Annotated in this window: 180 protein-coding genes and 15 pseudogenes (2 of these 195 cut by a window edge); 111 read left to right on the plus strand and 84 right to left on the minus strand. The window is 68.1% G+C overall.

Annotated elements, in window-relative coordinates:
• The 3 genes in view from tssC to tssH are tightly spaced (at most 33 nt apart) and all read right to left on the minus strand, a layout consistent with a single transcriptional unit that may run on beyond the window.
• Window positions 1–587: the 5' portion of a type VI secretion system contractile sheath large subunit gene (gene tssC / locus WS92_RS03825; protein ID WP_015603710.1), read on the minus strand. 913 nt of this gene lie to the left of the window's left edge; 587 of the gene's 1,500 nt are visible here — the first part of the coding sequence; its start codon is at window positions 585–587; its stop codon lies beyond the left edge, outside the window.
• A 33-nt stretch (window positions 588–620) separates the two neighbouring features.
• A complete protein-coding gene (tssB, locus tag WS92_RS03830; RefSeq protein ID WP_059933510.1) occupies window positions 621–1,211 on the minus strand; it encodes a type VI secretion system contractile sheath small subunit in 591 nt (196 codons plus the stop codon).
• 33 nt (window positions 1,212–1,244) lie between these two features.
• Window positions 1,245–3,956 (minus strand): type VI secretion system ATPase TssH, encoded by a 2,712-nt coding sequence (gene tssH, locus WS92_RS03835; protein ID WP_059933507.1) that lies wholly within the window; start codon window positions 3,954–3,956, stop codon window positions 1,245–1,247.
• Between the two features lie 531 nt (window positions 3,957–4,487).
• Here tssH and WS92_RS03840 point away from each other — a divergent pair.
• The 14 genes and pseudogenes from WS92_RS03840 to WS92_RS03905 all read left to right on the plus strand — a co-directional run bounded on the left by WS92_RS03840 (window position 4,488) and on the right by WS92_RS03905 (window position 21,057).
• Complete coding sequence (locus WS92_RS03840) at window positions 4,488–5,222, plus strand: TagK domain-containing protein (protein WP_059933505.1); 735 nt, start codon at window positions 4,488–4,490, stop codon at window positions 5,220–5,222.
• A gap of 53 nt (window positions 5,223–5,275) precedes the next feature.
• Window positions 5,276–5,452: pseudogene (locus WS92_RS36320) on the plus strand (type VI secretion system accessory protein TagJ); the annotation flags it as partial.
• Window positions 5,453–5,555: 103 nt separating this feature from the next.
• The gene (tssE, locus tag WS92_RS03850) at window positions 5,556–6,137 is read left to right on the plus strand and encodes a type VI secretion system baseplate subunit TssE (RefSeq protein ID WP_015603216.1); all 582 of its coding nucleotides are present in this window, start codon (window positions 5,556–5,558) and stop codon (window positions 6,135–6,137) included.
• Between the two features lie 29 nt (window positions 6,138–6,166).
• Complete coding sequence (tssF, locus tag WS92_RS03855; protein WP_059933501.1) at window positions 6,167–8,056, plus strand: type VI secretion system baseplate subunit TssF; 1,890 nt, start codon at window positions 6,167–6,169, stop codon at window positions 8,054–8,056.
• Window positions 8,056–9,147: a type VI secretion system baseplate subunit TssG gene (tssG, locus tag WS92_RS03860; RefSeq protein WP_009914155.1), complete on the plus strand. Its 1,092-nt coding sequence runs from the start codon at window positions 8,056–8,058 to the stop codon at window positions 9,145–9,147. The genes tssF and tssG overlap by 1 nt, the downstream gene beginning before the upstream one ends.
• The gene (gene tssA, locus WS92_RS03865; protein WP_015603630.1) at window positions 9,144–10,244 is read left to right on the plus strand and encodes a type VI secretion system protein TssA; all 1,101 of its coding nucleotides are present in this window, start codon (window positions 9,144–9,146) and stop codon (window positions 10,242–10,244) included. The genes tssG and tssA overlap by 4 nt, the downstream gene beginning before the upstream one ends.
• Window positions 10,245–10,314: 70 nt before the next feature.
• Window positions 10,315–12,615, plus strand: a complete 2,301-nt coding sequence (gene tssI / locus WS92_RS03870) for a type VI secretion system Vgr family protein (protein ID WP_059933498.1) — start codon at window positions 10,315–10,317, stop codon at window positions 12,613–12,615.
• A gap of 31 nt (window positions 12,616–12,646) precedes the next feature.
• Complete coding sequence (locus WS92_RS03875; RefSeq protein ID WP_059933497.1) at window positions 12,647–15,124, plus strand: DUF2169 family type VI secretion system accessory protein; 2,478 nt, start codon at window positions 12,647–12,649, stop codon at window positions 15,122–15,124.
• Complete coding sequence (locus WS92_RS03880) at window positions 15,121–16,203, plus strand: pentapeptide repeat-containing protein (protein ID WP_059933494.1); 1,083 nt, start codon at window positions 15,121–15,123, stop codon at window positions 16,201–16,203. Before WS92_RS03875 ends, WS92_RS03880 begins: the two co-directional genes overlap by 4 nt.
• 71 nt (window positions 16,204–16,274) lie before the next feature.
• Window positions 16,275–16,934, plus strand: coding sequence for a DUF3540 domain-containing protein (locus WS92_RS03885; protein ID WP_015602893.1), 660 nt, complete (start codon window positions 16,275–16,277; stop codon window positions 16,932–16,934).
• Between the two features lie 13 nt (window positions 16,935–16,947).
• Complete coding sequence (locus WS92_RS03890) at window positions 16,948–17,328, plus strand: PAAR-like domain-containing protein (RefSeq protein WP_043283388.1); 381 nt, start codon at window positions 16,948–16,950, stop codon at window positions 17,326–17,328.
• A 544-nt stretch (window positions 17,329–17,872) separates the two neighbouring features.
• Entirely contained in the window at window positions 17,873–18,961 is a 1,089-nt protein-coding gene (pdhA, locus tag WS92_RS03895; RefSeq protein WP_015602638.1) for a pyruvate dehydrogenase (acetyl-transferring) E1 component subunit alpha, read from the plus strand.
• Window positions 18,954–19,934: an alpha-ketoacid dehydrogenase subunit beta gene (locus WS92_RS03900; RefSeq protein ID WP_015604141.1), complete on the plus strand. Its 981-nt coding sequence runs from the start codon at window positions 18,954–18,956 to the stop codon at window positions 19,932–19,934. Before pdhA ends, WS92_RS03900 begins: the two co-directional genes overlap by 8 nt.
• Window positions 19,935–19,938: 4 nt before the next feature.
• The gene (locus tag WS92_RS03905; RefSeq protein WP_006029713.1) at window positions 19,939–21,057 is read left to right on the plus strand and encodes a dihydrolipoamide acetyltransferase family protein; all 1,119 of its coding nucleotides are present in this window, start codon (window positions 19,939–19,941) and stop codon (window positions 21,055–21,057) included.
• 35 nt (window positions 21,058–21,092) lie between these two features.
• On the opposite strand, the gene WS92_RS03910 is transcribed toward WS92_RS03905, so the two are convergent.
• The gene (locus WS92_RS03910; protein ID WP_015603287.1) at window positions 21,093–21,986 is read right to left on the minus strand and encodes a LysR family transcriptional regulator; all 894 of its coding nucleotides are present in this window, start codon (window positions 21,984–21,986) and stop codon (window positions 21,093–21,095) included.
• 91 nt (window positions 21,987–22,077) lie between these two features.
• Between WS92_RS03910 and WS92_RS03915 the strand changes: the two genes are divergently transcribed.
• Window positions 22,078–22,854 carry an NAD(P)H-dependent oxidoreductase gene (locus WS92_RS03915; protein WP_006029711.1) on the plus strand — a complete coding sequence of 259 codons (777 nt, stop codon included), beginning with the start codon at window positions 22,078–22,080 and terminating at the stop codon, window positions 22,852–22,854.
• A 97-nt stretch (window positions 22,855–22,951) separates the two neighbouring features.
• Here the strand turns inward: WS92_RS03915 and WS92_RS03920 are convergent, their stop codons facing one another.
• The 4 genes from WS92_RS03920 to WS92_RS35515 all read right to left on the minus strand — a co-directional run bounded on the left by WS92_RS03920 (window position 22,952) and on the right by WS92_RS35515 (window position 27,322).
• Window positions 22,952–24,097, minus strand: a complete 1,146-nt coding sequence (locus WS92_RS03920) for an alpha-hydroxy acid oxidase (protein WP_059933491.1) — start codon at window positions 24,095–24,097, stop codon at window positions 22,952–22,954.
• 63 nt (window positions 24,098–24,160) lie between these two features.
• On the minus strand, window positions 24,161–25,084 hold the full coding sequence (locus WS92_RS03925; RefSeq protein ID WP_006029709.1) for a LysR substrate-binding domain-containing protein: 924 nt from the start codon (window positions 25,082–25,084) through the stop codon (window positions 24,161–24,163).
• Window positions 25,085–25,330: 246 nt separating this feature from the next.
• Window positions 25,331–26,656: an MFS transporter gene (locus tag WS92_RS03930; RefSeq protein ID WP_059933488.1), complete on the minus strand. Its 1,326-nt coding sequence runs from the start codon at window positions 26,654–26,656 to the stop codon at window positions 25,331–25,333.
• Window positions 26,657–26,785: 129 nt separating this feature from the next.
• Complete coding sequence (locus tag WS92_RS35515; RefSeq protein ID WP_171845182.1) at window positions 26,786–27,322, minus strand: hypothetical protein; 537 nt, start codon at window positions 27,320–27,322, stop codon at window positions 26,786–26,788.
• Between WS92_RS35515 and WS92_RS36325 the strand changes: the two genes are divergently transcribed.
• Entirely contained in the window at window positions 27,312–27,563 is a 252-nt protein-coding gene (locus tag WS92_RS36325) for a hypothetical protein (RefSeq protein ID WP_231755972.1), read from the plus strand. The genes WS92_RS35515 and WS92_RS36325 overlap by 11 nt on opposite strands.
• Here the strand turns inward: WS92_RS36325 and WS92_RS03940 are convergent.
• The 3 genes and pseudogenes from WS92_RS03940 to WS92_RS03950 all read right to left on the minus strand — a co-directional run bounded on the left by WS92_RS03940 (window position 27,533) and on the right by WS92_RS03950 (window position 30,123).
• A pseudogene (locus tag WS92_RS03940) lies at window positions 27,533–28,289 on the minus strand (transposase). The gene WS92_RS36325 and the pseudogene WS92_RS03940 overlap by 31 nt on opposite strands.
• A gap of 343 nt (window positions 28,290–28,632) precedes the next feature.
• Window positions 28,633–29,652 carry an AraC family transcriptional regulator gene (locus tag WS92_RS03945; protein ID WP_061083806.1) on the minus strand — a complete coding sequence of 340 codons (1,020 nt, stop codon included), beginning with the start codon at window positions 29,650–29,652 and terminating at the stop codon, window positions 28,633–28,635.
• 18 nt (window positions 29,653–29,670) lie between these two features.
• Window positions 29,671–30,123, minus strand: a complete 453-nt coding sequence (locus tag WS92_RS03950; RefSeq protein ID WP_015603413.1) for a GNAT family N-acetyltransferase — start codon at window positions 30,121–30,123, stop codon at window positions 29,671–29,673.
• 515 nt (window positions 30,124–30,638) lie between these two features.
• On the opposite strand from WS92_RS03950, the gene WS92_RS03955 reads away from it, so the two are divergent.
• The 10 genes from WS92_RS03955 (at window position 30,639) to WS92_RS35525 (ending at window position 41,745) form a co-directional block, all read left to right on the plus strand.
• On the plus strand, window positions 30,639–31,538 hold the full coding sequence (locus tag WS92_RS03955) for an ABC transporter permease (protein ID WP_059933478.1): 900 nt from the start codon (window positions 30,639–30,641) through the stop codon (window positions 31,536–31,538).
• Entirely contained in the window at window positions 31,525–32,376 is an 852-nt protein-coding gene (locus WS92_RS03960; RefSeq protein ID WP_043283386.1) for an ABC transporter permease, read from the plus strand. The genes WS92_RS03955 and WS92_RS03960 overlap by 14 nt, the downstream gene beginning before the upstream one ends.
• On the plus strand, window positions 32,373–33,404 hold the full coding sequence (locus WS92_RS03965; protein ID WP_041861984.1) for an extracellular solute-binding protein: 1,032 nt from the start codon (window positions 32,373–32,375) through the stop codon (window positions 33,402–33,404). Before WS92_RS03960 ends, WS92_RS03965 begins: the two co-directional genes overlap by 4 nt.
• Window positions 33,405–34,069: 665 nt before the next feature.
• Entirely contained in the window at window positions 34,070–34,375 is a 306-nt protein-coding gene (locus WS92_RS03970; protein ID WP_041861983.1) for an H-NS histone family protein, read from the plus strand.
• A gap of 581 nt (window positions 34,376–34,956) precedes the next feature.
• A complete protein-coding gene (locus WS92_RS03975; protein WP_230479346.1) occupies window positions 34,957–36,945 on the plus strand; it encodes a sensor domain-containing diguanylate cyclase in 1,989 nt (662 codons plus the stop codon).
• Entirely contained in the window at window positions 36,935–37,954 is a 1,020-nt protein-coding gene (locus WS92_RS03980) for a helix-turn-helix transcriptional regulator (RefSeq protein WP_009917443.1), read from the plus strand. Before WS92_RS03975 ends, WS92_RS03980 begins: the two co-directional genes overlap by 11 nt.
• 109 nt (window positions 37,955–38,063) lie before the next feature.
• A complete protein-coding gene (gene dctP, locus WS92_RS30935) occupies window positions 38,064–39,122 on the plus strand; it encodes a TRAP transporter substrate-binding protein DctP (protein WP_015602805.1) in 1,059 nt (352 codons plus the stop codon).
• On the plus strand, window positions 39,119–39,355 hold the full coding sequence (locus tag WS92_RS34205) for a hypothetical protein (protein ID WP_138110331.1): 237 nt from the start codon (window positions 39,119–39,121) through the stop codon (window positions 39,353–39,355). The genes dctP and WS92_RS34205 overlap by 4 nt, the downstream gene beginning before the upstream one ends.
• Window positions 39,342–40,115, plus strand: coding sequence for a 5-oxoprolinase subunit PxpA (pxpA, locus tag WS92_RS03985; protein ID WP_015603363.1), 774 nt, complete (start codon window positions 39,342–39,344; stop codon window positions 40,113–40,115). Before WS92_RS34205 ends, pxpA begins: the two co-directional genes overlap by 14 nt.
• A gap of 1,324 nt (window positions 40,116–41,439) precedes the next feature.
• Complete coding sequence (locus WS92_RS35525; RefSeq protein ID WP_009917439.1) at window positions 41,440–41,745, plus strand: H-NS histone family protein; 306 nt, start codon at window positions 41,440–41,442, stop codon at window positions 41,743–41,745.
• Window positions 41,746–41,847: 102 nt separating this feature from the next.
• Here the strand turns inward: WS92_RS35525 and WS92_RS35530 are convergent.
• Window positions 41,848–42,441, minus strand: a pseudogene (locus WS92_RS35530) (LysR family transcriptional regulator); the annotation flags it as partial.
• 160 nt (window positions 42,442–42,601) lie between these two features.
• On the opposite strand from WS92_RS35530, the gene WS92_RS04000 reads away from it, so the two are divergent.
• The 4 genes and pseudogenes from WS92_RS04000 to WS92_RS04010 all read left to right on the plus strand — a co-directional run bounded on the left by WS92_RS04000 (window position 42,602) and on the right by WS92_RS04010 (window position 46,998).
• Window positions 42,602–44,119 (plus strand): M81 family metallopeptidase, encoded by a 1,518-nt coding sequence (locus WS92_RS04000; RefSeq protein WP_009917437.1) that lies wholly within the window; start codon window positions 42,602–42,604, stop codon window positions 44,117–44,119.
• 198 nt (window positions 44,120–44,317) lie between these two features.
• A pseudogene (locus WS92_RS36950) lies at window positions 44,318–44,461 on the plus strand (alpha/beta hydrolase); the annotation flags it as partial.
• 240 nt (window positions 44,462–44,701) lie between these two features.
• Complete coding sequence (locus WS92_RS04005) at window positions 44,702–46,780, plus strand: carbon starvation CstA family protein (RefSeq protein ID WP_015603803.1); 2,079 nt, start codon at window positions 44,702–44,704, stop codon at window positions 46,778–46,780.
• A gap of 11 nt (window positions 46,781–46,791) precedes the next feature.
• Complete coding sequence (locus tag WS92_RS04010) at window positions 46,792–46,998, plus strand: YbdD/YjiX family protein (protein WP_006029694.1); 207 nt, start codon at window positions 46,792–46,794, stop codon at window positions 46,996–46,998.
• A 96-nt stretch (window positions 46,999–47,094) separates the two neighbouring features.
• Here WS92_RS04010 and WS92_RS04015 read toward each other — a convergent pair whose 3' ends face one another.
• The 6 genes from WS92_RS04015 to ispH all read right to left on the minus strand — a co-directional run bounded on the left by WS92_RS04015 (window position 47,095) and on the right by ispH (window position 53,076).
• Window positions 47,095–47,520, minus strand: a complete 426-nt coding sequence (locus WS92_RS04015) for a transcriptional regulator (protein WP_006029693.1) — start codon at window positions 47,518–47,520, stop codon at window positions 47,095–47,097.
• A 176-nt stretch (window positions 47,521–47,696) separates the two neighbouring features.
• Window positions 47,697–49,094 carry an aspartate aminotransferase family protein gene (locus WS92_RS04020; RefSeq protein ID WP_059933475.1) on the minus strand — a complete coding sequence of 466 codons (1,398 nt, stop codon included), beginning with the start codon at window positions 49,092–49,094 and terminating at the stop codon, window positions 47,697–47,699.
• Window positions 49,095–49,234: 140 nt separating this feature from the next.
• Entirely contained in the window at window positions 49,235–50,158 is a 924-nt protein-coding gene (locus WS92_RS04025; RefSeq protein ID WP_059933472.1) for a LysR family transcriptional regulator, read from the minus strand.
• Between the two features lie 178 nt (window positions 50,159–50,336).
• Entirely contained in the window at window positions 50,337–50,690 is a 354-nt protein-coding gene (locus tag WS92_RS04030; protein ID WP_015603702.1) for a DOPA 4,5-dioxygenase family protein, read from the minus strand.
• A 271-nt stretch (window positions 50,691–50,961) separates the two neighbouring features.
• Entirely contained in the window at window positions 50,962–52,122 is a 1,161-nt protein-coding gene (gene hpnH / locus WS92_RS04035) for an adenosyl-hopene transferase HpnH (protein ID WP_009917432.1), read from the minus strand.
• A 12-nt stretch (window positions 52,123–52,134) separates the two neighbouring features.
• A complete protein-coding gene (ispH, locus tag WS92_RS04040) occupies window positions 52,135–53,076 on the minus strand; it encodes a 4-hydroxy-3-methylbut-2-enyl diphosphate reductase (protein WP_009917431.1) in 942 nt (313 codons plus the stop codon).
• Between the two features lie 384 nt (window positions 53,077–53,460).
• On the opposite strand from ispH, the gene WS92_RS04045 reads away from it, so the two are divergent.
• On the plus strand, window positions 53,461–54,651 hold the full coding sequence (locus WS92_RS04045) for a glycosyltransferase (RefSeq protein ID WP_006029686.1): 1,191 nt from the start codon (window positions 53,461–53,463) through the stop codon (window positions 54,649–54,651).
• Between the two features lie 177 nt (window positions 54,652–54,828).
• Here WS92_RS04045 and WS92_RS04050 read toward each other — a convergent pair whose 3' ends face one another.
• Both WS92_RS04050 and hpnA read right to left on the minus strand, forming a co-directional pair.
• On the minus strand, window positions 54,829–55,926 hold the full coding sequence (locus tag WS92_RS04050) for a hypothetical protein (protein ID WP_059933467.1): 1,098 nt from the start codon (window positions 55,924–55,926) through the stop codon (window positions 54,829–54,831).
• A gap of 169 nt (window positions 55,927–56,095) precedes the next feature.
• A complete protein-coding gene (gene hpnA / locus WS92_RS04055; protein WP_059933464.1) occupies window positions 56,096–57,103 on the minus strand; it encodes a hopanoid-associated sugar epimerase in 1,008 nt (335 codons plus the stop codon).
• A 160-nt stretch (window positions 57,104–57,263) separates the two neighbouring features.
• On the opposite strand from hpnA, the gene WS92_RS04060 reads away from it, so the two are divergent.
• The 3 genes from WS92_RS04060 to WS92_RS04070 all read left to right on the plus strand — a co-directional run bounded on the left by WS92_RS04060 (window position 57,264) and on the right by WS92_RS04070 (window position 59,951).
• On the plus strand, window positions 57,264–57,560 hold the full coding sequence (locus WS92_RS04060) for an acylphosphatase (protein WP_006029683.1): 297 nt from the start codon (window positions 57,264–57,266) through the stop codon (window positions 57,558–57,560).
• Window positions 57,557–58,450 carry an EamA family transporter RarD gene (gene rarD / locus WS92_RS04065; protein ID WP_059933461.1) on the plus strand — a complete coding sequence of 298 codons (894 nt, stop codon included), beginning with the start codon at window positions 57,557–57,559 and terminating at the stop codon, window positions 58,448–58,450. The genes WS92_RS04060 and rarD overlap by 4 nt, the downstream gene beginning before the upstream one ends.
• 385 nt (window positions 58,451–58,835) lie before the next feature.
• Complete coding sequence (locus WS92_RS04070; RefSeq protein WP_009915998.1) at window positions 58,836–59,951, plus strand: OpgC domain-containing protein; 1,116 nt, start codon at window positions 58,836–58,838, stop codon at window positions 59,949–59,951.
• 67 nt (window positions 59,952–60,018) lie between these two features.
• On the opposite strand, the gene WS92_RS04075 is transcribed toward WS92_RS04070, so the two are convergent.
• The 3 genes from WS92_RS04075 to WS92_RS04085 form a co-directional block, all read right to left on the minus strand.
• Window positions 60,019–61,479: an MmgE/PrpD family protein gene (locus tag WS92_RS04075; protein WP_059933458.1), complete on the minus strand. Its 1,461-nt coding sequence runs from the start codon at window positions 61,477–61,479 to the stop codon at window positions 60,019–60,021.
• A 41-nt stretch (window positions 61,480–61,520) separates the two neighbouring features.
• The gene (locus WS92_RS04080) at window positions 61,521–62,600 is read right to left on the minus strand and encodes a porin (protein WP_015604145.1); all 1,080 of its coding nucleotides are present in this window, start codon (window positions 62,598–62,600) and stop codon (window positions 61,521–61,523) included.
• 279 nt (window positions 62,601–62,879) lie between these two features.
• Window positions 62,880–63,785 (minus strand): HpcH/HpaI aldolase/citrate lyase family protein, encoded by a 906-nt coding sequence (locus WS92_RS04085; protein ID WP_015604109.1) that lies wholly within the window; start codon window positions 63,783–63,785, stop codon window positions 62,880–62,882.
• Window positions 63,786–64,006: 221 nt separating this feature from the next.
• On the opposite strand from WS92_RS04085, the gene WS92_RS04090 reads away from it, so the two are divergent.
• The 4 genes from WS92_RS04090 to WS92_RS04105 all read left to right on the plus strand — a co-directional run bounded on the left by WS92_RS04090 (window position 64,007) and on the right by WS92_RS04105 (window position 68,718).
• The gene (locus WS92_RS04090) at window positions 64,007–64,756 is read left to right on the plus strand and encodes an IclR family transcriptional regulator (RefSeq protein WP_015604095.1); all 750 of its coding nucleotides are present in this window, start codon (window positions 64,007–64,009) and stop codon (window positions 64,754–64,756) included.
• Between the two features lie 73 nt (window positions 64,757–64,829).
• Complete coding sequence (locus tag WS92_RS04095) at window positions 64,830–66,107, plus strand: CaiB/BaiF CoA transferase family protein (protein ID WP_059933455.1); 1,278 nt, start codon at window positions 64,830–64,832, stop codon at window positions 66,105–66,107.
• A gap of 64 nt (window positions 66,108–66,171) precedes the next feature.
• Window positions 66,172–67,179 (plus strand): cyclase family protein, encoded by a 1,008-nt coding sequence (locus WS92_RS04100; RefSeq protein WP_059933451.1) that lies wholly within the window; start codon window positions 66,172–66,174, stop codon window positions 67,177–67,179.
• A gap of 90 nt (window positions 67,180–67,269) precedes the next feature.
• Window positions 67,270–68,718: an MFS transporter gene (locus tag WS92_RS04105; RefSeq protein WP_006029852.1), complete on the plus strand. Its 1,449-nt coding sequence runs from the start codon at window positions 67,270–67,272 to the stop codon at window positions 68,716–68,718.
• 168 nt (window positions 68,719–68,886) lie between these two features.
• On the opposite strand, the gene WS92_RS34220 is transcribed toward WS92_RS04105, so the two are convergent.
• A complete protein-coding gene (locus tag WS92_RS34220; protein ID WP_162486725.1) occupies window positions 68,887–69,219 on the minus strand; it encodes a hypothetical protein in 333 nt (110 codons plus the stop codon).
• 44 nt (window positions 69,220–69,263) lie between these two features.
• Between WS92_RS34220 and WS92_RS04110 the strand changes: the two genes are divergently transcribed.
• From WS92_RS04110 to WS92_RS04150, 9 genes and pseudogenes are all read left to right on the plus strand, one after another.
• A complete protein-coding gene (locus WS92_RS04110) occupies window positions 69,264–70,712 on the plus strand; it encodes an MFS transporter (RefSeq protein WP_059933448.1) in 1,449 nt (482 codons plus the stop codon).
• A gap of 11 nt (window positions 70,713–70,723) precedes the next feature.
• The gene (locus WS92_RS04115) at window positions 70,724–71,311 is read left to right on the plus strand and encodes an isochorismatase family protein (RefSeq protein ID WP_009915991.1); all 588 of its coding nucleotides are present in this window, start codon (window positions 70,724–70,726) and stop codon (window positions 71,309–71,311) included.
• Window positions 71,312–71,369: 58 nt separating this feature from the next.
• The gene (locus tag WS92_RS04120) at window positions 71,370–72,533 is read left to right on the plus strand and encodes a zinc-binding dehydrogenase (protein ID WP_015603286.1); all 1,164 of its coding nucleotides are present in this window, start codon (window positions 71,370–71,372) and stop codon (window positions 72,531–72,533) included.
• A gap of 96 nt (window positions 72,534–72,629) precedes the next feature.
• On the plus strand, window positions 72,630–73,880 hold the full coding sequence (locus tag WS92_RS04125; protein WP_041861981.1) for a CaiB/BaiF CoA transferase family protein: 1,251 nt from the start codon (window positions 72,630–72,632) through the stop codon (window positions 73,878–73,880).
• Entirely contained in the window at window positions 73,877–74,749 is an 873-nt protein-coding gene (locus tag WS92_RS04130) for an HpcH/HpaI aldolase/citrate lyase family protein (protein WP_059933445.1), read from the plus strand. The genes WS92_RS04125 and WS92_RS04130 overlap by 4 nt, the downstream gene beginning before the upstream one ends.
• Window positions 74,746–76,257, plus strand: a complete 1,512-nt coding sequence (locus WS92_RS04135; protein WP_059933443.1) for an MmgE/PrpD family protein — start codon at window positions 74,746–74,748, stop codon at window positions 76,255–76,257. The genes WS92_RS04130 and WS92_RS04135 overlap by 4 nt, the downstream gene beginning before the upstream one ends.
• A pseudogene (locus tag WS92_RS04140) lies at window positions 76,250–77,261 on the plus strand (cyclase family protein). Before WS92_RS04135 ends, WS92_RS04140 begins: the two are co-directional and overlap by 8 nt.
• Window positions 77,262–77,531: 270 nt before the next feature.
• Complete coding sequence (locus tag WS92_RS04145; protein ID WP_059933438.1) at window positions 77,532–78,473, plus strand: LysR family transcriptional regulator; 942 nt, start codon at window positions 77,532–77,534, stop codon at window positions 78,471–78,473.
• A 2-nt stretch (window positions 78,474–78,475) separates the two neighbouring features.
• Window positions 78,476–79,403: pseudogene (locus tag WS92_RS04150) on the plus strand (phosphodiester glycosidase family protein); the annotation flags it as partial.
• A gap of 45 nt (window positions 79,404–79,448) precedes the next feature.
• Here WS92_RS04150 and WS92_RS04155 read toward each other — a convergent pair.
• The 3 genes and pseudogenes from WS92_RS04155 to WS92_RS37080 all read right to left on the minus strand — a co-directional run bounded on the left by WS92_RS04155 (window position 79,449) and on the right by WS92_RS37080 (window position 81,707).
• Window positions 79,449–79,652: a hypothetical protein gene (locus tag WS92_RS04155; RefSeq protein ID WP_015602633.1), complete on the minus strand. Its 204-nt coding sequence runs from the start codon at window positions 79,650–79,652 to the stop codon at window positions 79,449–79,451.
• Window positions 79,653–79,764: 112 nt separating this feature from the next.
• Window positions 79,765–81,267: a peptide MFS transporter gene (locus tag WS92_RS04160; RefSeq protein WP_059933435.1), complete on the minus strand. Its 1,503-nt coding sequence runs from the start codon at window positions 81,265–81,267 to the stop codon at window positions 79,765–79,767.
• 187 nt (window positions 81,268–81,454) lie between these two features.
• Window positions 81,455–81,707 (minus strand): annotated as a pseudogene (locus tag WS92_RS37080) (hypothetical protein).
• On the opposite strand from WS92_RS37080, the pseudogene WS92_RS37085 reads away from it, so the two are divergent.
• From WS92_RS37085 to WS92_RS04195, 8 genes and pseudogenes are all read left to right on the plus strand, one after another.
• Window positions 81,675–81,920: pseudogene (locus WS92_RS37085) on the plus strand (hypothetical protein). The pseudogenes WS92_RS37080 and WS92_RS37085 overlap by 33 nt on opposite strands.
• Complete coding sequence (locus tag WS92_RS04165; protein ID WP_015602757.1) at window positions 81,904–82,485, plus strand: cupin domain-containing protein; 582 nt, start codon at window positions 81,904–81,906, stop codon at window positions 82,483–82,485. Before WS92_RS37085 ends, WS92_RS04165 begins: the two are co-directional and overlap by 17 nt.
• A gap of 183 nt (window positions 82,486–82,668) precedes the next feature.
• Window positions 82,669–84,288 (plus strand): peptide ABC transporter substrate-binding protein, encoded by a 1,620-nt coding sequence (locus WS92_RS04170; RefSeq protein ID WP_059933432.1) that lies wholly within the window; start codon window positions 82,669–82,671, stop codon window positions 84,286–84,288.
• Between the two features lie 17 nt (window positions 84,289–84,305).
• Complete coding sequence (locus WS92_RS04175) at window positions 84,306–85,244, plus strand: ABC transporter permease subunit (RefSeq protein ID WP_015603158.1); 939 nt, start codon at window positions 84,306–84,308, stop codon at window positions 85,242–85,244.
• A gap of 12 nt (window positions 85,245–85,256) precedes the next feature.
• Window positions 85,257–86,159, plus strand: a complete 903-nt coding sequence (locus WS92_RS04180) for an ABC transporter permease (RefSeq protein ID WP_006029129.1) — start codon at window positions 85,257–85,259, stop codon at window positions 86,157–86,159.
• 1 nt (window position 86,160) lies between these two features.
• Complete coding sequence (locus tag WS92_RS04185; RefSeq protein ID WP_015603193.1) at window positions 86,161–87,150, plus strand: ABC transporter ATP-binding protein; 990 nt, start codon at window positions 86,161–86,163, stop codon at window positions 87,148–87,150.
• The gene (locus WS92_RS04190; RefSeq protein ID WP_059933429.1) at window positions 87,147–88,265 is read left to right on the plus strand and encodes an ABC transporter ATP-binding protein; all 1,119 of its coding nucleotides are present in this window, start codon (window positions 87,147–87,149) and stop codon (window positions 88,263–88,265) included. The genes WS92_RS04185 and WS92_RS04190 overlap by 4 nt, the downstream gene beginning before the upstream one ends.
• Before the next feature lie 157 nt (window positions 88,266–88,422).
• The gene (locus WS92_RS04195; protein WP_059933426.1) at window positions 88,423–89,883 is read left to right on the plus strand and encodes an OprD family porin; all 1,461 of its coding nucleotides are present in this window, start codon (window positions 88,423–88,425) and stop codon (window positions 89,881–89,883) included.
• 117 nt (window positions 89,884–90,000) lie between these two features.
• Here the strand turns inward: WS92_RS04195 and WS92_RS04200 are convergent, their stop codons facing one another.
• From WS92_RS04200 to WS92_RS04210, 4 genes and pseudogenes are all read right to left on the minus strand, one after another.
• Window positions 90,001–90,993: a DedA family protein/thiosulfate sulfurtransferase GlpE gene (locus WS92_RS04200; protein WP_059933423.1), complete on the minus strand. Its 993-nt coding sequence runs from the start codon at window positions 90,991–90,993 to the stop codon at window positions 90,001–90,003.
• A gap of 154 nt (window positions 90,994–91,147) precedes the next feature.
• Window positions 91,148–91,420 (minus strand): hypothetical protein, encoded by a 273-nt coding sequence (locus WS92_RS04205; protein WP_009915974.1) that lies wholly within the window; start codon window positions 91,418–91,420, stop codon window positions 91,148–91,150.
• Window positions 91,390–91,621 (minus strand): annotated as a pseudogene (locus WS92_RS37090) (hypothetical protein). The gene WS92_RS04205 and the pseudogene WS92_RS37090 overlap by 31 nt, the downstream one beginning before the upstream one ends.
• 67 nt (window positions 91,622–91,688) lie before the next feature.
• Window positions 91,689–93,092 (minus strand): GntP family permease, encoded by a 1,404-nt coding sequence (locus WS92_RS04210; protein WP_009915973.1) that lies wholly within the window; start codon window positions 93,090–93,092, stop codon window positions 91,689–91,691.
• Between the two features lie 287 nt (window positions 93,093–93,379).
• Here WS92_RS04210 and WS92_RS04215 point away from each other — a divergent pair, with 287 nt between their 5' ends.
• From WS92_RS04215 to WS92_RS04230, 4 genes are all read left to right on the plus strand, one after another.
• Entirely contained in the window at window positions 93,380–94,939 is a 1,560-nt protein-coding gene (locus WS92_RS04215; protein WP_059933419.1) for a sigma-54 interaction domain-containing protein, read from the plus strand.
• Between the two features lie 78 nt (window positions 94,940–95,017).
• Window positions 95,018–95,602, plus strand: a complete 585-nt coding sequence (locus WS92_RS04220) for a hypothetical protein (protein WP_082743841.1) — start codon at window positions 95,018–95,020, stop codon at window positions 95,600–95,602.
• A 55-nt stretch (window positions 95,603–95,657) separates the two neighbouring features.
• Window positions 95,658–95,957, plus strand: a complete 300-nt coding sequence (locus tag WS92_RS36335) for a hypothetical protein (RefSeq protein ID WP_231749088.1) — start codon at window positions 95,658–95,660, stop codon at window positions 95,955–95,957.
• 102 nt (window positions 95,958–96,059) lie between these two features.
• Window positions 96,060–96,350, plus strand: coding sequence for an H-NS histone family protein (locus tag WS92_RS04230; RefSeq protein ID WP_006029119.1), 291 nt, complete (start codon window positions 96,060–96,062; stop codon window positions 96,348–96,350).
• Between the two features lie 347 nt (window positions 96,351–96,697).
• On the opposite strand, the gene WS92_RS35540 is transcribed toward WS92_RS04230, so the two are convergent.
• A complete protein-coding gene (locus tag WS92_RS35540) occupies window positions 96,698–97,369 on the minus strand; it encodes a hypothetical protein (protein ID WP_156443010.1) in 672 nt (223 codons plus the stop codon).
• Window positions 97,370–97,622: 253 nt separating this feature from the next.
• On the opposite strand from WS92_RS35540, the gene WS92_RS04235 reads away from it, so the two are divergent.
• The gene (locus WS92_RS04235; RefSeq protein ID WP_059933410.1) at window positions 97,623–99,986 is read left to right on the plus strand and encodes a bifunctional acetate--CoA ligase family protein/GNAT family N-acetyltransferase; all 2,364 of its coding nucleotides are present in this window, start codon (window positions 97,623–97,625) and stop codon (window positions 99,984–99,986) included.
• Window positions 99,987–100,428: 442 nt separating this feature from the next.
• Here the strand turns inward: WS92_RS04235 and WS92_RS04240 are convergent, their stop codons facing one another.
• The 3 genes from WS92_RS04240 to WS92_RS04250 all read right to left on the minus strand — a co-directional run bounded on the left by WS92_RS04240 (window position 100,429) and on the right by WS92_RS04250 (window position 103,409).
• Window positions 100,429–100,980, minus strand: a complete 552-nt coding sequence (locus tag WS92_RS04240) for a hypothetical protein (protein WP_041861977.1) — start codon at window positions 100,978–100,980, stop codon at window positions 100,429–100,431.
• A gap of 131 nt (window positions 100,981–101,111) precedes the next feature.
• A complete protein-coding gene (gene iaaH / locus WS92_RS04245) occupies window positions 101,112–102,515 on the minus strand; it encodes an indoleacetamide hydrolase (protein WP_059933407.1) in 1,404 nt (467 codons plus the stop codon).
• 69 nt (window positions 102,516–102,584) lie between these two features.
• Window positions 102,585–103,409, minus strand: a complete 825-nt coding sequence (locus WS92_RS04250) for an IclR family transcriptional regulator (RefSeq protein WP_059933404.1) — start codon at window positions 103,407–103,409, stop codon at window positions 102,585–102,587.
• 557 nt (window positions 103,410–103,966) lie between these two features.
• Between WS92_RS04250 and WS92_RS04255 the strand changes: the two genes are divergently transcribed.
• Window positions 103,967–104,815: an ureidoglycolate lyase gene (locus WS92_RS04255; protein WP_059933400.1), complete on the plus strand. Its 849-nt coding sequence runs from the start codon at window positions 103,967–103,969 to the stop codon at window positions 104,813–104,815.
• A gap of 178 nt (window positions 104,816–104,993) precedes the next feature.
• On the opposite strand, the gene WS92_RS04260 is transcribed toward WS92_RS04255, so the two are convergent.
• The 9 genes from WS92_RS04260 to WS92_RS04300 all read right to left on the minus strand — a co-directional run bounded on the left by WS92_RS04260 (window position 104,994) and on the right by WS92_RS04300 (window position 129,848).
• Window positions 104,994–106,289, minus strand: coding sequence for an O-acetylhomoserine aminocarboxypropyltransferase/cysteine synthase family protein (locus WS92_RS04260; protein WP_059933397.1), 1,296 nt, complete (start codon window positions 106,287–106,289; stop codon window positions 104,994–104,996).
• Window positions 106,290–106,437: 148 nt separating this feature from the next.
• Window positions 106,438–106,830: a VOC family protein gene (locus tag WS92_RS04265; protein ID WP_015602763.1), complete on the minus strand. Its 393-nt coding sequence runs from the start codon at window positions 106,828–106,830 to the stop codon at window positions 106,438–106,440.
• Between the two features lie 145 nt (window positions 106,831–106,975).
• Window positions 106,976–109,939: a salicylate synthase gene (locus WS92_RS04270; RefSeq protein WP_059933394.1), complete on the minus strand. Its 2,964-nt coding sequence runs from the start codon at window positions 109,937–109,939 to the stop codon at window positions 106,976–106,978.
• A gap of 15 nt (window positions 109,940–109,954) precedes the next feature.
• Window positions 109,955–110,722 carry a thioesterase II family protein gene (locus tag WS92_RS04275; RefSeq protein WP_015603917.1) on the minus strand — a complete coding sequence of 256 codons (768 nt, stop codon included), beginning with the start codon at window positions 110,720–110,722 and terminating at the stop codon, window positions 109,955–109,957.
• Entirely contained in the window at window positions 110,719–111,837 is a 1,119-nt protein-coding gene (locus WS92_RS04280) for a Gfo/Idh/MocA family oxidoreductase (protein WP_059933391.1), read from the minus strand. Before WS92_RS04280 ends, WS92_RS04275 begins: the two co-directional genes overlap by 4 nt.
• Window positions 111,834–121,583, minus strand: coding sequence for a type I polyketide synthase (locus WS92_RS04285; protein ID WP_059933388.1), 9,750 nt, complete (start codon window positions 121,581–121,583; stop codon window positions 111,834–111,836). Before WS92_RS04285 ends, WS92_RS04280 begins: the two co-directional genes overlap by 4 nt.
• On the minus strand, window positions 121,576–122,808 hold the full coding sequence (locus tag WS92_RS04290) for an MFS transporter (protein ID WP_059933385.1): 1,233 nt from the start codon (window positions 122,806–122,808) through the stop codon (window positions 121,576–121,578). Before WS92_RS04290 ends, WS92_RS04285 begins: the two co-directional genes overlap by 8 nt.
• On the minus strand, window positions 122,805–129,167 hold the full coding sequence (locus tag WS92_RS04295; RefSeq protein WP_059933381.1) for a non-ribosomal peptide synthetase: 6,363 nt from the start codon (window positions 129,165–129,167) through the stop codon (window positions 122,805–122,807). Before WS92_RS04295 ends, WS92_RS04290 begins: the two co-directional genes overlap by 4 nt.
• 237 nt (window positions 129,168–129,404) lie before the next feature.
• Window positions 129,405–129,848 carry a hypothetical protein gene (locus tag WS92_RS04300; protein ID WP_006029105.1) on the minus strand — a complete coding sequence of 148 codons (444 nt, stop codon included), beginning with the start codon at window positions 129,846–129,848 and terminating at the stop codon, window positions 129,405–129,407.
• A gap of 194 nt (window positions 129,849–130,042) precedes the next feature.
• Here WS92_RS04300 and WS92_RS34230 point away from each other — a divergent pair, with 194 nt between their 5' ends.
• The gene (locus tag WS92_RS34230; RefSeq protein ID WP_141667964.1) at window positions 130,043–130,315 is read left to right on the plus strand and encodes a hypothetical protein; all 273 of its coding nucleotides are present in this window, start codon (window positions 130,043–130,045) and stop codon (window positions 130,313–130,315) included.
• On the opposite strand, the gene WS92_RS04305 is transcribed toward WS92_RS34230, so the two are convergent.
• Window positions 130,299–131,258 (minus strand): helix-turn-helix transcriptional regulator, encoded by a 960-nt coding sequence (locus WS92_RS04305; protein WP_015603499.1) that lies wholly within the window; start codon window positions 131,256–131,258, stop codon window positions 130,299–130,301. The genes WS92_RS34230 and WS92_RS04305 overlap by 17 nt on opposite strands.
• 342 nt (window positions 131,259–131,600) lie before the next feature.
• Between WS92_RS04305 and WS92_RS04310 the strand changes: the two genes are divergently transcribed.
• The 3 genes from WS92_RS04310 to WS92_RS04320 all read left to right on the plus strand — a co-directional run bounded on the left by WS92_RS04310 (window position 131,601) and on the right by WS92_RS04320 (window position 137,681).
• Window positions 131,601–133,727: a TonB-dependent receptor gene (locus WS92_RS04310; RefSeq protein WP_082743839.1), complete on the plus strand. Its 2,127-nt coding sequence runs from the start codon at window positions 131,601–131,603 to the stop codon at window positions 133,725–133,727.
• A 274-nt stretch (window positions 133,728–134,001) separates the two neighbouring features.
• Window positions 134,002–135,834, plus strand: coding sequence for an ABC transporter ATP-binding protein (locus WS92_RS04315; protein ID WP_059933375.1), 1,833 nt, complete (start codon window positions 134,002–134,004; stop codon window positions 135,832–135,834).
• On the plus strand, window positions 135,831–137,681 hold the full coding sequence (locus tag WS92_RS04320; protein ID WP_059933372.1) for an ABC transporter ATP-binding protein: 1,851 nt from the start codon (window positions 135,831–135,833) through the stop codon (window positions 137,679–137,681). The genes WS92_RS04315 and WS92_RS04320 overlap by 4 nt, the downstream gene beginning before the upstream one ends.
• Before the next feature lie 139 nt (window positions 137,682–137,820).
• Here WS92_RS04320 and WS92_RS37095 read toward each other — a convergent pair.
• Window positions 137,821–138,237, minus strand: a pseudogene (locus WS92_RS37095) (hypothetical protein); the annotation flags it as partial.
• A 95-nt stretch (window positions 138,238–138,332) separates the two neighbouring features.
• Between WS92_RS37095 and pip the strand changes: the two are divergent.
• Window positions 138,333–139,271: a prolyl aminopeptidase gene (pip, locus tag WS92_RS04325; RefSeq protein ID WP_015602563.1), complete on the plus strand. Its 939-nt coding sequence runs from the start codon at window positions 138,333–138,335 to the stop codon at window positions 139,269–139,271.
• Between the two features lie 191 nt (window positions 139,272–139,462).
• Window positions 139,463–140,287 carry a class I SAM-dependent methyltransferase gene (locus tag WS92_RS04330; protein WP_059933369.1) on the plus strand — a complete coding sequence of 275 codons (825 nt, stop codon included), beginning with the start codon at window positions 139,463–139,465 and terminating at the stop codon, window positions 140,285–140,287.
• 21 nt (window positions 140,288–140,308) lie between these two features.
• Here the strand turns inward: WS92_RS04330 and WS92_RS04335 are convergent, their stop codons facing one another.
• On the minus strand, window positions 140,309–141,856 hold the full coding sequence (locus tag WS92_RS04335) for a methyl-accepting chemotaxis protein (RefSeq protein ID WP_059933366.1): 1,548 nt from the start codon (window positions 141,854–141,856) through the stop codon (window positions 140,309–140,311).
• Between the two features lie 286 nt (window positions 141,857–142,142).
• Entirely contained in the window at window positions 142,143–144,221 is a 2,079-nt protein-coding gene (prpR, locus tag WS92_RS04340; protein WP_059933364.1) for a propionate catabolism operon regulatory protein PrpR, read from the minus strand.
• Between the two features lie 220 nt (window positions 144,222–144,441).
• Here prpR and prpB point away from each other — a divergent pair, with 220 nt between their 5' ends.
• The 4 genes from prpB (at window position 144,442) to prpF (ending at window position 150,542) form a co-directional block, all read left to right on the plus strand.
• Entirely contained in the window at window positions 144,442–145,335 is an 894-nt protein-coding gene (gene prpB, locus WS92_RS04345; RefSeq protein ID WP_059933360.1) for a methylisocitrate lyase, read from the plus strand.
• Window positions 145,336–145,390: 55 nt separating this feature from the next.
• A complete protein-coding gene (prpC, locus tag WS92_RS04350; protein ID WP_006029093.1) occupies window positions 145,391–146,563 on the plus strand; it encodes a bifunctional 2-methylcitrate synthase/citrate synthase in 1,173 nt (390 codons plus the stop codon).
• Window positions 146,564–146,636: 73 nt separating this feature from the next.
• The gene (acnD, locus tag WS92_RS04355; protein WP_059933357.1) at window positions 146,637–149,231 is read left to right on the plus strand and encodes a Fe/S-dependent 2-methylisocitrate dehydratase AcnD; all 2,595 of its coding nucleotides are present in this window, start codon (window positions 146,637–146,639) and stop codon (window positions 149,229–149,231) included.
• Between the two features lie 120 nt (window positions 149,232–149,351).
• Window positions 149,352–150,542, plus strand: coding sequence for a 2-methylaconitate cis-trans isomerase PrpF (gene prpF, locus WS92_RS04360; protein WP_006029091.1), 1,191 nt, complete (start codon window positions 149,352–149,354; stop codon window positions 150,540–150,542).
• Window positions 150,543–150,635: 93 nt separating this feature from the next.
• On the opposite strand, the gene WS92_RS04365 is transcribed toward prpF, so the two are convergent.
• Window positions 150,636–151,079 (minus strand): PaaI family thioesterase, encoded by a 444-nt coding sequence (locus tag WS92_RS04365; protein ID WP_006029090.1) that lies wholly within the window; start codon window positions 151,077–151,079, stop codon window positions 150,636–150,638.
• A 529-nt stretch (window positions 151,080–151,608) separates the two neighbouring features.
• Here WS92_RS04365 and WS92_RS04370 point away from each other — a divergent pair.
• From WS92_RS04370 to WS92_RS04390, 5 genes are all read left to right on the plus strand, one after another.
• Window positions 151,609–151,800, plus strand: a complete 192-nt coding sequence (locus tag WS92_RS04370) for a DUF1843 domain-containing protein (protein WP_006029089.1) — start codon at window positions 151,609–151,611, stop codon at window positions 151,798–151,800.
• Between the two features lie 90 nt (window positions 151,801–151,890).
• Entirely contained in the window at window positions 151,891–152,529 is a 639-nt protein-coding gene (locus WS92_RS04375; RefSeq protein ID WP_059933354.1) for a DUF1842 domain-containing protein, read from the plus strand.
• Window positions 152,530–152,581: 52 nt separating this feature from the next.
• Window positions 152,582–153,172, plus strand: a complete 591-nt coding sequence (locus tag WS92_RS04380) for a DUF1842 domain-containing protein (protein WP_006029087.1) — start codon at window positions 152,582–152,584, stop codon at window positions 153,170–153,172.
• Window positions 153,173–153,249: 77 nt separating this feature from the next.
• Entirely contained in the window at window positions 153,250–154,725 is a 1,476-nt protein-coding gene (locus tag WS92_RS04385; protein ID WP_006029086.1) for a GDL motif peptide-associated radical SAM/SPASM maturase, read from the plus strand.
• Between the two features lie 124 nt (window positions 154,726–154,849).
• Entirely contained in the window at window positions 154,850–156,463 is a 1,614-nt protein-coding gene (locus WS92_RS04390) for a methyl-accepting chemotaxis protein (protein WP_059933351.1), read from the plus strand.
• Between the two features lie 83 nt (window positions 156,464–156,546).
• Here the strand turns inward: WS92_RS04390 and WS92_RS04395 are convergent, their stop codons facing one another.
• Window positions 156,547–158,265, minus strand: a complete 1,719-nt coding sequence (locus WS92_RS04395) for an MFS transporter (RefSeq protein ID WP_059933348.1) — start codon at window positions 158,263–158,265, stop codon at window positions 156,547–156,549.
• Window positions 158,266–158,315: 50 nt separating this feature from the next.
• On the opposite strand from WS92_RS04395, the gene WS92_RS04400 reads away from it, so the two are divergent.
• Window positions 158,316–159,197 (plus strand): LysR family transcriptional regulator, encoded by an 882-nt coding sequence (locus WS92_RS04400; RefSeq protein ID WP_006029083.1) that lies wholly within the window; start codon window positions 158,316–158,318, stop codon window positions 159,195–159,197.
• A gap of 77 nt (window positions 159,198–159,274) precedes the next feature.
• On the opposite strand, the gene WS92_RS04405 is transcribed toward WS92_RS04400, so the two are convergent.
• Window positions 159,275–160,378 (minus strand): AGE family epimerase/isomerase, encoded by a 1,104-nt coding sequence (locus tag WS92_RS04405; protein ID WP_015603935.1) that lies wholly within the window; start codon window positions 160,376–160,378, stop codon window positions 159,275–159,277.
• 108 nt (window positions 160,379–160,486) lie between these two features.
• Between WS92_RS04405 and WS92_RS04410 the strand changes: the two genes are divergently transcribed.
• The 4 genes from WS92_RS04410 to WS92_RS04420 all read left to right on the plus strand — a co-directional run bounded on the left by WS92_RS04410 (window position 160,487) and on the right by WS92_RS04420 (window position 163,655).
• Window positions 160,487–161,182 carry an MgtC/SapB family protein gene (locus WS92_RS04410; protein ID WP_006029081.1) on the plus strand — a complete coding sequence of 232 codons (696 nt, stop codon included), beginning with the start codon at window positions 160,487–160,489 and terminating at the stop codon, window positions 161,180–161,182.
• 72 nt (window positions 161,183–161,254) lie between these two features.
• Window positions 161,255–162,664, plus strand: coding sequence for a hypothetical protein (locus WS92_RS04415; protein ID WP_059933345.1), 1,410 nt, complete (start codon window positions 161,255–161,257; stop codon window positions 162,662–162,664).
• Between the two features lie 196 nt (window positions 162,665–162,860).
• Window positions 162,861–163,016 (plus strand): hypothetical protein, encoded by a 156-nt coding sequence (locus WS92_RS35550; RefSeq protein WP_009914188.1) that lies wholly within the window; start codon window positions 162,861–162,863, stop codon window positions 163,014–163,016.
• A 159-nt stretch (window positions 163,017–163,175) separates the two neighbouring features.
• On the plus strand, window positions 163,176–163,655 hold the full coding sequence (locus tag WS92_RS04420) for a GNAT family N-acetyltransferase (protein ID WP_059933342.1): 480 nt from the start codon (window positions 163,176–163,178) through the stop codon (window positions 163,653–163,655).
• Window positions 163,656–163,674: 19 nt separating this feature from the next.
• Here WS92_RS04420 and WS92_RS04425 read toward each other — a convergent pair whose 3' ends face one another.
• Together WS92_RS04425 and WS92_RS04430 are read right to left on the minus strand one after the other, a co-directional pair.
• Window positions 163,675–164,103: a DUF4087 domain-containing protein gene (locus WS92_RS04425; protein ID WP_059933339.1), complete on the minus strand. Its 429-nt coding sequence runs from the start codon at window positions 164,101–164,103 to the stop codon at window positions 163,675–163,677.
• Window positions 164,104–164,276: 173 nt separating this feature from the next.
• Window positions 164,277–167,189, minus strand: a complete 2,913-nt coding sequence (locus tag WS92_RS04430) for a heavy metal translocating P-type ATPase (protein WP_082743835.1) — start codon at window positions 167,187–167,189, stop codon at window positions 164,277–164,279.
• Between the two features lie 321 nt (window positions 167,190–167,510).
• Between WS92_RS04430 and WS92_RS04435 the strand changes: the two genes are divergently transcribed.
• The 3 genes from WS92_RS04435 (at window position 167,511) to WS92_RS04445 (ending at window position 174,037) form a co-directional block, all read left to right on the plus strand.
• Entirely contained in the window at window positions 167,511–168,341 is an 831-nt protein-coding gene (locus tag WS92_RS04435) for a lysozyme inhibitor LprI family protein (RefSeq protein WP_059933335.1), read from the plus strand.
• A 385-nt stretch (window positions 168,342–168,726) separates the two neighbouring features.
• Window positions 168,727–170,151, plus strand: a complete 1,425-nt coding sequence (locus tag WS92_RS04440; RefSeq protein WP_015603008.1) for a DUF1254 domain-containing protein — start codon at window positions 168,727–168,729, stop codon at window positions 170,149–170,151.
• Between the two features lie 157 nt (window positions 170,152–170,308).
• Entirely contained in the window at window positions 170,309–174,037 is a 3,729-nt protein-coding gene (locus tag WS92_RS04445; protein ID WP_059933332.1) for a DUF748 domain-containing protein, read from the plus strand.
• A 12-nt stretch (window positions 174,038–174,049) separates the two neighbouring features.
• Here WS92_RS04445 and WS92_RS04450 read toward each other — a convergent pair whose 3' ends face one another.
• The 4 genes from WS92_RS04450 to WS92_RS04465 all read right to left on the minus strand — a co-directional run bounded on the left by WS92_RS04450 (window position 174,050) and on the right by WS92_RS04465 (window position 177,209).
• Complete coding sequence (locus WS92_RS04450) at window positions 174,050–174,271, minus strand: hypothetical protein (RefSeq protein ID WP_006029072.1); 222 nt, start codon at window positions 174,269–174,271, stop codon at window positions 174,050–174,052.
• Between the two features lie 254 nt (window positions 174,272–174,525).
• Window positions 174,526–176,187 carry an alkaline phosphatase family protein gene (locus WS92_RS04455; protein ID WP_059933329.1) on the minus strand — a complete coding sequence of 554 codons (1,662 nt, stop codon included), beginning with the start codon at window positions 176,185–176,187 and terminating at the stop codon, window positions 174,526–174,528.
• Window positions 176,188–176,387: 200 nt separating this feature from the next.
• The gene (locus WS92_RS04460) at window positions 176,388–176,777 is read right to left on the minus strand and encodes a VOC family protein (protein WP_015603896.1); all 390 of its coding nucleotides are present in this window, start codon (window positions 176,775–176,777) and stop codon (window positions 176,388–176,390) included.
• 147 nt (window positions 176,778–176,924) lie between these two features.
• Entirely contained in the window at window positions 176,925–177,209 is a 285-nt protein-coding gene (locus WS92_RS04465; protein ID WP_009914203.1) for a hypothetical protein, read from the minus strand.
• A gap of 89 nt (window positions 177,210–177,298) precedes the next feature.
• Between WS92_RS04465 and WS92_RS04470 the strand changes: the two genes are divergently transcribed.
• Window positions 177,299–178,369, plus strand: a complete 1,071-nt coding sequence (locus WS92_RS04470; protein ID WP_082743834.1) for a phytoene/squalene synthase family protein — start codon at window positions 177,299–177,301, stop codon at window positions 178,367–178,369.
• A gap of 10 nt (window positions 178,370–178,379) precedes the next feature.
• Here WS92_RS04470 and WS92_RS36345 read toward each other — a convergent pair.
• Both WS92_RS36345 and WS92_RS04475 read right to left on the minus strand, forming a co-directional pair.
• Window positions 178,380–178,604: pseudogene (locus WS92_RS36345) on the minus strand (LysR family transcriptional regulator); the annotation flags it as partial.
• 77 nt (window positions 178,605–178,681) lie between these two features.
• Complete coding sequence (locus tag WS92_RS04475; RefSeq protein ID WP_059933655.1) at window positions 178,682–179,575, minus strand: LysR substrate-binding domain-containing protein; 894 nt, start codon at window positions 179,573–179,575, stop codon at window positions 178,682–178,684.
• Between the two features lie 166 nt (window positions 179,576–179,741).
• Between WS92_RS04475 and WS92_RS04480 the strand changes: the two genes are divergently transcribed.
• From WS92_RS04480 to WS92_RS04495, 4 genes are all read left to right on the plus strand, one after another.
• Window positions 179,742–180,308 carry a hypothetical protein gene (locus WS92_RS04480; protein ID WP_059933324.1) on the plus strand — a complete coding sequence of 189 codons (567 nt, stop codon included), beginning with the start codon at window positions 179,742–179,744 and terminating at the stop codon, window positions 180,306–180,308.
• A complete protein-coding gene (locus WS92_RS04485; protein WP_059933321.1) occupies window positions 180,296–180,622 on the plus strand; it encodes a hypothetical protein in 327 nt (108 codons plus the stop codon). The genes WS92_RS04480 and WS92_RS04485 overlap by 13 nt, the downstream gene beginning before the upstream one ends.
• An 18-nt stretch (window positions 180,623–180,640) precedes the next feature.
• Window positions 180,641–181,486 carry an MBL fold metallo-hydrolase gene (locus WS92_RS04490; protein ID WP_059933318.1) on the plus strand — a complete coding sequence of 282 codons (846 nt, stop codon included), beginning with the start codon at window positions 180,641–180,643 and terminating at the stop codon, window positions 181,484–181,486.
• 136 nt (window positions 181,487–181,622) lie between these two features.
• Window positions 181,623–181,817: a YqaE/Pmp3 family membrane protein gene (locus tag WS92_RS04495; protein WP_009914210.1), complete on the plus strand. Its 195-nt coding sequence runs from the start codon at window positions 181,623–181,625 to the stop codon at window positions 181,815–181,817.
• A gap of 58 nt (window positions 181,818–181,875) precedes the next feature.
• Here the strand turns inward: WS92_RS04495 and WS92_RS31030 are convergent, their stop codons facing one another.
• Genes WS92_RS31030 through WS92_RS04505 form a run of 3 tightly spaced genes read right to left on the minus strand, consistent with a single transcriptional unit; the run spans window position 181,876 to window position 184,473 of the window.
• Window positions 181,876–182,046, minus strand: a complete 171-nt coding sequence (locus WS92_RS31030) for a hypothetical protein (protein ID WP_015604075.1) — start codon at window positions 182,044–182,046, stop codon at window positions 181,876–181,878.
• Window positions 182,018–183,025, minus strand: a complete 1,008-nt coding sequence (gene cydB / locus WS92_RS04500) for a cytochrome d ubiquinol oxidase subunit II (RefSeq protein ID WP_059933315.1) — start codon at window positions 183,023–183,025, stop codon at window positions 182,018–182,020. Before cydB ends, WS92_RS31030 begins: the two co-directional genes overlap by 29 nt.
• A gap of 35 nt (window positions 183,026–183,060) precedes the next feature.
• Complete coding sequence (locus tag WS92_RS04505; protein ID WP_009914212.1) at window positions 183,061–184,473, minus strand: cytochrome ubiquinol oxidase subunit I; 1,413 nt, start codon at window positions 184,471–184,473, stop codon at window positions 183,061–183,063.
• Between the two features lie 401 nt (window positions 184,474–184,874).
• Here WS92_RS04505 and ltaE point away from each other — a divergent pair, with 401 nt between their 5' ends.
• On the plus strand, window positions 184,875–185,888 hold the full coding sequence (gene ltaE / locus WS92_RS04510; protein WP_059933312.1) for a low-specificity L-threonine aldolase: 1,014 nt from the start codon (window positions 184,875–184,877) through the stop codon (window positions 185,886–185,888).
• Here ltaE and WS92_RS04515 read toward each other — a convergent pair.
• Both WS92_RS04515 and WS92_RS37100 read right to left on the minus strand, forming a co-directional pair.
• Window positions 185,857–186,828 carry an HTH-type transcriptional regulator ArgP gene (locus WS92_RS04515; protein WP_059933652.1) on the minus strand — a complete coding sequence of 324 codons (972 nt, stop codon included), beginning with the start codon at window positions 186,826–186,828 and terminating at the stop codon, window positions 185,857–185,859. The genes ltaE and WS92_RS04515 overlap by 32 nt on opposite strands.
• A pseudogene (locus WS92_RS37100) lies at window positions 186,825–187,016 on the minus strand (hypothetical protein). Before WS92_RS37100 ends, WS92_RS04515 begins: the two are co-directional and overlap by 4 nt.
• On the opposite strand from WS92_RS37100, the gene WS92_RS04520 reads away from it, so the two are divergent.
• A complete protein-coding gene (locus WS92_RS04520; protein ID WP_059933649.1) occupies window positions 187,005–189,158 on the plus strand; it encodes a penicillin-binding protein 1A in 2,154 nt (717 codons plus the stop codon). The pseudogene WS92_RS37100 and the gene WS92_RS04520 sit on opposite strands and share 12 nt — an antisense overlap.
• Window positions 189,159–189,170: 12 nt before the next feature.
• Window positions 189,171–189,779 (plus strand): trimeric intracellular cation channel family protein, encoded by a 609-nt coding sequence (locus WS92_RS04525; RefSeq protein WP_059933309.1) that lies wholly within the window; start codon window positions 189,171–189,173, stop codon window positions 189,777–189,779.
• Between the two features lie 60 nt (window positions 189,780–189,839).
• Here WS92_RS04525 and WS92_RS04530 read toward each other — a convergent pair whose 3' ends face one another.
• From WS92_RS04530 to WS92_RS04560, 8 genes are all read right to left on the minus strand, one after another.
• Window positions 189,840–190,658 (minus strand): heme ABC transporter ATP-binding protein, encoded by an 819-nt coding sequence (locus WS92_RS04530; protein ID WP_059933306.1) that lies wholly within the window; start codon window positions 190,656–190,658, stop codon window positions 189,840–189,842.
• A 143-nt stretch (window positions 190,659–190,801) separates the two neighbouring features.
• Window positions 190,802–191,923: a FecCD family ABC transporter permease gene (locus WS92_RS04535; protein WP_059933303.1), complete on the minus strand. Its 1,122-nt coding sequence runs from the start codon at window positions 191,921–191,923 to the stop codon at window positions 190,802–190,804.
• Window positions 191,920–192,168: a hypothetical protein gene (locus WS92_RS31040; RefSeq protein WP_082743833.1), complete on the minus strand. Its 249-nt coding sequence runs from the start codon at window positions 192,166–192,168 to the stop codon at window positions 191,920–191,922. Before WS92_RS31040 ends, WS92_RS04535 begins: the two co-directional genes overlap by 4 nt.
• The gene (locus WS92_RS04540; RefSeq protein ID WP_015602662.1) at window positions 192,165–193,091 is read right to left on the minus strand and encodes a heme/hemin ABC transporter substrate-binding protein; all 927 of its coding nucleotides are present in this window, start codon (window positions 193,089–193,091) and stop codon (window positions 192,165–192,167) included. Before WS92_RS04540 ends, WS92_RS31040 begins: the two co-directional genes overlap by 4 nt.
• On the minus strand, window positions 193,088–194,248 hold the full coding sequence (locus WS92_RS04545) for a hemin-degrading factor (RefSeq protein WP_059933301.1): 1,161 nt from the start codon (window positions 194,246–194,248) through the stop codon (window positions 193,088–193,090). Before WS92_RS04545 ends, WS92_RS04540 begins: the two co-directional genes overlap by 4 nt.
• Window positions 194,249–194,304: 56 nt before the next feature.
• Window positions 194,305–196,590 carry a TonB-dependent hemoglobin/transferrin/lactoferrin family receptor gene (locus WS92_RS04550; RefSeq protein ID WP_041861974.1) on the minus strand — a complete coding sequence of 762 codons (2,286 nt, stop codon included), beginning with the start codon at window positions 196,588–196,590 and terminating at the stop codon, window positions 194,305–194,307.
• Between the two features lie 487 nt (window positions 196,591–197,077).
• On the minus strand, window positions 197,078–197,305 hold the full coding sequence (locus WS92_RS04555; protein ID WP_006029054.1) for a hypothetical protein: 228 nt from the start codon (window positions 197,303–197,305) through the stop codon (window positions 197,078–197,080).
• 179 nt (window positions 197,306–197,484) lie between these two features.
• Window positions 197,485–198,381 (minus strand): LysR substrate-binding domain-containing protein, encoded by an 897-nt coding sequence (locus WS92_RS04560; RefSeq protein WP_059933298.1) that lies wholly within the window; start codon window positions 198,379–198,381, stop codon window positions 197,485–197,487.
• A 166-nt stretch (window positions 198,382–198,547) separates the two neighbouring features.
• Between WS92_RS04560 and WS92_RS04565 the strand changes: the two genes are divergently transcribed.
• From WS92_RS04565 to WS92_RS04590, 6 genes are all read left to right on the plus strand, one after another.
• The gene (locus WS92_RS04565; RefSeq protein ID WP_006029052.1) at window positions 198,548–199,396 is read left to right on the plus strand and encodes an ABC transporter permease; all 849 of its coding nucleotides are present in this window, start codon (window positions 198,548–198,550) and stop codon (window positions 199,394–199,396) included.
• 4 nt (window positions 199,397–199,400) lie between these two features.
• Window positions 199,401–200,429, plus strand: coding sequence for an ABC transporter ATP-binding protein (locus WS92_RS04570; RefSeq protein ID WP_006029051.1), 1,029 nt, complete (start codon window positions 199,401–199,403; stop codon window positions 200,427–200,429).
• A gap of 40 nt (window positions 200,430–200,469) precedes the next feature.
• On the plus strand, window positions 200,470–201,558 hold the full coding sequence (locus tag WS92_RS04575; RefSeq protein ID WP_015602743.1) for an extracellular solute-binding protein: 1,089 nt from the start codon (window positions 200,470–200,472) through the stop codon (window positions 201,556–201,558).
• A gap of 10 nt (window positions 201,559–201,568) precedes the next feature.
• Window positions 201,569–202,396, plus strand: a complete 828-nt coding sequence (locus WS92_RS04580) for an ABC transporter permease (protein WP_059933646.1) — start codon at window positions 201,569–201,571, stop codon at window positions 202,394–202,396.
• Window positions 202,377–202,922: an SLOG cluster 4 domain-containing protein gene (locus tag WS92_RS04585; protein ID WP_059933295.1), complete on the plus strand. Its 546-nt coding sequence runs from the start codon at window positions 202,377–202,379 to the stop codon at window positions 202,920–202,922. Before WS92_RS04580 ends, WS92_RS04585 begins: the two co-directional genes overlap by 20 nt.
• A 67-nt stretch (window positions 202,923–202,989) precedes the next feature.
• Window positions 202,990–204,189, plus strand: coding sequence for a porin (locus WS92_RS04590; protein WP_009914233.1), 1,200 nt, complete (start codon window positions 202,990–202,992; stop codon window positions 204,187–204,189).
• Window positions 204,190–204,248: 59 nt separating this feature from the next.
• Here the strand turns inward: WS92_RS04590 and WS92_RS04595 are convergent, their stop codons facing one another.
• Window positions 204,249–205,211: a sugar-binding transcriptional regulator gene (locus WS92_RS04595; RefSeq protein WP_059933292.1), complete on the minus strand. Its 963-nt coding sequence runs from the start codon at window positions 205,209–205,211 to the stop codon at window positions 204,249–204,251.
• Between the two features lie 34 nt (window positions 205,212–205,245).
• A complete protein-coding gene (gene rpiB, locus WS92_RS04600; RefSeq protein ID WP_059933289.1) occupies window positions 205,246–205,740 on the minus strand; it encodes a ribose 5-phosphate isomerase B in 495 nt (164 codons plus the stop codon).
• Window positions 205,741–205,978: 238 nt separating this feature from the next.
• Here rpiB and WS92_RS04605 point away from each other — a divergent pair, with 238 nt between their 5' ends.
• The 7 genes from WS92_RS04605 to dhaL all read left to right on the plus strand — a co-directional run bounded on the left by WS92_RS04605 (window position 205,979) and on the right by dhaL (window position 213,204).
• Entirely contained in the window at window positions 205,979–207,496 is a 1,518-nt protein-coding gene (locus WS92_RS04605) for a sugar ABC transporter ATP-binding protein (protein WP_059933287.1), read from the plus strand.
• Window positions 207,493–208,482, plus strand: a complete 990-nt coding sequence (locus WS92_RS04610) for an ABC transporter permease (protein WP_006029043.1) — start codon at window positions 207,493–207,495, stop codon at window positions 208,480–208,482. The genes WS92_RS04605 and WS92_RS04610 overlap by 4 nt, the downstream gene beginning before the upstream one ends.
• A 31-nt stretch (window positions 208,483–208,513) precedes the next feature.
• Window positions 208,514–209,542, plus strand: a complete 1,029-nt coding sequence (locus WS92_RS04615) for a substrate-binding domain-containing protein (RefSeq protein ID WP_059933283.1) — start codon at window positions 208,514–208,516, stop codon at window positions 209,540–209,542.
• A gap of 11 nt (window positions 209,543–209,553) precedes the next feature.
• Window positions 209,554–210,324 (plus strand): SDR family oxidoreductase, encoded by a 771-nt coding sequence (locus WS92_RS04620; protein WP_006029041.1) that lies wholly within the window; start codon window positions 209,554–209,556, stop codon window positions 210,322–210,324.
• Between the two features lie 78 nt (window positions 210,325–210,402).
• Window positions 210,403–211,539 (plus strand): MDR/zinc-dependent alcohol dehydrogenase-like family protein, encoded by a 1,137-nt coding sequence (locus WS92_RS04625; RefSeq protein ID WP_059933279.1) that lies wholly within the window; start codon window positions 210,403–210,405, stop codon window positions 211,537–211,539.
• Window positions 211,540–211,543: 4 nt separating this feature from the next.
• Complete coding sequence (locus WS92_RS04630) at window positions 211,544–212,548, plus strand: dihydroxyacetone kinase subunit DhaK (protein WP_059933275.1); 1,005 nt, start codon at window positions 211,544–211,546, stop codon at window positions 212,546–212,548.
• Window positions 212,545–213,204 carry a dihydroxyacetone kinase subunit DhaL gene (dhaL, locus tag WS92_RS04635; RefSeq protein WP_015603110.1) on the plus strand — a complete coding sequence of 220 codons (660 nt, stop codon included), beginning with the start codon at window positions 212,545–212,547 and terminating at the stop codon, window positions 213,202–213,204. The genes WS92_RS04630 and dhaL overlap by 4 nt, the downstream gene beginning before the upstream one ends.
• A 19-nt stretch (window positions 213,205–213,223) precedes the next feature.
• Here the strand turns inward: dhaL and WS92_RS36350 are convergent.
• The 4 genes and pseudogenes from WS92_RS36350 to WS92_RS04650 all read right to left on the minus strand — a co-directional run.
• Window positions 213,224–213,319, minus strand: a pseudogene (locus WS92_RS36350) (N-acetyltransferase); the annotation flags it as partial.
• A 63-nt stretch (window positions 213,320–213,382) separates the two neighbouring features.
• A complete protein-coding gene (locus tag WS92_RS04640; RefSeq protein ID WP_059933272.1) occupies window positions 213,383–213,766 on the minus strand; it encodes a DUF6232 family protein in 384 nt (127 codons plus the stop codon).
• Between the two features lie 258 nt (window positions 213,767–214,024).
• A complete protein-coding gene (locus tag WS92_RS04645; RefSeq protein WP_006029036.1) occupies window positions 214,025–214,285 on the minus strand; it encodes a DUF2866 domain-containing protein in 261 nt (86 codons plus the stop codon).
• 207 nt (window positions 214,286–214,492) lie between these two features.
• The gene (locus WS92_RS04650; protein ID WP_006029035.1) at window positions 214,493–215,641 is read right to left on the minus strand and encodes a porin; all 1,149 of its coding nucleotides are present in this window, start codon (window positions 215,639–215,641) and stop codon (window positions 214,493–214,495) included.
• 303 nt (window positions 215,642–215,944) lie between these two features.
• Here WS92_RS04650 and WS92_RS04655 point away from each other — a divergent pair, with 303 nt between their 5' ends.
• On the plus strand, window positions 215,945–216,754 hold the full coding sequence (locus tag WS92_RS04655) for a MetQ/NlpA family ABC transporter substrate-binding protein (protein WP_006029034.1): 810 nt from the start codon (window positions 215,945–215,947) through the stop codon (window positions 216,752–216,754).
• Window positions 216,755–216,948: 194 nt separating this feature from the next.
• Here WS92_RS04655 and WS92_RS04660 read toward each other — a convergent pair whose 3' ends face one another.
• Window positions 216,949–218,064 (minus strand): succinylglutamate desuccinylase/aspartoacylase family protein, encoded by a 1,116-nt coding sequence (locus WS92_RS04660; protein WP_009914239.1) that lies wholly within the window; start codon window positions 218,062–218,064, stop codon window positions 216,949–216,951.
• 269 nt (window positions 218,065–218,333) lie between these two features.
• Here WS92_RS04660 and WS92_RS04665 point away from each other — a divergent pair, with 269 nt between their 5' ends.
• Window positions 218,334–220,457 carry an acyltransferase family protein gene (locus WS92_RS04665; RefSeq protein WP_061083807.1) on the plus strand — a complete coding sequence of 708 codons (2,124 nt, stop codon included), beginning with the start codon at window positions 218,334–218,336 and terminating at the stop codon, window positions 220,455–220,457.
• Window positions 220,458–220,573: 116 nt separating this feature from the next.
• Here the strand turns inward: WS92_RS04665 and WS92_RS04670 are convergent, their stop codons facing one another.
• Both WS92_RS04670 and WS92_RS04675 read right to left on the minus strand, forming a co-directional pair.
• Complete coding sequence (locus WS92_RS04670) at window positions 220,574–221,356, minus strand: ABC transporter substrate-binding protein (RefSeq protein ID WP_015603626.1); 783 nt, start codon at window positions 221,354–221,356, stop codon at window positions 220,574–220,576.
• Window positions 221,357–221,588: 232 nt separating this feature from the next.
• Window positions 221,589–222,358: pseudogene (locus tag WS92_RS04675) on the minus strand (LysR substrate-binding domain-containing protein).
• Between the two features lie 136 nt (window positions 222,359–222,494).
• On the opposite strand from WS92_RS04675, the gene WS92_RS04680 reads away from it, so the two are divergent.
• Window positions 222,495–223,706 (plus strand): M20 aminoacylase family protein, encoded by a 1,212-nt coding sequence (locus tag WS92_RS04680; protein ID WP_059933266.1) that lies wholly within the window; start codon window positions 222,495–222,497, stop codon window positions 223,704–223,706.
• 138 nt (window positions 223,707–223,844) lie between these two features.
• Window positions 223,845–224,540 (plus strand): annotated as a pseudogene (locus WS92_RS04685) (MFS transporter); the annotation flags it as partial.
• Between the two features lie 297 nt (window positions 224,541–224,837).
• On the opposite strand, the gene WS92_RS04690 reads toward WS92_RS04685, so the two are convergent.
• The gene (locus tag WS92_RS04690; RefSeq protein ID WP_059933263.1) at window positions 224,838–225,554 is read right to left on the minus strand and encodes a TetR/AcrR family transcriptional regulator; all 717 of its coding nucleotides are present in this window, start codon (window positions 225,552–225,554) and stop codon (window positions 224,838–224,840) included.
• 303 nt (window positions 225,555–225,857) lie between these two features.
• A complete protein-coding gene (locus WS92_RS04695) occupies window positions 225,858–226,643 on the minus strand; it encodes an IclR family transcriptional regulator (RefSeq protein ID WP_006029026.1) in 786 nt (261 codons plus the stop codon).
• 235 nt (window positions 226,644–226,878) lie between these two features.
• Here WS92_RS04695 and pcaF point away from each other — a divergent pair, with 235 nt between their 5' ends.
• Together pcaF and WS92_RS04705 are read left to right on the plus strand one after the other, a co-directional pair.
• Window positions 226,879–228,081, plus strand: a complete 1,203-nt coding sequence (gene pcaF / locus WS92_RS04700) for a 3-oxoadipyl-CoA thiolase (protein ID WP_015603480.1) — start codon at window positions 226,879–226,881, stop codon at window positions 228,079–228,081.
• Window positions 228,082–228,744: 663 nt separating this feature from the next.
• The gene (locus WS92_RS04705; protein WP_015603181.1) at window positions 228,745–230,289 is read left to right on the plus strand and encodes a methyl-accepting chemotaxis protein; all 1,545 of its coding nucleotides are present in this window, start codon (window positions 228,745–228,747) and stop codon (window positions 230,287–230,289) included.
• Window positions 230,290–230,408: 119 nt separating this feature from the next.
• On the opposite strand, the gene gabD is transcribed toward WS92_RS04705, so the two are convergent.
• On the minus strand, window positions 230,409–230,686 hold the end of the coding sequence (gabD, locus tag WS92_RS04710; RefSeq protein ID WP_006029024.1) for an NADP-dependent succinate-semialdehyde dehydrogenase. It continues 1,192 nt past the right edge of the window; only the last 278 of its 1,470 coding nucleotides appear in the window; its start codon lies beyond the right edge, outside the window; its stop codon occupies window positions 230,409–230,411.

Genomic DNA, 230,686 nt, shown 5'->3' on the forward strand with positions numbered 1-230,686 from the left:
GCGCCCGAGATGAACGGCGTGTGCGCGGATGCGGCCACCTTCGAGATCGAGCCGAGGAGATCGACGTCGGGCGGCGTGTGGTCGAAGTAGTAATCGGCGACGAGGCAGCCGTACGGCTCGCCGCCGAGCTGCCCGTACTCCTCTTCGTAGATCTGCTTGAAGAGCGGGCTCTGGTCCCACGACTGCCCCTTGTAGCGCCGCAACGTGCGGCGCAGCTCTTCCTTCGAGATGTCCATGAAGCGGATCTTCAGGCGCTCGTCGGTCTCGGTGTTCGACACCAGGTGATGCAGCCCGCGCCACGCCGATTCGAGCTTCTGGAAATCCTCGTGATGGAGGATCAGGTTGATCTGTTCGGACAGCTTGTGATCGATCTGCGCGATGATCGCGGCGATGCTCTTGTATGCGTCGTCGCTGATCGTCGCCGATTGCGCGAGCGCCTGCTCGGCGAGCGTGCGCACCGCGTATTCGACCGCTTCGCGCGCCTGCTCGGTCTTCGGCTTGAACTCCTGCGCGAGCAGTTGCGCGAAATCCGAATCCGCTTGCGGCTGGGCGTCGGCGACGGCCGTCTGGGCTTGCTGTTTTTTCATGGTTCGTTCCCCGGTATGGTGTGGGGCGGCCGGTCAGGCCGCGTCGCTGTCGCGGCCCGCCGCGTCCTTCGCGTCGTGCGCGTCGTGCGCGTCGTGCGTGTCCTGCGCGTCGGAGCCGCCAGCGAGCTGCGGCTTCGGCGCGGCCGCGAGCGACTGGAGCAGCGCCGGGTCCTGCAGCAACCGGTTGACGAGCGTCTCGGCGCCCGACTTGCCGTCCATGTAGGTCTGCAGGTTCGCGAGCTGCGTGCGCGCCTCGAGCAACTGGCGCAGCGGCCCGACCATCCGCGCGATCGCGGCGGGAGAGAAGTCCTCGATGCTTTCGAACGTCATGTCGACCATCAGTTGCCCGTCGCCCGACAGCGTGTTGTCGACCGCGACTGCGACGCGCGGCTTGATCGCCTTCATCCGCTCGTCGAAGTTGTCGATGTCGATGTCGAGGAAGCGCCGATCGGCGACGGCGGGCAGCGGCGCGACCGGCTTGCCCGACAGGTCGGCGAGCACGCCCATCACGAACGGCAGTTCGACCTTCTTTTCCGAGCCGTAGACTTCGACGTCGTACTCGATCTGCACGCGGGGCGCGCGATTGCGCGCGATGAATTTTTGAGAGCTGCTGGATGCGGACATGCGAGACTCCATGAGAGAGAGGAAACGGCAGGGCTAGCCGGCCTGCACGACGGTAAGCGGCGCGTCCGGCGCCGCCGCGCGGTTCGCGTCGCCGGGCCGGAAGACGAGCGCCTGCGGTGCCGGCGCGGCCGGATCGGCCACGCCGATGTCGATGCGCGCGAGCGCCGCTTTCGACGAAATCGCGTCGAGCCACAGCGCGGACAGGCGCGGCAGCACGTGCTGCTCGATGAATCCGATCAGCAGCCGCGCGCCGGTTTCCTGCACGAGGCAGCGCCCGACGACGTAGTCGACGACGGCGTCGTCGTATGCGAGCGCGATCCGGTGCTGGTCGGCCATGCGCGCGACGACGCGATTCAGATGCAGGCGCACGATGCGCGCGAGCGCGCGCGGTTCGAGCGGCCGGTACGGAACGACGCTCACGCGCCCGAGGAACGCGGCCGGAAAGACCTTCAGCAGTTCGGGCGCGAGCGCGTCGCGCAGCGCGGCGGCGTCGGGCGCGAGCGATGCGTCGGCGCACAGGCTCGCGGTCAGCTCCGCGCCGGCGTTGCTCGTGAGCAGGATCGTCGTGTTGCGGAAATCGATGTAGCGGCCGTCGCCGTCTTCCATGTAGCCCTTGTCGAAGACCTGGAAGAAGAGCTCGTGCACGTCGCGATGCGCCTTCTCGATCTCGTCGAGCAGCACGACGCTGTACGGCCGCCGCCGCACGGCCTCGGTCAGCACGCCGCCCTCGCCGTAGCCGACATAGCCGGGCGGCGCGCCTTTCAGGCCGGACACGGTATGAGCTTCCTGATACTCGCTCATGTTGATCGTGATCAGGTTCTGCTCGCCGCCGTACAGCGCCTCGGCGAGCGCGAGCGCCGTCTCGGTCTTGCCGACGCCCGACGGGCCCGCGAGCAGGAACACGCCGAGCGGCTTCTTCGGATCGGCGAGGCCCGCGCGCGCGGTCTGCACGCGCTCGCCGATCTGGCGCAGCGCGTCGGGCTGGCCGATCACGCGCGCTTCGAGCGTCGCGGGCAGCGCGTGCACGGCGGCGATTTCGTCTGTCACCATGCGGCCGACCGGAATGCCGGTCCAGTCGGCGACGATCTCCGCGACGATCGCCTCGTTGACTTCCGGGAACACGAGCGGCGCGTCGCCCTGGGACGTTGCGAGCGCGCGTTCGAGCTCGCGCAGCGCGGGGGCGGACGCGGCGCGCGTTTCGCCGTCGCCGGCGAGCGCGGCCTCGCGCGCGGCGAGCAGCGCGCGCGCCGCGTCGGCTTGCGCTTTCCAGCGCGCGTCGACGGCCGCTTCTTCGGCCACGAGCGCCTCGATGCGCTCGCGCGCGGCCGCGAGCGACTGCCCGGCGTCGAGGCCGATGCGCGCTTCCTGTACGAGCAGATCGTGCTCGGCGCGCGCGGCGAGCAAGCGCTGGCGCACGTGCTGCAGTTCACGGGGCGCCGCATGCTGTGACAGCGCGACGCGCGCGCACGCGGTGTCGAGGAGGCTGATCGCCTTGTCCGGCAGATGGCGCGACGGAATGTAGCGATGCGACAGCGCGACGGCGGCGCGGATCGCTTCGTCGCGAACCGTCACGCGGTGGTGCTGCGAGAACGTCCGCGCGACGCCGCGCACCATGTGGACCGCGGCCGGCTCCTCCGGCTCCGGCACCTGCAACACCTGGAAGCGGCGGGTCAACGCGGGGTCCTTTTCGATGTGCCGCTTGTACTCGGCCCACGTCGTCGCGCCGATCGTGCGGATCGCGCCGCGCGCGAGCGCGGGCTTGAGCAGGTTCGCCGCATCGCCCGTGCCGGCTTGTCCGCCCGCGCCGATCAGCGTGTGAATCTCGTCGACGAACAGGATGACGGGCGCGCCGGATTTCGCGGCGGCCTCGAGCACGCCTTTCAGCCGCGATTCGAATTCGCCTTTCATGCTCGCGCCGGCCAGCAGCGCGCCGACGTCGACGCTCATCAGGCGCACGTCGGCGAGCTTCGGCGGCACGTCGCCGCTCGCGATCGCGAGCGCGAGGCCCTCGACGACCGCCGTCTTGCCCACGCCCGCCTCGCCCGTGAGCAGCGGATTGTTCTGTCGGCGCCGCAACAGCACGTCGATCATCGTGCGGATTTCAAGCTCCCGCCCGACGACGGGATCGATGTCGCCGCCGCGCGCACGCGCGGTCAGATCCGCGCAGTACTGCTCGAGCGGCGAGCCCTTCGACTCGGCGCGCGCCGCACCGGACGCGTCGCCCGGCGACGCGGGCGAGAAACCGCTGTTGTCGTACGGCGCGTCCGCCGCTTCCGGGGAGCCGTCCGTCCACGCGGGCAGCACGTCGTCGAGCTCGTCCTGAGGAATCCTCGAGAACGTCGGCGAAATGGAGAGCAGCACGCGCCGCAGTTCCGGCGTATCGACGAGCGCGGCGACGAGCCACGCGCCGCGGATGCGCCGGTCGCCGAAGCGCAGCGTCGCGAGCACCCACGCGCGCTCGATCGCGGTCTCGACGTGATGGGAGAAATCGCTGATCGAGCTTGCCCCGGCCGGCAGCGCGGCGAGCGCGCGCGCGATGTCGCGATCGAGCGTGTCGCGGTCGATGCCGGCATGCCTCACGATCCGGTGGAGGTCAGAGTCGGCCTGCAGCAGCAGTTGCTGCAGCCAGTGAACCAGCTCGACATACGGATTGCCGCGCAGCTTGCAGAAAACCGTAGCCGATTCGATTGCCCTGAAGAGCGTGCCCCCGAGTTTTCCGAACAGCGCCTGACGCGAGATCGCCATGTACAGATCCTTTTTTGTCTGCGTCGCCGTTTTCCTGATAAACGACGAGCATCAATCAATTTATCCAGCGCGGCAATTGGCGAAATTCGATCCGTTCAATTGCGCCTGTTTGGTCTTATTGAATTGACTTTGGTCGATTGAATTATTTTGAGGCGATGTGGCTTCGGTCAACTACCATAAATGGTAAGGCGATCTCTCGCCTAAAAATAGAAAGACAAACTGTTCTATCCGGCGAATCGTCAAACTGTTAAAAATTGCAAAGACCGTATTGGCGGTGATGGACAGCCGTATTTCTCCAGGCGCACACTGTTTTCGCGCATTCGCCGTGCGCCGCGAGACGTCCAATGAAAACAGCGTCGGGCCCGTAAATAAACCGGCCCGCAAGCCGGTGGAGCTGAATAATGCGCGCGAATCCGATATTGGGATTTATGAGATAAGGCGGGGTGCGTTGAATCTGCTTTAATGAGATAGTGGGTCCGGGAATATTCCGGGGGGTGGGCTTGATAATCATTTTGGCTAATCGGATTCGTCATGCGTACTTTTAAATTGTTTCGCCTCGGCAGGGCGGATTCCGGGCGCGCGGACGCGCCGCCGCCGCGCGATGCCGCACCGTTTTCCGCCGATTGCGGCACGGGCCGCAATACGGACTGCAATACGGACTGCAATACGGGCGCGCGAATCGCCGAAGCGCGGCCGGCGTGCGCGCCGGAAGCCGGCCGGCATGACGCCACGGATGACGGCGACGCGGTTTTCGGCCTGATCGGCGCCGCGATCGCCACCGAAGCGCTCGGTGTGCGGCAGGACGATACGTCCGCTGGCGTGCCGACTCCGGGCGGTCCGGCCCAGGCCCGGGACCTGTTGCACGCGCTGTACGAGCAGTATTGCCGCGTGCTCGACGATCCGCGGGCGTCGCTCGCGAGCGACGACGCGGCCCGCATCGCGATCGAGCGCACGCGCGAGGCGCAGCCGCCGAGTGACCTGCACCGGCCGGTCGAAGGCGCGGATTCGATCGATGCGCTGCTGACCCAGGCGCGCGTGCTGGACGACGTCTTCGGCCAGCTCGGGCCGGGCGAGACGCCCGATCCGGCGGACGCGGAGCCGGTTCCGGAGGTGCTGCGGCTCTTCGCGCCGGCCGAATACCACGTCGCGTCGGCGCGCAGGCCGGCCGGCTTGCCGCCCGCGCTCGCGCGGCGCGAGCATCAGACGCTCGCGATCGACAGTCCGCTGCCGGCGCCCGTCGCGACCCCGGAGCACGACGCACGATGACGACGCCGATCTCTCCCGATTCGTCCGGCGCACGCGCGACAGGCCGGCTGCAGGACAGGCCGCTCGTCGTGGGGCGCGCGCCGCATGCGCCGTTCGACTGGACCGCCGACAGCGATTCGCGATTCGGGCCGGTCTGCGAAGTCGTGACCGCCGGGCATTATCGTTGGCTGCCGCTTTCGGACCCGGCCGGATGGCGGCTCGCGCGCCCCGGCACGCTGCTCGATCTGATCGAGCTGGACGCGTGCGCATTCGGCGAGCGCGCACCCGCGGGCGAGGCAATGGGCGGAGCGACAGGCGCCGCGGCGCATCGCGCGCGCGGCGGGGAGGATTCCGATGGACGAGCATGACAAGCGCCCGGCCGCGCCACGCGGCGGCCACGATGCGCCTGTGCGCGGCGAAGGCGTCGCGGCGCCGCGCCGCGCGAACACGCATCTGCTGCCGACGTTGATCGACCGCCTGCGCGACGACGCGCCGCAACGCCAGACCGAAGCGCCCGGCGAATACGCGGTCACGCGCATGCAGATGCGCGGCATCGTCCAGCGGGATCTCGCGTTCCTGCTCAATACGACGAGCATCGACGAGCGCATCGACCGCGAGCGCTACCCGGCCGCCGCCGCGTCGACCGTCAACTTCGGCATGCCGCCGCTTGCCGGCGCGTTCCTCGCGTCGTGCAAATGGGCCGAGATCGAACGGATCGTCCGCCGCGTGATTCTCGATTTCGAGCCGCGGCTGATCGCCGGGACGCTCGTCGTCGCGCCGTCGAAGGGCGTCGACGCGGGCGAGCGCTCGAACGTGCTGTCGTTCGAGGTGCGCGGCATGATTCGTATGGATCCCTATCCGATCGAATTCATGGTGCAGAGCGCGCTCGATCTCGAAACGAGCCAGGTCAACGTCACCGGCATGCGCGCGAGCTGACGCGCGGGCCGGAAAAACGGGGGGACACGGTGGAACCGCAACTGCTCGACTACTACAACCAGGAACTGATCTACATGCGCGAGCTCGCCGCCGAGTTCGCGCACGCGCACCCGAAGATCGCGCGGCGCCTCGGGATGCAGGCGGGCGAAGTGGCCGATCCGTACGTCGAGCGGCTGATCGAATCGTTCTGCTTCATGGCCGCGCGCATGCAGATCAAGCTCGACGCGGAATTCCCGCGCTTCACGGGCCGCCTGCTCGAAGTGCTGTACCCGAACTACGTCGCGCCGACGCCGTCGATGGCAGTCGCGCGCCTGTACCCGAGCCGCACCGAGGGCAATCTCGCGGAGGGCTTTCGCGTCGCGCGCGGCACCGCGTTCACGGCGCGCGTGCCGGCCGGCGAGAAGACTGCGTGCCAGTTCCGCAGCGGCCAGGACGTGACGCTCTATCCGCTCGAGATCGCCGACGCGCGGCTGACGGGCATTCCGCCCGATATCCCGGCGCTCGACCGCTACGTGCCGGCCAACGTGCAGGTGCGCGGCGCGCTGCGCCTGCGGCTGCGCACGACCGGCAACGTGCGCATCGCCGATCTGAAGGGCCTCGACCGGCTACCGCTGTATCTCGCGGGCGACCCGCAAGTCGCGTCGCACCTGTTCGAGCTGCTGCACGTGGCCGGCGTCGCGACGCTCACGGCCGCGCCCGGCGAGTTCGCTGCGCCGGGCCGGCCGCTTGCGGCCGTCACCGTCGGCGCGCTCGCTCACGAAGGGCTCGGCGTCGACGAGGGGCTGCTGCCGCTCACGTGGTCGAAGTTTCATGGGCACAACCTGCTGCACGAATACTTCGCGTGCCCGGAGCGCTTCCATTTCGTCGCGCTGACGGGGCTCGAAGAAGGGCTGCGGCGCATCGCCGGCCAGGAGGCCGAGATCGTCGTGCTGCTCGACCAGTCGCCCGAGCGGCTCGCGGACGTCGTCGACGCGTCGCGCTTCGCGCTGTTCTGCACGCCGGTGATCAACCTGTTTGCGCGCCACACGGACCGGATCGAATTGTCGACGGGACAGACCGAGTTCCATCTGGTGCCGGCCCGCCTCGCGCCGCTCGACTACGAAGTGTTTTCCGTCGAGGCGATGTACGGGCAGGTCGCCGCGACGTCCGCCGAACTCGAATTCCGGCCGCTGTACCAGACGCTGAACGACGACGAGAGCAACTATGGACGCTATTTCTCGACGCGGCGCGAGCGCCGGCTCGTGTCGGATTCCGCGCGCCGCTACGGCACGCGCACGCCGTATGTCGGCACGGAGATGTTCGTGTCGCTCGTCGACCAGAACGAGGCGCCTTACAGCGAGGACATCCGCTACCTGTCGGTCGACGCGCTGTTGACGAACCGCGACTTGCCGAGCCTCGTGCCGCGCGACGGCGTGCGCGATCTGACGGTGGTCGAATCCGCGCCGATCGACAGCGTCGGCCTGATCCGCGCGCCGTCCGCGCCGAAGGCGCCGTATGCGGAGCGCGAGATCGCGTGGCGGCTGATTCGCCAGTTGAACTTCAACTACCTTCCGCTCGACGAGCTCGACCATCGCGCGGGCGGGCAGGGCTTGCGCGGCCTGCTGCGGCTGTTCCTCGCGGGCGACGAGGCCGACAACCGGCGGCAGGTCGAAAGCCTCGTCGGCGTGAAGACGCGGCCCGTCACGCGCAAGCTGCCCGGCGCGGGCCCGCTCATGTTCGGGCGCGGCGTCGAATGCGCGCTGACCGTCGACGAAACGGGATTCTCCGGCGTGAGCCCGTATCTGTTCGGGCTCGTGCTCGAGCACTATCTGGCGCGGCACGTGTCGATCAACGTCTTCACGCAGACCGAGCTGAACTCGATCCAGCGCGGGCGCGTCGCGCGCTGGCCGGTGCGCATGGGCGCGCGGGGAGGCGCGTGATGGCGCACGACAGGACGGAGAATGTCGTCCGCGACGCGGCGCTGTCGCCGCGGATGCTCGAACGGCTGCGCGCTGAGCCGTGGCGCTACGGCTTCCTGACGCTGCTGCGATGCATCGGCGCGGACGCGCGCATCGATCCGATCGGCAAGGCGCGGCGCCCGCAGGCGGAGCCGTTTCGTCTCGGCCAGCAGCCGAGCCTCGCATTCGCGCCGCGCGAGATCGCGAGCGTCGGCGACGCGAACGGGCGCCTCAAGGTGCGGCTCTTCGGGCTCGGGATGCTGGGGCCGAACGGGCCGCTGCCGATCCACGTGACCGAGATCGCGCGCGACCGCGAGGAGAGCCGGCGCGATCCGACGCTCGGCAATTTTCTCGACATCTTCCATCACCGCTATCTGACGCTGCTGTATCGCGCGTGGGCGTCGGCGCAGGCGGCGGCCGGCCTCGATCGTCCGGATGACGAACGGTTTTCGTTCTACGTCGCGAGCCTCACCGGCCAGGACGTCGACGAGATCGGCGCGCGGCCGCTGCCCGCGCATGCGCGGCTCGCCGCATCGCCGCACCTGGTGCGCGAGGCGCGCAACGCGGACGGCCTGCGGATGACGCTCGAGCGTTACTTCGGCGTGCCGGTGACGCTCGAGGAAAACGTATTTCACTGGATTGCCGTCGATCCGCTCGAGCACAGCCATCTCGGCAAGCCGGGCGATGCGTCGACGATGGCCGAAGGCGCGATGCTCGGCGAGCTGGTGCCGGACCGGCAACACAAGTTCCGGCTCGTGTTCGGGCCGCTCGACATCGACGCCTACCTGCGCTTCACGCCGCAGGGCGAGGATTTGCCGCGCCTCGTCGAATGGGTGCGGGCGTTCGTCGGCTACGAGTTCGAATGGGAGCTCGAACTGCGGATCAAGCCGAACGGCGCGCCGCCCGCCGTGATGGGCGGCCCGCATCAGCTCGGCTGGTCCGGCTGGCTCGGCCGCTCGCCGTCCGGCGAGCCAGTGACGGGCATGCGCTTCGAGCCCGAGCAGTATGCGGACCGGTTCGCGCGCGGCGCGGCCCGGCCCGCCCGATCGCGCGGCATGCGAGGTGAACGATGACCAGCAGCAGAAAACCGGCCGGCAAGGCGGCCGCCGCGCGCACGCCGAAGCCCGACGACTGGATGGCGCCCGTCGATCCGGCGGCGCCGTGCGGCGCGGACCTTGAATACGATCCCGAGTTCGTCGTGCTGTCGGCGAAGGCCGCGCCTCGCGCCGAGGCGCAGTACGGGGATTTCGTCGGTTCGCCGGAGCCGGTGAACTGGAGCGACGTCGAGCGCGATTGCCGGCGGCTGATGATGCGCAGCAAGGACATGCGCCTCGCGGTGCTGTTCGCCCGGAGCCGGACCCGGCTGGCCGGCGCGGCGGGGCTCGCGGAAGGCGTCGGATTGCTCGCCGCGTGGCTCGGCGCGTTTCCCGATGCGATTCACCCGCAACCCGACGTCGATGCGGATCGCGACGCGGCGCTGGAGATCCGGCGCAATGCGCTGCAGGCGCTCACCGATGCCGACGGGCTGATGGCGGACGTGCGCGAGATCGCGCTGACCCGGTCGACCGCGACGCGCCTGCAGGTGCGCGACGTGGAGCGCGCGTTCGCGCAACCGCGGCCCGGCGATGCGCTCGCGCCGGAATCGGTCGTGCGTCAGCTCGACGATCTGCACGCGCAGCAGCCGGCGGTCCTGGCGGGCTTCGCCGATGCGCTCGCGGGGCTGGCCGCGATCGATGCGTGGAGCGGCGAACATCTCGGCGATTACGCACCCGACCTGTCGGCGCTCGAAGCGCTGCTTCGCCAGATCGCGGGCGCGAGCGCCGATCGCACGGCCGCCGCGCCGATCGCGCCGGCCGAGGCCGACGTGTCGCCGGCGAACGAAGCGGCGGCCATGCACGCGGACGAACCGCCGGCGGCGCAGCGCGAACGCGCGGCGGCGGAGCCGACCGCGGCGCCTGTCGCGCGCGCCGCCGCCGCGGCGCCGGCGGATCGTTACGCCGCGCGCGAGCTGATCCGGCAGGCGCGCCAGTGGTTCGAGCAGCACGAGCCGAGCAGCCCGATTCCGATACTGCTCAGGCGTGCGGAGCATTTCGTCGGCAAGCGCTATGCGGACGTGGTACAGGCGATCCCCGCCGAGCTGCTTGCGCTATGGAGCGCGGACGAAGCGTGAGCGCAGCCGGTGCGCGAAGCGCGCGGCCGGAACGATTCATCGGTTCATACCGTTTGTGGAGAGATCAGCCATGCCGAATTTTTCCGCCGCCCGTACCGTGTCGGTGAGCGGCCCCGCCGTGCCGATGTCGCCCGCCGGCGAACCCGCGCTCGAACTGAGCGCGATCCGCGGCAACGAGACGCTGTCGGAGATCTATTCGTACACGCTCGATTGCCTGACGCCGCCGGACCCGATGCTCACCGGCGAGCGGGCCGCGAATCTCGATCTGAAGGCGATGATCGGCAAGGCGCTGACCGTGACCGTCCGGCTCGAAGGCATGGGCTCGTTCGTGCCCGGCATGCCGGGCATGGCGGGCGCGGCCAACATCGGCCAGGGCAGGCGCGAGATCAGCGGCATCGTGACCGGCGCGCGCTTCGAGGGCCAGTTGAACCGGCAGTGCCGCTACCGGCTCACGATGCGGCCGTGGATCTATCTGGCCGACCAGCGATCGGACTACCGGATCTTCCAGAACCGGAGCGTCGACGAGATCGTCGACGAAGTGCTGAACGCGTATTCGTACTCGTACGACAAGCGCCTGAGCGGCCGGTATCCGAAGCTCGGCTACCAGGTGCAATACGGCGAGACCGATTTCGCGTTCATCCAGCGGCTGATGCAGGAGCACGGCATCTACTGGTTCTTCGAGCATTCGAACAAGGTGCACCGGATGGTGCTTGTCGATCATCTGGGCGCGCACAAGCCGGTGGAGAGCGTTGCGTACCGCACGCTGCGCTATTACCCGCCCGGACACAAGATCGACGCCGAATACATCGACACGTTCGGCACCGAGGAGCGCATCCAGCCGGGCCGCTGGACGACGGACGATTTCGATTTCGAGAAGCCGAACGCGGACCTCGGCGTCGAGAACGCGCTGCCGCGGGACACCGCGCATAACGAGCTTGAACGTTACGAGTGGCCCGGCGACTACACGGACCGCGAGCACGGCGAGCACTTCGTGCGCGTGCGGATGGAGGAAGTGCGCGCACGGGGCGAGCGCGCATCGGGCGGCGGCAATGTGCGCGACATCGTGTGCGGCACGACGTTCTCGCTCGAAGGCTGTCCGCACGCGAGCGCGAACCGCGAGTATCTGGTGCTCGGCGCGACGTTCACGGCGACGGAGACGGGCGGCGCGTCGGGCCCCGACGAATACCGGATCAATACGTCGTTCGTCGCGCAGCCGGCGACCACCGCGTTCCGGCCGGCGCGCACGGTGCGCAAGCCGCGCACGCGCGGGCCGCAGACGGCGATCGTGACCGGCCCGCGCGGGCAGGACATCTGGACGGACCAGTACGGCCGCGTGAAGCTGAAGTTCCATTGGGACCGCTCGCCCGTCGACGACCAGAATTCGTCGTGCTGGGTGCGCGTTTCGTATGCGTGGTCGGGCAACAACTACGGCGGCGTCAACGTTCCGCGCGTGGGCTCGGAAGTGATCGTCGATTTCGAGCACGGCGATCCGGATCGGCCGCTCGTGACGGGGCAGGTGTATAACGCGCTGCACATGCCGCCGTGGCGGTTGCCGGAGAACGCGACGCAAAGCGGCTTCATGACGCGCTCGCCGGCCGGCAGCGGCGAGAACGCGAACATGCTGCGCTTCGAGGACAAGGCGGGCGCGGAGCAGGTCAAGCTGCACGCGGAGCGCAATTACGATGTGTCGGTCGAGCGGGACGCGACGACCACCGTCGGACGCAAGCATCTGACGCTCGTCGGCGTGGACCTGATGCCGGTGATGTCGACGCGATCGCCGCTGGATCGGTTGATCGATCTGCTGCGCACGGGCGGCGCGGCGAGCCCGGCTTCGACGGAGCGGCAGGCGGCCGCCCGCGAGCGCCCGCTGCCGCAACAGCGGCAGCAACAGCGGCAGCCTTATCAGCAATTGAAGCAGCAGCGCCAGATGCAGCGCGCGGGCGGGTTTCAGGCGCTCGCGGCGAACGTGGCGATGGCGTTGCAGCAGATCGTCGCGGTGCTCACGGACCCGTTCACGACCGCATCGGTGAGCACCGTGCAGGGGGCTTCGACGTCGGTCGTGTTCGGCGATGCGAAAGGCGTGCACGTTGGAGACACCGTCACGGTCACGAGCGGGAATGCGCATTCGGAGGTCAACGGAACGGCGTCGTCGAAAGACGTGAACAGCGTCTCGCTGAAAGGCACGGCGACCAGTCTCACGGGAATCAGCACTTCTGAAACCGGTGCGAGCATCAACACGACGGGGCTCTATGTCGCAACGAACGGCGCGAGCGTGACGACGACCGGATTCAGCGCAGCCGAAACGGTCGTGCAGATCGCCAACAAGACGCAGGAATGCGAATTCATCAAGGGCATCAAGATCTCGATGTGAACGCGCACGCGCGCGAACGCCACCGCACCCCATGAAAATCGTCAAACCACTTGCAATCAGCCCGCTGACCCGCGTTTACCGGATGCACGGCCAAGAGCATCTCGGCGTCGCCGCGCTGATGGTCGCGACGCTCGGCGACACGCCGAAACTGCTGGCCGAAGCGGAGCTCTGGCGTCTGGCCGGCGACGAGCTGCGCGGCTACACGCTCGACATGGCGTTGCCGAAGGCGTGCCCGGAATTTCTCGTGTCCGGATACGCGTATGGAAGGTATGCGAACGATTCGGACGCCGGCGCGTGCGAAGTGGGGATTCGCATCGCCGGCGTCGAGAAGCGGCTGCGCGTATCTGGCGACAGGCAATGGGCCGGCGCGCGCATCACCGCGCCGCAGCCTTTCGAGCGGCTGCCGATCGATTGGGATCGCGCCTACGGCGGCGCGGATTGCGCGGACAACCCGCGAGGCCGCGGCGCGCACGCGCGGGAGGGCGCGCCGCGCGATCTGCCGAACATCGAATACGCGCACAGTCCGATGCGCTTCCCGGACGAGCGACCCACGCCCGCCGGCTTTTGTCCGATCGACGCGACGTGGCCCGAGCGCGCGGCCCTGTACGGCGAGCTCGATCAGCAATGGCGGGAAGAGGATTGCCCGGGTTTCCCGCGCACGCTCGATCCGCGCTACTTCAACATCGCGCCGAGCGATCAGCAACTGCCCGGGCGAGTGGAATTCCCGGACGGCGCGACCTATGCGCTGACGCACCTGCACCCGGAGCGCGCGCGGCTCGCCGGCAGCCTGCCCGCGCTGCGGGCGAGATCGTTCGTGGTCCGCAACGGCAGCGACATGCCCGAGGAAATTCCGATGCGATTGACGACCGCCTGGTTCGTTCCGCATCGCGAGCGCGTGCTGCTGATCTATCACGGCGTCACGGTCGTCCGCGCGTTCGATGCGAGCGACGTGCAAACGGTGCTGTTCGGCGCGGATGCGAGCGGGCACGCGAGGCCGCTCGATTGGTATCGGCAGGTGATCGAGTGGCGCACGCGGCACGACAAGGCGGCGCTGTACGCGCTGCGCGATCAGGATCTGTTGCCCGAGCACGCTCTGCAGCCCGATGTTCCGGCGATGGCCGATGCGATGCCGCAGAGCGTGAGGCAACGGCAGCTTCGGGAGCGGCTGAGCGTCTTTCCGGACGCCCCGCAAGCGCAGACGCCGAGCCCCGGCCGACTGGCCGAGTTCGTCGAGCGTCAGGAGGCGCTTGCCGACGAGAAGCGCGCCGCGCTGGAGGCCATGCGGCACGAACTGGCGACCAGCGAAGTGTTTTCGGCCGGGCGGCGGCGCGGTCCGCCGGCCCGCACGGCGCCCGTCGAAGAGGATGGCACACGGCATGCGGGCGCTTCGTCCGATCCGCCCGGCATCCGGCAAATCCAGCGCGATGCGGACGAACGTCTTCGCGAGCTATACCGGCGGTCCGCGCAACATCAGGACGCGCCGGCCCGGCTGAACGGCGCGGCCGCGCAATCGCGCCGCGAATTCGTCGCGGCCGCCGCCGCCGCGGGGCGATCGCTGGAAGGCGTCGATCTGACGGGCGCGGATCTCTCCGGAATGGACTTGCGCGGCGCGCGGCTGGCCGGCGCGATGCTCGAAAACGCCGATCTGAGCGGCGCCGATCTGACGGGCGCGGTGTTGTCGCGCGCGGTGCTCGTGCGCGCCAACCTGGCACGGACGAAGCTCGTCGACGCGGACCTGACGGCGGCCAATCTTTCGCTCGCGGACTGCGAGCAGACGGACTTCTCCGGCGCCGATTCGAGCGACGGCATTTTCGAGCGCGTGCACTTGCGAGACTGCCGCTTCAACGGCGGCTTGCTGGCGAACACGCGCTTCGACGCGTGCCGCTTCGATGCCGTCGATTTCGGTCACGCCGTGCTGCGCGATCTGATCTTCATCGAGCAATCGTTCGACAGCGTGAGCTTCTCGGATGCGACGATCCGGAAGATGCTGCTGATGAACTGCCCGCTTGCCGACGTGCGGTTCTCGTCGGCGAGCATCGACGGATTCGGGATCGTCGGCGCACAGGCGAGCGGCCAGCTTCGCTTCGATCGCGCGAGCATGAGCAAGGCGTGTTTCGTCGCGCACTGCGACATCGGGCGTGCCGATTTCTCGTTCGCGACGCTGACGGAAGTCAATTTTCGCGAAGCGCGGCTCGGCGAAGCGAGCTTTCGCGGCGCGCGCATCGGCAGTTGCGATTTCACCGACGCGTGCCTGCGTGCAGCCGATTTCCGCGGCGCGAAAGCGCAGGGCAGTCATTTCGTGCGCGCCGATTTCACGCGAGCCGATCTTCGGGACACCGATCTGATCGCCGCCTATCTGCGCGGCGCGACGCTGGACGGCGCGGATCTGCGGCGGGCCAACCTGTTTCGCGCGAACCTCTCGCAGATCCTGGCCGATGCCGAGACGCGCTGGGAAGACGCCTACCTCGGCCGGGCGGTGCGGTTTCCGCTGGCGCAGGTGCGCACATGAGCACGCGCGCGGCGCAGTTGCTCGACGAGATTCGTCGCGGCCACGCGATCCGCGACGTCGCGATCGAGTCGACCCGCCTCGACGGGCACGACTGGTCGGGCGGCGTATTCGAGCGCGTCCGGTTCATCGGCGTCTCGATGCAGCGCGTGCGGCTCGGCGAAGCCGTTTTCAGCGAATGCCTGTTTCGCGATGTCGACATGCGGCATGCGGACTTGTCGCGATGCACGTTCGACAAGTGCCGGCTCGAACGCGTCGATCTTTCGGAAAGCGAACTTCACGAGTGCATGATGCATTCGACTCACGCGGCCGGCGCGAATTTTTCCGGTGCGCGCGCGAGCGGTTTCCATTGCGTGAAGAGCGACATCGGCGAGTGCCGGTTCGATGGCGCGCGGATCGAATCCTCGGTGTTCAGCGACACGCGGCTCGCGCGCGCCGACTTCACGCGGGCGGTCGTGCGCAAGGCGGTCTTCTATCAGCTCGATCTGACGTCGGCTGTTCTCGCCGATGCGACGTTCGACGACGCCGTTTTTGCCGAAGCGAATTTGGCCGGCCAGCGTTTGCGCGGCCAACGGATGCATCGCTGCCAGTTCGTCGGCGCGGATCTTCGCGATGTCGATTTCACCGGCGCGAGCCTTGCCTGCTGCAATTTTCAGCGCTCCAGGCTGGCGGGGGCGCGACTGGATGACGCCGATGCGCCGGATACCGTTTTCTTCGAAGCCGACGCCGCCGGCGCGATGTGCCGCCGCGCTGCGCTGCGCGGCAGCATCTGGGTTCAGGCCGATGCGCGGCGCGCCGATTTCACCGGCTCGGCGCTGGACGGGGCGGTGTTTCAGCGCGCAACGTGCACGGGCGCGCGCTTTTCGCGGACGAACCTCGAGGGAGTGGATTTTTCGTACGCGGATCTGACCGAGGCCGTGTTCGACGAAGCCGGCTTCGCGCGGACGGCGTTTCATGGCGCGACGGCGCCCGACATCGCATGGCGCGATCATCCGGGCGCCGTCGCGTGCGATCCGGAATTGTCGGCGGCGCAGGCGTGGTCGCGGCAAAGGGATGAGCAAGGGCGGCGTGAGGACCATTGAGCGCGGTGCGGACGCGGCGCCGGGCGCATCGCCGCGTTGTTATTCAGTCATTCGAAATAGAAGGAAAGAAGATGAGCACAATCGAAGCGGAAGCGGATATCCACGGCCAGTCGTCCGCGCGGGACAAGGCGGGCACCGTGGTCGGCGCGCTGCCGGACGGCGTGTATGTGGTCGCATGCGGCGGCGCGAAGATGCGTTGCCGGCGCGCGTTTAGCTGTCTTGTCGAGCCGCGGATCGGCGATCGCGTCGTCGTGTCCGGCGCGGACAGCCGATGCGTCTACGTGACGGCGATTCTGGAGCGGCCGAATGCGCACGGCGTGCATCTGCGCGTCGACGGCGACCTCGTGCTGGATGCCACGCGGGACGTATGCCTGAAGAGCGGCGATGCGCTTCGCGTCGCGAGCCGCGAGCAAGTGTCGATCGAGACGCAACGGCTGACGATGTCGGCGCAACAGGCGTCGCTGTCTTCCGACGAGACGACGCTGACGAGCGCGGCGCTCGACGGCCGGCTCGGCAAGGTCCGTCTGATCGGCCGGCTGCTGGAGACGGTAATGGATCACGTCGCGCAATCGTGCCGAAGCAGTTTTCGCTCGGTGGAAACCGTCGAGCATCTTCGCGCGTCGCATATCGATCACGCCGCGACCGAAAGCATGCGTCTGCATGCGAAGCACACGCTGCTCACGGCAGAGAAGCTGTCGAAGATCGACGCCGCGCAGATTCATCTGGGTTAGGAGGAAGACGTTCATGGTGATGGTGAATTCGAGTGCAGGAGGCATGAACATGGCGACGAGCGTCAACCTGACGCCGCCGGGCGTGCCCGTCCCCTATCCGAACCGCGCGTCGCGCGCGAACGCGATTCCGAACGTCAGCCATATCTTCGTGGGCGGCGGGCCGGTTCACAACGTCGCGACGATCATCCCCTCGTCGAGCGGCGACAGCGGCGGATCGATGGGCGGCGTCGCGTCGCAAACCGTGTCCGGAAACTCGCGCAACCCCCAGGGCGCGCCGAAAACGCTGGTTGCCGGCATGCCGGTCACACGGATGACCGATCCGACGCAGCAGAACAACGACAATACGACCGGCTCGGGCAGCTCGCCGAGCCAGACGATCGTGCTGAATCTGTGATTGAGATGCGCGCGGGCAGCGTTTGCGTGAAAGCGCGGAAAGCGCCGTCTTCGGCGTGCGGCGATCGTGAATCCGCCGGAAAAAAGCGCGGCGGATTTTCCGCGCCGATCTGACCAAAATTAACAGACGTTTCGCGCGGAATCGTCTAACTTTTAAGTCGGAAAGGCCATTCGACGTCCTGCCTTTTCCGATCTCAAGAAAATGCAGCAATCGGCCCATGTTGTGTTGCTGATCGACCTGCCGCACCGCATCATGAATGTCGCGGCGCGGCGGGTCAATTTTTCCGGTTGACTGCTTCGCCGGTCACTTCATCCGATTCGGCGCGAGCGCGCGCCTGCCGATCCCGCCGCCGACCCGCGTGCAAACCCCTGCCTTTGCCGCCGATCCCATTGCCTAAAATCCAGTTACGCACAAGACGATGCCGATCGCATTGACGCGAACGCATCCGGCGGCGCGGAAAAGCAACGAGCGAGCCGGCCAGCCGGTGGACATGGCGCGGTGTTCGATCGATGGTTCGGCATCCAGAAAAACAGGGAGACCCGCGATGACCACGGTCGCCAGCTTCGATATCGATTACACGCAATACCTCGGCCCGGACGGCGAGCCGGTCCAGCCGCTGCCCGCGTTCGCGCAGGACGCGGCCGCGCTGCTGCCGCTCTACCGCGCGATGGTGCTCACGCGCGCGTTCGACACGAAAGCGGTCGCGCTGCAGCGCACCGGCAAGATCGGCACGTTCGCGTCGTCGATCGGGCAAGAGGCGATCGGCGTGGGCGTCGCGAGTGCGATGCGCGCCGACGACGTGCTGTTTCCGTCGTATCGCGATCACGCCGCGCAATTCCTGCGCGGCGTGACGATGACGGAAAGCCTGCTGTATTGGGGCGGCGACGAGCGCGGCAGCGATTTCACGGCCGCGCGGCTGGATTTTCCGAATTGCGTGCCGATCGCCACGCAGGTGTGCCATGCGGCGGGCGCCGCGTATGCGTTCGCGCTGCGCGGCGAAGCGCGCGTCGCCGTGGCCGTGCTCGGCGACGGCGGCACGTCGAAGGGCGATTTCTACGAAGCGATGAACCTCGCGGGCGCGTGGCGCGTGCCGCTCATCATCGTCGTCAACAACAACCAGTGGGCGATCTCGATGCCGCGCGCGCGGCAGACCGCCGCGCGCACGCTCGCGCAAAAGGCGATCGCCGCCGGCATCGAAGGGCGGCAGATCGACGGCAACGATATCGTCGCCGTGCGGCAGGCCGTTGGCGAAGCGATCGAAAACGCGCGGCGCGGCGGCGGCCCGGCGCTCGTCGAGGCGCTCAGCTACCGGCTCGGCGATCACACGACGGCGGACGACGCGACGCGCTATCGCGATGCCGACGCGCTCGGCAAGCAATGGGCGTTCGAGCCGCTGCTGCGGCTGCGCAAGCATCTGATGCGTCGCAACGTATGGGACGACGCGCAGGACGAAGCGTTCGGCAAGGCGTGCTACGCGCAGGTCGAGGAAGCGGTGCGCGCCTATCTCGCGGTGCCGCAGCCGGCCGCGTCGGCGATGTTCGATCATCTGTACGCGAGCCTGCCGCACGCGATGCAGGAACAGTTGGCGACGGCGCTCGCGTTTGCGCCGGCCGCGGAGAATCATCATGGCTGACCTGAATCTGGTCGAAGCCGTGAATCTGGCGCTCGCGTACGAGCTCGCGCACGATCCGTCCGTCGTGCTGCTCGGCGAGGACATCGGCGTGAACGGCGGCGTGTTTCGCGCGACCGTCGATTTGCAGGCGCGCTTCGGCGCGCAGCGCGTGATCGACACGCCGCTCGCGGAAACGGCGATCGCGGGCGCCGCGATCGGCATGGCGGCGATGGGGCTCAAGCCCGTCGCCGAGATCCAGTTCACAGGCTTCGTCTATCCGGCGATCGATCATGTGCTCAATCATGCGTCGCGGCTGCGCCATCGCACGCGCGGCCGGTTGTCGTGCCCGCTCGTGATCCGCGCGCCGTGCGGCGCCGGCATTCACGCGCCCGAGCATCATTCGGAGAGCCCCGAGGCGATGTTCGCGCACATCCCGGGCCTGCGCGTCGTGATTCCGTCGACGCCCGCGCGCGCCTACGGGCTGCTGCTCGCGGCGATACGCGATCCGGACCCGGTGATGTTCTTCGAGCCGTCGCGGCTGTATCGGCTGTTCAGGCAGCCCGTCGAGGACAACGGCGAAGCGCTGCCGCTCGATACGTGCTTCACGCTGCGCGACGGCGCCGACGTCACGCTCGTCAGTTGGGGCGCCGCGCTGCAGGACGCGCAGGCGGCCGCCGATCAGCTCGCGCAGGAGGGCGTGATGGCCGAAGTGATCGACGTCGCGACGCTCAAGCCGCTCGACGCCGACACGATCGTCGCATCGGTATCGAAGACGGGGCGCTGCGTGATCGTTCACGAGGCGCCGCGCACCGCGGGCTTCGGCGCTGAGATCGCCGCGCTCGTCGCCGAGCGTTGTCTCTATTCGCTGCTCGCGCCCGTGCAGCGCGTGACGGGCTACGACGTCGTCGTGCCCCTCTTCAGGCTCGAAAGCCAGTACGTGCCGAGCGTCGCGCGGATCGTCGATGCGGTCAGGAAAACGCTGGAGGCAGCGTAACGACATGAAGATCTTCAAATTGCCCGATCTCGGCGAAGGCCTGCAGGAAGCGGAGATCGTCGAATGGCACGTCAAGGCGGGCGACACGATCGACGCGGACCGGCCGCTCGTGTCCGTCGAAACCGCGAAGGCGATCGTCGAGATTCCGTCGCCGCAATCCGGCCGCGTCGCGAAGCTGTTCGGGCAGCCGGGCGACATCGTTCATCTCGGCGCGCCGCTCGCCGCGTTCGAAGGCGACGCCGACGAGGCGGATGCGGGGACGGTCGTCGGCCACATGACGGTTGGCGAGCACGTCGTGCAGGAGCCGCCCACGGCGCTCGGCGCGGGAGCCGGCGGGCGCGGCGCGGGCGCGGTCAAGGCGATCCCGGCGGTGCGCGCGCTCGCGCGCAAGCTCGACGTCGATCTGGCGATGGTGACGCCGTCCGGCGCGGACGGCGTGATCACCGCGGCGGACGTGCAGCGCGTCGCGAAGGTGCTGGCCGAGCTCGGGCCGCCCGAGGTGCTGCGCGGCGTGCGGCGCGCGATGGCGCAGAACATGGCGCGCGCGCAGAGCGAGGTGGCCGCGGCGACCGTGATCGACGACGCCGACATCCACGCGTGGCCCGCGGGCACGGACGTGACGATGCGCCTCATCCGCGCGCTCGTCGCCGGCTGCCGCGCGGAGCCGGGGCTCAACGCATGGTTCGACGGGCAGGCGGGGCGCCGGCACGTTGTCGCGAAGATCGACGTGGGCATCGCGGTCGATCTGCCGGACGGCCTCTTCGTGCCGGTGCTGCGCGACGTCGCGCATCGCGACGCCGCCGACCTGCGCCACGGGCTCGACCGGATGCGCGCCGACATCCGCGCGCGCAGGATTCCGCCCGACGAGCTGCGCGGCAACACGATCACGCTGTCGAACTTCGGGATGATCGCCGGCAAGTACGCGGCGCCCGTCGTCGTGCCGCCGACCGTCGCGATTCTCGGCGCGGGGCGCGTGCACGACGCGGTCGTCGCGGTGGCCGGCGCGCCGGCCGTGCATCGCATGCTGCCGCTCAGCCTCACGTTCGATCATCGCGTCGTCACGGGCGGAGAGGCCGCGCGCTTTCTCGCGGCGGCGATCGCGGATCTGCAACTCGCGCAATAGCGGCGGCGAACGCGTGCGCGCGAAACCGAAGCGCGTCACACCGAAGCCGCGACATGCTCGCGCAGCCACTGATGCGCGGGATCGCGATGCGAGCGTTCGTGCCAGAGCATCGCCATCTGGAAGCCGGGCACGTCGATCGGCGGCTCGACGACTTGTAGCGCGCGGCTGTCGCGAACGAGCCGCGACGGCATCATCGCGACGAGATCGCTGTTTGCGACGGCCGACATCATGAACAGAAAGTGCGGCACGGACAGCACGACGCGCCGCGCGAGGCCGACCTTCGCGAGCGCATGATCGGTGATCCCCTGAAAGCCGCCGCCGTCCGGCGACACGATCACGTGATCGAGCCTGCAGAACTGCGCGAGCGTCGGCCGTCGCTTCAGCCGCGGATGGCCGGCGCGCCCGACGAGCACGTATCGCTCGGTGAAGAGCGCGCGGTGGCGCAGATTGCCGGGCGCGCATTCGGTGATGTGGAACGCGAGGTCGATGTCGCCTTGCTCGGCCTGCTTCGCGATGCGCGACGGCACCGTCTCGACGACGGCGAGCCGCGTGCCGGGCGCGGCCGCGCGCAAGCCGGCCAACGCGGGCAGCACGACCGTCGATTCGCTGTAGTCGGACGCGGCGACGCGCCACGTGTGAACGGCCGCGGCGGGATCGAACGGCGCGCCCGGCGACACCGCGCGCCCGAGCGCTTCGAGCGCGCGGCGCAGCGGCTCGCGCAATTCGTCGGCGCGCGCGGTGGGCCGCATGCCGCGCGGCCCGGGCAGCAGCAACGGATCGCCGAAGATGTCTCTCAGCTTCGCGAGATGGATGCTGACCGACGGCTGCGACAGGTTCAGCCGCTCGGCCGCGCGCGTCACGTTGTGCTCCGACAGCAGCGCGTCGAGCGTGATCAGCAGGTTGAGATCCAGCCGCTTGAGATTGTTCATCGCAATACCTGGAATATCAGAAATCAATTTCCAATATACCTGAGCGGCCGCTATCCTGCGGTCACTGCTCCAGACAATCGCGAGTGCCGACATGAACGTCTTGCTGGTCTATGCCCATCCCGAACCGAAATCGCTGAACGGATCGCTCAGGAACTTCGCGGTCAAGCGCCTCAAGGACGCCGGACACACGGTTCAGGTGTCCGATCTGTACGCGATGCAGTGGAAGGCCGCGCTCGACGCCGACGACAACACCGGGCGCCAGCCCGATGCGCGCTTCGACCCGTCGCTCGACTCGAAGCATGCGTTCGAGAACGGCACGCAGGCGGCCGACATCGCGCGCGAGCAGGACAAGCTGCGCTGGGCCGATGCGCTCGTCCTGCAGTTTCCGCTGTGGTGGTTCTCGATGCCGGCGATCCTGAAGGGCTGGGTCGAGCGCGTGTACGCGTTCGGCTTCGCCTACGGCGTCGGCGAGCACTCGGACACGCACTGGGGCGATCGGTACGGCGAGGGCTCGATGAAGGGCAAGCGCGCAATGCTGATCGTGACGACGGGCGGCTGGGAATCGCATTACGGGCCGCGCGGGATCAACGGGCCGATCGGCGACGTGCTGTACCCGATCCATCACGGCATCCTGTATTACCCCGGCTTCGACGTGCTGCCGCCGTTCCTCGTGCATCGGACGAGCCGCATCGACGAAGCGCGCTTCGCGGCGATCTGCGATTCGCTCGGGCAGCGCCTCGACGATCTGTGGAAGACCGCGCCGATATCGTTTCGTCCGCAGAATGCCGGCGATTACGAGATTCCGCAGCTCACGCTGCGGGACGACGTCGCGCCGGATCGGTCGGGGTTTGCCGCGCATATCGCGTAATGCGCGGCGCGCGGCGGCGATGCCGCAACGCCGTCGCGCACAGCGGGCGTGCGGCGCTGCCTGAAACGTGCGAGCGTCCGCGCGGAAGCGGATCGAATCAGAGCCGCCGCGCGAGCATGCCGGCATTCGCGGATCGAATGTCGGTGCAGCCGCACAGCGCCATCGTCGTATCGAGCTCGCGCGCGATGAGCTCGAGGCTGCGCAGCGCGCCTTCCTCGCCGAGCGCGGCGACGCCGTAGAGGAACGCGCGGCCGATCATCGTGCCGCGCGCGCCGAGCGCAACCGCCTTCAGCACGTCCTGGCCCGTTCGCACGCCGCCGTCGAGCCACACTTCGACGCGCTTGCCGGCCGCCTCGACGATGGCCGGCAGCGCCTCGACCGACGACATCGCGCCGTCCAGTTGACGGCCGCCGTGGTTCGACACGACGATCGCGTCCGCGCCCGCATCGGCCGCGCGGACCGCATCGTCCGGATCGAGCACGCCCTTGACGATCAGCTTGCCGCTCCACCGCTGCCGGACCCATTCGACGTCGCGCCAGCCGATCGCCGGATCGAACTGCTCGCGGGTCCACGAATCGAGCGACGACATGTCGGTCACGCCCTTCACGTGCCCGACGATGTTGCCGAAATGGCGGCGGCGCGTGCGTGCCATGCCGATGCACCAGCGCGGCTTGCGCATCATGTCGAGCAGGTTCGGCAGCGTGATGCGCGGCGGCGTCGAGAGGCCGTTCTTCACGTCCTTGTGCCGCTGGCCGGCCACCTGCAAATCCATCGTCAGCACGAGCGCGGGGCAGCCCGCCGCGCTCGCGCGCCCGATCAGCCGCTCGATGAACGCGCGGTCGCGCATCATGTAGAGCTGGAACCAGAACGGGCCGCTCGCGTGCGCCACGATGTCCTCGATCGAGCAGATGCTCATCGTCGACAGCGTGAACGGCACGCCGAAGCGCCGCGCGGCGCGCGCGGCGAGGATCTCGCCGTCGGCGCGCATCATGCCGACGAGGCCCGTCGGCGCGAGCGCGACCGGCATCGCGACGTCCTGTCCCGCCATCGTCGTGCGCAGGTTGCGATCCGAGATGTCGACGCCGACCCGCTGGCGCAGCTTGATCTTCTGGAAGTCCGCTTCGTTCGCGCGATACGTCGATTCCGTGTAGGAGCCCGTATCGACATAGTCGTAGAACATCCGCGGGATGCGTTTTTTCGCGAGAACGCGAAGATCTTCGATGCAGGTGATCGGGACGGACATGGGCGACTCCGGAAGGTGGCGACGATGCTACCGCCGTGGCTGGCCGAGCGCCCGGAAATATCTTCAGGCGCGGCGCGAAAGAAATTCCGCGCCGTCGTGCACCGCGCGCTCGCAGACGCCGGCGAGCCAAGCGGCGAACGCGTCGGCGGCGGCGCGCGACGCGTGCGGCATCAGGTAATACGGCGCCGCCGGCCGCACGATATGCGGAAACAGCGGCACGAGCGCGCCCGTCGCGAGCCAGTGGCGCGCGAGCGCGGGGCTGCCGAGCGCGACGCCCTGACCGCTGACCGCCGCTTCGAGCAGCAGCCCGAGATCCATCAGTTTCGGTCCGTTCGCGGGCTCCGGCCAGTCGAGGCCGGCGACGCGGAACCACGACGTCCACGGTTCGAGCGGCGTGCACAAGAGCGGCAGCGCCGCGAGGTCCGCGAGCTCGCGCAACGGCGCGAAGCGTTCGACGAGCGACGGCGCGGCGAGCGGCGTCAGCGCATCGACCATCAGCACCGTCGCGCCCGACACGATCGGGCCGCCGCCGCGAATCCACAGATCGGCGCCCGTCGGCGGCGCGTCGGGAAAGGGGCTCGCGAGCATGACCTCGAGCTCCACGCCGGGATGGGCGAGCGTGAACGCGTCGAGGCGCGGAACCATGATCTGCCGCGCGAACGTCGGCGGCGCGCAGATCCGCAGCCGTTCCGTCCTGCCGGCGTCGCGCCGGTGCAACGGCACTGCGGCGAGCAGATGCAGCGGCGCGTGCACCTGATGCAGGTATTCGTTGCCGGCCGCGGTCAGCGCCAGCGCCTTGCCGCTGCGCACGAGCAACTGCACGCCGAGCAACTGTTCGAGTGCGGCGACGCGTTTCGCGACCGCGCTCCCCGTCACGCACAGCTCTTCGGCCGCGCGCTCGAACGTGCCGTGGCGCGCGGCGGCGACGAAGGCGAGCAGGCCGTCGAGGGACGGGAGGCGAAGGTCGCGGAGATCGGAGGGGTTCATCCGGCGATTCTAATCGACCGATTTCCTTGTGGCAGCGCGCGATGCGGCGATGAGCGGCGCGATCGCGCGATCGCGCGATCCCGTGATCTCGAACGAGCCGGATATCGGCGGTCCTGCATTTCATCAGACGAATATTCGCCGGACATGAAGCCGAGCCGTCCCCCGCGGATCGCGGCCCATGCCGCTTCGGTCCGGTCCGGTCCAATCCGGCACGGCGCGTTGGCGAGTTTCGCGCGGCGCGCGGGCTCACGAATTCGCCGCCCATGCGTGCGGCCCGGCCGTGCCCGGATTCCGGCGATACCGCCCGAGCCCGACGATGCCGACGAGCGACACGAACGACAGCAGTGAGAAGAACAGCGCGAGCGGCAGCCATTCGCCCCGATAGCGCTGCGCGATCATCGTGCCGACGAGCGGCGTGGTGCCGCCCGCGACGAGCGCGCATAGCTGGTAGGCGATCGAGATGCCCGAATAGCGGATGCGCGTCGGGAACGCGGACGTCATGAAGCCGGCAATCACCGCGTAGACGGCGGACAGCGTGACGACCGCGAACGCGATGCCCGCGACGATCGCGGCGGGATCGTGCGTGCGCACGAGGACGAACATCGGATACGGCGTCAGCATCGACAGCAGCGCCGCGCAGGTCAGGAAACGCGTTTCGCCGAAGCGTTGCGCAAGCAGCGCCGAGACGGGCTGCGACAGTAGCTGGATGATCGTGACGACGAACAGGCAATCGAGGATGAACGATTTCGACATCCCGAGATACGTCGTTACGTAGGAGATCATGAACGTGTTCGTGAAGAAGAAGCCGGCGGAGCCGATCGTCGTCGCGGCCGCGGCGAGCACGATCGGATACCACGCGGTGCGCAGCGCCTCGGCGACCGGAAACCGGGCGACCGCGTGGCTGTCGCGCACGCGCTCGAACTCCGGCGACTCGTTGACGCCGAGCCGGACTGCGACGCCGATCAGCAACAGCACGAAGCTTGCGAGAAACGGCAGGCGCCAGCCCCATGCGATGAAGCTGTCATGATCGAGCGACGTGACGCAGCGGAATGCGAGCAGCGACAGGATCAGCCCGGCCGGGCTGCCCATCTGCGGAAACGATGCGAAGAACGTCCTGCGCGCGGCGCTCGCGTGCTCGCTCGCCATCAGCACGGCGCCGCCCCATTCGCCGCCGACGGCGATGCCCTGGAGGATGCGCAGCAGCACGAGCAGGAGGGGCGCCCAGACGCCGAGTGTCGCGTGGCCGGGCAACAGGCCGATGCCGGTCGTCGCGATGCCCATCAGGAACATCGTCAGGACGAGCATTTTCTTGCGGCCGATCCGGTCGCCGAGATGGCCGAACACGGCGCCGCTCAGCGGGCGCGCGACAAAGCCGACGAAGAATGTCGCGAACGATGCCATCGTGCTGACGGAATGGTCGCTGCTCGGGAAGAATACGTCGCCGAGCACGAGCGCGGCGGCGGTGGCGTACGTGTAGTAGTCGTAGAACTCGACGGTGGTGCCGATGAAGGCGGCTGTCGCGGCGCGCACGGGTTGGGGGGAGCGGGGAATGCGGGGCGTCGGGGTTGGCATGGGCGGGTCCTTTGGGTTCGGATGCTGCGTGATGCCGGGGCTTCGGGATTGCCGGGACGGGCGGGCGGCGGACGTGTGAAGCGGTTTGCCGTGTTGCTTTCGCCATGTCCGTCGCCGAATTGCTTTCGTTCAATTCCGTTTTCTAATTCGAAGCATGGGTGAGGCTTGTGTACTGCTTGCACGTCGATAATCGATCGCGCAGGACGGTACGAGGCGCAGCGGCGCGTCCACAGTCGTCATGGTATTCGAGCGGAAGCCTTGCGTTGCACGTATTTCGCGAATCGATGCGTTCGCCACATCGAACCGGTCATGACGATGCTTAGCCGAAGGGATGGCCCGACCGGATTCAATTATCGAACGGGGCAAACGACGCTTGCCTTTGCGACGCATGGCCTCGGCCGCGCGAATCTGCACGACGGTGATGTTGCTGCCGATGTCTCGGCTATGCCGTTGGGTGTCGAGATCGTGCTGATTGCTGATTCCGTGCCCGAGGCGTACTTGCGAGCGTTGAGTGCCGGGGCGGTGTCGATCAAGGAGCCCGTGCTCAAGCCGCGGGGGCAGACGGTCGCATATGTTCGATGTCCGGATGGGACGCTCGTGGAATTGTGTTCCGAGATGGGGGCTGAGAACGCGCATGGCTTCCAGGCGAAGCACGATGGATTTCATCCGCGAGCAAATCGCGACAGCCGGTCGTGTGTCGTCAAAGAGAATGTTCGGAGAATACGGCATTGACATCGATGACAAGAAGACAAGGCTGACGAGGCCGCCGGGCAGATGGCGGCCGCTGGTTCAAAATCTCGAAGCGGCCTTTGAACCGGATCGCGAACTGAGCCTTGGCGGCCTGCCGGCTTATCGAGGGGGGGCCTATGAGTTTTGTCAAGCGGTAGGTGCTGACTTGGGTTGGTAAATGGTGCCGTCGCGCAGCATGACGAACAGGACGTCACAGCGTCGCCGTGCCAGCGCGATGAGCGCTTGGTTGTGGCGCTTGCCCTGCTGGACCTTGCGCGTGTAATAGGCTCGCGAGACGGGGCCTCGCAAGGCCGCGAAGGCGGATAGGAACAAGGCGCGCTTGAGCACCTTGTTGCCGCGTCTGGATGGATGTTCGCCTCGGATAGACGAGCCTGAGCGCCGGGTGGATCTGGGTGAGCAGGCCGCGAATGCGGTTGCTGGTTTGAGTGACCTGGGCGGCGAGATCATCGTCGAAGCCGCATAGCATGGTGAGCTCGGCGAGCTGCTCGTCGGCCAATCGAAGCGAGCGCAGCGTGTACGGCATCGAGCGAGCGGCTTCAGCAATGATCGCGGCATCGCGAGCATCGGTCTTGGCTTCGCCGGCATGCCGGTCGGCGATGCGGCGCATGGCCAGTCCCGGCAGATAGGCGACGAGTACACCTTCAGCGCGGGCAACGGCTACAGGAAGCGCACCGATGGTGGACGGTTGGTCGACGACGAATAGAAGTCGGCCGTGCGTCTTGAGTTCGGCGATGAGGGCACGCAGCTTGGCCTCGTCGTTGGGCAGCGCCTTGTTGTACAGGCGCTTGCCGTTCCGATCGAGTGCAACGGCGTGATGCTGGCCTTTACCGACATCGACGCCGACGAAGACATCGACGGCGTCACGTTGTTGTGTGTCTTGCATCGCAGTTTGTGCAGAGTGAACGGATTGGCCTGCAACAACGGTGGCAAGTCTCGGCATCCACGTTACGGACGGCGTCGGGATATCCCGGCCAAATCCCTATCAGCGATCACCAGCCACCCACCAGACCCGGTGACACACCCCGTGGATCATGACCGCGACTGGGGGCGGGAATCATGCCGGGCCTGGCTGACCAAAGCCCCAATTGAGGAACGCTTTGTCGATTACGGACTGAAAGTTACCGGACCGGTTTCGGAGCAAGCTCGTCAAGAATATGCTCGCCGCTGTGGCAGTGTACGATGCCGCGGTAAGATGATTGCCTTTAGCAAATCGCAGCGAATCAGGATCAGTCGACAGTAAGCTTCGACCAACGCTTCATCGCTCGACTAAATGCAGAGGCATTTTTGTATCCGAGGCGGGTAGCTATCTCTTTGGCCGTATAACGTTTTTCAGATAGGTATTTAGATGCGATATCCTGGCGAACGAGGTCTTGCAAAGCACTAAACGATGTCCCCATATCTTTAAGCCTGCGCTGCAAACTGCGCAATGACATACCAAGCTGCTCGGCGAACTCGACAATATCCTGACAGGTCGGATTTTCATACATCAGGCAGAGCAATTGTCCCACGAGGTCGGTCGGCATCCAATGCGCCAATTCAAATTCCCGTTTCGCACAGGCTTTCTTCGCAATCTCATATTCAATGGGGTGAGCGAGGGGTAATTTTGTATTTAAAATTGAAGCGTCAAATTCTAGAAAATTCTCATCTGAATCGAATATTGCATGGCATGGAAAATATTCGGAATAACTATCCGCATGAGAAGGTCTTGAGAAAATAAGGCCGATACGCGTGAAATTGGGAGATTTTCCTATCAAATCAATCATTTGACGACGAACCGCAGTGAAGCACATATCAGTGTTTACAACAAGCAGGTCAGATCGGTAGGTGTAGCCGCCTACTATAATTCGAGCGGTGTCGCCGTCGACGGATAGCCTCATCCGAAAATAACTAATGCCTAGTAACGGATGCTCAAATGCCAGGCGCATCGCGTCACCCAATGTAGGGCTTACAAGCATTGCATGGGCTCGAAGCCCGTAAGCCGTCACCGGTATTTCATTGCCAATATGAAGTCCGATCGCGGAATTTCCTGTTGCCTTCAGAGCATTTGCAAATAGGACCATCTCTTGCGCATGCGTTACCATTGCGTTTGGGCGCTCGATGTCCGAAGGCGCAATTCCGGTGCCAACTAGCAGGGTTTCTTTAGATAGTCCTATACGCTTCATCACCTCAAGCGTAATAAAAATAGTATGAAGCGGCGCAGGGCGCTGCGCCGCAGTGCGATTGACTGCCATGGCTGCTGGCTTCATCCAACATCCTCGGATAGCTTATTCTTTCAGCGATTTCGAAAAGACGACCTGGCAGCCGTACTCGTCCAACTCACCGCGCTTCCATCCGAGATGCTGGTAGAAGCCGTCGGCTCGGGAGCCTGGATCGGTGACCAAGGTGACCTGCTCCACTCCTTTATCTTTCAACCATTTCATCGCGCGTTCGAGCAGCTCGCGCCCCACACCCATGTCGTGAAAGGTCGGTTTGACGAACAGAGCAGAAATGAATGGTGTATCGGTAATGACGGGCAGACATATCCCAGCCGCTTCGTCACCACACTCACAGATCCAACCTCCGCCTTGCCGAATCTTCTCGATCAGTAGGCTGCGGTTCAGCAAATGGATCTGGTGCGGATGGATCCTATTCTCGTTTACCGAGAAGCGCACGTCATAAAATGCACCGATGTCACCTTCTCTCATGGGACGGTATTCTAAACGCTCGGCCTTGATCATATTCGTTGTCGTCTCTCTATTTTGTATGGTGAAACGCGCTGATGTCTGCTCATCGAGCGCGTGCCAGCGGCCCGATTGTTACACATATCGGAGCCTGGCCCCGATTCTCGTCGAATTGAGCTTCATATCTGCACTCCGGATGCAAACAATAGTGCTCTCTGAGTCGGGGAGCGCACGACGTGCATGATAATGGTGCGGCTTACCGCCCCAATACGAACCACGCTATCAGCGCACAACTTTTCATTGTAAGTGCATTACGATGAAAATAATTATATATATCGCCGTTTTGGTACTCATATTTTTCAATCAATAATCGGCACTTGAGCGTTGCAACAATCGAAACAACTAAGTAAATTGGCACCGGGGTTGAGTGACGGTAACAATTTTGGCGCGTGGAGGTAACAGATTGGCGCAATGGGTTCTCGTCCGCTCTATAGAATATGGCGACCAATTTGTCAGACCCTCGTCCCTGCGAGCTAACCGATTTGAGGTAATTGGTGGTTTTTAGAGTCTTTATGCTAGATTTGTTTAAATCGTGGCGAGTGATTTTCGAGCCACCAGTGCTCGTCATGACGTTGGGCGTCGTTCTCCCGCTGATCGTGCTAGCCGTTGTATCGATCAATGCGCCCCTGGAGTTTGGTGGGGTGGCGTGGGGAGAGTTCACACTCCGAGCGTACGAACGGGTGGTGTTCGATCGCGATTGGGATGGGGCGCTCGTGCTCCAGCAAGGTCATATCAGCATCTTCGTTCGTTCCATGATGATGGCGGTATACGCGACCGTCGGGTGCTTGCTCGTAGGATTTCCCACTGCGTTGTTCATCGCAACGCGCACGCCGAAGTGGAGAGCCACGCTGCTGGTGCTGGTGACAATCCCGTTCTGGACTTGCGTTGTCGTGCAGATGGCTGGATGGATTATCGTCATGGCGGACAACGGATTGGTGGCGCAAGCTTTGAGCTATTTGGGCCTGCTGCGCGGTCCGCTCGGCCTTTTGTACACCGATCTCGCGACGCTAATCGGTCTCGTCTATGCATTCACTCCGTTCATGGTTCTGCCAATCTTCGCCGCGCTTGACGAGTTTGACTGGCGATTGGTCGAGGCGGCGTATGACCTCGGCGCTCACAGAGTGGCCGCCCTATTGCAAGTGATTGTGCCCGTCTGCTGGCCGGGCATCATGGCAGGTGTTGGGCTTGTTTTTGTCCCGGCGCTCGGGGCTTACGCGATTCCAGGGTTGCTCGGCGGCAATCATGCGTTCATGGTCGGCAACCTGATCGACTTTCAGTTCGCTGGCGGGCGCGATTGGCCCCTGGGAGCGGCGATGTCGTTCGCACTACTCGCCGCCGTTCTCCTGGCCATGCTCGCGCTGCGCCTCAAGTCCATCCTCCAACATCGGGAACTCGGACATGAATTCGCCTGAGTTACGTCGGTTTCCGCTGACGGCAGGGATCGCGATTGCTGTGTTGATGTTCCTCTATCTGCCGTTGTTGGTCGTCGGGTGGATGAGTTTCAACGATGGGCCTTCCGCTCTCGTGTGGAAAGGGTGGAGCACGTGGGGTTACGTCGAGGCTTGGTCGGACCCGACACTGATTCGGGCGGTACGGAATTCGCTGGTTCTTGCTCTCGGATCCATGGTCCTTTCGACCGGGCTGGCTACGAGCGCAGCCGTCGCGGCGTGGTCACGCGCTGAGCGCCGAGCAATCGATCTGCGTGCGCTGGTGATCGCGCTGCCGCTGGCGATTCCGGAGGTGGTGCTCGCTATCGCAACGATGATGCTGTTTTCGATGTTTGCGCTCGATGTCGGTTTCGTTGCGGTCCTATTCGCACACGTGGTGTTTTGCATCCCGCTTGCGTATCTGCCAATCAACGCACGGTTGAAGACAATCGACCGCACGTTGCTCGAGGCTGCTGCCGATCTTTCGGCGCCGCCATGGGCTGCATTCCGACAAATTACATTGCCTTTGGCTTTGCCCGGCATTGTCGCTGGCGGGCTGCTCGCATTCGTCGCCTCAATGAACGACTACGTCACTAGCTACTTTCTGGCGGGCGCCGGGATGACCACGTTGCCGATGTACATCTTCAGTTCGCTGAAGATCGGAATTACGCCGAAGGTCAGTGCCGTCTCGGTCGCGGTCGTTGCGCTGTCGGCTACTCAGTTGCTGACGGTCTGGGCTCTTGGCGCGCGTCGCGCGAGTAGATCCATGGGCGCTCGCGTTGAAACGTATCACCCGGACATTCAAACAATGAGAGCCGTATGAAAAAAATTATTGGGGCAATGCTACTTGCTGTTGTTGGGACCGCGACGGGCGCTGAGCTTCATGTCGGAAGCTGGCCTGTCATCATGCCTGTCTCGCTGCTCAAGAAGTTTCAGGCAGAAACCGGCATCGAGACGACGCTCGACACCTACGCGAGTGATGCGGCGCTGACGCAAAAGTTACAGGCTGGGGGAGGGGGCTACGATGTCGTGATCGCCGGCGATTACTACGTCCCCGTGCTCGTGAAGTCCGGCCTGCTGCTCAAGCTCGACAAGAGCAAGCTGCCGAACATGGCGAACATCAAGCCGGAATACCGACATCCGGCCTTCGATCCCGAGCGCGACTACGCCATTCCATTTACGGTCGTGCTGACGGGCTTCGCTTACGACAGCGCTCGCGTTCCAGGCGGACGACTCGATGATAGTTGGAAGTCCTTCTTCGAACCGCCCGAAGCATTGCGCGGCCAGATTGGCGATTTGGACGTCGAAGAGGAACTGTACATGGCCGCGAGCTGGTACCTGGGCCAAGATGAATGCACCGAGAATCCAGCAGATGCAAAACGGGTGCTCGACGTTCTGCAAAAGCAAAAGCCATTCGTGAAAACGTACAGCAACGATGGCACGGTCGATCGTCTCGCATCGCGGCAAATCACCGTTCAGCAGGTCTGGAACGGGGCGGCAGTGCGTGCGCAGGACCGCCTACCATCGATCAAGTTCGTCTATCCGAAGGAAGGCGTGAGGCTGTTCATGGATAGTCTGCTCATTCCGACAAAGGCTCGCAATGTCGATTCAGCCTACAAGTTCCTCAATTGGATGATGCGGCCGGAAAACATCGCGCTGGTGACGAATGCGGTCCGGTACAGCAACGAGATCATTGGCTCCGACCGCTATGTTGATGCAGCGCTGTTGAGCAACCCAGCGGCCAAGACGCCGGAGCAGTACAAAGTACGGCTCAAGCCGTACAAGATGTGTTCGCCCGCTGCGATTCAGTTGCGCAACAAGGTCTGGTTGAAGTTGAAGGGAAATCGCTGACTCGCTGCGGGACCCAACGAGTTCAAAATCGGCGAGCAGCCGAAGGAAGGAAAACATTAGGGTTATGAAGGCACGCTCTGTTGTCTAGGAAAGGGCCGTCGATCCTAGGGTATTGAAACGAAGCGGCTGTGGGCGATGCTGCGAACATCGCCCACAGCCTGACCTAGGTGTACACATTGAGAGACCACCATGGCTGACCGCATTTTACGGCAACTTTGGCACACCTGTCCGTTCGCGACGGCGGCGATCGTTATCACAGCGACGCAGCGAAGATCACGTGCCTCGAGTCCGGCGTGCGCGCGCCATTGCGCGATCACGTTATCCTCGTTAGAAAGTGCGATATCCGACGACCGTTCGATGCGCAGACGTCATGCGTCTGCCGCGCTTCCGCCTTCGCCAAAGATCGAATCCGGTTATCTCGCGACATCGATTTCACCGTGTTCCCGCGCGCGGCGTAGGCGATATCTGACAGCTTAGGTCGAATCGGCCACCGCCTTCTGCCCTCCGATTTGCCTCGGAGCAGGTGGTTTCGCGATCGTCGATATCGACGATCACCTTTTTATTCCTCCCAGTGTTGGGCGGCGCAACCCGCCAGCACACCCATTCGGCAGTCACGTAGCCCAATCAGTGCGTGCGCCGAAACGCCAGTACATTGGAGAGTCATTGTGGCAACCTATGGGGAACTGAAGGCACAACTCCGCGCCCTCAACAAAGAAGCGGAAGCTGCAAGGCAGCGCGAATTATCGGAGGTTCTGTTGGATATTCGTGAAGCGATCCTGAGATATGAAATCCGGCCGGAGCAGATTTTTTCGACGTGGACGAGGCTGCGCTTGCCCGACAAGCGACGTGGCCCGCTTCCACCGAAATATCGAAACCCGATGACGGGGGAAACGTGGAGCGGTCGGGGGCGAACACCAAAATGGATGTCTGGCCTGCCGCGCGATGAATTCCTTGTCGATCGGCCTGCGTAATCAGCAATCGAGCGCCCCGGCCGTACCCGAACTCGCGCGCCGCTTGTAAAGCCAAATGAGAATTCGATTCAGTAGGACTCGCTGTTTCTCATGGCTACCTGCTCGAATCGGCCAATACGTCGGGCATCACGTAAAGTTGTAAAAAATGCTGCGACGCTTGCCAGGCCGTCATTATGCATGGCAGCATGTCACACAAATTGTGCTATGCAATAGCGGTAAAAGATGCGTGCGGGTCGTGATTTAGAGACGGCGACACGACGGGCAAACGTTCATCTCGAAAAATACACAAAATGAACCGAGGGCAAGTTCCGGGCACTGGTGCGCCAGATGCATTCGCGCGCCGGTACATTTCGACACGACACAGAATCCTAACCGTCGGGGCGCTCCTATGCGTCCTCACTAGCGTTTCGATTCTCCTGGCCGCTGCCAACGAGTGGCGGAATACCTATGCGTCGGCCTATCGAACCGCACAAGTAATCGCAAAGTCATATGCTGTCCACTTGGCTAAGGTTTTCGCGACTACAGATGCGTTAACTGGGGTCATTCGTTACGAATACGATCGATCGCCCGAGACGTTCCACTTGCGTTCCCTGATTGATGGTTCTGCATTGACCTTTGATTCGGCGGCGCAGATTACGATTGTTGGCGCCGATGGCTTGGTCCTGCAGACGTGGCCACACAAAATAAATAATTCTATTTATTTGAATGACAGGCCGCATTTTATATTTCACAAAAACAATTCCGCGACCGGATTCTTCATTGGTGCGCCCGTAAAAGGGCGCGTTTCCGGCTATGTGACGATCCAATTTACTCGGCGGCTGGTAGGCCGCGCTGGCAAGTTTGCGGGCGTGGTCGTGACATCCGAACGTCCAGAGTTTTTATCAGCCGGTTTTCTAAGCAGGGCAAGCGTTGGTGAGCATGGCGCGCTTCTGGCATTTCTTAACGATGGCGTACTGCTATCTCGCGCCGAGCTGAATGTCCAAGCAACGGCGACAGGGCCGGGCCTGAATGCATACTTGGAAGCCTCGGGCACGTCGAGCGGGGAACTGGTGGATCCCATCGACCGTTCAACACGGATCTTTGCGCGTGCGCCCGTCGACGGCTATCCCGTTGTTGCGGCTGTCGCGCTGTCAAAGGCTGAAGCGATGGCGCCATTTCGCGCACACCTTTACGTGTATGTTGTGTTCGCGCTCGCCGTGCTAGGCATCCTCTTGGGCGCAACGGTGCTGGCGCTGCGCCATGCAAGAAAGCTCATCCTTGCGGAAGAGGAAATGCGAAAGCTGGCATCGACCGATCCACTTACCGATCTGGAAAATCGGCGAAGTCTGCGTGCCGCGATCGACACACATTGCTCTCGCGTTCCCGTCGCTGCGAATTCGCTAGCATTGTTGACGCTCGACTTACGCGAGTTCGGCCGCGTCAATGATCTGCTGGGGCAGGACGCAGGCGATGCCCTTTTGAGGTTGGTGGCCGATCGGCTTCGAGGTATCGCCGCGACTGACGTTCGTGTAGCTCGAGTGGGCGGAGACGAGTTCAGTTTGCTTGTCGACGATAAGGATGCTTTGGCGAGGGCGCTTGGCGTCGCTCGAATAGTCGTTGAAGCGTTTGAGAGAGCATTTGGCTTGCGAGGCCACGCCTACCTGATGAAGGTCGCCATCGGCATTGCTACCCTCGAACGGTCCGTGGCCGCGGGCTCGGAATTGTGGCGCAACGCAAATCGAGCAATGTCGGATGCGAAACGTGCGGCGGCCTCGTCCGGAGAAAGCGAAGTCCGGATCTACAGCGAAGCGATGGCGCATCAGTTGGACCGTGACGACGATGATTTCCGTGCGCTACTCCTGGCGATGGAACGGCGTGAGATCAGGCTCCATTATGAACCAATCGTCGATATATCCACTGGCCGGTTGAGCGCCTGGTGTGGCTCACTGGTATGGGAGCGCGCGTCAGACGACGTGCGCACCATGAGCGAACTGCATGGCCTGGCCAATCGCACTGACCTGTCGTTCCGCCTCGGGACATATCAGCTAGCCGAAGCGTACTCCCGACAGGATAGTGCGTGTGTTCCTATTTATTCGGCCATCCCTGCGGCTGTAGCGTTGCAAGGCGATTTAGATAATTTTATCGAACACCTTGAGGAGACGAGAGGGATTAGGCGAAGGAACATCCGTCTCGGTATTCTCAATGCTGGTGAGCTCATAGGTCACCAACGAACTGTAGAGTCGCTTCGCCGGCTTCACTCCCAGGGAGCGGAGATCTTCGCGGCCGGGATCACCGGCGACGATTGGTCGATCTCAATCGTCCGTTTGTTGCCCCTTACTGGTGTCGAAATCGGTTCACGGTTTCTGAGCGCCGCATCTCAGGACAAAGTTGCCGAGTCGATGCTGCTCGGTATTATGACGACCTGCTCCGAACTTTCATTGCGGATCCAAGTCTCGGGACTTGATAGCCAGCAGCAGTGCGACTTCCTCCGTAGCTTCTCTAATGTATTGGCCTACGGCAAGTTATATCCGGCGGCGGTATTCAACGATTTCGCCGACAACCCCATGGAGTCACGAGGTCATGATTCGTGAACTCCAGAGGATCTTTGTTGATACTGGCGAGCGGATCGAGAACTACACGAAGTTGTTTGTTCGGGACGGTTCTATCGAGCTCAAACTCGTCGATTGTGGCAGTAGCGGCGTTCTCCTGCATCGCATCCACACTCGGCTAGACGGCAGTATCACGGTACAGATGATCGATGCAACAGATGCCGTTCGCTTAACCGAGTTCCTCGAGAACGATCCGTATAACGAAGTCCTGGCACCGCGCTATCGCACCATTGTCCAGGCTGTAGAGACGCGGGCCAACGCAAGCCATGGCGTGCGGCCTTTCGTCAGCATAGCCGACTGTTGCACTGAACTTGACGTTCTCGCGTTGATGCGTTCGGTATGTATCGAGCACGGCGGCGACTATGCAATTTTCCATTGGCTGTCTTCGGCTGATACGTGCGGCCTCCATGGAGCCATCTACGACACGCACGTGATGTTGGCCGCATGTCCGCCAAGTTGGTTGCTTGCCTATGAGCGGCGCGTTGAAACGGATCCGGTGTTGGTGTATGCGCGCAACAACGTGATGCCAACTTGCGGCTTCGAATCCTTCGGTAGTTCCAATGGCGCATGGTTCGCGCGTGAAGCAGTCCTATATGGGCTGAGAAGCAACGTCTTTCTGCCAGCGACTCGCAGTTCCGAGCGCGGCAAGCTCCATGGTCTGCTACACGTCAGCTCCAGCAAGTCTGCACCATACGGAGAGACGGAGATCTGGCGCCATCAGCGCGAGCTTCGGGGACTGGCAGAGGAACTCCTTGATTGGCCGACGATCCGCTACAAGCGCGCTGCTGCTGCGCAATTTCAGTTGAGCGATGCAGAGAAGATCATTCTCCAGTGGATCCGACGAGGCGGTGACGCGACACACGCCGCGGCTGATCTCGCTCTTACGCAACGGCAAATCTACCGTCACTATAAGTCGATAAAGGTGAAGATGGGGCGTGACGACATCCGTGCGTGCGCACGTATGGCCGCAGAGGCTGGCCTCGTTGATTGACATTAATCGAATTGCCATAATGAAAAACAGTAATATGTCCGTTACCACATGGAGCGCGTTAGGCTAGATCCCGTGACGTTGCGGTCGCACGTAACGCGGAGTGGCCGGTATGCTGATAGGGAAAACAAACAAACTGACGAGGGCAATGGGTTTTGGGCTGCTGCTGTGGGTAGCGGTTGCCCATGCACGTTCATACGCTAACGAACTAATCGCGTTGTCGTCCGAGTGGGTGATCGCAACGGCATATCCTGCTGATACTGTATCGGGCCGCGCCGCTGAAGATTTCGCCAGTTTGTTGAATCAAGCGAATAATGTTGCCGCTGTAGCGCTTCCTCGCTTCAACGAGAAGACTGTGTCGTCGCGATCTCCGGATTCAACAGACTTACCCTTTCGAGTCGAATTTTCCGGTGATTGGGCAACTCGCGAAACAATCCTGGCGCTGTCAACTTCACCATATACGGTAAAGTCGGTCGAGGAGGCGTGTGCCATTTCGCGCATCGCACGACCGGCGTACCGCGCGGCGCTGTCTCATTATGGGTTTGTGCTGCTCGCGGTAATCCCTTGGCCACCAACTGGGATTTGGTCAAGAAGCGAGATTAGTTCGCCAAAAGACTTTGTCGGCATGCGTGTTCGGACCTATGACGAGTCATCAAAACTGGTCCTCGAGGCGCTAGGCGCACATGTGGTATCGCTACCGATCCAGGAGGCGCTTGCACAAATCAAGACCGGAGGCGTCGACGCAGTGATGTCCTCAGGTGATGGGGCGGCAGGGCGTGCATACGCATCAGACCTGCCGAACTTCACGGCATTACGTTACGCATATCCCGTGTCCTTTCTGGTGGCGAGCAGACATTTTCTCGACGGTTTGTCGGCCAGTCAACGCTCGGTGATTTTTGCTGCTGGGTGGGAAACAGAACGACGCGCGTGGGCGAGACTCCCTGATCGAGTGCGGCGTAACTACGAGATGATGGCAACTCTCGGCGTCGCTGTTCACGACCCCGCCCCGGCATCGCTCCTCGATGCTGTTGTCCGAACAGCAACAGGCGGCTTCAGAAAGGCTGTTACTAAGGACTCGGAGGCAATCGGCATATTGGAGCGTTTTCGAGCGTGCTCTGCGTCAGGTTGCGGCACGTGCACATTGGATGTCCAAACGGAGGCTTCTCGGTGAAACTGGCTAAGCACTTTATTGCCGTAGCCGCACTGACGGCGATCTATTCCTTTGCACTTGCAGTCGCGCAGCGGAACGCTGACGATCTTGTTGATGCGCACAAAACGATAGCCTTCCGCGTCGGCGACAAGGCGTGCGAAGTCAAGAATATTTTCGTGGGTGATGCCCTGGTGCGTGTTGGACAGCACTGCGAAGCTCTCAGCGAAGGAGGTTCATCGGATGCACACGATTGACCTAAATGTTGATCTTGGGGAAGGCTGCGGCAATGACATTGCATTGCTCGAGTACGCAACGTCGATCAACGTGGCCTGTGGCTGGCACGCCGGCGATGCCGTAACGATGCGGGAAGTCATCGCGTCGGCGCTTCGGGGCGGTATAGCGGTAGGGGCTCATCCCAGTTACCCAGATCGGGAAAACTTCGGCAGAAGGTCAATGAACCTGCCGCCGGAAGAGATATATGCGGGCGTGCAGTACCAGGTCGGGGCGGTGAGCGGGATCACGCGCGCGCTTCGCGGTCGCCTTACTCACGTGAAACCGCACGGCGCGTTGTACAACGACGCTGAACGTAAGCGGGCCGTCGCTGTTGCGATCGTCGAAGCCGTGCGCGACTTCGATTCTTCGCTGGCGCTGTTCGGTTTGGCTGGTGGCCAACTCGTGAGTGTGGCCCGTGAGTATGGCCTTACCGCATACGACGAGGTATTTGCCGACAGGGGGTATGCGTCCGACGGAAAGCTCCTTCCTCGAGCGGCGTCGGGCGCCATGATCGAAGACGCTGCCGAAGCAGCTCGCCGTGCGGCAGAGATGGTGTCGAAGGGCGGGGTGAAGAGCAATGATGGCGTTTGGATTGAGTTCCCGATTCAAACCATCTGTTTGCATGGCGATGGGCCGAACGCGCTAACGTTCGCTCGGCACATCAAGCATGCTTTGGTGGAGGCGAGCCGCGACGGTCGGTCCCAGTTGCGACGCACAGTTATCGAAGAACGCGCTCAATAGGTACTTTCTGAAATCAAGATGTTCGTTTTGATTCCCTGACGGTCGTTTTGATGCGTCATTAGCGTAAATTCGCATCGATTCCCCCCCTTTCCACCGTTGGCATGTGGAAAATACGGCCCATGCTAACGGCTGAGGGATCTATGTTCTTCACTTTTTTAGGGAATCGGCTGTTGCTTTGACTGGTGCTGACAACTACCTGTTCGATTTGCTCAAGGACGACCGGGGAAGTGGGTTATCCGGATGACGATCCTCGATGGCACGCAAAAACCGCATCAAGCGATGAGCGGTTGACGCTGGTGTTGGAGCACCAGCATCAACCTGACCATTACGCAGCAACTGTGAGGAAAACCGGAATGGCTACATCCATTGTAGCGCATTGGTCTCGTCGTGCGACCAAGGTAAACGCGCAGGCGTTCTGCCCCGCGGGGACTTTGCCCGCAGCTATCCCGACATTCCCTCCCTTCTTTGCCAGTGCGTTGTTATCGGCCCTCGGATGCTGGCGTTTCGCTTCGGTTCAACTGATGTTGGTCGGAGCGCTTTTTATTCCCCTTCGATGTGGCTTCTGCGCGGCACGTTACGGTTCGCCGTCGGATCGACATCGACGCAAAGAGATATCCAGCGTTTCTTGGCGCCGTGCAGTTTGTAACGTGATGGCCTTCTGGCGCGAGCCCCGCTCTTGCGTCCCGCTTGCCTTGTTCTGCCTCGGGTGGGTGGCGTTGCTGTGCGCAGTTGTAATTTGCTACGTGCAGCGTTATTTACAACTTACAGCGGTTTGAAGAGAAGCGGCGGCGGGTAATGCTGCGAACATCGCCCGCCGCCTAACTTAGGTGCACACATTGAGAGACTACCATGGCTGACCGTATTTTACGGGAACGTTGGCACACCTGTCCGTTCGCGGTCGCGACGGTTGTTTTCGTTGCAGCGCGATCAAGTTTGCGTGCCTCGAATTCGACGTACACGCGCCAGCGCGCGATTGCGAAATTTCCACCGGAACATGAGAAAACCGAGGACCTCCGTTCGATGCGCAGACGCCGTTCAACGCCCGGCTTCGACCATCGTCCAGTGGAGAATTCGGCTATCCCGTTACACGAGATTCGCTGCACTTCCGGACGGGGCTCAGGCGACATCTGACCACTTGGCGTGTATCGGCCACCGCCTGCTGCCCTCCGATCTGCCTCGGAGCAGGCGGTTTGCGATCGTCGATATCGACGATCGCCTTTTTATTCCTCCCAGTGTTGGACGGCACAACCAACCAATACACCCGTTCGGCTGTCGCGCCCCGATCGGTGCCTGTGCGGGTACGCCAGTAAATTGGAGAGTCATTGTGACGACCTATGAAGAACTGAAGGCTCAGCTTGACGCACTCAATAGGGAAGCCGAAGCAGCGAAGCAGCGTGAAATATCAAAGGTTCTGTTGGATATTCGTGAAGCGGTCCTGAGATATGAAATCCGGCCGGAGCAAATTTTTCCGACTTGGACGAGGCTGCGTTCGCCTGACAAGCGGCGTGGGCCGCTCCCGCCGAAGTACCGAAACCCGATGACGGGGGAAACGTGGAGTGGCCGAGGGCGGGTGCCGAAATGGATGGTCAATAAACCACGTGAGGAATTTCGATTGGATCGAGATTCGTGAGCTTGGTCGTTTTTCCGCGCAACGCAAGCGAGCGGCGATCGACGGTCTTTGCTCAATCAAGCGCCGGATGAAACCTTCACCGCTTGCCGTGCCGCCCTTTCCTTTTCCATCGTTGCCGCCCGCCGCTGAAAACACCGCCAACCACATCTTGATCCACCCGACCAACTCCACCGGCGCCAGCGCCAACGGCCGCCCCGACTTCGCGATCAGCCGCGCGTGCGCCCCCTCGAATATCGGGTGCACGATCGGCACCGTCGTCGACTCGCCGGCCGCAATCTGCAGATAGGCGGCGGATTCACCGATCAGCGTGATGAAGGTCTTCGCCGCGACGATGCGCTCGAGCGCCGTCAGCAAATTCGTCGTCATCGTCGGCCGGATCTCGATGTTCTCGGCCAATTCCAGCATCTCCACCACGTGGCCGATGCCAAACGTAGGCGGCATCAGCGCGAGCGGGTGATCGCGGCGCAACAGCAGCACGACCGGCTGCGGCGAACTCGCACGATACGCGAGCAGTGGATGCGGCGGCGGATTGTACGCCAGCCTGATGTGCGCGCGGCGCCGAGCTCTTCCTCGAGCAGCCGGATCTGACGCGTGATGACGGGTGGTGACGTGTTGATGTGGTCGGGCGCTGCGGATGGTGACGTGCGTCAGGGTTTCGTGGAAATACCGAAGGCGCTGAGGGTTGATTTCTCGCATCGAGGAACTCCCGGCTTGGCTCGCTGTTGTTCAAGGGGTAACGCTATGTGAACTTGGTTGCTCTTGCTTGCAGCGCAGCGCGCTGCCAACATGCATTCGACACCGCGTGCCGTCCGATCGACGCCAGCCCGAGATGCCGTCCGCCATACAGGAAAGCGACATGAACATTCTGATTGCAGGCTTTCAGCACGAGACCAACACGTTCGCGCCGACGCGCGCGTCGTATCAGAGCTTCGTTCGCGGCGAAGGTTTTCCGCCGCTCACGCGCGGCGCCAGCGTGCTGTCGCTGCGCGACGTCAACGTGCCGATCGGCGGCTTCATCAAGGCCGCGCAGGCGAACGGGCATGCGCTGCTGCCGGTCGTCTGGGCGGGCGCGTGTCCGTCCGCGCATGTAATGAGCGACGCGTTCGAGCGGATCGGCGGCGAGATTGTCGACGCGGCCGAAGCAGGCGGCTTCGACGCGATCTATCTCGACTTGCACGGCGCGATGGTCACCGAGCAGTTCGACGACGGCGAAGGCGAACTGCTCGCGCGCATGCGGCGGATCGTCGGTGGCCGGATGCCGATCGTCGTGTCGGTCGATCTGCACGCGAACGTCACCGCGCGGATGGCCGCGCATGCGAGCGCGCTCGTCGCCTACCGCACCTATCCGCACGTCGACATGGCGGAAACCGGCGAGCGCGCCGCGCAAGTGCTTGAGCGGCTCGTGTCCGCGGGCCGGCCGTTGCATTGCGCGATGCGCCGGTTGCCGTTCCTGATTCCGATCAACGCCATGTGCACGCGTGCAGAGCCAGCGAGCGGCGCGTATCGGCTGCTCGCGCAGCTCGAACGGGACGGCGTCGTATCGATGTCGTTCGCGCCGGGCTTCCCGGCCGCCGATTTTCCGGAGTGCGGGCCGGCCGTGTGGGCGCACGCGTTCGATGTCGACGTCGCCGAGCGCGCGGCCGATGCGCTGTTCGCGAAACTCGTCGGCGAAGAGGCGCGCTGGAGCGTGCCGTTCCTCACGCCCGACGCCGCGGCCGCCGAGGCGATTCGCCTGAGCCGCACGTCGACGAAGCCCGTCGTCATCGCCGACACGCAGGACAATCCCGGCGCAGGCGGCGACGCCGATACGATGGGCATGGTGCGCGCGCTGCTTCGCAACGGCGCGGACGATGCGGCGGTGGGCGTGATCTGGGACCCCGACGCCGCGGCCGCCGCGCACCGGGCGGGCGTCGGCGCGCGCATCGGCCTGCGTCTGGGCGGCCGCTCGCGCGTGCGGGGCGATACGCCGCTCGAGGCCGAATTCGAAGTCGAGCACCTGTCCGACGGACGCTTTCGATTCGACGGCCCGATGTTCAACGGCGCGCGCGGCGATCTCGGCCCGGTCGCGCGCCTGCGGATCGACGGCGTCCGGATCGCGGTGAGCACGAACAAGATGCAGACGCTCGAGCGCAATCAGTTTCGCGTCGCGGGCATCGAGCCCGAGCGGACGAAGATCGTCGTGAGCAAGAGCTCGGTGCATTTTCGTGCGGACTTCGAAGCGATCGCCGGCGCGATCCTCATCGCGAAATCGCCGGGGCCGATGGCCGCTGATCCCGCGGATCTCGCGTGGGCGCGCCTCGATCCCGACATCCGCGTTCGGCCGAACGGACCGACCTTCGGGTCGATTCGCGCGGCGATGCGTCAGCCCCGTTAGTCCGTTTCAATTCCCATTCGATGGCAAGCCGCCGGCGTGACCGACGTCCGCCGGCCGGTCCGGCTCGTGCCTGCTTTTTGCAGATGCGACGCGGCCATGCGTCGGCTCGCGAATCGATCGTCGACCGGGGCGAGGCGCCGCATCCGGCCCGTCATCGACGGCGCAGCGTTTTCTGACAATCCTGAAGGAGGGCTCATCATGTCGCATCTCATCAATGCCCGGCGCCACCGGCTGATCGGCACCACGCTGGCGGGCATCGGCCTGATGGATCTCGGTCTGGGCGGATTCGCTCACACTCGGTCCGGGTCCGCGCCGCGCCCGGCGAGCGCGGCGGGCGTGGCGCGCACGTGGTTTTCTTTCTCGCCGTTCGGTTCTATATTCCGAGGGATCGAACGGCGCTCACCCCTCGCAAACCCCTACGCAATGCCACGTAGCCGCTGTACGTAGTTATGCGCTTGTTGGGTTTGCGTCGAAGGCGAACAATAAGGCCCCATCGCTACGTCCCGACGGAGCGTGACGCTTGCCGTCGTTGCGCGCGGCCGCCCGCCGCGCATATTTCCAAAAAAATAGACAGGAGACGCCATGAATCGGGCTTCCGGTTATTTGATCTGGATCGCCGTCGCGCTGCTCGGCGCATTCGCGTTCGGCACGATCGCGCTCGCGCACGGCGAGCGGGTCAGCGCGCTATGGATCGTGATCGCCGCCGTTTGCGTGTATTTGATTGCGTACCGCTTCTACAGCCGCTTCATCGCGAGCAAGGTCGTGCAGCTCGACGGCCTGCGGATGACGCCCGCCGTCAAGTACAACGACGGTCTCGATTACGTACCGACCAACAAGTACGTGCTGTTCGGCCATCACTTCGCCGCGATCGCCGGCGCGGGGCCGCTCGTCGGCCCGGTGCTCGCCGCGCAGATGGGCTACACGCCCGGGATGCTGTGGATTCTCGCGGGCGTCGTGTTCGCGGGCGCGGTGCAGGACTTCATCGTGCTGTTCATCTCGACGCGCCGCGACGGCCGCTCGCTCGGCGATCTCGTCAAGATGGAGCTCGGTACGGTGCCCGGCGTGATCGCGCTGTTCGGCGCGTTCTTGATCATGGTGATCATTCTCGCGGTGCTCGCGCTGATCGTCGTGAAGGCGCTGACGAACTCGCCGTGGGGCACGTTCACCGTTGCCGCGACGATTCCGATCGCGCTCCTGATGGGCGTCTACACGCGCTACATCCGGCCGGGCCGGATCGGCGAAGTGTCGATCATCGGCTTCGTGCTGCTGATGGCGTCGATCGCGTACGGCCAGCACGTGCACGATTCGCCGACGCTCGCCGCGTGGTTCACGTTCAGCGGCACGCAGCTCACGTGGATCCTGATCGGCTACGGCTTCGTCGCGTCGGTGCTGCCGGTGTGGCTGCTGCTCGCGCCGCGCGACTACCTGTCGACGTTCCTGAAGATCGGCACGATCGTCGGGCTCGCGATCGGCATCCTGATCGTCGCGCCGGAGCTGAAGATGCCGGCGCTCACGAAGTTCATCGACGGCACGGGCCCGGTCTGGTCGGGCAACCTGTTTCCGTTCCTGTTCATCACGATCGCGTGCGGCGCGGTGTCGGGCTTCCATTCGCTGATCTCGTCGGGCACGACGCCGAAGCTGCTCGACAACGAGACCAACGCGCGCTTCATCGGCTACGGCGCAATGCTGATGGAATCGTTCGTCGCGATCATGGCGCTTGTCGCCGCGTGCGTGATCGAGCCGGGCGTCTATTTCGCGATGAACGCGCCGGCCGCCGTGCTCGGCACGACGCCGGAAGCGGTCGCGAACACCGTCACGCAGTGGGGCTTCATGCTGACGCCCGACATGCTCACGCAGACGGCCAAGGCGGTCGGCGAGACGACGATCATCGCGCGCGCCGGCGGCGCGCCGACGCTCGCGGTCGGCATGGCGCAGATCCTGCACCAGGTGATTGGCGGCGAGGCGATGATGGCGTTCTGGTATCACTTCGCGATCCTGTTCGAGGCGCTGTTCATCCTGACGGCCGTCGACGCGGGCACGCGCGCGGGCCGCTTCATGCTGCAGGACTTGCTCGGCACGTTCCACCCGGCGCTCAAGCGCACCGAATCGCTGCCGGCGAACCTGATCGCCACCGCGCTGTGCGTGGCCGCGTGGGGCTACTTCCTGTATCAGGGCGTGGTCGATCCGCTCGGCGGCATCAACACGCTGTGGCCGCTGTTCGGCATCTCGAACCAGATGCTCGCGGCGATCGCGCTGGTGCTCGGCACCGTCGTGCTGTTCAAGATGAAGCGCGAGCGTTATGCATGGGTGACGATCGTGCCGACTGCGTGGCTGCTGATCTGCACGCTGACGGCCGGCTGGCAGAAGGTGTTCGATTCGAATCCGAAGGTCAGCTTCCTCGCGCACGCGGCGAAGCTGCAGGCGGCGGCCGCCGACGGCAAGGTGCTCGCGCCCGCGAAGTCGCTCGCGCAGATGCAGCGGATCATCTTCAACGACTACGTGGACGCGGCGCTGTCGGCGCTGTTCATTCTGGTCGTCGCGAGCATTGCGGTGTACGGCGTGATCGCGGTCGCGCGCGCGCGGCGCGCCGTGCAGCCGACGTCGCGCGAGACGCCGTACGAGGCGATGCCGGCCGCGCAGGCGCTCGGCAGCGGACGCTAGAGGAGGCCGCGATGTTCTCCGATCTCGGCGGCGAATTGCGCACCGCGGGCCGGTATCTGGGGCAGGCGTTGCGGCTGATGGTCGGCCTGCCCGACTACGACGGCTATGTCGCGCACATGCGCGCGACGCATCCCGATCGTCCGGTGATGACCTACGAGGAGTTCTTCCGCGAGCGGCAGAACGCGCGATACGGCTCGGGCGCGGGAAAGTGCTGCTGATTGCGTAGTTCGCGGGCGGCGGCGCTTTCGTGATTGTCGTAACAGGAAAAAGCGTCACGGTGCGAGCCGTGACGCTTTTTTCATGCCCGCCGCGGCTCAGCGCCGCTTCGACGGATCGCCGTAGAAATGCTCGATCAATTCCTGCATCAGATAACGATGATGCGGCGAAAGCGCCTCGATTTTCGACGCCAGCTCGATCGTCTCCTGCGTCGGTGCATATTGCTCGTCGCGTCGCAGCGGCGCTTGCGTTTTGCCGCCGGGCGCGCCGGGCGGCGGGCCGTAATGGAGCCAGTGCAGATCGACGCGCAGCCAGTCGGCGAGCGTGCGCAGCTTGTCGGGCGTCGGGACCGTGCGGCCCGTCAGCCATTTATGCGCGGTCTGCGGTGAAATCGGATGTTCGCCGCGATGCCGCAGATTGAAGTGCAGCGCGAGAGCGGTCGCACCGGCGATTTTCTCCGGACTGCGCTGCAGGGCGAATTTCAGGCGTTCTGCGAACGCCGTTTTTTCTTCGAGCGTCGGCATGGCCGCATTGTGCGGCGGCACATCGCCAACGCGGACAACCATTCAGGCTATTATTAGCTTTATAAAGATAAATTTGGCTTGGCAATGAAAGGTTGAGTGGGGCGATTTTGGGGCGCCTTATTTATTGTTTGAGCTGGCGTTTGATTTCGCATTGCCTTGCACGGAATATCCGGTTGTCAGGTTTTAATTAACTCGGGTGAGATAATTGGCCCGGTGTCGAGCATCTCGCCGATGCATGCATCGAACGCGGCCACCAGCCGATCGACGTCTTCCGCGGTCGTTTCCGGGCATACGAGCATCATGTTGTGAAACGGCGTGATCAGCACGCCGCGGTTCAGCAGATACAGATGCACGATGTGCTCGAGCTCGCCGTCGAGCTGCATGCCGGCGATCGTGCCGTTGCGCGGCGGCGTCGGTGCGAACTGGAATTCGGTGCGCGCGCCGATTCGCGTCACGCACCACGGCAGCCCGCGCCGCGCGATCGCCTGCTCGAGCCCGGCCGCGAGCCGCGCCGCGAGATCGAACATGTGCGCATACGCGGCGGCCGTCATCACGTCGGCGAGCGTCGCGCGGATCGCGCGCATCGCGAGCATGTTCGCGGTCAGCGTCGTGCCGATGCCGGAATGGCCGGGCGGCGCGCTCGTCTTCGCATGCTGCGCGCGCTCGGCGAACGACGCGCTGAAGCCGTACACCGCGCACGGCACGCCGCCGCCGATCGGCTTGCCGAGGACGAGCAGATCCGCGTCGAGCCCGTGCGCGCTCGCGTAGCCGCCGGGGCCGCTGCTGATCGTATGGGTTTCGTCGATCGCGAGCAGCGTGCCGTGACGGCGCGTCAGCGCGCGCGCTTCGCGCCAGAAGTCGGGATCGGGCAGCACCATGCCGATGTTCGTCAGCGCCGGCTCGGCGAGCACGCATGCGACGTCACCGTCCTTCAGCGCGGCTTCGAGCGCGGCGAGATCGTTGAATTCGACGACGCGCGTGTACGCGAGCAGATCGTGCGCCTGGCCGAGCAGGCTGTCGCGCTGCACCGGCCGGCCGTCGACGAGATCGACGAACACGTCGTCGACGGTGCCGTGGTAGCAGCCGTTGAACACGACGATGTGCTTGCGGCCCGTCGCCGCGCGCGCCCAGCGCAGCACGAAGCGGTTCGCGTCGCTTGCGCTCAGCGCGAACTGCCAGTACGGCAGCCCGAAGCGGCGCGCGAGTTCGGCGCCGACCCACGCGGCGTCCGCGCTTGGCAGCATCGTCGTGTAGCCGCGCGTCGCCTGCTCGGCGAGCGCGCGCGCGACGGGCTCGGGTGCATGGCCGAACATCGCGCCCGTGTCGCCGAGACAGAAATCGACGTAGCGATGGCCGTCGACGTCGGTGAAATGCGCGCCGCGCGCGTGATCGACGTACAGCGAGAACGGCGTCGACCAGTCGCGCATCCAGTGCAGCGGCACGCCGAACAGCAGATGCTGCGCCGCTTCGGCCGAGAGCGCGCGCGATTTCGGCATCGCCCGTTCGAACGCGTCGCGTTCGCGTGCGGCGAGCGCGCGGGCGCGCGCCAGGTTGACTCCGTGGCGAATCTCCAAGTCTGGCTCCTTGTGCGGGATGAAGCGGGATCGCGGAACGTCGACGAAAGCTTCGCATATTCGTTCGAGTTGGTCGATCCGAACGAGGGCATCGGGCGTGGGGGCATTGGTGAGCGTGGGGCTTACGCGTCACGCGCGCGTCATGCGTGCGCGAGCTGCAATGCCGACGGGCCGGCGCACAGGCCGCGCACGACCCGGCGCAGCCACTGGTGCGCGGGATCGCTCTGGAAGCGCGGATGCCACGCCTGCGTGATCAGCACCGTTTCGAGCGACACCGGCAGCTCGAACGTGCGCACGCCGAGCCCCGCCTGCACCGCGCCGAGCGCGAGATGCTCGGGCAGCGGCAGCAGCAGGTCCGACTCCTGCAGCGCGAACACGGCCGCATACGGCGTCGGCAGGACCAGCAGCACGTGCCGTTCGAGGCTGCGCTCGGCGAGCGCGGTGTCGATCGGCCCGGACGACTTGCCGCGCCGCGACACGCCGATATGCGGCCAGTGCGCAAAGCGTTCGGGCGTGATGTCGTCGTCGAAGATCGGATGATCGTTGCGCGCGAGCCCGACGAACTTCGTCGTGAAGAGCGGCTGCACGCGGATCTCCGGACCGAGGCGGCGCGATGCGCTGATGAACAGGTCGATGCGGCCGCTGCGCAGCGCGTCGTCGTCGACGTCGTCCTCTTCGGGCATGAAGCGCACCATCGCGCGCGGCATCCCGCGCGCCATCTCCTCGAGCAGCCGGCTGCTGTGCATGCCGACGAAGATGTCGTTCGCGCGCACGCTGAACTGCTTGTCGAGCGTGCGCAGATCGACCTCGGCGCTCGGCGCGAGCAGTTGCGACGCGCGCTCGACCGTCTCGCGCACGACGCCGCGCAGCGCGAGCGCGCGCGGCGTCGGCACCATCTTGCGGCCGGCCTGGACGAAGATCGGATCGCCGACCGTCTCGCGAATGCGCGCGAGCGTGCGGCTCATCGCGGGCGGGCTGAGGTTCATGCGGCGCGCGGCGCCGACGACGCTGCCTTCTTCGAGCAGCGCGTCGAGCGCAATCAGCAGATTCAGATCGGGTGCCATCGACTTCTCCGTGTCATGACGTGCATGCGGCGCAATGGTAGTGCGAGCGTCCGCCGTCCAGTGTCAACCCAGACGCACTCGATGATTGCGCGGCGCGCAACGCTGGATGTACGCGTCGGCGGTTTCGCTTGCCGATTCCGGCATGCGACGGCGCGCGCCGTGTCGGCTCTTCCGCGTTTTAAGACTTCAGCGCATCGAGATTCAACGCATGCGAGCGGCCGATCCAGACCGCGGCGTCGCGATGATCGCGCAGCTCGTCTCCCGTGTTCGGATGCAGGAACACGTCGAGCTCGCGGTGATGCAGCGTGAGCCACGGCACGACTTCGGCGAATTGCGCCGGCCCGAACGCGATCTGATACGACCACGCCGGATGCGGGCCGACGAGGCGCTCGTGGAAGCGGCCGAGCTGCACGGCCGCGCCGAAGCGGCGTTCGACGGTTTCGCGAAGGGCCCACGCCGCGTCGCGGCTCGATGCGTCGAAATAGACGTGGGCATGCCAGCCGGTGATGGCGGCGACGTCGGATGATGTCATGGCGGTTCCCGGAATGTCGGCGGCGGCGTCGCGGCATCCGGCGCGGCGCGCAGCGTTATCGGCGGCGGCGCATCGTCTCGGCGCCGGCTCAGCGGGCATCGTAACCCGGCGCGGGAAAGCGTGCCGGGCGGCTCGCCGTTGCCCGATCGCCGTCGCGTGTCGCTCCACGCGAGCCATGCGCCCGAACAAAAACAAAAGGCGCCCCGAACATCGTCCGGGGCGCCTTGGTCGACGACGGAGAACGCGAGCGCGTTCCGTGTCGCGGCGATCGTCAGGCCGTCGCGGCCGGCTTCGGCGACTTCTGCAGCTTGCCCTTGCCCGCGCGCTGGATTTCTTCGAGCTTGATCTCGACGTGGCGCGAGAACACGTACTCGGCCGGACGCTGGTTGTCGATCGGAATGTCCGGCGCGAACGCGCCTTCGGTCCGGATGCCGCTCATCGACACCTTCAGCGCCTTCAGCGGATGCGCGATCGTATCCATCACGGCGGTGGCCTCGAAGCCGCAGTGGACCATGCAGTCCGCGCACTTCTCGTAATTGCCGACGCCGTACTTGTCCCAGTCGGTCGATTCCATCAGTTCCTTGAAGGTCTTCACGTAGCCTTCGCCGACCAGGTAGCACGGCTTCTGCCAGCCGAACACCGTGCGCGCCGGGTTGCCCCACGGCGTGCACTTGTACGTCTGGTTGCCGGCCAGGAAATCGAGGAACAGCGACGACTGGCTGAACGACCAGCGCTTGCCGCCTTCGCCGCGCTTGAACACCTCGCGGAACAGGTTCTTCGTCTTGTCGCGGTTCAGGAAGTGCTGCTGGTCCGGCGCGCGCTCGTACGCATAGCCCGGCGACACGGTGATGCCGTCCACGCCGATCGGCCCGAGCGTATCGAAGAATTTCGCGACGCGCTCGGGGATCGCGTCGTTGAACAGCGTGCAGTTGATGTTCACGCGGAAGCCGCGGCGCTTCGCTTCCTTGATCGCCGCGACCGCCTTGTCGTACACGCCTTCCTGCGACACGGAGTGGTCGTGCGCGTCCTTGTCGCCGTCGAGGTGGACCGACCAGACGAAGTACGGGCTCGGCTCGTAGTCGTCCATCTTCTTTTCCATCAGCAGCGCGTTCGTGCACAGATAGACGAACTTCTTGCGCTTCATGATGCCCTTGACGATGTCCGGCATTTCCTTGTGCAGGAGCGGCTCGCCGCCCGCGATCGACACGACGGGCGCGCCGCATTCGTCGACGGCCTGCAGGCATTCGTCGACGGACAGGCGCTGGTTCAGGATCGGGTCCGGATAATCGATCTTGCCGCAGCCGTTGCAGGCGAGGTTGCAGCGGAAGAGGGGCTCGAGCATCAGCGCGAGCGGATAGCGCTTGTTGCCGGACAGGTGCTGGCGCACGATGTATGCGCCGACGCGCACTTGTTGGAGCAGCGGAATAGACAAGAGACGTCCTCCTTAAACTTCGCGGGCGACAGCTTGCATGAGCTTCGCCGGCAGCTTGAATTCGACTTTTTCCTCGCGTCCCGACATCGTCGCGACCTCGACCGGGCCGAGCGCGCGCAGCGCGGCGATCACATCCTCGACCATTTCCTCGGGCGCCGACGCGCCGGCCGTGAGGCCCACCGCGCGCGCGCTCGCGAACCATTCGGCGCGGATTTCCGAGCCGTCCGCGACGAGATAGCTCGGCACGCCGCTTTCGGTGCCGATTTCGCGCAGCCGGTTCGAGTTCGAGCTGTTCGTCGCGCCGACGACGAGCAGCACGTCGACCTGTTCGCTCAGCTCGCGCACCGCCGCCTGGCGGTTCTGCGTCGCGTAGCAGATGTCGCGCGTGTCCGGGCCGACGATGTCGGTGAACCGGCGGTGCAGCGCCTCGATGATGCCGCGCGTGTCGTCCACCGACAGCGTCGTCTGCGTGACGTACGCGACGGGCGTGTCGGCCGGCAGCGTCAGCGTGTCGACCTCGGCCTCGCTCTGCACGAGGATCACCTCGGCCGGAATCTGGCCGATCGTGCCTTCGACTTCCGGATGGCCGGCGTGGCCGATCAGGATCAGCCGGCGGTCGGCCGCGACGTACTGGCGCCCCTGCACGTGCACCTTCGTGACGAGCGGGCAGGTCGCGTCAAGGACGTCGAGGCCGCGGGCCTCGGCATCCTTCTCGACGGTCTGGGCGACGCCGTGCGCGCTGAAGATGGCCACGGCGCCGTGCGGCACTTCGTCGAGTTCCTCAACGAATCGCGCCCCTTTATTTCTCAGGTTTTCAACGACGTGCCGATTATGGACGATCTCGTGACGTACATAGACCGGCGCGCCATGCTGTTGCAGCGCGCGCTCGACGATCTCGATCGCGCGGACAACCCCCGCACAAAAGCCGCGAGGCTGGGCAAGGATGACTCGCATATTTGGGCGAACTCCGACGACTGACGCGGGGTGCGAGCGGCCGGCAGACCGGGCCGATCGCCCCAACTTGGATGTTATGAATGCAGGAACGGGCCCGGCACCCCGAAGTAGTCGCGCATTTTAACCCTATCGGCCTTTGCGTGCTTTACCGTTCCTGACGTTGTGGCAATTGGAGCAACCCCGGAGGTCCGGCGCCTGCGCGCGTCAAACCCAGTAAACTAGGCGGTTTTCACCGAACCTTTCGGCTCGCTGACGCCGGAATGCATTGAAGAAGGGGCTGATTCGCATGGAAGTCGATCGTAACGAAACGGGCGCGGCGGCGCGCGCGGCCGCCCGTCCGGACGGCGCGCCGGGCCGCCGTGGCGTGCGGGCGGAGGACCGCGCATGACGCTCATCGTCGTGTTTCTGCTGTCGTGCCTGTCGCTCGCGATCTGGCTGGTGCTGCTGTTCGGGCGCGGCGGCTTCTGGCGCGCGCGCCCCGCGCGGCGGCTGCCGCCCGACGCGCGTGGCGCGGCCGCCGCTGCCGGCTGGCCGGCCGTCGCAGCCGTCGTGCCCGCCCGCAACGAGGCCGACGTGATCGGCGAGGCCGTCCAGTCGCTGGTTGGCCAGGCGTACGAAGGCGCGTTCCACCTGATCGTCGTCGACGACCACAGCACCGACGGCACCGCCGCGGCCGCGCGCGCGGCCGCGGCGGCCGTCGGCCGCGCCGACCGGCTGACCGTGCTCGCCGCGCAGCCGCTGCCCGCCGGCTGGTCGGGCAAGGTGTGGGCGCAGTCGCAGGGGATCGCCGCGGTGCGCTCGCTCGGGCTGCCCGCTGACTACCTGCTGCTGACGGACGCCGACATCGGCCATCCGGAGGACGCGGTTGCGCAGCTCGTCGCGCGCGCGCAGGCCGAGCGGCGCGACCTCGTATCGCTGATGGTGCGGCTGCGCTGCGATTCGTTCTGGGAAAAGGCGCTGATTCCGGCGTTCGTGTTCTTCTTCGCGAAGCTCTACCCGTTCTCGTGGGTCAACGATCCGCGCAACCGGACGGCGGGCGCGGCGGGCGGCTGCATGCTCGTGCGCCGCGACGCGCTCGAGGAGGCGGGCGGCATCGAATCGATCCGCGGCGCGCTGATCGACGATTGCAGCCTCGCCGCGCAGATCAAGCACCGAGGCGCCGGCCGTCACCCGATCCGGCTGGATCTTGCCGATCGCAGCGTGTCCTTGCGGCCGTACGATAGCTGGCGCGACATCTGGAACATGATCGCGCGCACCGCGTTCACGCAGCTCCGGTATTCGCCGGTGCTGCTGCTCGGCACGCTCGTCGGGATGACGATCATCTATCTGGTGCCGCCCGCGGCGGCGCTCGCGTACGGCGCGCGCGCGTGGCCGGCGTGGCTTGCGTGGGCGTCGATGTGCACCGCGTATGCGCCGATGCTCGGCTACTACCGCCGCTCGCCGTGGTGGGCGCCGGCGCTGCCGCTCGTCGCGCTGTTCTACGTCGGTGCGACGGTCGCGTCGGCCGTGCGCTACTGGCGCGGCAAGGGCGGACAGTGGAAGGCGCGCGTGCAGGCGCCGGTGCAGGATCGTTGAGCATCGGCCGGCTGGCGGGGCGGGCGAGCGCTGGCGCTCGCGGGACAACAGGGCGGCCGGCGACGGGGGGCGGGCGGCGCACCCGTCGATTTCCCTGCCGGGCACTTCCCTTTCGAATCGGCGGCGCGGTGCCGTCGCCGGCCACGAGGGCCGCGTCGGACACTGCGCGCCGCCGCGTCACTTCTGCGTGAGCAGCATGTACAACTGGATCACGACATCCGGCGAGAACGTGAACGGTACCCAGCCGTAGCCGCTGTGCCGCGCGACCAGCAGGCGGTCGCCGTTCGCCTGCTTCTGGACCGCCATCAGCGGATTGCGCGTCGTCACGAAGCGCCAGCCGTTCGGCAGTCCGCTCGGCTGCTCGATCGTCATCGATGCGCGCACGTGCGCCAGTTCCTCGATCAACTGGCTGAGCTGCGGCGGCGGCAGTGACACCGAATGCTCGCCGAGCGCGAGCGTGATCTCGTCCTGCGACGGCCGTGCGACGTGCAGCGAAAGCGTGCCGTTCGCGGTTTGTGTCGCCGCAATCGGCGCGGCGGGCTCGGCCATCGTCCGGTTTCGCTCGGATTGCGACGCGAGCGATTCCGCCGTCGCCTTGTAGCTCGCCGCGCGCGCGGCGGCGGTCTCGGCGGCCGAGCGTTCGGTCGTGGCCTGATTGAGCAGCGACTCGGCCGCTTCCTTGTCGGCCGCTGCCCGAGCCGCGGCCTGCTCGGCGGCGGCGCGATCGGCCGCGGCTCGCGCGGCGAGCGCTTCGGCCGCGGCCTTGTCGTCGGCCGCTTGCGCTGCTGCGGCATCCGCCGCGCCGCGCTCGGCCGACGCCTGCTCCGCCGCCTCGCGATCGGTTGCGGCCCGAGCAGCCAGCGCGTCGGCGGCCGATTTGTCCGCCGCCGCTTGCGCCGCGGCCCGTTCCGCCGCGGCGCGATCCGCCGCCGCCTGCATCGCAAGCGCTTCGGCCGCGGTCTTGTCGGTGACCGCTTGCGCGGCGGCCGCCTCGGCCGCCGCCTGGACGGCGACGGCCTGCCTGGCGAGCGCGTCGGCGGCTTCCTTGTCGGCGGCCGCCTGAGCGGCGAGGGCTTCGAGCGTCGCTTGCTCGACGGACATTTCGGCGGCTTGCGCATGCTTCGCGGCGGCTTCTTCGACGGCAGTCTGCGCGGCGGCCTTGTCTGCGATGGCGGTTGCGGCGGCTTCCTGGGCGGCGCTCGCGACTTCGCGCACCGTGTGGATGAGCTGATCGAAGCGGCTGTCGAGCGTATCGATCTGATCGTTCAGGTTCATGCGTGCATTCTCTACGTAAGACCCGCGATTTTACCCGCAGGCCTCACGCAGGTTCGAACGTCGCATGTAACAAAATGCTTGCGATGCGGCGCGCGACGATCGGCGAAGCATCGGCACGCGCGGCCGGGCCGGTTCGGTGCGGCCCGCGCGCGCGCCCGGCGTCTGGTTCTCAGCGCAGGTATCCCGCCTGCCGGAACCAGTCGAGCGCGTCGCGAATGCCTTCGCGGTACGGCCGCGCGCGATAGCCGAGCTCGCGCTCGGCCTTCGCCGACGTGAAATACATCTTGTTCTTCGACATCCTGAGCCCGTCGACCGTCACGAACGGCTCGTGCTTCGTCAGCTTCGCCACCGCCTCCGCGCCGAGCGCGATCGGATACAGCGGCCAGCGCGGCAGCGCGATCGTCGGCGGCTTGCGGCCCGTCAATTGCGCGATGTCCGCGAGCATCGTCTGCAGCGGCAGGTTCTCGCCGCCGAGGATGTAGCGCTCGCCGATCCGCCCGCGCTCGAGCGCGAGCAGGTGGCCAAGCGCGACGTCGTCGACGTGCACGAGGTTCAGCCCCGTGTCGACGAACGCCGGAATCTTGCCGAGCGCGGCTTCGACGATGATCCGGCCGGTCGGCGTCGGCTTCACGTCGCGCGGGCCGATCGGCGTCGACGGATTGACGATCACCGCGGGCAGCCTGTCGTCGGCGATCATCCGCTCGACCGCGCGCTCGGCGAGCACCTTGCTGCGCTTGTACACGCCGATCGCCTGCTCGGCCGTGAGCGGCGACGATTCGTCGGCCGAGGCGCCCGACGGCGTCACCTTCAGTGTCGCGACGCTGCTCGTGTAGACGATCCGCTCGACGCCCTCGGCGAGCGCCGCGCGCATCGTCGCGACCGCGCCTTCGAGATTCGCGCGCTCGATCTCGAGCGGATCGGGCGCCCACAGCCGGTAGTCGGCGGCGACGTGCAGCAGGTAGCGCACGCCGCGCAGCGCGGCGCGCATCGACGCCTCGTCGCGCATGTCGCCCGTCGCGATCTCGGCGTCGAGATCCGCGACGTTCGTGCGCGGGCTGGCCGGCCGCACGAGCACGCGCACCCGGTAGCCTTGCCGCCGCGCGGCGCGCGCGACGGCGGAGCCGACAAAACCGGATGCGCCGGTCACCAGAACGAGATCGCGTTGTGTGTCAGTCATGGTCCTCATGGCCGCGCGGCCGTGCGGCGCGGCGTGTTGTACGTCGTGCGAGATTGTACGTGGTCGCCCCGGATGCGCGGCGCGCGGTTTCGTCGAGCATCGTTCGCGCCGCGCGACTACAATGCCGGGCTTGGATCGACTGGACGACACGGGGGATGCGATGAGCGGCGACGATCTGGACGAGCGGATCGAAACCTATTACGTGCGGGTGCGCGGCGTGGTGCAGGGCGTGGGCTTCCGGCACGCGACCGTGCGCGAGGCGCATGCGCTGAAGCTGCGCGGCTGGGTCGCGAATCTCGACGACGGCTCGGTCGAGGCGATGCTGCAGGGCCCCGCGCCGCAGATCGACCGGATGCTCGCGTGGCTGCGTCACGGCCCGAGCGCCGCGCACGTGACCGAAGTGACGTTCGAGGAGCGCCAGACCGACAAGCGCTTCGAGCGCTTCCAGCAGCATTGAGCGCTGCGGCCGATTATCCGCAGGCGGGGCGCGGGATCGCGCTGTCGGTCGCGGCGTCGGCGCTGTTCGCACTGTTGTCCGCGTACGCGAAGCTGCTCGCGCCGCTGACGGGCCTCGACATCTTCGCATGGCGGATCGTGTGGACCGCGCCCGGCGCGATCGCGGTCGTCGTGCTGCGCGGCCGCTGGCCCGCGTTGCGCGAGCTGCTCGCGCACGCGCTCGCGAACCGGCGGTTCGCGCTGTCGCTCGCCGCGAGCGCGGGGCTGCTCGGCCTGCAGCTCTGGCTGTTCCTGTGGGCGCCGCTGCACGGCCGGATGCTCGAGGTGTCGCTCGGCTACTTTCTGCTGCCGCTGACGATGGTGCTCGTCGGGCGCTTCCATTACCACGAACGCTTGAGCGGGCTGCAATGGCTTGCGCTCGCGTGCGCGGCGGCGGGCGTCGCGCACGAGATCTGGGCGACGCGCGCGTTCGCGTGGCCGACGCTCGTCGTCGCGCTCGGCTATCCGCCTTACTTCGTGCTGCGACGCCGCGTGAACGCGGATTCGCTCGCGCTGTTCTCGGTCGAGATGCTCGTGCTGCTGCCCATTGCGGCCGCGACGCTCGCGACGGGCGGCACGAGCGTCGCCGGCCGGCCGCTGTTGTGGACGATGCTGCTGCCGGGCCTCGGCGCGATCAGCACGCTCGCGCTCGCGAGCCATCTGAAGGCGAGCCGCATGCTGCCGATGGCGCTCTTCGGGATTCTCGGCTACGTCGAGCCGGTGCTGCTCGTCGCGGTCGCCGTGCTCGTGCTCGGCGAGGCGCTGTCGTGGCAGCAGCTCGCGACGTATGCGCCGATCTGGGCGGCCGTCGCGCTGACCGCGTGGCACGGCTTCCTGATCGCGCGGAGGTAGGCGGGCGCGGTCGGTTGTCGACCGATTCTCCCCGCGTGAATTGCCTCCGGCCGCGACAAGCACGCCGCATGCCCGCGCATATCGGTGGCCCGCGACGCGCGCTGTAATCCGCCTAAAGATTTCGTTGCATTTTGTTACTTAGGGCATACCCTGAGCGGCGATTAGAATTTTTAAGACGATTTCCTTCGCTTCCTCTTTCGCCCACGGGCCCGCCCATGAACGGTCATGTCTTCACGTCGCAGGGGCGCTGCTCCTTCACGTCGGCGCATTGCCGCGCATTCCGCCGGCATTCGCGTTCCGTCGCGGCCAAACGGTTCGCGATCCTGATTTCCCTGTTTCCCGTCGGGCGCCCGGCGTTCGCCGCACGCATCGGCCCGGCTGCGCGATGAGCGGTTCCGCGATGTCATCGCCCGCGCCGGCCGGCCGCTCGATCGAGGTCGATTTCTTTCGTGGCCTGGTGTTGCTGACGATCGTCGTCGATCACATCGGCGCGAGCGTGCTGTCGCGCGTGACGCTGCACGCGTTCGCGCTGTGCGACGCGGCCGAGGTGTTCGTGTTCCTCGGCGGCTTCGCGACCGCGAGCGCGTTTCTCGCCGTCAGCGCGCGTCACGGCGCGGGCGCGGCGCGGCGGCGCTTCGTGCGCCGCGCGGCGCAGATCTACCGCGCGTTTCTCGCGACGTCGACGCTGATGCTTGTCGTGTCGGCCGTGCTCGATCACTACGGCATCGACGCGCCGAACATGGCGCTCGACGACATCAGCGTGCTGCTCGCGTCGCCGCTCACCGGGCTCGTCGAACTGCTGACGTTCAAGCGGCAGCCGTATCTCGCGGCGGTGCTGCCGATGTACGTGCTGTTCGCGCTCGCGACGCCCGCGATCGTGCCGCTCGCGCGCGCCAGGCCGTGGTGGCTGCTGTTCGGCAGCGTGCTGCTGTGGAGCTGCGCGCCGTGGCTCGCGGCGCAACTCATCGACACCGATTCGTTTCGCTGGAGCTTCAATCCGTTTGCGTGGCAACTGATGTTCGTGCTCGGTGCGCTCATGCGCTGCTGGCCGCTGCACCGCGACGTCGCGACACGGCCGGGCGGCGCGGCGATCACCGCCGTCGCGCTAGCGATCGTGCTCGCATGCGCGTACTACAAGCTGTTCTCCGGGCTGCCGCTGCCGGAGGGCGAGCTCAAGCGCCATCTCGCATGGCCGCGCGTGATGAATTTCGTCGCGTTCGCATGGCTGATGGCCGAACTTGTTCGGTACGGCTGGATTGCGAGGATCGCGCGAGCGGCGCAGCCCGTCGTCGCGGTCGGGCAGCGCGGGATGCTGTGCTTTGTCGTCGGCGCGGCGATCTCGCTGACGCTCGATTCGGTGCTGCACGGCATGCACGGCAGCGCGCGCATGCCGCAGCTCGGCGTCGGCCTTGCCGCGGACGCCTGCGCGCTCGCGCTGATGCTGACCGTCGCGCGCTCCGGTCTGCTGTTCCAGCGCTGGCGCAGGAGCGTCGCCGCGTGAAGCGGGCGAACGTGACGCGCCAGAGGGCCGCTCCGCGCGCGTTCGTCGCCCGCCTCGCGCGCGTCGCTCATCCTGCGGCGAAGAGCGGCGGCAGCGTCGCGACGTCCTGCAGTTCGTCGAGCCGCCACAGCCGGTCGAGCGCCGTGCGCATCCGCTGTGCGCTCAGGCGCGCGCCGCCGTTCTTCACGAATTTCGCTTCGAAATCCTCACGACGCATCGGCCGTGTCGGCGAGCCTGGCAGATCGTCGATCTGCTGCGCATAGACCGCGCCGTCGCGGCAATGCGCGGTCACGCGATTCGCCGCGCGCGCCGGGTAGCCTGCCGTCAGCGCCGGATCTTCCTCGACGCGGATCTTCGCGATCAGCGCGCGCAGCGCCGGATCGCGCAGCGCGGCGTCCGAGAAGCTCGTGGTCCGGATATCGCCGTCGAGCATCGCGCGCGCGACGACGTACGGCAGACTGTGGTCGGCGGTTTCGCGCGTCGACGGCTTCCATTTCTCCGGCTCGCTGCCGGCCGTCACGTAGCCGACGCGTGTCGTGTGCACGTCGATGCGGCGAATCCGGCTCAGGTCGCCCGCTTGCGACGCGACGTCGATCGCGGCCGGAATCGCGGTCTGCGTAAAGCCTTGCGCCGGGTAGTACTTGACGAAGCAGCGCGCGATCCTGAACGGTTCGCCGCGTCCGCCGAAACGGCTCGTGTCGAGCTCGAACGGCCCCGACACCTGCCGGAAGAAACCCGCCTCGCCCTCGAAGATCGGCGACGGCCCGGTGAGCCCCGCGCGCGCGAGCAGCGTCGAGAACACCGCGTTGCGCGCGGCGTCCGCGTCGGCAAGCGCTTTCCAGTTCGACAGTTCCTGCACGCGCGTCTGGTTCAGCGCGAGATGGCTGTTGAGCGACAGGTTCACGGCCTGCGTGAGCGAGTCGACCGGCATGCGCATCAGCTTGCCCGCCGCGAGCGCGGCGGCGGGCAGCGAGTAGCACGTGTGGTCCCAGCCGCGCGGGCTGATCGCGGCCGCGTCCATCAGCCGGCACGCGATCTCGTACGCGAGCGCGATCGACAGGATCAGGTCGCGGCCGCTCGCGTGCTGCGCCTCGGCCACCGCGACGCACGCGGCGATGTTGTCGCTCGGATGGCCGATTTCGCGGCCCGCGTATGCGTCGTTGAAGTCGAAATAGCGCAGCGCGGTGCCCGTCGCGAACGTCGCGAGATCGGGGCTCGTTCGCTCGGCAGTCCCGATGATCGTCGACGGTCCGCCGCCGATGCTGCGCGCCGCGTCGCGCGCGATGCGCACGGGCGGCTCGTCGAGCGCGGCGAGCGTGCAGCCGAGCGCGTCGATCAGATGCGACTTGACGGTGTCGATCGTCGCCGAGTCGAGATCCTCATAGCGCAATCCCGCCGCGTATTCGGCGAGCTGCCGCGCGAGCGTGGGCGCCGGCGCTGCGTTCGGTTGTGCGCGCGCGCGAAGCGGTGCGAGCGTCGCGGCAAGCGGCAGGCCGGCTGCGGCGGCGAGGAAATGGCGTCGATTCATGGTGGCGTGGCTCCTGTGGTGAAGGGATCGAGGCGCGCGGCTCAGAACAGCTTGCGCACGCCGACGGCGACGCCCGCGCTGCCGGAGCGGCCGCCGGCAAGCGAGTAGTGGAGGAAGCCGTAGTTGTAATCGTCGAAGTCGAGCGCCGCGTGGCGCGCGTAGCCGGCCGCCGCGTACAGCGTCGTCGTTTTCGATGCGAAGTAGTTGAGCTGCAGCGTCGCCTGTTGCGGCGTGCCCGATGCATGCTGCGCCGTCGGCGTGCGCGCCGGGTTTTGCGCGCGCACGCGCTCCGCGTACAGCGCGCCGATCAGTTGAACGACCGGCGTGATCGCCTGACGCACGCCGATCCACCAGAACGTGTAGCGCGTGACGACCGCCGGCGTCGCGACGCCGCCTTGCCCATGCGCGACGCCCGCGATCAGTTGCGTCGCCTCGAAGGTCAGCATCGCGGCGGCCGCGTAGCGGCGGAAATGCGCGAAGCTGCCGGCTTGCGGCGTGTGCACGTCGTCGTACGCGAACGCGAACGACAGCGCGCCGCCCGTGTAATCGAAGCCCGCGCCGTGCGCGGCGCTCGCCTGGAATGCGCCCGGCTCGTTGCTGAACGCGTAGTGCGCCTCGAACGTCATCGGGCCGACCGTCGCGAGATATTTGACGACGTTGTTCTCGCGGAAGTTGATGCCGATGATCGCACCATCCGGTTCGTACAGCGTCGAATACGCGCCCGTCGGCGAGTAGTGCTCCATGATGTCGAACAGCGTCGTGTACTGGCGGCCGAAGCGCAGCGTGCCCCAGCGCGGATGCTCGAGTGCGACCCACGCGGAACGGTCGAAGCCGCCCGCGCCCGTGCCGGTGCCGTTGTTCAGGTTGATGCCGCTCTCGAGCCGGAACGCGGCGCGCCAGCCGCCGCCGAGCGCCTCGGCGCCCTTGATGCCCCAGCGCGAGCCACTCTTGCCGCCCGAGCCCATCCGCGCGAGCGCGGCGGGCTCGCCTTTCGCACTCGCCTGGTTCGTCGCGTACTCGATGTACGCGTCGGCGACGCCGTAAAGCGTCACGCTCGTTTGCGCGCATGCGCCGGCCGAGACGAGGCCCAGTCCGCACAGCGCGGACAGTCGTTTATCCATCGTTGTCTCCACCTATGTTTCCGCTTTTTCTTTCTTTGGGATCGTTCTTCGTCGTGCTTGCTGCTGTCGCTGCTACTTCGGCTTGCGACCGGTGCCTTCGCCGTGGTCATGGCCGCCGCAGCCGCCTGCATCGTCGCGGTCGAGGCGGCGATTGCCGGTGGCCGGCAGGTCGGCATCGAACACGGTCTGTCGTGCGCGCGGCGATGCGACGCCGCCCGGTCATCGCTCCGGACCGGGCGTGTGCGTTGGCCGCGGGCGCGTATCGGATGGCGGCGCGCGTCACGCTGCCGCGCTTCGTCGCGGGCGGCGCGCGATCGCGTCGGCGCGCGCGAGCACGTTGCGCGCGTGCGCGACGCCCGGCGCGTCGACCATCCGGTTGCCGACGCGCAGCGCGCCGCGGCCGTTCGCGCGCGCGTCGTCGTAAGCGGCGACGACCTCGCGCGCGGCGCGGACCGCGGCGTCGGACGGGCGAAACGCGCGATTGAGCACGTCGACTTGCGCAGGATGGATGCAGGTCGCGCCGGCGTAGCCGAGGTCCGCCGATTCGCGCGCGAGCCGCTCGAACATGTCGAGGTCGCGAATTTCGTCGAGCCCGCCAACGAGCCCGAGCGGCTGAATGCCCGCCGCGCGCGCGGCGATCACGAGCAGTTGCTTCGGCACGCGCAGCACGTCCGCGCGCGCCTCGGCGCCGCAGTGCAGCGCGAAATCGCCGCCGCCGAGCATCATCGCGGCGATGCGCGGCGACGCGCGCGCGATCCGCTCCATCGCCTGGAATGCGCCGGGGGTTTCGATGATCGCGACGATCCGCGTGTGGCCCGCGGCGATGCCGTGCTCGGCTTCGAGCGTGTCGAGCAGTTCGTCGATCGCCTCGACATGCGACGCGCCGCGCACCTTCGGCAGCACGACGCCGTGCACGCCCGCCGCCAGCGCCGCGCGCAGGTCCGCGACGAGCGGTTCGAGCGGTCCGTTCACGCGCACGAGCACCTCGCGCCCGGCGGCGGCGAGGCCGCCCACCGTATCGGCGAGACCGTCGCGCGCGGGCGTCTTCCATTCGGGCGGCACGCTGTCTTCGAGATCGAGGATCAATGCGTCGGCGTCGCAGTCGGCCGCCTTCGCGACGAAGCGCGGCACGTGCGCGGGAACGTAGAGCAGCGAGCGCCAGACCGGCTCGTTCGATGTTTTCATGTCTGTTCTAAAAAATGAAAGTCACTTTCATTTTTGTCGATTGTGGCGTAACGTCAAGTCTGTCGTTAACCCTGATAATCATGAGTATCGGGTAAACATCGACGTGTTTCTGAAACCTGATCCGTTGTTTTTCAGACGTTCGTTTGTATAATGAAAGTGACTTTCAAAAATTTGATTGCGGCCGACCCGCTGACCGGAAAGGCCGTGACGACGAGGCAGACATGACGAATCAGACGGATGGCGGCGTGGCCGCGGTCAATCGGGCGCTCGCGGCGCTCGTCGCGTTCGGCGAAGCGCCGGGCGGCCTGACGCTCGCTCAGGTCAGCGAAGCGTCGGGCGTCAACATGAGCACGCTGCTGCGGATGTTCGAGTCGCTCGAACGGTTTCGCTTCATCAAGCGGCTCAACGACGGCCGCTACGTGCTCGGGCCCGCGGTGTTCCAGCTCGGGATGATGTATCGCGAGTCGTTCCAGTTGCGCGAGCACGTCGTGCCCGTGCTCGACGCGCTAGGCGCGGAGACGGGCGAAACGACCGCGTTCTACGTGCGCGAGGGCGACCAGCGCGTGTGCCTGTTCCGCATCCATCCGCGGCGCGCGGTGCGGACCTATCTGCGCGAGGGCGATCGCTATCCGCTCGACGTGGGCGCGGCGGGGCGCGTGCTGCTCGCGTTTTCCGGCGCGCGCGGCGGCGGCTTCGACAAGACGGCCGCGCAGGGCTATGCGGTGTCGCTCGGCGAGCGCGATCCGGACAGCGCGGCGATCGCGTGCCCGGTGTTCGGCGTCGGTCGCTCGCTGATCGGCGCGCTGTCGCTCGGCGTGCCGCGCTTTCGCTTCAACAAGAAGGTGCAGGCCGATTATCTGCCGCGCGTGCAGGCCGCCGCGAACGCGCTCACGCATGTGCTCGGCGGCGATCTGCCATCGGCGGCGGGCGTCGCGCAGGTCGTCGATCTGTTCGGCGCGGCGCACGAATGACATGAGAACGGCGGCGGCCGGCATGCGGCCGGGCGTCGGCCGGTGACGGACCGGATTCGAATCGGGGGCAACGATGGATGTTCGACAAACGCAGGCCGAGGAACGCGCGTCGCCGCGCCGCCGCGCGGACACGGGGCCGATTCACGCGAAGCGCTTCGACGCCGACGCGCGCGGCCCGCTTGCGGGCGTGCGCGTCGTCGATCTGTCGAGGCTGATGGCGGGCAACATGCTGAGCCTGCAGCTCGCGGATTTCGGCGCCGACGTCGTGAAGGTGGAGAACGAGCGCGGCGACACGCTGCGCGCGGTCGGCGCGGGCGGCGTCAGCACGAACTGGAAAGTGTACGGGCGCAACAAGCGCAGCGTGTGCGTCGATCTGCGCTCGGCCGATGGCATCGACATCGTGAAGCGGCTCGTGCGCGATGCCGACGTGTTCGTCGAGAGCTTCAAGCCGGGCGTTCTCGAGCAGATGGGGCTCGGGCCGGACGTGCTGCTGGCGCTGCGTCCGTCGCTCGTGATCGCGCGCATTTCCGGCTGGGGGCAGACGGGCCCGTACCGGCACAAGCCGGGCTTCGGCACGTTGGCCGAAGGATACGCGGGCTTCGCGTCGATCAACGGCTTCGCGGATCGCGAGCCGGTGCTGCCGCCGATGTTCCTCGGCGACATGACGGCCGGGCTGTCTGGCGCGATCGCGGTGCTGGTCGCGCTGCACGCGTGCCGCGACGGCGCGCGGGGGCAGGTGATCGACGTGTCGCTGTTCGAGCCGCTGTTCTCGATTCTCGGGCCGGCCGCCGCGAACTACGTGCTGACGGGGCGCGTGAAGGAGCGCACCGGCAGCCGCTCGTCGAACACCGCGCCGCGCAACGCGTACCGCACGCGCGACGACAAGTGGCTGTGCCTGTCGAGCTCGACGCAAGGCATGGCGGAGCGGCTGTTTCGCGCGATCGGCCGCGCGGACCTGATCGATGATCCGCGCTACGCGACGAACGTGCAGCGCGTGCAGCACGCGGGCGAGCTCGACGCGATCGTCGGCGCGTTCGTCGCAGCGCGCGATCTCGCCGACAACCTCGCGTTTTTCGAGAAGGCCGGCGTGACGGTCGGGCCGATCCTCGACATCGCGCAGATCGTTCAGGATCGCTACGTGATCGAGCGCGAGGCAATCGTCGAGTTGCCCGACGACGACGTCGGCAGCTTGCCGATGCACGGTGTCGTGCCGCGCCTGTCCGGCACGCCGGGCGGTTTCAGGCGGGCCGCGCCGAAGCTCGGCGAGCACAACCGCGAGATTCTGTTGCCGTTGCTCGGCGCGCACGAGTACGCGCGGCTGGCCCGGAACGGCGTGATTCGGCCGGAATGAGGCCGCTTGCCGCGCATCGTGCCGCGTACGCGGCGCGATGCGGCACGATCAAGGAGACGCATCGATGGAACGAAGATGGAAACGGCGCCCGGCTGGGTCGAACTGGGGTGAATTTGGAGATGAGGACCAGAAGGGTCGGCTGAACTGGCTGACGGAGGGGAAGGTGCTGGAGGGGCTGTTGGAGGTGAAGGTGGGGAAGGTGTTTTCGCTGAGCCTGCCGCTGGACGTGCCGCGGGGTGGAGGGCTGAACGCGCGGCGGCAGCCGCCGCGGGTGATGGCGGCGCAACTGGGGGGGCGTCCGTACTTTGGGTATAGGGCGGACGAATCGGCGCGCAACGCGACGGACGTGGTGTGCGACGACGCGTTCTGCGTGCACTCGCAGTACTCGACGCAGTGGGATGCGCTGTCGCACGTGGGCGGGGTGTTCGACGCGGACGATGATGGGCATGCGGAGGTGGTGTTCTACAACGGCTACCGGTTGGGGGAGCACGTGGTGGTGCCGAAGGAAGGGGACAGCGAGGGCGGCGCGCATGCGCTGGGGATCGAGGTGATGGCGCAGACGGGGGTACAGGGACGTGGAGTGCTGATCGATCTGCGGCACCACTACGGAGACGGGCGGCGCAAGGTGGGCTACGACGCGCTGATGCGGGTGCTGGAGGCGGACCGTGTGGAGGTGGAGCGCGGGGACATGGTGTGCGTGCACACGGGGTTCGCGGAGAGGTTGCTGGGGGAGGAGGCGGGAGCGTTGACGGGGTGTTGCGTGCTGGACGGGGAGGACGGGCGGCTGCTGAAGTGGGTGGACGAGAGCGGGCTGTCGGTGCTGGCGGCGGACAATCACGCGGTGGAAGAGCGGCCCGGGGTGTTGAAGTCGCGGGAGAGCCCCGGCGCGCTGATGCCGTTGCATGAGCTGTGCCTGTTCAAGCTGGGGATTCACCTGGGCGAGTTGTGGAGGCTGACGCCGCTGGCGGAGTGGTTGCGTATGGCAGGGCGCAGCCGGTTTCTGCTGACGGCGCCGCCGCTGCACATTCGCGGGCTGGTCGGCTCTCCTGTCAATCCGGTCGCGACCGTCTGAATTCGCGGCATCGGCCTGAATCGTCAGTATTCCCATTCGATTTCGAATAACCCGGCGCGCTCGGCGACGCCGGATCATGGAGGAGACGCCATGTCGGACGTTCAAGCTGCGTCGCTCGCGGCGCGCATCGATCGCCTGCCCGCAACCGCGACGATCTGGAAGCTCGTCTGGGTGCTGAGCATCGGCGGCTTCTTCGAGGTGTACGACCTGTTCCAGATGACTTACCTGCCCGCCGGCATGATACGGGACGGCATTTTTCATGCGGGCGCGCGCGGCGCGTTCGGCATATCGGATCAGGGCGCGCTCGGCGCGGTGACGTTCGCCGGCCTGTTCGTCGGCGAGATGTTCGTGTCGCGGCTCGCCGACCGCTTCGGCCGCCGCGCGCTCTTCACGGGCTCGCTGCTGCTCTACACGGCCGCGAGCGTCGCGATGTGCGTGCAGTCGACCGCGCTCGGCGTGCTCGTATGCCGCTTCGTCGCGAGTTGCGGGGTCGGCGCGGAGCTGATCACGATCGGCGCGTTCCTGTCGGAGCTCGTGCCGAAAGCCGTGCGCGGCCGCGCGTTCGCCGTGTGCTTCGCGATCGGCTATCTCGCGATGCCGGTGCTCGCGTTCGTGTCGTGGCTATGGGTGCCGCACGCGCCGCTCGGCATCTCCGGCTGGCGCTGGGTCGTGCTGCTCGGCGGCAGCGGCGCGGCCGTCGTCTGGTGGCTGCAGTCGCGCTTGCCCGAGTCGCCGCGCTGGCTCGCGGAGCGCGGCCGCGCCGCGCAGGCCGATGCGATCCTGAGCCGGCTCGAAGCGTCCGTCGAGCGCGAGGCCGGCCGGCCGCTGTCGCCCGTCGACGTGCCGCGCCACGCGATTGCATCGTCGCGCCGCGCATCGATGTGGGACGCCGACAATCGCGGCCGCACGGCGATGCTGATCGTGTTCAACGCATTCCTGAGCATCGGCTTCTTCGGCTTCAGCCAATGGCTGCCGACGCTGCTCGCCGCGCAGGGCGCGTCGGTGACGAAGAGCCTCTGGTATGCGTTCGTGATCGCATTCGCGTATCCGGTCTCGCCGTTCGCCGCCGCCGTGCTTGCGGACCGGATCGAGCGCAAATGGCTGATCGTCGCGAGCGCGTTCGGCGTCGCGCTGTTCGGCACGGGTTTTGCGATGTCCGCGCATCCCGCCGCGGTAATCGCGTTCGGCGTGCTCGTCACGCTGTGCAACACGGTGCTTGCGAGCAATGCGACCGCATACCAGTCCGAGGTGTTCCCGACCGGGATCCGCAGCCGCGCGCTCGGCTTCGTCCATTCGATCGGGCGGCTCACCGGCATCGCGAGCAGCTTTCTCGTCGCGCTGCTGATCGAGCATGCCGGCGTGTCGTCGGTGTTCGTGCTGATCGGCGCGAGCATGGCGATCGTGATGCTGTCGATCGGCGCGTTCGGGCCGCGGACGAACAACCGCTCGCTCGAGGACATCGTCGGCCACGCGGACGGGCGCGCCGCGAGCGGCGAGCGCCGCGCGGCGTCGGGCGATGCGCGGCAGACGATCGGTTGATGCGCTGGCCCGGCTGGCGAATGGCTCCGTCGCACCTCGATGTGCAACACATCGGTGTGCGACACGGCACAACACAACACGGCACGGCGACGACGCCTCGCGAAGCGGGGCCGCGGTCCGTTCGTTGCGCGGCATCGCACCGGTTTCCTTCGGTGGGTTCGTCGATCGTCATGCACGAAAACGATGCATGAGCAGTGCGCGCAAACGCGAGACACAGCGATCGATAGATGAAGCGTTCGCGTAATGCCTGCGCACGCCTGTTTCGTTTTTGGCATGCGTTTCGGGATCGGAACGCCCCCTCATCACGCGCGTCCATGCCGCGCGTTCGTTGCCTGCATGCACTGCTGCAGCGCGCCAGCGCAGCCCGGAAAGCCTGTTCCGGAAACGCACTAAACCGCGCGCGGCGCTGGTCCGGCGCGGGGCGCGCATTCCCCGCATGAATGTGTGCATCGCAACAATCCATTTCAAATGGTGCGTGCGAATCGCTATCGTGAACGCCACGTTCAACTCCGATTGCGTCCGAAGCGGCGCCACGCGAAGCCACCATGAAGCTGGACCGAAGCGATACCCTGACCGATGCGCACGGCGGCGCGCCTGGCAAGAGCGGACTCTCGCTGCCGCGCACGCTCGTGCTGCCGATTGTGCTCGGCACGCTGCTCAACGCGCTGAATTCGTCGATGATCGCGGTCGCGCTCGTCGACATCCGGCGCGCGTTTTCCGGCGGCGGCGATGTCGACGTCATGTGGCTCGTGTCAGGGCTCTATCTCGCGACCGCGGTCGGGCAGCCGATGATGGGCCGGCTTGCGGACAGCTTCGGCGCGAAGCGGATCTTCCTCGCCGGGCTCGCGATCGTGCTGGCCGCCGCCGCGCTGGCGCCGTGGGCGCCGTCGCTTGGCTGGCTCGTCGCGGCGCGCGTGATGCTCGGGATCGGCACGTCGGCCGCGTACCCGGCTGGCATCGCGATGATCCGCGCGTGGTCGCAGCGCCATGCGCAGGGCGCGACGCCGACGAGCAGCCTCGGCGCGATCTCGATCGCCGCGCAGGTGGCCGTCGCATTCGGCCCGCCGCTCGGCGGCCTGCTCGTGCAGTACGCCGGCTGGCGCGGCGTGTTCTGGGTCAACGTGCCGCTCGTCGTCGTCGCGTTCGTGCTCGGCATGACGTGGCTGCCGGCCGACGCTCCGCGCGCGGGGCAACGCCGTGCGACGCTGCGCGAGCAGGACTGGCTCGGCGCCGCGCTGTTCGTTGCGATGCTCGCGAGCCTGCTGTCGTTCCTGCAAACCGCGTTCGATGCGCCCGACTGGCTGCTGCTCGGCGCATGCATTGCGTTCGGCGCGCTGCTCGTCGGCCACGAGCGCCGCGTCGCCGAGCCGCTCGTCGACGTCCGGATGCTCGCCGGCAATCGCCCGCTCGTCGCGACGTATCTGCGCTGCATCGGCACGTACATGGTGTTTTACGCGATCTTCTATTCGCTGCCGATGTGGCTGCAGGACGTCAAGGGCCTTGCCGCGCGCGACGCCGGCCTCGTGATGCTGCCGATCTCGGCGTTCGGCACGATCACGACGCTCGTCGCGACGAGGCTCACGCATCGCCGCGGATCGCGCCCGGTGCTGGTGTTCGGCTCCGCGATGCTGTGCGTCGGCTGCGGCGTGATGGCGCTGATGTCGGCCGACATGCCGGTATGGGTGATCGTCCCGCTGTCGATCGTGTTCGGGATTCCGAACGGATTCAACAATCTCGGCAACCAGGCGACGCTCTACCGGAGCGCGCCGGGCGAGCGGATCGGTGCGGCGGCGGGACTCTACCGGACCGCGCAGTACGTCGGCGGCGGCTTGTCGTTCGCGCTCGTGGGCATCGCGTTCGGCCGTGCGGCGAGCGATCGCGGGCTGCACGCGCTCGCGCTCGCGCTGCTCGCCGTCAGCGCGCTGCTGCTGTTCAACGCGGCGTCGAGCCCGCACATCGACGCGGCCTCTCAACCCATTCCCCAACAGAAGTGAGACCGATTGACATGTCCATTCCTACGCTCAATCCGACCGTTGCCCTCGTGGCGATCGACCTGCAGAACGGCATCGTTTCGCTGCCCGTGGTGCCCCAATCGGGCGGCGACGTGGTTGCGAAGACGGCCGAGCTTGCGAGCGCGTTCCGCGCGCGCAAGCTGCCGGTGATCTTCGTGCACACGAGCTATCAGCCGGACGGCGCCGTCGCGCTGAAGGTGAAGACCGGCGTGCCGCCTTCGCCGCCGAACCTCGATCCCGAATGGAGTGCGTTCGCGCCGGCGCTCGGCGTGCAGCCGCTCGACGTCGTCGTCACGAAGCATCAGTGGGGCGCGTTCACGGGCACCGATCTCGACGTGCAGCTACGCCGCCGCGGGATCACCGACATCGTGCTGACCGGCATCGCGACGAACATCGGCGTCGAGTCGACCGCACGCCAGGCTTACGAAAACAACTACAACGTCGTCATCGTCAGCGACGCGGTCAGCACCTGGTCGACCGACGCGCAGACCTTCGCACTCACGCAGATCTTCCCGAAGCTCGGGCAAGTCGCGACGGCGTCCGACGTCGAGGCGGCACTGGAGACGCAGCAGGCGCGCTGAAGCGGCCAGCCCGCGCAACGCGCATTCCCCAACGTTTGCCATCCATCGAGGACTAGTGATGATCACGACTGAAGCATGGGTGCTGTATGCCGGCCCCGAACAGACGAAGAAGCACGCGCCGGTGCCCGGCGAGCTGCGCCGGGAGACGTTCCAGTTCGCCGGTCTTGAGGATGACGAAGCGCTCGTCGAGCCGCTGTACGGCTCGTGGGAGGCGAATCTCGACCACGCGCTGTCGCGCAATCCGGTCGACATCTGCCGCCAGCGCGGCGAAGAGAAGATCGTGCTCGGCAACGGCGCGCTCGTGCGCGTCGTCGATCGCGGTCGCGGCGCGAAGCGCCCGGAGATCGGCGAGATCTGCATGGTGATGCCGTTCGGCAAGCGCGATCAAAACGGCTTCGCGGAGCTCGTCTACGCATACGACGCGCCGGGGACGATCGGCGTGATGGCGCGCCGCACGAAGATCCGCGCGGACAATCTCGTGCCCGTGCCGAAGGACAGCCGCCATTCGCTGCTGCAATGGGCGACCTACGGCCGCTACTTCACCGCGTGGGACAACTGGAAGGTCGCGTCGAAGTGCTGGCGCGCGCAACTGCCGGACGTCGATCCCGCCGACTATCTGGTGTTCGGCTGGGGCGGCGGCACGACGCTCGCGGAGCTGCAACTGGCGAAGCGCGAGGGCTTTCGCGTCGCGATGACGGCGAGCGGCGACAAGCGCCTTGCCGACATCGAGAAGCTCGGCATCACGCCTGTCGACCGGCGCGGTTTCCCGCATCTCGCGTACGACGAGGAGCGCTACCGCGGCGATCCGGACTATCAGGCGAACTACCGCGCGTCGGAGAGCGCGTTCGCCGAGATCATCGGCGAGCTGAGCGGCGGACGCGGCGTCGCGATCTTCCTCGACAATCTGGGCGGCGCGCTCTATCGCGCGACGATGCGCGTGATCGGCCGCACCGGGATCGTCGCGACGGTCGGCTGGAAGACCGGCATGCGGCTCTGGAACCTGCGCGCGACCGAGTGCATCAATCGCCGGCTGCACATTCACACGCACGCGTGGCGATACGACGACAGCGAGGCGATTCGCGACTTCCAGGAATCGACGGACTGGGTCGGGCCGGAGCCGACCGAGATCTACGATTTCGACGACGTGCCGGCGCTCGCCTCCGACTACGTCAACGGGAAGATCAAGACGTATTTCCCGCTGTATCGGGTCAATCCCGTCTGACGGGACGGCGCCGTCCGGGGCGAAGCGCGCCGGCCGACGATTAGTCATCCAAATGAACGGGCCGGATCGTGCGACGCGCTCCGGCCGACGAGCCGATTGGAGAACACGATGACGAACGTGGACATCGATGAGCGGCAAGCCGAGACGCGAACGCGCGCGCACGATGCGCCGCCGCTCGACGGCATCCGCGTGATCGACGCGGCGACGCTGTTCGCCGGCCCGCTCGCGGCGACGATGCTCGCCGATTACGGCGCCGACGTGATCAAGGTCGAGCATCCGGCGGGCGACCCCGCCCGCAAGTACGGCGCGCGGCGCGACGACGTGCCGCTCTGGTGGAAGGTGATCGCGCGCAACAAGCGCTCGGTGACGCTCAATCTCGGCCATGCCGACGGTCAGCGGCTGTTCCGCGAGCTCGCGGCGACGGCGGACGTCATCATCGAGAACTTCCGGCCCGGCACGCTCGAGCGCTGGGGGCTCGGCTACGACGTGCTGTCGGCGGTCAATCCGCGCCTCGTGCTCGTGCGCGTGACGGGCTTCGGGCAGTTCGGCCCGTATGCGAGCCGGCCGGGCTTCGGCACGCTCGCCGAGGCGATGAGCGGGCTCGCGTCGGTCACGGGCGAGGCGGGCGGCGCGCCGCTGTTGCCGTCGTTTCCGCTCGCCGACACGATCGCGGGCCTGAACGCCGCGTTCGCGACGCTCACGGCGCTCAAGGCGCGCGAGCGCACCGGGCGCGGCCAGGTCGTCGATCTCGCGATCATCGAGACGATGCTCGCCGCGCTCGGCGCGCAGATCGCGAGCTACGACCAGACGGGCGTCGTGCCGCCGCGCACCGGCAACCGCTCGTCGAACAATTCGCCGCGCGGCGTGTACCGGAGTTCGGACGGCAAGTGGGTTGCGCTGTCGACGTCCGCGCAGAGCATCGCGGAACGCGTGATGCGGCTCGTCGGACGCGCGGATCTCGTCGACGAGCCGTGGTTCGCGACGGGCGCGGGGCGCGCGCGCCACGCGGACGAGCTCGATGCGGCGGTGGGCGGCTGGATCGCGCAACGCACGCGCGATGAGGCGATCGCGGAGTTCGAGCGCGCCGAGGCCGCGATCGCGCCGATCTACGACGTGACCGACGTGCTGCGCGATCCGCAGTACGCGGCGCTCGGCTCGATCGTGACGGTGCGCGACGAGGAGCTCGGTGCGTTCCGCACGCACAACGTGCCGTTCAGGCTGTCCGACACGCCGGGCGCGATCCGCTGGGGCGGGCCGCGGCGCGGCGCGCACAACGACGAAGTGTTCGGCGCGCTCGGCATCGATGCCGGCGAACTCGCCGATTTGACCCAACGAGGTGCACTATGACGAGAAGCGCGAATCACCGCAGTTACCTGTACGTGCCGGCGCACAAGGCGGCTGTCGTCGACAAGGCCTATGCGAGCGACGCCGATGCGATCGTCCTCGACCTCGAGGACGCGGTGCCGGCCACCCACAAGGCCGCCGCGCGCGAGGCCGCGGCGAAGATTCTCGCGGCGGGGCCGGCGAAGCCGACCTACGTGCGGGTCAATCCGTATTCGAGCCCGTGGTGCCGCGACGACGTCGCGGCGATCGCGCTGCCCGCGCTGTCCGCGCTGCGCCTGCCGAAGTGCGACGAGCCGCGGGAGATCCGCGAAGTGGCCGCGTGGCTCGACGCACTCGGCAGCGCGGCCGGCATCCAGATCCTGATCGAATCCGCGTACGGCGTCGAAACCGCATATCAGCTCGCGACCGCTTCGCCGCGGCTCGAGCGGATCGGGCTCGGCGAGAGCGATCTGCGCGCGGATCTGCAGATCGGAGTCGACAACTTCACGCTCGAAGTGTGCCGCGCGCGTTGCGTCGTCGCGGCGCGTGCGGCGGGGCTCGCCGGGCCGATTCAGACCGTCTATCACACGCTGACCGATCTCGACGGGCTGCGCGAATCGACGCTGCGCGCGAAGTCGATGGGCTTTGTCGGCCGCTTCGCGATCCATCCGTCGCAGGTGCCGGTGATCAACGAGGTGTTCACGCCGTCCGCCGACGAGATCGAGGCGGCCGAGCGGATTCTCGACGCGGTCGACGCGGCCGCCGGCGCGTCGTCCGCGTCGTCGGTGTTCGTGCTGCCCGACGGGCGCGTCGTCGCGCCGCCGCTGATCGCGAATGCGCGCGTCACGCTCGCGCTCGCGGGCAACCTGCGTTCGAACGGAGCCCTGTCATGAACGAAGCCGATCTGACCATCACACGGGTGGCTGCGCGCCGCGCCGCGCCCGTCGCCACGCCGCCCGCCGACGGCATCGTCGGCGCGCTCGGCCGCTTCGCGGCCGCGGTTCGCATCGACGGGCTCGACCGGCAACTGCGCGAAGAGGCCGCCGCGCGCGTGCTCGACCTGCTCGGCAACAGCCTGATCGCGCATCGCGAGTCCGTCGCGCAGGCGGTGCTGCGCGTCGCGCGCGGCTGGGCGGCACGCGGCCCGGCGGGCGTCGTCGGCGCGCGGGACAGGCTGCCTGCGGCGGGCGCCGCGCTCGTCAACGGCACGCTCGCGCACGCGATGGACTTCGACGATTCGCACATGCTGTCGGTGCTGCATCCGAGCGCGTCGGTGATTCCCGCGGCGCTCGCCGTCGCCGAGGCGACGAACGCTTCGGGCGCGGCGCTTCTCGACGCGATCACGGTCGGCACCGAGATCTGCATCCGGCTCGGCGTCGCCGCGTACAACGAGCGGCTCGGCAATTCGGTGTTCTTCGATCGCGGCCAGCACGCGACCTCGATCTGCGGCACGCTCGGCGCCGCGGCGGCCGCGGCGATGCTGTACGGGCTCGATGCGGCGGGGATCGCGTCGGCGCTCGGCATCGCCGCGAGCATGGGCGCCGGCCTGCTCGAAGCGAACCGCACGGGCGGCTCGGTCAAGCGCGTTCACTGCGGCTGGGCCGCGCACGCGGGCGTGAGCGCGGCGGAATTCGCGGCGGCGGGCGTCACCGCGCCGCCGACCGCGCTCGAAGGCCGGTTCGGCTTCTTCCATGCGTGGTGCGGCGATCTCGCCGAGCCGAACGAAGTGTTGAGCCATCTCGGCGACGAATGGGAGACGAGCCAGATCATCTTCAAGCCGTATCCGTGCAACCACTTCACGCACCCGGGCATCGACGCCGCGCTGCAACTGAAGGCCGGGGGCTTGCACGCGGACGAGGTGGCGTCGATCGAGCTGAGCGTCGCGGGCCCGACGCTGCGCACGATCGGCGAGCCCGCCGAAATCAAGATGCGACCGCCGAACGGCTATGCGGCCGCGTTCTCGGGGCCGTACACGGTCGCGGCCGCACTGCTCGGCGGCGGCGGGCTCGGCGTCTGGTTCGACGACTTCGACGATGCGCACGTGCACGATCCCGCGCGGCGCGCGCTCGCCGCGAAGGTGCGCTGCGTCGCCGATCCGTGGTGCGATGCGCGCTTTCCGGCGGGGCTGCCGGCGGTGATGCGCGTGACGACCGTGAACGGGCATGCGCTCGAGGCGCGCATCGAATCGAGCAAGGGCACCAATGCGCGGCCGCTGACCGAGCAGGAGCTGACGGCGAAGTTCATGCTGGCCGCGGGCGCGACGCTCGGCATGCCGTTGGCGCTCGCGCTGCGCGATGCGGTGTCGGCGCTCGTCGACGGCGGGTCGCTCGCGCCGCTCGTGGAATTGACGACCGGCTCGGCCGGCGCGTCGTCGACCGATACGGGAGGCTCGCTTGACTGAACGAAGATGGAAACGGCGCCCGGCTGGGTCGAACTGGGGTGAATTTGGAGATGAGGACCAGAAGGGGCGGCTGAACTGGCTGACGGAGGGGAAGGTGCTGGAGGGGCTGTTGGAGGTGAAGGTGGGGAAGGTGTTCTCGCTGAGCCTGCCGCTGGACGTGCCGCGGGGTGGAGGGCTGAACGCGCGGCGGCAGCCGCCGCGGGTGATGGCGGCGCAACTGGGGGGGGCGTCCGTACTTTGGGTATAGGGCGGACGAATCGGCGCGCAACGCGACGGACGTGGTGTGCGACGACGCGTTCTGCGTGCACTCGCAGTACTCGACGCAGTGGGATGCGCTGTCGCACGTGGGCGGGGTGTTCGACGCGGACGATGATGGGCATGCGGAGGTGGTGTTCTACAACGGCTACCGGTTGGGGGAGCACGTGGTGGTGCCGAAGGAAGGGGACAGCGAGGGCGGCGCGCATGCGCTGGGGATCGAGGTGATGGCGCAGACGGGGGTACAGGGACGCGGAGTGCTGATCGATCTGCGGCACCACTACGGAGACGGGCGGCGCAAGGTGGGCTACGACGCGCTGATGCGGGTGCTGGAGGCGGACCGTGTGGAGGTGGAGCGCGGGGACATGGTGTGCGTGCACACGGGGTTCGCGGAGAGGTTGCTGGGGGAGGAGGCGGGAGCGTTGACGGGGTGTTGCGTGCTGGACGGAGAGGACGGGCGGCTGCTGAAGTGGGTGGACGAGAGCGGGCTGTCGGTGCTGGCGGCGGACAATCACGCGGTGGAAGAGCGGCCCGGGGTGTTGAAGTCGCGGGAGGTCCCCGGCGCGCTGATGCCGTTGCATGAGCTGTGCCTGTTCAAGCTGGGGATTCACCTGGGCGAGCTGTGGAGGCTGACGCCGCTGGCGGAGTGGTTGCGTACGGCAGGGCGCAGCCGGTTTCTGCTGACGGCGCCGCCGCTGCACATTCGCGGGCTGGTCGGCTCTCCTGTCAATCCGGTCGCGACCGTCTGAATCGCGACGACCCGAGAGAGAACGCGCGGCGGCTTCGGCCGCCGCGCGTTTTTTTGCGCGCCGCCGCTTGCGAATCCGGGATGCTTACAAAAATGACGATCCTTTCCGGCCCGTAACGGAAACCGTGCTCTTATTCTAATTGAGGCGAGGTATTTAAATAATTGGGCTATTCTTTTTCGTCGAATTACTAAATTCAATTTTTATTTGTATTTCGAAAATTCCGAAGGCTGATCATTTGGCGGCCAATTTCGGAAAAGGAATGGCGCAATCATGAATCTACGTTCGATCGACCTGAATCTGCTCGTCATACTGGATGCGCTGCTCGCGGAGCGGCAGGTGACCCGCGCCGGACAAAGGGTCGGCTTGACGCAGCCGGCCGTCAGCAACGCGCTCGGGCGGCTGCGCTACGTGTTCAAGGACGAGATCCTGGTGCGCACGCCGCTCGGCATGGAGCTGACGCCCCGGGCGAAAGCGCTCGCTTGCCCGATTCGTCAGATCTTGCAACAGATCGAAGAATTATTTGTTCCGGAAAATCAATTCGATTCATTTACGTCAGATCGCCGTTTTACGCTCCGAATGTCGGACCTGACCGAATTGCTGCTGTTGCCGCCGCTGCTGCGCAATATTCGGGGGACGGCTCCGCACATCCGGATGAACGTGATGCACCTGAATGCGGACAAGACCATCGAGGCGCTCGATTCCGGCCGGCTCGACATGGCGGTCTGCGCGGGGCTCGATCATCCGGGCTCGATTTCGTCGCACGTGCTGTTTCAGGACCGGCTCGTCTGCGTGCTGAGCCGCCGCCATCCGGATGCGAACAGGCCGCTCACGCTCGAGCGCTTCGCGGCGCTCGACTTTCTCAACGTATCGATCAATCCCGTCGACAGCAGCCTGATCGATACCATGCTCGCGGAGATGCGCTTCACGCGCCGCATCGCGTTCAACGTGCCGCACTGGCTCGTCGTGCCGAGCATGCTCGACGCGCTGCCGCTCGCCGTCATCATGTCCGAGCGGCACGCGCTGAGCCTCGGCGACTCGCGCCTCGCGATTCGCGAACTGCCGCTCGATCTCGAGCCGGTGACGTGGTCGCTGTACTGGCACCGGCGCTACGACAACAGCGTCGCGCACGACTGGCTGCGCAACTGCATCACGGATGTCGTCGACGCGATCCAGCAGCGCGGCGTGCTCGAAGAGGCGAGCGCGGTGGGTTGAGCGGCGCGGCGCTGCCGCCGCGCTCGCCTGTCGGCGCGACGGTGGCCGACGGGCGGCTCGTCGCGGCGGCGATCGGCAAGCGCCCCGGCCTGCTGCTCGTGCGCGGCGGTCGTGCGCAATCTCGCGACGACGATCACGCTGACCGACGCGCAAGGCAGCGCGATCGCGGTCCAGACGCTGAACCGGCCGATCCTCGGCACGGTCGTCAATTGCGGCGTGCAGGCGCGCACGCCGACGAGCGCGCCGGCGCAGGACACGGTGTGCACGAACCATGACGACCTCGTGATGTATGACTCGCTGTACCTGCGCGGCGGCGCGTCGAACACACTCGTCGACGCGGGCTACCAGGGCGCGAGATACGAGCTCGCGGTCGATGCGAACGGCGCCGTCGTCGCCGGCCACGCGACGCTCGGCGCGAGCGCCGCGTGGCTGCAGGCGCACGCGACGGCGGGCACGCGCCTCGCGGTATCGCGTCGGCTGTCGGCCGACGGCGCGGATCTCGCGCTCGCGTCGGGCACGTCGCTCGTCGAGGCGGGGCCGACGCTGTCCGTGCCGAATCTCGCGCAAAGCGCCGCGCAGGAAGGTTTCGCGCCGACGGTGGGCGGCGTCGAAGCGGGCGAAGGCGGCACAGCGAACGGCAACTGGTACAACGGCTGGTACGTCGCGCGCAACGGGCGCACCGCGGTCGGCGTCGCGGCCGGCGGCACGATCCTGCTCGTCGAGATCGACGGCCGGCTGCCCGCGCTGAGCGTCGGCACGAGCATTCCGGAAACGGCGGCGGTGATGGCGTGGCTCGGCGCGATGTCGGCCGTCAATCTCGACGGCGGCGGATCGAGCAACATGGTGATCGGCGGGAAGGCGGTCGGACATCCGTCCGATGCGACGGGCGAGCGGGGCGCCGGCGACACGCTGATGCTGTTGCCGGGCTGACGAAGAAGCCGCGCGCGCATGGCCTGCGCGCACGGTGTGGCGCCATCAATGGCGCAGGTCGGTCCTCGCGCGCTTCGCGCTCGACGCGTCGTCCTGCGCTGCCTCGTCCGCGTCGCGGGGATCGTCGTCGCGCTCCGTCAGGAGCGCGTCGACGTCGGCCGCCGCAGCCGCCGCGCGCAGCGCCGCGCACCGCTGCGCGCGTCGGATGTCCGACAGCATCCGCCAAAGCCTCGTCGTCTTGCTTTTCATCGCACTCTCCCTGCCGATGTCGCCCGTGCCGGCGAATTGGTTTCAGTGTAGGACGCTTGCGGGCGAACCGTAGGGAGAATGTGGCGCGCAAGTTACATGTCGAGGGATTTCACTAGTGCGCGGCGGCGGCCTGCGCCCCGCGACGCTGCGCTTCGCAGCGGTGATGCTCGCGCGAGAGCCTGTTCATCAGCGGCAGCATCAGCAGGCCGATCGCCGTGCCGGCCGCCGCGAGCCAGCCGAGGCCCGTGAACAGCTCGATGTAAAGCGGCAGCGACGCGGTTGCGGGCAGATCGTTCGACGGCATCTGCGCGAAGTTCGCGACGACGCTGCCGAGATATTGAGATACGCCCGTCGCGACGAAGTACGCGCCCATCATGAAGCCGCCCATCCGCGCCGGCACGTAGCGCGCGATCATCGCGAGGCCGAGGCCGCTCACGAGCAGCTCGCCGAGCGAGTAGAAGCCGTAGCCCGCGACCATGAACCACGACGACACGCGGCCGTCGACCGCGAAGTGCCCGCTGATCGCGAACGCGAGGTAGCCGAGCGCGACGACGCCGAAGCCGAGCGCGTATTTGCCGGCGACGGGCAGATCGCGGCCGCGCTTGCCGAGGCCGTCGTAGATCGCGACGAGCACGGGGCTCAGCAGCATGATCCAGATCGGGTTGAGCGCCTGGAACTGCGCGGGGCTCCACGTGAAGAGCGTCGTGCCGAACAGCATGAAGCGCGGATCGACGTTGCGCAGCGCGAACAGCGTGAGCGACGTCTGCATCTGCACGTAGAAGATGAAGAACAGAATCACCTGCGCGATCAGGAGCAGCGCGGCGATGAGGCCCGAGCGCTCGGAGCGGTTCGATTTCGCGATCATGTACGCGAAGATCGCGAGGATCGCGAACGCGGCAACCCACACGCTCGCGACCGCGAGCCGCTTGTGCCCGAGCACGTACATCGTCACGAGGCCGAGCGCGACGCCGCCCGCCGCGACCGCCGCGAGGCGGCGCCAGTGAACGGGTTGCGCATCGGGCTGCGAGCCGATGTGCGCGAGCGTGCGATGCATCAGCACGAAGTTGAGGATGCCGAGCGCCATCCCCGCGCAGCAGACGGCGAACGCGGCATGCCAGCCCCAGTGATCCTTGATCCACGGCGTGGCGAGCATCGACGCGGTGGAGCCGATGTTGACCGCCATGTAGTAGATCGTGAACGCGCTGTCGATGCGCGCGTCGTCGCCTTCGTAGATGCGGCGCACGAGATTCGCGGCATTCGACTTGAAGAGCCCGTTGCCGACGACGATCACGCCGAGCGATGCGTACATGAACGCGAGATGATCGTTCGGAATCGCAAGCATCAGGTAGCCTGCGCACAGCACGACGGCGCCGATGACCATCGAGCGGCGCGCGCCGAGCACCTTGTCGCCGATCCAGCCGCCGATCGACGGCGACGCGTAGACGAGCGCGGTGAACGCGCCCCAGGTGAGGTTCGCCTGGCCGTCGGTGAAGCCGAGCTTGTCGACCATGAACAGGACGAGCAGGGCCGCCATCCCGTAGTAGCCGAAACGCTCCCACATTTCGATCATGAAGACCGTCGTGAACGAGCGGGTCTGGGAGACGTGAGTATTCATTGTGCACCTCTGGATTGAACAGACGAAACGCCGCGCGCGACGGCGCGACGGATAGCGGGCGAGACGCCGGCCGCGGCGTGGCGGCGTGCGGGGCCCGGCGGATCGGCGCCTGCCCGTGGATTGCGCGGTGGAGGTGGCGAGGTGGCGAAGCATGCGCGTGCGGCGCGCTGGAAAGTGCAAGTGGTTGTCATGTCGTCAAGCGGGCAAGCGCCCGGGTCGGGGCGCAAGGCGAGGCGCGGCGCGCGGCGGATGGGCCGTGCGACGTCGCCGGTGAAAAACGGGCGGGCCGCGAGATCGTCGCGGCCAGCGAGGCGGCCGCGATTCGCGCGGCGTGTCTGTTCTTCGTCACTCAGGGTAATCCCCGAAAAAGAGGGCTGTCTTCTTTGCTGCTCATGGTCGTGGGCTGATTGAAAGCCGGTTGCCGTGATCTGTCGCAACACGCGCAAACCCGCGTGCAGCTTGCCTGTGAAGGCGGCGAGTCTGGCAAGATAGCGTGCCGTCCCGATCTTGCCGCCGCCGTTCGCTGTGTCCGCGTCAGGGCGGCGGCGTAGTTCGGGACGACGAAGAGTAAGTCATATCTATCAAACTTCGTTATTTTCCATCAAACATTTTTTGACGATCAGATTTCGGCCTGCTATGGTTCCTTCCACTGAAAACACGCGGCCAGCCAATGCGGGCGTGGCGCTCGGGAGCAAGATTCGGGCGTTGCGGCAGAGGCTGAAGCGCACGCTTGACGAAACAGCGACCGCCGCGGGTATTTCCAAGCCGTTTTTGTCGCAGGTCGAACGCGGGCTCGCGTCGCCGTCCATCACGTCGCTGGCCGGCATCGCGCACGCGCTGGGCGTTACGGTGCAGTACTTCGTCGAGACGCCGAGCGAAGAGCGTTCGGTCTGCCGCGGCGAACAGTTGCGCTTTTTCAGCTTCGCCGACTCGGCGAACCTGTTCGCGCGGCTGACGAACGTGCCGGAAGGGCGTCAGCTCGAGGCGATTCTCGTGCGGATGCCGCCGGGACAGAAGCGCTCCGAGGTCACGACGCATGCAGGCGAGGAATTCCTGTACGTGATCGAGGGTGAGGTGTCGTTGACGCTGGAAGGCAAGTCGTTCGCGCTGCATGCCGGCGACAGCGCGCACTACCAGTCGACGGTTCCGCATAGCTGGGTCAACACCGCGAAGATCGAATCGGTGGTGGTCTGGGTGGGAACGCCGAGATTGTTCTAGGGCGGGGCATTCCTTCATGTGCTGGATGGGGTGCCTGCCGAAAGGAACGTAAGGATGACTAACATGAAATACAGGCACCAGGGGCCCCCCGTTTCTCCTCAGCCCTAAGCGTTCTTCGCGCCGCGCACGGCCTCGTGCCGCGCGTGCCATTCCGCTACCCGCTACTGCTATCAATCGCACACGATGAAACACACGCATGCCTTCGCGGCCGTGCTGGCCGCGCTCGCCCTGACGACCGCGCAATCCGCTTCGGCCGTCACCGTTCCCTCGAATGTCGCTCTTGCCGATCAGCAGGACCTGACGCGGCAGGTGCCCGCCGAGGTCGAATCGCTCGATCCCGCGCACATCGAATCGTGGACCGGCAACACGATCGGCCTCGATCTGTTCGAGGGGCTCGCGCGCATCGACGCGAGCGGGGCGGTGGTGCCGGGCGTCGCGCAAGCGTGGGAGCACAAGGCGCCGGATACGTGGATCTTCAAGCTGCGCCGCGACGCGAAGTGGAGCAACGGGCAGTCCGTGACGGCCGCGGATTTCGTGTATTCGTGGCAGCGTCTGGCCGATCCGAAGACGGGCTCGAAATACACGATCCTCGTCGAGTTCGTGAAGAACGCGTCGGCGATCATCGCGGGCAAGCAGCCGCCGGGCAATCTCGGTATTCGCGCGGTCGATCCGTACACGATCGAGGTGACGACCGAGGTGCCGGTGTCGTACTTCCCCGAGCTCACCGCGATGGCGCCGCTCGCGCCCGTCAACAAGGACACGGTCGCGAAGTTCGGCGATGCGTGGACGCGCCCGAAGAACATCGTGAGCAACGGCCCGTACACGCTCGTCGACTGGCAGCCGAACAACCGGATCGTGATGGCGAAGAGCGACAAGTACTGGAACGCGCGCAACGTCGTGGTCCGCAAGGTGACGTACCTGCCGATCGAGAACGACGAGACCGCGCTGCGGATGTACCAGGCGGGCCAGATCGACTATACGTATTCGATTCCCGCGGGCGGCTTCGGCCAGGTCAGCAAGCAGTTCGGCAAGGAGCTGCGGCCGGGGCTGCAGCTAGCGACGTATTACTACTACCTGAAGAACAGCGATCCGGCGCTGAAGGAAAAGCGCGTGCGCGAAGCGCTCGCGATGGTGCTCGACCGCGAGATTCTCACGTCGAAGATCACGCAGGCGGGCGAAGTGCCGATGTATGGGCTGATGCCGAAGGGCGTGAAGGGCGTGCAGCGGCCGTTCACGCCGGACTGGGCGTCGTGGCCGATGGCCAGGCGCATCGACTACGCGAAGAACCTGCTGAAGCAGGCGGGCTATAGCGACGCGAATCCGCTCACGTTCACGCTGACCTACAACACGAACGATCTGCACAAGAAGGTCGCGCTGTTCGCGGCGTCCGAATGGCGCACGAAGCTCGGCGTGACGGCGAAGCTCGAGAACGTCGAGTTCAAGGTGCTGATGAAGCAGCGCCACGACGGCAAGGTGCAGGTCGCGCGCGACGGCTGGTTCGCCGACTACAACGACGCGATGACGTTCTTCGACCTGATCCGCTGCGGCAGCTCGCAGAACACGGTCGGCTACTGCAACCCGAAGGTCGATGCGATCGTCGCCGAGGCGAACCAGAAGCTCGACGACGGCGCGCGCGCGGCGTTGCTCACGCAGGCGCACGATCTCGCGATGAACGACTATCCGATGGTGCCGCTTTTCCAGTATTCGGCGGACCGCCTCGTGAAGTCGTACGTCGGCGGCTACACGCTGACGAACTACATCGACATGCGCGCCTCGCAGGACATGTACCTGACCAAGCACTGACTGGAGCGGAGCCGATCATGCTGGCCTACGCATTGCGACGCACGCTGTGGGCGGTGCCGACGATCCTCGCCGTCGTCACCGTCTGTTACCTGCTGCTGCATTTCACGCCCGGCGGGCCGTTCGACAGCGAGAAGCAGCTCTCCGCCGCGACGCTCGCGAACCTGAACGCGAAGTACCACCTCGACGAGCCGCTGTGGAAGCAGTACCTGCTGTATCTCGGCTCGCTGCTGCACGGCGATCTCGGCCCTTCGTTCCGTTATACGGACTGGTCCGTCAACGATCTGGTGCGCAAGGCGTTTCCGGTGAGCCTCGGCGTCGGCGGCGTGTCGATTCCGCTGTCGATCGCGCTCGGCGTGCTGCTCGGCACGATCGCCGCGGTGCGGCGCGACAGTTTCGTCGATCGCTTCGTGATGCTGATCGGCAACTTCGGCAACGTGATTCCGCCGTTCGTGCTCGGCCCGGTGCTCGTGCTGATCTTCGCGATCGCGCTGAAGACGTCCGAGGGCGCCGGCTGGCTGCCCGCCGGCGGCTGGGGCGACGGCGGCTGGCGCTACCGCGTGCTGCCCGTCACGCTGCTCACGCTGATCAACGTATCGCTGCTCGCGCGCGTGATGCGCGGCTCGATGATCGAGACGCTGTCGAGCAACTACATCCGCACCGCGCGCGCGAAGGGGCTGCCTGGTCACACGATCGTGCTGCGCCACGCGCTCAAGCCCGCGCTGATGCCCGTCGTGTCGCTGTTCGGCACGGTCTGCATCTCGTCCATCACCGCGGCCGTCGTGACGGAATCGGTGTTCGCGCTGCCGGGCCTGGGCCAGCTCGTCGTCAACGGCGCGATCAATCGCGACTACACGCTCGTGCTCGGCCTCGTCGTGCTGACGACCGTCTGCGCGGTGCTGTTCAACCTGCTGGTCGACCTCGCGTACGCGTGGCTCGATCCGCGCATCCGCTATTGAGAGGGCGACGCGATGACGCCTGTTACCTCTTCGATCGAGCTGCCGGAGCCGGCCGCCGCGCCGCCGCGCTCGCGCACGCCGCTCGAGCTCGCCGCGCGCCGCTTCGTGCGCAACCGCGCGGCGCTCGCGAGCCTTGCGGTGCTCGTGCTGATCGCGCTCGCGTGCTTCGCCGGCCCGCTGCTGTTGCCCAACGATCCGGCCGCGAGCGACTGGTCGTCGATCAGTCTCGCGCCGACCACCGCGAACGCGCATTGGTTCGGCACCGACGAGCTCGGCCGCGATCTGCTCGTGCGCACGCTGATCGGCGGGCGCGTGTCGCTTGAGGTCGGCCTGCTCGGTACGTTCGTGTCGGGCCTCTTCGGCGTCGCGTGGGGCGCGGTCGCGGGCTTTGCCGGCGGCCGTGTCGACGCGGCGATGATGCGGGTCGTCGACATGATGTATGCGATTCCGTATCTGCTGATCGCGATCCTGATGATGACGCTGTTCGGCCGCTCGTTCATCCTCGTCGTGCTGACGATCAGCGCGTTCTCGTGGCTCGACATGGCGCGCGTCGTGCGCGGCCAGACGCTTTCGCTGCGCACGCGCGAGTTCGTCGACGCGGCGCGCGCGATCGGCGTCGCGCCGGCCGCGATCGTGCGGCGCCACATCGTGCCGAATCTGCTCGGCGTCGTGGTGGTCTACGCGACCGTCAGCGTGCCGGCGATCGTGCTGACCGAATCGGTGCTGTCGTTTCTCGGGCTCGGCGTGCAGGAGCCGATGACGAGCTGGGGCGTGCTGATCCAGGACGGCGCGCAGAAGCTCGAGGCGATGCCGTGGCTGCTGCTCGCGCCCGCCGTGATGCTGTGCGTGACGCTCTATTGCGTGAACTTCGTCGGCGATGGCTTGCGCGACGCACTCGATCCGAAGGACCGCTGAGATGGCGCTGCTCGAAGTCAAGAATCTCGGCGTGCGCTTCACGCGCAGGGAAGGCGAGCCGATCGACGCTGTGTCGGGCGTGTCGTTCTCGCTCGAAGCGGGCAGAACGCTCGGCATCGTCGGCGAATCGGGCTCCGGCAAGAGCCAGACGGTGATGGCGCTGCTCGGCCTGCTCGCGGGAAACGGGGCGACGTCCGGCGAGGCGCTGTTCGACGGCGAGAACCTGCTGCGGATGAGCATGCGGCAGTTGAACGAGGTGCGCGGCAACCGGATCGGGATGATCTTCCAGGACCCGATGACGTCGCTCAATCCGTTCCTGACGATCGAGCGGCAGATGACCGAGAGCCTGCAGCTCCATCGGAAGATGTCGCGCAAGGACGCGGTCAGGCGTGCGATCGAGGCGCTCGAATCGGTCAGGATTCCTGACGCCGCGCGCCGGGTCCGGATGTATCCGCACGAGTTCTCGGGCGGCATGCGGCAGCGCGTGATGATCGCGATGGCGCTGCTGCTCGAGCCGGAGGTCCTGATCGCCGACGAGCCGACGACCGCGCTCGACGTCACCGTGCAGGCGCAGATCATCGAGCTGCTGCGCGAGTTGAACCGCGAGCGCGGCACGTCGATCGTGCTGATCACGCACGACATGGGCGTCGTCGCGGGGCTCGCCGACGACGTGATGGTGATGTACGCGGGCCGCACGGTCGAATACGCGAGCGCCGACGCGATCTTCTCCGCGCCGTCGCACCCGTACACGATCGGCCTGCTGAACGCGCTGCCGCGCCTCGACGCGCCCGACGACGTGCCGCTCGTCGCGATTCCCGGCAATCCGCCGCTGCCCGGCCAAGGGCTGCTCGGCTGCGCGTTCGCGAAGCGCTGTTCTCACGCATCGGATCGATGCGGCGCCGAGCGCCCCGATCTGATTCCCTATTCGGACGCGGGCGCCGTGCGCGCGTGTCATCGGCCCATTGCGGAAATCACGGGAGGGCTGCGATGAGCGCCGCGACCGATCTCATTTCTTCCACATCGTCATTCGTATCGGCATCGCCGGGCGCGCCGGGCGCAGGCGTTGCCTCTGGCGTCGAGGCGCGAAGCGTCGATGCGTCATCGCGCACCGATGCGCTGCTGTCGGTGCACGATCTCAAGGTGTATTTCCGCGTGCCGCTCGGCGGCTATCCGTGGTCGCCGAAGGGCACGCTGCGCGCGGTAGACGGCGTGTCGTTCGACGTGAAGCGCGGCGAGACCGTCGGGCTCGTCGGCGAATCGGGCTGCGGCAAGTCGACGCTCGCGCGCGCGCTGATCGGCCTCGCGCCGGTGACGGCGGGCACCGTGCAGTGGCGCGGCGCGCCGATCGTGAGCGGCGTGCGCCGCGACGCGCGCAAGATTCGCCGCGAAATGCAGATGATCTTTCAGGATCCGCTCGCGTCGCTCGATCCGCGCATGACGATCGAGCAGGTCGTCGCCGAGCCGCTCGTCACGCATCAGCCGGGCATCGGCCGCGACGAAGTGCGCCGCCGCGTGTTGACGATGCTCGAGCGCGTCGGCTTGAACGCCCACCACCTGCTTCGTTATCCGCACGAATTTTCCGGCGGGCAGTGCCAGCGCGTAGGCATCGCGCGCGCGTTGATCGGCGAGCCGCATCTCGTGATCTGCGACGAGCCCGTGTCCGCGCTCGACGTGTCGATTCAGGCGCAGATCGTCAATCTGCTGCGCGATCTGCAGCGCGAGCTTTCGCTGTCCTACCTGTTCGTCGCGCACGATCTCGCCGTCGTCAAGGCGATCAGCCAGCGCGTGCTCGTGATGTATCTCGGCCGCGTGATGGAGTTCGGCACGCGCCGCGACGTGTACGGCGCGCCGCAGCATCCGTACACGCGCGCGCTGCTCGCCGCCGCGCCGACGCCGGAGCCCGCGCGCGAGCGTGCGCGGCGCCCGTTGTTGCTCGCATGCGAGATGCCTTCGCCGCTCGATCCGCCGTCGGGCTGCGCGTTTCGCACGCGCTGCCCGGATGCGATCGATGCGTGCGCGCGCGAGGTGCCGCAGCCCGAAGTGCGTGGGGCGACGGCCGCGCGCGTCGCGTGCATCCGGGCGGGCACGGGCGGCGCGCCGGGCTGAGCAGGACCGACAAAGACACAACAAGCCAACAGGGGTGTGGACGGCGCGAAATATTTTCGCGCCGTGGGAAGGCGCGTCGTCACGGCGGCGCGTCGGGGTATCGCCGGCCGCGATGCGCGGCCGGCGAGTGGGTAGTCAACATAAAAAGAGAAGCGCAATGACACAACATCGATCGATGAAGAGGGTCGCGCGGGCAGTCGTGCTCGCGTGGGGACTGCCGATGCTCACCGGCGTGTCGATTTCGGGCGCCGCGCGCGCGGACGATGCGGCGTCTGCCGCGCCGGCTCAGGCGCCATCCGCCGCGATGCTCGTGCAGCAGGCGACGACGCCGAACGCCATCATCAACGCCGACGCCACGCAGGCGGTCATGCCGCCGGAGCCGGTGTCGAGCCAGGCGAAATCGAACGGCTTCATTGCCGACAGCCATTTCGACGTGCTGTTGCGCAACTACGCGGACGTGCTCGATTCGAAGGGCGGACCGCATCGCCATGCCTGGATTCAGGGCGTGATGGCGAACTTCGAGTCCGGCTACACGGGCGGGCTGATCGGCTTCGGCGTGGATGCGTCGATCTATGCGGCGCTGAAGCTCGACGGCGGCGCGGGCGGCGGCAACATGGTGCACATCGCGAAGGGCGGCGGCGGCTCGAACCAGCTCGCGTGGGCGTTTCCCGGCATCTATGACGTGAAGGCGCGCATCTCGAACACGGTGATCAAGTACGGTCTGCAGGCGGTCGACAATCCGTTCATGGAGCAGCACGACAACCGCGCGCTGCCGCCGACGTTCCTCGGCGCGACGATCGTCAGCAACGAATTCAAGAACGTGATGCTCGAAGCGGGCAGCTTCACGAAGACCAACGCGCGCGGTCATACGACGCTGACGAACCTGACGACGCAATACGGCGGCACGCGCGTCGATCGCTTCACGTACGTTGGCGGCACGTGGGATTATTCGTCGACGGGCTCGGCGTCGTTCTACGCGGGCCAGGCCGACGACGTCTGGCGCCAGTACTACGGTTCGGTCAAGCAGAGCTACGGTTCGCCGCAGGCGATCAAGTGGACGGGCTTCGGCAACTTCTATTCGACGCACGATACGGGCGACGCGCGCCAAGGCAAGATCGACAACAACGCATACAGCCTGTCGCTCGCCGCGCAGCACGGCCCGCACGAACTGCTGCTCGGCTATCAGCAGGTGCTCGGCGACCAGTTCTTCGATTACCTGAATGAAACGAACGGCATCTTCCTCGTCGATTCGATGGACGTCGACTACAACGCGCCGCACGAAAAATCGCTGCAACTGCGCTACACGTTCTACGGCAAGGAGGCGGGGCTGCCCGGCTTCAAGGCGATGGTGTGGGGCGTGACGGGCTGGGGCGCGGACGGCTCCGCGAGCGCGGCGCTCGATCCGACGCGCTCGAGCATCTACTGGAAGGACGGCGCGCCGGTGCAGGGCCGTCACCACGAGTTCGGCTTCATTCCGTCGTACACGATCCAGAGCGGCAAGCTCAAGGATACGAAGATCACGTTCATCGCGATGTGGCACGTCGGCTCGGCGCACTACTCGGACAGCACCAATCAGGAATACCGGCTGGTCGTGAACGTCCCCGTGAAGGTGTTCTGAGGATGCCGAAGCGAATCGGGCGGCGGCGAGGATTCGGCTGCCGCCGTCCGACGTCGGTGTTGGTGTGCGCGGCGCGCGGCGTTCGCGTTCGCGCGCGCCGCCGTTCGATCGGACGAATCAGGCGGTCTTCGGCGCCGACGCGAGCGCCGGCGCTTCGCCCATCGGCTGCGGATCGAGCTCGGCCAATCGCCGGCCCGCGTCGCGCCATGCGTCGAGGCCGCCGCGCAGCGCGAGCGCATCGGCGAAGCCCGCCTGCTTGAGGCGCTGCGCCATCAGCGCCGCCGACACCTCGTTCGGGCACGAGCAATAGATCACGAATTTCTGCGTGGCCGGATAGCGCGCGACGATGTCGCGCAGATCGCGTTCGTCGGCGAATTGCGCGCCGGGGATCGCGTACGGATCGAACTTGCGGTGCTCGGGCGAGCGCGCATCGAAGACGACGGGCGCGGGATCGGTTCGCAGCAGCCGGTCGAGCTCGTCGACGTCGATTCGCGCGTTCGCGAGCTGGCGAATCAGCGCGCGCCGGCGCATCCAGCGCACGGCCGTATAGAGCGCGAGCAGCGCGACGATCACGACGAGCACCGCGCGGCCGAGCTGGTTCGCGCCCGTGAACAGCCAGTCGATCTGTTTCGCGAACGCGAATCCGATCGCAACGCCGCAGCCCGCCCACAGCAGCGCGCCGAGCCCGTCGTAGCCGACGAACGTTCGGTAGCGCGTGCCGAGCGCGCCCGCCATCGGCACCGAGATCAGCGACAGCCCCGGAATGAAGCGCGCGACCGTGAGCACGCGCACGCCCCAGCGGCCGAAGAAGCGCTCGGTCTTCTTCACGCAGCTATCGCGCGACAGCGAAAGCTTGCATAAGGTTTTCAGCGCGCGGCCGCCGAAATGCCGGCCGGCGACGTACCACACGGTGTCGCCGATCAGCGCCGCGAGCACCGCGAGTGCGAGCACGGGCGCGAGCTGCGCGCCGAGCGCATCCGGATGCAGCGTCGCCATCGCGCCGAACAGCACGAGCGTCGGCATCGCCGGCACAGGCAGGCCGATCGCGGCGGCGAGCACGTTGACGAACACGATGAGCGGCCCGAAGCGGGCGACGAGATCATGAAGCATGACGAAACAATGGACGGTCGCCGCGAAAAGCGCGCGGCATGGAGCGCGTGGATGCGCCGATTATCGGCTATTTTCGGAAAGGGGATCACGCCGCGGATGGACGCGCGGCGAGGACGGTGAGGGCGCGAGCGGGCGCGGCCTCACCGTGGCGGGATCAGTGCGTCGTGGTGCGGGCGAGCGGGATGGTGCCGTGCGTTTCGCCGGGCAGTTCCGCGCCGTGCGAACGAATCGCGGCGATCAACTCGGCGGGGGTGATTTCGTAGCGTACTTCCCGATGGATGCCGGGCTTGCGTTCGTCGACTTCGATGAGCAGTACGCTTTTACCGTCTTCGGTGGCCGCAAGACGCAGCGAGCGAAGCTCGCGGCCGTCGGCCGGATCGAATTCGGTCAGCAGGGTCATGGCCCCGGAAGAACCGGTCGTGCGCATTGAACGTGTCCTCGTGTCGTGAAGTAGGAAATGTTGCTTTGCGGACTGCTTCAATGCAGTTTAACCGAACCGGACGGCAGCAATGAGAATTTCGCGAGGCGTTCGAGCGGCGCGGGCGGGCGGCCTGCCGAAGCGTCGCCGCGCGTTGCGCGGCAGCCGTTCGGCGTTCGCGCAAACCCGCATGTTGTGGCGGCGCGTCACGGCGAAAAGTATGAGTGAAGATGCGATCGGCCCGCCGCGAGACGGGCGTGTCGTGCCCGCCGCCGGATCAGACGAGTCCCGTCAGATAATAGACGGCGATCACGAAGAACACGGCGAGCGTCTTGATGACGGTCACGGCGAAGATGTCCCGGTACGATTCGCGGTGCGTGAGGCCCGTCACCGCGAGCAGCGTGATCACCGCACCGTTGTGCGGCAGCGTGTCCATGCCGCCGCTCGCCATCGCGACGACCCGGTGCAGCACGTCCATCGGAATCTGCGCGGCCTGCGCGCCCTTGATGAAGAGATCGGACATCGCCGCGAGCGCGATGCTCATCCCGCCCGACGCGGAGCCCGTGATCCCTGCGAGCGAGCTGACCGACACCGCCGCGTTGACGAGCGGATTCGGAATGTTCTTCAGCGCGTCGCCCACGACGATGAAGCCCGGCAGCGCGGCGATCACGCCGCCGAAGCCGTATTCGGACGCGGTGTTCATCGCGGCGAGCAGCGCGCCGCCGACGGCGGCCTTGGTGCCGGTCGCAAAACGCTCGTGCACGCGCTTGAACGCGGTGATGACGACGAGCAGGATGCCGAGCAGCAGCGCCGCCTCGACCGACCAGATCGCGACGACCGTCTTGATCGGCGTCGTGACCGGCGTGTGGACGCCCGGCAGCACGTCGGGCGGCACCGTGTAGGACGCGCCGCCGTACCACACTGGAATCAGTTTCGTCAGCGCGAAGTTCGCGACGCCGACGAGCACGAGCGGCGACACCGCGAGGAGCGGATTCGGCAGCGACTTCGTCTCGACGCGCTCCGGCTCGTTGACGAGCGACGTGCCGTAGCCTTCGCCGCGCGCGAGCGCCGAGCGGCGACGCCATTCGAGATACGACAGGCCGACGACGATGATGAAGACCGACCCGATCGTGCCGAGCGCGGGCGCGGCCCACGCGGTGGTCTTGAAGAACGTCGTCGGGATGATGTTCTGGATCTGCGGCGTGCCCGGCAGCGAATCCATCGTGAACGAGAACGCGCCGAGCGCGATCGCGCCCGGCATCAGGCGCTTCGGAATGTTGCTCTGACGATAGAGCTCGGCCGCGAACGGATAGACGGCGAACACGACGACGAACAGCGACACGCCGCCATAGGTGAGCAGCGCGCACACCGCGACGATCACTGCATTCGCGCGCGATCGGCCGATGTAGCGGATCGCGGCGGCCACGATCGCCTCGGAGAAGCCGGACAGCTCGATCACCTTGCCGAACACGGCGCCGAGCAGGAACACCGGGAAGTAGAGCTTCACGAAGCCGACCATCTTTTCCATGAAGATGCCGGAGAAGACGGGGGCGACGGCGGCGGGGTCGGTCAGCAGCACCGCGCCGAGCGCGGCGACGGGCGCGAACAGGATCACGCTGTAGCCGCGGTAGGCGGCGAACATCAGGAACGCCAGCGCGGCGAGGACGATCACGAATGACAAGAGAGTCTCCTAAATCTTGGTTGTTGTGCGCTCGGGCGCGCCGGGTGGACGGCGCGACGCTGCGGCACGCGTTGCCGCAGGATTCGTGCCATCCGCAGTGCGGCCGGGCGCGGCCGGCCACGTGAAAGGCAGCGCGCGGCGATGGGCGCGCCGGCTGCGTCCGATTCTACAGAAAACGTCTCTTTGTGTAGACGAAAGCCGCGCGCGATGCTCGCCGATTCGGGATCGGGCCTTTTATGATGGGCATTTGCCGGATGTCTCGCACATGAGATAATCCGTCTCGCCTTGTGGACAAGAAAGAAAAAGTGGAGACGAATGCACCGATTTCGGGCGGCTGGGTCCGGCTGCCCGCCGATTACGGCGACGTGCTGCGGCGCGCGGCGGAGTCCCTGTTCAAGACCTTCGAGCATTCGAGCGTCGGCACGCTGATCGTCGACAAGGATGCGCGCGTCGTCTGGATCAACCAGCGCTATGCGGCGCGCTTCGGGTTCGCCGATCCGCAGCAGGCGATCGGCCGCGATTGCGAAGCCGTGATTCCGCACAGCCTGATGCGCGAGGTGGTCGCGACCGGCCGCCCGATCCTGCTCGACATCATGGAGACGGGCCGCGAGCCGCTCGTCGTCACGCGCCTGCCGCTGACGGACGACGCGGGCGAAACCGTCGGCGCGATCGGTTTCGCGCTGTTCGACGAACTGAAGACGCTGACGCCGCTCTTTTCCCGCTACATTCAGGTTCAGCAGGAGCTGATCGCGACGCAGCGCTCGCTTGCGCAGGCGCGGCGGGCGAAATACACGTTCGCGAGCTTCGTCGGCACGAGCGCGGTGAGCCTCGAGACGAAGCGGCAGGGGCGGCGCGCCGCGCAGGTCGATTCGCCCGTGCTGCTGCTCGGCGAGACGGGTACCGGCAAGGAATTGCTCGCGCATGCGATCCATGCGGCGTCCGCGCGCGCGCTGAAGCCGCTCGTGACCGTCAACGTCGCGGCGATTCCCGATGCGCTGCTCGAAACCGAGTTCTTCGGCGCGGCACCGGGCGCGTACACGGGCGCGGATCGCAAGGGGCGCGTGGGCAAGTTCGAGCTGGCCGACGGCGGCACGCTCTTTCTCGACGAAATCGGCGACATGCCGCTGCCGCTGCAGGGCAAGCTGCTGCGCGTGCTGCAGGACAAGGAGTTCGAGCCCGTCGGCTCTAACCGGATCGTGCGCGCGAACGTGCGGATCATCGCGGCGACATCGGCCGAGCTGCCGGCGCTCGTCGCCGAAGGACGCTTTCGCGCGGATCTCTATTACCGGCTGAACGTGCTGACGATCCATGCGCCGCCGCTGCGCGAGCGCGCATCGGACATCGAGGCGCTCGTCTATACGATGCTCGAGGAACTCGCCGCGCAGCACGGACTTGCCGAGCACTGCGAACTGACCGACGACGCGCTGCGCCTGCTGTGCGCGTATCCGTGGCCCGGCAACGTGCGCGAACTGCGCAACACGCTCGAGCGGGCGCTGATGCTGTCCGATCGCGCGTTGATCGATGCGCGCGCGCTTGCGCCGTTCATCGGCCCGGCGCGCGGCGCGGGGGCGGGTGCCGGCGTTGGGGCGGGGGCGGGCGGTGCAGTTGGTGCGGGTAGTGCGGGTGGTGCCGGCTTGGTCGCGGTCGCGGTCGCGGCGCCGACGGCCGTGCCTGACTCGCGCGCGACGGCTTCGTCCTATGCGGACGCGTTCGCCGCATGGGAGCGCCAGTTCCTGAGCGACGCGCTCGCCGCATCCAACGGCAAGGTGACGGAAGCGGCCGCGCGCATCGGCATCGGGCGCGCGACGTTCTACAAGAAGCTCGCGTCGCTCGGCATCGATACGTAACGGGCGACGCGCGGGACGCATTCGCAGCGAACGTATCGATGCTCGCGCATGAGCGGGCGCATTCGCAGGAGGCTCGCGATGAAGCGCATCGGGTCCGCCGTATCGTGCGTGGCGTTCGCCGTCGCCGCGCATGCGTTTGCGCAGGATGCGGCGTCGGTTGTGTCGCCGGTATTGCCCGTATTGCCTATATTGCCCGCGTCGCCGGTGTCGTCTGCATCGCCCGCCTTGATCGAGCGACGCAATTGGTACGACGATCCTTTTTTTGCATTGTCGAATTCGATTGCCGAATGTCCGATGCCGCTTGGTCCGTTGATGACGCGCGCGCAAATGGAGGATGACGCGCATTACCGCGTCGAGCGAGGAACGACTTGCTGGCTCGCGCATCGCTGCAGCAAACCGAATTCCTATTTATATGACAAGCCGATTGCCGAAGAGCTGAAAAAGCGATTTGCCGACAGCGGTCAGGCATTGGCCGGCACGAGCATCTGGATCACGATTCAGCGCCGCTTCGTTTATGCCGAAGGATGCGCGAGCGCATCGTTCGATCGCGACGCGCTGCGGCGACGGCTCGAGGCGCTGCCGGACGTCGAGCAAGTATTCATTCGGCTTACCGACGATCCGCACGGGCGTGCGCCCTACAAGACACTCGTTGCGCCCGATTGACCCTTTGCGGCGTGCGTTGGCATATACTCGCGTCGTCCAAGAAGAAAGCGGAGCGATAGGCAGATTTATGAAACAGACGGGTGCGCCAGCGCCGGGGCAATGCGGCGCGTTCTTGCGGACGGGATTTTTGATTGCTTTAATAGCGGGGCTTTCTGGCTGCGGGGGAAGCGCACCGCTGTTTACGTCGGACGGACGCGCGACCACGATGGTCCAGTGTCCGGAAGGCGGTGCTTGGGACACCTGCATTCAGAATGCGCGCGGCATTTGCGGCGGCGATTTCGATACGATCAGGCAATCGGTCGATAACGGCGTGCGAAACCTTCTCTTTGCATGCAAGGCTGGAAATGGCTTCTGAGCATCGCTTGCGGGATATGAAAGCAATGCGAAAAATGTTCGATTGATCCTGAATTGATTCATATACTTCCATCTATAAATAACGAGACGGAGCTTCATCCATATGGCGACCTATAGGCAACTGACCGCACAGCTCGAAAAACTTCAGCAGAAAATCGACAAGGAACGCGAAAAAGCGATCGCGGACGCCATTGCCGACATCAAGGCGAAGATCGAGGAATACGACATCACGCCGGAAGAGCTGGGGTTCAGAAGCATCAAGGCGGCGGCGAAGCCGAAGCGCGTGCTGCCGCCGAAGTACCTCAATCCGAAAACGGGCGAGACCTGGAGCGGCCGCGGCCGCGCGCCGGCGTGGCTCGGCAAGAACCGCAACCGCTTCCTGATCAAGGACTGATCCCGAAAAGCCTCACCTTTGGCGCCTTGAACGACGGTGCGAGCGGCAAGTCTGCCATTCGCACCGTTTTGTTTTCGGCCACCGGATTGTTTGCTCCACGGTGTTTCACGGCGCCCATGAGATTTCGCGACGCAGAGGGTTACGTGTCGATTCGGCGATGAAACCCATGTGTTTAGCCGGATATTGCGTGATTTGATCGTCGATTCGAACTTGTCGAATCGATAAAGATGTTTCACGCCGCCTCGTACATCCGGGATGCCGTTTGCGGTTTTGTCGGTTTCGCTTTGCGATTTCGCCGCGGCTCAATATCCAATCCCGAACATCCTCACCTTGACTCCCGGAAACGCTCACCTTTGACGGTGCGAAGCGAGTGTCATACCGGCGCTTTCGGCATGCCGTTTCGCATTCGATCCGGGCGACGGCGCGCGTTTCAACCGCAGCACGGGAGAAGCGGCGACATGCCGATAAGGCGAGACAACGCCATTCGTCTGTTCTGATTCGCCAATCGGCAGGCGGAAATGGACAACGCATTTGGACGGCGGGAGGCCGCGTAGGCGACATTTCCGGGATGGCCTTCTCATTCGAGCGGCAATCGAAACGAGCCGCACGGCAGCCGGCACGAATGAAAAACGACCGTTGTCTGCCGGAAAAGCGTTTCCCGGCCACTTGCAATGCCGGCTCGCGCATTTTGCATTCGTCGTAAAGCGCGGCTGTAGGCGGATCGCAAGCGGCGCGTCGTCGCGCGACCGCGATCGCAGGTTCGCTCGACGCGCGCGACAGGCGGCTCCGTTGTCTTCGTATTTGACCGCGACCGCGCGGTGGAATTGAACGTTGAATCCGATCCCAATCGAATGGCGGGCCGCGCCGTTCGATTGATTGCGCGGCGATTGTCCGCTATTCGGCAATGCATCAAATTTGTCGGCCCGGCGTTGCCGACGTTTGATCCGGATGGATCGAATTTTCGAGGCGGTCGTTTCAAAACGGATGAATCGGGCTTTGAATGTTGCGCAGCGAGACATTCCGATCCGCGGGACTTGATAGCGATGCGCGAGCCGTTTCCGGAAGCGGGTGCCGCAACCGGCCTCGGGAAGCGCCTTGCTCGGTGGCGGCGAAGTGTTTGCATCGATGATGCCGATGCTTGCGCGACTCGGCGATTCGGCCGAACGGCATATAGGCGGCGCTCGACGCTTCGCCTATCCTATGGGCACTCGGGCTCGGTCCGGCAGGGCCGCGCTTCGATCGCCGTCGCTCAATCCTTTTAGCGGAGTCGCCGTGACCGTTCGCAATCTCGATGCGTTGTTCCATCCGACATCCGTTGCCGTCGTCGGCGCTTCGCCGCGCCCGGGCAGCGTCGGCGCGATGGTTTGGGCGTGCGTGCTCGACGGCCGGTTCGGCGGGGCGATCTGGCCCGTCAACCCGAAGTACGGCGAACTGAACGGCCACAAGGTTTACCCATATGTCGACCAGGTGCCGAGCGCGCCGTCGGTCGCACTCGTGTGCACGCCGCCCGCGACGTGGCCCGGCATCGTGCGCAAGCTGGGCGGCCTGGGCGTTCGCGCGGCGATCATCGTCGGCGAAGCCCGTTCGAGCGCCGATCAGGTCGCGCTCGAACGGGCGCTCGCCGCGGCGAAGCCGTATCTGTTGCGCATCGTCGGGCCGGGCAGCCTGGGCGTCGTGTCGCCCGCGCTGAACGCGCATTTCGGCGCGCCGGCATGCATCGTCAAGGCGGGCGGCGTCGCGTGGGTGTCGCAATCGAATGCGCTGACGAACGCGGTGCTCGGATGGGCGCATGCGCGCGGGCTCGGCTTTTCTCATGCGGTCGCGCTCGGCGGCGAAGCGGACGTCGACGCGGCCGACGTGCTCGACTACCTCGCGAGCGATGCCGCGACGCGTGCGATCCTGCTCGAGCTCGACACGGTGAAGTCTGCGCGCAAGTTCATGTCGGCCGCGCGCGCGGCGGCGCGCAACAAGCCGGTGCTTGCGTTGCGCGCAGGGCGCGGCGATTCGGGCGATCTGCTCTATACGGCCGCGTTTCAGCGCGCGGGGATGGTGCGCGTCGACGCGCTCGACGATCTCCTCGACGAGATCGAGACGCTCGGCGTCGGTCGGACAGCCGCGGCGAGCGGCGCGGCGACGCTCGTGACGAGCGACAGGGGTGTCGCGAAGCTGGCCGTCGATGCGCTCGCGGCGGCGGGAGAGACGCTTGCGCAATGGCCGCAGGCGGCCGTCGACGAGGTCGGTGGCGCGCTGCCCGCGGGAATCGTCGCCGGCAATCCGTTGCTGCTCGGCGACGACGCGCGTCCCGAATATTTCGGCGCGGCGCTGAAGGCGCTCGCGCAGCATCCGCCGACAGGCGCCGTGTTCGTGGTTCATGCGACGTCGCATAGCGCGCCTGTCGGCGACGTTGCGCGCGTGCTGATCGAATCGCGCAAGTTCGCGCGTCGCGGCATGCTCGCGTGCTTCTTCGGCGGCGTCGATGCCGCGACGCGCGACGCATTGCACGAGCACGGCATCCCCGTATATACGACGCCGCAGCGTCTCGCGCGCGCGCATGCGCGCCTCGTCGATTATCAATTGGGCCGAGAGCTGTTGATGCAGACGCCGGAGGGCACGCCGCCGCAACCGCCGGCGTCGATCTCGGCTGCGCAGCACGCGGCGCGCGCAGCGCTCGCGCAGGGGCGCGACGCGTTCGAAGGCGAGGCGGCGCTCGAATGGCTGGCCGGCTTCGGCATCGAGCGCGCAACCGATGCGGACGTCGACGTCGGCGATACGATCGTCGACATCACGGTCGGGATGTACGACGACCAGAACTTCGGGCCGGTATTCCGCTATTCGGTGCCGCCGGCGGACGGCGTTTCCGCGCCGTTCGTCGTCTACGGGCTGCCGCCTTTCAATACCGTGCTCGCGCGCGCGGTCGTCGCGCGGTCGCCGTATGCGCGCCGCGCGCCGCCCGAGCCGCTGCTGCACGCACTGACCGCGCTTTCGCAGGCGGTGTGCGAGGTGCGCGAAATCGTCGAGATGTCGCTCGTGCTGCGCGTGCGTCCCGCGCGCGTCGTCGCGTTCGGGCCGCGCATCGGGCTCGCGACGGGGCGCAGCCGGCTCGCGATCGTTCCATATCCGCGCTATCTCGAGCAGAAGCTCGACTGGCGTGGAGAGCGCATCACGGTGCGTCCGATTCGCCCCGAGGACGAGGCCGCGCATCGCGAGTTGCTGAGCGCGATGACACCGGACGATTTACGGATGCGTTTCTTCGGGGCGATACGCAACTTCGACCATTCGCAGATCGCGCGGATGACGCAAATCGATTACGACCGCGAGATGGCGCTGATCGCGACGCTCGACGATGCCGGCGGCCGCGCGCATACGCTCGGCGCGGTGCGGGCAGTGACCGATCCGGACAACGAAGCGACGGAGTTCGCGATCGCGGTGCGGCCCGATCAAAAGGGCAAGGGGCTTGGGCGAATGCTGATGACGCGCATCATCGAATACGCGCGCTCGCGCGGAACGGCGTGGATGGTCGGCGAGGCGCTGCGTGAGAATGCGGCGATGATCTCGCTCGCGAAAGACAGTGGTTTCATGGTGTCGTCGACCGAGGAACCGGGGGTGGTCGCGTTCAGGTTGAAGTTGCAGCCATGAGACGCCGCCGCGGCATCGGGCGTCGGACGCGTGTGATCGGCGCAAGGGGCTGGCAGTCGCCGTGGTGCGGGGGCGATGGGGCGGGCAATTCGAAATCCGATGCGCGGTGTGTCGCCGGCGCTTCGGAGATTGCGGAATGCGTTGAAGGCGTCAACATCGCTGACTGCTGGCAACGGTTTTGACATCCTGACGATCATCGCCGCCATCGGTGCCATCACCGCCAATTCCGGACGGTGAGGTTTTACGGGAAACGAATTCGGGCGAAGGTGAGCGTCTTCGGGAGGCGGCCGGGCGGAACGAAACGCAGCGCGCGTGGCTTGTCGCCGATCGCATCGGGGTGTCGACGCATCGGCTGGCACCTGCAAACATGTGCCAGCCGATCCGCCGACCTGACAATACACCGCCTCACCGCCCCGAACCCGAATCCGCCCCGCGAACCGAATCACGCAGCGAGCTTCACCGCAGCCTCGTCCACATGCTTGCGCGAGATCGCGAGCTCGTCGAGCAGCGTGTCCGCGTAGACCGCGCCCGTCTCGCGTTCGAGACGCGCCACCGTCAGCGCGCAGCGCGCGGTGTCCTTCGGCATCGCAATGAAGCGCTTGATCGATTCGCCCGCCTTGAACGCGTCGAAGAGCGGCAGCCGCACTTCGTCCGGCAGCGTCTTCGTCCATTGGTACGGCTTGCCGTTGAACGTCAGGGAAGGCGGCAGCGAGCGCTCCTTCTTGCCCGCCGCGATCAGGCCGTACGTGCGCGCGGCTTCGCCGATCTGCTCGGGAGAGAAGAGCTCGTCGGGCGTGATGTCGAATTGCGCGATGTACGCTTCGATCGCCCGCATCGCGGATGCGCGATCGTCGCGCTTCTTCTGCGCGCGCGCGACGATGTCGCGCAACTCGTCGGCCTCTTCAGGCGTGATCGTGAAGCTTGCCTGCTTCTGCTGAAGTTCGGAGAAACGTTGGAATTCGAGATCGGTCAGAAGTTTGGCCATGACATCCATGAGGCGCCCGCCATCGGCGAAGACGGCAGGCGGTGTTTTGAAGGGGGCGCTATTTTAGCGTAGCGCCGCGCGCGCAGCCGATTCGGCACACAGCACGCGCCGGACAAGTGCCGGGCGAGCGCCCGCGCGCGTCACGGCGCATGCGCGAGCAGTTGCTCGACCTCGCGCGCGATCGCGAGCAGGCGTCGGTCGTTGCCCGCCGGCCCTTCGAGCATCAAGCCCACGGGCACGCCGGTGTGCTTCGACACTCCCGCCGGAATCGATACCGACGGCACGCCGCCGAGCGTCGCCGGCCCGGTCTGACGGATCACGCGCGCGAACAGCGCGTAGGCGGCGTCGGAAGGAAGATCGTGCCCGCTGTCGGCGACGAGCGGCGCTTCGCATTGAACGGTCGGCAGAGCGATGCAATCGACGCCTGTTCGATGGAACGCCTGGTCGTACCAGCGCACGCTGCTTTGCAGCACGTCCATCGCGGCCGCATACACATCGCTCGATGGCGGCGCGTCGATCAGCATGCGGAAAATGTGTCGTACATCGTCGCTGCCGAGCCGGGCGACGAACTCCGCGAACGGCAGAGCGAGCCGCTCTGCGCTGAAGCGCTGCCAGTATGCGAGCGCCTCGAACCCGCCGATCGGGAAGCCGCAAGCTTCGTCCGCTTCGTGCAGCGCGCGGGCGGCGAGCGGGATCAGCCGCGCGCCCGCGTCCGTCAGCGCGGCGAGCGCGCGCTCGGTCAGCTCCGCGACGGCCGGATCGAGTCCATCGAAGTAGGGCGCATCCGGCACGCCGATCCGCAATCCGGCGAGCGCGACCGGCGCGGGCTCGGTGGCATCGCCCGTCAGCACGGCGTCGAGCAGCAGCAGATCGTCGATGCAGTGCGCGATGGGGCCGACTGTATCGCGCGTCGGCGATAGCGCGAGCACGCCTTCCGTCGAGTAGCGGCGCGGCGTCGGCCGCAGGCCGGCGACGCCGCAGAACGCGGCCGGGATCCGCACCGAGCCGCCCGTGTCGGTGCCGAGACCGAACGGAATGCCCGCCGCGACCGCGCATGCCGTGCCGCCGCTCGAGCCGCCCGCGATTCGCGCCGGGTCGTGCGGATTGCGGACCGCGCCGAAGTGGCCGTTCGCGCTCGTGATGCCGAACGCGAGCTCGTGCATGTTCGCCTTGCCTAGCGGCACGGCGCCCGCGTCGAGCAACTGCTGGACGGCCGTCGCATTGCGCGTCGCGCTGAAGCCGAGCAGCGCGGGGCTCGCCGCGTACGTCGGCATGTCGGCTGTGAAGAGGTTGTCCTTGATGACGAACGGCACGCCCGCGAGCGGCAGCCTGCGGCCGCTCGCGATCTGCGCGTCGATGCGGGCGGCGGCCTGGCGCGCGATCTCCGGCGCGACGTGCGTCATTGCCGCGAGCGGTTCGGCGAGCGCGAGGCGCTCGAGCGCCGCCTCGGCGTGCTCGAGCGCGCGCGCTCGTCCGCCGTTCACGGCATTCGCGACTGCCCGCACGCTCGCGGGCCGGACGTAGGTTTTTCGATGCGACGTCATTGGCCTGTCTCCTTGTGCAGCACGCCGCGACGTGCGGCGCGCGTCATTGCTTCGGTCGGATCGGGAACGTTACGCGGCCGCCTCCTTCAGCATCGAAAGATGTCTGGCCGTCGCGCGCAGTTGCGCGTCGACGTCGTCGACGCGCGGCGCGACGTGCGCGTCGATCCGGCGGACGTACGGGCACGTGAGTGCGGCGATCGCGTGGCCGGACGGCCCGAGAACCGGATACGCGATGTCGGTGACGCCGAATGCCTGGCGGCTTTCCCGCCTGAGCCAGCCGGTCGTGCGGATCTCGCGCAGCAGCGCGTCGAGCTCGTGCATGTCGAGCGCGATTTCGCCCTCCACCTTCGTATGCTCGGCGAGCATCTGCGTGCGTTGCTCGGGCGTCTGGAACGCGAGCAACACGGGGCCCGACGCGGTGTCGACGAGCCCGACGCGCGAACCGAGCCGCACCGAGATGCCCCACGGGCCCGGCCCGTCGACCTGCGCGATCACGAGCAGGTTGCCCCGGTCGTACACGCACAGGTGGCACGATTGCTCGGCCGCGTCGGCGAAGCGCTGCATCGGCGGCAGCGCCTCGGCGATCAGCCGCTTGAGCGGCGGATGGCGGTGGGCGAGCGAGTAGAGCTTCAGGCTCAGCGTGTAGCGGTCGCCGCCCGGCGAGCGGATCACGTATTGGCGCGCGACGAGCCGCTCCAGCATCCGGTAGATCTCGCTCGCATTGCGGCCGAGCTCCTTCGTGATCTCGGTGCGCGTGAGGCCTTCCTTCTGCTCGGCGAGGAGCTCAAGGATATCGAGCCCCTTGTCGAGCGCGGGCGCGCGATAGCGCCCGACTTCTTCGCAATCCTGCGGTTCTTGCGCGGCGCCGGCGAGCAGGTCTTTCCTGGATTTCATCGGTGGATCGATTGTCTGGGACACGATGCGTCGAACGCCCTGGGCGGCGCGTGTTTCGCGGTTGCGCCGAGTGCGCCGATGGATCGTCGGTTCGTATGTAAATTAAGTCACTGCTCCAATAGCAATGATAATCAACGAATGCGAAATCAATGCCAATTTTGTCGACAATTGTTGAATAGAAAGCGGTCGACTGCGTATCGATGCGGTCAAAGTATGCGTCGGAGCGGTCGGGAAAAACCGGCGTGATCGAGCAGGCCGGTGCGCTCGCGCGGCTGGAAGCGGGCGTTTGTCACGGACGTCGTTGCGCGGACGCGCGCGGTGACGCGCGGGAGGCATGCGCTGATGGACCTCGGCGAGTCCCGGCGCGGCGGCGGCAAGTGCCGGCGAACCCGCGCGTCGCCAGCGTCTGCTCCAATAGTCGTTATCCGCGACGCAGCGTCTCATCGCGCGCGGCGGATGGTACAAATTGCGCAACGGGCCCGCTCCCGGCGCCGTCGCGCCGGCTCGATCGAGTGCGGCGGAGGCTCGTCTGTCCTGAACTGAAGAGGTCGCCTGTCATGAAACTGCTTCGTTACGGCCCCGTGGGCCACGAAAAGCCCGGGTTGCTCGACGCGGCCGGCCGCATCCGCGATCTGTCGTCGCTGATCAACGACGTCGCGGGCGACGCGCTGTCGGACGCGAGCCTCGCGCGGCTCGCCGCCGTCGATCCCGCGTCGCTGCCGCTCGTCGCGGGCGAGCCGCGGACCGGCGCGTGCGTCGGCCGGATCGGCAAGTTCGTCTGCATCGGCCTGAACTACGCGGACCACGCGGCGGAGGCGGGTCTCGCGGTGCCGGCCGAGCCCGTCGTGTTCGGCAAGTGGACGAGCGCGGTGAGCGGCCCGCACGACGGCATCGAGATTCCGCGCGGATCGGTGAAGACCGACTGGGAAGTCGAGCTGGGCGTCGTGATCGGCCGCGCGTGCAAGAACGTCGACGAGGCCGACGCGCTGTCGCACGTCGCCGGCTATTGCGTCGTCAACGACGTGTCCGAGCGCGAATGGCAGATCGAACGCGGCGGCCAGTGGGACAAGGGCAAGGGCTTCGACACGTTCGGGCCGATCGGCCCGTGGCTCGTCACGCGCGACGAAATCGCCGATCCGCAGGCGCTCGACCTGTGGCTCGACGTGGACGGCCGGCGCTATCAGAACGGCAATACGCGCACGATGGTGTTCACCGTCGCGCAGTTGATCGCGTATCTGTCGCGTTGCATGAGCCTGCAGCCCGGCGACGTGATTTCGACCGGCACGCCGCCCGGCGTCGGGATGGGCGTGAAGCCGTCGCCCGTCTATCTGAAGCCGGGGCAGACGGTGCGCTGCGGGGTGGCGGGCCTGGGCGAGCAGCGGCAGACGACGCGCGCGGCGGCGTGACGTGGCGGCGCGGCCGGCGTGCGGCAGCCGATGTGCCGGCAGCGGTTCGCGTTGCACGGCCTCGTTCGCTGCTTCGCGTGGCGGACGGAGTGTGTGCGACGAGGCGTCGATCGTCGCTGTTGCGCGCGTTGTGTCGCGCGTCTTGATCGAACGCGTGGGCGTTCGATCAAGATGTCGTTCACGCCTTCGCCAGCGCCTGATCGAGATCGGCGAGCAGATCGTCGATGTGCTCGATGCCGATCGACAGCCGCACCGTCTCTTCCTTCACGCCCGCCTTCGCGAGCTCTTCCGGCGATAGCTGACGATGCGTCGTCGAAGCGGGATGCGTCGCGAGCGACTTCGCGTCGCCGATGTTGACGAGCCGCGTGAAGAGCTTCAGCGCATCCTGGAACGCAGCGCCGCCCGCGCGCCCGCCCTTCACGCCGAACGTGAGGATGCCCGGCGCGCGGCCCGACAGATAGCGGTCGACGAGCGCGTGATCCGGATGATTCGGCAAGCCGGAATAATCGACCCATTCGACCTTCTCGTGCCCCGCGAGATGCTGCGCGATCCTCAGCGTGTTCTCGCTGATGCGGTCGATGCGCAGCGCGAGCGTCTCGATGCCTTGCAGGATCTGGAACGCGTTGAACGGCGAGAGCGCCGCGCCGGTGTTGCGCAGCGGGACGACGCGCGCGCGGCCGATATACGCGGCGTCGCCGAACGCTTCGGTGTAGACGACGCCGTGATAGCTGACGTCCGGCTCGTTCAGCCGCCTGAAGCGGTCGGCGTGCTTCGCCCACGGGAACTTGCCCGAATCGACGATCGCGCCGCCCAGGCTCGTGCCGTGCCCGCCGAGATACTTCGTCAGCGAATGGACGACGATGTCCGCGCCGTGCTCGAACGGACGCAGCAGGTAAGGCGTCGGCACCGTGTTGTCGACGATGAGCGGCAGGCCGTGGCGATGCGCGACGTCGGCGAGCGCGGCGATGTCGGTGATGTTGCCGAGCGGATTGCCGACCGATTCCGCGAAGATCGCCTTCGTGCGCGAATCGATCAGCGCTTCGAATGCCGCCGGGTTGCGCGGATCGGCGAAGCGCGTCGTGATTCCGTACTGCGGCAGCGTATGCGCGAAGAGGTTGTAGGTGCCGCCGTACAGCGTGCTCGATGACACGATGTTGTCGCCCGCCTCGGCGATCGTCAGGATCGAATAGGTGACCCCCGCCTGGCCCGATGCGAGCGCCAGCGCGCCGACGCCGCCTTCGAGCGCCGCGACGCGCTGCTCGAGCACGTCGTTGGTCGGATTCATGATCCGCGAATAGATGTTGCCCTGGACTTTCAGATCGAACAGGTCCGCGCCGTGCTGCGTGTCGTCGAACGCGAACGCGACCGTCTGATAGATCGGCACCGCGGCGGCGCGCGTCGTCGGGTCGGGGCGATAGCCGCCGTGCACGGCGAGGGTTTCGAGGCGCCAGTCGGCGGATGCGGGTTCGGTCATGATGGGTCTCCGATCGGTCTGCTTGTGTCAAGGTGTCGGCCGATTATAGGAGTCGCGGTCGCGCGCTTTTAGCTTGTTTGGTGACAAGCTTATTCGCGGACAAGACAAGTGCCGGGGCGGTGCGCGGAGGCGTGCGGACGATGGGCGGTTAGCCGTCGGCGTCCGCCATGAAATTCAATTCGACGCCGTTTCCCGCCGGGTCGTCGAAGAACAATTGATGCTGACGCGTCAACGGCACGTCGGCGCTCGTGTATCGGATGCCGAATTGCTGCAGACGGGCAATCGTTCCCGGCAGATCGCTGCAGGAGAACGCGACATGGTCGAACGTGTTCGTGACATTCGGCGCACGCGATTCGCCGGGCCCGGCTTCCGACAGATGCAGCACCGCTCGCGCGCCGGCATACAGCCAATAGCCGTGGCTCCGGAACGGCGGGCGATCGCCGGGCCGCAAGCCGACCGCGTTCACGTAGAAATCGCGCAGCGTGTCGAGGAGCGGACGAGGCGCGCGGAGGTTGTAGTGATCGAGGCCGGTGACGGGCATGGCGGGCGGTCGGGGGAGGGAACCGGAGCGGCCATTCTAGCGCGTGTCGAGGGGCGATGTGATGGGGCGCGTCGAATGGCCGGCGCGGCTTCATGGATGCTTCCGCCACGCCATGCTACGCCGCCCCGCCCCGCGGCTTCCGCGCCTAGCCGCCCGCCCGCCCCTGCAAATGACGCGCGACCGAAGCGAGCTTTTCGCAAGTCTCCGTCCATTCGCGATCGGGCGTCGACAGCGGAACGAGCCCCGCACCGGCTTGCAGCCAGCAGCGTTCGCCGTCCCGATACACGGAGCGCAGCACGAGCGCGGCATCCATCGCGCCTTCGCTGTCGACGACGAATACGCAGCCGCTGTACAAGCCGCGCAAGCGCTGCTCGTGGCGTCGAATGCTGTCGAGCGCCTCGCGTTTCGGAATGCCCGAAGCGGTGACGGCGGGAAACAGCTTTTCGAACGCATGCCATGCGTGGCGGCCCGCCGCGAGCCGCCCGCGCACGCGCGATGCAAGATGCTGGACGGTGCCGCGCCGATAGACGTTCATGAATTCGCTGACGCCGAGCGAATCGGCGTCGCAGATCGACGACATTTCGTCCATCGCCAGTTGCACCGACACCGCGTGTTCGGCGATTTCCTTCGCATCCCGCAGCAGTTCGCGCCGCAAACGCGCGTCTTCGGCGTCGTCGCCCGTCAATGCGCGCGTGCCGGCGAGCGGCTGCGTGCTGACGAAGCCGTCGGCGCTCACTTCGACCACCGTTTCGGGGCTGAAGCCGTATGCTTCGAAATCGCCGTCGCGGAGCAGGAACGAGCGCGCCGGCGTGTTCGTCCGCCGGCCCGCGACGTAGCTCGACACCGTGTCGAGCGACGCAGGAACCTCGACCGCGCGCGACAGGATCACTTTCTGGTACGCGTCGGCCTGCATTTCGCGCACCGCGGATGCGACCTGCTCCTTGTACGCGTGCGCGTCGCGTTCGCCGTCGATTGTTTCGAGACGCGCGCCGGGCTCGGTCTGCTGCGCGGCGTCCTGCGCGTCGACCAATTCGGCGAGCGTCGCGAGCGCGCCGGGGTCCAGGCTGCGGATCAGCGCGCGGCCGCTCGCTACGCGAATCTCGCTTTGCGGAATCGCGAGCCGCAGCAACGGCTCGTCGCCGCGCGCGCCGTCGATGCCGTACGTCAGATGAGAAAACTCGAAATGGGCGCGCCCGTATGCGCGCCAAGCGTCGATCCGCACGTCCGCGAGCGCGTGTGCGATCGCGTCGCACGGCTGTGCGTCGCGCCAGCTTGCGCCGTCGCTGCGTCGCACCGTTCCGTCCGGCTCGACGATCACGCTCAGCGCCGAATCGATGCCGATGCTCCACTCGCCGCCGCGCTCGTAGAGCGTGCAGTGCCGGCTCGGCAATGCGCACATGATGCGCGACGCCAGATCGAGCGGTTCGCTTCGCACGCTCAGGCGGCGTTCGACGTAGTGTCGCGCCGGGGCGGCGTCGCGCGCCTTGGCGATCGCGATCAAGCGTTGCTTGTCGATCTTGCCGACCGACGTCAACGGCCAATGCGCGGCGATTTCGATCTGATCCGGCAGCTTGAATTCGCTGAGCCCGCGTGCGCGCAGCGCCTGCTTGAGTGTCGACGCATCGAGCGTGTTGCGTTGCGGCCGCACGAATGCGCAGATGCGTTCGCCGAGCAGCGCGTCGGGAACCGCGACGACGGCCGAGTCCTGCACGTCCGGCAACGCGTCGATCAGCAGCTCGATTTCCGCTGCGGAGATCTTTTCGCCGCCGCGATTGATCTGCTCTTTGATGCGCCCTTCGACGATCAGATTGCCGGCCGCGTCGCGGCGCACGAGATCGCCCGTGCGGTAGTAGCCGTCGCCCGTGAAGCTGCGCGCGTTGTGCTCCGGCGCGCGGTAGTAGCCTCGGATCGTGTACGGCCCGCGAGTCAGCAGCTCGCCGACGTCGCCGGCGGCGACGTCGCGGCCGTGCGCATCGACGATGCGGACTTCGTCGCGCGGCGACAGCGGCCGCCCCTGCGTATGCGCGATCGTGTCGGGCGGATCGTCGAGCCGCGTGTAGCACAGCAGTCCTTCAGCCATCCCGAATACCTGCTGCAGACGGCAGCCGAGCACGTCGGGCAGGCGGCGCGCGAGCGCCGGGTCCAGCCGCGCGCCGCCGACCTGGACGAGCCGCAGGCTCGACAGATCGCTGCGTTCCCATTCGCGCGCTTGCGCCCAGAGCTGCGCGAGCGGCGGCACGAGCGCGACGTGCGTGACCCGCTCGCGTGCGATCAGCGGCATCGCTTCGTCGCAGCTCGCCGTGTCGGACAACACGACTGTGCCGCCGCTCGCGAGCATGCCGAGTATGCCGGGACATGCGAGCGTGAAGTTGTGCGCGGCGGGCAGCACCGCCAGATAGACGCTCGTATCGTCGAGCCCGCAGAGTGCGGCCGACGCGCTGAAGTTGTACGCGTAGTCCGCGTGCGTGCGCGGAATCAGCTTCGGCGTGCCGGTCGTGCCGCCCGACAGGAGCAGCAGCGCGACGTCGTTCGGCGCGGGCGGCGTCAGTGCGCGCGGCGGCGCGTCGAGCGACGCGAGCGGCACGACGCGCTCGTCGGCATCGTCGTCATTGTCGCGACGGCCGGGCTCGCCGTCGACGACGATCCAGCGCAGCGACGGATGCGCGTCGAGCATGTCGGCGGCGAGCGATCGGGCGTCGAAGCCGGCCGTTCCGTCCGCGATGAAATAAGCGCTGGGCTCGGCGATGCGGCAGAGCGCGTCGATGTCGTGCGAGCGTTGGGTCGGCATCGCGAGTACGGGCACCACGCCGAGACGGAACAGCGCGAAGCAGACGGTGACGAACGCGATGCCGTTCGGCAACTGCACCATCGCCCGGTCGCCGGGGCGCAGGCCCAGCTCGTGCAGTGCGGCTGCGAGCCGATCGACCCGGTGATCGAGCGCGACGAAAGGCACGCGTTCGCCGCCGGCGACGAGCGCGGTGCGCGTCGCGTGGTCGGCCGCCCAGCGGCGCAGATGTTCGCCGAGCGGCAGCGCGGCGGACGAGATGTCGGGTTCGGCGGCCACGGCGTTGGCCGTTTCGTTCGGATTCGGATGAAGAAGAGTTTCCATGAGCTTCTCTGAGGGTCACACACACGCGGAGGTCGACTCGAGCCGGCGCAGGATCTGTTGCAGAAAGGCGCGCGGTCTGCGGGTCACGTAGAAGTGGTCGCCGGGCATCGCGATCGGTTCGTCCGCGCGACGCAGCCAGTCGCGCCACGCGGCGACTTCTTCGCGCGACGCTTCGGTGTCGCGGCTGCCGTGGACGAGCAGCGTCGGCGTGTCGATGCGGCGCCGGTCGGCGCGCGGCATGCGGCGATAGGCCTCGGTGATCCGGAAGTCGGCGCGCAGCATCGGCAGGAAGATCGCGAGCAGCGACGGATCTGACAGCAGCGTTGCGTCGCTGCCGCCGATCTCGACGAGCTGATCGACGAACGCGCGGTCGTCGAGATGGCTGAGCAGGCGCCGCCCCTGCAGGTGCGGCGCGTGGCAGCCGGACAGCACGAGCGCGAACGGCGGCGCGCCGCGCCGCTCGAGACGCTCGCAGGTCTCGAACGCCACTTGCGCGCCCATGCTGTGCCCGGCGAGGATCAGCTTGCCGGGCGACGCCTTCGCATCGACCAGCTCGTCGGCGAGCTGATCGGCGAGCCGGCCGATGTCGTCCGCGCCCGGCTCGCGCATCCGGTGGTCGCGGCCCGGATAGATCGCGAGCGAGACGTCGATGCCGAAGTCGTCGACGTTGCGCCAATCGCGGAATGCGCTGCTGCTGCCGCCCGCGAACGGGCACATGACGAGCCGCCACGCAGCCGGCTCCGGCGACATGATCCACGGGCGCAGCATCCGACGCTCGTTCATGCCGCCACCTGTTCGTCGGGCGCGGCGTCGACGAGCATGCGCGGGTCGATCGCCGGCGGCGGCGCGACGCGGCGCTCGCGCGCGGGGCCCGCGCATTGCAATGTCTTTTGCCAGACGCGGGCGAGCGCGAGCTGATAGGCGGGATCGAACGCGGCGGGCGCCGCCGCGCCGTCGAGATGCCGGCGCAGCGCGTGCAGCACGTGCGCGACGCCCGCGGGGCCGTCGACTTCGAGCGCGTCGCGCCAGCTTGCCGGCGCGGGATGCAGCGGCAGCGCGGGCGGCCGGCCGAGGTGCGCGCTTTCGGCGCCCGTCGTCCGGTACGCGCTGCGATTGCCGTCGCGATGCTGCGGGTCGTATAGCGCGGCGGTCCAGACGACCGGGCCGTAGCTCGCGTCGAGCGACAGATAGCCGGAAGGCCAGCCGAGCGTGAGCTGATGCATCGCGAGGCTGTGCAGATCGGGATCGTCGGGATCGAGATAGGTCTGCAGACGCAGCGTCGCGCGGCAGCCGGGCAGGCCGATTCGCAGCGCGTGGAACGCGGGATCGTCGTCGTCCGCGGCGTCGACCGTCGCGTCGACGGCGCCGCTCGCCTGCAGCAGCAGATCGAGCGATGAGTAGAGCAACTGTCGGCTCGTCGCGAGATGCGCGAAGTGCGCGTGCTCGCCGCCGAGCGCGCGCCGCACGCGCCGAGCGCGATCGATCCAGCAGCGGCCGGCCGGCGTGTGCGCATAGAAGCTGTTGACCCAACAGGCGCGCTCGCGTTGCGCGGCGAGCTGCTGCAGGCGGGCGACGTCGTCCGGATGCAGCGGATGCTCCTGCACGACGTGCGCGCCGCGTTCGAGAAATGCCTGCGCGAGCGACGTGCCGGCGCCGCCGACGACCGTCGAGCGGACGACCACGCATGCGATGTCGATGTCGCCGGGCACGTCGTCGATCGACGTGTAGAGCGGAATGCCGAACGCGTGAGCCAGTTGCCGCGCGCGCGGGCTGCCGTTCGCGAGGAGTCCCGCGAGCTCGAGCCCCGGCTGCGGCGCGAGGAACGCATTCAGATAGATTTCGCCGAATTTTGCGCCGGCGACGAGCACGCGCCTGTTGCGCGCGTTGAGAGGTTTCATGCGACTTTCTCCTGCGGGCGGCGAGGGTTGTCGCGCCACTGCCGGAACAGGGCGGCGACGTTCTGTGCTCGTGCGTCGTCCATCACGAGCGTCCAGTGGTCTGCGTCGAGCGTGTGGCGTTCCGCGTGCATGTCCCAGCCTTGCCAGTCGAGTTCGGCCGGTCGCCAGCGGGGCGGGCGGTGCGCGGCGGCGATCCACAGGCAGCGGATCGGCAGGGGGGCGGGCGCGTGGTGGCGCGCGAGCAGGCCGAGCAGGTCGCCGACGCGCGTCAGCCAGCGCTGCGCATCGGCGGCGCTCATGCGCTCCGGCAGCAGCCCGGCCGTTTGCGCGGCGCGCACGAAGCACGCAGTCTGTTCGTCGGCGTCGAGCTGTTCGAGGTCGTCGGGCAGCGGCACGACGGCGCGTCCTTGTGCGAGCAGACGCAGCAGCGACGTGCGATCGTCGTGATCGAAATCGGCGCGGCAGACGGGATCGAGCAGCGCGAGTTCGACCGTTTCGCCGCGCTCGTGCAGCAAGCGCGCGGCCTCGGCGGCGACGGACGCGCCATAGGACCACCCGATCAACGTATACGGCCCGTGCGGCTGCGATGCGCGGATGGCTTGCACGTAGCGATCGGCGAGCGCGCCGAGATCGTCGGGCAGCGTCGCGTCCGTCGCGCGCAAGCCGTGAACGCGGCAGTCCAGATGCCGCGCGAGCGGCATGTACGCGGCGAGCTCGCCGTCGGACGCGTGGAACATGAACACGCGCGCCGGATCGCGCCCTTCGGCGAGCGCCACCAGGCAGCCGCCCGCATCGGCTGCCACGGCCGCTTCGGACGCGGGCGGCGCGTTCAGCGTCGCGCAGAACGCGCCGAGCGTCGGTTCGGCGAAGAGCGCCTGCAGACTCGCGCCGCGCATGCCGTCGCGATTGAGCTGCGCGATCATTCGCGTCGCGATCAGACTGTCGCCGCCGGATTGGAAGAAATCGCTGTCGCGATGGATAGGGCACTTCAGCAGCGCCTGCCACACCGCGCCGACGCTGCGTTCGAGCGCGGCTTGCGCTTGCGGATCGCGCGGCGGCGCGACGGGCGCGACAGGCGCGGTCGACGTGTGCGACGCGCGAGCCGCGCGGCTCGGCGCACCTTCGTTCGCTTCGTCGCGTCGCGCCGCGTGGCGGTCCGCATGTCGATCGATGCGTTCGCATTGCCGGATGCGCACCGGCGGCAGCGCGTCGCCGCAGCGCGCGCGCAGGCCGCGTTCGAGCGCCCCGAGATCGAGCCGGCCGACATGCGTCGCGCGTGCGAGCACCAGGTGCTGACGCAGCGGGCTGCATTCCTGCTCCGGCCATGCGAGTTCGACCGAAAAGCCCGCCTGCCCGAGCGCGTCGCGCCACGTCGGCAGATCGAGCATCGGCTTGTCGTCGGCCGTGCGGAAATCGTCGTAGCCGTTCAGGCCTTCGATGAAGCCGATGCTCGCCATCTGCAACGCGCTGTCGCGCTCGGTCGCCTCGATCATCAACAGGCGGCCGCCCGGTCTCAGCAATTGCCCGAGGCGGCGCAGCGACCGCACGACGTCGCTCGCGTCGTGCAGCACGTTGACCGCGACGACGATGTCGTAGCCTGCTTCCGGATGCGCATCGAAATCGACCGGCGCGTTGATGTCGAAGCGCGCGTAGTCGAGCTGCGCGTGGCCGGCGAAGCGCTCGCGGGCGGCGTCGAGGAACAGCGTCGACACGTCGGTGAAGCGGTAGCTGTGCAGCCGGCCGTCGAGCGCCGGCACGAGGTGGCGCGTCGTCGCGGCGGTGCCGGCGCCGACTTCGAGCACGCGCAGCCCGCCCGAACGCTCGCCGAGCGCGCGCGCGATCTGCGCGGCGCCGCGATTCAGGCAGTCGATCGCTGGATTGTCGCTGTACAGCGCGCGGGTGATCGCATCGTCGTCGTCGAACAGCAGCGCGAGCGGCGCTTGCGTGCCGTCGAACAGCGCATCGTGACGCGCGATGCACGTATCCAGATAGGCGCCGAGCGTGCGGCTCCAGCCGGCTTGCGGTAGCGCCTCGGCCGGGTCGGGAACCGTATCGAGCGCCCGTTCGCCGACGAACGCGTCGCCTTCGCGGCGCAGCCAGCCGCGCTCGGCCAGCGCGAGCAGCCATTGCCGCGCGAGCCGGCGATACTGCGGCCGCGCGCGCAGGCGCGACTGCACTTCGTCGAGATCGTGGCGTTGCCCGGCCTGCGCGAACAGGCCGTGGCGATGCAGCGTCCGGGCGATGCCGCGCAGCGCGCGCGCCTCGAGCCAGTGCCAAGTCGCATCGATTTCCGCGAGCTGCGACGCGTCGAGCATCGGCGGCGCAGACGTCAGGGTCAGCGGCGCGTCGATCTCGGGCGGCGGCGCGACCTGCGCGCCGGCGGCCGACACGACGATGTCGAGCGTGCGACCGTCTTCGGCGAGCGTCGCGGCGGCGTCGGATACGCCGTCCTGCGCGCGCAGCAGGTCTTCGATGTCGCGCAGATCCATGCCCGCATCGCCGGCATGCAGCGGCCAGCGGCGACGCGCGAAATCCACCCATGCGCCGTCGTCGCGCAGTTTCGCGAGCCCAGGCTGCGTCATCCGTTCCGGTTGCGCGGCGATTCCGCGCAGCAGGCATCGATAATCGTCGAACATCGCCTGCGCGGCGCCGTGCGCGAGCACGTCGTCCATGCAGTACCAACTGAACACGAGATCGCCGTCGACTTCCATCACCTGATGATCGAGCCAGACCTGCGGCGTCTGAGTGAACACGTGGACCGGCTCGCCGAACAGGCTCGTCATCGCCTGATCGATGCTCAGGCCGTCGAGCGACATCCCCAGCATGCTCGTGAACACGACCGGCATCAGCGGCCGGCGAGGGTCATGCGCGCGGCCGCGCGACAGCTCGCGCATCAGCTCGACGCCGTTGACCTGGCTGTGCGCGAGGCGCTGCCAGAGCCGCTCCTGCGTGCGCTCGATCGTGTCGCGCAGCGTCGGCGCGCCGTTCAGCGCGAAGTCGATCAGCAGCACCGACGTGAAATCGCCGATCAGTTGGGAGACCTGCGGATGATCGGGACGCCGGTTGAAGAACGTCAGGTTCAGCGTGAAATCCGGATGCCGGCTCCAGCGTTCGAGCGTGTGCGCGAAGAGCGCGAGCAGTGCGGCCGACGGCGTCGCGCCCCAGCGCTGCCATTCGCGTTTTAGCTTGTCCCAGTCCGCGCGTTCGAGGCGCGCCTGATATGTGGTGAAGCGGGGCCGCGCGCGGTCGGCGCGTTCGGGTTCGAGCGGCAGCAGGGGCGCGGGCGGCAACTGAGGGAGCGTGCGTTGCCAGTAGCGCCACGATGCCTGCCAGTCGGGCGCGTCGCGGCGCGCCTGATCGGCGAGCACGTAGTCGCGGAACGTGATCTGCAGCGGTTCGAGCGCCGCGCCGCGATAGGCGCGCGCGAGGTCGTCCATCATCACCTTGAAGCTCTGCACGTCGAACAGCAGCAGGTCGAGGTTCATGTGGAGCCGGTAGCGCGCATCGTCGAGCTCGGTCACGACGAGCTCGAACAGCGGCCAGCGGTCGGCGGGCAGCACGCGGTACGACAGTTCGTCGCGGGTGTGTTCGAGCGCGCGCGCCTGCTCGTCGGCGGCGAGGCGCTTCAGGTCGCGCCGCTGCGGCCGGTAGACGGGCACGTCGCGCAGGATGCGCTGGCGGCCGTCCGAATCGACGATCATCCGCAGCATGTCGTGACGCGCGACGAGCGCGTTCCAGGCGGCCTCGAAGCGTGCGAGGTCGAACGTGTCGCGCCGCATGTCCCATTCGAACAGCACGTGACACGCCACGCCGCCGTACGCGATCAGATCGGTGCGGCCGAGCCAGTACGCGTGCTGGATCGGCGTCAACGGGAACGGCTCGAAGCGGTTCGCGGGATCGTGGATGAGCGCGCCGGCATCCGAAGCGGGCGCGCTGGCGTCGGCGGGCGCGGATTCGACGATCAGCCGGCCGATTCCGGCGACCGTCATGTCGCGATACGCGCGCTCGGCGTCGAGCTTGACGCCGAGCTGCGATTCGACCGCGCTCCGCAATTCGAGGAACAGCAGCGAATCGAGGCCGAGCTTCAGCAGATCGCGTTTCGGCGTGAGTTGAGCGAGATCGTCGAGCTTCAGTTGCGCGGCGATGCGCGCCGTCAACCATTGGCGGACGGCATCGGCATCGCGCGGATCGGGGCGCGCGGCGGCGGGCGCCGCAGCGGCGGCCGCCGCCGAAGCGGCGCGGGAGGCCGCCGTCGGCGAGCGCGCGAGCCGCGCGGATGGCGTATCGGCGCCGGCGTCGAACAGCGCGCGGCGGCCGGCGTCGAGCCGCTCGCGCAGCACGCGCATCGCGAGCCGGTATGGCGCGCCGCGCATCACGGCCTGTTCCAGATGCCACAGGCCTTCCGCGCTCGACAGCACGCCCATCCCGCTCTCCGCGAGCTTGTGTTGCAATGCGGGCTCGGCCGCGCGTCCGGCTTCGCCCCATGCGCCCCACGCGATGGAGATCACCGCCGGCGTCTCGCCGCTTGCGCGCGCTTCGGCGAGCCCGTCGAGATAGGCGCTCGCGAACGCGTGCGCGCCTTGTCCCGGCGCGCCGAGCGCGGCGGCCGCCGACGAATAGAAAAGCAGATAGCGCGCGTCGTGCGCGCGGAGCCAGTCGCGCAGCACGCGCGCCGCGTCGGCCTTCACCGCGAGCACGGGCGCGATGCGTTCGGCGTCGAGCGTGGCGAGCGGCGCATCGTCGAGGATGCCGGCCGCATGGATCGCGCCCGCGACGCCGCCATCCGCGTGCAGCGCGTGCAGCGCCGCCGTCAACTGCGCGGGTTCGGCGATGTCGCAGCGCACCCAGCGCAATTTGCATGCATGGAGCGCTTCGACTTCATGCTGGAACGCAGACCAGTCGTCATGCGCGCGAGGCGCGACGAGCGCGATGCGGCGCGCGCCGTGGCGCGCGAGCCAGCGCACGCTCAGCCGGCCGAGGCCGCCGAACGCGCCGGTGACGACGTGCCAGCGTTCGCCGGCGAGCGCGCCGGCGGGCAGCGCGGGCGCGACGTAGGGTTCCGCCGCGAGCGATGGCGCATGCGCGCGGCCGTCGCGGACCGCGAGCCAGCGAGCGCCGCTGCCGAGCGCATCGAGCGCCGGCAGCAGATCGCGCCACGCGGCGGCCGGATGCAGGTCGATCGCGGCGAGCATGCGGTCCGGCCGTTCGGCGGCCGCGACGCGCAGCAGCCCCCACGCGGCGCGATGCGCGGGGTCGACGAGATCGTCGGCGTGGACCTTCCATGCGCCGCGGGTCACGACGACGAGCGGCGCGCGGCTTGCTTCGGACAGCGCGTCGAGCAATGCCGGCGCGATCGCCTGTAGCGGCTTCTCATCCGGATCGAGGATGAACAATCGGCGATCCGCGTGCGGCGCGATCGGCATGCCCGCGTCGCGCAGCGAGTCGGCGAACGGCGCCGACGCGGCGTGCAACGCGATGCCGTTCGCATCTGGCGACGCATCGGACACGGGCCGCCACTGCCAGCCGTAATGCGTATCGCGCGCAGGCAGCGGCGCGGGCAGGCCGTCTTCGGGGGAGTCGGCGTCGAGCGGCCGCCATGCGCCGGATTCGTCGCGCGCGTCGAGCGCGATCCGCGCCGCGCCGAACGGACTGGCGCACCAGCGCAGGCGCACGAGCGTCAGCCACGCCGGCGCGCGCTCGGGCGCGCGAATCGTCGGAGCCGCCTGGCCGCCGCCGTGGCGGCCCGCCAGTTCCGCGCCGCCCCGCGCGAGCCGTTGCTGCCATGCCTCGCGCCGGCCCGCGCAATCGGACCAGTCGGCGAGATACACGCCGTCGTCGGTGAGCGGCTGACCGAGCAGCGGATCGGCGTCGTCGGCGAGCCACGGCGCGACGCCCGCCGAGCGGCCCGGCGCGGTCGCGAGCACGATGTGCTCGCTGATGCCCGACGTCGGCGCGCCGTCGTCCGGCAGCCAGTCGATGCGCTCGAAGCCCGCCGCGACGCATTGTTCCTTCCAGCGCGCGGTCGACAGGAACAGCTCGCCGCCGCGCGCGTCCTCGTCGTGCAGCGGCAGCACGAGCGGGCCGAATACGAAATCGAAGAGGCGCATCGGCCGCGTGATCTCGCGCATCAGCAGACGGCCGCCCGGCTTCAGCAGCGGCGCGAGGTTCGCGAGCGCGCGGCCGACGTGCTGCGTCGCATGGATCACGTTGGCCGCGACGATCAGGTCGTATGCGCCCGCTTCGAAGCCTTGCGCATGCGCGTCTTTTTGCAGATCGAACACGCGATAGTCGACGCCTTCGTGAGCGGCGAATTTCTGCTCGGCGCGCCGCGTGAAAATCGGTGAGATGTCGGTGAAGTCGTAGCGGACGTTCGGCTCGCCGTCGAGTTCCGGCAGCAGCCACGCGGTCGTGCCGCCGGTGCCGCCGCCGACTTCGAGAATCCGGAATGGGCGGTGCCGGCGACGGTTCGTCTGCCGCTCGCGGACGAGCCCCGCGACGACGCCCGCGGCGATCTGGTTGAAATAGCGCCCGAAGCTGAATTCCTGATACAGCACTTCGACGCCGCTCGACGCGCTGTCCGGGAAGATCACCGCGACCGGCTCGATGTCGCCGCTCATCATCGCGTGCAGGCTGTCTCCCGCGCGCGCGACGGTGTCGGTGATCACGTCGAAGCCTTCGCAGCAGTCGCGCAGGATCTGCAGCAGCGCGTCGCGTTCCGCGTGGGGCGCCGCGAGCGCGGGCGCGTAGCGGTCGTTGTCGCGGCGGTAGTAGCCGTCTTCGACGCACGCATTCAGGAGCCGCACGAGCAACTGGCGATGGCGCGGCAGCAGACGGCCCGCGCGCAGGATGTCGAGCGCGGTCGCGCCCTCGTCGAAGCGCTCGCCGATGCAGCGGCGCACGAGCCGATCGACGTAGATCGCATGCAACTGCGTGACACAGTCGTAGAGCCGTTGCAGGCGCGGCAGATCGAGCGATGCGGCGGCTGCGGCCGCGACCCGCCGGCCTTCGGCGAGCGCCGGGTCGACATCGCCGCCGTGCGCCGCGGGCAGTGTGACGGCTGCCGGCTGCGCATCGCGCCAATAGCGTTCGGCATCGAACGGATAGCGCGGCGCGTGCAGCTTGCGGCCGGACGAAGGCAGCACGTTCGCCCACGGCAGCGCGACGCCCGCCGCATAGAGTTCGAGCGTCGCTTGCCGCGTTTGCGCGAGCGCGGGCTGTTGTCGGCGCGCGCTCGCGATCCAGCGCGCGCGTTGAGGCGACTCGCGCAGGCCGATCCCCGTCAGTTGCGCATCGGGCCCGAGTTCGAGAAACACGCCCGCGCCCTGTGCGATCGCGTGACGGACCGCGTCGGCGTAACGGACCGGTTCGCGCATGTGCCGGCGCCAATAGCCGTGCGCGTTGAGCCCATCGGCGTCGATCGGCCCGCCGAGCAGCGTCGACACGAGCTGCACGCGGCCGGGCGCCGCATGCAGTTGCGCAGCCGCGCGTTCGAACGTGTCGAGCACCGGATCGAGCAGCGCCGAATGTGCGGCGCCCGGGACCGTGAGCCGCGCGTGGCGGATGTCTTTCGCGGCGAGCGCGGCGGCGAGCGCGTCGACTGCATCGCGACGGCCGGAGAATACGAGATGACGCTCGCCGTTATGCGCGGCGACGTCGACGCCGGCTTGCCTGGCGAGCGGCAGCAATTCGTCGGCGCACGCGAATGCGGCGAGCATCGCGCCCTCCGCGCAGCGCTGCATCAGCGCGCCGCGCAGCCGGACGAGCGGCATCGCCTGCTCGATCTCGTAGTGTCCGGCGACGACCGCGGCCGCGTATTCGCCGACCGAATGACCGATCACGATCTGCGGCTCGAGACCGAGTGCGCGCCAGTGCGCGGCCATCGCGAGCTCGAATGCGACGATCGCGGGTTGCGCGTAGTCCATCCGTTCGAGCAGATCGCCGCGCTCGCCGGACATCGCGTCGCGCAGCGGGACGTCGAGCTCGCCGTCGCAGGCCGCGAAGCAGCGGTCGAGACACGCGGCGAACGCGGGCGATTGCCGATAGAGCGCCTGTCCCATGCCGGGCCAGTGCGAGCCCTGGCCCGTGAAAAGCCAGACCATTTGCCCGGCTTCGCCGCTGCCGCGATGGACGAGCGCATCGTCTTCGCCCAGCGCGAACGCGTCGAGCGCCGCGACGGTTTCTTCGCAGAACGGCACCGCGAGCCGGTGCGGCAGGTCGAGCTGCCGTCCGCGCAGCGCGGTATGGAGCAAGTCGCGCGCGCCCGCATGCCGCAGCGCGTCCGCGTAGCCGCGCGCGAGGCGTTGCAGCGCGGGCTCGCTCGCCGCGCTCAGCAGCAGCGCCGCGCCCGCGTCCGGCTGCGCACGGTCGTCGCCGCCGACCGCCGCGCGCAACGCGTCCGGCAGCGACGCGACGACCACATGGCAGTTCGTGCCGCCGATGCCGAACGACGACACGCCCGCGACGCGCGATGCGTCGTCCCAGGGCTGCGCTTCGGTGGGCACGTAAAACGGGCTGTCGTCGAGGCCGAGCGCCGGATTCGGCTTGCGGAAGTGCAGGCTCGGCGGAATCGCGCGCCGCTCGACGGCGAGCACGGCTTTCAGGAGGCTCGCGATGCCGGCCGCCGTATCGAGATGCCCGATGTTGCTCTTGACCGAGCCGAGCGCGCAGCGCGGTCCTTCGCCCGCCCGATGAAAGACGCCGCGCAGCGCTTCGAGCTCGACCGGATCGCCGAGCGGCGTGCCGGTGCCGTGCGCCTCGACGAGGCCGATCTGCGTGCTGTCGACGCCCGCGAGCATCAGCGCGTCGCGGATCGCGTCGCGCTGTCCGGCCGCCGACGGCGCGGTGTAGCCGACCTTGCGGTCGCCGTCGTTGTTGATCGCGCTGCCGAGCAGCACCGCGACGACGGGGTCGCCGTCGCGCAGCGCGTCGCCGAGCCGACGCAGCACGACCGCGCCGACGCCGTTGCCGGCGAACGTGCCTTGCGCGTCGGCGTCGAACGGCCGGCAGCGGCCGTCCGGCGAGAAGATCATGCCCGGCTGATGCAGATAGCCCGCGTGCTGCGGAAACGATACGGCCACGCCGCCCGCGACGGCCATGTCGCATTCGCCGGCGCGCAGGCTTTCGCAAGCCAGGTGCGCGGCGACGAGCGAGCTCGAGCACGCGGTCTGCACGGCGAGCGCCGGTCCGCGCAGGTTCAGCTTGTACGCGACGCGCGTCGCGACATAGTCCTTGTCGTTGCCCATCAGCGACTGCAGGCCCTTGACCTGCGCGACTTCGGCGATCCGCAGCGGCTCCCTGCCCGGATACGTGCTGATGCGCGCGGACCCGAACACGCCGGTGCGGTGCGGGACGTCGCGCGGCGCGTAGCCCGCGTGCTCGAGCGCGTGCCAGACGATCTGCAGGAAGAGGCGCTGCTGCGGGTCGATCGATTCGGCTTCCTGACGGGAATAGCCGAACAGCGCGGCATCGAACGCGTCGGCGTCGCGCACGACGGCGCCGACGTTGACGAAGTTCGGCGCGTCGATCGTCGCGGCGTCGAGGCCCGCGTCGAGCAACGCCTGCCGCGTGAAGCGGCGGCTGCATTCAGCGCCGGCGAGCAGGTTGCGCCAGAACGCGTCGCTGTCATCCGCTTCCGGAAAGCGGCACGCGTGGCCGATCACGGCGATCGGCTCGCCGTTCGGGTAATGCGTCGCGAGCAGCGCGTCGAGATCCGCGGCCGGGCGAGCGGACGAGGTGGCTTTATCCATGACTGGTTTCGAGAGAAGGTTCGTTGGCGGCGGGCGAAGGCGCGGGTGCGGCCGGCTGCGCGAGCCGGCGGCACAGCCGGATCGCGGGCCACAGGCTCGCGACGGCGAGCGCGGCGAGCAACGCGAGCACCGGGCGATAGCCGACGGCGTGGCTGACGCGCAGGACGGCCATCGACATCAGCATGGCGACGGCCATGTCGGTCGACTGGAACAGCGCGTAGTCGGATGCCGGCTGGTGAGGGCGGGTAAGTCCCATCAGCACGTTGTAGAGCGTGACGAAGCCGATCGCCGCCGCGACGTTGACGAAGCCGAATGCGAGCGTCCATTCGCGTATGCCGAAGCGGGGATAGCCGATGGCGAGCACGCCCGCGAGCAGCGGGAACGACAGCATGACGGGCAGCACGCACCGCCACGCGCCGAAACGGCGCATGGCCCAGCCGCCGAGCGCGATGCCGGCGCCGCTCGCGACCGTGCTGTAGATCGTGACGACTTCGCCGAGCGCGCTCAGGCCGAGCCCCGCATCGACGAGCAGCACGGTCTGCAGCGCCATCAGCCCGCGCATCGCGACGAGGTAGATCGCGGTCAGCGCGAGCGCGGGCCCGATCCCGCGCAGATCGCGCCAGTGCAGGCGCGGGCGCGCCGAGCCGACGGGCGCGGCCAGCATCGGCTGGCGGATCAGCAGCGACGGAATCAGCAGCAGCAGCGACAGCGCGGCGATGCCCGCGAAGCCGCAGCGCCAGCCGGCGTGCTCGGCGATCGCGAGGAACAGGAACGAACCGAGCGGAATCCCCAGATAGCTGCCGCCGACTTGCGCGACGTTCGCGAACGGGCGGCTGCGGGCGTCGGTCGTGCAGATCGCGATGCCGTTCGCGTAGATGCCGTGGCTCGCGGACAGCAGCGACAGCAGCATCAGCGACACGACGATCGCGCCCGCCGCGTGCGCAGGCGGCAGCAAGCCGATGCACGCGATGAGGGCCGCCATGCCGAGTTGCAGCAGCGCGAGACTGCCCTGATAGCGGTTGCCGCGTAGCGGCAGCGCGTGACGCTCGCACCACGGCGCCCACAGGAATTTGCCGACCCAGGGCAGCATCGCGAGCGACAGCCAGCTCAACTGGGCGAGGTCGGCGCCCGCGTGCCGGAAGTAGCCGACGACGCCCTGCATCGTCAGCGCGCTGACCATGCCCTGGTGCGCGTAGTACGACCAGTACGGCAGATAGCGCTTCATGCGGCGGCTCCTCGCCGGCGCTGCAGCTTCGCTCTGCGTTGGTCGAGGAGCGCGCGCCGGTTCGCGTCGTCGGCCTGGGCCGGCGCGTGCGCGCCGCCGAGATGCGCGGCGAGCGCGTGCGGCGACGCATGCGTGAAGAGATCCGTCACCGCGAGCGACGCGTAGCCCGCGTGCCGAAGCTTGACGTGCCATTGGACGAGTTCGAGCGACGACGCGCCGGCTTCGAAGAAGCTCTGTCGCGCGGCGATCGGCAGGCCGAGCGTCTGTTCGAAATGCTGGCGCAGCCGGCCGACGAGCGCGGCGTCGACCGGCGCGTCGTCGCGAAGCGCGGTGATCGGCGCCGCGGGCGCGGCGGCGGCGGAGCCGGCGGCGCGCTCGCCGTGCATCGACCGCGCGCCGGCCTGGCCGACACGCGGCACGAGGACGTCGAGCGGCAGCCGCCACGCCGATGCGTCGGTCGCGAGCCGCTGCAGCAGCGCGACGTACTGGTCGAACATCGCGCGCAACCGGTCGGGCTCGAACAGCGCTTCGACCGCATCCCAGTTGAAGCGCAGCTCGCCTTCCGATTCGTAGACCTGGTGATCGAGCCATACCTGCGGCGTCTGCGAGATGCCCGAGCGCGGTTCGAGCCACGACGCATGGGCGAGGAAGCGGTCGTGATCGAAGCCGAGCGCGCTCGTGAACACGACCGGCATCTCGGCGGCGGCCCGGCCGTGCCGCTGCGCGAGCTGGCGCATCACCCAGAGCGCCGACACGTCGCGGTGCGCGAGGTCTTGCCACAGCCGCTGCTGCAGCCGCTGCGCGCTCCCGAGCCAGTCGTTCGCGGGCTGCCACGCGAGCAACAGCAGCGACGTGAAGTCGCCGAGCACCTGCTCGATCTGCGGATGCACCGGCTGCCGATCGAACAGCGTGAGGTTCACGCACAGCTCGCGCTGCGCGCTCCACGCGGACAGCACGGCCGAATACGCGGCGAGCAGCAGGGCCGACGGCGTCAAGCTCGCCGCGCCGGCGCTCGCCTTCAGCGCGTGCCATTGCGCGCGCGACAGGCGCGCCGACAGCCGCACGAAGCGCGGCGTCCCGATTTCCGCGGGCGTGCGGCGAAGCGGCAGTTGCGGCGCGGAGGGCAGGCCGTCGAGCCGGCGCTGCCAGTAGGCGAGCGACGCTTCGCTGGCGCGCCGGCCAGCGACGTGCATCACGTAATCGCGAAAGCCGATGTCGAGCGGCGGCAGCGCGCGTTCGGGCGCGACATACAGTTGCTCGAGTTCGGCGAGCAGGATCTGCATGCTGAGACCGTCGAGCATCAGATTGTCGAGACACACGTAGAGCCGGCTGCGCTCGCCGCCGTCCTCGGCTGCTTGCACGTCGAACACGGGCCAGCGCGCGGGATCGAGGACCTGATGCGCGAGCCGCTCGCGCAGCGCGGCGGCGTCGGGACCGTCGAGGCTCGTGACGCGATGGCGCGTCAACGCGAACGGCGGCGCTTCGGCGAGCACCTGCTGCCGGCCGTCGCGGACGACCGCGCGCAGCATGTCGTGGCGCGCGATCAGGCGGTTCCACGCCGCTTCGAAACGCACGACGTCGAGCCGCTCGACTTCGAATTCGACGAAGAAGTGCGAGCCGACGCCGCCCAGCGCGAAGCCGGCCTGGCGGCCGACGAGATACGCCTGCTGGACGTCGGTGAGCGGGAACGGCTGGAAGCGCGACGCGGCGTCGGGCCGCAGCGCGTCAGTTGCCGGCTCGATGCGCGGGCGCAGCGTCGCGGCGAAGGCGGCGAGCGTCGGGTAGTCGAACAGATCGCCGAGCCGCGCCGTGTAGCCTGCCCGATCAAGTTCGCCGATCAGGCGCGTCGCGAGCAGGCTGTCGCCGCCGAGCTGCAGGAAGTGGCTGTGCCGATGCACCGCGTCGACTTGCAGCAAGCGTTGCCACAGCGCGGCGACGGCCGTTTCGGCGTCGCCCTGCGGCGCTTGCCGCGCGGCGTCGGCGTCGGCATCGGCGACAGCGGCGGCGGGCGCGCAGCGGGCCAGCAGCGCCTTGTGGTCGATCTTGCCGTTCGCGGTGAGCGGCAGGGCGTCGATGAAATAGAGGCGCTGCGGCAGCATGTAGGACGGCAGATGCGCTGCGAGCGCCGCGCTCAGCTTTCGCGGATCGGGCGTGCGCACGATGGCGGGCGCGCGCAGCACGAAGCGCCGGTGCGCGCCGACGTCGTCCGACTGCTCGCACGCGAGCGCGCGATCGTCGAATGCGCGTCGCCAGTCCTCCGCGCGGCGCAGGCTGTGCTGCGCGGCGGCGCCGCCCGCGAGCAGGTCGGCGCTGACGAGCGCGAGCGCCGATGCATCGCGCAGCTCGGTCACGTAGACGAGCGCCGACGGCGCGGCCAGCCCGGCGAGTTCGTCGAGCGCCGCATCGCCGAGGCGGTGCAGCGCGTTGTTGGCCCAGACCACGTCGGCGCCGTGCGCGAGATCGTTCAGCGACGCGGGGTCCGCGCGCCGCGCTTGCGCATGCGGGAACGCGGCGAGGCGCGCCTGCGCGCGCAGCACCATGTCCTGCGACGCGTCGACGGCCGTGTAGGCCAGCCGTTGCGCGTCGAGGCGGCGCAGCAGCGCTTCGCCGAACAGGCCGCTGCGCGCGCCGATCTCGACGAGCCGTGCGGGCCGCCCCAGCGAGCGGGATAGCGCCGCGACCGCGGTGGCGAGCGCATCGATCGCTTTCCCGGCGCCATCGCTGCGCAGCAGCAGCGATTCCGGCGACCAGAACGGATGGTCGAGCAGCGTGTGCGCCGGGCGCAGCCCGCGCAGGATCGCGCCGAGCGCGTCGTGGTGAGTGAGCAGCGCGTCGGCGGTCGTGAAGAGCGGGTCGTCGGCGCGCGGCCGGCGGCGCGCGTGGTCGTAGCGCGGGCCGCGGCGATACGCGCCGTCCCGTTCGGCGAGGCGGCCGTGCGCGGCCAGCAGCGCGAGCCAGCGCGCGAACAGCGCACGCCACGCCGGCTGCGCGCGATAGCGCGCGAGCGCCGTGTCGACGTCGAGCGGCGCGTCGAAGGTCACGCCTTCGCGTTGCAGATGGTCGTGCAGGAAATCGGCGACGAGATGTTCGATGGCCACGTCGGACTTCGCGTCGGCGACGGTGTCGGTGTCGGCGTCGCGGCTGGCGTCCGCGCTTGCGCTCGCGTTGCCGATGGCGTCGATGGCGCGGCCTGCGTGTGTGTCCGCATCCGCATCCGCGTCCGGATCGGCTTCCCGAGCGGAGCCGCAATCGCCCGCGGGCGCGAACAGCGCGCGAAAGTCGGACGGCCATGCCGGACCCGCCCGCCGTTCGTCGAACAGCGCGTCGCCTGACGGCACGACGAACGCCGCAAGCGATTTGTCGCGTTCGCCGACCGCGAGCGCGATGCCGGTCTTGACGCCGTCGATGCGATTGAGCGCCGCGTCGATCTCGCCGAGCTCGATCCGGTAGCCGCCGATCTTCACCTGCTTGTCGCGCCGGCCGAGAAATTCCAGTGTGCCGTCGGGCCAGTAGCAGCCGTGATCGCCCGTCCGATACCAGCGGCCGCTCGCGTCGTCGACGAATTGCCGCGCGGTGCGTTCGGCGTCGTTGAAGTAGCCGAGCGCGACGCCTTCGCCGCCGATCCACAGCTCGCCCGGCACCCAGTCCGGGCAATCGCGGCCCTGCTCGTCGACGACGCGATAGCGCTGGTTCGCGAGCGGATAGCCATAAGGGATCGAGCGCCAGGGCGGCGGCACGTCGCCGACGTCGTAGGCGTTCGACCAGATCGACGCCTCGGTCGCGCCGCCCATGGCGACGAGCTCGCCGTCCGCGCGAAACGCACGGTAGCGCGCAGGCAGATCCAGACCGATCCAGTCGCCGGACAACATCGCGACGCGCAGGTTCGACGGCGCGCGCAGCCCCAAGCCTTCGGCGTACGTGACGAGCATGTCGAACAGCGCGGGCACGCTGTTCCATACGGTCACGCGATGGCGGTCGAGCAGTTCGCACCAGACGGCCGGATCGCGCCGCTGCGCTTCGTCGACCAGCACGAGCGCGCCGCCCGCCGCGAGCACGCCGAAGATGTCGTAGACCGACAGATCGAAGTGCAGCGCGGACAGTGCGAGCACGCGATCGCCCGCGCCGACGCGGTAGCGCCGGTTCAGTTCCGCGCATGTGTTGAGCGCGCCGCGATGCGAGATCACGACGCCCTTCGGCGTGCCGGTCGAGCCGGACGTGTAGATCACGTACGCCGGCGTGCGCGGATCGACCGCGACGGGATCGCGCAGCGCGTCGGCCGCGACGGCGTCCTGCCACGCGAGATAGCGCGCCGGATCGTCCGGCGCCGCGATCGCCGCCGGATCGTCGCGGCAGACGAGCACCCGCTTCACGCGAGCGTCGTCGTAGATCTTGCGGCGGCGTTCTTCCGGCTGGTCGAGCGGCACGGGAACGTAGACCGCGCCCGCGTGCAACACGCCGAGCACCGCGACGATCTGCCCGATGCCCTTCGACATGCTGACGGCGACCGTATCGCCCGCTCCCACGCCGCACGCCGCGAGCGCGCCCGCGCAGCGGCGCGCCTGTTCGGCGAGCGTCGCGTAGCTGATTCGCGCGTCGCGATGGATCAGCGCGACGGCGTCGGGCGCGCGCCCGGCCGCGTGGAAGAAGCCGTCGTGCAGGCAACCGTCCGGCACCGGCCGCGCGGTGTCGTTGACGCGCGCGCGGACCGCGCGCTGCGCGTCGGGCATCGGATCGGGCAGCGGCTTGCGCCAGGCGCTGGCGTCACGCACGAGATGCCGCACGAGCGCGACGTACGCATCGAACAGCGCATCGACGAGGCTCGCCGGAAAGAGCGCGTCGACGCTGTCCCACTGCAGCCATGCCGACGCGCCGTGTTCGAACGCGAGATGGTCGATCCATACTTGCGGCGTTTGCGAGATGCCCCACCCGGGTTCGCCGAGCGCGGCGGCGGTGTCGCGGCCGTACAGCGGGCGGCCGAGATTGCTCGTGAACACGACGGGCGCGCCGTGCGGATGACGCTGTTCCTTGCGCAGCTCGCGCAGCAGCTCGACGCCCGACCAGTGGCGATGCTCGTATGCGTCGGCGAACGTCGCCTGGTTCGCGCGCGCGAGCGAGTCGAACGGCGCGCCTTCGGCGGCGAGATCGATCAGCAGGATGTTCGTGAAATCGGCGATCATCCGCTCGACGGCCGGATCGAGCGGCTGTCGATCGAACAGCGTCAGGTTCAGCAGCAGGCGCGGCTCGCCGCTCCAGCGCGCGAGCACCGCGCCGAAGCACGTCGCGAGCGCCATCGTCGGCGTGACGCCGCACGCGCTCGCCTGCGCCTTGAACGCGCGCCAGTCGGCCTCGCCGAGCGCCGCGCGGCGGCGGCTGAAGCGAACCGGCGCGACGCGCTCGGGCTCCTGGGCGAGCGGCAGACGCGGCGCGGCCGGCAGTTCGGGCAGCTTCGCGCGCCAGTAACGCTGCGCCGCTTCGCGCGCGGCCGCGCTGTCGTGCTGCAGATGCGCGACGTAGCTGCGAAAGTCGTAACCGCTGCCGATGTCCGGCAACGCGCGGCCGCTGGCGAGCGCCGCGAGCTCGTCGAACACCAGCGTGAAGCTCGCCGCGTCGAGCACGAGCAGATCGAGGTCGACGTGCAGGCGGTGCCGCCCGCCGGGAAGCAGCGACAACTGGAAGTCGAACGTCTCGCCGTGCTCGACGTCGAGCACGCGATGGCCGAGGCGTTCGCGCAATGCGGCGAGCGCGTGCTCGCGTTCCGCATCGCCGCAGGCGCGCAAATCGTGCACGGCGACGCCGGGCCAGCTCGAACCCGCACGCCATTGCTGGCGGCCGTCCGCGCGGAATGCGACGCTCAGCATCGGATGGCGGGCGATCAGCGCGCGGACGGCGGATTCCAGCCTGTCCGGCGTGAGCCCCGCGCCGTCGAACTCCTGATACAGATGGCAGCCGACGCCGCCGAGCGGCTGCTGCGCGGCGCGGCCGACGAGATACGCGTGCTGGACGGGCGTGAGCGCGAACGGTTCGCCGTCGCGCATCGTCGGCCATGCCTGCGGCGCGGCGGGCCGCTCGGCGACGCGCGCGGGGCTGCGCCGCATCAGCGCGAGCCAGCCGGCGAGCGTCGGCTCGCGGTACAGCTCGCGCAGCGTCAGCGTGTGGCCGCGCGCGCGCAGCCGGTTCAGCCACGCCATCAGGCGCATCGAGTCGAGGCCCAGTTGCAGCAGGTTGGCGTCGGCGTCCAGTTGTTCGGGGTCGACGGACAGATCGGCGGCAAGCTCGCCGCGCAGCGATGCGCCGTCGAGCGCGATGCAACCGGCTTCGACGGCTGGATCGGGGGCGAGGCTCGTATGAAGGTCGGACATGAATGAAGATCCCGAGTCGGTTGTGATGCGAAACCCTGAACGCAAAGACACCCCGTCGACGCATACGCCGCCGCCCGTTTGCGGGCGATGGCGCGATGCTTCGTGCAGTCGTCGGTCGTCGGATGAGTGGCGGCGGCATGCGCACGCGACGCGGCGCGACGGCGGCAGCGGCTGCGGCGTGTGCGATGCGCGACGCCGCGTGCCGGTTCGATGGGCGCGGCGTTCCCGCGCGCGTCGCTAAGGACTTCGGCGCGTGCCGCGCGTCGCGGCCGACGTGCGTGCGCGGCCGCTGCGCTGCTCGAGCCAGGCTTGCGCCTGCGCGCGCGCTTCGATGTGCGTCGCGGCGACGCGGAACGGATAGGGCGCGTGCTCGGCGCGATCCCACGCACGGGCTTTCTCTTCGTAGGCGCGCCGCCGCGCGAGGTCCGCCTCGATGCGGATCGCGCCGGCGCAAAGCCGCTGCTGCGCGACGTTGTCGCGACACCATTGAACGTAGGCGGATACGAAGCGCGGCGAATGACGCGGCAATTCCTCGCCGTCCATCAGCAGCACGAACGGCTCGGCGCGCGTGTACAGCGCCTTGAACTGCGCGAGCCGCGCGTCCGCTTCCGTATCGGGAACCTGCGCAGGCATGTGCAGGTACACGAGCGGCCAGGAGCGGGTGTCGATGAAGTCGTTCATGAGTCCCTCGTCGGTAACGCCACGCAAGCGAGAAGACTCGGGACAGACGACGTGTCGGACGGTTTTCGGGCAAGACGCGCAATCGATTCGCGGTTGCCTGAAAGAACCGTTGACGGATCTGCGATCCGTCATCTGCCTGCCCCGAGTGCAACGGCGCTGTGCGACGCGCGCTGCCTCGATTTGCGGTGTCTCTTATGACTGTGAACGATAAGCATTATTGTTTAGAAGCTCTACCCGAAACGGATTTATTTCCGCTCGCATCGGTATCTTGCCGCCGCCCCAATGGAACTCGCCCGGCACGGCTGGCGATGCATCCGCGCCGGGCGGGCAAGGCGGGCAAGGCGGGCAAGGGCGGCGAAAAGCGCGTGCGGGCGCGGACGGGCCGCGCCGCGAAAGAGAACGTCGCGAAGGACTGCGTCGCGAAAAGCCCGAACGCCGCGGAACCGATCGTCAGCGGCGCTGCTTGAACGCCGAGGGATTGACGCCGAACTGCTTCTGGAACGCCGCGGTGAAGTGGCTCGCGTTCGCGTATCCCATGTCGGCGGCGACGGTCATCACCGGCGTGTCCGCGCTCGACAGCCGGCGGCGCGCTTCGTGCATTCGCTCCTGCTGGAAGAGCCCGTAGACGCTGTGATCGAACAGCCGCCGGAACCCGCGCTTGAGCTTGAGCACGCTGAGCCCCGTTTCCTTCGCGAGCATCGCGATCGTCGGCGCGCGGCTCAGATCCGCGAGCAGAAGATCCCGCGCGCGCAGCAGCTTCTGCCGCTCCGCCGCCGGCAGCGGCCACGCATGCGGCGCGGCGTCGCCATGCGCCTCGATCACGAGGCTCGCGAGCGCGAGGCTCTGTCCGAGCAGCCACATCGACGGGCGGCCTGCGCGGCCGTGCGCGCACCGATGCCTGTCCTGCAGCGCGTGGCTCAACGATTGCGCGGTCGCGCGCATCTCCGCGTCGCACCGGCACGGCGCGCAGCAGCGCCCCGAATCGAGCTTGCGCTCGAGCGCCGCGTCGAGCTCGGGTGCGAGCTCGCGCACGAGATCCGGCCGGATCGACACAGTCACGCTTTCGATCTGGCCCGAATGCATTGCGCGGCCGCTGCAATCCGGCGTGTAGCTGATGCATCCCGTGCCCGCTGACAGCACGTGCTCGGTTTCGCTGCTGCCGGCGTCGATCGAGAAGCGCGAGCGACCTTGCAGCGCGCAGCAGAAATGAACGCGGCCCCAGTCGTCGCGGATATTCATCGAGATCGGCTGCCGCAGCGCGCCTTGCCAGACGAGCACATCGATGCCGTCTTGCAGCGCGACTCTGAGCAGTCGGCAATCGGGCGCGGACTCGGCGGGCGGCGTCGGACTGGCGAGCAGCGTCGATATCGCGACTTCGGGTTTCGCAAGCGTAGAACTGGAAGAAGGCATCGGTGGTCGTCTCCGCGCGGCATACCGATTGGGGTGGAAGTCGACCCGATCGGGGTAGAAGTGTAAATGCGAATTGTTATCATTATTGCAATTCCAGTCGCCGCCGTCGAGACAATCTGCTCGTTCCGGAGAGTCAGTCTGTCTCGGCGGCTTCTCGCGCCCTTCGGGCGCGTGACGGTCTCGTCTCGCCGTGGCGCGCGCCCACGGCGAGACAGGATTTCTTCGTGACGCACGATTGCACGATGAGTCCGCCCGGCCGTCCTTCGAGATCAACAAGGAGTGTGTGTGATGCGGTATCAGCGAGCCTGGCGGGGCAGGCTCCCGGCGTCGAACGCCTTTGCGATGGCAGTCGCGATTTCTCTCATTCCTTTGTCGAGCGTCGCTCATGCAAGCGCCGCCGGCACGCCGTCGGCGAAGCAGTCGGGCAGCGGTCCGGCCGGGGCCGGGGCCGGCGCGGCGTCCGGCGTGACGGCGGCCGGCGAACTGTCCGCCGTGACCGTCACCGCGAGCAAACGCGATCAGCCGCTCGCGACGCTCAACGGCGCGGCGGTCGTCGTCGAACAGCCGGCGCTCGACGATGCGCAGGTCGCGAACACACTCGATCTCGCGCGGGTGCTGCCCGGCGTGCAGATCACGAGCGGCGGCTCGATGCTGTTTCCGATGATCGGCCTGCGCGGCATCTCGTCCGCGCAGGATTTCTACAACCCGGCGTTGACCGTGTATGTCGACGGCGTGCCGCAATTGCCGACGTTTTCGTCGCAGACGCTCCTCAGCGTCGATCGCGTCGAGTTGCTCAAGGGGCCGCAAGGCACGCTGTACGGCAAGAGCGCGGAAGGCGGCGTGCTGAACATCGTCACGCTGCCGCCCGACAACACGCCGCGCGTGCATCTGCGGGCGGGCGTCTCGAGCCGCGGCGGCAACGTCGAGCAGGCGGAGGTCGCGGGGCCGCTCGTCAAGGACCTGCTGTACGGCGCGGTGTCGCTCGCGCACGTCGACGCGCCCGGCGATTTGCGCAATCCGGCCAGCGGCGCGAATCATCAGGGCGGATCACGCTCGTTCGCCGGCAGCGCGAAGCTGCGCCTCGCGCCGTCCGGCGCGCCGTGGGAAGTGAACGTGTCGGTCGGGCGCGATTGCGCGAAGGCGACGCAGGACATCTATGTGCCCTTCGACGACATCGGCAGCCGCACCGCGGACATCGATCCGCGGCTGCCCGCGCAATATGCGGAGTCGTATATGCGCCGCTGCGGGAACAGCTATGCGCTGTCCGGGCGCTACGATTTCGGCCAGTGGCGTCTGTCCGCGATTTCCGCCTGGCAGACGGTCGACATCGAGCGGCGCTTTCCGTTTCTCCAGTATTTCTCGCAGCAGCCGGAGGACTGGCGGCAGAACGTCCAGGAACTGCGGCTCGCGACGCACGCGCCCGGCCGGCGCTGGGACGCGGTGTTCGGCCTCTATCGGCAGGACGTGCATCAGTCGCGCACGTACGTCAACGACATGGTGATTCCGTCGGTCGTCAATCTGTCGACGACCGCATCGAGCAACGAAAGCAAGTCGCTCGCCGCGTACGGCGACGTCACCTGGCACGTGACGGACGCGCTCGATCTGTCGGCCGGCCTGCGGGCGTCGCGCGATCAGGCGTGGACGCAGTTCGCCGGCACCGCGATGGCGTCCGCGTCGACGTATGCGCCTTTCGCCGGCGTGAGCGGCACGGCCGGCAACCGGATTCTCGGCAAAGTGTCCGCCGGCTATCAGATCGATCCGGCGTGGCGCGTCTATGCGAACGTGTCGCAAGGCTATAAGCCGGGCGGCTTCAATCTCGCGCCGTCGAGCCTCGCGGATGCGCAGGCCTATGGTCCGGAGCGTGCGGTCAGCTATGAGCTCGGCGCGCGCTATGACGGGCGGTCACTGCGCGGCAGCGTCGCGCTCTATCGGATCGACATCCGCAATGCCCAGCTCTACAGCAGCGATTCGCTCGGTTATCAGTCGCTGCGCAACGTTGGCGACACGCGCTCGACGGGCGTCGAGTTCGGCGTCGAATGGGGTATCGCGCGAGGCTGGACGGCCGGGCTCGACGGCTTCGTCAATCACGCGACGTTCCGCAGCTACACCGATCCGTTCGGCTGTGCCACGTGCTCGGGCAACGACGTTCCGTTCGCGCCTCGCTACGGCTTCACGCTGAACGTCGGCGGCGAAGTGCCGACGATGGTCGGCACGGTGCGGCCGCGTGTCGCGGTGCGCTGGCTCGGCGCGCAGTACTTCGACGTCGCGAACAAACTGCGCCAGGGCGGCTATGCGCTGGTCGACGCGTCGCTCGGCTGGCGTCCGCGCCGCGACGTCGAGCTTACGCTCTATGCGCAGAACCTGACGAACCGCGACTACCGCACGTATGCGTTCCGTGCGCCGACAGGCAATCTCGCGCAGGTCGGACTCGGACGCACGGTCGGCGTGACGGTTGCGTTCGATTATTGACCGTGCGCGACGCGGCCGGCCGCATGGCTCGCCGCGTCGCAGGCGATGAGCGCGGCTGCATGCCGCGCGTAGTGTGTTTCGTCGGCGCAGGCCGCGTGCGTCGTTCCATGCCGTTGCAAATCGTCGCGCGCGCACGTGGGCGCGCCGCATCGATCCCATTTAGCTCCGCCCGCTGCCGGGCTCACGAGGAATCGCCATGTCCGAACCACCGACCGAAGCCGTCCATTCAGACCGCCGAAGACGCGCGGATGCCCGCCCAAGCCCGTGGAGCATCATGCGCCCGGTGCGTGCGCAAATCCGTTTCGCGATGGCCGTCTCGTCGCTCGCGACGCTGCTGAACGTCGCATTCCTGCTGTCGCTCGCATGGACGGTCCGGCAGCTCGTCGAGCGGCCGCATGTCTGGCCGGCGTGGCCGGTCGCGGGCGCCGTCCTGTGCCTCGCCGGCAGCTATTTTCTGCGGCTGGGCGCGTTCAGCCAATCGCACTACGCGGCATTCCGCCTCGAAAAGATCCTGCGCAGCGATCTGGCGGACCGCCTGACGCGCGTGTCGCTCGGCACGCTGCAGCAGGCCGGTGCGGGCGCGCTGTCGAAGGTCATCCACGACGACGTGAAGGCGCTCCACATTTTCGTCGCCGACAGCACGCCGCTCTATGCACGCGCGTTCGTCGGGCCGGCGTGCACGCTCGTCGTGCTGCTGTGGCTCGACTGGCGGCTCGCCGCCGGCGCGGCCGCGGTGATGGCGATCGGATTCGGCGTGCTGACGCTCGCGATGCGCAACGCCGTCGAGATGAGCCGGCTGTACAACGACGCGCGCGAGCGCGTGAGCGCGGCCGTCATCGAGTTCGTGCAGGCGATGCCTGTCGTGCGCACGTTCGACGCCGGCTATTCGACGTTCGGCCGCTTTCAGCATGCGCTCGACGCATATCTCGACGTGCTGACGCGCTGGTATCGGCAGGCGGGTTTCTCCGCGCGTTTCTCGTTCGCGATGCTCAATCCGCTGCCGACGCTGCTCGTGCTGCTGTGGCTCGGCGCGTGGCTGATCGCGCGCGATGCATCGGATTTCGGCGCGTGGATCGCGGTGCTGCTCGTCGGCACCGGGATGGCGGAAGCGATGATGCCGATGATGATGCTCAATCACATGGTCGACAAGGCGAAGCTGAGCGTCGCGCGGATTCAGCAGACGATGGCGCTGCCGACGCTGCCGATGCCCGTCGATGGGCGCGCGCCGGCCGATGCGAGCGTGACGTTCGAGAATGTCGGCTTCGGCTATGGCGCGCCCGCGGATGCGAAGCCGGGAACCGTGCCCGCCCGCCGCCATGCCGGCCATGACGATGAAGGAGACGGCAACGGCAACGGTGACGCGCGCGTGCTGCGCAACGTGAGCTTCCACGTCCCGCAGGGCTCGACGACCGCGCTCGTCGGCCCGTCGGGCGCGGGCAAGACGACCGTCGCGCGGCTGATTCCGCGCTTCTGGGACGTCGATGCGGGGCGCGTGCTCGTCGGCGGCGTCGACGTGCGCGACATGACGGCCGACGTGCTGATGTCGCAGCTCGCGTTCGTGTTCCAGGACACGTTCCTGTTCGCCGACACGATCGCGAACAACATCCGCGTCGGCTCGCCGAACCGCACGATGGACGACGTGATCGCGGCAGCGAAGGCCGCGCAGGCGCACGACTTCATCATGTGCTTGCCGAACGGGTACGACACGCTCGCGGGCGAGCGCGGCGCATTCCTGTCGGGCGGGCAGCGGCAGCGCATCACGATCGCGCGCGCGATCCTGCAGAACCGTCCGATCCTCGTGCTCGACGAGGCGACCGCGTTTTCCGATCCGGAAAACGAGGCAGAGCTGATGCGCGCGCTGTCCGCGCTGATGCGCGGCAAGACGGTGATCATGGTCGCGCATCGCCTGTCGACGATTCGTCATGCCGATCAGATTCTCGTGTTCGATCGGGGCGCGCTCGTCGAAGCGGGCCGCCACGACGCGCTGTTGTCGATGCGAGGCGTTTACGCGCGGCTGTGGGACAGCCATGAACGCGCGCAGCGCTGGGCGCTGCGCGGCGGCGCGCAAGAGAATCGGACCGGCATCGAAATGGAGCGCACGCGATGAAACACGAATCGACCGAAACCCGGCGCCCCGCATCGTGGCGCCTGACGTATCGACGACTGACGAGCGTCGCGGGCCCGAATGCAGGCGCGCTGCGCGCGAGCATCGTCGGCCTGTGCATCGCCGCGGCCGCGCAGGGACTCGCGCTTGCCTGCCTGTTTCCGTTGATCGCCGCGATCGTCGACAAGCGGCCGACCGCGTCGGCGCTCGGCTGGCTGAGCGCGATGACGCTGATCGCGGCGTTCGCGACATGCGCGCGCTGGCGCGCGCAAGGCTTCGAATACAACGGGCGAATGGCGTACACGACGCACGCGCTGCGCATGCGGCTCGGCGAGCAACTGCGCCACATGCCGCTCGACCTGCTGCAGGACAAGCGCTCGGGCGAGATGAACGCGCTGCTGCTCGGCAGCGTCGACGAGAACCTCAACTACACGCTCGCGATCGTCAACATGATCGCGCTCGCGACCATTACGCCTTGCGTCGTCGCGCTCGCCACGCTGTTCGTCGACTGGCGCATGGGCCTGATCCTGCTGCTCGTGTTCCCCGCGATCGTGCCGCTTTACCGCTGGCGCCGGCCGGCGCTCGGGCGCGGGATGCGCGCGCTCGCGGACGCGCACAGTCGATTGAACGCCGACATCGTCGAATTCACGCAAGGGCTGCCGGTGCTGCGCGCGGCGTGCAGCGACGCGTCGAAAGCGTCGACGCTCGCCGACGGCTGCGCGAAACTGCTCGATATGCAGACGGCCGCGCATCGCAGGAGCGCGAAGCCGAATCTCATTGTCGCGAGCGTCGTCGAGCTCGGCCTGCAACTCGTCGTCGCGGCGGCCGTCACGTGGGTGGTGATGGGCACGCTCGAACTGTCGGCCGTCGCGGCCGTGATGGTGATCGTCGTGCGTTTCTCCGAGCCGATGGCGACGTTGATCGGCTATACGGCGGTTATCGAGATGATCGAAGCCGCGCTGGAACGCATCGAAGCGCTGCTTGCGATCGAGCCGCTGCCGGCGCGGCAGCCGCCGTGCGTGCCGACCCGCTTCGAGCTGCGTTTCGACGACGTGTCGTTCCGTTACGCGCGCGCGACGGGCGATGCGCTCGGCGGCTTCAGCGCGACGCTGCCGGCGAACGGGATGACGGCGCTCGTCGGTCCGTCGGGTTCAGGCAAGTCGACGATCGCGCGCTTGCTGCTGCGTCATGCCGATCCGCAGCGCGGCTCGATCGAGATCGGCGGCGTCGACATCCGGCAGATTCCGGAAACGGCGCTGAATGCGTTGATTTCAGTCGTGTTTCAGGACGTCTATCTGTTCGACGACACAGTGCTCGCGAACATCCGCATGGCGCGGCCGGACGCGACCGATGAGGAAGTCGAAGCCGCGGCGCGCGCCGCGCAGTGCCACGAATTCATCGAACGCCTGCCGCAGCGCTGGCAGACGCGGCTCGGCGAGATCGGCGGCAGGCTGTCGGGCGGCGAACGCCAGCGCATCTCGATCGCGCGCGCATTGCTGAAGGACGCGCCGATCGTGATTCTCGACGAGCCGACCGCAGCGCTCGATGTCGAAAGCGAACTGGCGGTGCAGCGTGCGATCGATGCGCTCGTGCGGGACAAGACCGTCGTCGTGATCGCGCATCGCCTGTCGACGATCGTCGGCGCGGACCGGATTCTCGTGATCGACGGCGGGCGGCTCGTGCAGCAGGGGCGGCATGACGAGCTGATCGCGATCGATGGACGCTATCGGGCGATGTGGGAGGCGCAGTATCGGGCGAAGGCGGCGTTCGACGGGTTCGGCGCCGGGCCGGGCGATCGTCTTGCGCTATTGCCGGCGACGACGGATGGCGCGGTGGCGCCAAGCCGCTGACCAGGGCAGGGGCGCTTGACATGCACGCGGCTTCGTTCGTTCGGGCGAAATCGCGTGCGATCCGATTGCCGCGATTCGGCGTGGCGGCATGCGCGCGTGCCCGGCTGCGAGTCGCCGCCAGCGGCGCGCGCTTTGTACTCGGCGTCACGAAATGGCCGTACTGGCCGGGCAGCCCGGTCGCGGCGGGCGACGCGCCGATCATCCGCCATGCGTTGTTCCGCGTCGTGCGGAAGTAGATGAACGCTGCCTGCCCGTTACGGGCGCGATCGACGAGCACGACGTATTCACGAGCCAGTTCGCCGAGACCGTTCGCGCCGAGTATCTGCCGCAGGCGCTCGCCATACGCGCGCTGCCCGGCGAGCGGCACTTTCAGGCGTCGCGTGATTTCCTGCGCGAGCATCGTTTCGATGCCTGTTTTAGGTGCGGTAATGCAACTGACCGGAAACGATCGACCGGCACGTCGACGAATGCTCGTCGCGCCTGAGCGCGGAGTGTATCTCCGCGACGCTGCGTCGAAGTCGCGCCGTCGCGACGGCTGGCACGAACGTGGACGCATGACGGCTGGTCGTGTCCGAAGCAGGCGCGCGCACCGTTTTTCCGGCGACTCGGCATAATGAAGCGTCGCTTTCTTCCATTTATCCGGAGCGCCCCTTGTATCCACCGATCGAACCCTACGCACACGGCTTCCTCGACACCGGCGATGGCCATCGCGTGTATTGGGAGCAGTGCGGCAACCCCGACGGCAAGCCGGCCGTCTTCCTGCACGGCGGCCCGGGCGGCGGCTGCAGCGCCGATCACCGCCGCCTCTTCGACCCCGCGCGCTACAACGTGCTGCTGTTCGACCAGCGCGGCTGCGGCCGCTCGACGCCGCACGCGAGCCTCGAGAACAACACGACGTGGCATCTCGTCGACGACATCGAGCGGCTGCGCGAGATGCTCGGCGTCGAGCGCTGGCTCGTGTTCGGCGGCTCGTGGGGCAGCGCGCTCGCGCTCGCGTATGGCGAGGCGCATCCGGCGCGCGTGACCGAGCTCGTCGTGCGCGGCATCTTCACGGTGCGCCGCTCCGAGCTGCTCTGGTATTACCAGGAAGGCGCGTCGTGGCTGTTTCCGGACCTGTGGGAGGATTTCATCGCGCCCATTCCGCCCGCCGAGCGCGCGGACCTGATCGCCGCGTATCGCCGCCGGCTGACGGGCGACGACGAAGCGGCGAAGCGCGAAGCCGCGCACGCATGGAGCGTCTGGGAAGGCCGGACGATCACGCTGCTGCCGAATGCCGCGCACGAGGCGCATTTCGGCGACGCGCATTACGCGCTTGCGTTCGCCCGCATCGAAAACCACTACTTCGTTCATCAAGGCTTCATGGAAGACGGGCAGTTGCTGCGCGACGCGCATCGTCTCGCGGACATTCCGGGCGTGATCGTTCAGGGGCGCTACGACGTCGCGACGCCCGCGCGCACCGCGTGGGAGCTTGCGAAGGCGTGGCCGCGCGCGTCGCTCGAGATCGTGCCCGACGCGGGCCACGCGTACGACGAGCCGGGCATCCTGCGCGCGCTGATCGCGGCGACCGACCGCTTCGCGCGCGGGCGCTGATCCGCCGTCCCGCGCGAACCTCGGCGCACGTCGCCGCCGCGCAGCGGTGCGCGCGCCGCTTCGAACATTCGTTCGAAATCCTGCCGAATGTAAGCCGCAGAACAGAGGCGCGTGCGTGCGCATGACGATACTCGAAGCGAGTTCAACGAAGTGCGGCGATTCGCCGGGGCCATCGGCGAAGAGAGGGAATCGTGAACGCAGGTTTCGTGCAGGACCGCATCAATCAAGCCGTCTGGCGCAGCCGCAGCGCGCTGCGCGGATACGGGCGCGCATCCGGCTGGACCGATCCGGGCGAGGCGGCGGCGATCGCGTGGATCGCCGAGCGCGTGCGCGACGAGCCGATTCTCGACGTCGGCGTCGGCGGCGGGCGCACCGTGCCGCTATTGAAGACGATCAGCGCCGACTATACCGCCGTCGACTATACGCCCGAGCTCGTCGAGATCTGCCGGCGCAATCATCCGGGCACGCGCGTCCAGCGAATGGACGCGCGCGACATGTCGGCGTTCGCCGACGAGAGCTTCTCGCTCGTCGTGTTCAGCTACAACGGCATCGACGCGGTCGATCACGATGGCCGGATCGCGATCCTGAAGGAGTTCGCGCGCGTGCTGAGGCCGGGCGGCTTCGCGCTGTTCTCGACGCACAATCTCGCGGGGCCCGGCTATCGCGAAGGACTGTCGCGGCTCGCCCGCCTGCCGCGGCGCTCGGCGAACCCGCTCGCGATCGCGCTCGACGCGGCGAGGATCGCGTATTCGCTGCCGATCGGCGCGTTCAATTATTTCCGCCATTCGCGTTTCAATCGCGCGTTCGACGGCTATGCGATGCGTGTGTGCGCCGCGCACAAGTTCGGGATACTCATCATGTACACCGATTTCGCGACCCAGCAGCGTCAGCTCGCCGACGTCGGCCTGAAGTTGCGCGCGGCGTTCGGCGGATCGACCGGCGAGCCTGTGCGGCGCGACCAGAATCTCGGCGACGAAGCGTGGTTTCACTTCGTCGCGAGCAAGCCGTGCATGTAGGCCGCCGCTGTCGCCGTTGGTTTAACTGTCGCCGCCGCGTTCGCCCTGCAGCGTGAACACCGCCACCGCGCCGTGCAGCGCGTGTGCCTGTTCGGCGAGCGCGTGCGCCGCCGCGGACGCCTCTTCGACGAGCGCCGCGTTTTGCTGCGTCACGTTGTCCATTTGCGCGACCGCGTGATTGACCTGCTCGATGCCGATGCTCTGCTCGTTCGACGCCGACGCGATCTCGCCGACGATGCCCGTCACCTGCCGCACCGAATCGACGATCTCGCCGATGATCCGCCCCGCATCGTCGACGAGCGCGGAGCCCGCGCCGACGCGCTCGGTCGACTGCTCGATCAGCGTCTTGATTTCGCGCGCCGCCGTCGCGCTGCGTTGCGCGAGCGTGCGCACCTCGCCCGCGACGACCGCGAAGCCGCGCCCCTGCTCGCCCGCGCGCGCCGCCTCGACGGCCGCGTTCAATGCCAGGATGTTGGTCTGGAACGCGATGCCGTCGATCACCGCGATGATCTCGGCGACCTTGCCCGAGCTGTCCGCGATGCCGCGCATCGTGTCGACGACCTGGCGCATCACGTCGCCGCCGCGCGTGGCTGTCGTCGATGCGTCGGCGGCAACCGCGCACGCGTGCTGCGCATGCTCGGCGTTGCGGCGCACGGTAGACGTGAGCTCGTCCATGCTGGCCGCCGTTTCCTCGAGCGACGCCGCCTGTTCCTCGGTGCGCGACGACAGATCGAGATTGCCCGACGCGATCTGCGCGCTCGCGGTGGCGACGCCGTCCGCGTTGTGTCGCACGTCGCGCACGACGTGCGACAGGCTCGCCTGCATGTCCTTCAGCGCGGCGAGCAGCTCGGCGATTTCGTCGTCGCCGCGCGCGTCGATCGGCGTCGACAGATCGCCCGTCGCAACCCGCCGCACGCATGCGAGCGCGCGCGACAGCGGCCGCGTGACGGTGCCGCTGAACCAGACGCCTCCGGCGAGCGCGAGCGTGAACACGACGAGCGTCGCGACGATGCTGATCGTCGTTGCGCGCACGGCGTCGCTCGCGGCGTCGGCCGACACGCGCGCGCTGTCGGCGGCGATGTCCTGCGCGGCCTTTTCAAGCAGCTCGGCGGGCGCGCGATCGACGCCCGCGACGGCCTGGTCGCTCGCGGACGGATCGAACCCTGATGCCTTGAATACTTCGAATCCCTTACGATAGCCTTGCCCCATTTCCGCGTGCGCCGACGCGAACTGCTCGATCAGCCTGTGGCTCTCGCCGTCCGGCAGCTTCGATTTCAGCTCGGCGGCGAGCGCGTCGACGGTCCGCTCGCGCTGCTGGAACGCGCGCCAGTACTTGTCGAGTTTCGCCGGGTCCTTGCCGCGCAGCAGCGTGTCCTTCCATTCCTGCACCTGCAGCTTGAACGCGGCGAGCATCGCGGACACCATCCGCTCGTTCGCGACGTTCTGCTGGACCGTCGTGCCGTATGTGTCGAGCGAGCGGTTGAGTGCGTGAATGCCGTAGAAAGCGCCGGCGGACGTGAGGACGAGTGCTGCCGCGAAGGCAAGGGGGATTTTGCGGCGAAGCTTCATCTGATCTCTGGAATGGCGGGGGAAGGCGGTGTCGCCATCTCGGCGATGGCTGGTTATCGGCGCGCTTCGCTGTTCCTTAAATCAGATGAATGGCCGCGGTGTTGACATCAATCACGGATGGGGACGAGGGCGCAAGCGAGCTTCGTCGCGCGATCCGGATGCGCGGTGTCGCGCGTCGGCGTCGTGCGTGTTTCGTGCGTGTTTCGCGTGCCGCGAACGGCGAATGACGACGCGGCGAGCGGCTGTTCTCGTGGCAGCGCATGTGCGTTCCGTATGTCAACAGACCCTAGGCATCACCGCCTCCGTCATTGCCGCCATTGCCACCGCTACCACCACTACCGCGCCGGCCGCCCCGCGCGCTCCCTTCGCTCGCCGCGAGCTTGCGCCACAGCGTCGTCTTGCTGATGCCGAGCATCGCGCATGTGCGATCGCGATCGCCGCCGCATGCGTCGAGCACGGCGCGGATCTCGTCGGCTTCCGCGCGCCGGCGGCGCTGCACGAGCGTCGGGCGCCGCGCATCGGCGTCGCCGTCGGCATGGCCGCCATTCGCGCCGCCGCCGCGTCCGCCATCGCCGCCCGCCGCGAACGCATCGAGCGCGAGCACCTCGGGCGCGATCGCGCGCAGCGTGTCGACGCTCACGGCCGCGCTGCCGCGCTCGTTTGCGTCGGCGAGCTCCACCGCGATCCGCTCGATCACGTTCTGCAACTCGCGCACGTTGCCGGGCCATCGATAGCGGATCAGCGCGGCGTTCGCGGCATCGAGCGCGCGCGCCGCGTCATTCGCGTCGCGCAGCCGCTCGGCGAGCCGCGGCTCGCGGCGCGCGGCCTGCGCGAGCAGCGTCGCGGCGAGCGCGGGAATGTCGGCCGCGCGCTCGCGCAGCGGCGGCAGCCCGATGTTCAGGATGTTCAGCCGGTAATAGAGATCCGCGCGAAACGTGCCCGCCTCGACGGCCGCGAAGAGCGGCCGGTGCGTCGCCGCGACGACGCGGATGTCGACCGGAACCGGCTCGGTCGAGCCGACGCGCACGACCTCGCGCTCCTGCAGCACGCGCAGCAGCCGGCTTTGCAGCGACGGCGGCATCTCGCCGATCTCGTCGAGAAACAGCGTGCCGCGGTGCGCGGCCTCGAAGAGCCCCGCCTTGCCGCCGCGCCGCGCGCCGGTGAACGCGCCTTCCTCGTAGCCGAACAGCTCGCTCTCGAGCAGCGATTCCGGAAACGCGCCGCAGTTCACCGCGACGAACGGATACTTGCGGCGCGCGGACAGCGCATGCAGGCTTTGCGCGATCATCTCCTTGCCGGTGCCGCTCTCGCCCAGGATCAGCACGGTCGCGTCCGATTTCGCGTAGCGCCGCGCGAGCTCGCGCGCGTGCGCGATCGCGGGCGTCGCGCCGACGACGTCGTCGAGCCGGTAGCGCGCGGTGAACTGCTGCGCGTGCTGATGCGAGCGCAGCGTGCGGTCGAGCCGCTCCACCGCGCGCGATTCCTGGAACGTCAGCACGCTGCCGGGCGCGCCGCCGCTCGCGGCGAGCGGCCCGCGATGGACGACATAGCGCACGCCGCGCACGGTCGCGAGCGTGTCGCCGTCGGCCGCGCGCAGCGTGCGCAACTCGGGCGTCAGATCGTGCAGCGCGCGGCCGACGGCGGCCGACGGCGACACGCCGAGCGCGAGCGCGAGCCGCTCGTTGATCGCCTCGACGCGGCCCTCGCGGTCGAGCGCGACGACGCCGTCGCGCAGATGCTGCAGCAGGTTGTCGAGCCGCTCGCGGCGCAGCGCTTCCGCGTGCGTCGCGTGCGCGACTTCGAGCGCCGTGTTGACGGCCGCGCGCACCGACGCGTGCGAATAGACGAACACCGCGCCCATCCCGGCGTTCGCCGCGAGATCGGTGACGAGCCCCGGCCCGACGACGGTCTCGATGCCGCGCTCGCGCATTTCGAGCACGCGCGTTTCCGCCTCCTGCGCGCTCTGGTACGACGCGAACACGATGTCGAGCCCATATGCGGCCGCGAAGCTGCGCACCTCGGGCGGCGTCTCGCCGTAGCTGACGAGCGCGATCCGGCTCGCGTCGCGCCGCGCGCGGGCGAGCGCGTGCATCACGTCGAAGCCGGTCGGATTGACGAGCACGACGGGCACGCGCACGCGCGCCTTCAGATAGGTGCCGTTCGAGCCGGCGGCGACGATCGCGTCGGGGCGCTCGCCGCCCGCCGTCGCGAGCGCGGTGATCGCTTCCTCGTAGCCGCGCGCGACGATCCGCAGGTCGGCGCGCTCTTCGTATTCGTCGGCGATGTCGCGAAAGAGCGCGCGCAGCCGGCTGATGCCGACCGCCCAGACGCGCGGCCGCACGCCGGTTTCGGGTAGGGTGCTCATGCTGGATGGATGAAGGGCGCGGCGCGCGCCGCGCCCGAACGAAGAGAAGCGATGCGGCGCATTATCGCGCATGAATTTCAATTCTGGAATCCGGATTTCGAAATTGAAATCGTCTGATCAGTGCGCCGAATCCGGAAAGCGCGCAGAATCAGCGGGTTAGCGGCCGGCGGCGCGCCTGGCCCGGACCTTGCTGTTTATCGGCATCTTTCAGGAGGAGTCGATGGGCAACCCACAACTGATCAGCGCCGGCGCGAAATTCCGCGCGGCGGTCGCGGCCGAGCAGCCGCTGCAGGTGGTCGGCGCGATCACCGCGTACGCCGCGAAGATGGCCGAAGCGGTCGGCTTCAAGGCGGTCTATCTGTCGGGCGGCGGTGTCGCCGCGAACTCGCTCGGCATTCCCGATCTCGGCATTAGCACGATGGACGACGTGCTCGTCGACGCGAACCGGATCACGAACGCGACGAACCTGCCGCTCCTCGTCGACATCGATACCGGCTGGGGCGGCGCGTTCAACATCGCGCGCACGATCCGCTCGTTCATCAAGGCGGGCGTCGGCGCCGTGCACCTCGAGGACCAGGTCGGGCAGAAGCGCTGCGGCCACCGTCCGGGCAAGGAATGCGTGCCGACGGGCGAGATGGTCGACCGGATCAAGGCGGCCGTCGACGCGCGCACCGACGAGACCTTCGTGATCATGGCGCGCACCGACGCGGCGGCGGCCGAGGGCATCGATTCGGCGATCGAGCGCGCGATCGCGTACGTCGAGGCGGGCGCGGACATGATCTTCCCCGAGGCGATGAAGACGCTCGACGACTACCGCCGCTTCAAGGAAGCGGTGAAGGTGCCGATCCTCGCGAACCTGACCGAGTTCGGCTCGACGCCGCTCTTCACGCTCGACGAGCTGAAGGGCGCGAACGTCGACATCGCGCTCTACTGCTGCGGCGCGTATCGCGCGATGAACAAGGCCGCGCTGCACTTCTACGAGACGGTGCGCCGCGACGGCACGCAAAAGGCCGCGGTGCAGACGATGCAGACGCGCGCGGAGTTGTACGAGTATCTCGGCTACTACGCATACGAAGAGAAGCTTGACCAGCTTTTCAGCCAAGGCCGGAACTGATGCACGGAAGCACCGAAGCACGGATTCAAGGATTCGAACCCAGGAGAGTATAAGGATGAGCGAGACGAAGGAAGCAGCAGCAACGGGCGCCGCGAGCGGTTTCAAGCCGAAGAAGTCGGTCGCGCTGTCGGGCGTCGCGGCGGGCAACACCGCGCTGTGCACGGTCGGCAAGACCGGCAACGATCTGCATTATCGCGGCTATGACATTCTCGATATCGCCGGATCGAGCGAATTCGAGGAGATCGCGCACCTGCTCGTGCACGAGACGCTGCCGAACGTGACGGAACTGGCCGCGTACAAGGCGAAGCTGCGCGCGATGCGCGGCCTGCCCGCGAACGTGAAGGCGGCGCTCGAATGGATTCCGGCGTCCGCGCATCCGATGGACGTGATGCGCACCGGCGTATCGGTGCTCGGCACCGTGCTGCCCGAGAAGGACGACCACAACCTGCCGGGCGCGCGCGACATCGCGGACCGGCTGATGGCGTCGCTCGGCTCGATGCTGCTGTACTGGTATCACTACTCGCACAACGGCCGCCGCATCGAGACGGAAACCGACGACGACTCGATCGGCGGTCACTTCCTGCACCTGCTGCACGGCAAGACGCCGTCGAAATCGTGGGTCGACGCGATGCATACGTCGCTGATCCTGTACGCGGAGCACGAGTTCAACGCGTCGACATTCACGGGCCGCGTGATCGCCGGCACGGGCTCGGACATGTACTCGTCGATCACGGGCGCGATCGGCGCGCTGCGCGGGCCGAAGCACGGCGGCGCGAACGAAGTCGCATACGAGATCCAGAACCGCTACCGCACGCCCGACGAGGCGGAAGTCGACATCCGCCGCCGCGTCGAGAACAAGGAAGTCGTGATCGGCTTCGGCCACCCGGTCTACACGATCTCCGATCCGCGCAACAAGGTGATCAAGGAGGTCGCGCGCAAGCTGTCGAAGGAAGCGGGCGACCTGAAGCTCTTCAGCATCGCCGAGCGGCTCGAATCGGTGATGTGGGCGATCAAGAAGATGTTCCCGAACCTCGACTGGTTCAGCGCGGTGTCGTATCACATGATGGGCGTGCCGACCGCGATGTTCACGCCGCTCTTCGTGATCGCGCGCACGTCCGGCTGGAGCGCGCACATCATCGAGCAGCGGGTCGACAACAAGATCATCCGCCCGAGCGCGAACTACACCGGCCCGGAAGACCTGAAGTTCGTGCCGATCGAGAAGCGCTGATCGGCGGCATCCGGCGGCCGGGCGCGACGCCCGGCCGTTTCGCGACGATCGTTACCCAGTCTGTCCCCACGCAATGAACACTGCCAACCGCAAACCCCTGCCCGGCACGCCGCTCGATTACTTCGACGCGCGCGCCGCCGTCGACGCGATCCGCCCGGGCGCGTACGACACCTTGCCGTACACGTCGCGCGTGCTCGCCGAGAACCTCGTGCGCCGCTGCGACCCGGCGATCCTCGCCGATTCGCTGAAACAGCTCGTCGAGCGCAAGCGCGAGCGCGATTTCCCGTGGTTCCCGGCGCGCGTCGTCTGCCACGACATCCTCGGCCAGACCGCGCTCGTCGATCTCGCGGGCCTGCGCGACGCGATCGCGGAACGCGGCGGCGATCCGGCGAAGGTGAATCCGGTCGTGCCGGTGCAACTGATCGTCGATCACTCGCTCGCCGTCGAGTGCGGCGGCTTCGATCCGGACGCGTTCGCGAAGAACCGCGCGATCGAGGATCGCCGCAACGAGGATCGCTTCCACTTCATCGAGTGGACGAAGAAGGCGTTCGAGAACGTCGACGTGATTCCGCCCGGCAACGGCATCATGCACCAGATCAACCTGGAGAAGATGTCGCCCGTGATCCAGGCGCAGGACGGCGTGGCGTACCCGGACACCTGCGTCGGCACCGACAGCCACACGCCGCACGTCGACGCGCTCGGCGTGATCGCGATCGGCGTGGGCGGCCTGGAGGCGGAGAACGTGATGCTCGGCCGCGCGTCGTGGATGCGGCTGCCGGACATCGTCGGCGTCGAGCTGACCGGCAAGCGCCAGCCCGGCATCACCGCGACCGACGTCGTGCTCGCGCTGACCGAATTCCTGCGCCGCGAGAAAGTGGTCGGCGCGTATCTCGAATTCCGCGGCGAGGGCGCGAAGAGCCTCACGCTCGGCGATCGCGCGACGATCTCGAACATGGCGCCCGAATACGGCGCGACGGCCGCGATGTTCTTCATCGACGGGCAGACGATCGATTACCTGCGCCTGACGGGGCGCAGCGACGAGCAGGTGAAGCTCGTCGAAACCTACGCGAAGGCGGCGGGCCTGTGGGCAGACAGCCTCGCGAACGCGCAATACGAGCGCACGCTGACGTTCGATCTGTCGAGCGTCGTGCGCAACATGGCCGGCCCGTCGAATCCGCACAAGCGGCTGCCGACGTCCGAGCTCGCCGCGCGCGGGATCGCGGGCCGGTGGGAAGAGAAGCCGGGCGAGATGCCCGACGGCGCGGTGATCATCGCCGCGATCACGAGCTGCACGAACACGAGCAACCCGCGCAACGTGATCGCCGCGGCCTTGCTCGCGCGCAACGCGAACGCGCGCGGCCTCGTGCGCAAGCCGTGGGTGAAGAGCTCGCTCGCGCCCGGCTCGAAGGCGGTCGAGCTGTATCTGAAGGAAGCGAACCTGCTGCCGGAGCTGGAGAAGCTCGGCTTCGGCATCGTCGCGTTCGCGTGCACGACCTGCAACGGGATGTCCGGCGCGCTCGATCCCAAGATCCAGCAGGAGATCGTCGAGCGCGACCTGTACGCCACCGCCTTGCTGTCCGGCAACCGCAACTTCGACGGCCGCATCCATCCGTATGCGAAGCAGGCGTTCCTCGCGTCGCCGCCGCTCGTCGTCGCGTACGCGATCGCGGGCACGATCCGCTTCGACATCGAGAAGGACGCGCTCGGCCACGACGCGAACGGCCAGCCCGTCACGCTGAAGGACATCTGGCCGACCGACGAGGAGATCGACGCGATCGTCGCCTCGAGCGTGAAGCCCGGGCAGTTCCGCGCCGTCTACGAGCCGATGTTCGCGCGCGCGGCCGACGCCGGCGAGCGCGCGGCGCCCCTCTACGACTGGCGGCCGCAGAGCACGTACATCCGCCGTCCGCCGTACTGGGAGGGCGCGCTCGCGGGCGAGCGCACGCTCGCGGGCATGCGTGCGCTCGCCGTGCTCGGCGACAACATCACGACCGACCACCTGTCGCCGTCGAACGCGATCCTGCCGACGAGCGCGGCGGGCGAATACCTCGCGAAGATGGGCCTGCCGGAAGAGGACTTCAACTCGTACGCGACGCACCGCGGAGACCACCTGACCGCGCAGCGCGCGACGTTCGCGAACCCGACGCTCGTCAACGAGATGGCGGTCGTCGACGGCGAAGTGAAGAAGGGCTCGCTCGCGCGCGTCGAGCCGGACGGCAGCGTGATGCGGATGTGGGAGGCGATCGAGACCTACATGAACCGCAAGCAGCCGCTCGTCGTGATCGCGGGCGCGGATTACGGCCAGGGCTCGTCGCGCGACTGGGCGGCGAAGGGCGTGCGGCTCGCGGGCGTCGAGGCGATCGTCGCGGAGGGCTTCGAGCGGATCCACCGCACGAACCTGATCGGCATGGGCGTGCTGCCGCTCGAGTTCAAGCCGGGCACGAACCGCACGACGCTTGCGATCGACGGCACCGAGACGTTCGACGTGATCGGCGGGCGCACGCCGCGCGCGGAGCTCACGCTCGTGATCCGCCGCAAGAGCGGCGAGCGCGTGGAGGTGCCCGTCACGTGCCGGCTCGACACGGCCGAGGAAGTGTCGATCTACGACGCGGGCGGCGTGCTGCAGCGCTTCGCGCAGGATTTCCTCGAATCGTCGAAGGCGGCGTGACGGCGCGGTGACGCGCTTCATCGGGCGAACGGGCCCGAATCACTTGCTTTCACTTGCTTTGCATGGGATCGGAGCCGGTGCTGAAGCACTCGCTCCGCTCGACACAGGACCTCACGAATCATGGCCCACGTACCCCAAATCAAGATTCCCGCGACCTACCTGCGCGGCGGCACCAGCAAGGGCGTGTTCTTCCGGCTGCAGGATCTGCCCGAAGCCGCGCGGCAGCCGGGCGCCGCGCGCGACGCGCTGCTCTCGCGCGTGATCGGCAGCCCGGACCCGTACGGCAAGCAGATCGACGGGATGGGCGGCGCGAGCTCGAGCACGAGCAAGACGGTGATCGTCGCGAAGAGCGCGCGGCCCGATCACGATGTCGATTACCTGTTCGGCCAGGTGTCGATCGACAAGCCGTTCGTCGACTGGAGCGGCAACTGCGGCAACCTGTCGGCGGCGGTCGGCCCGTTCGCGATCGCGGGCGGCCTGATCGACCCGGCGCGCGTGCCGGAGAACGGCGTCGCGACCGTGCGGATCTGGCAGGCGAACATCGGCAAGACGATCGTCGCGCACGTGCCGGTCACGAACGGCGCGGTGCAGGAGACGGGCGACTTCGAGCTCGACGGCGTCACGTTCCCGGCCGCCGAAGTGCAGCTCGAATTCATGGACCCGGCGGCCGACGAGGAAGGCGCGGGCGGCGCGATGTTCCCGACGGGCAATCTCGTCGACGATCTCGACGTGCCCGGCGTCGGCACGCTGAAGGCGACGATGATCAACGCGGGCATTCCGACGATCTTCGTCGACGCCGGGGCGATCGGCTACGCCGGCACCGAGCTGCAGGACGCGATCAATTCGGACGCGAAGGCGCTCGCGATGTTCGAGACGATCCGCGCGCACGGCGCGTTGCGCATGGGCCTCATCGCGTCGCTCGACGAGATCGCGACGCGCCAGCACACGCCGAAGGTGGCGTTCGTCGCGAAGCCGGCCGACTACATCGCGTCGAGCGGCAAGCGCGTCGCGGCCGCCGACGTCGATCTGCTCGTGCGCGCGCTGTCGATGGGCAAGCTGCATCACGCGATGATGGGCACGGCGGCTGTCGCGATCGGCGCCGCGGCCGCGATTCCGGGCACGCTCGTGAACCTCGCGGCGGGCGGCGGCGCGCGCCACGCGGTGCGCTTCGGCCATCCGTCGGGCACGCTGCGCGTCGGCGCCGAAGCGAAGCAGGACGGCGGCGAGTGGGCCGTCACGAAGGCGATCATGAGCCGCAGCGCGCGCGTGCTGATGGAGGGCTGGGTGCGCGTGCCGGGCGACGCGTTCTGACGCGGCGGGGCTCGGGGGGCGGCGGCGTTCGGGCGTTCGGCGGCTTTGCCGTTGCGCGCCCACCCCGAGCCGGGCGCGGCGCGCCGCCGCGCCCTATGCCTTCTCTTCGGCCGCGCCCGGCTCGCGCCCGTCGCCGACCCGGTTGATCGTTCCCTGCGCGACCGCGACGAGCCGCTCGTGGTCGCCGTCGATCACGAACACGTGGCACTGGCAGGTCGCCTGATTCCGCCCCGCATAAATCAGCTTCGCGCGCGCGATCAGCGTGCCGACGACGGCCGGGCGCAGGTAATTGATCTTGTATTCCCCCGTGACGACGCGCGGCCCGAGCGCGAGCGCGCCCGCGAACGTCAGCGCGTTGTCCGCGAGATAGCTGATGACGCCGCCGTGGACGAAGCCGTACTGCTGCCTGAGCTCGTCGCGGATCGGCAGGCGCAGCGACGCCTCGTCGCCGCCGATGTGCACGAGCTCGGTGCCGAGCAGCATGCTGAAGGGTTGCGCGCGCAGGGCGCCGCGCGCGTGGTCCACGATGTCGGTCATCGACGTTCCTTCGCTATCGAGTGAATTGATACGTTGAACAATGCGGCGCGGCGCGCGCGCCGCCGATGCAATCCGGCTCTTTGCGCTCCACTCTAGGAAGGGGGCGGGCGATACGCAAGGAAATTCGTCGTGCCGGCGCCCGCTCGCGGCGACGCGCCACGCGCCACGCGCCGGTCATGCGCCCGGCGGGCCACTACCAATTCTGGTAGATAGCGAAAGCGCGCAGGCGAACTAACCTTAGTACGCAGACCAATCGACGACATGAAAGCGCCCCGCCGCGCCGGCGGGCGCACGGGGACAACCGCGTTACCGCCGTGGACCGACGACGCGCCGGTTCAGAAGGATAACGAATGGCAAATCACGGGCTGCGAGCAGCACGTCACGAGACACCGTGTCGCCGCGCGGCGGCGAACGCGTCATTCATCGACGAATTTCCCGATCCTGCGCACATACGACAGCCGGAGGCACTTCGCCGCTGCAGGAGAGATCGCGGGGCTGTCGGCCATCGTCCATTTTCAGCGAGGAAAACATGAGTCAAGCACACGGTCATCCGGTCACGCCTTACGGCGTCGCGATCCATCAGGCGATCGCGGACGGCGATCTCGCGCAGATGAAGTCGCTGCGCACGCAGGCACAGGCGCTGCTCGGCCAGCAAGGCAATCTCGCCACCGCGCTCGAGCTCCTCGAAATCGAGATCGCCAGGCTCGAACGGAGCAAGTAGCCGCGCGTCAGCCGCCTCGGCTCGCCGTGTCGCCGCGGAGGCGTTTCAGCGTGTCGTCGTCGTTCAACCACTCGCATCAAGGAGACTCACATGTCCGAAGATCTTCGCGTCGGTCTTTTTGCGGTTCGCTACTTCGTCGGCACCGGGCTGCCCGGCGCGCCGCAGCTCGTGCTCAATCTGGTGGTCGACACGGCCGAACACAGCGTCGTCGGCGCCGCGGCGATCTCGCAGGCCGTGAGCCCGCCGCTGAACTTCCATGCCGATGTCTGGGGCACCTACGTGTTCCGGCTCGGCCCGCCGCCGCGCCGCGACGGCAGCGGCGCGATCGTGCAGATCGCGCTGCAGGGCAACCAGGGCGGGCCGCACTCGAATTCGATGATCACGTTCTACGGCGATCTGCTGCTGAAGGGCGACGGCAAGACGGGCATCGCGTCGTACCGCTACTACTCGAACGGCACCTGGCACGAAGTCGAGAACGTGCCGGTCAAGGCCGACCCCGAACTCGTGCCGCTCGAGCCGGGGCCCGTCATCGGCGGATCGCCGCGGACCGCGTACGGGCCGGTGCCGTTGTACGGAGTGACGATCCAGTATGCGGCGGCGTCCGGCGATCTCGCGCACATGAAGACGCTCGCCACCTATGCGCGGCAGCAACTGGACAGCCACGACGACATCGCGGCCGCGCTGGCCGCGCTGAAGACGGAAATCGCCAGGCTCGAAAGCCGGCAGTGAGCGGCACGGCCTTGCATCGACATCATTCGTTCATCTTCGTGGAGCAAACGTCATGGCTACTACCGGCCTCTTTCCCGTTCAACTTCGCGTCGCGACGCCCAATCTCGGCGCGCCCGTCCTCTGGCTGTATCTGCTCGTCAATGCTGTGGAGAAGACCGTTTCGGGCTTCGCCCGCATCACCCAGCCGATCTATCCGCCGCCGCATTTCCGCGCGCGCGTCGTCGGACAGTTCCATCAAGTGAGGATCGATCCCCTGGCGCCGCCGTCGATCGCGCTCACCCTCACGGGCAGCCCGACCGGCCCCATCGCGCCGCAGGTCGTGATCCTGGAGCTCAATGGGCTGCTGAACGACGACTGGCAATCGGGCACGGCGAACTACCGCTACTTCTACGAAGGCCGCTGGCATTCGATCGAGCACGCGATCGTGTCGAAGGACAACTCGCTGATCCCGCTCGATCCGCCGCACGAGCACGTGGTGCCGATGTACGGCGTCGGCCTGCAGGAAGCGAGGGCGTCCGGCGACCTGAGCCGGATGAAGGCGATCGCGCAGCAGGCCGAGCAGCAGCTCGCCGATCACGACGCGATCGCCGCCGAGCTCGAGACGCTCGAAGCGGAAATCGCGCGGCTCGAAGCGCGCCGCTGAGCGCGCCCGCGCCGCTTGCCGCACGCGCGGGCCCGTCCGCGCGTGCGGCCGCCACCGTCCCACAAGGAGACATCGACATGAGCACAACGGACGCGCGCCCGGCCCGCTACCTGATCGACAGCGACTATCAACGCTTCGTCCCGGTTCATGCCGTTTGGGAAATCACGCTCGCCTGCGATCTCAAGTGCCTGCATTGCGGTTCGCGGGCGGGGCGCCGGCGGACCAACGAGCTGAGCACGGCCGAATGCCTCGAAGTGATCGAGGCGCTCGCGCGGCTCGGCACGCGCGAAGTGTCGCTGATCGGCGGCGAGGCATATCTGCGCAAGGACTGGACGCAACTGATCCGCGCGATCCGCTCGCACGGCATGTATTGCGCGATCCAGACGGGCGGCCGCAATCTGACGCCGAAGCGCCTGGCGGAAGCGGTCGACGCGGGCCTGAACGGCGTCGGCGTGTCGCTCGACGGGCTCGCGCCGCTGCACGACAAGGTGCGCAACGTGCCGGGCGCGTTCGAGCGCGCGCTCGACACGCTGCGCCGCGCGCGCGACGCGGGCCTCGCGGTGAGCGTCAACACGCAGATCGGCGCGCAGACGATGGCGGACCTGCCCGCGCTGATGGACACGATCATCGAACTCGGCGCGACGCACTGGCAGATCCAGTTGACGGTCGCGATGGGCAACGCGGTCGACAACGACGAGGTGCTGCTGCAGCCGTACCGGCTGGCCGAGCTGATGCCGCTCCTCGCGAAGCTGTATACGGACGGCGTGAGCCGCGGGCTGCTGATGACGGTCGGCAACAACATCGGCTATTACGGGCCGTACGAGCACCTCTGGCGCGGCTTCGGCGACGAGCGCGTGCACTGGACCGGCTGCGCGGCCGGCCAGACCGTGATCGCGCTCGAAGCGGACGGCACGGTGAAGGGCTGCCCGTCGCTCGCGACGGTCGGCTTCTCCGGCGGCAACGTGCGCGACATGTCGCTCGAGGACATCTGGCGCACGAGCGAGGGCATCCATTTCGGCCGGCTGCGCTCGGTCGACGATCTGTGGGGCTTCTGCCGCACCTGCTACTACGCGGACGTGTGCCGCGGCGGCTGCACGTGGACCTCGCATTCGCTGCTCGGCAAGCCGGGCAACAATCCGTACTGCCACTATCGCGTGCTCGAGCTGCAGAAGCAGGGGCTGCGCGAGCGGATCGAGAAGGTGCAGGACGCGGGCCCGGCGTCGTTCGCGGTGGGCCGCTTCGATCTCGTGACCGAGCGCATCGCCGATGGCGAGCCGGTGTCGAGCATCGTCCGCTCGGGGCAGGTGATCGAGCTCGCCTGGAAGAACAAGGGCAAGCGCTCGCCGGACGTCGGGCGCGTGCCGTCGAGAATGAAGCTGTGCCGCAACTGCGACGGCTACGTGCATGCGAGCGAGCATACCTGTCCGCATTGCGGCAGCGACATCGACGCGGCGGCGCGCGCCCACGAGCAGGACACGCGGCGCCGGCACGCGCTGATGAACGACCTGGAGCGTCTGCTCGGCCTGTCGGCGTCGACGTTCGACGGCGCGTGACGCTCGCGAGGCCGGACGCCGGGCGACCAGAGAGCCCCCGCGCCGCGTAGGTGATCGCTCAAGTCCGCCGCCGAAATGCCGCTAACGCCAAGGCAGCATCTTTTCTTGGCTCTAACGGAATTTCATGTTCAGCAAAATCAAGCTCGCATCCGGCCTGCTCGGCGTGCTCGTCGTGTTCTGCCTGTTTCTGATCGCGGTCGAGGGGCTCGGCTTCTGGTCGCTGTCCGCGTCGCGCAGCAATATCGACGATCTGTCCAACGTCGCGATCAAGCAGGTCGACGCGACGACCGTCGCGACCCAGCACATGCTCGACGCTCGCACCAACCTGTCGCGCGCCAGCACGCGGATGGTGAAGGGCGATCCGATGCCCACCGAGACGCTCCAGCACGTGCGCGACCAGCTCGCGCTCGCCGATCGCGCGTTCGCCGCCTTCACGGCCGCGCCGACGATCAGCGCCGAGAACACCGAGCGCGCGGCGGCGCTCACCGAGCGCTACCGCAAGTACCACGCGGCGCTCGTCGATCTCGTGCAGTTCCTCGAATCCAACAACATGCAGGCGTTTCTCGATCAGCCGACGCAGCAGATCCAGGACGCGTATCTCGGCGAGTTGCGCACGTTCTCCGAATTCAGCAGCCGCACGAGCGAGCACGCGCTCGGCATGATCGACACCGGGATGCGCTGGTTCGAGACGGTCGGCGCGGTGCTGCTCGTGCTGATGTTCGCGTGCATCGCGGGGATCTACGCCGTCGCGCGGCGCGCGGTGGTCGCGCCGCTCGCGCAGACGGGCGTGCATTTCGAGCAGATCGCGCAAGGCCGCCTCGACGGGAGGGTGGCGCCGCACGGCATCCACGAAATCGAGCGGCTGCTGCGCGGGCTCGCCGAGATGCAGGCGAGCGTCGCGGGCACCGTGCGCGTCGTGCGCAACGCGTCGAACGCGATCCACCTCGGCGCGGCCGAGATCGCGAGCGGCAACGCGGACCTGTCCGCGCGCACGTCGAGCCAGGCCGCGTCGCTCGAGCAAACGGCGGCGAGCATGGAGGAGCTGACCGCCACCGTGCGGCAGAACAGCGACAGTGCGCGCGCGGCGAGCGCGCTCGCCGACGACGCGCTGCGAACGACGAAGAACGGCGGCGCGATCGTCGACGACGTGATCGACAAGATGCACGGCATCGCGCGCAGCTCGGGCCGGATCGCGGAGATCATCGCGGTGATCGACGGGATCGCATTCCAGACCAACATCCTCGCGCTGAACGCGGCCGTCGAGGCGGCGCGCGCGGGCGAGGAGGGGCGCGGCTTCGCGGTGGTCGCGGGCGAGGTGCGCGCGCTCGCGCAGCGCAGCGCGCAGTCGGCCAAGGAGATCAAGCTGCTGATCGAGGAATCGGTCACGCAGATCGACGGCGGCTCCGAGCTCGTCGAGCGCGCGGGCGAGGCGATGCGCTCGGTGTCCGCGTCGATCGAGCGGGTCGCGCAGACGATGGCCGAGATCACGGCCGCGTCGATCGAGCAGAGCGCGGGGATCGAGCAGGTCAACCAGGCGGTCACGCAGATGGAGCAACTGACGCAGCAGAACGCGGCGCTCGTCGAGGAAGTCGCGGCGGCGGCCGGCTCGCTCAACGAGCAAACCGAGCAGTTGCAGCAGTCGGTCTCGGTGTTCGAGCTCGGCGACGCGCGCGAGCGCCGGCCCGCCGGCGGCGCGGCGCTCGCCGGCGCGGGCGCGCCGCAGCTCGCGGGCGCATAGTCGCGCATGCATCGGGTGCGCGGGGCGGGCGGGACGGATCGCGCATCGTCGTCCGCGCTGCCCGTCTCGCATCGGGGGCGCGCTCATGCGGCCCGCCCCGGCTTCGCGCCGACGAGCAGCCGCACCACGACGGCCGCCGCGAGCGCGAACGCGCCGCTCACGCCCAGCGCGACCGCGAAGCCGCTCGCGAAGCCCGCGGGCGCGATTCGCGCGAGCGCCGCGCCCGTGCGCGGCGGCAGGCCGCGTACCGCCTGCGCGAGATCGCCCGCGAGCAGGCTCGACATGAAGTGCGCGTCGAGCGCGCCGAGCAGCTCCGGCGCGTGCGCGACGCGCGCGGCGAGCGCCGCGTGGGTCCGCGCGGCGAGCACCGCGCCGAGCACGCCGACCGACATCACGATTGCGGAAAAACGCGTCGTCGTGCTGATCCCGGACGCCATCCCGGTCCGCTCCGGCCGCACGCACGCCATGATCGCCTTTTGCGTGTCGCCGTTGAGGATGCCCGCGCCGCAGCCGGTGATCAGCATGCCGAGCGCGACGGGCCCGTAATGCGACGCGCCCGCGAGCGCGGCGGTCGCGACATTGCCGATGCCGATCAGCGCGAGCCCGCCGCCGAGCACGGTCGCGGCCGGCGCGCGCGCCGACAGCGCCGCGCCGAGCGACGGCCCGACGATCATCGCGAGCGCGAACGGCAGCATGCCGAGCCCCGCGCCGATTGCCGACATCCCGAAGCCGATCTGCAGATAGAGCGGCAGGAACGTCATCATCACCTGCGCGCACGCCGCGTAGCCGAACATCGCAAGCAGCGCGCCGACGAAGCGCGGCTCGCGAAACAGCGCGAGATCGATCACCGGACGCCGCTGCCAGCGCTCGGCGGCGACGAACGCCGCGACGAGCGCCGCGCTCGCCGCGAAGCGCGCGAGCGTGCCGGGCGCGGTCCAGCCGCGCGACGGCGCGTCGATCAGCGCCCAGATGCCGAGCGCGAGCGCCGAGCCGAACAGCACGCTGCCCGGCGCGTCGATGCGCTTCACGTGCGGATCGCGCGATTCGTCGATCGTCGCGCAAACGGCCGCGGCGAGTGCGACACACACCGGCAGGTTCAGCAGGAAGATCCAGCGCCATCCGATCCATTGCGCGATCGCGCCGCCGACGAGCGGCGCGACCGTCGTCGCGATGCCCATGCACATGCCCCAGATCGCCCACGCGCGCGCGCGGTCGCGGCCGTCGGGGAAGCGGTTCGCGATCACGGCGAGCGCCGACGTCAGCAGCATCGCGGCGCCGACGCCCTTGACCGCGCGCGCGACGTTGAGCAACGCGGCCGACGGCGCGAGCCCGCAGCCGAGCGACGCGATGAAGAACACCGCGAGCCCGGCGAGCAGCACGCGCCTGCGGCCCGCGCGGTCGGCGAGGCCGCCCGCCGGCAGCAGACAGGCGGCGAACGCGGTCATGTACGCGCTCACGACCCATTCGATGTCCGCGAAGCTCGCGTGGAACGTGCGGGCGATCGACGGCAGCGACACCGCGACGACGTTCGTGTCGAGCACGATCAGCGAGCAGGCCGCGGACGCGGTGGCGAGCGCGCGCCACGCGGTGCTGCGGCGGGCGTGCGCGAGCGCCGCGGAGCCGGGCGCGGATGCGGGGGCGGGGGCAGACGCGGAGGCGGCGGGCGAGCCGCAAGCGTGACGGAGGGGCTCGATCGGAGCGGGGCGGGAGGGCGCGTCGTGCATGCCGGACACCATGATGCGAAGGGGAGAGCGGCATGTTAGGCTCAGCGGTTGTTGTGTGTCATTGCTACAGAAATCCATCTTTATTGCTTGATGAAGCAATAAGCGGAAGCAATAAGCGGGAGCAATAAATGGATCGCCTCGAACTGCGCCACGTCCGGGCGTTTCTCTGCGTCGCGCGGCATCTGCACTTCGCCCGCGCGGCGGACGAGCTCGACGTCGCGCCGCCCGCGCTGACGCGGCTCATCCAGGATGCGGAGCGGCTTCTCGGCGTGCGGCTCTTTCATCGCACGCGGCGCTCGGTCGCGCTGAGCGCGGCGGGTGCGGTCTACCTCGGCGAAGCGCAGGCGGCGCTCGCGCATCTCGCGCGCGGCCGCGAGCTGGCGGCGCTTGCCGAGCGCGGCGAAATCGGGCGGATCGAGGTCGGGTACGTGTCGTCGGCCGCGTATGCGGGCGTGCTGCAACGCACGGTCGGCGCGTTTCGCGACGCGCATCCGCGCATCGGCGTCGACGTGCGCGAAGTGCCGATGGGCGATGTCGCCGCGCAGCTCGACGCTGGCACGCTCGACGTCGCATACGTGCGCCCGCCGCTGCCGCTGCCGGACGGCGTGTCGACGCACACAGTGCACCGCGACGTGTTCGTCGTCGCGGTGCACGAGCATTCGCCGCTCGCGGCGCGCGCGTCGATCCGGCCGGCCGCGCTCGCGGGCGAGCGCTTCGTCGTGCCCGAGCAGGCGCTCGGCACGCTGGAGGTGGCGCGCCGCGGGCGTTTCGAGCCGGTCGTCGACGCGCGGCCGGGCGCGCTCGTCGCGGTGCTCGCGCACGTGTCGGTCAGCGGAGCCGCCGCGATCGTGCCGCAGTCGCTCGTCGGCTGCGTGTCGCTGCCGGGCGTCGCGTACCGGCCGATCGAAGGCAAGCCGATTCCGTCGGAAGTGGCGATCGCGTATCGCAAGCACGAGAAGGCGCCCGCGGTGCGCGCGTTCGTGCGGTACGTGCGGCAGGCGGCGCTTTAGCGCAGGGGCGCGCGCGGTTGCATGTGCTCCGGCGGCGATGTCAGTCGACGCACGTCACGCGCCTCGCGCGCGGCGCGTCACGCTCCCGCAGGCAACGACGCGTATGCGGTCGCGAGGTGATACGGCGTCGTCGACGGCATGTCCGCGCGCGACACGCCGCCCTGCGCGGTCCTGCATTCGTACCAGCCGCGCGGATGCAGGAACCGCTCGGCAAAGCGCGCGATCTGACGGGCGAGCGCGTCCGGCTCGCCGCCGTGCGTCGCGAGCGCGCGCAGATATTCGGTCTGCGCCCAGATCCGCTGCGTGCCGTCCAGGCATGCGCCGCGCGCGTCGGTCGCCGCGCAGACGCCGCCCGTGTCCGGATCGACGCCGTGCCGTTGCGCGAACGCGTACGCGCGCGCGAGCGCGTCGGGCAGGCCGGTCGACGCGAGCCGCGCGCCCGCCGCGCTGACGAGATAGAACCACTCGAACTGATGGCCGGGCTCGAAGCGATTGTCGGCGCAGCCGAGCGGCAGCTCCGCGACGCAGCCGGTATGCGGATCGACGAACGTGCGCTCGACCGCCTGCGCGGTGCGCAGCAGCGCGTCGTCGAACGCGGTCTCGCCGAACGCGCGGCTCGCGGCGAGCCAGCCTTCGGTCAGGTGCATCAGCGGATTCTGCAGCGGGCCGCCCGCCGTCGCGGCGAAGTCGTCGCTGCGCGCGGAGTCGAGGAGCGCGCTGCCCGGTTGCGGCGCGAAGCGCTCGACGATCAGCGCCGCCGTGCGTTGCGCGACGTCGCGCGCGTCGCGATTGCCGGACGCCGCGAAATACTCGGCGCACGCGAACACGACGAACGCGTGCGTATACAGATCCTTCGTGCGGTCGAGCGGCGCGCCCTGCGCATCGACGCTGTAGAACCAGCCGTCGTGGCGAGGATCGCGAAAGTGGCGGCACAATGCGGCAAAGAGCGTGTGCGCGTGCTGGGCGTCGCCCGCCTGCGAGAACACGAACAACTGGCGCGCGCACGCCATTGCGCGATAGCGGGTGACGGGCAGCGGCGCGTGCGTATCCGGCGCGACGGCCTCGAACGGCAGTTGCAGCGCCGGGTTGAAGCCGGGTCCGCGCCAGAGCGGCAAGACGATTTGCGCGAAGTGGCGGCGCAATCGGGCGGCCTGGTCGGAAACGGAGACGAGTGCGGACATGACGGATGACGACGCGGTTGACAGTGGAAGAACGCGGCACCGCGCGCGCGGGCCGAGCGGCAAGGATAAAGCATGCGGCCCGCCGCCGTCGAACCTGGGAGAGCATGGATGCTGAACAACGTCGAACTCATCATGCGGCTGATTCTCGCGGCGGCGCTCGGCAGCGTGATCGGCATCGAGCGCGAGCGCCTGTCATGGGCGGCCGGGCTGCGCACGCACATGCTCGTGTGCGTCGGCTCGGCGCTCATCATGATCGTGTCGGCGTTCGGCTTTGCCGACGTGCTCGGCCAGGCGCACATCGACCTCGATCCGTCGCGGATGGCGGCGCAGGTGGTGTCGGGGATCGGCTTTCTCGGCGCGGGATCGATCCTGCTGCGCGGCGAGATCGTCCGCGGGCTGACGACGGCCGCGAGCCTCTGGTCGGTCGCGGCAGTCGGGCTCGCGGTGGGCGGCGGGCTGTACGCGGCGGCGATCGCGGCGACGGTCATCATTCTCTTGATCCTCGCGGGCATCAAGCCGCTCGAGCGGCGCTACCTGACCGTGCGCCAGCGCCGCCATCTCGTGCTGCTGGTCGAGCGCGGCACGCTGACGTTCGATTCGCTGCACGCGGCGCTCGGCGTCGACAGCGCGCGCGTCAAGCGCTTCATCGTCCAGCAGAGCGAGGATGCGGCGGACAGCGACGAAGTGACGATCGCGCTTGGCCGCGTGTCGGACGTCGAATACGAGAGCATTTGCGCGCGCTTGCGGCAGTTGCCGGGCGTGAAGGGCTTCACCGAGCAGACGAGCGGCTTGCCGGACGATTGACGCGCGGGCTCGCGCGGCGGGCATGAGACAATGCCGCCTTCCTGAAATTGTTCGAAGCCGAGTCCGGCGCGCGTGCGGCGCGCCGCTGAACGATCCATGACCGATTCCGCAGCATCCCCACGTTCCCGTTCTTCCCGTTCGTCCACGACTCGGCGGCGGCCGCGCGCCGCTGCGGCGAGCGGCCCCGCGCAGTCGCGCGCGGCGGCCCGGCCCGGCCGCGACGCCACCGCGAGCGACGCGCTCCGCGACGAGCACACGCTCGATCTGTTCGGCGTCGCGGCCGGAGACAGCGCGCGGACGGACGAAGCGGCCGCCGGCGTGGCCGTCGACGATGCCGAACGAGATGCGGCGCGCGCGCAACAGCGCGGGCTCGACGGTTTCGATCGGCCGCAGGGCGGCGGCGGCGCGCTTGCGACGGCGCGCGGGGCCGACCCGGCGGGCGAACAGGCGGATCTGCTGAGCGGATTCGTAGAAGCGCCGGCAGCGGATACGCGGGATGTGCAACGCGACGCCGGCGGGCGCGCCGCTGCCGATGCGGCGGGTGCGGCGAACGAAGGCGCGGGCGCCGCGACGCGTTCCGGCGAGCCCGCGGCGGCCGACGCGGACGCCGGGCAGCGCGACGTGTCCGCGGCCGACGCATCCGGGCCGGCGGCGACGAAGTCCACTGCGGCCGACGCGACGGCTGCCCGGCCGCCTCGTTCGCGCCGCTCGTCCGCGCGTCGCGCGGACAGCACCAAGCGGGCGGCCGAACGCGAGGCTCCCGAAGGCGAGGTGGCTGGAGGGGAAACGGCGGGCGGCGTCGCGGTCGATGCGCCGGCGGCGTCGAAATCCCGGAAGGCGCCCGACACGAGCGGCAACTCAAAGCCGGCCGCATCGAACGGCCGCGCGGCTGGCCGCGCCGATCGTTCCGGCACCTCCGGCAGCCGCGTCGGCGCCGTGGACAGCGTCGACGCGCCGCCCCTGTCTGCCGTCCCGGTTGCATCGTCCATGTCGTCTGTGTCATCTGCGCCCACTGCGGCGTCCATGCCGCACGCACCGTCAACGCCGTCTCCGTCCGTATCGCCCACGTCGCCCGTGCCGTCGGCTGCGCTCGCCGTCTCATCCGATCTCGACGCGCACCTGCGCCCGCTCGCCGACCGGGTCCGCGCGCTCCAATCGGAAACGATCGACCTGCGCCGGGCGGCCGATGCGGAGATGCGCCGCGTGAACCGCCTGCTGCTCGCGCTCGCGGTGGCTCTGCTCGTCGCGATCGTCGCGCTGGTCGTCCAGGCGGTGCAAATGTCGGCGCAGCGCGATCGATTTGCTGCGATGCAGCAACGCATCGACAGGCTCGTCGCCGCACAGGTGACCCACGACGCGACGATCGAGATGCTGTCGCAGCGCCAGGACGAGCTCGGCGCGCAGGTCGACCGCCTGACGAGCCGCCTGTCGAGCGCCGCGCCGCCGGTCAAGCGGGCGCATGCCCCGCGCCGCGGGCGCTGATTGAAAGAGGGATGCAACGAACCACCGCGGCGCGATGCCGCGCGCGCGTTGCGAGGTCGCAACGGGCCGGCCTCCATTCGCGGCGGGAAAGGGCGATTTGCGAGATTTTTGCTGCGACGCACTAGATGTTCCTAGGGAAAACACCTAGAATCTCATCTAAGGGAAAACCCTTGACGTTAGCTGACAGGAGTCGCAAATGAGCCTCATCTTCGCGCTGCTTCAAAAGATCGAAGACCTTTTCACGTCGCCGCATCTGCCGCTCGACGCCGACTATTCGTACAAGGCCCGCCACGCCGAGGCGGAGCGGGTGCGCAAGTCGCATGTCTCGCAGATCGGCCTGATCCGCCGTTGATAGCGGCGCCGGCAGGCCGATCGCGATGGCGAAGGCCGTCGCGGCAGGCGAACAATCAGCGTCTGACCCACCCGCCAACGGCGAAGCGAATTCCGTTCGCGCAACCCCGCATCGCCCGCTACACTGACTGATAGACCCGCTTCTTCGAACAGGTGCGGCATGTTGCAGATGCGCCCTATGACCCAGACGGAATTCCGCGAATACCGCGAGCGCGCGGCGCGTGGCTACGCGCGGGACCTGATCGAATCCGGCCAGAGCGCGCCCGACGAAGCCGACGAACGCGCGCTCGCGTGCATCGACACGCTGCTGCCCGACGGGCTCCTCACCGACGACCAGGTGCTGCTGACGCTGAGCGAATCCGCCGACGGCGTCGTGCTCGGCCACCTGTGGTACGGCGTCGTCACCGAAGGGCCGCATCGGTCGCTCTTCATCTACGATCTCGAAATCGAGCCCGCCTTTCGCCGCCAGGGCTGGGCGACGCGCGTGCTGCAGGCGCTCGAGGACGACGCGCGGCAGCTCCACGTGAGCGAGATCGGCTTGTCGGTGTTCAATCACAACGCGGCCGCGCTCGTGCTGTATCGCGAGCTGGGCTTCACCGCCGCGACGACGACGTTCGTCAAGTCGATCGAATCGCTCTGATCCCGGTTCGGGCTTCCGATTACGCCGGCTCCTTGAGCCGCTTGTCGCGCCGGCACCGCGAAAGCGGCAACTGCTTCGCCTTCTGCACCTTCACGATCCGCCGTTCCTGCTTGTCGGTGACCACTGTGAGGCACGCGCATGCATAGCCGTGCGAGCCGTTGGTTTCGACGTATTGCCTGCCCGCCATGTCGGGAATCAGGTCCATCCCTTCGGCTTCGGGGCCGCCCATCGCGCTGAGCGTCCACGAGCCGGTGCGGTCGTCGAGCCACCAGTTGCCGGGCGTCGGATTCTGCAGCCAGCCGCAGCGGATTTCGGCGTGCGCTTGTGGAAGGCCGATCAGCGCGACGGCCAGTGCGGCGAGCAGAGGGCGGCCGGCGCGGCGCGAACGGGAAATCGTCGCGGGCGCCGGCGCGCGCCGGGCGATGCGGTGGGCAATGAATGCGATCATGCGGCTTGAGGGGCGGCGCGTGTCGGCACGCCGTCGTATTCGTCGATGCGTGAAGTCTAGCGTAGCCGCGCTCGCGGCCGTGTCGCAATTTGTCGCCCGTCGCCGTCGCGAGCAGCGCGCGATGCATGCCCCAAGCGCGCCGCGCAGTTCGCGCATGTCCGCGCTTTGTTCATTCAGCGCGCGTCGCCTTTCCAGCGCCGCAGCAACAGCGCGTTCGTCACGACGCTCACGCTCGAGAACGCCATCGCCGCGCCCGCGATCATCGGGTTCAGCCAGCCGAGCGCCGCGAGCGGAATCCCGACCAGGTTGTAGACGAACGCCCAGAAGAGGTTCTGCTGGATCTTCCGGTACGTGCGGCGCGAGATGTCGATCGCGTCCGCGACGAGCGCCGGATCGCCGCGCATCAGCGTGATGCCCGCCGTGTGCATCGCGACGTCGGTGCCCGTCGCCATCGCGATGCCGACGTCGGCGGCGGCGAGCGCGGGCGCGTCGTTGATGCCGTCGCCGACCATCGCGACCGCGCCGTCGCCCGCCGTCCGCTTCATCTGCGCGACGACGCGCGCCTTGTCGTCCGGCAGCACCTGCGCGTGCACTTCGTCGATGCCGAGCGACGCGGCGACGGCCGCCGCGCTGCCGCGGTTGTCGCCCGTGACGAGCGCGCTCCTGACGCCGCGCGCGGCGAGCCGCTCGATCGCTCGCCGCGCGTGCGGCTTCACCGTGTCGCCGAACGCGACGAGTGCGAGCGCCGCGCGCGGCGCGTCGGCGCGCATCAGCCACGACACCGTGTTGCCCGCCGCTTCGAGCGCCGCCGCGCGGCGCGCGACGTCGTCGGGCACGGCGATGCCGAGCTCGTCGCGCCAGCGCGTGCTGCCGAGCGCGAGGAGGCGCGCGTCGACGCGCGCCTCGACGCCGCGGCCCGCGACCGCGCGCGACGTGTCGGCGCGCGCGTCGGCGAGGCGCGAGCGGTGCGCGTCGGCGTCGGCGTCGAACGCGGCGACGACCGCGCGCGCGAGCGGATGCGCGCTGTCGCGCTGGACGGCGGCGGCGAGCGCGAGCGCGTCGGCGTGCGGGATGCCGATCGCGTCGAATGCGGTGACGGTCGGCTTGCCTTCCGTCAGCGTGCCGGTCTTGTCGAAGGCGACGATGCGCGTGCGCTGCGCGAGCTCGAGCGCCTGCGCGTCCTTGATCAGCACGCCGCGCCGCGCGGCCACGCCCGTGCCCGCCATGATCGCGGCGGGCGTCGCGAGGCCGAGCGCGCACGGGCACGCGATCACGAGCACCGCGACCGTGTTGAGGATCGCCGTCTCGACGCCCGCGCCGGCCGCGAGCCAGCCGGCGAACGTGACGAACGCGATCGCGACGATCGCGGGCACGAACATGGCGCTCACGCGGTCGACGAGGCGCTGGATCGGCGCTTTCCCGGCCTGCGCGGATTCGACGAGGCGGATGATGCGCGCGAGCGTCGTCTCGGCGCCGACCGCGGTCGTCGCGACAGTGAGCGCGCCTTCGCCGTTGATCGAGCCGGCGGTCACGCGCTCGCCCGGCTCCTTCGCAACGGGCAGGCTCTCGCCCGTGATCAGCGATTCGTCGACATGCGTGACGCCCGCCTCGATCCGGCCGTCGACGGGCACGCGCTCGCCCGGCAGCACGCGCACGACGGTGCCGACGCGCACCTGCGCGAGCGGCACGTCGCGCTCGACGCCGTGCTCGACGATGCGCGCGCGATCGGGGCGCAGCGCGTTGAGCGCGCGGATCGCGTCGGTGGTCTGCCGCTTCGCGCGCGCTTCGAGCCACTTGCCGAAGCGCACGAGCGTGACGATCACGGCGGACGCCTCGAAGTACAGGTGCGCGGCCTGGCCGGGGTCGCGCAGCATCAGCCAGATGCTCAGCCCGTACGCGGCCGACGTGCCGAGCGCGACGAGCAGGTCCATGTTGCCGGCGCGGGCCTTCAGCGCATGCCACGCGGCGCGGTAGAAGCGCGCGCCGAAGCCGAACTGCACGATCGACGCGAGCACGAGCTGCAGCCACGCGGGCAGCGCGGCGTCGACGCCGAACGGTGCGGCGAACATCGGCAGCGCGAGCGGCGCGGTCAGCGCGGCGGACGCGATCACGAGCGCGCGCTCGCGGCGCGCTTCGGCGCGCTTGCGGTCGTCGGCGCTCGGCGATGCGGGGCGGGGGGCGGGCGCGGCCACGGTCGCGTGGGATGCCGTGGCCGCGGGGGCGGAAGCCGCGACGATCGGTGACGCGCGGTAGCCCGCTCGCTTCACCGCCTCGATCAACTGCGCGGCTTCGACGTGCGCGTCGGCATCGACGGTTGCCTTTTCGGTGGCGAGGTTGACCGTCGCGCGGGCGACGCCGGGGATTTGCGACAGCGCCTTTTCGACGCGGCCGGCGCACGATGCGCAGGTCATGCCGTCGATATCCAGTTCGGACGTCTTCGTCGCCACGGCGCGCTCCGGGGACGCAACGGTCGATTCGTCGACCGCGAAAGCAGCGGGCGACGCTTGTGAGCGCCCCGCGCCGTCGAGCGGGCATGCGGCCGGCGTCGGCGCGGCGTCGGCGCGCGCGTCTCGCACTACGTTCGCTCGATACCCGGCGCGCTCGACGGCCGCGACGAGCGTCTGCGGATCGACGTCGCGCGCGACGTCCGCCTCCGCGCTCGTCGTCGCGAGATCCACCTTCGCACCCGTCACGCCGGGCACGTTCGCGAGCGCCTGCTCGACGCGCCGCGCGCAGCCGCCGCAGGTCATTCCGCCGAGGGCCAGCGTGACGGTCGCCGTGCGCGGCGCGACGGCGTCGTCATCTTCGTCTTCGCGCCGTGCATCCGCGTGCAGGCGCGCGACGGGCGCCGGCGCGACCGTCGCGCGGTATCCGGCCGCGTCGAGCGCGTCGATGAGGCGGGCCGCGTCGACCGCGGACGCCGCGTCGACAGTCGCCGTGCCTGCGTCGAGATCCACCGCCGCGCCGGTTACGCCCGGCACCCGGGCGAGCGCCTGCTCGACCCGCGACGTACAGCCGCCGCAGTGCATGCCTTCGACGAGCAGCGTCGTCGTGACCGGGGCGGCGGGAGCGAACAGTTTTGTCATCTGCAATCCGATTCGATGTGGCGGGCGATGCCGCCAATGATCCGAAGTATCAACTTTCCCATGATGGGAAGGTCAAGCGCGAGATCGGGAGCCGATGCCGGATGCCGGAGGCGGGCGGAGCGGGGCGATCGTGGCGGGGCCGCCGCGCACGGCGTCCGCGGGGCGTTCGGGCGATCGGCGTGGTCCTTCGGGCTTGCGCGGGGCCGCGGCGTTTGGTCGCGCATCGGCGGCGGGCGCAGTCATCTCCGCCAGCCCCTTCTCCTCTGCGCGTCACATGAACGTTCGCCGAATCGTTTACTCGAAGCACCGCAAGGAGGAATCATGTCGACGAACACGAAACGACTGACGGCCGCGGCGCTTGGCGCCGCGTTGGCGTTCGGCGCGCCGTTCGCGCGCGCCGCGAGCTTCGACTGCGCGCGCGCCGCGAGCGCCGCCGAGCGCGCGATCTGCCGGACGCCCGCGCTCGGCGAGCAGGACGTTCGAATGGCCACGTACTACGAGATGCTGCAGAACGCGCGGCCGGCCGACGAAGGCATGGCGTACCGCGAGTTCCGCGACGCGCTGCGCGACGAGCAGCAGAATTGGCGGCAGCGCGTGCGCGACGCGTGCGGCGCGCGGATCGATTGCCTGACGGCAGCGTACGCCGCGCGGATCGCCGCGCTGCGCGGCGTCGCCGCCGAGCGGCTCGCGCTGCGGATGACGGGCGGGAGTGCGGCGTCGCCCGGCGCGGCCGACGCGACGTACGCGATCGAAGGCGAGCCGATCAAGCTGACGAACGGCGAATCGGTGCGCTCGGCCGCGCCGGGATCGGCGATGAAGCGCGTGACGACGCTCGTCGCGCGGAGCGCCCCGGCGACGATCGCCGGCCATCCGGTCGAGGCCGTCCTGCTGAGCGACGATCCGGGCGGCAGCGGCCGGTTCCTGTACGTCGCGACCGCGCAGCCGGGCGGCGGCGCGCCGGCCGTGCTGCTCGGCGATCGGGTGAAGCCCGTCTCGGTGTCGATCGAGCGCGCGGCGTCGCCCGGCGCGATCGTCGTCGTCGTCGAATATCTGGATCGCCCGGAAGGCGCGCCGTTCGCGCAGGCGCCGACGATCAAGGTCGTGCGGCGCTTCGCGCTCGAACAAGGCCGGCTCGTCGAGCAGCGCGGGTAGCGGGCCGCCGGTGGGGCCGGCGGCCCGATTGCGCGCCGGCGCGACGCGCCGTGCGCGCCACGCACGTTCGATCGACCCGCCGGCCGGCTCGACAAGCAGGGCGTCACCGCGCACGCGTCGCCCATCCTCCACCGTCGCCCCCGATCCCAAATATTGACCACGCACCGCCGCGCGCCCGTGCGCCGCGCCGCCCGAATCGCCCCTATCTCGCGATCAGGCGTTGTTTTTGCCGGGGCGACGAGAGTACGATACTGCCGATCAAAAAACAAAGAGCTGATCAAGCAACAGCCGGCCGGCACGCACGCTACGAGGAAAACACCGCGCCCTACGCGCCGGCCGCCGATCAACACGCGCGGCCAGGCCGCGCGTTCGCCGTGGCCACCCAATGACAACAAACCGACGAGAACCCACTGTTTCTCTGCGGCGCGCTTGCGCGTCGCTTGCCGCGCTGGCGCTGCTCGCGGCCTGCACGTCGACGCCCGAGGCGATCCAGCGCAAGACGGGCTGGATGCGCAGCGAGGTCGCCGATTCCTATATCTATGCCTACCCGCTCGTGCTGATGGACGTCGCGAAGGAAGCCGCGACGGCCGACGGCACGCCCGTCAACACGCTGCGCCATGCGCAGGCGCTGCCTGCGCCGGGCACCGCGAACCCGCCGCTAGCGAGCGGCGACATGCTCGATTCGACCGCGTGGCTCGACGTCGCCGACGAGCCGGTCGTCGTCGTGCTGCCCGACGGGCGCGGCCGCTATCTCGACGCCCGCGCGCTCGACATGTGGACCAACGTGCTGTGGTCGAGCGGCCCGTCGGCGAATCCGCGTTCGGGCGCGAGCCGCGCGCGCGCGCTTGCGTTCGTCGGCGCGGGCTGGGAAGGCTCGCTGCCGGACGGGCTCACGCGCGTCGACGTGCCCGCGCGCAACGTGTGGCTCGACGTGCGGGTCCAGACGAGCGGCGGGCGCGACCTCGCCGCCGCGAAGAAGCTGCAGCGCGCGATCCGCGTCGAGCCGCTGTCCGTCTACACGGGCGACGCCCGCGGCGCGTCGCCCGCCGCGCGTGCGGGCGCGGGGGCGGCCGGGCCCGCATCGGGCGCCGCCGCACCCGTCGCGCAGGTCGCGGCGCTCGATCCGCCCGCGTTCTTCTCGCGCGTCGCGCGCGCGTTGCTGGACAACCCGCCGCCCGCTGCCGACGCGCACGCGCAGGAAATCCTCGCCGACATCGGCGTGACGGCGGGCGCGCCGGTGCAATGGAAGGGCGACAAGCTGATCGGCGCCGAGAACGGCGCGGCCGAGGCGCGCGAGCGGCTCGCCGCGCTGCCGCCGAACGCGCTCACCGCGAACGGCTGGAGCTGGCTCGGCGACAGCGTCGGCAACTACGGGCAGGACTACGCATTGCGGGCATACGCGGCGTCGACGCAATTCGGCGCGGGAACGCGCGACGACGAGGCCGTCGCCGTCGTGAAGACCGACAGCGCGGGCCGGCCGCTGAACGGCGCGTACCGCTACGTGATCCGCTTTGCGCCGAACGCGCTGCCGCCCGCGCGCGCGTTCTGGTCGCTCGCGCCGTACACGCCGGACGGCGCGGTGCCCGAGCTCGGCCGCGCGCGCCGCTCGATCGGCGAGCGCGACCGGCTGCACCGCAGCCGCGACGGCTCGCTCGAGATCGTCGTGTCCGCGACGCCGCCCGGCAAGGGCTACGCGTCGAACTGGCTGCCCGCGCCGCGCGCCGACTTCGAGCTCGCGCTGCGGCTCTACGCGCCGAAGCGGCAAGCCGCCGACGGCAACTGGCAGCCGCCCGCCGTGGTCCGCAAGTGACCGTGCGCGCGCGCCGCCCGGCCACGCGGCCGGGCACGGCGCGCGCCGCCGCTGCCGCCTTGCTGCGCCGCGCGCGGCGCAGCGCCTATACTGACGAAAGCCGGACGCTCCCGTCCCGATTTCCTCGCTGCCGTTTCGACGGCGATTCAGTTCCGTAATGGCATTCAACAAAGAAACCGTCCAATCGACCTTGCAACAGCTCGGCGCAGCCGCCCGGTCGCGCCGCGCGAAGCGCACCGGCATCGGCGTGCTGATCTTCCTCGTGGTGTTCGGGCTGCTCGGCTTTTTCGCCGCGCCGCCGTTGATCCGGCACGTCGCCGAGCAGCAGTTGAGCGAGCAGCTCGACCGCCCCGCGACGATCGCGCGCATCGCGTTCAATCCCTACACGCTGCGGCTCGAGGCCGACGGCGTGCATGTCGGCGAGCGCGGCGGGCAGGGCGGGTTCGTCGACATCGGCAAGCTCGTCGTGCGCGCGTCGTGGACGTCGCTCGCGCGCTTCGCGCCGATCGTCGACGAGGTGCGGCTCGATCAGCCGCGCTTTCGGATCGTCCGCTACGATGCGCAGCGCTTGAACTTCACCGATCTGGTCGACAAGTTCTCGAAGCCGTCGCCGCAGCCGTCGCCGAAGCCTGTGCGCTTCTCAGTGTCGAACATCCAGATCAACGACGGCCGCATCGAGTTCGACGACCGGCTGCTGAACGCGAAGCACGTGGTCGACCAATGGACGGTCGGCATTCCGTTCATCGCGACGCTGCCGTCGAAGACCGACATCTTCGTCGAGCCGAAGCTGCGCGCGCGCCTCGACGGCAGCCCGATCGCGATCGACGGCAAGACGAAGCCGTTCGCGCAGTCGCGCGAATCGTCGATCAACCTGAAGTTCGACGGGCTCGACATGCCGCGCCTGCTGTCGTATGCGCCGACGAAGCTGCCCGTCGACGTGCGCGCGGGCAGGCTGTCGAGCGATCTCGACGTGAAATTCGCGATGGCGGGCGACACGCCTTCGCTGCGCGTATCGGGCACCGTCGACCTGAACGACGCGCAGGTGACGAGCCGCGCGAACGAGCCGCTCTTCGCCGCGCACGCGGTGCACGTGGCGGCCGCGCAGCTCGAGCCGCTGCGCAACGTGCTGCATTTCGACGACATCCGGATCGACCAGCCGGTCGTATCGCTCGCGCGCGACAAGGCGGGCGTGCTGAACGTGATGAAGCTCGCGGGCGGCGCGAACGGCGCGCCGGCTGCGTCGCGCGCCGCCGCCGCGAGCGCCGCCGCCGGGAAGGCGCAGCCGCTCGATCTGACGATCAAGCGCTTCGCGATCAACGACGGCACGCTGAACCTGAACGACGCGTCGCTCGCGACGCCCGCCGCGATCTCGCTCAGGCACGTCGCGACGACGCTCGCCGACTTCACGCTCGCAGGCAAGACGCCCGCGCGCTACACGCTCGCGACCGACGTCGCGAGCGGCGGCTCGCTGAAGGCCGAGGGCGCGTTCAGCCTCGCCGCGCGGCAGGCGGACACGTTGCTCGTCGTCGACGCGCTCGCGCTGCCCGTCGTGCAGCCGTATCTCGCGGGCGCGACGTCCGCGCGCGTGCTCGACGGCGCGCTCAGCACGTCGGTCAAAGCGAAGGCGGACTGGTCGAAAACGCCGCTCGACGCGCAGGTGAGCGACAGCGAGCTCGGCCTGAAATCGCTGAGGATCGCGCTGCCGAACGCGAAGACGCCGGCCGTCGCGCTGCCCGACGCGCGCGTGAAGGTGACGAAGATCGATTTCGCCGCGCGCACCGCCGAGATCGCGAGCGTCGACGCGACGGGCCTCGCGCTCGACGTCGCGCGGCTGCAGAACGGCCAGATCGACCTCGCGTCGCTTGCGGGCGAAGGCGGCAAGGCAGCGGGCGCGAAGCCGGCCGCGTCGACGAAGGCGGCCGCGCCCGCATGGCGCTACAGGATCGACGAGCTGAACGTGAAGGACGCGAAGGCGAATTTCACCGACCGCTCGACGCCGCACCCCGTGAAGCTCGCGATCGCGCCGCTCGCGCTGAACGTCAGGCAGATCAGCGAGGACCTGTCGAAACCGTTGCCCGTCAAGCTGACGGCGACGCTGAACCGCAAGGGCTCGCTCGACCTGTCGGGCAACGTGACGGGCTCGCCGCTGAAGGTCGGCCTGAAGCTGAACGGCAACCGGCTCGACGCGGCCGCGTTCGAGCCGTACTTCGGCAGCATGCTGAACGCGACGGTCGCGAGCGCGCTGCTGAATGCGAAGGGCGATCTGAGCGTCGAGCGGACGAGGCAGTCGATGAAGGCGTCGTATCGCGGCGACGCGGCGCTCGTCGACGTGCGGATGCTCGACAAGGCGACGTCCGATCCGTTCGCCGGCTGGCGCTCGCTCGCGCTCTCGAACCTGAAGGCGAACTACGACGACGTGCGCGGCACCGACGTCGACGCGTCGCGCGTGACGTTCTCGAACTTCTACGGCCGCGTGCTGCTCGACGCGCAAGGCAAGCTGAACCTGCGCGAGGTCGTCGCGAAGGAAAGCGGCCCCGCGCAGTCGCTCACGCGCGACGCGAGCGGCAAGGAGCCGATACCGCTCACGCCGCAGGCGAAGGCGGCGAGCGCCGCGTCGGCGCCCGTGCTCGCGTCGGCCGCGGCATCGCCCGCGTCGGGCGGCGCGGTCGTGCGCGCGGCCGCGCCGCCGCAGCACCCGGTGCGGCTGCACTTCGGCCAGTTGCTGCTGCAAAGCGGCCGCGTCACGTACACCGACAACTTCATCAAGCCGAACTACACGGCGAACCTCGTCGCGATCAACGGCACGGTCGGCGCGTTCGGCACCGATTCGACGACGCCCGCGCCCGTCGACGTCAACGCGAACCTCGCCGGGAACGGCCCGATCACGATCAAGGGGACGGTGAATCCGCTGATCGGGAAGCCGTCGCTCGACCTGACCGCGACCGCGCACGACATCGAGCTCACGAACCTGACGCCGTATTCGGCGAAGTACGCGGGCTATCCGATCACGAAGGGCAAGCTGAACGTCGATCTGAATTACAAGCTCGACAACGATCTGCTGACCGCGAACAACCACATCTTCATCGATCAACTGACGTTCGGCGAGCACGTCGACAACGACACCGCGACGAAGCTGCCGGTGCGGCTCGCGATCGCGCTGCTGAAGAACTCGCGCGGCGAGATCGACGTGAACATTCCGGTGTCCGGATCATTGTCGAATCCGGAGTTCAGCATCGGCGGGCTGATCTGGCGCGCGGTGCTGAACCTGATCGCGAAGGCGGTCACCTCGCCGTTCACGCTGCTCGCGCACGCGTTCGGCGGCAGCGGCGAGGAGCTCGGCTACGTCGAGTTCGATCCGGGCCGCGCGAACCTGTCCGATGCGTCGCAGAAGAAGCTCGACACGATCTCGAAGATGCTCGCGGAAAAGCCGTCGATCCGCCTCGACCTGATCGGCCGCGTCGATCCGGACAAGGACCTGCCGGGGCTGCGCGACGCGTACGTCGAGCGGCTCGTGCGGCAGCAGAAGCTGAAGGACGTGGTCGGCCAGGGCGAGAGCGTTGACCCGGTGACGGTGAAGGTCGATCCCGCCGAGTACACGAAGTACCTGACGAAGGCGTACAAGGCGGCCGATTTCAAGAAGCCGCGCAACATGATCGGCCTGACGAAGACGCTGCCCGACGACGACATGAGGAAGGCGCTCGCCGATCACGCGAGCGTGGACGACTCGAGCCTGCGCGCGCTCGCGCAGGCGCGCGCGCAGGCGGTGCGCCAGTATCTGGAGGGCAAGGTCGACCCGAGCCGGATGTTCATCGTCGCGCCGAAGCTCGACGCGAAGGGCATCGAGGACAAGGGGGCGACGACGCGCGTCGACTTCGGCCTGAAGTGACGCCGTGCGCCGTCAGCGCGCGGCGGCGACCGGATCGCGCTTGTCGAGCTCCTTGCGCGCGGCGAGCGGGATGCGCGGGTCGTCCCACGCGGTCAGCCACTCGACTTCCTTCGCAGTGAACACCTGACCGTAATTGCGCAGCGCGTATTGCAGCGCATCGATGATGTGATGACGGATGATCTCGGGCGTGCGCGCGTCGTCGAGCACGCAGCGGAAGGCTTCCAGCGTGGCCATCGTGATGCTCCGGATAAGGACGATCCCGTTATCGCATGACAATAGTCGGACGCCAACCCGAAAAAAAATGCTGCGGCGCGATAGACGCCGCGCCGGGCGGCAACGATGGGGCGGCGCCCGTCCGTGTGCACTTTCGCACGATCGCCGACGACTTCACACACTTTCGTTGCCGCGCGCGGCTTCGCGGGCCGCCTGTGGCGCGGGCTTTGAGCGGGAGAGGGATAGCGAGGCGTCGCGCGCCTCGCGGCGCTCGTTCAGCGGTCGAGGCCGAGGCCCGGCAGCACGCGCGTGCCTTCGAGCGCGACCGCGTGCAGCAGGCGCGGCTCGAGCCCGAGCGAGCGCAGGATCGTCGGCGCGACCTGCGTCGTCAGCACCGGCGCGTCGATCGTGCGGCCCTGGCGGAAGCCCGCGTACGACACGACGAGGCCGAGGTGGCTGTCGTCCGGCGCGTTGCCGCCATGCTCTTCATCCTTCTTCTTGCTCGACGTGTAGATCACGCCCGGGTTCGGCTGCACGACGATGTCCGGCGTGCGGCCGAGCGCCGGATTGCCGAAGCGCGCGGCGACGCTCGGGCCATACAGGATGTATGCCTGCGGGCCGTCCGCGCAGATCCCCGGCGCGTTGCAGCCGAGGTTCGCCTTCAGCTTCGCGACGACCGCGCTCAATTGGCTCTGGTCGCGCAGCCAGACGAGGCCGACGTCGTCGGTCTGCACGAAGCCCGTGCCGACGAGGCCCGTGCCGTCGTTCAGGTTGCCCGACGTGGTGTTGTTCTGGCCGAAGTTGCCGTTCGGGTCGAGGAAGTTGTTCGCTTCGAGGAGCGCAGTCAGCGTGTCGCCGTGCTTCACGAGCTTCGTGTGATCGGTCGGCGACTGGCCGTGCTTCGCGGTGACGATCACGACCGTCGAGTCGTACAGCCCGCGCTGCTTGAGCTCGGCGACGATGCGGCCGAGCGCGCCGTCGACGTACGCGATCGCGTTCGCGACTTCCGGCCCCGGCGTGAAGCTCGCGTCGAGATAGCCGCCGCCCGATGCCACCGTCGCCTTCTGCGCGACGGACAGCGTCTGGAAGTTCGTGCCGAACACGGTCGGCACGGGCGCGGCCGCGTTGCCCGTCGAGTTCTTGCCGTCGATCTGGTTGACGATCGCCTGCACGTGGTAGTCGTCGAACTTTTCGGTATGCGTATAGATGTCGGTGTAGTTGGTGCTCGTCGCCGGGTCGATCGAGTTGATCTCGGTGCGCGCGAGATCGTCGACGCCCTTGCCCGACGGGCCGTTCACCCAGTCGTAGCCCCATGCGTGCTTGTCCGCCCACGCGGTGCGCGAGCCGCGGATGTGCTCCTTGACGACTTCGAACACCGTGTTCGTCTTCACGTAGTTGTGCGGATAGACGCTCACGCACTGGCCGTTCACGCGCGCGTGCGGGATCGCCTGCGGATTGAACGCGCCGCCGCCGTCGAGATGCGTGAGCGCGCCGCCGTTCTGCGCGTCGATGCCGGTCGTTTCGTCGAACACGACGTTCCAGCCTTGCTTGCCCGAGCACGTCGTATCAGACGGCGCGTACAGCGTGCGGTCGTAGGACACGTCGTAGAAGAGGCCCGCGCTCTTCGGCGAGCCGCCCGTCAGGAGCGCGGCCAGGCTCGGAAACGAATCCGACAGGCCCGGCGTGTGCGCGTTCGTGTACGTGACGCCCGACTTCGCGAGCAGCGCGAGATTCGGGCACGTGTTCGCGCCGATGCAGCGCGCGACGTCCTGCTCGTGCAGACCGTCGATGCTGACCAGCAGCACGCGCTTCGCATCGGCGAGGCGGCTGTCGTGATCCCGATCCTGCACGGTGGCGGCCGAAGCTACGCTCGCGAATGCGAGCGCGCACGCGCCGAGCCATGCGCCGATTTCGAACTGCTTACTGTTGCTTTTCATCGTTGACCTCATCGTTAGTACGGCTGTGTCCCACCCGGAGCCGCAATCTGCACGCGGATTGCGAATGTGTCGTGACGTGCCGCTTTCGTTTGTCTGTCGATGCGAGCCGCGGCGCGCGACGCGTGCGCGACGAGAGGCGCGGTGAAGTTGTGAGAATTTGTATCGGCGCGCGGACGCGATTGGCGATCGCGCGCGAGCGCTCAGCCCGGCTGCGCGTTCTGCAGGACGATTCGATAGCCGTCCGGATCTTCGAACGTCACGCCTTTGCGATCCCAGTACGGATTCACCGAGCGGCACGGCGTGGCGCCATGCGCGAGCATCCGTTCGACTGCCTCAGCCCACACGGGGCGCTCGGGAAGATAGAAAACGAGCAGATGCTCGGGGCTCGGCGCGCGCGCGACCGTCACGCCGTGCTGATGCGTGAATTCGATTTGCCACGGATAGCCGGCGCGGCCGACGATCGCGCCGTCGAAGCCTTCGTGATGCTCGAAGCGGGCGACGACGTCAAAGCCGAGCGCCTGCGTATAGAAGCGCACGAGTGTGTCGATGTCGTTGGTCGGCCGGGCGACGCGCAGGACGGGGAGATTCATCACGGCACTCCTGTATTCGAAGATTCGGCGCGAGGGGTTTCGCGGCAACGCCGTCTTCAGCATAGGCCGAAAAATTCGGCGGCGGCCCTGCGCAACGTCGCCGTGCGTGTCGTGCGTGCCGCGCGTGCCGTGTGGCGCGCCCGCCGGTTACTTCGCGGTTTCGTCGAGGCCGCGCTGCAACAGCTCGGTCAGCAATCCGGTCATCCCGTCCGGATGCGCGGCCGCCCGTTCGTTCAGGCGCGCGACGAGCTCGATGTTGAGCTTGCACGCGAACGGCACGAGACCCTGCGCCTGCTCGAGCTTGCGCCGCTCGCGGCGATCGGCTGCGGCTTCTTCGGCGCCCTTGCCGAAGCGCGCGGACGTCGTCTGCTTCATCGCGTGCGTCAGCTTCAACGCCTTGTTCTTTTCGAGATCGGTTTTCTTCATCGCCATCGCGGTCACCTTTTGCAGGAAAGGATGCGATTGTACGCATTGCCGGGCGGCCCGCGCGCGTTTGCCGATACAATGCGGCAGCCACTCGTATGACCGACCTGATCCGATCCATGGGCAATCCCACCCGGGCCTTTCTGCTGGGCCCTCTGCTGAAGGGCGTCTCGCGCTCCTTCTATCTGACGCTGCGCGTGCTTCCCGAAGGCATGCGCGACCCGATCGGCCTCGCGTACCTGCTCGCGCGCGCGGCCGACACGATCGCCGACACGTCGCTGATCCCGCCCGCGCAGCGGCTCGAACTGCTGCTGTCGCTGCGCGCGCAGGTCAACGGCGCGCCCGATCCGGACGCGCTCGCGCGGATCGCGGGCGAAGTCGCGGGGCAGCAGACGCAATCGGACGAGAAAACGCTGCTCGAATCGCTCGGCCCCGCGCTCGCGGTGCTGTCGCAACTGGGCGTGGCCGATCGCGGCGCGGTGCGCGGCGTCGTGACGACGCTCACCGAAGGGATGGAATTCGATCTGCGCACGTTCCCCGACGAATCGTCGGGCCGGCTCGCCGCGCTGCGCGAATGGCCGGAGCTCGATCGCTACACGTACCTCGTCGCCGGCTGCGTCGGCGAGTTCTGGACGACGATGACGTGCGCGCATCTGCCCGGCCTGCTGACCGAGCGCGAGGACACGATGGCCGAGCGCGGCATCCGTTTCGGCAAGGCGCTGCAGATGACCAACGTGCTGCGCGACTGCGGGAAGGATCTGCGGATCGGCCGCTGCTATCTGCCGCAGGCGATGCTGGACGAATACGGGCTGCGCGCGGACGACCTGCTGCGCCCGGACGCATCGCTGCGCGCGCGGCCGCTGATGCATGCGCTCGTGCGCACGACGCTCGCGCATTTCCGCGCGGGCATCGACTACACGTTCGCGATTCCGCGCCGCGCGCCGCGCTTGCGGCTCGCCTGTTTCTGGCCGATCGCGATCGGCCTGCGGACGCTCGCGCTGCTCGCGTCGAACGACGCGTGGCTCGATCCGGCGCGCGCGTCGAAGGTGCGGCGAGGCGACGTCTACTGGATCATCGCGTATTCGTTGCCGCTCGCGATGTCGAACGGCGCGCTGCGCGCGTGGCTCGAGCGCCTGATCGCGGACGTCGAGGCGCGGCTCGCGGCGTGACGTCGCCCCGCATGTCCTGCGTGTGGCGCGCGAGGATCTGCACGAGGCGCCCCGATGCGCGATCCTGCCCGGTCATGAAATCCGACAGGCAGGCGATGCCCGCGCCATCGAGCGCGAGCTGCCTGGGCGTCTCGCCGCTCGACGGCCACACGGCCGGGGCGATGCGGTAGGGCTCGCCGTCCGCGGCGAGAATCGGCCACACGTTCAGCGATTCGGGCTGGTTGAAGGCGAGCAGCCATTGCACTGCCCGAAGGTTTTTTGTGCGCGGGCAGATGAGGGATGGCTGTCTTGTGACGAGCGTCAGACGCTGCTTTAAGGCGTCAAGCCTCGGGCTTCGCCAAGAATCCATTTCGCAAATGCCTGTAGTGGCCCCTCACTCAATGCGATCGGCTCGGGAAGAACGAGGCAGAAGTTCTTGGTAATCGCTTTGCCGTCTGGCCAGGGCGCGACCAAACGGCCTTGTTCAAGCTCTGTCCCGACGTAAAGACGCGGCACCAATGCAACACCCAAGCCGGCTAGCGCCGCCTCTATCAGCATGGAATGGAGATCGTACCGTGGGCCAACCGCCGAATTGGCAAGCACGATGCCGGACGCTTGTGCATAAATCTGCCAGGCGTCCGGATTTTGTCGCCTGTGAAGGCGTGGCAGCGCATCCAGCGACGTGTTCGCATCGGCGTCCTTGAGGAGCGCCGGACTGCAGACGGGCACAAGCACCTCCTCCAGCAGGTGATGTAGATGCATACCCGCCCATGCGGGATGCTCAAAATGAATTGCCGCGTCGAAACCGCTACCGGCAAGCAGGAAGGGTTCCATACGTTCGGCGATATGCACGGTAATGTTCGGGTGCCGATTTTGAAAATGCTTCAGTCGGGGGATAAGCCAACGGGTGGCGAAGGTCGGAATTGCGGCGATATCAATGCTCGCGCCCTCGACGGGCTGCCCCATCAAATATAGGCTGTCCCGTTCCAGCCGATCCAGAATCTCACGCACCTGCACCGCGTATCGCGTGCCGTTGGGTGCAAGCCGTACCCGATTTCCAACGCGCTCGAACAACGCAACACCCAAAAACGCCTCCAACCGGCCTATCTGACGACTGACGGCGCCCTCGGTCCGCGCCAGTTCCTCCGCGGCGCGGGCGAAGCTTCCGTGTCGAGCCGCGGCCTCAAAGGCCAGGAGGGCGGAGTTGCTTGGAATTTTGCGTCGCATTGGAGTCTCGCCGATCAGGATGTATTCGACGCCAGCTTGAGAAAACATCACTGAAGGCTGACTTTATGTCGATATTTACGCTGGAAATATCAGATTACCATTACGTTACTGCAATGAACATGCAGCGTTCGCAGCAGGATGCTCATCTGTCACGAAGGACAATCTGATGATCTATACCGTGGAATGCAGCTTCGCCGACCCCAACAGCGAAGCCGAATGGAACGACTTCTATAGCCTTGAAAAGCTGCCCGCCCTCGTCTCGGTTACGGGCTTTCACACGTCGCAGCGCTTCAGATCGATAAGCGATGGTTGCCCCGTCTACCTGGCCGCCCACACGATTGACGGTCTCGACGTCCTGACCGGGGAGGAATATCGCCAGAAAGGCGGCGGCAATTTCGCGAGGTGGCAGCAACACATCACCGACTGGCGCCGAAATCTCTACAGCGATATCGGCCTCGCGCCGGCGGTCAATGCAGACGAACTCCTCGTGCTTTGTGCGAGCGGCCCCGATCCCCTGATCCGGATGGGCCTAAAGCCGTTGGCCATGCAAGCCGTTGCGCTGGCAAAGTTTCCGGAGCGCCGTTGGCTCGCAGTACTGCCCCGGAGCAACGCTCAGCTTGTCGAGAACATCTCGGAAGACCTTTACCTTTACTCGCCGATGGCGGAACAACTGACAAGCTCCCGCACCCTTTCGACAGAGCAGGAAAAAACAGGTCAGCGATGCCAAACGTGACTTTCCATATTCATGCGGAACACATGCCGTCTGATGAGAGCCTGGTCGGGCTTTCCAGCGACTGCGTCAAACTCTGTACGAATGTCCTTAAAGCAGAACTCAAGAACGTTCACGTCATCTATGTGGATGTTCGGCACGGACATGGGCATCCCGTTTTCGCGGAAGTCCAATATCGCCTTGAGTCGTTTCGCACGCCCCCGGTCATGAACCAGTTCATGGAAGCCCTGGAGAACGCCATCGTTCGCCGCACGGGTCTTGCGGCGCGCATCCGTTGTTTTGGTTACGCCGCGTCGAGCATTCACGCCCGAAATTAGCAGGTCTGGAGAAGAATCGTGTCCACCGTTACCTTTCCAAGCCAGCAGGCTGGGGATTTCACGATTACCGCAATCAGCGATGGCTACCTCACCGCCAGCCTCGACTTCCTCTCGAATATCGACACGTCCGAGGCTTCCAGAATGCAGAGTGACGCAGGGCAGAAGGAGCCTTCCGCTGTGCATATCAACTGCTACGTGGTGCGCGGAGCGGGCCACACGATTCTCATCGACGCTGGGGCTGGGGGCATCAAGCAATGGGGCGGCCGCCTGAAGACCAATTTATTGCTTGCTGGCATCGAACCATCCACGATCGACACAATCCTGCTCACACACGCCCATCCCGACCATGTCGGGGGGCTGGTGAATACGGCCGGACAAGTTGCCTTTCCGAATGCGGAACTGGTTGCTCATCAACGAGAGATCAAATTTTGGCAGGATGATGGAAATCTGAGTCGTGCCAGCGAGCGGGCCCGCGGTAACTTCCTGATAGCGCGTCAAGTGTTCGACGGCTACAGCGACAGGCTCCGTACTTTCGATGAAGGAGAAGTGTTGCCCGGTATCAGGGCAATGCCGCTACCGGGACACACGGATGGACACACTGGATATGTCCTCGAATCCGGTGATCAGGGCCTTCTTGTCTGGGGGGATATCGTTCATTTTCCTCACATCCAGATTAAACGGCCGGACGTATCGATTGCATTCGATCAAGACTCGTCCCAGGCAGCTACCACGCGATCGCGGCTTCTGGACATGGTCAGCTCGGAGGGGCTTTTGATCGCCGGCATGCATTTGGGAGAACCTGGTTTCGCGCGAATAAAACGAACGAGGGGGGAATACGGCCTGCTTTACGAGACCGCAGCATGAGGCCACGATCTGCTATAACGATCGCGGGTGGTCCCGAGCGCAGGCCGGCGGCGCCGGACTTGAAATCCGGCGCCGCGTCACCATCTACCCGCCGATCAATTTCGATCATCGGCAATCCGACCAAGAGGAAATCACGATGCGTCTTCTGCTCGCCTTGCTGCTGCCTTGGCTGCAGTTTTTCACGATCGGCCGCCCGTTCGCGGGCATCATCTGCCTGATTCTTCAAATCACGCTGATCGGCTGGTTGCCTGCCGCGATCTGGTCGGTGTACGCGCTCAGCCAGTACAAGACCGACAAGAAGATCGAAGAGGCGCTCGGCCGGCGTTCCTGAGCTTGCGGCTGGCGGCGCGCGTGTCGAGCACATGCCGCCGCTCCGTCCCGCCCCGCGCCTACTTCACCGCAAACAGCGTCGCATACATGAACAGCTTGAACGCATAACCGAGCGTCACCGCGCCCGCGACGCCGCCCATCCACAGCAGCCCGAACCACATCCAGCCCGGCAGCCGCGTGCCGCGCGCGACGGCGCGCGGCTCAGTGGTGGTCGTAATGCTGGTCTTCATGGCGCACCTTTCCACGGAACACCCAATAGCCCATCGTCGTGTACGCGAGGATGATCGGGATGATGACGGCCGCGCCGATCAGCGTGAACGTCTGGCTCGAACGCGGCGCCGCGGCTTCCCACAGCGTCATGCCTTGCGGAATCGCATATGGCCACAGGCTCACGAGCAGCCCGACGTAGCCGAGGAACACCAGCGCGAGCGCGAGCGCGAACGGCGTCGTGTCGTGGCGCTCGCGCACCGCGCGGCGCATCAGCACCGCGCACGCGGCGACGAGGAACGGCACTGGCAGCAGCCGCCAGAACAGCCCCGTCGCGAACCAGCGCTGCGCGATGCTCGTGTCCTGCAGCGGCGTCCACAGGCTCACCACCGCGATGAAGCCGAGCAGCACCACGGTGAGCGGCCACACGACGCGATGCAGCCGCCGTTGCAGGTCGCCCTCCGTCTTCGCGACGAGCCAGCAGCAGCCGAGCAGCGCATAGGTCGCGACGAGCCCCAGGCCCGTGAGCAGGCTGAACGGCGTGAGCCAGCCGAACGCGTCGCCCGCGAAGCGGCCGCCGTCGACCGGGATGCCTTGCAGGAACGCGCCGAGCGCGACGCCCTGGAAGAACGTCGCGCCCGTCGAGCCGCCGATGAACGCGAGATCCCACAGGTGCTTTGTGCGGCGCGCCTTCGTGCGGATCTCGAACGACACGCCGCGGAAGATCAGGCACACGAGCATGAACACGAGCGGCAGATAGAGCGCGGAGAGCACGATCGAATAGACGATCGGGAACACCGCGAAGAGCGCCGCGCCGCCGAGCACGAGCCACGTCTCGTTGCCGTCCCACACGGGCGCGACGGTGTTCATCATCAGATCCCGCTCGTGTTCGGCGGGGAAGAACGGAAACACGATGCCGATGCCCAGATCGAAGCCGTCGAGCACGACATACATGAACAGGCCGAGTGCGATGATCGCGGCCCAGATTACGGTGACATCCATTTGCTAACCTCGCTTGGCTTGTTGGCGCGCCGGCTTCACGCGGCGTCGATCAACTGGTTCGCGGCCGACAGCGGGCGGCGGGCGGTGTGCCCGGGCCGCGCGTCGTGCGCATCGTCGGGCGTGTCGCCCGGCAGCGCGGGGCCCTTTCTCATCAGCTTCAGCAGGTAGTAGACGCCCGTGCCGAACACGAGGAAGTACACGACGACGAACGTCATCAGCGATACGCTGACCTGCTGCGTCGACAGCGGCGACACCGCGTGCGACGTGCGCATCACGCCGTAGACGACCCACGGCTGGCGGCCCACTTCGGTCGTCACCCAGCCGGCGAGCAGCGAGATGAAACCCGTCGGGCCCATCGCGAGCGCGAACTTCTGGAACCACTTCGCTTCATAGAGGCGGCCGCGCCGGCGCAGCAGCCACGCGAGCGCGGCGAGGCCGATCATCGCGAAGCCGAGCCCGACCATGATCCGGAAGCTCCAGAACACGACGGTCGAATTCGGCCGGTCTTCGGGCGGGAATGACTTCAGCCCGCGAATCTCGCCGTCCCAGCTATGCGTGAGGATCAGGCTGCCGAGATGCGGAATCGACACCGCGTAGCGCGTGGTTTCCGCCTTCATGTCGGGGATGCCGAACAGGTTCAGCGCGGTGCCGCCTTGCTCGGTTTCCCACAGGCCCTCGATCGCGGCGAGCTTCGCGGGCTGATGGCGCAGCGTGTTGATGCCGTGCTGGTCGCCGATCACCGCTTGCAGCGGCGCGAGCACGAGCAAGAGCCACAGCGACATCGAGAACATCTTCTTCACGGCCCTGTCGCGGCGGCCCTTCAGCAGGTGCCACGCGGCCGTCGCGGCCACGACGAGCGCGGCGACGACGAACGCGGCGATCGCCATGTGCGCGAGCCGGTACGGGAACGACGGGTTGAAGATGATCGCGAACCAGTCGGTCGGCACGACCTGGCCGTCGACGATCTCGAAGCCCTGCGGCGTCTGCATCCAACTGTTCGACGCGAGAATCCAGAACGTCGAGATCAGCGTGCCGATCGCGACCATCAGCGTCGCGCCGAAGTGCGCGCGCGGGCTCACGCGGTTCCAGCCGAACAGCATGATGCCGAGGAAGCCCGCTTCGAGGAAGAACGCGGTCATCACCTCGTACATCAGCAGCGGGCCGGTGACGGAGCCGGCGAAGCTCGAGAAGCCGGACCAGTTCGTGCCGAACTGATACGCCATCACGACGCCGGACACGACGCCCATGCCGAACGCGACCGCGAAGATCTTCGACCAGAACAGGCAGAGGCTTTTGTAGTACGCCTTGCCGGTCTTGAGCCAGCGGTATTCGAGCACGGCGACGAAGCTCGAGAGCCCGATGCTCAGTGCGGGAAAGACGATATGGAAGGAGACTGTGAATGCGAACTGCACGCGGGCCAGATCGAGGGCCGAAAAAGCGGTTTCCATGCGAGTAGACCGAAGCTGACGACACCCGCCGGCGGGGCTGCCGGCGGCCCCTGCGCCGCGCGCGCAAGGCCGCGGCTCTAGAGTCGGAACGGAGTATCGCGCTCGGTGTTGCGGTGCGAAATGCGCCAACTCGTCGCAGATGTCCAGCGCTGGCAAGCGCTTTGTCGACTTAAATCGTTGATTGGTATCAAGTTTGAAGCGATTTTGTGTGATAGTCGCGGGCGCGGCGGGTTGACGCGCCTGCGTCAATTGACCGCGCTGCGGCGAAGGCGTCCGCGCGGCGCGAGCGCGGCCGCTTCAGCCGCGCCCGGCGGCGCGACGCGCAATTTCGTACACTCGAACACTCCGCTTCGCCGCACGGCGGATGTTCCTTCTTCGACTAGACTCCCACGGGACCCCAGATGATCGATTTACGCAGCGATACCGTGACGCGCCCGAGCGCGCCGATGCTGGCCGCGATGACGGCCGCCGAAGTGGGCGACGACGTATGGGGCGACGACCCCACCGTCGCGCGCCTGCAGGCCGTGGTCGCCGAGCGCGCGGGCAAGGAGGCGGCGCTGTTCTTTCCGAGCGGCACGCAGAGCAACCTCGCGGCGCTGATGTCGCATTGCGGACGCGGCGACGAATACATCGTCGGCCAGGCCGCGCACACGTACAAGTACGAGGGCGGCGGCGCGGCGGTGCTCGGCAGCATCCAGCCGCAGCCGATCGAGAACGCCCCGGACGGCACGCTGCCGCTCGAGAAGATCGCGGCAGCGATCAAGCCGATCGACGATCACTTCGCCCGCTCGCGCCTCCTCGCGCTCGAGAACACGATCGGCGGCAAGGTGCTGCCGGCGGGCTACGTCGACGAGGCGGTCGCGCTCGCGCGCAGCCGCGGGCTCGCCACCCATCTCGACGGCGCGCGCGCGTGCAACGCGGCCGTCGCGTCGGGCCGCACGCTCGCCGAGCTGTGCGCGCCGTTCGATTCGATCTCGATCTGCTTCTCAAAGGGGCTCGGCGCGCCGGTCGGCTCGGTGCTCGTCGGCAGCCGCGCGCTGATCGACCGCGCGCACCGCTGGCGCAAGGTGCTGGGCGGCGGCATGCGCCAGGCGGGCGTGCTCGCGGCCGCGTGCCTGTACGCGCTCGATCACAACGTCGAGCGCCTCGCCGACGATCACGCGAACGCCGAGCGCCTCGCGCAAGGGCTCGCGCGGATCGAGCCGGTGAAGGTGCTGTCGCAGGCGACAAACATGGTGTTCGCGCAGATTCCCGAAGCCGATTGCGCGCCGCTCGAGGCGTGGCTCAACGAGCGCGGCATCCTCACGCAGATGCTGTATGCGTCGCGCTTCGTCACGCATTGCGACGTGTCGCGTGAGGACATCGACACGGCCGTCGCGGCGATCAGCGCGTACTTCGCGCGCTCGCGCGCCTGACGGCCGCCGCCGCGGGCCGCGCGGCCGCCTTCGCGGCGCCGCGCGGCAGCGGCGCGAGCAGTTGCTGCGCGGCCTCGACGACCCGCGACGACAGCGATTCCATCTTCGGCGACTGCACGGTCCACGCGTGCCAGTACAGCGACACGTCGGTCGAATGCGCGGGCGCGAGATCGACGAGCCGCTGCCCGGCGAGCGGCGCCGTGCCGAGCAGCAGCTCGGGCACCATCGCATAGCCCAGCCCGTGCCGCACGGCGGCGAAGTGCGCGTGCGTGCCCGGCACGTAGTGGCACGGAAACGCGCCGTCCGGCAGGCCGAGCTTGTCGCGCAGAAACGACGATTGCAGCGTGTCGCGCCGGCCGTGCGCGACGACGGGCGCGTCGCGCGCGCTCTCGCGCGTCAAGCCCTGCGGGAACCAGCGCGCGGCGAATTCCTCCGCGGCGATCAGCCGGTAGCGCATCGTGCCGAGCGGCGTCGAGAAGCAGCCGCGCATCGGCTTGCTCTGCGTCGTCACGCAGCCGATCGCCATCCCGCTTTCGAGCAGCGCGAACGTGTGCTCCTGATCCTCGACGATCAGCTCGAACAGCACCCGCTCGCCGGCGAGCACCGAGGTCAGCGCCGGCAGGAACCACGAGCCGAGGCTGTCCGAGTTGAGCGCGATCGCGACCGCGATCGTCGAGCCGCGTTCGGCTTCGAGCTCGGCCTGCAGATCCGCCTGCAACAGCGCCATGCGGCGCAGATGCTGCAGCACGCGCTGGCCGGCGGGCGTCGGCCGGCACGGCCGCGTGCGCAGCAAGAGCGGCGCACCGAGGTTCGCTTCCAGCGCGCGCACGCGCTGCGTGACGGCCGACGCGGTCACGTGCAGCCGCGCCGCCGCCTGCTCGAAGCTGCCGGTATCGGCGACGGCGACGAGCGCCGCCGCCTGTTTCGGATCGATCGTCATCTGTCGCTCGCTTTGCGCCGGCTGAACCGGCATCCTAAATAAAATTTAGTGTAATCAATTTAAGCTAAATATTGTACCGACATCGGAATCCTCCCCGGACAATGCGCGCGTGCGCATCGTGCGCTGCAACATCCGCGCGGCGCCGCACGCCGCATCTGCAAAGGAAGGATTTCGACATGACCGATCACACGCCGAACCCGTCGCGGCAAACCCCGCCGACGCCGCCTCGAGGGCCTGCACCGAAGCGCCGCCGCCGCTATTTCCGCACGCTCGCGGGCCTCGTGCTCGGCGCGGCGATCGCCGGCGGCGCGGTCGGCGCGTGGACGCTGCATCGCATCTGGACGGAGCTGCCTTCCGTCGAGCCGCTCGCCGTCTACCGGCCGGCGCTGCCGCTGCGGATCTTCTCTCGCGACGGCGAATTGCTCGCCGAATACGGCGTCGAGCGCCGCGAGTTCGTGCCGCTCGAACGCATCCCGCCGCTCGTGCGGCACGCGCTGCTCGCGGCCGAGGACGCGCAGTTCTATGCGCACGGCGCGGTCGATATCGGCGGGCTCGCGCGCGCGACGGTCGCGAACGTCGTCACCGGCCAGCCGGGGCAGGGCGGCAGCACGATCACGATGCAGGTCGCGCGCAACTTCTTTCTGACGCGCGACAAGGTGCTGAGCCGCAAGCTCGCCGAGATCCTGATGTCGTACAAGCTCGAGCGCGCGTACAGCAAGGACAAGCTGCTCGAGCTGTACATGAACGAGATCTACCTCGGCGAGCGCGCGTACGGGTTCGCGGCCGCCGCGTCGGTCTACTTCGGCAAGCCGCTCGATGCGCTCACGCCCGGCGAGGCGGCCGTGCTCGCCGGCCTGCCGAAGGCGCCGTCCGCGTTCAATCCGGTCGTCAATCCGGCGCGCGCGACGACGCGCCGCGACTACGTGCTCGGCCGCATGCGCGCGCTCGGGTATCTCGACGAAGCCGCATACCGGCAGGCCGTCGACGCGCCGGTCGCGCTCGCGACCACGCCGCCGCCCGGCATCCTTGCCGCGCCGTACGTCGCCGAGCGTGCGCGCCGGATGATGGTCGAGCGCTTCCACGACGACGCGTACACGCTCGGCCTCGACGTGACGACGACGATCGCGATGCGCGACCAGCGCGCAGCCGACGCGGCGCTCGCGCGCGGGCTCAAGCTTGGCGGCAGGCGCGACGCGAAGGACGCGAAGGACGCGCTCGAAGGCGCGCTCGTGTCGGTCGACGCGGCGACGGGCGACATCCTCGCGCTCTCGGGCGGCGCGGATTTCTCGCACAACGTGTTCGACCACGCGCTGCAGGCGTATCGGCAGCCGGGCTCGAGCTTCAAGCCGTTCGTCTATTCGGCCGCGCTGGAGAAAGGGATGTTTCCCGGCGTGCTGATCGACGACACGCAGCGCACGCTGTCGCGCGACGAGACGGGCGCGAACCCGTGGCGGCCGCGCAATTTCGGCAATCACTACGAAGGCTTCATTCCGGTGCGGCGCGGGCTGATGCGCTCGAAGAACCTCGTCGCGGTGAGCCTGATGCAGGTCGCGCAGCCGGATTTCGTCCAGCAGCACGCGGCGCGCTTCGGCTTCGAGCCGCTGCGCAATCCCGCGTCGCTGCCGCTCGCGCTCGGCGCGGGCTCGGCGACGCCGCTGCAGGTCGCGACCGCCTACGGCGTGTTCGCGAACGGCGGCGTGCGCATGGAGCCGCGCCTGATCGAATCGGTCCGGCAGCGGCAGGGCGGCGTGCTGTTCGACGCGCGGCCGCCGGCCGGCGTGCGCGCCATCTCGGAGCGCAACGCGTTCGTGATGGACAGCATGCTGCGCGACGTCGTCGCGCATGGCACCGCGCGCCGCGCGGTCGCGCTCAAGCGCGCCGACGCGGCCGGCAAGACCGGCACGTCGAACGGCTCGAAGGACGTGTGGTTCGCCGGCTATTCGTCCGGCGTCGTGTCGGTCGTCTGGATGGGCTACGACACGCCGCGCAGCCTCGGCCGCGCGACGGGCGCGTCGGCCGCGCTGCCCGTGTGGGTCGACTACATGAAGACCGCGATCGACGGCCGCGGCGCGATCGAGCGCACGCCGCCCGCGGACGTCGCGCTCGTCGACGGCGATTTCATCTACGCCGAATATGCGGGCGGCGGCAAGTGCTCGCCGTCGCTGCCGCCATTCGTGCGCAGCCCGTTCGCGTGCGACGCGGCGCGGCGGGGAGCGGCGGACGGCGACGCGCCGGCCAGCGCGACCGGCGCGGCGCGCGTGCCGACGCCGCCCGCCGTCGACGCGGCCGAGCGCGCGCGCGTGCTCGAACTGTTCCGCACCGAAGACTGAGGGCAGGCGCACATGCATACGCTCTACCTGATCGCGATCGTCGCCGAAGCGATGTCGGGCGCGCTGATGGGCATGCGGCGCGGGATGGACCGGTTCGGTCTCGCGCTCGTCGGCGCGGTGACCGCGCTGGGCGGCGGCACCGTGCGCGACGTGCTGCTCGGCCGCTATCCGCTGACCTGGGTCGCGCACCCCGAATACCTGCTGCTGACGCTCGCGGCGGCGACGTTCGCGTCGATGACGGCGACGCACGTCGCGCGGCTGAAGTCGCTGTTCACGGCCGTCGACGCGCTCGGGCTCGCGGCGTTCTCGATCATCGGCTGCGACGTCGCGGCGACCGTAAACGGCAGCCCGGTCGTGATCGTGCTCGCCGGCGCGATCACCGGCGTCTGCGGCGGGATGCTGCGCGATCTGCTCTGCAACGAGATGCCGCTCGTGCTGCGCAGGGAGCTGTACGCGAGCGTCGCGCTGCTGACGGGCGGGCTGTATGTCGGCATGAAGGCGGTCGGCGCCGCGGAAGGTTTCGCGACCGTCGCCGCGCTGGCCGCGGGATTCTCGCTCCGGATGCTCGCCGTGCGGCGCGGCTGGCGGTTGAAGGCGTTTCACACGGCCGACGCCGGCTGACGCCGCCGCCGCGCGCGCTGTAGTCGCTCATTGGCCGCTCATTGGCCGCTCATTGGCCGCTCAGGCGGGCACGATGACGGGCGCGGCGCCGTCGCCCGCATCGACGAGCCGCACGCGAAAGCCGTAGCAACGTTCGATCAGCGCGGGGCGCAGCACGTCGGCGGGCGCGCCGTCGGCGACGATCGCGCCGCCCGCGAGCATCGCGATGCGATCCGCATGGCGCGCGGCGAGATTCGGATCGTGGACGATCGTCAGCACGCCGAGGCGCCAGTCGCGCGACAGGCGCCGAACCGTGTCGAGCAATTGATGCTGGTGCGCGAGGTCGAGCGCGGCGGTGGGTTCGTCGAGCAGCAGGTAGCGCGGCGCGCGTGCCGCGTCCGCCGACGGCCAGAGCTGCGCGAGCACGCGCGCGAACTGCACGCGGGCGAGCTCGCCGCCCGACAGCGTCGTCACGTCGCGCGTGTCGAGTGTCGATGCGCCGGCGAGCGCGAGCGCCTGCGACGCAATCTCGCCGTCCTCGCGCGCGAGTGCGCCCGCGAGGCGCGCGTGCGGGTAGCGGCCGAGCAGCACGATGTCGCGCGCGCCGAACGCGAACGCGGGCCGCGAGGCCTGCGGCAGCACCGCGCGCAGCCGCGCGAGGCGCGTCGCGTCGATCGCGTGAAGCGGCTCGCCGTTCAGCGAGACGTCGCCGCGCACCGTCGCGCCGCGCGCGCGGCCGCCGGCCGGCAGGTCGCCCGCGAGCGCGCCGAGCAGCGTGCTCTTGCCCGCGCCGTTGCGGCCGAGCAATGCGGTGACGCAGCCGGGCGCGATCCGGATCGACAGATCGTCGAGGACGACGCGGCCGTCGCGCGCGACGTGAAGGTGTTCGGCAGTCAGCATGGCGTTCGGTCGGATGTCGGTTCGCGCGGCGGCGCGGCGGGTCGAGAAAGGCTGCGCGCGTTCCCGTTTGGAATTGGGGCGGCGAATGTCTTGACGCGGCAGGATGCTTGACGCGCGCGGACGATCTGGTTGCGTGCGCAACGTCATGCTCCCAACGCGCCGCGCCGCTTCCTTAGCAGCGCGAGAAAGAACGGCGCGCCGATCAGCGCGGTGAGGATGCCGAGCGGAATCTCGGCCGGCGCGGCGAGCGTTCGCGCGGCGAGATCGGCGGCCACCGCGAGCAGCGCGCCGAAAAGTGCCGCGCCCGGCATCACGATCCGCTGATCGGGGCCGGCCGCGAGCCGCACGCAATGCGGCGCGACGAGCCCGATGAAGCCGATCGCGCCGGTGCACGACACGAGCGCGCCGACGCACATCGCGGCTCCGACGAGCACGCGCCGCTTCACGCGCGACACCGGCACGCCGAGATGCATCGCTTCGATTTCGCCGAGCTGCAGCGCGTTCAGCGCGTGCCGCTCGCGCGCGAGCAGCGCGCCGCCGGCGAGCGCGAACGGCGCGACGGCGGCGATCGTGCGCCATTGCGCGCCGCCGACGCTGCCGAGGCTCCAGAACGTCAGCGAGCGCAGTTGCACATCGTCGGCGATGTACGTGAGGAGGCCGATCGCCGCGCCGGCGAGCGCGTTGATCGCGATGCCGGCGAGCAGCAGCAGCGGCAGCGCGAGCCGGCCGCGCGCGACCGCGAGCCGGTAGACGATCGCCGCGACCGCGAGCGCGCCGGCGAACGCGGCGACGGGCAGCAGGCCGAGCACGACCGGCGCCGCGACGAACGGGCCGAGCACGATCAGCGCCGACGCGCCGAGCGCCGCGCCGCTCGATACGCCGATCAGGCCCGGATCGGCGAGCGGATTGCGAAAGAGCCCCTGCATTGCCGCGCCGGCCGCGCCGAAGCCGGCGCCGACGAGGAGCGCGAGCGCGACGCGCGGCACGCGGATGTCGACGAGCACCGCGCGCGCCTGGCGCAGCGCGGCGTCGCCCGCGAGCTGTGCGTCGGTCGCGGCGAGCGCGTCGAGCAGTTGCGCGGGCGAGAGCCGGTACGCGCCGAGGCAGAGCGCGGCGATCGACGCGGCGGCGAGCGTGGCGGCGAGCGCGGCGAGCGTCCATCGTGCGCGCCGCCGGCGCAGCGCGGCGATGGCCGACGAGGCGAGCGCCGGACGGCGCTCGGCGGGCGTCGGGTCGACCGAAGGGGAACGGGCGGCGAGGCTCATCGTGAGGAATCGAACGGGATGGGCGGCGAGACGGCCGACGCGCGTGCACGGTGGCCGCCGACAAGCGGCGCGAGCCGGGCGGCAAGCGTCGCGGCGCGGCGCGCGATGTCATGCGCGTTGGCGCTGGCCGAATGAGCGCGTGCAGCCAGGACAACTTCAGGAACCCGAACGATCGCCAATGTGCGATGTGCGGTGCGGCGTGCCGCGACGCGCTGGATGAAACGCCGTCGAAGCCGCGCGTTCATGCGAGCACGCTGTTCAAGCGCCGCTGCAACGCGGCGACCGCCTGCGGCAGACGCGGCCCGAAGCCGAGCAGAAACAGCGCATCGAGCGACACGACGCGCCGCGCGCGCGCGGCCGGCGTCGCGTCGAAGCCGGGCGCGGCGAGCAGCGCATCGCGTCCGCCGGCCGCCCGCAGCCCTTCGTCCGAGATCAGCACGACGTCGGGCGCCGCCGCGACGAGCGCCTCGGCGGTCAGCGGCTTGTAGTGATCGAATCCCTGCATCGCGTTGTGCGCGCCCGCATAGCGGATCATCGCGTCGGCGGCCGTCTGTTGGCCGGCGGCGAGCGCCTGGTTGCCGGTGTGGTTCAGCACGAACAGCACGCGCGCGGGCGTGCGCTGCGGCGTGTGCGGCGGCGCGGCGTCCACTGCCGCGCGCGTCGCGAGCCAGTCGCGATCGAAGCGGGCGAGCAGCATGTCGCCCGTGGCCTGCAGCGACAGCGCATCGGCGACGCCGCGAATCTTGCGGCGCACCGATTCGACGTCGTGCGCCTCGTCGAACGTCGTGACGGCGACGCCCGCGCGCGTGAGCTGCGACAGCGCGGCCAACGGGCCGGCTTCCGCCGACGCGAGCACGAGATCGGGCCGCAGCGACAGCAATCCTTCCGCCGACAGCGCGCGTTGATAGCCGACCTTCGGCAGCCGGCGCGCGGCCTCCGGATACGTGCACGTGGTATCGGTGCCGACGAGTTCGTAGCGTGCGGTTCGCGCGCCGCCGAGCGCGTAGATCGTCTCGGCGAGCGCCCCGCCGATCGCGACGACGCGCTTCGGCGGCGCGCTCGCCGGCGCGCGCGCGAACGCGCCCGGATGCGCGGCCGCGAACACGAGCGCGCCCGTGCCCGCGAGCCACGCGCGCCGGCGTGCATCGATGCGCGGCGGCTTGCTCATCGCGCGGCCTCGGCGGCGGCTGAGCCGGGCGCGCCGGGCGCGCAGGCCGCGTCTGCCGCGTCCGCCGTATCCGCCCCATCTGTCGCATCGATTTTCGGCAGCGCGCCGACCAGCTCGCGCCAACCCGCGAGTTCCGGCTGCCCCGGCTTGCGCGCGCCGAACAGCATCGCGATGTTGTCGCCCGCCGCGTCGAACAGCTCGACCGACGTGACGACGCCGTCGCTCGTCGGCTTCCTCACGGCCCATGCGGACGCGACGAGATCCTCGCGCAGATGAAGGTTGAAATCCTTGTCGAGCACGTTGATCCACGCGCCCATGCGGCGGATGTTCGTCACGGTGCCGGTGTGGATCTGGATCATGCCGCGGTTGCCGACGAACACCATGATCGGCAGCCGCGTCTGCGCGGCGCGCTCCAGCACGCGCCGCGCCGCGTCGGTCGCGACGCGATGCGCGCGCGCCGCGCCGGCGAGCCGCAGTGCCTGCGTGCGCGACACGCCGAAGCGGCGCACGACGCCGTGGAACTGGTGCGTGTCCGTCATCGCGTCCCATGCGGCGCGCAGGCCCGCGGCGTCGACGTCGCCGTCGGGCCGCTCGGCGCACGCGCGCGGCGCGGGCTCGACCGCGAACGTCGGCGATTGCGCGGGCATCCGCCAGCGTGACACGAACGCGTCGAATGCATCGTGATCGCTGTGCTTGCGCAGGTAGACCTTGTGCACCGCATCGCCTTGCGCGTCGAAGAACTGCAGGCTCTTCATCACGCCGTGCGCGGTCGGCTCGTGGACGGCGAAGCCCGCCGCCCAGTTGCGATAGAAGATCCGCAGGTCGATCGCGCCGAGCGCGAGGCCGACCGGGCCGTCGTGGCTCATCTGATCGAACGCGCCGTCCTTCTCGTGCACGGCGGCCGCGTTGCGCGTGAGCGCCATCACGCCGGCGAGGCGCGGCGTCTCCTCGAACAGCTCGACGAAGCTCGGCTCGAGCCGCACGACGCGCTCGCCCGCGAATGCGGCGAGCGCCTCGCCTTCGCTCACGCCGAGCAGTTGCGCGACGTCGCGGTTGCGCAGCTTGCGGGTTTCTTTCAGATGCAGGAACGCGTCGCGCAGTTCGCCGGGCGCGAGCGCGCGGGTGGACGAAGAGGCGGGAGCGGCGGTGTTCATCATGTCGGAGATCCTCGATGGCCGGACGAACCGGTTGGATAAAAAGCGTGCGGGCCGCATCAGAAATCCACCTTCATGCTGAGCGCGACGCTGCGGCCCGGGGCGGTGTATGCGTCGAGCACGTTCGAATTGGCGGCGATGCCGCGCACGTCCGACCAGTTCCAGTACTTGCGGTCGAACAGGTTGTGAATGCCCAGGTAGGCGCTCACGTGCTTGTTGAACCGATAGCCGCCGCGCAGGTCGACGACGAGCGACGACGGCGGCGTGTAGCACGTCTTGTTCTGGCACGCGGCCGACGACACGTCGCGGCCGCGCTTGCCCGCCTGGAACAGCACGTCGGCCTGCGCGAACCAGCGCTCGCCCGGCTCGTAGCGCACGCCGAACACGGCGGAGAACGGATTGACCGTGTCGAGCGGCTCGCTCGCCGCGCCGTTGTCCTGCGTCGTGCCCTTCGTGAACGCCATCGCGCTCTTCAGCGTGAAGCCGTTCGGCATCACCCACTCGGCGCGCCCTTCGAAGCCGTGGATGCGCGCGTTCGCGAAGTTCACGTACTGGAACACGAGCGGATCGTTCGGCCGGCCGCTGCCGCCGATCGTGCGCTGCGAGATGAAGTTCCGATAGCGGCCGGCGAACGCGGCGACGCTGTAGCGCAGCGGCCCGTAGCCCGTTCCGAGCGTGCCGCGCAGGCCCGCTTCGAGCGTGTCGCTCGTCTCGGGCTTCAGGTTCGGATTGCCGATCGATGTATAGCCATAGATCGGATTCGAGAAGCTGTTGTTGACCTGGTCGGGCGTCGGCGTGCGAAAGCCGTGCGCGTACTGCGCGTATGGAATTAGCGCGGGCGCCACTTCGTAGAGCACCGCGACGCGCGGCGACAGCTCGTGATCGCTCGAGCTGACCGTCTTGCCGGTGAAGAGCGGATCGCCTGCAGCCGGGCTTAGCCGATACGCGTCGAAGCGCAGGCCCGGCGTGACGAGCAGCTTGCCGAAGCCGATCTGGTCCTGCACGAACGCGCCGAGCAGCGTGTAGTCGGTATCCGGAAACGCCTTGTTCGGGAACGATTCGCCGGGGCTCGCGATGGTGCCGTCGCGCAGGCTCTCGATGCGATCGAGGCTGCCGTCGACGCCGTACAGCAGCTTGTGCGCGAGCGGCCCGGTCGCGAAGCCGCTCTCGGCGAACGCGGAGCCGCCGAACGCGCGCTCGCTGTAGTGGTTCGAGCGCGAGCGCGATTGCAGGCCGCCGCCGCGCGTCTCGAACGCGTCCTGATCCTGCTTCGACTCCTGATAGTAGAGCTGCACGTGCGCGGTCTGGAACCCGCGCGCGGCGGCGTCGTGGAAATCGTAGTCGACGCTGAAGCGGTTGCGCTCGAGCCTGTCGTTCGCGGCGAGGCCGAGCGTCGTCGGCGGATTGATCGCCGACAGCACGTTCGTGTCGATTCGGCGCCGCACCGTCTCGGCGGTGAGCTTGAACGTGTCGCGCGACGTCGGCGTGATCGTCAGCTTGCCGAGCAGCGATTCCGTGTAGACGTCCTGAGGATTCGCGGTCGTGCGCTTCGTGCTCGCGGAATTGTCGTCGCCGTGCGTGTCGGCCTCGTGGCCGCGGCGGCCGGATGCGATCAGCATCCCCTGCACGCGGTCGTTGCCGCCCGCCGCCGCCACGGCCGCGCCGACGCTGCGGTCGACCGAGTCGTAGCTCGGCCGGAACGAGAAATAGGTCTTCTTCCGATAGATTGACAGCAGATCGGACGGATTTTTCGTGATGAAGTTGACGGCGCCTGTCAGACCGTCGCTGCCGTACAGCGTCGACGCCGGGCCGCGCAGGATCTCGATGCGCTCGAGCGTGTCGAGATCGGCGTAATCGCCGCGGCCGGCCTCGAGCGGACCGAACGAGAACGCGCTCGGCAGCCGGATGCCGTCTTCCATCAGCAGCACGCGGTTGCCTTCCAGGCCGCGGATGTTGATGCTCGAATCGCCGTCTCGGCCGCCGCCGAGCGCGGCGTTCGCCGGCCGGTACGCGGTGCGGCGCACGGTGACGCCCGGCTCGTAGCGCAGCGCGTCCTTGATGTTGTCGGCCTGCTGTTCTTCGAGGTCCGAATCGGTGATCACCGATACGCTCGCCGCAGTGCGGCTTGCGGCCGATGCGGTGCGCGTCGCGGTGACGGTGATCGGGTCGAGCGCGTGCGCGTCGGCGCGCGTGGCGGCGGTCGTTGCGTGCCGCACTTGCGGCGCGGACGCGGCGAGCGGCGGCGCGGCGGCTGCGGGTTCGGAAGCGGCGCCCGCGGCGCGCGCGGCCGCGGCGTAGAGGCCGAAGGCCCCGAACAGCGCGGCGCGAAGCGGCCGCCGCGCCAACAGAGGTTGATGCACGGTGTGGTCTCCCAGTGACGTTTGAGCCCGGAGGCTGGCTGGGTGACGCGTGCACCTGGCTGGCGCCCGCGCGCCTTTATGGCGCGGGCAGGTTGAAAGGAAAAGTTCGTGAAAACGAACAGGAAGTGTAATTGAGAATCATTCGCAATTCAATCGACAAAAATGGCGTTGCCGACTGGGCGGAGGGGCGGCGAGTGACGGGGGCGTCGTGAGGCTGCCCGGCTGAAGGCGATGTCGAGCGTCGTCGTGCGCCGTATTGTTCGCAACTAACGGTCTGGCGCGACCGGCGCCTTCGGCGAGAGGGGCCCGCGAGATTAAGGCCAGCGCGCGCGAGGCTGGGCGATGTCAGCCAGCGGTCGAGCATTGTCAGGACGGGGACGCGCGCACGGCGTCGCCGTCGCGGCGAATATCGCGCCGCTCGCAGCCCGCCGCGTTGCACCGCCGCCGCGCGATCCGCCCGCGCGGGCATGCGTCACGCCATCGATTCGAGCCGAATCAGCAGCTTGCGCACGTGCGCGAGAAACGCGTCGTGCGCTTCCCGGTCGTGCGGGGCCTCGAGGCGCGACGTCTCCGCGAGCTGGATCTGCCGGTCGAATTCGTCGGCGAGCGCCTGGCGCGTTTCGAGCGGAAGCACGCGAATCAACGAGACGAACAGCAACTCCTGAGCGTGAAGCACGCCGGACAGCGCCTGGACGTTCATGCCGACCTCCGTCGAAGAGAGCGCAGCGGCGCCGTGGGATCGCGGGCCGCCCGTCTCTTCATACTAGGTCCACCGCGCGCAAAAGCCGAGCGGCCGAGCGGCGCGCGGTTTCGCCGCGTCGCGAAGCGCGGGCGTCTGGCCGCGGCGCGGACGAAGCGGCGCGATGCGCGCCATGCCCGTCATGCGTGTGCGCACTCGCCGAGGATCCATTCGCGCAGCAGCCGCAGCGACGCGCTCGTCTGCAGCCGCTCGGGCGCGTAGCACAGGTAATGGCCCTGCTCGTCGACGTCGACGGGCGCGTCGAGCGGCTGCACGAGCGTGCCGGCCGCGAGCGGCGCGCGAATCAGGAACGCGGGAATGAGCGCGATCCCGAGCCCCGCCTGCGCCGCCTGGATCAGCACCGAGTATTGCTCGAAGCGCGGGCCGGCGAGCGCGTTCATCTGCGTGACGCGATGCCGGTCCGCCCACGCGAGCCACGCGCATTCGGCCTGCTCGTGCAAGAGACGCGGCGCGGCGGCGATGTCCGCGGGTTCGCGCAGCGCGTGGCGCTCGGCGAATTCGGGCGCGCACACGGGCACGAACGTGCGGCCGTCGAGATAGTCGCACTGGACGCCTTCCCAGCGGCCGTCGCCGTAGCGGATCGCTGCATCGAGCCCGAGCGGGAACGGGTCGCCCGGCGCGAGGTGGCGCCGGAAGCTCAGCGTGAGGTCGGGCGCGGTTTCGAGAAAGCGCGGCAGGCGCGGCACGAGCCATTTCGTCGTGAAGGTCGGCACGCTCGCGATCGTCAGCAGATCGCTGTCCTCGCGCGCACTCAGCAATTCGAGCGATGCATTGCCGATCTCGCGCAGCGGCCCCGCGACGCGCGCCTGATAGACCCGCCCCGCGCGCGTGAGCGCGAGATTGCGGCCTTCGCGCACGAACAGCCTCACGCCGAGCAGCGCCTCGAGGCTCGCGATCTGCCGGCTGACCGCGCTTGGCGTGAGGCCGAGCTCGCGCGCCGCGTACGAAAAATTCAGATGTTTCGCAGAACTGGCGAATGCATGCAGCTCGGCGACGTTCGGATACAGATGCTTCATCGCGAAGTATTCCGTCGATGCAAAGAGCGATGCGGAGTTTGTACGTTTTTTTCATGACGATGCCATGTCGCGCGCCCACACTGGCGGCCGTCGTCGCGATCCGCGCAACGCCTGCCCCGGCGGGCGTTTCGCGTGACGCTTCCTTTCGTCGCCCGTGAGTGCCGCCATGCGTCCATCCACCACCGCCGAGCTTGCCGGCGGTATTCCGTTTCGTCGCAGCAAGCGCCGCCCGTCGTTCGGCGCCATCGTCGTCAACGGCGTCGTCGCGCTGTTCGCGCTGTATCTGCTGATGCCGATCGTGCTGCTGCTGATCGGATCGGTCGGGCAGAGCTGGACGAACACGCTGCTGCCCGTCGGCTTCACGTGGCGCTGGTTCGCCGAACTTGCCGCCGATCCGAGCTTCCGGCGCGCGTTCGGCGTGAGTTTCGTCGTCGCGCTCGCGTGCTGCGCGCTCGACACGGTGGTCGGCGTGCCGCTCGCGTATGCGCTGCATCATCGCGCGCTTCGCGGCCGCGGCATGGCCGCGCGCGTCGTGATGCTGATGCCGGTCGGCGTGCCGGCGCTCACGCTCGGCTTCGGCTACATCGTGGTCTTCGGCTCAGACGCGCTGCCGTGGCTCGGCACGCTGCCGCTGATGATCGCCGCGCATGCGGTGCTGACGCTGCCGTATCTGCTGCAGACACTGTTGAGCGATCTGCGCCACCTCGATCTCGCGAAGCTCGAAGCCTGTGCGGCGACGCTCGGCGCGCCGCCGCTGCGGCAGTTTTTCACGATCGTGCTGCCGAACTTGCGGCAGAGCCTCTTTTCCGGGCTCGTGATGGTCGCGGCGCTGTCGATCGGCGAGTTCCAGGTATCGAACCTGATTGCCGGCTTTCGCTACCGCAATTTCCCCGTCGTGCTGCTGCAGGCGTTCTACGGCGCGTCCGGCATTGCCTGCGCGGCGACCGTCGTGCTGCTGCTGCTCGCCGTATTCGCGACGCTCGCGTCGATCCACACCGTGCAACGACTGAAGTGAAGCCATGAGCCTCGAATTCGACAACGTCAGTTTCAGATACCCCGGCGCGGCGCACGGCGTCGACGCCGTCACGCTGCGCGCGCAGCCGGGCGAGCTGCTCGCCGTGATCGGCCGCAGCGGTTCCGGCAAATCGACGCTGCTGCGGCTGAGCGCGGGCCTCCTCGACGGCTACGCCGGGCGCATCGCGATCGGCGGCGCCGACATGGCGGGCGTGCCGGTGTGGCGGCGCGAGGTCGGCATGGTGTTTCAGCAGTACGCATTGTTTCCGCATCTGTCCGTCGCCGACAACGTCGCGTACGGGCTGCGCATGCGCGGCGTCGCGGCCGCCGAGCGCCGGCGGCGCGCGCTCGAGATGCTCGAGCGCGTCGGCCTCGCCGCGCATGCGGCGCGCAGCACGACGCAACTGTCGGGCGGCCAGCAGCAGCGCGTGGCGCTTGCCCGCGCGCTCGTGATCGAGCCGGCGCTGCTGCTGCTCGACGAGCCGCTCGCCGCGCTCGACGCGGGCATCCGGCATCAATTGCGCGACGAGATCCGCGCGCTGCAGCGCGCGTGCCGCGCGACGACGCTCTTCGTCACGCACGATCAGGATGAGGCGCTCAGCATGGCGGATCGCGTCGCGATCGTCGACGGCGGGCGCGTGCTGCAAGTGGGCACGCCGCGCAGCCTGTACGAGCGGCCGGTATCCGCGCAAGTCGCGCGCTTCATCGGCCATTCGACGATCCTGCGCGGCCGCGTGCAATCGAGCGGTACGGTCGACGTGCGCTTCGCGACGCTGTGCGCGGACACGGGCGCGCATCAGCCGGGCGCGGAAGTCGCCGTGCTGGTGCGCCCCGAGCACGTGGAGCCCGATCCGCCCGCTCAGCGCGTGAACCGCATTGAAGGCGCGCTGGGCGAAGTCCGCTACTTCGGCGCGACGCATCGCTACGACTTCGTGCCGCATGGCGCGGCGCATCCGCTGCTGTGCGAGGGCCGCGTGCTCGCCGCGCGCGGCGTCGCGATCGAGCCGCGCCATCTGCTCGTGCTGCCCGCGTAGGGCAGCGCGCAATGATTGTTTCGTTCAACGGAGATTCACGATGTCTGCAAGTCGATCATTTCTGACGGCGCTGCGCCGCGCCGCGCTCGCGTTCGGCATGTGCGCGACGCTCGCCGCGAACGGCGCGTCCGCCGCGCCGCTCTATGCGGGCGAAGACACGCTCTATGCGAAGGCCGCCGACGAGGGGCTCGTCGTGTCGTTCGACACCGGCCCCGAATGGGCGAACTGGAAGGCGCTGTTCGCGGAGTTCCGCAAGCGCTATCCGAAGATCGAGCTCACGTACAACGACATCGGCTCGGCGGCGACGGTCGTCGCGCTCGACAAGTCGCGCCGCCGTCCGCAGGCGGACACCGCGTACTATTTCGCGGCATCGGCGCTCGACGCGGCGGGCAAGGACGTCGTCGCGCCGTTCAAGCCGATCAACTTCGACAAGCTCCCACCCGTGTTTCGCGAAGCCGACGGCCGCTGGTTCACCGTGCATTCGCTGAACGTCGCGTTCCTCGTCAACCGCAAGCTCGTGAAGAACGTGCCGCAACGCTGGTCCGATCTGCTCAAGCGCGAGTACAAGAACGCGGTCGTCTATCTCGATCCGCGCTCGACCGGGCAGGGGCAGGTGGTCGTGTTCGCGGCGGCGTCCGCGCTCGGCGGCGGCGTCGACAATCCGAAGCCCGGCGCGGAGTTCTTCGGAAAACTGAAGAATGCGGGCAACGTGCTGCGCGTCGAGGGCACGACGCCGTATGCGAAGTTCGTCAAGGGCGAGATCCCGATCCTGATCGGCTACGAGAACGACGGCCTGAAGGCGAAGTACGCGGACGGCATGGGCGACGCCGTCGACGTCGTGATTCCGCAGGACGGCAGCGTGTCCGCGCCGTATGCGATGAGCCTCGTGAAGAACGGGCCGAATCCCGCTGCCGCGCAGCTATGGTTGAACTTCGTGATGAGCGACGCCGGCCAGGCGCTGTTCGCGCGCGGCTACGTGCGGCCCGCGGTGCCGGGCGTCGCGCTCGCGCCCGACGTCGCGGCGAAGATGCCGAACGCGCCGCAGGTGCGCCCGCTCGACGTCGCGAAGGCCGCCGCGCGCAAGGCCGAAGTCGACAGGCTGTGGTCGCAGGCGGCGCTTGGCCAGTAAGGAGCGCGACGTGCAACGATCGTCTCTCGAACGCGGCCTGTTGCGCCGCTTCGGCGCGGCGCCGGCGGGCGGGCTGCTTGCGCTTTTCTTCGTGCTGCCGCTCGCCGCGCTCGTGAGCGCGGCGTTCGCGGAAGGCGGCCGCGCGTTCGCCGCCGTGCTGCGCGACCCGCTCGTCGGCGACGCGATCGGCCGCTCGCTCGCGCTCGCGGTCGGCACGGGCACGCTGTCGACGTGCGTCGGCGTGCCGCTCGCGCTGGCGCTTGCCGATCAGACGCCCGCGCGGCGCCGCTGGTCGCTCGCACTGCTCGGCGTGCCGCTTGCGTTTTCCGGGCTCGTGATCGCGTATGGCTTCATCCTGACGTTCGGCCGCGCGGGCTTCGTCACGACGCTGCTCGCCGGCTTCGGCGCGGATGCGGCGAAGGTTGGCGGCATGATCTACACGACGTTCGGCCTCGTCGTCGCATATGCGTACTACCTGATTCCGCGCGTCGCGCTGATGCTGTTTCCGGCATTCGCGAATCTCGACCGCAGGCCGCTCGAAGCGGCGATGTCGCTCGGCGCGAAGCCGTGGCGCGCGTGGCTCGACGTCGCGTGGCGCGAGCTGTGGCCGTCGGTCATGGCCGCGTGGTGCCTCGTCACGGCGATCGCGCTCGGCACGTACGGCACCGCGCTCGCGCTCGCCGGCACGCAGATCAACATCCTGCCGCTGCTGATGTACCTGAAGCTGTCCGACGGGCAGACCGATTTTTCGCAGGCCGCCGTGCTGTCGATCGTGTTGACGGCGCTGTGCACATGCGTGCTCGCGATGGGGGAATACGTTGGGCGACGACATCACTGAACGCAAGCCGGATGCGGACGACGCGCTCGCGCGCGTCGCGCTGCGCCAGCGGGGGCCGCGCCGCCATCTGATGCCGGTCGGCCTGATCGGGCCGCGCGACGCGACCGGCGAGCAGTTGCGCATCGCCGAGGCGATCGCGCACGCGCTCGCCGCGACGGGGCTCGCGATCGTCGGCGGCGGCAAGGGCGGCGTGATGGAGGCGGCGGCGCTCGGCGCGCGGCGCGCAAACGGGCTTGCGATCGGCCTGTTGCCCGAGGACGACGCCAACGGCGCGAATCCGCATCTGAGCATCGCGCTGCCGACGGGGCTCGGCATCACGCGCAACGCGCTGATCGCGCGCGCGTCGCTGTGCCTGATCGCGGTCGGCGGCGGGCTCGGCACGCTGTCCGAGATCGCGCTCGGCCTGCAGTGGGGCAAGCCGGTCTTCACGATTTGCGATGCGCCGCAGGTGGCGGGCGTCGAGAACTTCGACGCGCTCGATCCGCTGCTCGCGCGCGTCGCGCAGTGGCTCGCCGATTCGGCGTAGCCGCATCGGGGTTTGGGGGAATGAAGGCGCTTCATTCGTTTGATTCTATTTGGAAGGAATCCTATTCATGAAAAAGGCGGCAGCAGCATTGCTGGTGACGGGGAGCGTGTGCGCCGGCGCGCATGCGCAAGGCACGGTGACGCTCTACGGGATCGTCGACGCGGGGCTCGGCTATACGAGCGACCAGCGCGTCGCGCAGAGCAAGGGGGCGCTCGGCTCGCCCGTCAGCTACCGGAATGAGTCGAGCTACAGCTTCGCGAGCGGCACCTGGTCGGGCAGCCGCTGGGGGCTGAAGGGCAAGGAGGATCTGGGCGGCGGCCTCGCAGCCGTGTTCCAGCTCGAGAACGGCTTCAACATCGGCACCGGACAGGCGGGGCAGGGCGGGCGGATGTTCGGCCGGCAGGCGTGGATGGGGCTGTCGAGCGAACGCTACGGGACGCTCACGATGGGCCGCCAGTACGATCCGATCGTCGACTTCGTCGGCACGATCAGCGCGGGCACGTTCCTGACCGGCATGGGCGCGCATCCGGGCGACCTCGACAACATCGACAACCAGGCGCGCGAGAACAATTCGATCAAGTACGTGAGCCCGAAGTTCGGCGGCCTCACGTTCGGCGCGCTGTACGGCTTCGGCAATCAGGCGGGCAGCGTGAAGAACCAGAGCACGTGGAGCGTCGGCGGCCAGTACGTGAACGGGCCGTTCTCGCTCGGCGCCGCGTACCTGTATGCGACGAACGCGTATGGCGCGAACGGCGGCGCGTGGACGGGCTCGTACGACGGCACGTTCGCTTCGTCGATCAACGAAGGCTTCGCATCGGCGAAGAGCATGCAGATCGTCGCGGCGGCGAGCACCTATCAGATCGGCGCGGTGACGCTCGGCCTGTCGTACAGCAACACGCAGTACAAATCCGGCGCGTTCTCGACGTTCAACGGCACCGCGACGTACAACTCGATCGGCGGCACCGTGTCGTGGCAGGCGACGCCCGAGCTGCGCGTCGCGGCGGGCTACGATTTCACGCGCGGCAGCTCGATCGACGGCCAGTCCGCGCCGAAATACCATCAGGTGAACTTCGCGTCGTACTACTACCTGTCGAAGCGCACCGCGCTGTATGGTCTCGTCGGCTATCAGAAGGCGAGCGGCAAGACGCTCGACGCGTACGGAAACGTCGTCGCGGCGACGGCGTCGGTCGGCGACGTCGGCAACGGCATCTCGTCGGCGGGCGATACGCAGACGCTCGTGCGCATCGGCGTGCGCCACACGTTCTGACGCGCGCTGCGCGCGAGCGCCGGCCGCTTCGCGCAGGCGGCCGGCGCGTGAAACGCGCGTTATTCCGCGGTCGCCGTCTCGGTCGCCTGCGCGAGGCTCAGCACCGTCTGCGCGATCGACTGCGTCGTCGCGAGCGTGTTGATCACGCCGGCGCGCAGCGCGCCGAGAATGCCCGTCGCCTTCGTCGGCTCGCTCGCGGTCGCGATCACGTTCGGAATCCGCTTCAGGTCTTCGAGCGTGAGCCCGATCACGCGGCCGCGCAGCATCGTCGTCGCCGGGCGGCCGTGGATGTCGATGAAGTCGTAGCCCATGATGTCGCCGACGGCGCCCGCGCGCTTCGCCTCCGCCATCTCCTCGGGCGTGAACCAGCCCATGCGGACCATGTTGCTGTCCTCGAGGATGTCGCCGATGCCGACGAGCGCGATCGATGCGCGGCGCGCCTTGTCGAGCGACTGGCGCACGACGTCGTTCTCGAGCAGCGCGGTGAAGAGCTGCGGATCATTGACGAGCGCGGGCGCGTACAGCGTCTCGCTCTCGCCGCCGAAGCGCGCGGCGAGGCGCCGGCAGATGTGGTCGGCGTTCATCGTCTCGCCGCCGCGATACGAGCCGCCGATCGCGGAGACGAACGAGCAGTTGCGCTGCGTCGTCGATACCGCATGCCGCGACACCGCGCTCACGTTGCGGCCCATGCCGACCGCGACGATCGTGCCGTCCGCGAGCACGCGGTCGAGATAGCTCGCGACGAGCCCCGCGAGCAGCTCGCGCTGGCTGTCCTGATCCTTGTGATCGACCGAGATGATCGCGCGCTGGATGCCGAAGCGCTTGACGAGTTCCTGTTCGAGATCCTGCACCGCGCGCGGATGATGGCGCACGCGAATCTCGACGATGCCCTCCTCGATCGCGCGCTTGAGCAGCCGGCCCACCTTCGGGCGCGAGATCGCGAACTTCTGCGCGAGTTCTTCCTGCGTCAACCCGTCGACGTAATAGCACTTCGCGAGTTGCGTGAGTTCTTCGTTCGTCATGTCGTTATCGAGTGGAGCGGCGCGCCGCGCGGCGTCATGAACCGCAGTGCGCGTCGTTCGGGCCGGCCTGGGTGAGGTCCGCCCGGCGTTCGTAGTCGGCGATCCGCTGCACCTTCGGCTGCGAGCGGCCGCCGTCGAATTCTGCCCTAAGCCACGCGTCGACGATGCTGTTCGCGAGCTCGGTGCCGATCACGCGCGCGCCCATCGTGATGATCTGCGCGTCGTTGCTGCGCCGCGCGCGCTCGGCCGAGTAGGTGTCGTGGCACTGCGCCGCGCGGATGCCCGGCACCTTGTTCGCGGAGATCGCGACGCCGATGCCCGTGCCGCACAGCAGGATCGCACGGGCAAACTCGCCCGTAGCGACGCGCTGCGCGACTTCGATCGCGATGTCGGGGTACAGCACCGCCTCGTCCGCGCTGTGCGTGCCGAAGTCGGTCAGCTCGACTTCGGGATGCGCCGCGCGCAGGTGCCGCTTGATCGACTCCTTGAGCGCGTAGGCCGCTTCGTCGCAGCCGATCGCCACTTTCATGGTGGACCTCCGGAGGGCAGGGTGAATGCGCAAATGCACAGGGTTGAGCAATTATAACGACCTGTCTGAACATTTGGCAAAGGGCGAAATTTTGATCACACGGTACGTCGAATCGATAATTTTCTTGAAAATCAAACGAATAGAACGTGATTTGTGGTTGTGATTAGCGTTTACCAGTAATTGACACTCGAAAAAACCGATGATTACCATGCGATCACGCTGTATCAAATCATCGTGAATGAGCAAAAGTTCATTCGTCATCCGGGATACGACAGTGACTCCTGTTCTGCTCGAAGCAAGCCAGGTAGCGAAGCGGTTCAACGGCGTGAGCGCGTTGCGCGACGGACGCCTGAGCCTCGCGGCCGGGCGCGTGCATGCGCTGTGCGGCGGCAACGGCACCGGAAAATCCACGTTCCTGAACATCCTGATGGGGCTCCTGCGCCGCGACGAGGGCACGATCCGGCTGAACGGCCGCGACGTCGATTTCGCGTCGCCCGCCGAAGCGCTCGCGAGCCGGATGGCGATCATCACGCAGGAGCTGTCGCCGGTGCCGGGGATGACGGTCGCCGAGAACCTGTATCTCGGGCGCGAGCCGACCCGCGCGCGCGTCGTCGTCGATTTCCGCACGCTGAAGCGCCGCGCGCAGGATCTGCTCGACCGCCTCGGCTTCGCGATCGACGCGGGCGCGCCGATGTGGCGGCTGAGCCTCGCGCAGACGCAGCTCGTCGAGATCGCGAAAGCGTTCAGCCACGATTGCCAGGTGATGATCATGGACGAGCCGACGTCCGCGATCGGCGAGCGCGAGACCGAGACGCTGTTCGCCGCGATCCGCAACGTCACCGCGCACGGCACCGGGATCATCTACGTGTCGCATCGGCTGAGCGAGCTGTTCGACATCGCCGACGACTACACGGTGTTTCGCGACGGCGCGTACGTCGAGAGCGGCCGCCTCGCCGACATCGATCGCGCGCATCTCGTGCGGGCGATCGTCGGCCGCGAGATGCCCGTCGTCGACAAGGCGCGCCGGCCCGCGCACGGCGAGCCGTGCCTGAAGGTCGCGGGCCTCGCGCGCGCGGGCGAGTTCGAAGACGTGAGCCTCGACGTGCGGCGCGGCGAGATCCTCGGCATCTACGGGCTGATGGGCTCGGGCCGCAGCGAATTCCTCAATTGCGTGTACGGCCTGACGCGGCCCGACGCGGGCGCCGCGACGCTCGACGGCAAGCCGCTGCCGCACGGCGAGCCAGCGCGGTCGATCCGCGCGGGCATCGCGCTCGTCACCGAGGACCGCAAGGATTCGGGCCTCGTGCTGTCCGGCAGCGTGCAGGAGAACATCGCGATGGCCGCGTACCGTCGCCTGTCGCGCGGCGGCGTGATCCGGCGCTCGCTCGTGCGGCGGCTCGCGCAATCGATGGTCGAGCGGCTGCGGATCAAGGCCGCTTCGCTGCGCATGCCCGTATCGGCGATGAGCGGCGGCAACCAGCAGAAGGTCGTGCTCGCGAAATGCCTGTCGACCGAGCCCATGCTGCTGCTCTGCGACGAGCCGACGCGCGGTATCGACGAAGGCGCGAAACAGGAGATCTATCGGCTCCTCGACGCGTTCGCGCGCGACGGCGGCGCGGTGATCGTCGTGTCGTCGGAGGCGCCCGAGCTGCTGTATCTGAGCGACCGGATCGCCGTGTTCAAGGGCGGCCGCGTCGCCGCCGTCCGCCCGGGCGACGGCGCCACTCAGGAATCCCTGCTCCATCTCGCCTCATGAACAAGACCATGAACACTCAGACCCTGTCCCGTCTCGGCGCGGCGCCCAGGCGCGTCAACGTCGCGGAGCTCGCGAGCCGCTTCGGCATCCCGATCATCTTCGTCGCACTGTGCGTCGTGCTCGCGTTCGCGAGCCCGTACTTCCTCACGTGGCGCAACTGGAGCGACATCCTGCGGCAGACGTCGATCAACGGCATTCTCGCGATCGGCATGACATACGTGATCCTGACGAAAGGCATCGACCTGTCGGTCGGCTCGGTGCTCGCGCTCGCCGGCATCGTGAGCGGTCTCGCCGGCGCGGCGGGGCACGGGCTCGCGGCGTCGCTCGCGGTCGGCATCGCATGCGGCGCGGCGCTCGGCGCGATCAACGGCGTGACGATCGCGCGCTTCAATGTGCCGCCGTTCGTCGCGACGCTCGGCATGCTGAGCGTCGCGCGCGGCGTCACGTACATCGTCAACGACGGCAGCCCCGTCGCGAACCTGCCCGACGATTATCTGTCGCTCGGCATCGGCAAGCTCGGCCCGCTCGGCATGCCGGTGCTGATCTTCGCGGCGGTCGCGCTCGCGTGCTGGTGGGTGCTGCGCTACACGACGTACGGCCGCTATCTGTATGCGGTCGGCGGCAACGAGAAGAGCGCGCGGACGTCCGGCATCGGCGTGCGCAAGGTCGTGTTCTCGGTGTACGTCGTGTCGGGCGCGCTCGCCGGCCTCGCGGGGATGATCCTCGCCGCGCGCACGACGTCCGCGCTGCCGCAGGCGGGCGTGTCATACGAGCTCGATGCGATCGCGGCCGTCGTGATCGGCGGCACGAGCCTGTCGGGCGGACAGGGCGGCGTCGTCGGCACGCTGTTCGGCGCGTTGTTGATCGGCGTGATCAACAACGGGCTGAATCTGCTCGGCGTGTCGTCGTATTACCAGCAGATCGCCAAGGGACTCATCATCGTGCTGGCCGTGCTCATCGACGTGGCCCGCAAACAGCAGCGCTGACGCAGCGCATTCCTACCCGGAGGAGACGACAATGCAAACACGAAAGACCTGGTTCGGCCGCATCGCGGCGGCCGCGGCGCTCGGCGCGACGCTCGCGATCATGGCGGCGGGGGGCGCGGTGCACGCGGCGAGCGGACCCTATCGCGTCGGCGCGGCGGTCTACGGGATGAAAGGCCAGTTCATGCAGAACTGGGTGCGCGAGATCAAGGCGCATCCCGCGGTGAAGAGCGGCGCCGTGCAGCTCACGGTGTTCGACGGCAACTACGACGCGCTCACGCAGAACAACCAGATCGAGACGATGCTCACGCAGCAGTACAGCGGCATCCTGTTCGTGCCGATCGACACGAAGGCGGGAATCGGCGTGGCGACGCGCGCGGGGGCGTCGGACACGCCGCTCATCGCATCGAACACGATGCTAGCGACGCCGAAGGTGCCGTACATCGGCAACGACGACGTCGAGGGCGGCCGCCTGCAGGCCGAAGCGCTCGCGAAGCGGATCGGCGGCAAGGGCAGCGTCGTGATCATCCAGGGGCCGATCGGCCAGTCCGCGCAGATCGATCGCGAGAAGGGCGAGATGGAGGTGCTCGCGAAATATCCGGGCATCAAGGTGATCGAGAAGAAGACCGCGAACTGGTCGCGCGCGGAAGCGATGAACCTGATGGAAGACTGGCTCAACGCGCATCCGAAGCAGATCAATGGCGTGATCGCGCAGAACGACGACATGGCGCTCGGCGCGCTGCAGGCGATCAAGAATCGCGGGCTCACGCCGAAGGACATTCCGATCACGTCGATCGACGGGATGCCCGACGCGATCCAGGCCGCGAAGCGCGGCGAGATCACGACGTTCCTGCAGGACGCGCAGGCGCAGTCGCAAGGCGCGCTCGATCTGGTGCTGCGGCAGCTCGTCGGCGCGAGCTACAAGCCGCAGTCGGTGATCTGGCAGCGCTACGCGAAGGATCTGAAGTGGGACGGCGGCACCGCGAAGCGCTACATCCTGCCGTGGGTGCCCGTCACGCCGGCGAACGCCGATCAGTTGTACAAGCAGGTCACGGGCGGTTGAGGGCGGCGGCCATGACGAATCTCTGGGACAGGGCGTTCGATCTGACGGGGCGCGTCGCGCTCGTGACGGGCGGCGCGGCGGGCATCGGGCACGCGTGCGCGCAATTGCTCGCGCAGCGCGGCGCGAGCGTCGCGCTCGTCGATCGGCATCCCGAGACGATGCGGATCGCGGCGACGCTCGAAGGCGGCGCCGCGCGCCATAGCGGCATGTCGCTCGACTTGCGCGATTGCTCGGCCGCGCAGGCGGCGGTCGAGCTTGTCGCGTCGCGCTTCGGCGGCGTCGACATGCTCGTCAACAGCGCGGGCGTCGCGCTGCTCGACAAGGCGCTCGACGTCGGCGAGGCCGCGTGGGACGCGACGATGGCGATCAACGTGAAGGCGTCGTTCTTCGTCGCGCAGGCGGTCGCGCGGCAGATGATCGCGGGCGGCCGCGGCGGGCGGATCGTCAATCTCGCGTCGCAGGCGAGCGTCGTCGGCCTCGACCGGCATGCCGCGTATTGCGCGAGCAAGGCCGCGATCGTCGGGATGACGAAGGTGCTCGCGCTCGAATGGGCGCCGCACGGGATCACCGTGAACGCGGTGTCGCCGACGATCGTCGAGACCGAGCTCGGCAAGCAGGCGTGGGCGGGCGAAGCCGGCGAGCGCGCGAAGCGCGAGATCCCGGCCGGTCGCTTCGCGCAGCCGGGCGAGATCGCCGCGCTCGTGCTCTATCTGCTGAGCGACGCGGCCGCGATGATGACGGGCGAGAACGTCGTCATCGACGGCGGCTACACGGTGCGCTGAAGCGGCGGCGGGCCGCGCGGCGGCCGCCGTCATTGCCGGAACTCCGGAACCGATCGACCAATACTCAGGAGACGTTGGATGTCACAGATAGCCGAAGCGCCGCCGCAACGCGCGGCCGAGCGCAGCGATGCGCCCGCGCTGCCCGCCACGATGCGCGCCGTGGTCTGCCACGGCCCGCAGGACTACCGCCTCGAACAGGTGCCGGTGCCGAAGCCGGGGCCGGACGAGATCCTGACCGAAGTGGAGCGCGTCGGCATCTGCATGGGCGACATCAAGACGTTCCGCGGCGCGCCGTCGTTCTGGGGCGACGCGGTGCAGCCGCGCTACGTGAAGCCGCCGATGATTCCCGGCCACGAGTTCGTGTGCCGCGTCGTCGCGCTCGGGCCGCTCGCCGAGCGGCGCGGCGTGAAGGTGGGCGAGCGCGTGATCTCCGAGCAGATCGTGCCGTGCTGGGGCTGCCGCTTCTGCGGGCACGGCCAGTACTGGATGTGCCAGAAGCACGATCTGTACGGATTCCAGAACAACGTGCACGGCGCGATGGCCGAGTACATGATCTTCACGAAGGAGGCGATCGTGCACCGCGTGCCCGATTCGATCCCGACCGACGAGGCGATCCTGATCGAGCCGCTGTCGTGCTCGCTGCACGCGGCCGATCGCGCGGACGTCGGCTTCGACGACGTGGTCGTCGTCGCGGGCGCGGGCACGCTCGGGCTCGGCATCATCGGCGCGGTGCGGCTGCGCCATCCGAAGAAGCTGATCGTGCTCGACATGAAGCCGGAGCGCGCGGCGCTCGCGCTCAGGATGGGCGCGGACGAAGTATGGAATCCGGGCGAGGAGAACGTGATCGAGAAGATCCGCGCGATCACCGAAGGCTACGGCTGCGACATCTACATCGAGGCGACCGGCCACCATCGCGCGGTCGGCCAGGGGCTCGCGATGCTGCGCAAGCTCGGCCGCTTCGTCGAGTTCAGCGTGTTCAACGACGACGCGAGCGTCGACTGGTCGATCATCGGCGACCGCAAGGAGCTCGACGTGCTCGGCTCGCATCTCGGCCCGTACATGTACCCGCGCGCGATCGAGTTCATCGCGTCGCGCAAGATCGACGTGCGCGGCATCGTCACGCACACGTTCCCGCTGTCGCGCTTCGCCGACGCGTTCGCGGTGATGGAGCGCGGCGAGCAATCGTTGAAGGTCGTCCTGGATCCGCGAGGTTAACTGCATGAATCGTGTCATCAATCATCCCGACTATGTCGTCGAGGACATGCTGCGAGGGATCGTCGCCGCGCATCCGGCGCTCTCGCTCGACGCCGACAACCCGCGCGTGATCGGCGTTGCGAAGCCGGTGCCGGGCAAGGTCGGCGTCGTCACGGGCGGCGGCTCGGGGCACGAGCCCGCGTTTCTCGGCTACGCGGGGCCGGGGCTCGTCGATGCGGTGGCGGTCGGCGAGATCTTCTCGTCGCCGACCGCGAAGAGCTTTCTCGACGCGTTCCGGCGCGCCGATCGCGGCGCGGGCGTCGCATGCCTGTACGGCAACTACGCGGGCGACAACATGAACGTGAAGATGGCGGTCAGGATGGCGGCCGCGCAGGGCATCGACGTGAAGACCGTCGTCGCGAACGACGACGTCGCGTCGGCGCCGCGCGACGAGCGCGCGAAGCGGCGCGGCGTCGCGGGCGAGATCCTGATGTGGAAGGCGGGCGGCGCGAGGGCGGCGGCGGGCGGCGATCTCGACGCCGTGGTCGCGAGCGCGAAGAAGGCGATCGACAACACGCGCTCGGTCGGCATCGGCCTGTCCGCGTGCACGATTCCGGCGAACGGCAAGGCGAACTTCCACATCGCCGACGGCGAGATGGAAGTCGGCATCGGTCATCACGGCGAGCACGGCGTGCGCGTGATGCGCACGGTGAGCGCGAAGGACATGGCCGCGATGATGCTAGACATCGTGCTGCCGGATTTCCCGCTCGAACGCGGCGAGGAGGTGGCGGTGCTCGTGTCGGGGCTCGGCGCGACGCCGCTGATGGAGCAATACATTCTGTACGCCGAAGTAGCGGAACGGCTCGCGGCGGCGGGGCTGAAGATCGGTTTTCGCCTCGTCGGCAATCTGTTCACGTCGCTCGAGATGATGGGCGTCACGCTGACGATCACCCGGCTCGACGACGAGCTGAAGCAACTGTTCGCCGCGCCGTGCAGCAGCATCGGCCTCACCGTGGGAGAACGCGCATGAATACCGCCACCGTTCAGCGCCTGCCGCTCGCCGGCGCGGGTTTCGTCGTGCGCGAACTCGTCGACGTGATCCAGCGCAATCGCGATCACCTGTCCGAAATCGATGCGGCGATCGGCGACGGCGATCACGGCATCAACATGAGCAAGGGCTTCGGCCAGTGTGGCGCGCGGCTCGACGCGCGCGGCGCGACGAGCCTGCCGGATGCGCTCGACGTGTTGTCGACGTCGCTGATGGACGGGATCGGCGGATCGATGGGACCGCTTTACGGCAGCTTCTTCCTGGATTTCGCCGCGGCGCTCAAGGGGCGCGACACGCTCGACGCGGCGCTGTTCGGGCAAGCGTTGTCCGCGGGGTTGGCCGGCGTGCAGGCGATCAGCGATGCGAAGGTCGGCGACAAGACGCTGATCGACACGCTCGCGCCCGCCAATGCCGCGTTTCACGAGGCGCTGCGCGCGGGCGACGATTTCCGGCACGCGCTCGCCGCGATGAGCGCGGCCGCCGAGCGCGGCAAGGAATCGACGCGCTGGCTGCAGGCGAGGATCGGGCGCGCGTCGAGGCTCGGTGAGCGGTCGGTCGGCACGCTCGATGCGGGTGCGGCGTCGTGCTGCCTGATTCTGTGCAGCATCGCGAGCTCGATCGGCGCGCGGTTGACCTGAAAACGGGCAGGCCGCTGCGTCAGCGCACGAGCGTCTTGCGGAAGAACACGATCCGCTCGGTCTCGCCGAAGCCGAGTGCGCGGTGCAGCGCATGCGACGCGGCGTTCTCGGGCGGCCGGCTCGACGAACACGCGTGCGAGGGCGCGGCGCGAATCGTGAAAGAGGGCGGGAGGGTGCGTCAAGCTGCCGCGGTTGCCGCGCGTGCGGCGTTCACCGTGTGCACGACGCGCTCGACGAAATCGCGGTCGACGCTCATGAGCGCCTCGTGCTTGCCGTCCGGCATGTCGACGATCAGCCGGTGCGTGACGTCCTGCGTCGTCCATGCAAGATAGCCGACGACAACGAGCATCACGCCCGCGACGAGCAGCGCGCCCGAACCGAACGTGCCGCCCGCGGCCGCGGCGGCGGCGCCGGTCAGCGAGATCGCGCACGGCACGATCTTGTTCTTCCTGACGGTGCGAACCTCGACGCCGCGGATCTCGCGCAGTGCGAAAATTTGCCCTGCGGCGGACAGGCTGTTGCGCGTGACCGTGACGCCGCGTTCGTTGAAGGCGTTTTCCATCAAAAAGGGTGTGAATCGAAAACGCGCAGCGTAGCAGATTTGACCGACGTATGAACGGGACCCGGCGACGCACGGATCGAGACCGAAGACGAACGGCGCGGCAGGCGGCCGGGAAATAAACGGTAATAAAGCGAAAAAAGCGACAGCAATGATCGTCGGCCGGCTCTTCGCGCGATCGGGCCGAATCGCGTCTTGCCGCATCGCGCGTCGTTATGGTACGGCTTGCGCGCCGCGGGCGCGGCGAACGCCTGCGCGCGGTCAGTACAGCGCGGTGCCGCCTTCGTACAGGCGGCCGGGCACGTGCGACGCGACCGCCTCGGCGATTTCCGCCTCGGTGCTCTCGGCCGGCACGATGCGCCGACGCGCGGGCGCATCGAGGTGCATCGTCCATTCGACGAGCCGGTATGGGCGCCCCCACGGGCGCTGCATCGCGATCGACACGCGGCAGCTTTGCACCGGGAACGCGTGCTCGTGCGTGAGTAACGTGCGCAGGCTGCTGAAAACGGTATCTTCGACCATCGTTTCCTCCGATCCTGTCTTGCGTTGGACGGTCTTCGCCGCCGCAATCCGGATAAAAAAAAGCCGCCGATGCTCAGGCGGCCAACAGGGGGGGTGTGAGCATCCTCTCAACCCAGAATTAAGCGAAACTTAAAAGCGGCAAAAAAAACGCCCCGCGCGAGGCGGGGCGTTTTTGCCGTAGTGTGCCGCGAGTTGTCGAGCGAATGCTCAGAACTTGTGGCGGATACCGACGCGTGCGGCGAACTGGTTCTTCGAACCCGTGCCCGACGTGTTGAAGTAGCTCGTGCTCGAGCCGATCTGCGCTTGCAGGTTGTTGCCCGACGCTTCCTGGTAGATCGCGAGCAGGTACACGTCCGTGCGCTTGCTGAGCGCGTAGTCGAGCGCGCCGTTGACCTGGTTCCAGTGGCCCGAGTTCGCACCCGACACGCGCGAGTACGTGTAGCCGACGCCGGCCGACAGCGCCGGCGTGAACGCGTACTTGCCGCCCGCTTCGTATGCGTTGTACGTCGTGCTGCCGCCCGTGACCGGCTCGAGGCGCGTGTTCGTCCACAGCGCCCAGAGGGTTGCCGGGCCCCAGATGTAGCGGCCGCCGACGCCGAAGCTGCGCAGGTCGCGCACGTTGCTGATCGTCAGGTTCGCGATGTTGGTCGTGAACGCAGGCGTCGCCTGGCCCGGATAGCGGATGTCGGTGTACGCGGCGCCCAGGCCGATCGGGCCGTTCGCGTAGTTCAGGCCGAAGCTGTATGCGCGCGACGAGCCGGGCGTCGTCGTCGTGCCGTTCGTCGTCGCCGGCGCGCCCGCGAACGACGTCGAGTTCGAGAAGCCGTACAACGCGCCGAACGTGAAGCCCGCGTAGTTCGCGCTCTGGAACTTCACCGCATTGTTGATGCGGCTCGACGTCAACTGGTCGATGTCGTTCACGTGGTACGCGTAGTTGCCCGCGACCGTATTGCCGCCCGTCGAGTAGTTCGAGCCGAGGATGTCGGTCGTGAACGAGTACTGGCGGCCGAACGTCAGCGTGCCGGCGTCCTTGTGCGACAGGCCGACATAGGCCTGGCGGCCGAAGATCGCGCCGCCCTGGCCGATCGTGCCGTTGCCGCTGTTGAAGCCGTTTTCGAGCACGAAGATCGCCTTCAGGCCGCCGCCGAGGTCTTCGGCGCCGCGCAGGCCCCAACGGCTGCCCTGGGCGATGCCGTCGTCGTACTTGAAGAGCTTGCTGCTGCCGCCTGCGCTCTTGCTGTGGTTCACGTAGCTGACGCCGGCGTCGATGAGGCCGTACAGCGTCACGCTGCTTTGTGCGTGTGCCGCGCTCGCGGTTGCGGCGAGGATAGCGGTGGTCAACAGTTTCTTGTTCAAGGCAAATCTCCGAGCAGTAAGAATGTTTGCGGTTCCGCGGCGCTCTTTAAGGCGTTTGGAAGGGGAACGGAAGCGCACTGTATCGACGGGGCGCTTAATGAATATGACAATTGCTGTCATGTTCACAGTGTGTCGCGCCCACGCCACACGTGATGATGGCGATTTGCGCCGGCCGCGTTATGCCGATTTCGCTGGTTGATTGACCGGGCGCAGGAATATATGTATGAAAATTGCTTGGTTTGTCCGTTCGGCGCCACATGCGACGATGCGCGCTTTCCACATGACGGGATGCGAGGACAAGCGATGCAACGATTTGCTTCGATCATCCGCCGGGCGGCCGGCGGCGCAGTGCTGGCGATCGCCGCGACGCTCGCGCATGCGGGCGGCCCGGCGCTGAAGATCGGCACGATGAGCGGCCCCGACGCGCAGATCTGGGCGGAAGTCACGAAGGTCGCCGCGCGCGACGGGCTCGCGATCAAGGTGATCGAATTCAACGATTACGTGCAGCCGAACGCGGCGCTCGACGCGGGCGACCTCGACGCGAACGGCTTCCAGCACCAGCCGTTCCTCGACAGCCAGATCAGGCAGCGCGGCTACCGGATCGTGAACGTTGGGCTGACGTACACGTCGCCGATGGGGTTCTATTCGAAGAAGCTCAAGTCGCTGAAGGATCTGCCCGTCGGCGCGAAAGTCGGGATCCAGAACGATCCGTCGAACGGCAATCGCGCGCTCCTGCTGCTGCAGAAGTACGGCATCGTCAAGCTGAAGCCGGGCGCCGGCGCGAACGGCGTGAACGCGACGCCGCTCGACGTCGCCGAGAATCCGAAGAAGATCAAGCTCGTCGAGCTCGACGCCGCGCAACTGCCGCGCGCGCTGCCGGACCTCGACGCGGCGTCGATCAATACCGACTACGCGGTGAAGGCGGGGTTGTCGCCGGTGAAGGACGCGATCGCGATCGAGGATCTGAAGGGCCCGTATGCGAACCTGATCGCCGTGCGCGCGCAGGACAAGGACAAGCCGTGGGTGAAGAAGCTCGTCGCCGCGTACGAATCGGACGACGTGCGCAAATTCATCGAAACGAAATTCAACGGCGCGATCATTCCGGCGTTCTGACGAACAGGCCGACAGGGGCGGACGGCGCGCTGCGCGCGTCCGAAGACGCGGCGGCGCGTGCGGGTGGGCGATCGCTCACCGCGGCATCCGGCCGCGGCTTGCCGCGTGCGGCCACGATCCATCGCGATCCGCTGCGATCCGCCAGGACCCGCCGCGGATCGCCACTGCTTTGCGACGGACGCCGACTGGTCCGTTCAGGCCGACAGCAGCGACCCGGTGCGGATCGGCGTCGCGCCGGCGATCCGCGCGACTTCCATCCCGGCCGTCGCGAAACGCGCGATCTGCCGCGCGTACAGCACGCCGGACACGCTGCTCTTCAGCGTGACGACGCGATCGGTCAGCGGATCGACGATGTCAGCCACGTCCTGGCCCGCCTCGATCCACACACCCACCGGCGTGCGGAACACGATCACGCCCGACACCGGCGCGACGAGCGGATCGGTGCCCGCGAGCGGTGTTGCCGCGAATTCGAGCGGCGGCTGCGGCGCGGGCGTGCCATCGATCGCGCCGCGCAGCGTCAGGTATTCGACAATCGCCTGCGCGTCGTGCTCGGCGAGCTCGTACGACACGTCGCGCTCGCTGCGCAGCTCGACCGTCACCGAGATCGTGCCGTTCGGGATCGGATGGCGCTCGCCAAAGCGGCTGCGCAACTCGGACCAGCAGAAGCTGTGGATCTCGTCGAACGGATTGCCGACCGAGTTCAGCGCGAGCAGCGACGCCTTCGCGCCCAGATAGCGCGACAGCGGCTCGACGTTTTCCCACAGGTCCGGATTCGTGTAGATGTGCATCACCGCGTCGCAGTCGCAGTGCAGGTCGAGCACGATGTCGGCGTCGTACGACAGACGCTGCAGCGCGAGCCGCTGCGATTCGAGCTCGGTGCGCGGCTTCTGCTCGGCGAGCGCCTCGCCCATCGCGCGTCGCACGGCGGCGAGGTTCGCGCTTGCGTCGTGCGTGAGGTGCCCTTCGATGCGCGGGATCACGAGCGCGGCGAGGTCATGGAAATTGCGGTTGAAGTTCTGCATCGAGCCGAGCTCGAAGCGGCCGAGATGATCGCCGAACACGTGCTGCGCGAGGCCGATCGGGTTCGCGACCGGCACGACGACGATCTCGTCGCGCAGCCTGCCCGCCGCCTCGAGCACCGCGAGCTTGCGGCGCAACAGCGTCGCGACGAGCATGCCGGGCAGTTCGTCCGCGTGCAGCGACGCCTGGATGTACACCTTCTTCCCGCTGCGCGGGCCGTAATGAAAACTCGTGATGTGGCGCGCCGTGCCGACGGCCGGCGAGATCAGCGGATGGGTCTGCGTTTGCATGATGGGAGGCAGCGGCGCAGCCGCCGCGGCGTCGTTCGATGTCGGTGAATGAACGATTGTACGTGGATCGTCGCGGCTGCACCAAGCTTGTGCCGGCCGATTGCGGTTTTTCTGCTCGATCAATGACTTGCGTCGAAGTCGGCGCACGCGCCGGATCAAAATTATGACGATTTTTTAATCGATACACTGTTTGCCGCAGCACGTGTGGGGCGTCGATTTTTTTCGCCGCGCGAACCGCGGCGGCTCAGGCTCGGCCGAGGATCGATCCTATGTCAGTGAGCGAATTGCAGTGGCCGGGCAGCCGGGCCGGCGAGCCCGTCGCGCGCGGAAAAACCGCCTATCTGCCGTACATCGACGGTCTGCGCGCGTGGGCGGTGCTGTCCGTCATGCTGTATCACCTGGACGCGCGCTGGCTGCCAGGCGGGTTTTCCGGCGTCGACATTTTTTTCGTGATTTCCGGTTTCGTCGTGAGCGCGTCGGTTGCGGACCGCGGGTCGATGTCGTTCGGGCAATTTCTTTTGTTTTTCTACGCGCGGCGCATGCGGCGGATCCTGCCCGCGCTCGTCGCGGTCCTGCTCGCGACCGCGCTGATCTCGACGCTCTTCATTCCGGCGTCCTACCTGAGCGACCGGAACCGGACGACCGGGCTGCTCGCGTTCTTCGGCTTGAGCAACGTGATCCTCGGCGCGCCGGGCGGCGATTATTTTTCGCCGAAGGCCGAATTCAATCCGTACACGCATACATGGTCGCTCGGCGTCGAGGAGCAGTTCTATCTGCTGTTCCCGCTGCTGTTCCGGACGTGGCTCGCGGGCGGGAAGCGCCGATACGTGTCGACCGCGCTGTTCGCGGCGGGGCTTTGCGCGTCGCTGGCGTGGAGCGTCTGGACAGGCCCCGCGAAGCACGCGCAAGCGTTCTACCTGATCTTCGGGCGCTTCTGGGAACTCGCGGCGGGCGTGCTGCTGTATCAGTGCGTCGCGCGCTTCGGCCGCTCGCCGGGCAAGCCGGCGGCGCGCGCGGCGGCGGCTTTCGGGATCGGAGCGGGCCTGTGGGCGTCGGCGATTGCGGTGCTGGCCGGATGCGTCGCATCGAAGCCGGCGCTTTATCCGTTTCCCGGCGCGATCGTGCCCGTCGCCGGCACGCTCGGGCTGCTCGGCCTGCTGCACGGGCGCGCGCGTGCGGGCCCGATCGCCGCGGTGCTCGAGCACCGCGCGCTGCGGTTCGTCGGCAGGATGTCGTATTCGCTCTATCTGTGGCATTGGCCGGTCTTCGTCGTGTTCCGCTGGACGGCCGGGCTCGATTCGGCAGGCAGCAAGGCGAGCGCGCTGCTCATGGCGTTCGCGCTGGCGAGCGCGTCGTACCGTTTCGTCGAGACGCCGTTGCGGCGCGGCGCGGCGGCGCGCCGCGCGCCTCGCTTCGCCGTGCTCGCGTGGGGAGCGGGCGCGATGGCGGCGGGCGCGGCGTTCTCGTCGATGCTGGCCGTCGCGCAGCCGCAGCTCTCGCTCAGCACGGTCGCGCGGCATCGGCTCGACTGGTATCCGTACGGCATCGATACGAACGCCGCGTATCCGGGATGCGTCGCCGACGTCGACGAGCGCGACGTGAGCGGCGGCAAGCTATGGATCTACACGCGCAAGCATTGCGGCCGGCCGCCGGAAAGCAGGCATCGCCTGTTCGTGATAGGCGATTCGCACGCGATGGCGTATGCGGGCATGTTCAAGCAGTTCGTCGTGCGCACGGGCATCACGGTCTATTCGTACAACAACGCGGGCTGCCCGTTCGTCAGCCTTCAGCCGTGGCGCGAGCGCGGCGATCCCGGGTGCCGCCGGTACGGCGACGCGGCGCAGAACGACATGCTGTCGAGACTCGAGCCGGGAGACGTCGTGTTTCTTCCGTCGCTTCGGCTGCCACGGCTCGTCACGCAATGGGCGTTCGTCGGCGACGACGACGCGCACCGGCTGTCGTTCGGCCGCGAGGCGGCGCAAGCGCGCGAACGGGCGATTGCCGATGCGATTGCCGTGTTGGGGGACATCGAGCGAAGAGGCGCGCGGATCGTGCTGGAAGCGCCGCCGCCCGTGTTCCGGACGGTGCCGTACCGCTGCTCGGACTGGTTCAATCGGCGCAATGCGATCTGCGCGCGCGGCCCGCTCATCAGCCGCGGCGAGATCGACGCGCTGCGGGCGCCCGTGCTGGCGGCATACGCGCGGATCGCGGCGCACGTGCCGGACGTTCGTGTATGGGATCCGCTGCCGCTTCTGTGCGGCGAGAGGACGTGCTCCGCGTATGACGGCGCGCGGCCGCTGTTTTTCGACGGCGATCACATCAGCGGTTATGGCAACCTGCGCGTGCTGCCGGGTTTCGAGGCGTTCATGCGCGCGTTGATGGAGGCTGCGTAGCGGCTTGGCCGGCCGGGGGCGGCAATCGCATGAAAAAAACGGGCTTCGCCGCGAAGCGAAGCCCGTTCCCGCCGCGACCGCGGCGCGCCGCATTGGCGCGCCGCCCGCGCGCCGGCTTACTTGCCGTAAACGTCGAAGTCGAAGTACTTCTTTGCGATCTTGTCGTACGTGCCGTCCTTGCGCATGTCGGCGATCGCCTTGTCGATCTTCGCCTTCAGGTCGGTGTCTTCCTTGCGCAGGCCGATGCCCGCGCCTTCGCCGAGCGTCTTCGGATCGTCGAGGTCCGTGCCGGCGAACGCGTAATCCTTGCCGCGCGGCGTCTTCAGGAAGCCGATGTCGGCCTGCACCGCGTCCTGCAGCGCCGCGTCGAGGCGGCCCGCGATCAGGTCGGCGTAGACCTGGTCCTGATTCTGGTACGGCTGCACCTTCACGCCCTTCGGCGCCCAGTGGACCTTCGCGTAGGTTTCCTGGATCGTGCCCTGCTCGACGCCGACCGTCTTGCCCTGGAGCGACTCGGCCGTCGGCATCAGGTTCGCGCCCTTCTTCGTGACGAGGCGCGTCGGCGTGTTGAACAGCTTCGACGAGAACGCGATCTGCTCTTCACGCTGCGGCGTCATCGACATCGACGACAGCACGCCGTCGAACTTGCGCGCCTTCAGCGCCGGGATCATGCCGTCGAAGTCGTTCTCGATCCACACGCACTTTGCTTTCACACGCTTGCAGATCTCGTTGCCGAGATCGACGTCGAAGCCGACCACCTTGCCGTCTGGGCCTTTCGATTCGAAAGGCGGATAGCTCGCGTCGACGCCGAAGCGGATCGTCGACCAATCCTTCGCCTGCACGCCGCCTGCCGACACCGCCAGCAGGGCCACGGTCAAAGCCGCCAAGATTTTTTTCACTGTCATTCCTTGTGTAGTTCGATGGTTGCGCGCGGTCGTGCCGCGGTGCGCTTCGGCCCGGCGCGGCTGCGGCCGGGCTGACTGGTGCCCTCGTCCGGTGCGGGACGAACGGTGCGCCAAGATTACCAAGACAAAATAGCCGGAGGCTGCTTAGTGGAAGCCCCGATAGCGATCGGGCGAGCGCCGCGGCGGCTTGTGCGGCGCGGCGTGCCGTTGCCGGCTGGGGAATGATCTACGTCAACGTTTCGTCGGCCGCCTGCCGCAGGCAGGCGATGAACTGCGTGACGGCGGGTGTCGGCAGCAGGTCTCGGCGCGACAGGATCGACAGGGCGTAGCTCGGCAGCATGTCGTCGAGGCGCGCGGCGCGGATGCCGAGCGGCGCGACCATCGCCGCGAGCGGCTTCGTGAAGCAGCCGATCACGTCCGAGCGCGCGACGAGGCCGAGCGTCACCGCGAACGACGACAGCGCGCGCAGCCGCCGCTGCGGCAGCGGCAGCCCGTGCGCGTTGAACATCGACATCTTCACGCTGTGCGGGAAGTGATCGGCGCCGGCCGTGACGATCCATTCGGCGTCGAGCAACTCGGCGAGCCGCCGAGCGCCCGCGAGCGGATGGCCCTCGCGCATCGCGACGACGAATTGCGTCGAGCACAGCGGCAGTTGCGCGAAGTCGCGCTCAAGCGCGGGGATGTGGTGGATCGCGGCCAGGTCGAGCTCGCCGTTGCGCAGCCGCGCGAGCGCGTCGGGCACTGTCATTTCCTCGAGCGATAGGCTCACGCGCGGCATCATCGCGCGGAACTTCATCACCGCGCGCGGCAGCGCGGTGAGCGCGATCGACGGCATCGTGCCGATCGCGATGCGCCCGGACTGCGCCCGGACAGCTCGCCGCGCGCTTGCTCGACCGCCTCGACGGTGCGGCGCATGTCGCCGAGCTCGCGCGCGGCGGCGCGCAGGCTCTTGTGATGGGCGGCGGAGACGAACACCTGCAGATGCTGGAGCTTCATGACGGCGAAGGCGGGGTGATAACCGCAGTTTATCGCGGTGAAAAAAACGGCATCTTATTGAACCGTTATGGCGTTGCTATAGTGACCCGTTTCCGCGCGTCCGATTGCCCGGACGCCGCCGTCACGGAGCCTTTCGATGAACGACGCCCGCTTTACCGAGGTCGACGACCTCGCCCCGCTCGCCGACGAACTGCGCGAGATCCGCCATCGCATCCACCGTCATCCGGAACTCGCGTACGAGGAGGTCGAGACGGCCGCGCTCGTCGCCGGCAAGCTCGAGGCGTGGGGCTGGCAGGTGACGCGCGGCGTCGGCGCGACGGGCGTCGTCGGCACGCTGCGCGCGGGCGACGGCGCGCGCAGCATCGGCGTGCGCGCGGACATGGACGCGCTGCCGATCGCCGAGGCGACCGGGCTGCCGTACGCGAGCGCCGTGCCCGGCAAGATGCACGCGTGCGGCCACGACGGCCACACGACGATGCTGCTCGGCGCCGCGCGGCGGCTCGCGCAGACGCGCAACTTCTCCGGCACCGTCCATCTGTATTTCCAGCCGGCCGAGGAGCACGGCGTCGACAGCGGCGCGAAGCGGATGATCGACGACGGCCTCTTCGAGCGCTTCCCTTGCGACGCGGTATTCGGGATGCACAACCATCCGGGCGTCGAGCCGGGCGTGTTCCTCACGCGGCGCGGGGCGTTCATGTCGGCGGGCGACAAGGCGGTGATCGACGTCCACGGCGTGGGCGGCCACGCGGCGCGGCCGCATCTGGCGGTCGATCCCGTGGTCGTCGCGGCGAGCATCGTGCTGGCGCTGCAGACGATCGTCGCGCGCAACGTCGATCCCGCGCAGCCCGCCGTCGTCACGGTCGGCTCGCTGCACGCCGGCACCGCGAACAACGTCATTCCGAGCCGCGCGCGGCTCGAACTGTCGGTGCGCTCGTTCGATCCCGCGGTGCGCGCGCTGCTCAGGCGCCGCATCGCCGAGCTCGTCGACGCGCAGGCGGCGAGCTACGGCGCGAGCGCGAGCGTCGAGTACATCGAAGGCTATCCGGTCGTCGTCAATTCGGATGCCGAAACCGATTTCGCCGCGCAGGTCGCGAAGGAACTGGTCGGCGAGCGCAACGTCGTCGAGCAGGCCGACATCCTGATGGGCAGCGAGGATTTCGCGTTCATGCTGCAGCGGCGGCCGGGCTCGTTCGTGCGGCTCGGCAACGGCGCGGGCGAGGACGGCTGCATGGTGCACAACCCGAAATACGACTTCAACGATCGCAATCTCGTGACGGGCGCGGCGTTCTGGGCGCGGCTCGTCGAGCGATATCTGGCGCGATGCGAGACGGGCACGGGGAGGGCATGAGCGACGAATGGTGGATGCCGGTTGACCGCTCGCGGGCCGGTTGCGATCGCAGCTTACGATGCGCCGCGCGCGTCGGCAACGCACGCCCGCCGTCGGCCGATCGAAGCCGATCGAAGCTGGACGGACCGGCGAACGCCGATGCTGATCGCGCCCGTCGGCATGTATCTGCGCCGCCGCCTCGCCGACGACGCGCCGGGTGCCGGCCACCACGGGATCGATGGCGGCGCGCTGCGCGAGTTGTTCGCGCAGCACGGCCGCACGGTGCTGCTGCTGACGCTCACGGTGACGGGCGGCACCGTGTCGACGTACATCCTGACGTTCTACATGCCGACCTACGCGATCCACACGCTCGGCCTGCCGATGATGCTGTCGATGTTCGTCGGCGTCGCGTCCGGCTGCGTGATGCTCGTCACGTGCCTGCTGTTCGGCTGGCTGTCCGACCGGATCGGCAGCCGGCGCCTGCCGATCTTCGTCGGGCGCGGCGTGCTCGTCGCGCTGCTGTTTCCGGCATTCGCGCTGATGAACCGTTATCCGTCGCTCGCGGTCGTGATGCCGCTCACCGCGCTGATGCTGCTGTTCTACTCGATGGGCTCCGCGTCCGAGTTCGCGCTGATGTGCGAGTCGTTTCCGCGCCGCGTGCGCGCCACGGGCATCTCGATCGCCTACGCGCTCGCGGTGACGCTGTTCGGCGGCACCGCGCAACTCGCCGCGACGTGGCTCGTGCGCGTGACGGGCAGCAAGCTTGCGCCGGCCGCGTATGTGGCCGCGTGCGTGATCGTGTCGCTCGTCGCGGTCGGGATGCTGTGCGAGACGGCGGCGGAAGCGGGCGATTGAGGCCGGCGGGGCGGACGGCGGGGCGGCGCGCGAGCAATTCGCGGCGCGCCTTCGTCAGAGGCGGGACGCGACGCGGAAAATGGGAAAAGAAGACGGCCGATCGACGGAGCCGACGAATCTCGACGCTCGGCCCCGAACTTCGAGGTGCGCTTGGGGGGCCGGGGGGCGGAGCATATTGGGCATGGCGTAAAGGTAACGCCCGAAGTCTGAAGCATGGGGCCGGAGCCGAGGCTGGAATTGGAGCTGAGGCCGAATCCCGAATCCAGAATCCCGACCCTCGCTACCTGCCGCGCCGCCCTATCCCCGCTCCCGCGCACCCGGCGACCGCGCGCCGCAAGCGCGCAGGATCAGCCGCACGACTTCGTCGGTCGTCGCGTCGAACGCCTTCGCCGCAAGCGCGCGCTTGCCGGACAGCGCGACGATCTGCGCATCGAAGTCCGCGTAATGCTGGGTCGTCGCCCAGATCATGTAGAGCAGCGTCTTCGGCTCGACCGGCTCGATCAGCCCGCGCGCGATCCAGCGCTCGATCAACGCGATCCGCGTATCCATCCACGGCTTCACGCGCTCGAGCAGCAGGTCCTGCATGTGCGTCGCGCCGCTGATGATCTCGTTCGCCCACACCTTCGAGCCGAGCGGCCGCTCGCGCGACAGAGCCATCTTCGCGCGCACGTAGCCGCCGAGCGCGGCGACCGGATCGTCGCAGACGTCGAAGCTGTCGGCGGCGGCATGCCAGTCCTCGAGCAGGTCGTCGAGCACGCGCCGGTACAGCGCGAGCTTCGTCGGAAAGTAATAGTGCAGGTTCGCCTTCGGCAGCCCGGCGCGCTCGGCGATCCGCGCGGTGCTCGCGCCCTCGAAGCCGCACTCGGCGAACACCGCTTCCGCGCACGCGAGCAGGTGCGCCTCGTTCAGCTCGCGGATGTGCGCCTTGCGCGCGCGGCTCGGCGCGCGCGCCGCTTTCGTCCGGGCGCGCGGCGCGGGCGCGTCGGGGGGCGTCGTCGGATCGTCGTGTGGCATGGCGTGCGCTCGTGTCGGCGGCAACCGGAGGCCGACATTGTAGACGCCGCGGCGTCCAGCGGACGCGTCGCGGCCTGCCGGCGGGCGTCCGGCGGCGGATTTGCGACAGCTTTTTTTAATTCATTGAATTCACGGCGCTAATGCGCTATAACCTGACCATTCGGACAGGATTCGATCGGCGAGCGGCGCTGCTTGATAAGCAAAACAAAGATAGGGCCGTGCAAGCGCCGCTGAGCCGTTCTGGCCGAAGATGAAGTGGAGAGTGCGCGCTTGGGGGCGGGGCGGCTCCCAAGCGCGCTTGTGTCAGCCGCGTCGCGCGACGAGTTGCGACACGGTCTGCGACGCTTCCAGCAGCGGATCGAGGAACGCCTTCACCATCTGCTTCGCGGTGTGCCGCTGCGCGTTGCCGCTGATGTTCATCGCGGCGATCACCTGCCCGCGCCGGTTGCGGATCGGCGCCGACAACGAAATCAACCCCGCTTCCAGTTCCTGATCGACGATCGCCCAGCCCTGGCTGCGCACGTGCGCGATTTCGTCCTTCAGCGCGACGGGATCGGTGAGCGTGCGCGGCGTGTACGCGCGCAGCGTGCTTTGCGCGAGCGTGTCGTCGAGCGCGGCGTCGTCGAGCGACGACAGCAGCACGCGGCCCATCGACGTGCAGTACGCGGGCAGCCGGCTGCCGATCGACAGATTGATCGTCATGATCTTGTGCGTCGGCACGCGCAGCACGTATACGATTTCGGTGCGGTCGAGCACGGCCGCCGAGCAGCTTTCGTGAATGCGCTCGGACAACTGCTCCATCACCGGCTCCGCGAGATTCCAGAACGGCATCGACGTCAGATACGCGAACCCGAGATCGAGGATCTTCGGCGTGAGCCGGAACAGGCGGCCGTCGGCCTCGACGTAGCCGAGCGTCTGCAGCGTCAGCAGGATGCGCCGCGCGCCCGCGCGGGTCAGGCCGGTCGCGGACGCGACCTCGGTGAGCGTCTGCTCGGGGTGCTCCGCGTCGAACGCGCGAATCACCGCGAGTCCGCGCGCGAACGACTGGACATAGGAGTCGCCGGGTTTGGCCTGAAATTCTGTGCTCATGGCGGGTGGGAATGATGTGCAGCGGAGAAGATTAGCGCATGGGGTCGGGTTGCGCCAACCCGCGCCCCGCATAGGCCCGACGCTTGACGGGAGGCCATGCACTCCCTATGATCGCACGGAAAACGTTCGATTAACGATCTTATGTTCATATATCGAACTTTCATCGCGTGAATTCAAGGCGAGCGGAGGCGGCGATGCCGAGCCGGCTCGCGGGATCAGACCGACCGGAGACGACATGACCGAAGCATTCCTGTGTGACGCAATCCGCACGCCCATCGGCCGCTACGGCGGCGCGCTGGCCCCGGTGCGGGCCGACGATCTCGGCGCGGTGCCGCTCAAGGCGCTCGTCGAGCGCAACCGCGACGTCGACTGGGCCGCCGTCGACGATGTCGTCTACGGCTGCGCGAACCAGGCCGGCGAGGACAACCGCAACGTCGCGCGCATGTCGCTGCTGCTCGCCGGCCTGCCCCACGCCGTGCCCGGCGCGACGGTCAACCGCCTCTGCGGCTCCGGGATGGACGCGATCGGCATCGCCGCGCGCGCGATCAAGGCGGGCGAGGCGGACCTGATGATCGCGGGCGGCGTCGAGAGCATGAGCCGCGCGCCGTTCGTCATGGGCAAGGCGACGAGCGCGTTCTCGCGGCAGGCCGAGATCTTCGATACGACGATCGGCTGGCGCTTCGTCAATCCGCTGATGAAACAGCAGTACGGCGTCGATTCGATGCCGGAGACGGCCGAGCACGTCGCGGCCGACTACCGCGTGAGCCGCGCCGACCAGGACGCGTTCGCGCTGCGCAGCCAGCAGAAGGCGGCGCGCGCGCAGGCCGACGGCACGCTCGCGCAGGAGATCGTGCCGGTGACGATCGCGCAGAAGAAGGGCGAGCCGCTCGTCGTGGCGCGCGACGAGCATCCGCGCGAGACGACGCTCGACGCGCTCGCGAAGCTCAAGGGCGTCGTGCGGGCGGACGGCACGGTGACGGCGGGCAACGCGTCGGGCGTGAACGACGGCGCATGCGCGCTGCTCGTCGCGAGCGAGGCGGCCGCGCGGCGTCACGGCCTCGCGCCGCGCGCGCGCGTGCTGGGGATCGCGACGGCGGGCGTCGAGCCGCGGGTGATGGGGATCGGCCCGGCGCCGGCGACGCAGAAGCTGCTCGCGCGGCTCGGGATGACGCTCGCGCAGTTCGACGTGATCGAGCTGAACGAGGCGTTCGCCTCGCAAGGGCTGGCGGTGCTGCGGCTGCTGGGCGTCGCGGACGACGATCCGCGCGTGAATCCGAACGGCGGCGCGATCGCGCTCGGGCATCCGCTCGGCGCGTCGGGCGCGCGGCTCGTGACGACCGCGACGTATCAACTGCATCGCACGGGCGGCCGCTTCGCGCTCTGCACGATGTGCATCGGCGTCGGGCAAGGCATCGCGATCGCGATCGAACGCGTGTGATGCGCGCCGCCGCGCGTCGCGCGGCGGCTTCCCTCAGGCGGCCCGTGCTCGAAAGAGCCGGGCCGTTTGTGTTCGCCCCTATCCCGATTTCCGGCTTCGGCGGGCGATTGCGCTGCGTGCCCGCTCCTTCGTCGCCGAGCCGGTTCCTCCCGTCCCTTCGCATCGTCCTGCGATGCGCACCGTCGTCCCCTTTACACCGCGCCGCTCCCACACTCGCTTAACTCGTTGGCGCAAAAGATGAATTCGCGTCTTGCGGAAATGTCGGGATAACTGAATCAGACACATTTCGCATCCATTTCAAAGAGGGAGTATTTTCGCCGGTGAATATCATTTTCAATTCCTGAATATTTGACCGACAATAGTCATGAAATAATTCATGCGAAATTGTTCGATTCCGATCGGAAAGAACCGAATGACCGGGAGCAGCAGTCCGGATGCGGCAATGCCGGCCGGGCCGGCCGCGCACCATGAAGGCGGCGCTTCCGGGCGCATTGGTTGACGCATGTCAATACCAAAGTTGCCGTGTCGGGCTTTCCCGGGACGAGGTCAATTTTTTTGAATTTATGCCGAAATAAAGAGTACAGGCTCATCGAAAGCAATTCGATTGATTCATTCGGCCGATGAAAGCAGTTAAAGGACGCAGATCCCATATTCGGAGCGCTCATGCGTAACAACCAACCTGTCACCCGCCACGAGTTCGATTTTCCCGACGACGCGACGCTGATGTCGACGACCGATCCGCACGGCCGCATCGCGTATGCGAACGCGACGTTCGTGCACATCAGCGGCTTCTCGAGCGACGAGCTCGTCGGCGCGCCGCACAACGTCGTCCGCCATCCCGACATGCCGCGCGACGCGTTCGCCGACATGTGGGCGACGTTGAAGCGCGGCGAGCCGTGGACCGCGCTCGTCAAGAACCGCCGCATGAACGGCGATCACTACTGGGTGCGCGCGAATGCGGTGCCCGTGATTCGCGGCGGACAGACGCAAGGCTACATGTCCGTGCGCACGAAGCCCGCACGCGCCGAGATCGCCGCCGCCGACGCGCTCTATCGCGATTTCCGCGAGGGTCGCGCGGGCAGCCGGCGCTTCCACAAGGGCCTGGTCGTGCGCGCCGGGCTGCTGCGCGTGTGTTCGCTGCTGCAGACGATGTCGGTGCGCGCGCGCATCCATCTGCCGATCGTCGCGCTGACGCCGGCGATCGTCGGCGCCGCGTGGGCGGCCGGCATGACGGGCGCGCCGCTCGCGCAGCTCGCGGGCGCGACGCTCGGCGGCGCGGCGCTCGCCGCATGGTGGCTCGACGCGCAGATCGCGCGTCCGCTGCGCACGCTGCGCCAACAGGCGCTCGACGTCGCGACGGGGGCGAGCCGCGAGGGCGTCAACATGAACCGCGTCGACGAGATCGGGATGACGCTGCGCACGATCAACCAGCTCGGGCTGATGTTCCGCTGGCTGATCGAGGACGTGAGCGAGCAGGTGCTGACCGTGCAGCGCGCGATCAACGAGATCGCGCAGGGCAACCACGATCTGAGCGCGCGCACCGAGCAGGCGGCGGCGAGCGTCCAGCAGACGGCCGCGTCGATGGCGCAGATGACGGCGACCGTGTCGAGCAACGCCGAGACCGCGACGCAGGCGAACCAACTGTCCGAATCGGCGAGCCACGCGGCGGAGCGCGGCGGGCGGGCGGTGCGCGAGGTGGTGAGCACGATGGGCGAGATCACCGAGAGCTCGCACCGGATCGCGGAGATCATCGGTGTGATCGACGGCATCGCGTTCCAGACCAATATCCTTGCGCTGAACGCGGCCGTCGAGGCGGCGCGCGCGGGCGAGCAGGGGCGCGGCTTCGCGGTGGTCGCGGGCGAGGTGCGCGCGCTCGCGCAGCGCAGCGCGAATGCGGCGAAGGAGATCAAGACGCTGATCGGCGCGAGCGTCGAGCGGGTCGAATCCGGCGCGCAGACCGTCGACTATGCGGGCAGGACGATGGACGAGATCGTGTCGCAGGTGAAGCGCGTATCCGATCTGATCGCCGAGATCAGCGCGTCGACGACCGAGCAGCGCGCGGGCGTCACGCAGGTCGACGACGCGGTCGTCCATCTCGACAACATCACGCAGCAGAACGCGGCGCTCGTCGAACAGAGCGCGGCGGCGTCGGAGAGCCTGCGGCAGCAGGCGTCGCTGCTCGTCGACGCGGTGGGTGTGTTTCGCTGACGCATCGGGCGACGCGTATGTGTCGCCGATTCCCGTGCCTGCCGGCGCGCGAAGCGCCGGCGGCGTTTCGGACGGTCGCGCCGCCTGTGCGGCGCGCGCGACGCATCACACGTCACACGTTACACAGCAACGCACATGTACTTGATCACGACGTAATCGTCGATCCCGTAGTGCGAGCCCTCGCGGCCGAGCCCCGACTGCTTGACGCCGCCGAACGGCGCGACCTCGTTCGAAATGATCCCGGCGTTGATGCCGACCATCCCGTATTCGAGCGCCTCGGCGATGCGCCAGACGCGGCCGATGTCGCGGCTGTAGAAGTACGCGGCGAGGCCGAACTCGGTGTCGTTCGCGTAGCGGATCGCTTCTTCGTCGGTCGAGAACCTGAACAGCGGCGCGA

This window comes from Burkholderia sp. MSMB1588 (assembly GCF_001546925.1).
Taxonomy (GTDB): Bacteria; Pseudomonadota; Gammaproteobacteria; order Burkholderiales; family Burkholderiaceae; genus Burkholderia; species Burkholderia humptydooensis.

Coding starts and splice junctions, on each gene's coding strand:
- prpR (WP_059933364.1), bottom strand. CDS start 144,221: ATGAGCACCCTACCCGAAACCGGCGTGCGGCCGCGCGTCTGGGCGGTC.
- WS92_RS04285 (WP_059933388.1), bottom strand. CDS start 121,583: ATGGATAAAGCCACCTCGTCCGCTCGCCCGGCCGCGGATCTCGACGCG.
- WS92_RS03900 (WP_015604141.1), top strand. CDS start 18,954: ATGGCTGACCTGAATCTGGTCGAAGCCGTGAATCTGGCGCTCGCGTAC.
- WS92_RS04535 (WP_059933303.1), bottom strand. CDS start 191,923: ATGAGCCTCGCCGCCCGTTCCCCTTCGGTCGACCCGACGCCCGCCGAG.
- WS92_RS04460 (WP_015603896.1), bottom strand. CDS start 176,777: ATGAATCTCCCCGTCCTGCGCGTCGCCCGGCCGACCAACGACATCGAC.
- tssH (WP_059933507.1), bottom strand. CDS start 3,956: ATGGCGATCTCGCGTCAGGCGCTGTTCGGAAAACTCGGGGGCACGCTC.
- WS92_RS04030 (WP_015603702.1), bottom strand. CDS start 50,690: ATGACATCATCCGACGTCGCCGCCATCACCGGCTGGCATGCCCACGTC.
- prpF (WP_006029091.1), top strand. CDS start 149,352: ATGGCCCACGTACCCCAAATCAAGATTCCCGCGACCTACCTGCGCGGC.
- WS92_RS04310 (WP_082743839.1), top strand. CDS start 131,601: ATGGCAGTCGCGATTTCTCTCATTCCTTTGTCGAGCGTCGCTCATGCA.
- WS92_RS04155 (WP_015602633.1), bottom strand. CDS start 79,652: ATGAAAAGCAAGACGACGAGGCTTTGGCGGATGCTGTCGGACATCCGA.
- WS92_RS31040 (WP_082743833.1), bottom strand. CDS start 192,168: ATGAACGCGCGGCTTCGACGGCGTTTCATCCAGCGCGTCGCGGCACGC.
- WS92_RS04295 (WP_059933381.1), bottom strand. CDS start 129,167: ATGTCCGACCTTCATACGAGCCTCGCCCCCGATCCAGCCGTCGAAGCC.
- WS92_RS04145 (WP_059933438.1), top strand. CDS start 77,532: ATGAATCTACGTTCGATCGACCTGAATCTGCTCGTCATACTGGATGCG.
- WS92_RS03885 (WP_015602893.1), top strand. CDS start 16,275: ATGAGCACAATCGAAGCGGAAGCGGATATCCACGGCCAGTCGTCCGCG.
- WS92_RS04200 (WP_059933423.1), bottom strand. CDS start 90,993: ATGCTTCATGATCTCGTCGCCCGCTTCGGGCCGCTCATCGTGTTCGTC.
- ispH (WP_009917431.1), bottom strand. CDS start 53,076: ATGCGAGTCATCCTTGCCCAGCCTCGCGGCTTTTGTGCGGGGGTTGTC.
- WS92_RS04595 (WP_059933292.1), bottom strand. CDS start 205,211: ATGACGAACGAAGAACTCACGCAACTCGCGAAGTGCTATTACGTCGAC.
- WS92_RS04095 (WP_059933455.1), top strand. CDS start 64,830: ATGGATGTTCGACAAACGCAGGCCGAGGAACGCGCGTCGCCGCGCCGC.
- WS92_RS04060 (WP_006029683.1), top strand. CDS start 57,264: ATGAGCGGCGACGATCTGGACGAGCGGATCGAAACCTATTACGTGCGG.
- WS92_RS04220 (WP_082743841.1), top strand. CDS start 95,018: ATGAAGCGCATCGGGTCCGCCGTATCGTGCGTGGCGTTCGCCGTCGCC.
- WS92_RS04470 (WP_082743834.1), top strand. CDS start 177,299: ATGACCGACCTGATCCGATCCATGGGCAATCCCACCCGGGCCTTTCTG.
- WS92_RS04445 (WP_059933332.1), top strand. CDS start 170,309: ATGGCATTCAACAAAGAAACCGTCCAATCGACCTTGCAACAGCTCGGC.
- WS92_RS04380 (WP_006029087.1), top strand. CDS start 152,582: ATGGCTACTACCGGCCTCTTTCCCGTTCAACTTCGCGTCGCGACGCCC.
- WS92_RS04545 (WP_059933301.1), bottom strand. CDS start 194,248: ATGATGAACACCGCCGCTCCCGCCTCTTCGTCCACCCGCGCGCTCGCG.
- WS92_RS04475 (WP_059933655.1), bottom strand. CDS start 179,575: ATGCGACGCAAAATTCCAAGCAACTCCGCCCTCCTGGCCTTTGAGGCC.
- WS92_RS04625 (WP_059933279.1), top strand. CDS start 210,403: ATGTCACAGATAGCCGAAGCGCCGCCGCAACGCGCGGCCGAGCGCAGC.
- pdhA (WP_015602638.1), top strand. CDS start 17,873: ATGACCACGGTCGCCAGCTTCGATATCGATTACACGCAATACCTCGGC.
- WS92_RS04115 (WP_009915991.1), top strand. CDS start 70,724: ATGTCCATTCCTACGCTCAATCCGACCGTTGCCCTCGTGGCGATCGAC.
- WS92_RS04515 (WP_059933652.1), bottom strand. CDS start 186,828: ATGACGATCGATCCGAAACAGGCGGCGGCGCTCGTCGCCGTCGCCGAT.
- WS92_RS04365 (WP_006029090.1), bottom strand. CDS start 151,079: ATGACCGACATCGTGGACCACGCGCGCGGCGCCCTGCGCGCGCAACCC.
- WS92_RS04495 (WP_009914210.1), top strand. CDS start 181,623: ATGCGTCTTCTGCTCGCCTTGCTGCTGCCTTGGCTGCAGTTTTTCACG.
- WS92_RS04405 (WP_015603935.1), bottom strand. CDS start 160,378: ATGTCCGCACTCGTCTCCGTTTCCGACCAGGCCGCCCGATTGCGCCGC.
- WS92_RS03905 (WP_006029713.1), top strand. CDS start 19,939: ATGAAGATCTTCAAATTGCCCGATCTCGGCGAAGGCCTGCAGGAAGCG.
- WS92_RS04135 (WP_059933443.1), top strand. CDS start 74,746: ATGAACGAAGCCGATCTGACCATCACACGGGTGGCTGCGCGCCGCGCC.
- WS92_RS04300 (WP_006029105.1), bottom strand. CDS start 129,848: ATGAACGACTTCATCGACACCCGCTCCTGGCCGCTCGTGTACCTGCAC.
- WS92_RS04370 (WP_006029089.1), top strand. CDS start 151,609: ATGAGTCAAGCACACGGTCATCCGGTCACGCCTTACGGCGTCGCGATC.
- WS92_RS04100 (WP_059933451.1), top strand. CDS start 66,172: ATGGAACGAAGATGGAAACGGCGCCCGGCTGGGTCGAACTGGGGTGAA.
- WS92_RS04565 (WP_006029052.1), top strand. CDS start 198,548: ATGCGTCCATCCACCACCGCCGAGCTTGCCGGCGGTATTCCGTTTCGT.
- WS92_RS04335 (WP_059933366.1), bottom strand. CDS start 141,856: ATGAAGCTTCGCCGCAAAATCCCCCTTGCCTTCGCGGCAGCACTCGTC.
- WS92_RS04435 (WP_059933335.1), top strand. CDS start 167,511: ATGTCGACGAACACGAAACGACTGACGGCCGCGGCGCTTGGCGCCGCG.
- WS92_RS04045 (WP_006029686.1), top strand. CDS start 53,461: ATGACGCTCATCGTCGTGTTTCTGCTGTCGTGCCTGTCGCTCGCGATC.
- WS92_RS04015 (WP_006029693.1), bottom strand. CDS start 47,520: ATGCCGACGCTCGAAGAAAAAACGGCGTTCGCAGAACGCCTGAAATTC.
- WS92_RS04280 (WP_059933391.1), bottom strand. CDS start 111,837: ATGAAACCTCTCAACGCGCGCAACAGGCGCGTGCTCGTCGCCGGCGCA.
- WS92_RS04440 (WP_015603008.1), top strand. CDS start 168,727: ATGACAACAAACCGACGAGAACCCACTGTTTCTCTGCGGCGCGCTTGC.
- WS92_RS04315 (WP_059933375.1), top strand. CDS start 134,002: ATGCGCCCGGTGCGTGCGCAAATCCGTTTCGCGATGGCCGTCTCGTCG.
- WS92_RS35540 (WP_156443010.1), bottom strand. CDS start 97,369: ATGTCTCGCTGCGCAACATTCAAAGCCCGATTCATCCGTTTTGAAACG.
- WS92_RS04660 (WP_009914239.1), bottom strand. CDS start 218,064: ATGCAAACGCAGACCCATCCGCTGATCTCGCCGGCCGTCGGCACGGCG.
- WS92_RS04255 (WP_059933400.1), top strand. CDS start 103,967: ATGAAACTGCTTCGTTACGGCCCCGTGGGCCACGAAAAGCCCGGGTTG.
- dctP (WP_015602805.1), top strand. CDS start 38,064: ATGCTGATAGGGAAAACAAACAAACTGACGAGGGCAATGGGTTTTGGG.
- WS92_RS03930 (WP_059933488.1), bottom strand. CDS start 26,656: ATGCCAACCCCGACGCCCCGCATTCCCCGCTCCCCCCAACCCGTGCGC.
- WS92_RS04005 (WP_015603803.1), top strand. CDS start 44,702: ATGAATCGGGCTTCCGGTTATTTGATCTGGATCGCCGTCGCGCTGCTC.
- WS92_RS36325 (WP_231755972.1), top strand. CDS start 27,312: ATGGATTTCATCCGCGAGCAAATCGCGACAGCCGGTCGTGTGTCGTCA.
- WS92_RS03910 (WP_015603287.1), bottom strand. CDS start 21,986: ATGAACAATCTCAAGCGGCTGGATCTCAACCTGCTGATCACGCTCGAC.
- WS92_RS04680 (WP_059933266.1), top strand. CDS start 222,495: ATGAACGACGCCCGCTTTACCGAGGTCGACGACCTCGCCCCGCTCGCC.
- WS92_RS04455 (WP_059933329.1), bottom strand. CDS start 176,187: ATGAAAAGCAACAGTAAGCAGTTCGAAATCGGCGCATGGCTCGGCGCG.
- WS92_RS03920 (WP_059933491.1), bottom strand. CDS start 24,097: ATGTCCGTCCCGATCACCTGCATCGAAGATCTTCGCGTTCTCGCGAAA.
- tssI (WP_059933498.1), top strand. CDS start 10,315: ATGCCGAATTTTTCCGCCGCCCGTACCGTGTCGGTGAGCGGCCCCGCC.
- WS92_RS04165 (WP_015602757.1), top strand. CDS start 81,904: ATGGTTCCTTCCACTGAAAACACGCGGCCAGCCAATGCGGGCGTGGCG.
- WS92_RS04570 (WP_006029051.1), top strand. CDS start 199,401: ATGAGCCTCGAATTCGACAACGTCAGTTTCAGATACCCCGGCGCGGCG.
- WS92_RS04185 (WP_015603193.1), top strand. CDS start 86,161: ATGGCGCTGCTCGAAGTCAAGAATCTCGGCGTGCGCTTCACGCGCAGG.
- WS92_RS04690 (WP_059933263.1), bottom strand. CDS start 225,554: ATGCCACACGACGATCCGACGACGCCCCCCGACGCGCCCGCGCCGCGC.
- WS92_RS04205 (WP_009915974.1), bottom strand. CDS start 91,420: ATGCGCACGACCGGTTCTTCCGGGGCCATGACCCTGCTGACCGAATTC.
- WS92_RS03950 (WP_015603413.1), bottom strand. CDS start 30,123: ATGATCAAGGCCGAGCGTTTAGAATACCGTCCCATGAGAGAAGGTGAC.
- tssG (WP_009914155.1), top strand. CDS start 8,056: ATGGCGCACGACAGGACGGAGAATGTCGTCCGCGACGCGGCGCTGTCG.
- WS92_RS35515 (WP_171845182.1), bottom strand. CDS start 27,322: ATGAAATCCATCGTGCTTCGCCTGGAAGCCATGCGCGTTCTCAGCCCC.
- rpiB (WP_059933289.1), bottom strand. CDS start 205,740: ATGAAAGTGGCGATCGGCTGCGACGAAGCGGCCTACGCGCTCAAGGAG.
- WS92_RS04665 (WP_061083807.1), top strand. CDS start 218,334: ATGTCAGTGAGCGAATTGCAGTGGCCGGGCAGCCGGGCCGGCGAGCCC.
- WS92_RS03980 (WP_009917443.1), top strand. CDS start 36,935: ATGATTCGTGAACTCCAGAGGATCTTTGTTGATACTGGCGAGCGGATC.
- WS92_RS04395 (WP_059933348.1), bottom strand. CDS start 158,265: ATGGATTTCTGTAGCAATGACACACAACAACCGCTGAGCCTAACATGC.
- WS92_RS35550 (WP_009914188.1), top strand. CDS start 162,861: ATGAGCCTCATCTTCGCGCTGCTTCAAAAGATCGAAGACCTTTTCACG.
- WS92_RS04505 (WP_009914212.1), bottom strand. CDS start 184,473: ATGGAAACCGCTTTTTCGGCCCTCGATCTGGCCCGCGTGCAGTTCGCA.
- WS92_RS04400 (WP_006029083.1), top strand. CDS start 158,316: ATGGATCGCCTCGAACTGCGCCACGTCCGGGCGTTTCTCTGCGTCGCG.
- WS92_RS04320 (WP_059933372.1), top strand. CDS start 135,831: ATGAAACACGAATCGACCGAAACCCGGCGCCCCGCATCGTGGCGCCTG.
- WS92_RS03945 (WP_061083806.1), bottom strand. CDS start 29,652: ATGAAGCCAGCAGCCATGGCAGTCAATCGCACTGCGGCGCAGCGCCCT.
- WS92_RS04080 (WP_015604145.1), bottom strand. CDS start 62,600: ATGGATAAACGACTGTCCGCGCTGTGCGGACTGGGCCTCGTCTCGGCC.
- WS92_RS04410 (WP_006029081.1), top strand. CDS start 160,487: ATGCTGAACAACGTCGAACTCATCATGCGGCTGATTCTCGCGGCGGCG.
- WS92_RS04610 (WP_006029043.1), top strand. CDS start 207,493: ATGAACAAGACCATGAACACTCAGACCCTGTCCCGTCTCGGCGCGGCG.
- tssA (WP_015603630.1), top strand. CDS start 9,144: ATGACCAGCAGCAGAAAACCGGCCGGCAAGGCGGCCGCCGCGCGCACG.
- WS92_RS03890 (WP_043283388.1), top strand. CDS start 16,948: ATGGTGATGGTGAATTCGAGTGCAGGAGGCATGAACATGGCGACGAGC.
- WS92_RS04525 (WP_059933309.1), top strand. CDS start 189,171: ATGCATACGCTCTACCTGATCGCGATCGTCGCCGAAGCGATGTCGGGC.
- WS92_RS04695 (WP_006029026.1), bottom strand. CDS start 226,643: ATGAGCACAGAATTTCAGGCCAAACCCGGCGACTCCTATGTCCAGTCG.
- WS92_RS04050 (WP_059933467.1), bottom strand. CDS start 55,926: ATGAACCTGAACGATCAGATCGATACGCTCGACAGCCGCTTCGATCAG.
- WS92_RS03965 (WP_041861984.1), top strand. CDS start 32,373: ATGAAAAAAATTATTGGGGCAATGCTACTTGCTGTTGTTGGGACCGCG.
- WS92_RS04645 (WP_006029036.1), bottom strand. CDS start 214,285: ATGGTCGAAGATACCGTTTTCAGCAGCCTGCGCACGTTACTCACGCAC.
- WS92_RS04615 (WP_059933283.1), top strand. CDS start 208,514: ATGCAAACACGAAAGACCTGGTTCGGCCGCATCGCGGCGGCCGCGGCG.
- WS92_RS03960 (WP_043283386.1), top strand. CDS start 31,525: ATGAATTCGCCTGAGTTACGTCGGTTTCCGCTGACGGCAGGGATCGCG.
- WS92_RS04250 (WP_059933404.1), bottom strand. CDS start 103,409: ATGAAATCCAGGAAAGACCTGCTCGCCGGCGCCGCGCAAGAACCGCAG.
- acnD (WP_059933357.1), top strand. CDS start 146,637: ATGAACACTGCCAACCGCAAACCCCTGCCCGGCACGCCGCTCGATTAC.
- WS92_RS04620 (WP_006029041.1), top strand. CDS start 209,554: ATGACGAATCTCTGGGACAGGGCGTTCGATCTGACGGGGCGCGTCGCG.
- WS92_RS04265 (WP_015602763.1), bottom strand. CDS start 106,830: ATGCCCGTCACCGGCCTCGATCACTACAACCTCCGCGCGCCTCGTCCG.
- WS92_RS04630 (WP_059933275.1), top strand. CDS start 211,544: ATGAATCGTGTCATCAATCATCCCGACTATGTCGTCGAGGACATGCTG.
- WS92_RS04385 (WP_006029086.1), top strand. CDS start 153,250: ATGAGCACAACGGACGCGCGCCCGGCCCGCTACCTGATCGACAGCGAC.
- WS92_RS04090 (WP_015604095.1), top strand. CDS start 64,007: ATGACGAATCAGACGGATGGCGGCGTGGCCGCGGTCAATCGGGCGCTC.
- WS92_RS04375 (WP_059933354.1), top strand. CDS start 151,891: ATGTCCGAAGATCTTCGCGTCGGTCTTTTTGCGGTTCGCTACTTCGTC.
- WS92_RS03915 (WP_006029711.1), top strand. CDS start 22,078: ATGAACGTCTTGCTGGTCTATGCCCATCCCGAACCGAAATCGCTGAAC.
- WS92_RS04275 (WP_015603917.1), bottom strand. CDS start 110,722: ATGAACGAGCGTCGGATGCTGCGCCCGTGGATCATGTCGCCGGAGCCG.
- WS92_RS04520 (WP_059933649.1), top strand. CDS start 187,005: ATGACCGATCACACGCCGAACCCGTCGCGGCAAACCCCGCCGACGCCG.
- WS92_RS04655 (WP_006029034.1), top strand. CDS start 215,945: ATGCAACGATTTGCTTCGATCATCCGCCGGGCGGCCGGCGGCGCAGTG.
- WS92_RS04390 (WP_059933351.1), top strand. CDS start 154,850: ATGTTCAGCAAAATCAAGCTCGCATCCGGCCTGCTCGGCGTGCTCGTC.
- WS92_RS04540 (WP_015602662.1), bottom strand. CDS start 193,091: ATGAGCAAGCCGCCGCGCATCGATGCACGCCGGCGCGCGTGGCTCGCG.
- WS92_RS04485 (WP_059933321.1), top strand. CDS start 180,296: ATGCCAAACGTGACTTTCCATATTCATGCGGAACACATGCCGTCTGAT.
- WS92_RS04590 (WP_009914233.1), top strand. CDS start 202,990: ATGAAAAAGGCGGCAGCAGCATTGCTGGTGACGGGGAGCGTGTGCGCC.
- WS92_RS03880 (WP_059933494.1), top strand. CDS start 15,121: ATGAGCACGCGCGCGGCGCAGTTGCTCGACGAGATTCGTCGCGGCCAC.
- WS92_RS04160 (WP_059933435.1), bottom strand. CDS start 81,267: ATGAATACTCACGTCTCCCAGACCCGCTCGTTCACGACGGTCTTCATG.
- WS92_RS04085 (WP_015604109.1), bottom strand. CDS start 63,785: ATGAAAACATCGAACGAGCCGGTCTGGCGCTCGCTGCTCTACGTTCCC.
- WS92_RS04010 (WP_006029694.1), top strand. CDS start 46,792: ATGTTCTCCGATCTCGGCGGCGAATTGCGCACCGCGGGCCGGTATCTG.
- WS92_RS04430 (WP_082743835.1), bottom strand. CDS start 167,189: ATGACAAAACTGTTCGCTCCCGCCGCCCCGGTCACGACGACGCTGCTC.
- WS92_RS04260 (WP_059933397.1), bottom strand. CDS start 106,289: ATGACCGAACCCGCATCCGCCGACTGGCGCCTCGAAACCCTCGCCGTG.
- WS92_RS04605 (WP_059933287.1), top strand. CDS start 205,979: ATGAGCAAAAGTTCATTCGTCATCCGGGATACGACAGTGACTCCTGTT.
- WS92_RS04190 (WP_059933429.1), top strand. CDS start 87,147: ATGAGCGCCGCGACCGATCTCATTTCTTCCACATCGTCATTCGTATCG.
- WS92_RS04175 (WP_015603158.1), top strand. CDS start 84,306: ATGCTGGCCTACGCATTGCGACGCACGCTGTGGGCGGTGCCGACGATC.
- pxpA (WP_015603363.1), top strand. CDS start 39,342: ATGCACACGATTGACCTAAATGTTGATCTTGGGGAAGGCTGCGGCAAT.
- prpC (WP_006029093.1), top strand. CDS start 145,391: ATGAGCGAGACGAAGGAAGCAGCAGCAACGGGCGCCGCGAGCGGTTTC.
- WS92_RS04555 (WP_006029054.1), bottom strand. CDS start 197,305: ATGAACGTCCAGGCGCTGTCCGGCGTGCTTCACGCTCAGGAGTTGCTG.
- iaaH (WP_059933407.1), bottom strand. CDS start 102,515: ATGACGTCGCATCGAAAAACCTACGTCCGGCCCGCGAGCGTGCGGGCA.
- WS92_RS04240 (WP_041861977.1), bottom strand. CDS start 100,980: ATGGATGTCATGGCCAAACTTCTGACCGATCTCGAATTCCAACGTTTC.
- WS92_RS04575 (WP_015602743.1), top strand. CDS start 200,470: ATGTCTGCAAGTCGATCATTTCTGACGGCGCTGCGCCGCGCCGCGCTC.
- WS92_RS04180 (WP_006029129.1), top strand. CDS start 85,257: ATGACGCCTGTTACCTCTTCGATCGAGCTGCCGGAGCCGGCCGCCGCG.
- ltaE (WP_059933312.1), top strand. CDS start 184,875: ATGATCGATTTACGCAGCGATACCGTGACGCGCCCGAGCGCGCCGATG.
- WS92_RS04270 (WP_059933394.1), bottom strand. CDS start 109,939: ATGGAAACTCTTCTTCATCCGAATCCGAACGAAACGGCCAACGCCGTG.
- WS92_RS04130 (WP_059933445.1), top strand. CDS start 73,877: ATGACGAGAAGCGCGAATCACCGCAGTTACCTGTACGTGCCGGCGCAC.
- WS92_RS04170 (WP_059933432.1), top strand. CDS start 82,669: ATGAAACACACGCATGCCTTCGCGGCCGTGCTGGCCGCGCTCGCCCTG.
- WS92_RS03925 (WP_006029709.1), bottom strand. CDS start 25,084: ATGAACCCCTCCGATCTCCGCGACCTTCGCCTCCCGTCCCTCGACGGC.
- hpnA (WP_059933464.1), bottom strand. CDS start 57,103: ATGACTGACACACAACGCGATCTCGTTCTGGTGACCGGCGCATCCGGT.
- WS92_RS04195 (WP_059933426.1), top strand. CDS start 88,423: ATGACACAACATCGATCGATGAAGAGGGTCGCGCGGGCAGTCGTGCTC.
- prpB (WP_059933360.1), top strand. CDS start 144,442: ATGGGCAACCCACAACTGATCAGCGCCGGCGCGAAATTCCGCGCGGCG.
- WS92_RS31030 (WP_015604075.1), bottom strand. CDS start 182,046: ATGAAGACCAGCATTACGACCACCACTGAGCCGCGCGCCGTCGCGCGC.
- WS92_RS34230 (WP_141667964.1), top strand. CDS start 130,043: ATGACTGTGAACGATAAGCATTATTGTTTAGAAGCTCTACCCGAAACG.
- WS92_RS04465 (WP_009914203.1), bottom strand. CDS start 177,209: ATGGCGATGAAGAAAACCGATCTCGAAAAGAACAAGGCGTTGAAGCTG.
- WS92_RS03955 (WP_059933478.1), top strand. CDS start 30,639: ATGCTAGATTTGTTTAAATCGTGGCGAGTGATTTTCGAGCCACCAGTG.
- WS92_RS04450 (WP_006029072.1), bottom strand. CDS start 174,271: ATGGCCACGCTGGAAGCCTTCCGCTGCGTGCTCGACGACGCGCGCACG.
- WS92_RS04075 (WP_059933458.1), bottom strand. CDS start 61,479: ATGAATCGACGCCATTTCCTCGCCGCCGCAGCCGGCCTGCCGCTTGCC.
- tssE (WP_015603216.1), top strand. CDS start 5,556: ATGGACGAGCATGACAAGCGCCCGGCCGCGCCACGCGGCGGCCACGAT.
- WS92_RS03840 (WP_059933505.1), top strand. CDS start 4,488: ATGCGTACTTTTAAATTGTTTCGCCTCGGCAGGGCGGATTCCGGGCGC.
- WS92_RS04105 (WP_006029852.1), top strand. CDS start 67,270: ATGTCGGACGTTCAAGCTGCGTCGCTCGCGGCGCGCATCGATCGCCTG.
- tssB (WP_059933510.1), bottom strand. CDS start 1,211: ATGTCCGCATCCAGCAGCTCTCAAAAATTCATCGCGCGCAATCGCGCG.
- WS92_RS04110 (WP_059933448.1), top strand. CDS start 69,264: ATGAAGCTGGACCGAAGCGATACCCTGACCGATGCGCACGGCGGCGCG.
- WS92_RS04025 (WP_059933472.1), bottom strand. CDS start 50,158: ATGGCACCCGATCTGAATCTGCTGATTGCGCTCGACGCGCTGCTCGAA.
- WS92_RS04640 (WP_059933272.1), bottom strand. CDS start 213,766: ATGGAAAACGCCTTCAACGAACGCGGCGTCACGGTCACGCGCAACAGC.
- WS92_RS04290 (WP_059933385.1), bottom strand. CDS start 122,808: ATGAAGCGCTATCTGCCGTACTGGTCGTACTACGCGCACCAGGGCATG.
- WS92_RS04000 (WP_009917437.1), top strand. CDS start 42,602: ATGAACATTCTGATTGCAGGCTTTCAGCACGAGACCAACACGTTCGCG.
- WS92_RS04120 (WP_015603286.1), top strand. CDS start 71,370: ATGATCACGACTGAAGCATGGGTGCTGTATGCCGGCCCCGAACAGACG.
- WS92_RS04070 (WP_009915998.1), top strand. CDS start 58,836: ATGAGCGGTTCCGCGATGTCATCGCCCGCGCCGGCCGGCCGCTCGATC.
- WS92_RS04705 (WP_015603181.1), top strand. CDS start 228,745: ATGCGTAACAACCAACCTGTCACCCGCCACGAGTTCGATTTTCCCGAC.
- pcaF (WP_015603480.1), top strand. CDS start 226,879: ATGACCGAAGCATTCCTGTGTGACGCAATCCGCACGCCCATCGGCCGC.
- WS92_RS04305 (WP_015603499.1), bottom strand. CDS start 131,258: ATGCCTTCTTCCAGTTCTACGCTTGCGAAACCCGAAGTCGCGATATCG.
- WS92_RS04530 (WP_059933306.1), bottom strand. CDS start 190,658: ATGCTGACTGCCGAACACCTTCACGTCGCGCGCGACGGCCGCGTCGTC.
- WS92_RS04425 (WP_059933339.1), bottom strand. CDS start 164,103: ATGATCGCATTCATTGCCCACCGCATCGCCCGGCGCGCGCCGGCGCCC.
- cydB (WP_059933315.1), bottom strand. CDS start 183,025: ATGGATGTCACCGTAATCTGGGCCGCGATCATCGCACTCGGCCTGTTC.
- WS92_RS04230 (WP_006029119.1), top strand. CDS start 96,060: ATGGCGACCTATAGGCAACTGACCGCACAGCTCGAAAAACTTCAGCAG.
- WS92_RS04420 (WP_059933342.1), top strand. CDS start 163,176: ATGTTGCAGATGCGCCCTATGACCCAGACGGAATTCCGCGAATACCGC.
- WS92_RS04560 (WP_059933298.1), bottom strand. CDS start 198,381: ATGAAGCATCTGTATCCGAACGTCGCCGAGCTGCATGCATTCGCCAGT.
- WS92_RS04480 (WP_059933324.1), top strand. CDS start 179,742: ATGATCTATACCGTGGAATGCAGCTTCGCCGACCCCAACAGCGAAGCC.
- dhaL (WP_015603110.1), top strand. CDS start 212,545: ATGAATACCGCCACCGTTCAGCGCCTGCCGCTCGCCGGCGCGGGTTTC.
- WS92_RS03875 (WP_059933497.1), top strand. CDS start 12,647: ATGAAAATCGTCAAACCACTTGCAATCAGCCCGCTGACCCGCGTTTAC.